The sequence below is a fragment of the bacterium Scap17 genome (assembly GCA_013376735.1).
GTDB lineage: Bacteria > Pseudomonadota > Gammaproteobacteria > Pseudomonadales > Halomonadaceae > Cobetia.
Map to the genome: position 1 here is coordinate 3,741,441 of VINJ01000001.1, position 230,686 is coordinate 3,972,126.

205 protein-coding genes, 6 tRNA genes, 6 rRNA genes and 1 other annotated feature (2 of these 218 only partly in view) are annotated in these 230,686 nt (G+C 62.3%); of the genes, 73 read left to right on the forward strand and 144 right to left on the reverse strand.

Annotated features, from left to right (window positions below):
* The 9 genes from bamA to rpsB all read right to left on the reverse strand — a co-directional run.
* Positions 1–896, reverse strand: partial view of an outer membrane protein assembly factor BamA gene (bamA, locus tag FLM52_15865; protein ID NVN57214.1) — the start only. Its footprint begins 1,420 nt before the window's first position; only the first 896 of its 2,316 coding nucleotides appear in the window; its start codon is at positions 894–896; its stop codon lies beyond the left edge, outside the window.
* A gap of 266 nt (positions 897–1,162) precedes the next feature.
* Complete coding sequence (gene rseP, locus FLM52_15870; GenBank protein NVN57215.1) at positions 1,163–2,518, reverse strand: sigma E protease regulator RseP; 1,356 nt, start codon at positions 2,516–2,518, stop codon at positions 1,163–1,165.
* An 88-nt stretch (positions 2,519–2,606) separates the two neighbouring features.
* On the reverse strand, positions 2,607–3,809 hold the full coding sequence (locus FLM52_15875) for a 1-deoxy-D-xylulose-5-phosphate reductoisomerase (protein NVN57216.1): 1,203 nt from the start codon (positions 3,807–3,809) through the stop codon (positions 2,607–2,609).
* A gap of 41 nt (positions 3,810–3,850) precedes the next feature.
* Positions 3,851–4,654, reverse strand: coding sequence for a phosphatidate cytidylyltransferase (locus tag FLM52_15880; protein NVN57217.1), 804 nt, complete (start codon positions 4,652–4,654; stop codon positions 3,851–3,853).
* Entirely contained in the window at positions 4,654–5,397 is a 744-nt protein-coding gene (gene uppS / locus FLM52_15885; protein NVN57218.1) for a di-trans,poly-cis-decaprenylcistransferase, read from the reverse strand. Before uppS ends, FLM52_15880 begins: the two co-directional genes overlap by 1 nt.
* A gap of 54 nt (positions 5,398–5,451) precedes the next feature.
* Entirely contained in the window at positions 5,452–6,009 is a 558-nt protein-coding gene (locus FLM52_15890) for a ribosome recycling factor (GenBank protein NVN57219.1), read from the reverse strand.
* Between the two features lie 4 nt (positions 6,010–6,013).
* Positions 6,014–6,775, reverse strand: coding sequence for a UMP kinase (pyrH, locus tag FLM52_15895; protein ID NVN57220.1), 762 nt, complete (start codon positions 6,773–6,775; stop codon positions 6,014–6,016).
* Between the two features lie 91 nt (positions 6,776–6,866).
* Positions 6,867–7,736: an elongation factor Ts gene (locus FLM52_15900; GenBank protein ID NVN57221.1), complete on the reverse strand. Its 870-nt coding sequence runs from the start codon at positions 7,734–7,736 to the stop codon at positions 6,867–6,869.
* A gap of 178 nt (positions 7,737–7,914) precedes the next feature.
* Entirely contained in the window at positions 7,915–8,649 is a 735-nt protein-coding gene (gene rpsB / locus FLM52_15905) for a 30S ribosomal protein S2 (protein NVN57222.1), read from the reverse strand.
* Positions 8,650–8,964: 315 nt separating this feature from the next.
* On the opposite strand from rpsB, the gene map reads away from it, so the two are divergent.
* From map to FLM52_15940, 7 genes are all read left to right on the forward strand, one after another.
* Positions 8,965–9,756: a type I methionyl aminopeptidase gene (gene map / locus FLM52_15910; protein ID NVN57223.1), complete on the forward strand. Its 792-nt coding sequence runs from the start codon at positions 8,965–8,967 to the stop codon at positions 9,754–9,756.
* A gap of 5 nt (positions 9,757–9,761) precedes the next feature.
* Complete coding sequence (locus FLM52_15915) at positions 9,762–12,473, forward strand: [protein-PII] uridylyltransferase (protein ID NVN57224.1); 2,712 nt, start codon at positions 9,762–9,764, stop codon at positions 12,471–12,473.
* A 205-nt stretch (positions 12,474–12,678) separates the two neighbouring features.
* Entirely contained in the window at positions 12,679–13,878 is a 1,200-nt protein-coding gene (gene dapC, locus FLM52_15920; GenBank protein NVN57225.1) for a succinyldiaminopimelate transaminase, read from the forward strand.
* 84 nt (positions 13,879–13,962) lie between these two features.
* Positions 13,963–14,319, forward strand: coding sequence for an arsenate reductase (locus tag FLM52_15925; GenBank protein ID NVN57226.1), 357 nt, complete (start codon positions 13,963–13,965; stop codon positions 14,317–14,319).
* 40 nt (positions 14,320–14,359) lie between these two features.
* Positions 14,360–15,385 carry a 2,3,4,5-tetrahydropyridine-2,6-dicarboxylate N-succinyltransferase gene (dapD, locus tag FLM52_15930; protein NVN57227.1) on the forward strand — a complete coding sequence of 342 codons (1,026 nt, stop codon included), beginning with the start codon at positions 14,360–14,362 and terminating at the stop codon, positions 15,383–15,385.
* Between the two features lie 153 nt (positions 15,386–15,538).
* Positions 15,539–16,735: a succinyl-diaminopimelate desuccinylase gene (gene dapE / locus FLM52_15935; GenBank protein ID NVN57228.1), complete on the forward strand. Its 1,197-nt coding sequence runs from the start codon at positions 15,539–15,541 to the stop codon at positions 16,733–16,735.
* Positions 16,732–17,145 (forward strand): hypothetical protein, encoded by a 414-nt coding sequence (locus FLM52_15940; protein ID NVN57229.1) that lies wholly within the window; start codon positions 16,732–16,734, stop codon positions 17,143–17,145. Before dapE ends, FLM52_15940 begins: the two co-directional genes overlap by 4 nt.
* A gap of 94 nt (positions 17,146–17,239) precedes the next feature.
* On the opposite strand, the gene FLM52_15945 is transcribed toward FLM52_15940, so the two are convergent.
* Complete coding sequence (locus FLM52_15945) at positions 17,240–17,704, reverse strand: cold-shock protein (protein ID NVN57230.1); 465 nt, start codon at positions 17,702–17,704, stop codon at positions 17,240–17,242.
* A 584-nt stretch (positions 17,705–18,288) separates the two neighbouring features.
* Here FLM52_15945 and FLM52_15950 point away from each other — a divergent pair.
* A complete protein-coding gene (locus FLM52_15950; protein ID NVN57231.1) occupies positions 18,289–18,540 on the forward strand; it encodes a SlyX family protein in 252 nt (83 codons plus the stop codon).
* A 179-nt stretch (positions 18,541–18,719) separates the two neighbouring features.
* Here the strand turns inward: FLM52_15950 and trxB are convergent, their stop codons facing one another.
* The 3 genes from trxB to FLM52_15965 all read right to left on the reverse strand — a co-directional run bounded on the left by trxB (position 18,720) and on the right by FLM52_15965 (position 21,275).
* Entirely contained in the window at positions 18,720–19,676 is a 957-nt protein-coding gene (trxB, locus tag FLM52_15955; protein ID NVN57232.1) for a thioredoxin-disulfide reductase, read from the reverse strand.
* 372 nt (positions 19,677–20,048) lie between these two features.
* On the reverse strand, positions 20,049–20,651 hold the full coding sequence (locus tag FLM52_15960) for a peroxiredoxin (GenBank protein ID NVN57233.1): 603 nt from the start codon (positions 20,649–20,651) through the stop codon (positions 20,049–20,051).
* 261 nt (positions 20,652–20,912) lie between these two features.
* The gene (locus tag FLM52_15965; protein NVN57234.1) at positions 20,913–21,275 is read right to left on the reverse strand and encodes a CPXCG motif-containing cysteine-rich protein; all 363 of its coding nucleotides are present in this window, start codon (positions 21,273–21,275) and stop codon (positions 20,913–20,915) included.
* Positions 21,276–21,646: 371 nt separating this feature from the next.
* Between FLM52_15965 and acnA the strand changes: the two genes are divergently transcribed.
* Positions 21,647–24,382: an aconitate hydratase AcnA gene (gene acnA, locus FLM52_15970; GenBank protein NVN57235.1), complete on the forward strand. Its 2,736-nt coding sequence runs from the start codon at positions 21,647–21,649 to the stop codon at positions 24,380–24,382.
* Positions 24,383–24,500: 118 nt separating this feature from the next.
* Here the strand turns inward: acnA and FLM52_15975 are convergent, their stop codons facing one another.
* From FLM52_15975 to FLM52_16025, 11 genes are all read right to left on the reverse strand, one after another.
* The gene (locus tag FLM52_15975) at positions 24,501–26,180 is read right to left on the reverse strand and encodes an NAD-dependent malic enzyme (GenBank protein ID NVN57236.1); all 1,680 of its coding nucleotides are present in this window, start codon (positions 26,178–26,180) and stop codon (positions 24,501–24,503) included.
* A 311-nt stretch (positions 26,181–26,491) separates the two neighbouring features.
* The gene (locus FLM52_15980; GenBank protein ID NVN57237.1) at positions 26,492–27,721 is read right to left on the reverse strand and encodes a YeeE/YedE family protein; all 1,230 of its coding nucleotides are present in this window, start codon (positions 27,719–27,721) and stop codon (positions 26,492–26,494) included.
* Positions 27,722–27,985: 264 nt separating this feature from the next.
* On the reverse strand, positions 27,986–28,999 hold the full coding sequence (locus tag FLM52_15985) for a tryptophan--tRNA ligase (protein NVN57238.1): 1,014 nt from the start codon (positions 28,997–28,999) through the stop codon (positions 27,986–27,988).
* A gap of 199 nt (positions 29,000–29,198) precedes the next feature.
* On the reverse strand, positions 29,199–30,320 hold the full coding sequence (gene ald, locus FLM52_15990) for an alanine dehydrogenase (protein NVN57239.1): 1,122 nt from the start codon (positions 30,318–30,320) through the stop codon (positions 29,199–29,201).
* A gap of 143 nt (positions 30,321–30,463) precedes the next feature.
* A complete protein-coding gene (locus FLM52_15995) occupies positions 30,464–30,970 on the reverse strand; it encodes an acyl-CoA thioesterase (protein NVN57240.1) in 507 nt (168 codons plus the stop codon).
* Entirely contained in the window at positions 30,967–31,323 is a 357-nt protein-coding gene (locus FLM52_16000; GenBank protein ID NVN57241.1) for a DUF2007 domain-containing protein, read from the reverse strand. The genes FLM52_15995 and FLM52_16000 overlap by 4 nt, the downstream gene beginning before the upstream one ends.
* 228 nt (positions 31,324–31,551) lie before the next feature.
* Positions 31,552–32,742 (reverse strand): class I SAM-dependent rRNA methyltransferase, encoded by a 1,191-nt coding sequence (locus FLM52_16005; protein NVN57242.1) that lies wholly within the window; start codon positions 32,740–32,742, stop codon positions 31,552–31,554.
* Positions 32,743–32,872: 130 nt separating this feature from the next.
* Positions 32,873–33,688, reverse strand: a complete 816-nt coding sequence (mutM, locus tag FLM52_16010) for a bifunctional DNA-formamidopyrimidine glycosylase/DNA-(apurinic or apyrimidinic site) lyase (GenBank protein ID NVN57243.1) — start codon at positions 33,686–33,688, stop codon at positions 32,873–32,875.
* Positions 33,689–33,844: 156 nt separating this feature from the next.
* The gene (gene rpmG / locus FLM52_16015) at positions 33,845–34,000 is read right to left on the reverse strand and encodes a 50S ribosomal protein L33 (GenBank protein NVN57244.1); all 156 of its coding nucleotides are present in this window, start codon (positions 33,998–34,000) and stop codon (positions 33,845–33,847) included.
* A 92-nt stretch (positions 34,001–34,092) separates the two neighbouring features.
* Positions 34,093–34,329, reverse strand: a complete 237-nt coding sequence (gene rpmB / locus FLM52_16020; GenBank protein NVN57245.1) for a 50S ribosomal protein L28 — start codon at positions 34,327–34,329, stop codon at positions 34,093–34,095.
* A gap of 442 nt (positions 34,330–34,771) precedes the next feature.
* Entirely contained in the window at positions 34,772–35,446 is a 675-nt protein-coding gene (locus tag FLM52_16025) for a JAB domain-containing protein (protein ID NVN57246.1), read from the reverse strand.
* A 298-nt stretch (positions 35,447–35,744) separates the two neighbouring features.
* Between FLM52_16025 and coaBC the strand changes: the two genes are divergently transcribed.
* The 5 genes from coaBC to slmA all read left to right on the forward strand — a co-directional run bounded on the left by coaBC (position 35,745) and on the right by slmA (position 40,985).
* A complete protein-coding gene (gene coaBC / locus FLM52_16030; GenBank protein ID NVN57247.1) occupies positions 35,745–37,094 on the forward strand; it encodes a bifunctional phosphopantothenoylcysteine decarboxylase/phosphopantothenate--cysteine ligase CoaBC in 1,350 nt (449 codons plus the stop codon).
* On the forward strand, positions 37,095–37,553 hold the full coding sequence (locus tag FLM52_16035; protein ID NVN57248.1) for a dUTP diphosphatase: 459 nt from the start codon (positions 37,095–37,097) through the stop codon (positions 37,551–37,553).
* Positions 37,554–37,724: 171 nt separating this feature from the next.
* Positions 37,725–39,107 (forward strand): phosphomannomutase/phosphoglucomutase, encoded by a 1,383-nt coding sequence (locus FLM52_16040; protein ID NVN57249.1) that lies wholly within the window; start codon positions 37,725–37,727, stop codon positions 39,105–39,107.
* Positions 39,108–39,337: 230 nt separating this feature from the next.
* Positions 39,338–40,255 carry an acetylglutamate kinase gene (argB, locus tag FLM52_16045; GenBank protein ID NVN57250.1) on the forward strand — a complete coding sequence of 306 codons (918 nt, stop codon included), beginning with the start codon at positions 39,338–39,340 and terminating at the stop codon, positions 40,253–40,255.
* A 112-nt stretch (positions 40,256–40,367) separates the two neighbouring features.
* Positions 40,368–40,985, forward strand: a complete 618-nt coding sequence (slmA, locus tag FLM52_16050) for a nucleoid occlusion factor SlmA (GenBank protein ID NVN57251.1) — start codon at positions 40,368–40,370, stop codon at positions 40,983–40,985.
* 148 nt (positions 40,986–41,133) lie between these two features.
* On the opposite strand, the gene FLM52_16055 is transcribed toward slmA, so the two are convergent.
* The 5 genes from FLM52_16055 to ftsY all read right to left on the reverse strand — a co-directional run bounded on the left by FLM52_16055 (position 41,134) and on the right by ftsY (position 48,534).
* Positions 41,134–43,764 carry an EAL domain-containing protein gene (locus FLM52_16055; protein ID NVN57252.1) on the reverse strand — a complete coding sequence of 877 codons (2,631 nt, stop codon included), beginning with the start codon at positions 43,762–43,764 and terminating at the stop codon, positions 41,134–41,136.
* A 194-nt stretch (positions 43,765–43,958) separates the two neighbouring features.
* Positions 43,959–44,834: an RNA polymerase sigma factor RpoH gene (gene rpoH / locus FLM52_16060; protein ID NVN57253.1), complete on the reverse strand. Its 876-nt coding sequence runs from the start codon at positions 44,832–44,834 to the stop codon at positions 43,959–43,961.
* Positions 44,835–45,092: 258 nt separating this feature from the next.
* Positions 45,093–46,172: an FtsX-like permease family protein gene (locus tag FLM52_16065; protein ID NVN57254.1), complete on the reverse strand. Its 1,080-nt coding sequence runs from the start codon at positions 46,170–46,172 to the stop codon at positions 45,093–45,095.
* Positions 46,169–46,837, reverse strand: a complete 669-nt coding sequence (ftsE, locus tag FLM52_16070) for a cell division ATP-binding protein FtsE (protein ID NVN57255.1) — start codon at positions 46,835–46,837, stop codon at positions 46,169–46,171. Before ftsE ends, FLM52_16065 begins: the two co-directional genes overlap by 4 nt.
* Positions 46,834–48,534, reverse strand: coding sequence for a signal recognition particle-docking protein FtsY (gene ftsY, locus FLM52_16075; GenBank protein ID NVN57256.1), 1,701 nt, complete (start codon positions 48,532–48,534; stop codon positions 46,834–46,836). Before ftsY ends, ftsE begins: the two co-directional genes overlap by 4 nt.
* Before the next feature lie 106 nt (positions 48,535–48,640).
* On the opposite strand from ftsY, the gene rsmD reads away from it, so the two are divergent.
* On the forward strand, positions 48,641–49,327 hold the full coding sequence (gene rsmD / locus FLM52_16080) for a 16S rRNA (guanine(966)-N(2))-methyltransferase RsmD (GenBank protein ID NVN57257.1): 687 nt from the start codon (positions 48,641–48,643) through the stop codon (positions 49,325–49,327).
* Positions 49,328–49,509: 182 nt separating this feature from the next.
* Positions 49,510–49,770 carry a cell division protein ZapB gene (gene zapB, locus FLM52_16085; GenBank protein ID NVN57258.1) on the forward strand — a complete coding sequence of 87 codons (261 nt, stop codon included), beginning with the start codon at positions 49,510–49,512 and terminating at the stop codon, positions 49,768–49,770.
* 153 nt (positions 49,771–49,923) lie between these two features.
* Here the strand turns inward: zapB and FLM52_16090 are convergent, their stop codons facing one another.
* The 6 genes from FLM52_16090 to prfB form a co-directional block, all read right to left on the reverse strand.
* The gene (locus FLM52_16090) at positions 49,924–50,427 is read right to left on the reverse strand and encodes a GNAT family N-acetyltransferase (protein NVN57259.1); all 504 of its coding nucleotides are present in this window, start codon (positions 50,425–50,427) and stop codon (positions 49,924–49,926) included.
* Entirely contained in the window at positions 50,424–51,395 is a 972-nt protein-coding gene (locus FLM52_16095; protein NVN57260.1) for a hypothetical protein, read from the reverse strand. The genes FLM52_16090 and FLM52_16095 overlap by 4 nt, the downstream gene beginning before the upstream one ends.
* A gap of 2 nt (positions 51,396–51,397) precedes the next feature.
* Positions 51,398–51,709, reverse strand: a complete 312-nt coding sequence (locus tag FLM52_16100) for a BolA/IbaG family iron-sulfur metabolism protein (GenBank protein ID NVN57261.1) — start codon at positions 51,707–51,709, stop codon at positions 51,398–51,400.
* 205 nt (positions 51,710–51,914) lie between these two features.
* Complete coding sequence (locus FLM52_16105; protein NVN57262.1) at positions 51,915–52,298, reverse strand: hypothetical protein; 384 nt, start codon at positions 52,296–52,298, stop codon at positions 51,915–51,917.
* Between the two features lie 367 nt (positions 52,299–52,665).
* Positions 52,666–54,204: a lysine--tRNA ligase gene (gene lysS / locus FLM52_16110; GenBank protein NVN57263.1), complete on the reverse strand. Its 1,539-nt coding sequence runs from the start codon at positions 54,202–54,204 to the stop codon at positions 52,666–52,668.
* Between the two features lie 164 nt (positions 54,205–54,368).
* Positions 54,369–55,467 (reverse strand): peptide chain release factor 2 gene (gene prfB, locus FLM52_16115; protein NVN57264.1). Its coding sequence is split into 2 segments (ribosomal slippage): positions 54,369–55,391 and positions 55,393–55,467, totalling 1,098 coding nucleotides; the frame shifts between segments, so codons are not numbered across the junction.
* 430 nt (positions 55,468–55,897) lie between these two features.
* Here prfB and FLM52_16120 point away from each other — a divergent pair.
* From FLM52_16120 to FLM52_16150, 7 genes are all read left to right on the forward strand, one after another.
* The gene (locus FLM52_16120) at positions 55,898–57,523 is read left to right on the forward strand and encodes a peptide ABC transporter substrate-binding protein (protein NVN57265.1); all 1,626 of its coding nucleotides are present in this window, start codon (positions 55,898–55,900) and stop codon (positions 57,521–57,523) included.
* Between the two features lie 48 nt (positions 57,524–57,571).
* Positions 57,572–59,320 carry a peptide ABC transporter substrate-binding protein gene (locus FLM52_16125; GenBank protein NVN57266.1) on the forward strand — a complete coding sequence of 583 codons (1,749 nt, stop codon included), beginning with the start codon at positions 57,572–57,574 and terminating at the stop codon, positions 59,318–59,320.
* A gap of 59 nt (positions 59,321–59,379) precedes the next feature.
* On the forward strand, positions 59,380–60,306 hold the full coding sequence (gene oppB / locus FLM52_16130; GenBank protein NVN57267.1) for an oligopeptide ABC transporter permease OppB: 927 nt from the start codon (positions 59,380–59,382) through the stop codon (positions 60,304–60,306).
* A 14-nt stretch (positions 60,307–60,320) separates the two neighbouring features.
* Positions 60,321–61,244, forward strand: a complete 924-nt coding sequence (locus tag FLM52_16135) for an ABC transporter permease subunit (GenBank protein NVN57268.1) — start codon at positions 60,321–60,323, stop codon at positions 61,242–61,244.
* A gap of 147 nt (positions 61,245–61,391) precedes the next feature.
* Positions 61,392–62,987: an ABC transporter ATP-binding protein gene (locus tag FLM52_16140; protein NVN57269.1), complete on the forward strand. Its 1,596-nt coding sequence runs from the start codon at positions 61,392–61,394 to the stop codon at positions 62,985–62,987.
* A 107-nt stretch (positions 62,988–63,094) separates the two neighbouring features.
* Positions 63,095–63,994 carry a porin gene (locus FLM52_16145; protein ID NVN57270.1) on the forward strand — a complete coding sequence of 300 codons (900 nt, stop codon included), beginning with the start codon at positions 63,095–63,097 and terminating at the stop codon, positions 63,992–63,994.
* Positions 63,964–64,422 (forward strand): hypothetical protein, encoded by a 459-nt coding sequence (locus FLM52_16150; GenBank protein ID NVN57271.1) that lies wholly within the window; start codon positions 63,964–63,966, stop codon positions 64,420–64,422. The genes FLM52_16145 and FLM52_16150 overlap by 31 nt, the downstream gene beginning before the upstream one ends.
* 188 nt (positions 64,423–64,610) lie before the next feature.
* Here FLM52_16150 and FLM52_16155 read toward each other — a convergent pair whose 3' ends face one another.
* Positions 64,611–65,876, reverse strand: coding sequence for an outer membrane protein transport protein (locus FLM52_16155; protein NVN57272.1), 1,266 nt, complete (start codon positions 65,874–65,876; stop codon positions 64,611–64,613).
* A 431-nt stretch (positions 65,877–66,307) separates the two neighbouring features.
* Between FLM52_16155 and FLM52_16160 the strand changes: the two genes are divergently transcribed.
* Together FLM52_16160 and FLM52_16165 are read left to right on the forward strand one after the other, a co-directional pair.
* Complete coding sequence (locus FLM52_16160) at positions 66,308–66,763, forward strand: MerR family transcriptional regulator (GenBank protein NVN57273.1); 456 nt, start codon at positions 66,308–66,310, stop codon at positions 66,761–66,763.
* A complete protein-coding gene (locus FLM52_16165) occupies positions 66,763–69,570 on the forward strand; it encodes a copper-translocating P-type ATPase (protein ID NVN57274.1) in 2,808 nt (935 codons plus the stop codon). Before FLM52_16160 ends, FLM52_16165 begins: the two co-directional genes overlap by 1 nt.
* A gap of 577 nt (positions 69,571–70,147) precedes the next feature.
* Here FLM52_16165 and rrf (FLM52_16170) read toward each other — a convergent pair.
* The 13 genes from rrf (FLM52_16170) to FLM52_16230 form a co-directional block, all read right to left on the reverse strand.
* Positions 70,148–70,263 (reverse strand): 5S ribosomal RNA (gene rrf, locus FLM52_16170).
* 120 nt (positions 70,264–70,383) lie between these two features.
* Positions 70,384–73,296, reverse strand: a 23S ribosomal RNA gene (locus FLM52_16175).
* A gap of 230 nt (positions 73,297–73,526) precedes the next feature.
* Positions 73,527–75,072: ribosomal RNA gene (locus FLM52_16180) — 16S ribosomal RNA — on the reverse strand.
* Together the 16S, 23S and 5S rRNA genes form the textbook arrangement of a ribosomal RNA operon.
* A gap of 480 nt (positions 75,073–75,552) precedes the next feature.
* Complete coding sequence (locus FLM52_16185) at positions 75,553–77,358, reverse strand: DHH family phosphoesterase (protein ID NVN57275.1); 1,806 nt, start codon at positions 77,356–77,358, stop codon at positions 75,553–75,555.
* Positions 77,359–77,517: 159 nt separating this feature from the next.
* Positions 77,518–78,909: a threonine synthase gene (locus FLM52_16190; GenBank protein ID NVN57276.1), complete on the reverse strand. Its 1,392-nt coding sequence runs from the start codon at positions 78,907–78,909 to the stop codon at positions 77,518–77,520.
* Between the two features lie 115 nt (positions 78,910–79,024).
* The gene (locus tag FLM52_16195) at positions 79,025–80,341 is read right to left on the reverse strand and encodes a homoserine dehydrogenase (GenBank protein NVN57277.1); all 1,317 of its coding nucleotides are present in this window, start codon (positions 80,339–80,341) and stop codon (positions 79,025–79,027) included.
* A gap of 190 nt (positions 80,342–80,531) precedes the next feature.
* Positions 80,532–81,302, reverse strand: a complete 771-nt coding sequence (locus FLM52_16200; protein ID NVN57278.1) for a DsbC family protein — start codon at positions 81,300–81,302, stop codon at positions 80,532–80,534.
* Positions 81,303–81,341: 39 nt separating this feature from the next.
* Positions 81,342–82,247: a site-specific tyrosine recombinase XerD gene (gene xerD, locus FLM52_16205; protein ID NVN57279.1), complete on the reverse strand. Its 906-nt coding sequence runs from the start codon at positions 82,245–82,247 to the stop codon at positions 81,342–81,344.
* Positions 82,248–82,517: 270 nt separating this feature from the next.
* Complete coding sequence (locus tag FLM52_16210; GenBank protein ID NVN57280.1) at positions 82,518–82,874, reverse strand: 50S ribosomal protein L19; 357 nt, start codon at positions 82,872–82,874, stop codon at positions 82,518–82,520.
* Positions 82,875–83,070: 196 nt separating this feature from the next.
* A complete protein-coding gene (trmD, locus tag FLM52_16215) occupies positions 83,071–83,823 on the reverse strand; it encodes a tRNA (guanosine(37)-N1)-methyltransferase TrmD (GenBank protein NVN57281.1) in 753 nt (250 codons plus the stop codon).
* 25 nt (positions 83,824–83,848) lie between these two features.
* Positions 83,849–84,415: a ribosome maturation factor RimM gene (rimM, locus tag FLM52_16220; protein ID NVN57282.1), complete on the reverse strand. Its 567-nt coding sequence runs from the start codon at positions 84,413–84,415 to the stop codon at positions 83,849–83,851.
* A 7-nt stretch (positions 84,416–84,422) separates the two neighbouring features.
* Positions 84,423–84,674 carry a 30S ribosomal protein S16 gene (gene rpsP, locus FLM52_16225; protein ID NVN57283.1) on the reverse strand — a complete coding sequence of 84 codons (252 nt, stop codon included), beginning with the start codon at positions 84,672–84,674 and terminating at the stop codon, positions 84,423–84,425.
* A 223-nt stretch (positions 84,675–84,897) separates the two neighbouring features.
* Positions 84,898–86,352 carry a signal recognition particle protein gene (locus FLM52_16230; protein NVN57284.1) on the reverse strand — a complete coding sequence of 485 codons (1,455 nt, stop codon included), beginning with the start codon at positions 86,350–86,352 and terminating at the stop codon, positions 84,898–84,900.
* Positions 86,353–86,735: 383 nt separating this feature from the next.
* On the opposite strand from FLM52_16230, the gene FLM52_16235 reads away from it, so the two are divergent.
* The 3 genes from FLM52_16235 (at position 86,736) to FLM52_16245 (ending at position 90,416) form a co-directional block, all read left to right on the forward strand.
* A complete protein-coding gene (locus tag FLM52_16235; GenBank protein NVN57285.1) occupies positions 86,736–87,533 on the forward strand; it encodes a cytochrome C biogenesis protein in 798 nt (265 codons plus the stop codon).
* 99 nt (positions 87,534–87,632) lie between these two features.
* On the forward strand, positions 87,633–88,910 hold the full coding sequence (locus tag FLM52_16240; protein ID NVN57286.1) for an HlyC/CorC family transporter: 1,278 nt from the start codon (positions 87,633–87,635) through the stop codon (positions 88,908–88,910).
* A gap of 114 nt (positions 88,911–89,024) precedes the next feature.
* The gene (locus tag FLM52_16245) at positions 89,025–90,416 is read left to right on the forward strand and encodes a multidrug effflux MFS transporter (protein NVN57287.1); all 1,392 of its coding nucleotides are present in this window, start codon (positions 89,025–89,027) and stop codon (positions 90,414–90,416) included.
* Between the two features lie 146 nt (positions 90,417–90,562).
* Here the strand turns inward: FLM52_16245 and FLM52_16250 are convergent, their stop codons facing one another.
* Together FLM52_16250 and FLM52_16255 are read right to left on the reverse strand one after the other, a co-directional pair.
* Positions 90,563–92,455, reverse strand: a complete 1,893-nt coding sequence (locus tag FLM52_16250) for an MFS transporter (protein NVN57288.1) — start codon at positions 92,453–92,455, stop codon at positions 90,563–90,565.
* Complete coding sequence (locus FLM52_16255) at positions 92,452–93,096, reverse strand: TetR/AcrR family transcriptional regulator (protein NVN57289.1); 645 nt, start codon at positions 93,094–93,096, stop codon at positions 92,452–92,454. The genes FLM52_16250 and FLM52_16255 overlap by 4 nt, the downstream gene beginning before the upstream one ends.
* 430 nt (positions 93,097–93,526) lie before the next feature.
* Here FLM52_16255 and FLM52_16260 point away from each other — a divergent pair, with 430 nt between their 5' ends.
* Positions 93,527–94,102, forward strand: coding sequence for an SOS response-associated peptidase (locus tag FLM52_16260; protein NVN57290.1), 576 nt, complete (start codon positions 93,527–93,529; stop codon positions 94,100–94,102).
* A 140-nt stretch (positions 94,103–94,242) separates the two neighbouring features.
* Entirely contained in the window at positions 94,243–97,227 is a 2,985-nt protein-coding gene (locus tag FLM52_16265; protein ID NVN57291.1) for a peptidase M16, read from the forward strand.
* Positions 97,228–97,391: 164 nt separating this feature from the next.
* Here the strand turns inward: FLM52_16265 and sbcB are convergent, their stop codons facing one another.
* The 4 genes from sbcB to minC form a co-directional block, all read right to left on the reverse strand.
* On the reverse strand, positions 97,392–98,867 hold the full coding sequence (sbcB, locus tag FLM52_16270; GenBank protein NVN57292.1) for an exodeoxyribonuclease I: 1,476 nt from the start codon (positions 98,865–98,867) through the stop codon (positions 97,392–97,394).
* Between the two features lie 166 nt (positions 98,868–99,033).
* On the reverse strand, positions 99,034–99,294 hold the full coding sequence (minE, locus tag FLM52_16275) for a cell division topological specificity factor MinE (GenBank protein NVN57293.1): 261 nt from the start codon (positions 99,292–99,294) through the stop codon (positions 99,034–99,036).
* Positions 99,291–100,109 carry a septum site-determining protein MinD gene (minD, locus tag FLM52_16280; GenBank protein ID NVN57294.1) on the reverse strand — a complete coding sequence of 273 codons (819 nt, stop codon included), beginning with the start codon at positions 100,107–100,109 and terminating at the stop codon, positions 99,291–99,293. Before minD ends, minE begins: the two co-directional genes overlap by 4 nt.
* 97 nt (positions 100,110–100,206) lie before the next feature.
* Positions 100,207–100,965, reverse strand: a complete 759-nt coding sequence (minC, locus tag FLM52_16285; GenBank protein NVN57295.1) for a septum site-determining protein MinC — start codon at positions 100,963–100,965, stop codon at positions 100,207–100,209.
* Positions 100,966–101,491: 526 nt separating this feature from the next.
* Here minC and FLM52_16290 point away from each other — a divergent pair.
* On the forward strand, positions 101,492–104,344 hold the full coding sequence (locus FLM52_16290) for a DUF349 domain-containing protein (protein NVN57296.1): 2,853 nt from the start codon (positions 101,492–101,494) through the stop codon (positions 104,342–104,344).
* Positions 104,345–104,494: 150 nt separating this feature from the next.
* Here the strand turns inward: FLM52_16290 and phbB are convergent, their stop codons facing one another.
* Positions 104,495–105,241 carry an acetoacetyl-CoA reductase gene (gene phbB / locus FLM52_16295; GenBank protein NVN57297.1) on the reverse strand — a complete coding sequence of 249 codons (747 nt, stop codon included), beginning with the start codon at positions 105,239–105,241 and terminating at the stop codon, positions 104,495–104,497.
* A 369-nt stretch (positions 105,242–105,610) separates the two neighbouring features.
* Here phbB and FLM52_16300 point away from each other — a divergent pair.
* The 5 genes from FLM52_16300 to FLM52_16320 all read left to right on the forward strand — a co-directional run bounded on the left by FLM52_16300 (position 105,611) and on the right by FLM52_16320 (position 107,675).
* A tRNA-Met gene (locus FLM52_16300) sits at positions 105,611–105,687 on the forward strand.
* 53 nt (positions 105,688–105,740) lie between these two features.
* A tRNA-Met gene (locus FLM52_16305) sits at positions 105,741–105,817 on the forward strand.
* Positions 105,818–105,860: 43 nt separating this feature from the next.
* Positions 105,861–105,937: transfer RNA gene (locus tag FLM52_16310), tRNA-Met, on the forward strand.
* Positions 105,938–106,095: 158 nt separating this feature from the next.
* Entirely contained in the window at positions 106,096–106,575 is a 480-nt protein-coding gene (locus FLM52_16315) for an EVE domain-containing protein (GenBank protein ID NVN57298.1), read from the forward strand.
* A gap of 134 nt (positions 106,576–106,709) precedes the next feature.
* Positions 106,710–107,675 (forward strand): tetratricopeptide repeat protein, encoded by a 966-nt coding sequence (locus tag FLM52_16320; protein ID NVN57299.1) that lies wholly within the window; start codon positions 106,710–106,712, stop codon positions 107,673–107,675.
* A gap of 642 nt (positions 107,676–108,317) precedes the next feature.
* Here the strand turns inward: FLM52_16320 and FLM52_16325 are convergent.
* Positions 108,318–109,472, reverse strand: a complete 1,155-nt coding sequence (locus FLM52_16325) for a putative C-S lyase (protein NVN57300.1) — start codon at positions 109,470–109,472, stop codon at positions 108,318–108,320.
* A 120-nt stretch (positions 109,473–109,592) separates the two neighbouring features.
* On the opposite strand from FLM52_16325, the gene FLM52_16330 reads away from it, so the two are divergent.
* From FLM52_16330 to FLM52_16370, 9 genes are all read left to right on the forward strand, one after another.
* Positions 109,593–110,018: a hypothetical protein gene (locus tag FLM52_16330; GenBank protein ID NVN57301.1), complete on the forward strand. Its 426-nt coding sequence runs from the start codon at positions 109,593–109,595 to the stop codon at positions 110,016–110,018.
* Between the two features lie 572 nt (positions 110,019–110,590).
* A complete protein-coding gene (locus FLM52_16335; GenBank protein NVN57302.1) occupies positions 110,591–111,028 on the forward strand; it encodes a universal stress protein in 438 nt (145 codons plus the stop codon).
* An 80-nt stretch (positions 111,029–111,108) separates the two neighbouring features.
* Positions 111,109–112,650, forward strand: a complete 1,542-nt coding sequence (locus tag FLM52_16340; protein NVN57303.1) for an alanine:cation symporter family protein — start codon at positions 111,109–111,111, stop codon at positions 112,648–112,650.
* Between the two features lie 227 nt (positions 112,651–112,877).
* Positions 112,878–113,888 carry a zinc-binding dehydrogenase gene (locus tag FLM52_16345; protein NVN57304.1) on the forward strand — a complete coding sequence of 337 codons (1,011 nt, stop codon included), beginning with the start codon at positions 112,878–112,880 and terminating at the stop codon, positions 113,886–113,888.
* A complete protein-coding gene (locus FLM52_16350) occupies positions 113,885–114,706 on the forward strand; it encodes a hypothetical protein (GenBank protein ID NVN57305.1) in 822 nt (273 codons plus the stop codon). Before FLM52_16345 ends, FLM52_16350 begins: the two co-directional genes overlap by 4 nt.
* A gap of 46 nt (positions 114,707–114,752) precedes the next feature.
* A complete protein-coding gene (locus FLM52_16355) occupies positions 114,753–115,241 on the forward strand; it encodes an acyl-CoA thioesterase (protein ID NVN57306.1) in 489 nt (162 codons plus the stop codon).
* On the forward strand, positions 115,238–115,717 hold the full coding sequence (locus tag FLM52_16360) for an aminoacyl-tRNA deacylase (protein ID NVN57307.1): 480 nt from the start codon (positions 115,238–115,240) through the stop codon (positions 115,715–115,717). Before FLM52_16355 ends, FLM52_16360 begins: the two co-directional genes overlap by 4 nt.
* A gap of 62 nt (positions 115,718–115,779) precedes the next feature.
* Positions 115,780–116,109 (forward strand): hypothetical protein, encoded by a 330-nt coding sequence (locus FLM52_16365; GenBank protein NVN57308.1) that lies wholly within the window; start codon positions 115,780–115,782, stop codon positions 116,107–116,109.
* Positions 116,087–116,614, forward strand: coding sequence for a DUF501 domain-containing protein (locus FLM52_16370; protein ID NVN57309.1), 528 nt, complete (start codon positions 116,087–116,089; stop codon positions 116,612–116,614). Before FLM52_16365 ends, FLM52_16370 begins: the two co-directional genes overlap by 23 nt.
* A gap of 97 nt (positions 116,615–116,711) precedes the next feature.
* On the opposite strand, the gene FLM52_16375 is transcribed toward FLM52_16370, so the two are convergent.
* Entirely contained in the window at positions 116,712–118,052 is a 1,341-nt protein-coding gene (locus FLM52_16375; protein ID NVN57310.1) for a sodium-dependent transporter, read from the reverse strand.
* Between the two features lie 318 nt (positions 118,053–118,370).
* On the opposite strand from FLM52_16375, the gene FLM52_16380 reads away from it, so the two are divergent.
* On the forward strand, positions 118,371–118,913 hold the full coding sequence (locus tag FLM52_16380; GenBank protein NVN57311.1) for a TIGR00730 family Rossman fold protein: 543 nt from the start codon (positions 118,371–118,373) through the stop codon (positions 118,911–118,913).
* Between the two features lie 130 nt (positions 118,914–119,043).
* On the opposite strand, the gene FLM52_16385 is transcribed toward FLM52_16380, so the two are convergent.
* Positions 119,044–120,825, reverse strand: coding sequence for a GNAT family N-acetyltransferase (locus tag FLM52_16385; protein ID NVN57312.1), 1,782 nt, complete (start codon positions 120,823–120,825; stop codon positions 119,044–119,046).
* 212 nt (positions 120,826–121,037) lie between these two features.
* Between FLM52_16385 and FLM52_16390 the strand changes: the two genes are divergently transcribed.
* Positions 121,038–122,006 carry an NAD(P)H-quinone oxidoreductase gene (locus FLM52_16390; GenBank protein ID NVN57313.1) on the forward strand — a complete coding sequence of 323 codons (969 nt, stop codon included), beginning with the start codon at positions 121,038–121,040 and terminating at the stop codon, positions 122,004–122,006.
* Positions 122,007–122,197: 191 nt separating this feature from the next.
* On the opposite strand, the gene FLM52_16395 is transcribed toward FLM52_16390, so the two are convergent.
* The gene (locus FLM52_16395) at positions 122,198–122,704 is read right to left on the reverse strand and encodes a hypothetical protein (GenBank protein ID NVN57314.1); all 507 of its coding nucleotides are present in this window, start codon (positions 122,702–122,704) and stop codon (positions 122,198–122,200) included.
* A 235-nt stretch (positions 122,705–122,939) separates the two neighbouring features.
* Entirely contained in the window at positions 122,940–123,425 is a 486-nt protein-coding gene (locus FLM52_16400; protein ID NVN57315.1) for a sel1 repeat family protein, read from the reverse strand.
* A 310-nt stretch (positions 123,426–123,735) separates the two neighbouring features.
* Between FLM52_16400 and FLM52_16405 the strand changes: the two genes are divergently transcribed.
* The 3 genes from FLM52_16405 to yaaA all read left to right on the forward strand — a co-directional run bounded on the left by FLM52_16405 (position 123,736) and on the right by yaaA (position 126,196).
* Entirely contained in the window at positions 123,736–124,767 is a 1,032-nt protein-coding gene (locus FLM52_16405; GenBank protein NVN57316.1) for an NADP(H)-dependent aldo-keto reductase, read from the forward strand.
* Between the two features lie 80 nt (positions 124,768–124,847).
* A complete protein-coding gene (locus tag FLM52_16410) occupies positions 124,848–125,300 on the forward strand; it encodes a DMT family transporter (protein ID NVN57317.1) in 453 nt (150 codons plus the stop codon).
* Positions 125,301–125,407: 107 nt separating this feature from the next.
* Positions 125,408–126,196, forward strand: coding sequence for a peroxide stress protein YaaA (gene yaaA / locus FLM52_16415; protein ID NVN57318.1), 789 nt, complete (start codon positions 125,408–125,410; stop codon positions 126,194–126,196).
* Between the two features lie 25 nt (positions 126,197–126,221).
* Here the strand turns inward: yaaA and FLM52_16420 are convergent, their stop codons facing one another.
* Positions 126,222–126,827, reverse strand: a complete 606-nt coding sequence (locus FLM52_16420) for an isochorismatase family protein (protein NVN57319.1) — start codon at positions 126,825–126,827, stop codon at positions 126,222–126,224.
* A gap of 74 nt (positions 126,828–126,901) precedes the next feature.
* On the opposite strand from FLM52_16420, the gene FLM52_16425 reads away from it, so the two are divergent.
* Positions 126,902–127,798 carry a Tim44 domain-containing protein gene (locus FLM52_16425; GenBank protein ID NVN57320.1) on the forward strand — a complete coding sequence of 299 codons (897 nt, stop codon included), beginning with the start codon at positions 126,902–126,904 and terminating at the stop codon, positions 127,796–127,798.
* Between the two features lie 776 nt (positions 127,799–128,574).
* On the opposite strand, the gene rrf (FLM52_16430) is transcribed toward FLM52_16425, so the two are convergent.
* The 7 genes from rrf (FLM52_16430) to ilvC form a co-directional block, all read right to left on the reverse strand.
* Positions 128,575–128,690 (reverse strand): 5S ribosomal RNA (gene rrf / locus FLM52_16430).
* A 120-nt stretch (positions 128,691–128,810) separates the two neighbouring features.
* Positions 128,811–131,723 (reverse strand): 23S ribosomal RNA (locus FLM52_16435).
* 225 nt (positions 131,724–131,948) lie between these two features.
* Positions 131,949–132,024: transfer RNA gene (locus FLM52_16440), tRNA-Ala, on the reverse strand.
* 40 nt (positions 132,025–132,064) lie between these two features.
* Positions 132,065–132,141 (reverse strand) — tRNA-Ile (locus FLM52_16445).
* Positions 132,142–132,212: 71 nt separating this feature from the next.
* Positions 132,213–133,758 (reverse strand): 16S ribosomal RNA (locus FLM52_16450).
* 647 nt (positions 133,759–134,405) lie between these two features.
* Positions 134,406–135,281, reverse strand: coding sequence for a CDP-diacylglycerol--serine O-phosphatidyltransferase (gene pssA / locus FLM52_16455; GenBank protein ID NVN57321.1), 876 nt, complete (start codon positions 135,279–135,281; stop codon positions 134,406–134,408).
* Between the two features lie 184 nt (positions 135,282–135,465).
* On the reverse strand, positions 135,466–136,482 hold the full coding sequence (ilvC, locus tag FLM52_16460) for a ketol-acid reductoisomerase (protein NVN57322.1): 1,017 nt from the start codon (positions 136,480–136,482) through the stop codon (positions 135,466–135,468).
* Between the two features lie 320 nt (positions 136,483–136,802).
* On the opposite strand from ilvC, the gene ilvY reads away from it, so the two are divergent.
* Entirely contained in the window at positions 136,803–137,732 is a 930-nt protein-coding gene (gene ilvY / locus FLM52_16465; GenBank protein NVN57323.1) for an HTH-type transcriptional activator IlvY, read from the forward strand.
* Positions 137,733–137,823: 91 nt separating this feature from the next.
* On the opposite strand, the gene ilvN is transcribed toward ilvY, so the two are convergent.
* The 5 genes from ilvN to rluD form a co-directional block, all read right to left on the reverse strand.
* Positions 137,824–138,315, reverse strand: coding sequence for an acetolactate synthase small subunit (ilvN, locus tag FLM52_16470; protein NVN57324.1), 492 nt, complete (start codon positions 138,313–138,315; stop codon positions 137,824–137,826).
* The gene (locus FLM52_16475; protein NVN57325.1) at positions 138,315–140,039 is read right to left on the reverse strand and encodes an acetolactate synthase 3 large subunit; all 1,725 of its coding nucleotides are present in this window, start codon (positions 140,037–140,039) and stop codon (positions 138,315–138,317) included. Before FLM52_16475 ends, ilvN begins: the two co-directional genes overlap by 1 nt.
* A gap of 578 nt (positions 140,040–140,617) precedes the next feature.
* Positions 140,618–143,266, reverse strand: a complete 2,649-nt coding sequence (clpB, locus tag FLM52_16480) for an ATP-dependent chaperone ClpB (GenBank protein NVN57326.1) — start codon at positions 143,264–143,266, stop codon at positions 140,618–140,620.
* A 305-nt stretch (positions 143,267–143,571) separates the two neighbouring features.
* Positions 143,572–144,348 (reverse strand): peptidoglycan editing factor PgeF, encoded by a 777-nt coding sequence (gene pgeF / locus FLM52_16485; GenBank protein ID NVN57327.1) that lies wholly within the window; start codon positions 144,346–144,348, stop codon positions 143,572–143,574.
* A 39-nt stretch (positions 144,349–144,387) separates the two neighbouring features.
* Positions 144,388–145,341, reverse strand: a complete 954-nt coding sequence (rluD, locus tag FLM52_16490; GenBank protein ID NVN57328.1) for a 23S rRNA pseudouridine(1911/1915/1917) synthase RluD — start codon at positions 145,339–145,341, stop codon at positions 144,388–144,390.
* A gap of 106 nt (positions 145,342–145,447) precedes the next feature.
* Here rluD and FLM52_16495 point away from each other — a divergent pair, with 106 nt between their 5' ends.
* The gene (locus FLM52_16495; protein ID NVN57329.1) at positions 145,448–146,239 is read left to right on the forward strand and encodes an outer membrane protein assembly factor BamD; all 792 of its coding nucleotides are present in this window, start codon (positions 145,448–145,450) and stop codon (positions 146,237–146,239) included.
* A 147-nt stretch (positions 146,240–146,386) separates the two neighbouring features.
* Here FLM52_16495 and FLM52_16500 read toward each other — a convergent pair whose 3' ends face one another.
* Positions 146,387–148,021, reverse strand: a complete 1,635-nt coding sequence (locus FLM52_16500; protein NVN57330.1) for an NAD+ synthase — start codon at positions 148,019–148,021, stop codon at positions 146,387–146,389.
* A gap of 180 nt (positions 148,022–148,201) precedes the next feature.
* Here FLM52_16500 and FLM52_16505 point away from each other — a divergent pair, with 180 nt between their 5' ends.
* Positions 148,202–148,465 carry a hypothetical protein gene (locus tag FLM52_16505; GenBank protein ID NVN57331.1) on the forward strand — a complete coding sequence of 88 codons (264 nt, stop codon included), beginning with the start codon at positions 148,202–148,204 and terminating at the stop codon, positions 148,463–148,465.
* 94 nt (positions 148,466–148,559) lie between these two features.
* Here FLM52_16505 and thiO read toward each other — a convergent pair whose 3' ends face one another.
* The 26 genes from thiO to rplU all read right to left on the reverse strand — a co-directional run bounded on the left by thiO (position 148,560) and on the right by rplU (position 176,306).
* Positions 148,560–149,705, reverse strand: a complete 1,146-nt coding sequence (gene thiO / locus FLM52_16510; protein NVN57332.1) for a glycine oxidase ThiO — start codon at positions 149,703–149,705, stop codon at positions 148,560–148,562.
* Positions 149,706–149,837: 132 nt separating this feature from the next.
* Positions 149,838–150,269 carry a type IV pilin protein gene (locus tag FLM52_16515; protein ID NVN57333.1) on the reverse strand — a complete coding sequence of 144 codons (432 nt, stop codon included), beginning with the start codon at positions 150,267–150,269 and terminating at the stop codon, positions 149,838–149,840.
* 113 nt (positions 150,270–150,382) lie between these two features.
* Positions 150,383–153,829 carry a hypothetical protein gene (locus FLM52_16520; GenBank protein ID NVN57334.1) on the reverse strand — a complete coding sequence of 1,149 codons (3,447 nt, stop codon included), beginning with the start codon at positions 153,827–153,829 and terminating at the stop codon, positions 150,383–150,385.
* 2 nt (positions 153,830–153,831) lie between these two features.
* Positions 153,832–154,353 (reverse strand): pilus assembly protein, encoded by a 522-nt coding sequence (locus FLM52_16525; GenBank protein ID NVN57335.1) that lies wholly within the window; start codon positions 154,351–154,353, stop codon positions 153,832–153,834.
* Complete coding sequence (locus FLM52_16530) at positions 154,350–155,306, reverse strand: hypothetical protein (GenBank protein ID NVN57336.1); 957 nt, start codon at positions 155,304–155,306, stop codon at positions 154,350–154,352. The genes FLM52_16525 and FLM52_16530 overlap by 4 nt, the downstream gene beginning before the upstream one ends.
* Complete coding sequence (locus FLM52_16535; GenBank protein ID NVN57337.1) at positions 155,303–155,728, reverse strand: hypothetical protein; 426 nt, start codon at positions 155,726–155,728, stop codon at positions 155,303–155,305. Before FLM52_16535 ends, FLM52_16530 begins: the two co-directional genes overlap by 4 nt.
* 40 nt (positions 155,729–155,768) lie before the next feature.
* Positions 155,769–156,404, reverse strand: coding sequence for a prepilin-type N-terminal cleavage/methylation domain-containing protein (locus tag FLM52_16540; GenBank protein NVN57338.1), 636 nt, complete (start codon positions 156,402–156,404; stop codon positions 155,769–155,771).
* A 146-nt stretch (positions 156,405–156,550) separates the two neighbouring features.
* Complete coding sequence (locus FLM52_16545; protein NVN57339.1) at positions 156,551–157,036, reverse strand: prepilin-type N-terminal cleavage/methylation domain-containing protein; 486 nt, start codon at positions 157,034–157,036, stop codon at positions 156,551–156,553.
* Positions 157,036–157,374 (reverse strand): hypothetical protein, encoded by a 339-nt coding sequence (locus FLM52_16550; protein ID NVN57340.1) that lies wholly within the window; start codon positions 157,372–157,374, stop codon positions 157,036–157,038. Before FLM52_16550 ends, FLM52_16545 begins: the two co-directional genes overlap by 1 nt.
* A gap of 10 nt (positions 157,375–157,384) precedes the next feature.
* Positions 157,385–161,011, reverse strand: coding sequence for a hypothetical protein (locus tag FLM52_16555; protein NVN57341.1), 3,627 nt, complete (start codon positions 161,009–161,011; stop codon positions 157,385–157,387).
* A gap of 13 nt (positions 161,012–161,024) precedes the next feature.
* A complete protein-coding gene (locus FLM52_16560; GenBank protein ID NVN57342.1) occupies positions 161,025–161,603 on the reverse strand; it encodes a hypothetical protein in 579 nt (192 codons plus the stop codon).
* Positions 161,603–162,592, reverse strand: a complete 990-nt coding sequence (locus tag FLM52_16565; protein NVN57343.1) for a hypothetical protein — start codon at positions 162,590–162,592, stop codon at positions 161,603–161,605. The genes FLM52_16560 and FLM52_16565 overlap by 1 nt, the downstream gene beginning before the upstream one ends.
* Positions 162,589–163,155, reverse strand: a complete 567-nt coding sequence (pilV, locus tag FLM52_16570) for a type IV pilus modification protein PilV (protein NVN57344.1) — start codon at positions 163,153–163,155, stop codon at positions 162,589–162,591. Before pilV ends, FLM52_16565 begins: the two co-directional genes overlap by 4 nt.
* Positions 163,152–163,652 (reverse strand): prepilin-type N-terminal cleavage/methylation domain-containing protein, encoded by a 501-nt coding sequence (locus tag FLM52_16575; protein NVN57345.1) that lies wholly within the window; start codon positions 163,650–163,652, stop codon positions 163,152–163,154. The genes pilV and FLM52_16575 overlap by 4 nt, the downstream gene beginning before the upstream one ends.
* 74 nt (positions 163,653–163,726) lie before the next feature.
* Positions 163,727–164,215 carry a type IV pilin protein gene (locus FLM52_16580; protein ID NVN57346.1) on the reverse strand — a complete coding sequence of 163 codons (489 nt, stop codon included), beginning with the start codon at positions 164,213–164,215 and terminating at the stop codon, positions 163,727–163,729.
* A 222-nt stretch (positions 164,216–164,437) separates the two neighbouring features.
* The gene (ispH, locus tag FLM52_16585) at positions 164,438–165,406 is read right to left on the reverse strand and encodes a 4-hydroxy-3-methylbut-2-enyl diphosphate reductase (protein NVN57347.1); all 969 of its coding nucleotides are present in this window, start codon (positions 165,404–165,406) and stop codon (positions 164,438–164,440) included.
* A gap of 60 nt (positions 165,407–165,466) precedes the next feature.
* Positions 165,467–165,910, reverse strand: coding sequence for an FKBP-type peptidyl-prolyl cis-trans isomerase (fkpB, locus tag FLM52_16590; GenBank protein ID NVN57348.1), 444 nt, complete (start codon positions 165,908–165,910; stop codon positions 165,467–165,469).
* A gap of 20 nt (positions 165,911–165,930) precedes the next feature.
* Complete coding sequence (locus tag FLM52_16595; protein ID NVN57349.1) at positions 165,931–166,401, reverse strand: lipoprotein signal peptidase; 471 nt, start codon at positions 166,399–166,401, stop codon at positions 165,931–165,933.
* Positions 166,402–166,576: 175 nt separating this feature from the next.
* Positions 166,577–169,408 (reverse strand): isoleucine--tRNA ligase, encoded by a 2,832-nt coding sequence (ileS, locus tag FLM52_16600; protein ID NVN57350.1) that lies wholly within the window; start codon positions 169,406–169,408, stop codon positions 166,577–166,579.
* Between the two features lie 11 nt (positions 169,409–169,419).
* Positions 169,420–170,553, reverse strand: coding sequence for a bifunctional riboflavin kinase/FAD synthetase (gene ribF, locus FLM52_16605; GenBank protein NVN57351.1), 1,134 nt, complete (start codon positions 170,551–170,553; stop codon positions 169,420–169,422).
* A 134-nt stretch (positions 170,554–170,687) separates the two neighbouring features.
* Positions 170,688–172,403, reverse strand: coding sequence for a murein biosynthesis integral membrane protein MurJ (gene murJ, locus FLM52_16610; GenBank protein NVN57352.1), 1,716 nt, complete (start codon positions 172,401–172,403; stop codon positions 170,688–170,690).
* 60 nt (positions 172,404–172,463) lie between these two features.
* Positions 172,464–172,730 (reverse strand): 30S ribosomal protein S20, encoded by a 267-nt coding sequence (gene rpsT / locus FLM52_16615; GenBank protein NVN57353.1) that lies wholly within the window; start codon positions 172,728–172,730, stop codon positions 172,464–172,466.
* Positions 172,731–172,997: 267 nt separating this feature from the next.
* On the reverse strand, positions 172,998–174,179 hold the full coding sequence (locus FLM52_16620) for a glutamate 5-kinase (GenBank protein NVN57354.1): 1,182 nt from the start codon (positions 174,177–174,179) through the stop codon (positions 172,998–173,000).
* A gap of 202 nt (positions 174,180–174,381) precedes the next feature.
* On the reverse strand, positions 174,382–175,578 hold the full coding sequence (gene cgtA / locus FLM52_16625) for an Obg family GTPase CgtA (protein ID NVN57355.1): 1,197 nt from the start codon (positions 175,576–175,578) through the stop codon (positions 174,382–174,384).
* A gap of 125 nt (positions 175,579–175,703) precedes the next feature.
* A complete protein-coding gene (locus FLM52_16630) occupies positions 175,704–175,961 on the reverse strand; it encodes a 50S ribosomal protein L27 (protein NVN57356.1) in 258 nt (85 codons plus the stop codon).
* Positions 175,962–175,994: 33 nt separating this feature from the next.
* Complete coding sequence (gene rplU / locus FLM52_16635; protein ID NVN57357.1) at positions 175,995–176,306, reverse strand: 50S ribosomal protein L21; 312 nt, start codon at positions 176,304–176,306, stop codon at positions 175,995–175,997.
* Between the two features lie 283 nt (positions 176,307–176,589).
* Here rplU and ispB point away from each other — a divergent pair, with 283 nt between their 5' ends.
* The 3 genes from ispB to FLM52_16650 all read left to right on the forward strand — a co-directional run bounded on the left by ispB (position 176,590) and on the right by FLM52_16650 (position 178,239).
* Positions 176,590–177,579: an octaprenyl diphosphate synthase gene (ispB, locus tag FLM52_16640; protein ID NVN57358.1), complete on the forward strand. Its 990-nt coding sequence runs from the start codon at positions 176,590–176,592 to the stop codon at positions 177,577–177,579.
* 230 nt (positions 177,580–177,809) lie between these two features.
* Positions 177,810–177,886: transfer RNA gene (locus FLM52_16645), tRNA-Pro, on the forward strand.
* A gap of 122 nt (positions 177,887–178,008) precedes the next feature.
* The gene (locus tag FLM52_16650; protein ID NVN57359.1) at positions 178,009–178,239 is read left to right on the forward strand and encodes a hypothetical protein; all 231 of its coding nucleotides are present in this window, start codon (positions 178,009–178,011) and stop codon (positions 178,237–178,239) included.
* 14 nt (positions 178,240–178,253) lie between these two features.
* Here the strand turns inward: FLM52_16650 and FLM52_16655 are convergent, their stop codons facing one another.
* Positions 178,254–178,514 carry a hypothetical protein gene (locus tag FLM52_16655; protein NVN57360.1) on the reverse strand — a complete coding sequence of 87 codons (261 nt, stop codon included), beginning with the start codon at positions 178,512–178,514 and terminating at the stop codon, positions 178,254–178,256.
* Positions 178,515–178,711: 197 nt separating this feature from the next.
* On the opposite strand from FLM52_16655, the gene FLM52_16660 reads away from it, so the two are divergent.
* The 3 genes from FLM52_16660 (at position 178,712) to FLM52_16670 (ending at position 183,644) form a co-directional block, all read left to right on the forward strand.
* On the forward strand, positions 178,712–179,569 hold the full coding sequence (locus tag FLM52_16660) for a TlpA family protein disulfide reductase (protein ID NVN57361.1): 858 nt from the start codon (positions 178,712–178,714) through the stop codon (positions 179,567–179,569).
* 138 nt (positions 179,570–179,707) lie between these two features.
* Positions 179,708–182,650: an RNA polymerase-associated protein RapA gene (rapA, locus tag FLM52_16665; protein NVN57362.1), complete on the forward strand. Its 2,943-nt coding sequence runs from the start codon at positions 179,708–179,710 to the stop codon at positions 182,648–182,650.
* Positions 182,651–182,882: 232 nt separating this feature from the next.
* Complete coding sequence (locus tag FLM52_16670) at positions 182,883–183,644, forward strand: RluA family pseudouridine synthase (protein ID NVN57363.1); 762 nt, start codon at positions 182,883–182,885, stop codon at positions 183,642–183,644.
* Between the two features lie 20 nt (positions 183,645–183,664).
* On the opposite strand, the gene FLM52_16675 is transcribed toward FLM52_16670, so the two are convergent.
* Positions 183,665–184,600: a TIGR01777 family protein gene (locus tag FLM52_16675; protein NVN57364.1), complete on the reverse strand. Its 936-nt coding sequence runs from the start codon at positions 184,598–184,600 to the stop codon at positions 183,665–183,667.
* 163 nt (positions 184,601–184,763) lie between these two features.
* On the opposite strand from FLM52_16675, the gene FLM52_16680 reads away from it, so the two are divergent.
* The 10 genes from FLM52_16680 (at position 184,764) to FLM52_16725 (ending at position 194,769) form a co-directional block, all read left to right on the forward strand.
* On the forward strand, positions 184,764–185,978 hold the full coding sequence (locus FLM52_16680; protein ID NVN57365.1) for an FAD-dependent oxidoreductase: 1,215 nt from the start codon (positions 184,764–184,766) through the stop codon (positions 185,976–185,978).
* A 39-nt stretch (positions 185,979–186,017) separates the two neighbouring features.
* Positions 186,018–186,404 (forward strand): cobalamin biosynthesis protein CbiX, encoded by a 387-nt coding sequence (locus FLM52_16685; protein ID NVN57366.1) that lies wholly within the window; start codon positions 186,018–186,020, stop codon positions 186,402–186,404.
* Between the two features lie 266 nt (positions 186,405–186,670).
* Positions 186,671–187,582, forward strand: coding sequence for a MerR family transcriptional regulator (locus FLM52_16690; GenBank protein NVN57367.1), 912 nt, complete (start codon positions 186,671–186,673; stop codon positions 187,580–187,582).
* Positions 187,583–187,631: 49 nt separating this feature from the next.
* On the forward strand, positions 187,632–189,128 hold the full coding sequence (gene phrB / locus FLM52_16695) for a deoxyribodipyrimidine photo-lyase (GenBank protein NVN57368.1): 1,497 nt from the start codon (positions 187,632–187,634) through the stop codon (positions 189,126–189,128).
* 91 nt (positions 189,129–189,219) lie between these two features.
* Positions 189,220–189,705, forward strand: a complete 486-nt coding sequence (locus FLM52_16700; GenBank protein NVN57369.1) for a nuclear transport factor 2 family protein — start codon at positions 189,220–189,222, stop codon at positions 189,703–189,705.
* 128 nt (positions 189,706–189,833) lie between these two features.
* Positions 189,834–190,658 carry an SDR family NAD(P)-dependent oxidoreductase gene (locus FLM52_16705; protein NVN57370.1) on the forward strand — a complete coding sequence of 275 codons (825 nt, stop codon included), beginning with the start codon at positions 189,834–189,836 and terminating at the stop codon, positions 190,656–190,658.
* A gap of 128 nt (positions 190,659–190,786) precedes the next feature.
* Positions 190,787–192,133 carry an FAD-dependent oxidoreductase gene (locus FLM52_16710; GenBank protein ID NVN57371.1) on the forward strand — a complete coding sequence of 449 codons (1,347 nt, stop codon included), beginning with the start codon at positions 190,787–190,789 and terminating at the stop codon, positions 192,131–192,133.
* Positions 192,079–192,948, forward strand: coding sequence for a DUF1365 domain-containing protein (locus FLM52_16715; protein ID NVN57372.1), 870 nt, complete (start codon positions 192,079–192,081; stop codon positions 192,946–192,948). The genes FLM52_16710 and FLM52_16715 overlap by 55 nt, the downstream gene beginning before the upstream one ends.
* Positions 192,949–192,958: 10 nt before the next feature.
* On the forward strand, positions 192,959–194,242 hold the full coding sequence (locus FLM52_16720; protein ID NVN57373.1) for a class I SAM-dependent methyltransferase: 1,284 nt from the start codon (positions 192,959–192,961) through the stop codon (positions 194,240–194,242).
* 2 nt (positions 194,243–194,244) lie between these two features.
* Positions 194,245–194,769, forward strand: a complete 525-nt coding sequence (locus FLM52_16725; GenBank protein NVN57374.1) for a DUF2878 domain-containing protein — start codon at positions 194,245–194,247, stop codon at positions 194,767–194,769.
* Between the two features lie 5 nt (positions 194,770–194,774).
* On the opposite strand, the gene FLM52_16730 is transcribed toward FLM52_16725, so the two are convergent.
* Together FLM52_16730 and FLM52_16735 are read right to left on the reverse strand one after the other, a co-directional pair.
* Positions 194,775–195,314, reverse strand: coding sequence for an EAL domain-containing protein (locus FLM52_16730; GenBank protein NVN57375.1), 540 nt, complete (start codon positions 195,312–195,314; stop codon positions 194,775–194,777).
* A gap of 13 nt (positions 195,315–195,327) precedes the next feature.
* Positions 195,328–195,591: a hypothetical protein gene (locus tag FLM52_16735; protein NVN57376.1), complete on the reverse strand. Its 264-nt coding sequence runs from the start codon at positions 195,589–195,591 to the stop codon at positions 195,328–195,330.
* A 297-nt stretch (positions 195,592–195,888) separates the two neighbouring features.
* Between FLM52_16735 and fabA the strand changes: the two genes are divergently transcribed.
* A complete protein-coding gene (fabA, locus tag FLM52_16740) occupies positions 195,889–196,404 on the forward strand; it encodes a 3-hydroxyacyl-[acyl-carrier-protein] dehydratase FabA (protein ID NVN57377.1) in 516 nt (171 codons plus the stop codon).
* A 13-nt stretch (positions 196,405–196,417) separates the two neighbouring features.
* Positions 196,418–197,635 carry a beta-ketoacyl-ACP synthase I gene (gene fabB / locus FLM52_16745; GenBank protein NVN57378.1) on the forward strand — a complete coding sequence of 406 codons (1,218 nt, stop codon included), beginning with the start codon at positions 196,418–196,420 and terminating at the stop codon, positions 197,633–197,635.
* Between the two features lie 153 nt (positions 197,636–197,788).
* On the opposite strand, the gene FLM52_16750 is transcribed toward fabB, so the two are convergent.
* The 5 genes from FLM52_16750 to FLM52_16770 all read right to left on the reverse strand — a co-directional run bounded on the left by FLM52_16750 (position 197,789) and on the right by FLM52_16770 (position 204,626).
* Positions 197,789–198,508, reverse strand: a complete 720-nt coding sequence (locus FLM52_16750) for a 1-acyl-sn-glycerol-3-phosphate acyltransferase (protein ID NVN57379.1) — start codon at positions 198,506–198,508, stop codon at positions 197,789–197,791.
* Positions 198,509–198,568: 60 nt separating this feature from the next.
* Positions 198,569–199,453, reverse strand: coding sequence for a sugar nucleotide-binding protein (locus tag FLM52_16755; protein ID NVN57380.1), 885 nt, complete (start codon positions 199,451–199,453; stop codon positions 198,569–198,571).
* 62 nt (positions 199,454–199,515) lie between these two features.
* Positions 199,516–202,023 carry an EAL domain-containing protein gene (locus FLM52_16760; GenBank protein NVN57381.1) on the reverse strand — a complete coding sequence of 836 codons (2,508 nt, stop codon included), beginning with the start codon at positions 202,021–202,023 and terminating at the stop codon, positions 199,516–199,518.
* Between the two features lie 440 nt (positions 202,024–202,463).
* Positions 202,464–203,123: a single-stranded DNA-binding protein gene (gene ssb / locus FLM52_16765; GenBank protein ID NVN57382.1), complete on the reverse strand. Its 660-nt coding sequence runs from the start codon at positions 203,121–203,123 to the stop codon at positions 202,464–202,466.
* A gap of 87 nt (positions 203,124–203,210) precedes the next feature.
* Positions 203,211–204,626, reverse strand: coding sequence for an MFS transporter (locus tag FLM52_16770; protein NVN57383.1), 1,416 nt, complete (start codon positions 204,624–204,626; stop codon positions 203,211–203,213).
* Positions 204,627–204,833: 207 nt separating this feature from the next.
* On the opposite strand from FLM52_16770, the gene uvrA reads away from it, so the two are divergent.
* Positions 204,834–207,713: an excinuclease ABC subunit UvrA gene (gene uvrA / locus FLM52_16775; protein ID NVN57384.1), complete on the forward strand. Its 2,880-nt coding sequence runs from the start codon at positions 204,834–204,836 to the stop codon at positions 207,711–207,713.
* A gap of 191 nt (positions 207,714–207,904) precedes the next feature.
* Here the strand turns inward: uvrA and rplQ are convergent, their stop codons facing one another.
* From rplQ to rpoB, 34 genes are all read right to left on the reverse strand, one after another.
* A complete protein-coding gene (gene rplQ, locus FLM52_16780; protein ID NVN57385.1) occupies positions 207,905–208,291 on the reverse strand; it encodes a 50S ribosomal protein L17 in 387 nt (128 codons plus the stop codon).
* A gap of 46 nt (positions 208,292–208,337) precedes the next feature.
* Positions 208,338–209,336, reverse strand: a complete 999-nt coding sequence (rpoA, locus tag FLM52_16785) for a DNA-directed RNA polymerase subunit alpha (GenBank protein ID NVN57386.1) — start codon at positions 209,334–209,336, stop codon at positions 208,338–208,340.
* 74 nt (positions 209,337–209,410) lie between these two features.
* Positions 209,411–210,031, reverse strand: a complete 621-nt coding sequence (rpsD, locus tag FLM52_16790; protein NVN57387.1) for a 30S ribosomal protein S4 — start codon at positions 210,029–210,031, stop codon at positions 209,411–209,413.
* A 12-nt stretch (positions 210,032–210,043) separates the two neighbouring features.
* Positions 210,044–210,427, reverse strand: coding sequence for a 30S ribosomal protein S11 (gene rpsK / locus FLM52_16795; protein NVN57388.1), 384 nt, complete (start codon positions 210,425–210,427; stop codon positions 210,044–210,046).
* A 30-nt stretch (positions 210,428–210,457) separates the two neighbouring features.
* The gene (gene rpsM / locus FLM52_16800; protein ID NVN57389.1) at positions 210,458–210,814 is read right to left on the reverse strand and encodes a 30S ribosomal protein S13; all 357 of its coding nucleotides are present in this window, start codon (positions 210,812–210,814) and stop codon (positions 210,458–210,460) included.
* A gap of 131 nt (positions 210,815–210,945) precedes the next feature.
* Positions 210,946–211,059 (reverse strand): 50S ribosomal protein L36, encoded by a 114-nt coding sequence (gene rpmJ, locus FLM52_16805; GenBank protein NVN57390.1) that lies wholly within the window; start codon positions 211,057–211,059, stop codon positions 210,946–210,948.
* Between the two features lie 34 nt (positions 211,060–211,093).
* A complete protein-coding gene (secY, locus tag FLM52_16810; protein ID NVN57391.1) occupies positions 211,094–212,428 on the reverse strand; it encodes a preprotein translocase subunit SecY in 1,335 nt (444 codons plus the stop codon).
* Positions 212,429–212,863, reverse strand: coding sequence for a 50S ribosomal protein L15 (gene rplO, locus FLM52_16815; GenBank protein ID NVN57392.1), 435 nt, complete (start codon positions 212,861–212,863; stop codon positions 212,429–212,431).
* Between the two features lie 3 nt (positions 212,864–212,866).
* Entirely contained in the window at positions 212,867–213,049 is a 183-nt protein-coding gene (gene rpmD / locus FLM52_16820; protein ID NVN57393.1) for a 50S ribosomal protein L30, read from the reverse strand.
* A gap of 6 nt (positions 213,050–213,055) precedes the next feature.
* Positions 213,056–213,556, reverse strand: coding sequence for a 30S ribosomal protein S5 (locus tag FLM52_16825; GenBank protein ID NVN57394.1), 501 nt, complete (start codon positions 213,554–213,556; stop codon positions 213,056–213,058).
* Between the two features lie 11 nt (positions 213,557–213,567).
* Positions 213,568–213,918 (reverse strand): 50S ribosomal protein L18, encoded by a 351-nt coding sequence (locus FLM52_16830; protein NVN57395.1) that lies wholly within the window; start codon positions 213,916–213,918, stop codon positions 213,568–213,570.
* 9 nt (positions 213,919–213,927) lie between these two features.
* Positions 213,928–214,458, reverse strand: a complete 531-nt coding sequence (rplF, locus tag FLM52_16835; GenBank protein NVN57396.1) for a 50S ribosomal protein L6 — start codon at positions 214,456–214,458, stop codon at positions 213,928–213,930.
* A gap of 9 nt (positions 214,459–214,467) precedes the next feature.
* Positions 214,468–214,860: a 30S ribosomal protein S8 gene (gene rpsH, locus FLM52_16840; protein ID NVN57397.1), complete on the reverse strand. Its 393-nt coding sequence runs from the start codon at positions 214,858–214,860 to the stop codon at positions 214,468–214,470.
* Positions 214,861–214,892: 32 nt separating this feature from the next.
* Positions 214,893–215,198, reverse strand: a complete 306-nt coding sequence (gene rpsN, locus FLM52_16845; protein NVN57398.1) for a 30S ribosomal protein S14 — start codon at positions 215,196–215,198, stop codon at positions 214,893–214,895.
* A 9-nt stretch (positions 215,199–215,207) separates the two neighbouring features.
* Positions 215,208–215,747, reverse strand: a complete 540-nt coding sequence (gene rplE, locus FLM52_16850; protein NVN57399.1) for a 50S ribosomal protein L5 — start codon at positions 215,745–215,747, stop codon at positions 215,208–215,210.
* 17 nt (positions 215,748–215,764) lie between these two features.
* Positions 215,765–216,082, reverse strand: a complete 318-nt coding sequence (gene rplX, locus FLM52_16855; protein ID NVN57400.1) for a 50S ribosomal protein L24 — start codon at positions 216,080–216,082, stop codon at positions 215,765–215,767.
* Positions 216,083–216,097: 15 nt separating this feature from the next.
* Positions 216,098–216,469: a 50S ribosomal protein L14 gene (rplN, locus tag FLM52_16860; protein NVN57401.1), complete on the reverse strand. Its 372-nt coding sequence runs from the start codon at positions 216,467–216,469 to the stop codon at positions 216,098–216,100.
* A gap of 50 nt (positions 216,470–216,519) precedes the next feature.
* A complete protein-coding gene (rpsQ, locus tag FLM52_16865; GenBank protein ID NVN57402.1) occupies positions 216,520–216,780 on the reverse strand; it encodes a 30S ribosomal protein S17 in 261 nt (86 codons plus the stop codon).
* Between the two features lies 1 nt (position 216,781).
* Positions 216,782–216,973 carry a 50S ribosomal protein L29 gene (rpmC, locus tag FLM52_16870; GenBank protein ID NVN57403.1) on the reverse strand — a complete coding sequence of 64 codons (192 nt, stop codon included), beginning with the start codon at positions 216,971–216,973 and terminating at the stop codon, positions 216,782–216,784.
* A complete protein-coding gene (rplP, locus tag FLM52_16875; GenBank protein NVN57404.1) occupies positions 216,973–217,386 on the reverse strand; it encodes a 50S ribosomal protein L16 in 414 nt (137 codons plus the stop codon). Before rplP ends, rpmC begins: the two co-directional genes overlap by 1 nt.
* 11 nt (positions 217,387–217,397) lie before the next feature.
* Entirely contained in the window at positions 217,398–218,090 is a 693-nt protein-coding gene (rpsC, locus tag FLM52_16880; GenBank protein ID NVN57405.1) for a 30S ribosomal protein S3, read from the reverse strand.
* A gap of 10 nt (positions 218,091–218,100) precedes the next feature.
* Positions 218,101–218,433, reverse strand: coding sequence for a 50S ribosomal protein L22 (locus tag FLM52_16885; protein NVN57406.1), 333 nt, complete (start codon positions 218,431–218,433; stop codon positions 218,101–218,103).
* 19 nt (positions 218,434–218,452) lie between these two features.
* On the reverse strand, positions 218,453–218,728 hold the full coding sequence (rpsS, locus tag FLM52_16890) for a 30S ribosomal protein S19 (protein NVN57407.1): 276 nt from the start codon (positions 218,726–218,728) through the stop codon (positions 218,453–218,455).
* Positions 218,729–218,750: 22 nt separating this feature from the next.
* On the reverse strand, positions 218,751–219,578 hold the full coding sequence (gene rplB / locus FLM52_16895; GenBank protein NVN57408.1) for a 50S ribosomal protein L2: 828 nt from the start codon (positions 219,576–219,578) through the stop codon (positions 218,751–218,753).
* A gap of 16 nt (positions 219,579–219,594) precedes the next feature.
* Positions 219,595–219,891, reverse strand: a complete 297-nt coding sequence (locus FLM52_16900) for a 50S ribosomal protein L23 (GenBank protein ID NVN57409.1) — start codon at positions 219,889–219,891, stop codon at positions 219,595–219,597.
* Positions 219,888–220,493, reverse strand: coding sequence for a 50S ribosomal protein L4 (gene rplD / locus FLM52_16905; GenBank protein ID NVN57410.1), 606 nt, complete (start codon positions 220,491–220,493; stop codon positions 219,888–219,890). The genes FLM52_16900 and rplD overlap by 4 nt, the downstream gene beginning before the upstream one ends.
* 13 nt (positions 220,494–220,506) lie before the next feature.
* Positions 220,507–221,145 (reverse strand): 50S ribosomal protein L3, encoded by a 639-nt coding sequence (rplC, locus tag FLM52_16910; protein NVN57411.1) that lies wholly within the window; start codon positions 221,143–221,145, stop codon positions 220,507–220,509.
* A gap of 4 nt (positions 221,146–221,149) precedes the next feature.
* Positions 221,150–221,218 (reverse strand) — a sequence feature (possible 23S ribosomal RNA but 16S or 23S rRNA prediction is too short).
* Between the two features lie 73 nt (positions 221,219–221,291).
* A complete protein-coding gene (rpsJ, locus tag FLM52_16915; protein NVN57412.1) occupies positions 221,292–221,603 on the reverse strand; it encodes a 30S ribosomal protein S10 in 312 nt (103 codons plus the stop codon).
* Between the two features lie 147 nt (positions 221,604–221,750).
* Positions 221,751–222,944: an elongation factor Tu gene (tuf, locus tag FLM52_16920; protein ID NVN57413.1), complete on the reverse strand. Its 1,194-nt coding sequence runs from the start codon at positions 222,942–222,944 to the stop codon at positions 221,751–221,753.
* A 29-nt stretch (positions 222,945–222,973) separates the two neighbouring features.
* Positions 222,974–225,091 (reverse strand): elongation factor G, encoded by a 2,118-nt coding sequence (fusA, locus tag FLM52_16925; protein ID NVN57414.1) that lies wholly within the window; start codon positions 225,089–225,091, stop codon positions 222,974–222,976.
* 18 nt (positions 225,092–225,109) lie between these two features.
* Entirely contained in the window at positions 225,110–225,580 is a 471-nt protein-coding gene (gene rpsG, locus FLM52_16930; GenBank protein NVN57415.1) for a 30S ribosomal protein S7, read from the reverse strand.
* Between the two features lie 101 nt (positions 225,581–225,681).
* Entirely contained in the window at positions 225,682–226,056 is a 375-nt protein-coding gene (rpsL, locus tag FLM52_16935; GenBank protein NVN57416.1) for a 30S ribosomal protein S12, read from the reverse strand.
* Between the two features lie 137 nt (positions 226,057–226,193).
* Complete coding sequence (rpoC, locus tag FLM52_16940; protein NVN57417.1) at positions 226,194–230,435, reverse strand: DNA-directed RNA polymerase subunit beta'; 4,242 nt, start codon at positions 230,433–230,435, stop codon at positions 226,194–226,196.
* An 88-nt stretch (positions 230,436–230,523) separates the two neighbouring features.
* Positions 230,524–230,686 carry the 3' end of a DNA-directed RNA polymerase subunit beta gene (gene rpoB / locus FLM52_16945; protein NVN57418.1) on the reverse strand. 3,914 nt of this gene lie beyond the right edge of the window, so only the last 163 of its 4,077 coding nucleotides appear in the window; its start codon lies beyond the right edge, outside the window — the gene reads right to left on this strand; the stop codon is at positions 230,524–230,526.

Sequence of the window (230,686 nt, forward strand, 5' to 3'; positions counted from 1 at the left end):
CTGGAAGCGGTCACATCACGCTGGGAATAGAGAGCATCCGGGGCGAGCTTGACCAGATCGCGGGCGCGCTCTTCCTTCATTTTCAGGTCACCGGCAAAGCCGATATTGCCGATCTTGTACGGCTTGCCTTCATCGACGTTGATGGTGACGAAGATCTCGGACTTGTCCGGCGAGATGGACACCTGGGTCGAGCGCACCTGGAAGTTGACGTAACCGCGATCGAGATACCAGGACTTGAGGGTCTCGATATCGCCGGTCAGCTTCTCACGCGAATATTCATCATCCGAGAACCAGCCGAAGAACCAGCTCGGCTTGTCTTCCAGCTCCAGCTGTTCGCGCAGAGTCTCGTCATCGAAGGCATCGTTGCCGACGATGTTGATCTGATGAATCTTGGCGATCGCGCCTTCCTTGACGTCGATATTGACCTGCACGCGATTGCGCTCGAGTTCCTCGACGGAGGTCTCGATACGCGCGCTGTAGCGGCCCTGAGCCTGGTAGACACGCTCGAGCTCACGCTGCATTTCTTCCAGCGTGGAGCGCTGCAGCACCTGACCCTCGGCCAGCCCTGCTTCCTTGAGGCCCTTGCGCAGGTCTTCGTCGGGTATCTGCGAGTTGCCCTCAATCTCGATCTTGGAGATCGTCGGACGCTCGACCACATCGATGATCAGGACATCGCCATCGCGCTTGAGGCGGATGTCGTCGAACAGGCCCGTATCGAACAGCTGACGCGCAGCCGACGACAGTTCCTCTTCTTCCACATTCTGATCCGCGGAGACGGGGAAGGCATTGAAGACGGTGCCCGCAGACACGCGCTGGAGACCCTCTACCCGAATGTCCGAAATTTTAAAAGATGCGGCCAAGGCGCCCTGACTGGCCCCGAGCAGCGCAGCTGCCAATCCAATGGTCTTGAGTTTCATGCAGTCGCTTCGCTTCTCTGGATTCCGCCCGCTTGGGTGAACAGGCACCTTATACACAACCCCCTGCAACTGACAAGACAGCGGCGAGTGAGGATCGGCAATCGGGGCCGAAGTCGTGTGGGCATGATGACGGGAGTTGATCGCATTGACCAGCCCGTGCAATGAATTGACCCCCATGGGCATCGACAGTTCAGATTCGGTTCATCCCGCGGGAGCCATCGAGTGCTGATGGCTCCCCGAATCCGTCACCAAAGACGCATGAGATCGAAGTAGATGGCCATCAGCATGAGGGAACCGACCAGCGCCATGCCGATTTTCAACCCCGCATTCTGGACCTCTTGCGAAAGTGGTTTGCCGCGCACGGCTTCCACCAGATAGAACAGCAGGTGCCCGCCATCCAGCACCGGAATCGGCAGCAGGTTCAGGACACCCAGACTGATGGAGAGATAGGCCATGAAGCCGAGGAAGGCCTCGAGGCCGGAGCGCGCCGTGTCGCCGGCGATACGCGCGATGGTGATCGGGCCTGACAGATTGGACGGCGCGATCAGGCCAACCAGCATCTTGCGGATCGAATCCAGCGTCAGCACCGTCATTTCGCCGGTCTTGCCGACGGCCTGCCCGACGGCCGCCAGTGGCCCGAAGCTGAGCTCGCGCTGATACTGCTCGGGCCAGCTGACATTCTGGACGCTGGCGCCGACCTGTCCCACGACACGCCCGTCATCAAGCGAATTGCTGGCAGGTGTCAGTGACAGCGCCTCTTCCTTGCCATCTCGCGCCACCAGTACCGACAGCGTCTCGCCCGGCGCACCACGCACGCGCTCGACGAAATCGATCCAGTCGACCACCAGGGTGCCATTGATGCTGACGATGCGGTCACCGGCCTGCAGACCTGCCGCCTGGGCGGCACCACCGTCCAGCACACGCCCCAGCACCGCTGGCAGCTGAGGGCGCCAGGCCGTGATGCCCAGCGTCACCAGCGGACGCGGCGGATCCTGATCGACCAGAAAGCGTGTCACATCGAGGGACTGCTCACGCGTGGTGCTGGCGCCCTCGGCACGCGTGGTAAGCGTCAGGCTGTCATCGCCGATCGCACCGATCAAGCGCAGGTTGACCTCATCCCATGAGGGAGTGGCTTCACCATTGATGGCGACGATCTCGGTCTTCGGCGCAAGGCCGGCGCGACCAGCCGGCGAGTCCGGCGCCACGGCACCGACCATCGGCACCACCGTGGTGGTACCGGCGACGAACAGCGCCCAGTAGGCGACGATGGCAAGCAGGAAGTTGGCCAGCGGGCCCGCCGAGACCACGGCGATACGCTTCCACACCGACTTGGTGTTGAAGGCCAGATGACGCTCGGCCGGATCGACCGGCCCTTCGCGCTCATCCAGCATCTTGACGTAGCCACCCAGCGGAATGGCGGCGACCCCGTACTCGGTGCCGTGGCGATCGGTCCACGACCAGAAAGGTTTGCCGAAGCCGATGGAGAAGCGCAGCACCTTGATGCCGCAACGACGCGCGACCCAGAAATGACCGTACTCATGGATGGTGATCAACACCCCCAACACGACGATCACGGCAAGAATATTCTGGATCACACCCATCACGCGCTCCTGGAGGTTGGTGCCCGAGATGGGCAGCCTGTCTTGCCACGCTCACCAAGAAAGTGACAAGACAGTGCAAGATAGGATTTCAGGGCCCGGCAAGGGCCAACTCGGCAGCGGCCAGCTCACGCGCCGCCGCGTCTTCGGCGAGAATCACCTCAAGGCCATCCACCGCCAGTGGCGGACGCGCCTGCATCACGGCCTGCACCACTGCCGGAATTCGATCGAAGGCCAGGCGACCCTCGAGGAAGGCGGCCACGGCCACCTCGTTGGCAGCATTCATCACCGCAGGCCAGGTGCCGCCCGCCGCGATGGCCTCACGGGCCAGGCGCAGACACGGGAAGCGTGTCTCGTCGGCGGCACGGAAATCGAGGCGCGCGACCTGAAACAGATCCAGCGGCTCGACGCCGGCATCGATACGCTCCGGCCACGCCAGCGCATAGGCGATCGGCGTGCGCATGTCCGGATTGCCCATCTGGGCCAGTACCGAGCCATCACTGTAGGCCGCCATCGAGTGAATCACGCTCTGGGGATGCACGACCACCTGAATGTCGTCCGGCCCGCAGGCGAACAGCCAGCAGGCCTCGATCAGCTCCAGCCCCTTGTTCATCAGGGTGGCGCTGTCGACGGAAATCTTGCGCCCCATCGACCAGTTGGGATGCGCGCAGGCCTCGTCCGGTGTCACCGTCGCCAGTCGCTCGACGGGCCACTCGGCGTCATCGCGGAACGGGCCACCGGAGGCGGTCAGCAACAGCTTCTCGACACCGATCGGCGCCAGGCCATCACGATGCCGGGCCGGCAGGCACTGGAAGATGGCGTTGTGCTCGGAATCGATCGGCAGCAGGGTCGCCCCGTGCTGTTTCACCGCATCCATGAACAGCTGCCCGGCACACACCAGCGCTTCCTTGTTGGCCAGCAGCACGCGCTTGCCGGCCCGCACCGCCGCCAGTGTCGGCAACAGGCCAGCCGCACCGACGATGGCAGCCATCACGCTATCGACTTCAGGCGCCTCACTGATGTCGACCAGGGCCTGCTCACCATGGCGTATCTCGATGGGCGTGCCCTGATAGCTCTCGACGCCCTTGAGGGCCTCGCTGAGCCACGCAGCCGCCTTGCGCGAGGCGATCACCGCCACCTGCGGGCGATGCGTCAGACACAGCTCCAGCAGCGCCTCGTGACGCGTGGCAGCGCTGAGCGCATGCACCCGATAGCGCTCGGGATGGCGCGCGATCACATCCAGGGTGCTGGACCCGATGGAGCCGGTCGCACCGAGAATGGTGATGCGCTGCAACTCAGGTGCATCAGAAGGAGTCTCGTGGTTCACGTTCGCACTCACGCACCACCTCCCAGCACCCACGGCAACAGCAGGGCAAACAGCGGCACCGCCGCGGTCAGGCTATCGATGCGATCCATCACGCCACCATGACCGGGCAGCAGATGGCTTGAGTCCTTCATCTGACGCTGGCGCTTGAACATGCTCTCGAGCAGGTCACCCAGCACCGAGACGGCCGTCACGCCCAGCGTGACCAGCAGCAGCGGCAGCCAGTCGGCCAGACCCGCCAACGCATAGCCGGTCGCCAGCAGGCCGGTGGCCACCAGGCCACCGTAGACGCCCTCCCAGGACTTGCCCGGGCTGACGCGCGGCGCCAGCTTGCGCTTGCCGAAACGCTTGCCGGAGAAGTAGGCACCGATATCCGCCGCCCACACCATCAGCAGCACATACAGCAGCCACTCGCCGCCACTGGCCTTGAGCTGAACGAAGCCGAACCAGGTCGGCAGCAGCGCCAGCACGCCGACCCCCAACCGCACGCCAGTCGCCTGCCATTCCTGACTGGCGGCCGGATAGCGCATTACCCAGCGCAGATTGACCAGCCATGCCAGTGCCGCCAGATACAGCGGCCAACGCGCAAGAGCGCCATCGAGCTGCCAGACCAGCAGCATCAGCGCGCTGAGCACCAGCGGGAACAGCAGGCGCGCCATGCCGGCACGCACGCCAGACAGGTTGGACCACTCCCAGGCGGCCAGCGCGACGACAGCGCCGGTGAAGGTGGCAAAGGCAGCGCCGTCGAGGCCGAACAGCCCCCACAGCGCCAGCGGCGCGAGAATGAGCGCGGTGATGATTCGTTGTCTGAGCACTAGAGCCCCTCGGCGTCGAGTTGTTCGCTGGTCATGCCATAACGACGCTGACGCAGGGCGTAGGCGCTGAGCGCTTCATCGAAGGCTGCCGCATCGAAATCAGGCCACAGCACGGGCGAGAAATAGAACTCGGCATAGGCCAGCTGCCAGATCAGGAAGTTGGAGATACGCTGCTCACCGCTGGTGCGGATACACAGATCCACCTCCGGCAGATCGCTCAGGCACACTTCCGCCCCGAGACGTGACTCGTCGATGTCCGCAGCCTTGAGCTCGCCGCGCTCGACCTGCTCCGCCAGACGGCGAGCGGCCTCGGCGATATCCCAACGGCCGCCATAGTTGGCGCAGATCACCACATGCATGCCGCGATTGCCGCGCGTCATGTCTTCGGCGCTCTGGATATGCTTTTGAATCGAATCGGAAAAACGGCTGCGCTCGCCGATGATCGAGAGCCGGATATCGTGGCGATGAAGCTTCTTGACCTCGCGCTTGAGCGCCAGCAGAAACAGCTCCATCAGCGCACTGACTTCATTGGCCGGGCGCTTCCAGTTCTCACTGGAGAAGGCAAACAGGGTCAGCACTTCCACGCCCTGCTCGGCAGCGCGACGGATGGTACTGCGGACGGTTTCGGCACCGGCGCGATGGCCGCGTATGCCAGCCCAGCCGCGGGACTTCGCCCAGCGGTTGTTGCCGTCCATGATGATCGCCACGTGGCGTGGCGTGGAGGGGGAATTCGGTGACGTCATGGGGTCTCGCTACGAGCACCGGATGCCGCCGGCAAGCGCCGGCGGCAGACCCGATCAGACCTGCATCAGGTCAGTTTCCTTGTGCTCCAGAGCACTGTCGACTTCCGCCACATACTTGTCGGTCAGCTTCTGGATCTCGTCTTCTCCGCGACGTGCATCGTCTTCGGAGATGTCCTTGTCCTTGAGCAGGCTCTTGATGTCGCCATTGGCGTCACGACGCACATTGCGGAGCGCCACGCGGGCGTTTTCCGCTTCTGCACGCGCCTGCTTGGTATAACCGCGACGCGTCTCTTCCGTCAGCATCGGCATCGGCACGCGAATCACGTCACCGGCGGTGGACGGGTTGAGACCCAGGTCAGAAGTCATGATGGCCTTCTCGACCTTCGGCACCATGGGCTTTTCCCACGGCACGACAGTCAGGGTACGCGCATCTTCGGCGCTGATGTTGGCCACCTGATTCAGCGGCACCGGGCTGCCGTAGTAATCGACCGTCACGGCATCCAAGATACTGGGATGCGCACGACCCGTACGGATCTTTCCGAAGGCGGCACCGAGGGACTCGATGGTCTTCTTCATGCGTGATTCGGCGTCTTTCTTGATGTCGTTGATCACAATCTTACCCTCTATCAATCAGCGTGCCTTCCTTGCCACCCACCACCAGGTTGAGCAGCGCGCCTGCCTTGTTCATGTTGAACACCCGCACCGGCATGTCATGGTCACGCACCAGGCAGATGGCGGTCAAATCCATCACGCCAAGCTTCTGCTCCAGGGCGTCGTCATAGCTGAGGCTGTCGTACTTCACGGCATCCGGGAACTTGACCGGGTCCTTGTCGTAGACACCATCTACCTTGGTCGCCTTGATGACGGCATCCGCGTCGATCTCGATACCGCGCAGACAGGCAGCGGAATCGGTAGTGAAGAACGGGTTGCCGGTACCGGCGGAGAAGATGACCACATCGCCAGACGTCAGATAGCGAATGGCGGTACGGCGGTCGTAATGTTCTACCACGCCACTCATCGGGATGGCAGACATCACGCGAGAACGGATATTGGAGCGCTCCAGTGCATCACGCAGTGCCAGACCGTTCATGACGGTTGCCAGCATGCCCATGTGATCACCGGTCACGCGCTCCATGCCGGCTTCCTGCAGGGCTGCGCCACGGAACAGGTTGCCGCCACCGATCACGATACCGACCTGGACACCGATGCCCACCAGCTGACCGATTTCCAGCGCCATGCGATCCAGCACCTTGGGGTCGATGCCGAAATCGCCATCGCCCATCAGGGCCTCACCGGAAAGCTTGAGCAGTATGCGCTTGTACTTGGCATTGCGTTCAGCGGAAATGGTGGCCATGCGAATCTCTCCTGATACTGACATACGGGGACGGGGCGGCCCGAAGGCGGGGGCCAGATACACGATGGCGTGCGCCTAAGCGCACGCCATCGTGAGAAGCGAAAACAGTCAGCCCTTACGCGCGGCTGGCCTGCTCACGGACTTCAGCTGCGAAGTCCACTTCTTCCTTCTCGATACCTTCACCGACTTCCATGCGCACGAAGGACACCACCTCACCGCCGGCAGCCTTGACGAACTCGGCGACGGTCTGGTTCGGGTCCTTGACGAACGGCTGTTCGGTCAGGCTGTTCTCGGCCAGATACTTCTTCAGACGCCCCTGGGACATCTTCTCGGCGATTTCCGCCGGCTTGCCTGCCATGTCCGGCTGAGCAAGGATGATGGCCTTCTCGGCGTCCATCTGTTCCTGCGGCATGTCTGCCGGACGTGCACAGACCGGGTTGACGGCTGCGACGTGCATGGAAACGTCCTTGGCTGCTTCGCCAGTACCGCCATTCAGCAGAGTCAGCGCAGCGATGCGGCCGCCGTGGACGTAGCCACCGACGACGCCGTCAGCCGGCGCTTCGACCAGCTCGGCACGACGAACGGAGATGTTCTCACCGATCTTCTGGACCAGCTGACCACGGGCGTCTTCCAGCTCACCTTCCATCAGGGAGGCGATGTCGGTGTTCTTGGTAGCGAACACACGATCGGCGATCAGCTGAGTGAAGGCCTTGAAATTGTCATCACGAGCGACGAAGTCGGTCTCGGAGTTGACTTCGACCATCACGCCGTAGCTGGCGTCGTCGGCGACCTTGATGACGATGGCGCCTTCAGCGGCCACGCGGCCAGCTTTCTTGGCGGCCTTCAGGCCGGAGTTCTTGCGCAGGTTCTCGATCGCAAGCTCGATGTCGCCACCGGCTTCGGTAAGAGCCTTCTTGCATTCCATCATGCCGAGCGCAGTACGCTCACGCAGTTCCTTGACCATAGATGCGCTGATAGCTGCCATGGGATGAAACCTCTGTCGTGTCGACGTCTTTGAATACGGGAATTCGGTCACGACCGCGGAACGGTCGCAAATGAGGGGGCCTTGGCCCCCTCATTGCCTGACCTGACTGCCACCTGGCTAGGCCATGCCGCACTCAGTGTAGCGCAGCGTTTGTGACAGTCAGATCAAGCCGCCAGGATCACTCTGCTGCGTCTTCTTCAGAAGCAGTTTCGACGAACTCACCGGCCAGCTCTTCTTCCTTGTTCTTGCCACAGGCGCCTGCAATTGCCTGGACATAGATCTGGATGGCACGGATGGAGTCATCGTTACCCGGGATGACGTAGTCCACGCCGTCCGGGTTGGAGTTGGTATCGACGACGCCGATGACCGGGATGCCCAGCTTGTTGGCTTCGTTGATCGCGATGCGCTCGTGGTCAACGTCGATCACGAACATTGCGTCCGGCAGGCCGCCCATGTCCTTGATACCGCCGATGGAACGCTCGAGCTTTTCCTGCTCACGAGTGGCCATCAGGACTTCTTTCTTGGTCAGCTTCGCGAAGGTACCGTCTTCATGCATCTGCTCGATTTCGCGCAGGCGCTTGATGGACTGACGGATGGTCTTGAAGTTGGTCAGCATGCCGCCCAACCAGCGATGGTTGACGTACGGCTGGCCAGCCTTGCGAGCTTCTTCCTTGATGATCTTGCCGGCAGCGCGCTTGGTGCCCACGAACATGATCTTGTTGCCATTGGCAGCCATCTTCTCGACCACTGACACGGCTTCGTTCAGCGCCGGCAGGGTGTGCTCGAGGTTGATGATGTGGATCTTGTTGCGAGCGCCGAAGATGAACTTGGACATCTTCGGGTTCCAGTACTTGGTCTGGTGACCGAAGTGTGCGCCTGCCTTGAGCAGATCGCGCATGTTGACTTGCGCCATGTGAATATCTCCTGGATATCGGGTTGGGCCTCCACGTCCCCCATGGATCCGACCGCTTGCGCGGCACCCGGGACCATGTGACGGAACGTGTGTGGATTGGGGTTATGTACGTCAGTCCTTCAATCTCGCCTCGGCCAGGCGCCCGGAGGTGGCCGATCGAGGAGAATTTGCAGGAAAGCGCGCGGCTTTATACCATAGCTCGACCACGATATGAAGTCGCCACTGCCCGACGCGGCACGCGATGTACCGCGCCATCCCCCCGTCACGCGCGGCCTGGCGGCATTTCATCCCTCTTATCTCCTGCCTCGAGTCCTCATGAACATTCCCATCAAGACAGCTGAAGAAATCGACAAGATGCGCGTCGCCGGCCGTCTGGCGGCTGAAGTGCTGGAGCTGCTCGACGAGCACGTCCGTCCCGGCATCACCACGGGCGAGCTCAACCGCATCGCGCACCACCACATCACCGAAGTTCAGGGCTGCATTCCGGCACCGCTCAACTACCACGGCTTCCCGAAATCGATCTGCACCTCGATCAATCACGTGGTCTGTCACGGCATTCCCGATGACAACAAGAAGCTCAAGAAGGGTGACATCCTCAACATCGACATCACCGTGATCAAGGATGGCTATCACGGCGACACCTCGAAGATGTACTTCGTCGGCGAACCGAGCATCCAGGCCGAGCGTCTGTGCCGCATCACCCAGGAATGCCTCTATAAAGGCATCGAGCTGGTACGTCCGGGCGTACGCCTGTCAGAAATCGGTCGCGCGATCCAGAAGCATGCCGAAGCGGCAGGCTACAGTGTCGTGCGTGACTTCTGCGGCCACGGCATCGGCGCCGGCTTCCATGAAGACCCGCAGGTGCTGCACTATGACGGCTACGAAGCCCGTGCTGACGCCGAGCTTCTGGAAGGCATGTGCCTGACCATCGAGCCGATGGTCAATGTCGGCGGCTACAAGGTGAAGGTCCTCAAGGACGACTGGACGGCTGTCACCAAGGACAAGAGCCTCTCGGCCCAGTGGGAGCACACCCTGCTGGTCACCGCCACCGGCGTTGAGGTGCTGACACGTCGCACGGAAGAGGACCTCTCCTTCCTCGAGGGTTGATCAAGATGCTCCTGCACCACTATCACTTCGTCGAGCGTGAAGCGCTCTACGATGCCGTCACCCTGGACGGCGAGCTGGCCACGACGAAGACCCCCATCCCGCTGTTCAAGCGGGCTCTGGCACAGGTACAGGAGCGTCTCGAGGCTCGTTTCAAGGCGGGCGCCGACATCCGCGACCTCATCCATGGTCGTGCCCGCGCCATCGATCGCCTGCTGGCCATCGCCTGGCAACGTCAGGCCTGGCCGGATGACGGCATCGCCCTGCTCGCCGTGGGCGGCTACGGCCGTGGCGAGCTGCACCCGCATTCCGACATCGACCTGCTGCTGTTGCTGGAGCAGGACGACGACACGCCCTATCGTGAGGCGCTATCCGACTTCATCACCTTCCTGTGGGACATCGGTCTCGAGATCGGCCAGTCCGTGCGCTCGCTGAGTGACTGCGAACGTGAGGCACGCGCCGATGTCACCGTGATCACCAACCTGCTGGAATCCCGCGTTATCGCCGGCCCGCAGCGACTGCGCGAGGCCATGCGCGAACGCCTGGCTACCGACCGCCTGTGGCCGGCCGAAGCCTTCTTCGAGGCCAAGTGGCAGGAGCAGATCGCGCGTCACCACAAGTTCGCCAACACCGAATACCACCTCGAACCCAACATCAAGTCGTCGCCGGGCGGCCTGCGTGACATCCAGATGATCGGCTGGGTCGCCAAGCGCCACTTCGGGGTCGAGCGCTACGACAACCTGGTCGCACTGGGCTTCATGAATGATGCCGAACTGCGCATTCTCAGCCAGGGCCAGGCCTTCCTGTGGCAGGTGCGCTTCGCGCTGCACATGCTGGCCGGGCGCGCCGAGGACCGGCTGCTGTTCGACCACCAGCGCACCATCGCCGAGCTATTCGGCTTCCGCGATACGCCCGAGCATCTGGCGGTCGAGCAGTTCATGAAGCGCTACTACCGCCATGTCACCGCCCTGGCGGGCCTCAATGACATGCTGCTGCAGCACTTCGACGAGGCCATCCTGCGCCATGACGAACCGGTCAACATCGTGCCGCTCAATCCGCGCTTCGAGATCCGCAGCGGCTACATCAGCCTGCGCGAGGAAGGCGTGTTCCGCCGCCGCCCCGCCGCGCTGCTGGAGCTGTTCCTGCTGATGGCCCAGCACCCCGAGATCGAGGGCGTGCGCGCCGACACCATCCGCGCGCTGCGTGATCATCGCCACCAGATCGACGACGCCTTCCGCGATGACGTGCGCCACCAGAGTCTGTTCATGGAGCTGATGCGCTGTGGCGGCAACGTGCCCCGCGTACTCAAGCGCATGGCGCGCTACGGCATCCTCGGCAAGTACCTGCCGGCCTTCGGGCGTGCCGTGGGACTGATGCAGCACGACCTCTTCCACGTCTACACCGTCGATGCGCACACCCTGCGCCTGCTCAAGGTCGCCCAGGAATTCCGCGCCCCCGATGCCGAGGAGGAATTCCCGGTCGCCGCGACCCTGATCCGCGAACTGCCCAAGCTGGAGCTGCTGTGGATCGCCGGGCTCTATCACGACATCGGCAAGGGCCGTGGCGGCGACCACTCCGAGATCGGCGCCGTCGAGGTCGAGGACTTCGCGCGCCGTCATGACCTCAGCCCGCGCGACACCCGTACGCTGAGCTGGCTGGTGCGCCACCACCTGCTGATGTCGATGACCGCCCAGAAGCAGGACATCGCCGACCCCGAGATCATCACCCGCTTCGCCGAGATCGTCGGCGACGAGACGCACCTCGATTATCTCTACGTGCTGACGGTGGCCGACATCAACGCCACCAACCCGTCGCTGTGGAACGGCTGGCGTGCGGCATTGCTGCGCCAGCTGCACATGGAGACGCGCCGGGCGCTGCGCCGTGGCCTCGAGCACCCACCGGAGCGCCACGAGTGGATCACCGAGACCCGTGAGGAGGCACTGTCCCTGCTGGCCGGCATGGGCACCGCCCGCACTGACGCCGAGGCGCTGTGGGCCAGCCTCGGCGACGACTACTTCGTACGCTACGCGCCCAGCGAGGTGGCCTGGCACACCCAGGGCATCCTGGCGCGCCAGGCGGCACCGCAGCTCGACGAGCATGGCGAGCCGCTGCCGCTGGTACTGACCAGCGCGCCCACCGAGGAGATGACCGAAGGCGGCACCAAGGTCTTCATCCATACCCGCTCGGTGGACAACCTGTTCGCGGCCACCGCCGCGGCGCTGGAACAGCTGGGGCTCTCGATCCACGATGCGCGCATCGCCACCTCCAGCCACAACTGGACGCTCAACACCTTCATCCTGCTCGACGATGAAGGTGAGCCGATCCGCGATGCCGCACGCCTGGCCGATATCCGCACCCATCTGGTCGAAGAGCTGGATGACCCGGATGACTACTCGGTGATCGTCAATCGTCACACGCCGCGCCAGCTCAAGCATTTCCGCATCGCGCCGCGCATCACGCTGAGCCAGGACTACACCAACGGCCGCAGCGTACTGGAAGTGATCGCCTCGGACCGCCCGGGCCTGCTGGCGCGCATCGGCCGCGTGTTCATGGAGCATGAGATCGCCATCGACGCCGCCAAGATCGCCACCCTCGGCGAGCGCGTCGAGGATATCTTCTTCATCACCGACCGCGCCGGCGAGCCCATCACCGACCCCGAGCGCCAGACACGCCTGCGTGACGCCCTCACCGAAGTCCTCGAGGTCGGCGAGCGCGGCTGAGACGCGTGACGGCACATGACGGCACATGACGGCACGTGACGAGAGTACAGAGGGAAAGCGCCGGCCGGCACCCCGCGATTGAGGGGACCGGCCGGCTTCCCTATAATCGCGAGTCGACCTGCATGGCAGTCCAGTGACTCGCGGACGCCTTCCTTCCTGCTCGGCCGGCAGCCTGACTGCCACGGCCATCACCCATGGAACGTGCATGAACCCGGATCTCGACCAGCTCAAGCCCTACCCGTTTGAAACCCTGGCCAAGCTGCGCGAGGGCGTCGTGCCCAACCCCGCCCTGGACCCGATTGCACTGACCATCGGCGAGCCGCGTCATGCGCCGCCCGAGTTCGTGCTCGACACCCTGCGCGAGCACATCATGGGCGTGGCCAAATACCCCGCCACCGGCGGGCTGCCGGAATTGCGCCAGGCGATCGCCGACTGGCTCGAAAAGCGCTTCTCGCTCAACGCCACGCCGGATATCGACCAGCAGGTCCTGCCGGTCACCGGCACCCGCGAAGCACTGTTCGCCTTCATCCAGGCCTCGCTGGACAGCACGCGTCCGGAGCGCGTGCTGGTGCCGAACCCCTTCTATCAGATCTACGAAGGCGCGACGCTGCTGGCCGGCGGCGATGTCACCTACCTGCCCTGCCCCGCCGAGAATGGCTTCCGCCCTGATTACGCGGCAGTGCCGGCGGACGTGTGGCGCGACACCCAGATCGTCTTCGTTTGCTCGCCGGGCAATCCCACCGGTGCCGTGACACCGCTGGCCGATTTCCAGCAGCTGATTCGCCTCGCCGACGAGCATGACTTCCTGATCGCCTCCGATGAGTGCTACTCGGAGCTGTACCTCGACGAAGGCACACCGCCGCCGGGCCTGCTGCAGGCCTGTGCCGCCATGGGCCGCGATGACTATGCGCGCTGTGTGGTCTTCCACTCGCTGTCCAAGCGCTCCAACCTGCCGGGCCTGCGCTCCGGCTTCGTGGCCGGCGATGGCGAGGTGATCCGTCGCTTCCGTCACTACCGCACCTATCACGGCTGCGCGATGCCGCTGCATCACCAGTATGCCTCCATCGCTGCCTGGAGTGATGAAGCCCACGTACTGGCCAATCGCGATGCCTACCGCGAGAAGTTTGCCGCCGTGACCGAAATCCTTGCGCCGGTAATGGACTTCCCGACACCGGAAGCCAGCTTCTACCTGTATCCCGCCGTGCCCGGTGGTGACGATGCCGCCTTCACCCGCGACCTGTTGCGTGAAGAGGCGGTCGGCGTGCTGCCGGCAAGCTACATGGCGCGCGAGGTGGACGGCGTGAATCCGGGTGCCGGGCGCATTCGTCTGGCGCTGGTGGCCGAACTGGAACAGACCGTCGAAGCCGCCCAGCGCCTGCGTCGCTTCGTTGAACGCCTGCGCTGAGCGCCAGGCCTGCACGGGCTGACAGCAGCCCAACACTGGATGACAGCCCCGCCCGGCGGGGTGGATTGGCTCAAGGAGACCGCCATGCACGTGCTCTACGGCATCAAGACCTGCGATAGCTGCCGCAAGGCGCGCCGCGCCCTCGACGATCGGGGCGTGCCCTACCGCTGGCATGACCTGCGCGAGGATGGCCTCTCCGCCAGCCTGCTGGAATCCTGGCTGGAGCAGGCCGCCTGGAGCAGCCTGCTCAACAAGCGCAACACCAGCTGGCGCAACCTGAGCGATGAACAACGTGACAGCCTCGATGCCAATTCGGCACGCGCATTGATGCTGGAGCACCCGACCCTGATCAAGCGTCCCATTCTCGAGCGTCATCCCGCCGACAATGAGATGGATCTGGTGATCGGCTATGACAAGGCGGTCTACGAACCGCAGGATTGAGTTACCCCTTACACCACTGGACACCCCGGAGATTGACACGATGTTGAGCCTTGCCCTCGGAATCGGCACCCAGAACACCACCGGCGACTGGCTGGAAGTCTATTATCCTGCCCCGCTGTTCAAGCCGACCGCTGCCGTTGTTGACGCCGCTCGCAAGGCACTGGACGCACCGGCTGGCACCACCGCCACCAGCTTCCTGCCGGAACACTGCGCCGCCCTGGCCAGCGCCCTGCGCGACGCCGGTGACAGCGCCCAGGCCGAACTGGCCGAGAGCCTGGCCACCAGCCAGCGCCCGCTGGTCGCCATGTTCATCGAGGAAGATGCCGCCCCGCAGAGCGTGCCGGAGGTCTACCTCAAGCTGCACCTGCTGTCTCACCGCATGGTGCGCCCGCACGGCATCGACCTGACCGGCATGTTCGGTCTGCTCAAGAATGTCGCCTGGACCAACGAAGGCGCCATCGACATCGAAGAGCTGCCGGCGCGCCGCCTCAAGGCCCGCCTGGAAGGTCGCACCCTGTCCGTGGACTGCGTCGACAAGTTCCCGAAGATGACCGACTACGTGGTGCCGACCGGCATCCGTGTCGCCGATACCGCACGTGTGCGTCTGGGTGCCTACCTGGGCGCAGGCACCACCGTGATGCACGAAGGCTTCTGCAACTTCAATGCCGGCACCGAAGGCCCGGGCATGGTCGAGGGCCGTATCGCTGCGGGCGTCTTCGTCGGCAAGGGGTCTGATCTTGGCGGCGGATGCTCCACCATGGGCACCCTGTCCGGTGGCGGCAACATCGTCATCAAGGTCGGCGAAGGCTGTCTGATCGGCGCCAATGCCGGTATCGGCATCCCGCTGGGCGATCGCTGCACCGTGGAAGCTGGCCTGTACATCACCGCTGGCACCAAGGTCATGGTCTTCGACAACGAAGGCCAGGAAGTCGAGACGATCGCAGCACGTGAGCTGGCGAATCAGGACGACCTGCTGCTGCGTCGCAACTCGATCACCGGTCGTGTCGAATGCCTCACCAACAAGAGCGCCATCGCGCTCAACGATGCCCTGCACGCTCACAACTGATACGTGTGACGGCTGCCTGTCAGCATGACGGGCAGCCGTGGCATTTCCCGGCTCGGGCAGCAGTGTCCGAGCCGGCATGAACACACTTCGTCTCTCCCCCCCCGAATTTCGCGCTGTCGCTCCTCGCGATGACGCCTGCAGCGATGGCCCATGATGACTGATTCAAACGCACCGCTTCCTCCACGCCCCGCCGATCTGTCTCCGACGCTGGAGCTGGCCTTCGATCTCATCTCACGCCCCTCGGTCACGCCGGACGACCTGGACTGCCAGACCCTGATGATCGAACGCCTCGAGGCGCTGGGCTTCACCATCACGCGGCTGCCCTTCGGCGATGTCGACAACTTCTGGGCGGTGCGTGGACACCATGGTCCGGTGCTGGCCTTCGCCGGCCATACCGATGTCGTGCCGACGGGCCCAGAAGCCAACTGGCAGTATCCGCCGTTCTCGCCGTGCATCGACGATGCCGGCTTCCTGTGTGGCCGTGGCGCCGCCGACATGAAGGGTTCGCTGGCCGCGATGCTGACTGCCACCGAGCGCTTCGTGACCGCCAACCCGGACCACGAAGGCCGCATCGCCTTCCTGATCACCTCCGACGAGGAAGGCCCGGCGGTTCACGGCACTCGTGCGGTGGTCGAGTATCTGCGCGAGCATCATGAGCGCCTCGATTACTGCATCGTCGGCGAGCCGTCCTCCACCGACTACGCCGGGGACGTGATCAAGAATGGCCGTCGCGGCTCGCTGGGTGCAGTCATGCACATCAAGGGCATCCAGGGCCATGTGGCCTACCCGCATCTGGCGCGCAACCCGATCCACGATGCCGCCCCGGCTCTGGCTGACCTGGCCGCCGAGCATTGGGACAACGGCAATGACTTCTTCCCGGCGACCAGCTTCCAGATCTCCAACATCCGTGGCGGTACCGGCGCGACCAACGTCATCCCCGGCGAGCTGGAAGTGGTCTTCAACTTCCGCTACTCAACCGAGCTGACCGCCGATGATCTCAAGCGTCGCACCTATGAGATCCTCGAGAAGCACGGTCTGGACGTCGAGATCGAGTGGAACCTGAGTGGTGAACCCTTCCTGACGCCGGAAGGTGCGCTGGTCGATGCCGCCGTGCACGGCGTGGAACGCGCGCTGGGACGCAAACCTGTCCTGTCCACCTCAGGCGGCACCTCCGATGGTCGCTTCATCGCCACGCTCGGCACTCAGGTCGTCGAGCTGGGGCCGGTCAACGCGACCATCCACAAGATCGATGAACGCGTCATGGCCAGCGATCTGGACCGACTCTCCAGCGCCTACGAGCACATCCTGGAATACCTGTTTGTCCCCGCGACCCAAGAGACCCCGGCATGAGCGACACCCCGCACAATGACGCCGATGAGCAATATCCGGACATCGAGATCTACCTCAAGCCCTTGAGCCTGGAAGCACTGGGCGCCTGGCTGGGCGAGCAGTTCGGTCAGGTCGTCGTCTTCCAGCCGGCCGGCAAGCTGCAGCACCGTACGCGCCTCACGCGTGATGGCGCCGAGATCGCGGTGCTGGTGGTCGAGAAGGTCGCCGATGGCTTCGCCAGCCTGTGGTTCGACAGCGCCAGTACCCCCTGGGCGCGCGATGTCGACTGCGCACGCGACGCCGCCCGGGCCCTGCAGGTCGAGACGCGTTGCTCACTGGGCAGCTGGCAGCCCGGTGATGAGCCGGACCGCTTCTTCCGCGTCATGGCTGATGGCAGCGAAGAGGCCTTCACCTGGCCGGACAAGGGCTGAGTGACCCGTCTCTTCTGGTGACAGTCCATGAAACGACAACGCCCCGCAGGCTGGCCTGCGGGGCGTTGTCGTCTTTCACTGAGCGCGTCAGCGATCAGGTGATGACTGTCACGTCATCCGCCTGCAGGCCACGCTCATTGCTGATGACGTGGTAACGCACTTTCTGACCTTCGGCCAAGGTACGGTGGCCCTTGCCACGAATGGCACGGAAGTGAACGAAGACATCTTCACCACTTTCACGGGTCACGAAACCATAGCCCTTGTTGACGTTGAACCACTTGACCTCGCCGATCTCACGATCGTCGTCCTCGACTTCAGCCAGTACCGCAGAGCGCGGAGACAGCACCGGGATGGCAAGCGTCGCGATCAACAGTAGGATGAACACGGCCGCGACGGCAGCCGCGTACGCCAGCTCGAAGCCCTCGACGCTAAGCGCCTGGCTCAGGGTGTCGGCCAGCTGGCCGCCGGTCAGGGTGATGAAGACAGCAATCAGCAACGGTGCCGGCAGTGCCAGCAGCAGGCTGATGATGAAACAACGGAAGAACGTCTTGGAACTCATCAAGATAAACTCTCTAGGTAATGGGTGGAGGTGTAACGCGAGGGCAGAAATGAGTGCTTCGGATGATCCCTATCAGAATGTTCTGCCCTTGATCGCAATGGACAGCGCCTGACCGCACGACAGGGTTACAGCAGCTATCGTCAGTCGGGAAACTGCCTGAATGCAGCGCCTCACGGCGGTGCCCGTCACCGTCACTGATACACGCGAAGATACCTGTGCATCGCTCTGGTGACGTCGTGGCTCGTGATGCAGGTAACTCCACATCAGTCGATGGAACCGGCCCTGTCAATGACGCGCGAAGCGCAGGCAATCGAAGGCCGTCAATGGGTGCGATATACGAAAAACAAGTCAATCGCACTGTCAACAGTCTATCACGCCTCTTCCTGATGCGGCTGAGGCAACTCAGTGACAATCCTTCAACACTTTGCGGTAAATCGACAACGATCCAGGCAACGACCGCAGCAACGATTCGGCGTGCCATCGCTGAGCAATCGTGGCATGAGTCGTCATCCAACGGCGGCCGCCTTACCCTCCTCCCCCACTGCCCACGCGGACCATTCCCTCACCCTCTGGAACCCAGATGCATGACAACCTCGACTGATCCCAACCTGGAAGCCCGACTGGAAGCACTGGAATCGCGCCTCGCGCATCAGGATGACTGGCTCGAGACCCTCGATCGCACCGTCATCGCCCAGCAGCGCCAGATAGAGACCCTCGAGCGCCTCACCGCGCTGATGGCCAGCCAGCTACGCACCCTGCGCGAACAGCAAGGCGATGCAGACTCGACAGCACCTTTCAGTGCGCAGCCACACGACGAGCTGCCACCCCATTACTGAGCCTCAGCCCTCCCAGCCAAGTCCTGACAGGGCCTTGAACGCAGGCCGGCCCCGCAGCGAGGCTGCGGGGCCGGTCGGGCAGTGCTGAATCAGACTGTCTCGAATCAGAAAGTGCCGAATCAGACACTCTCGACACAGATCGTGTCGACATGGATCGTGTCGAAATGGGCAGGACGATCTCAGGCGATGAGGCCGTCCAGATAACGCTCGGCATCCAGCGCCGCCATGCAGCCGGTACCGGCAGAGGTGATCGCCTGACGGTAGACGTGGTCCATCACATCGCCACAGGCATAGACACCGGGGATGCTGGTCTGGGTGGCATTGCCTTCCAGACCGGACTGGACCTTGAGATAGCCGCCCTGCATCTCGAGCTGGCCTTCGAACAGGCTGGTATTCGGACGGTGGCCGATGGCGATGAACACGCCCATCGAGCTCAACTCCTTGGTGGCGCCGCTTTCGACATGACGCAGACGCACGCCGGTGACGCCGGAGTTGTCGCCCAGCACTTCGTCGAGGGTGTGGTGCCATTCGACCGCCATGTTGCCGTTCTCGACCTTGTCGAACAGCTTGTCCTGCAGGATCTTCTCGGCGCGCAGGCTGTCACGGCGATGCACCAACGTGACCTTGGAGGCGATGTTGGACAGGTACAGCGCTTCCTCGACAGCGGTGTTGCCACCACCGACTACCACGACTTCCTGATTGCGATAGAAGAAGCCGTCACAGGTCGCACAGGCCGAGACGCCCTGGCCCATGAACTGCTGCTCACTCGGCAGACCCAGGTACTGCGCGCTGGCGCCGGTGGCGATGATCAGGGCGTCACAGCTGTAGCTGCCGTTGTCACCCTTGAGCAGGAAGGGACGCTCACCGAGGGTCACTTCATTGATGTGATCGAACAGGATCTCGGTCTCGAAGCGCTCGGCGTGACGGCGCATGCGCTCCATCAGCTCCGGTCCCTGCACGCCGGCATCATCACCCGGCCAGTTGTCGACATCGGTGGTAGTGGTCAGCTGACCACCCATCTGCATGCCGGTGATCAACAGCGGTTTGAGATTGGCACGCGCGGCATAGACGGCAGCGGTATAACCCGCGGGGCCGGAACCAAGGATGATCAGTCGTTCGTGACGGACATTGCTCATGGATGACCTCAGTGACAGATGAAGGCGGAGAAATTCACCAGTCGCCCCAGCGACGGCTGATGATCAATGTGCTGAGCGATACGGACAGCGAGTGCGATCGGCATGGCTCAGGACACGGTGGTGATGGAACGGAGGACTGCGCAGAGTAGCGCAGACGCCGCCAGCTTTCAGCACCGGACTCAGACCGGCATCGCAGAAGCTTATGCTCAAGCACGAGCCCGCAGGATGGCATTGCCCAGATGCGCGGAAGCCGCCGCCAAGGGCGACGGCTTCCGGCTCGCCTACCTCTCGATACACTCACGCAGAGGTGTCGGAGGCAGGCGCTCGATCAGTCAGCCATGGGATGCATGAACTGATCTCGTCAGCAGCGACTTACAGGCTGCTGGAGTGGCCTGCCAGGTACTTGGCAACACCTTCCGCGGTGTCCTTCATGCCTTCCTGACCTTCTTCCCAACCTGCCGGGCAGACTTCGCCGTTGGTCTGGTGGAACTGCAGGGCCTTGACCATACGGACCATCTCGTCGACGTTACGGCCCAGCGGCAGGTTGTTGACGACCTGGTGCTGGACGACACCCTCTTCGTCGATCAGGAAGGAAGCGCGCAGAGCGACGCCAGCTTCCGGATGCTCGATGCCGTATGCCTGGGTGACTTCGTGCTTGACGTCAGCCACGATCGGGAAGCCGACTTCACCGATGCCGCCAGCGTCCGGAGAGGTCTTGCGCCATGCGTGGTGAGTGAACTGGGAATCGATGGACACACCGATGACCTCGACGCCGAGTTCCTTGAACTTCGCCAGACGGTTGTCGTGGGCGATGATTTCAGACGGGCAAACGAAGGTGAAGTCCAGCGGCCAGAAGAACAGCACGCGCAGCTTGCCGTTGGAATCAGACAGCTTGTAGTTGTCGACGATGGTACCGTCGCCCAGCACTGCTGCGGCTTCGAAATCCGGGGCCTGACGTCCGACCAATACGCTCATGGTGATCTCCTGAGGAATAATGATGATAAAGGCAGCGGACCGCCTTTGTGATGAATCGCCACACAGACTAATCGCCACGTGTGGCAGATGCCAAATGTTTGCTGCAATCGCCACCATAGAGATTGCCTATGGCAGCTCGATGACGCCAACAGCGAGTGTCGGGATCATAAGTGACCTCGCCCATAGAATACAGCATCTCCGGTACCCTGCCTTGGAAGCCAGCCACACACGGCGCTCACGTGATCACGCCGTAGGCGGTCATCACAGCACGTCGTCATCCTGGCCGATATCCAGACCTTCGAGTTCCCCGCTGATCGGGTCGACCTGCTGGCGCACCTGAATCGGCTGACAGCAACGCTCGCAGTCGATGATGTTGGTCAGACTGCCCTCGTCCAGATCCAGAAACACCGTGAATGGCGTATCGCAGTAGGGACAGTGGATCTCCACCTCATGCAGCGCCTCATTGACCGGCCCCTCCTCATCGTCCAGCAGCTCATGACCCGGCCATTCATCGGACTGCCCCGAGGAATGCTCCGCCAGCCACTGCTCGACCGCCGCATCCAGAACCTCATCATCTTCCAACAGCTCGCCGGATTCGCTCGGCCTGCGCCCTTGATCGTTCATGACAGCCTCCGTTGTGCCTGATGGTGAACGCGACGGACGTTGCGAGGGGCACCGTTTCAGATGCCATTGCATTGGATACCTCAGAGGCCGCATTCACGCCGCGCGAGAATCGTGACGGCATCCTCTATGGCAGCGAACGCGACGCAGGGTTCCTTGCTTCACACTACTCTCGATGATGGTGTGCGCTTGAATTCCTGTCACATGATGACCATAGCCTTATGTAGGCAATGATCCGCGACCTGGCAGTCGCTCTCGCGACGCGTCGCATCCGGCCACGGCACCTGACGCGCCTGTTGGATGACACTTCAGCAGTCTGGCCGGTGAAGACAACGACAAGGAGGAGAATCATGGGTTCCCAGCGCTCTCAGTCACTGGATTCGCTTGACACCCTCTCCGAGCTGGAAGTCGGAGACAAGCGCTATCACTACTACTCGCTCAAGAAGGCGGCCGACACGCTTGGCGACCTGACGCGACTGCCCTTCACGCTCAAGGTGCTGCTGGAAAACCAGCTGCGCTTCGAGGACGGTGAAACCGCGACCAAGGAAGACATCAAGGCACTGGCCGACTGGCAGAAGACCGCCTCCAGCACCCATGAGATCGGCTATCGTCCAGCGCGCGTGCTGATGCAGGACTTCACCGGCGTGCCCGGTGTGGTCGACTTGGCCTCCATGCGTGACGCCGTCAAGAAGCTCGGCGCCGACCCCGAGAAGGTCAATCCGCTGACTCCGGTGGACCTGGTCATCGACCACTCGGTGATGGTGGATCACTACGGCGATCCGAGCGCCTTCAAGGACAACGTGCGCATCGAGATGGAGCGTAACCGCGAACGTTACGAGTTTCTGCGCTGGGGCCAGCAGGCCTTCGACAACTTCTCCGTCGTCCCGCCAGGCACGGGTATCTGCCACCAGGTGAACCTGGAATACCTCGGCCGCGCTGTCTTCACACGTGAAGCGGATGGCAAGACCTTCGCCTACCCCGACACCCTGGTCGGCACCGACTCCCATACCACCATGATCAACGGCCTCGGCGTTCTCGGCTGGGGCGTCGGCGGTATCGAGGCGGAAGCCGCGATGCTCGGCCAGCCGGTATCGATGCTGATTCCGGAAGTGGTCGGCTTCAAGCTGACCGGCAAGCTCAACGAAGGCATCACCGCGACGGACCTGGTACTGACCGTCACCCAGATGCTGAGAAGCCGCGGCGTGGTCGGCAAATTCGTCGAGTTCTACGGTGATGGCCTGGATGACCTGCCGCTGGCCGACCGCGCGACCATCGCCAACATGGCGCCGGAGTATGGCGCTACCTGCGGCTTCTTCCCGCTGGATGACGAGACGCTCAACTACATGCGTCTGTCCGGTCGCTCCGATGAGCAGGTCGCGCTGGTCGAGGCCTATGCCAAGGAGCAGGGCCTGTGGCGCGAACCGGGCCACGAGCCGGTCTTCTCCGATACGCTCGAGCTGGACATGACTGATGTCGTCGCCTCCCTCGCTGGCCCCAAACGCCCGCAGGACCGCGTCGCGCTCACTGACATCAAGCAGACCTTCGAGAAGATTCTCGGCGATCAACTGGGAGAAGTACCGGACATCGAGGACGGCAAGTGGCTGTCCGAGGGTGGCCAGACCGCCGTCGATGTCAAGCAGAGCTACGACAAGCAGAGCGAGGTGAAGAACGGCGATTACAGCGAGCTGGATGGCGAGACCTTCCGTCTCGACCACGGTGATGTCGTCATCGCCGCCATCACCTCCTGCACCAACACCTCCAACCCCAGCGTGATGCTGGCGGCAGGCCTGGTGGCGCGCAAGGCGCGCGAGAAAGGCCTGAGCAGCAAGCCGTGGGTCAAGACCTCTCTGGCGCCGGGCTCCAAGGTAGTCACTGACTACCTGGCGACTGCCGGCGTGCAGGATGACCTCAACGAGCTGGGCTTCAACCTGGTCGGCTATGGCTGCACCACCTGTATCGGCAACTCCGGGCCGCTGCCGGAACCGGTCGAGGACGCCATCAATGCGCGCGACCTGACGGTCGCCTCGGTGCTGTCGGGCAACCGCAACTTCGAGGGTCGCGTGCATCCCAACGTGCGTACCAACTGGCTGGCGTCGCCGCCCCTGGTGGTCGCCTATGCTCTCGCCGGCACCGTACGGGTCGATCTCTCCAAGGAGCCGCTGGGCAAGGACACTGAGGGCAATGACGTCTTCCTCAAGGACATCTGGCCGAGTCAGGCCGAGATCGCCGAGGCCGTCGAGCAGGTACGTACCGAGATGTATCGCAAGGAGTACGCCGAGGTCTTCGACGGTGATGAGACCTGGCAGGCCATCGAGGTACCGGAAGCCGAAGTGTATGAGTGGAAGGATTCCACCTACATCCAGCATCCGCCGTTCTTCGAAGGCATGCAGCGTGAGCCCGAAGCCGTTCAGGATGTCGAGAATGCCCGCGTGCTGGCGATGCTCGGCGACTCGGTGACCACCGACCACATCTCGCCGGCCGGCGCCATCAAGCCGGACAGCCCGGCGGGTCGCTACCTCAAGGAGAACGGGGTCGAGGTCAAGGACTTCAACTCCTACGGCTCGCGTCGCGGCAACCACGAAGTGATGATGCGCGGCACCTTCGCCAACGTGCGTATCCGCAACGAGATGCTCGATGGTGTCGAGGGCGGCGAGACCCGCCACGTACCGTCCGGCGAGCAGATGGCCATCTACGATGCCGCCATGAAGTACGCCGAGGAAGGCACGCCGCTGGTAGTCGTCGCCGGCAAGGAGTACGGCACCGGCTCCTCGCGTGACTGGGCCGCTAAGGGCACCCTGCTGCTGGGCGTGCGTGCGGTGATCGCCGAGTCCTACGAGCGCATCCATCGCTCCAACCTGATCGGCATGGGCGTGGTGCCGCTGCAGTTCCCCGAAGGCGAGAGCCGCCAGTCGCTGGGGCTGACCGGTGATGAGGAAATCAGCATCAGCGGCCTGAATGACCTGACGGCCGGCGGCAAGGTCCAGGTCACCTTCAAGAGCGACAAGGGTGAGCGGAAGATCGAGGCGCTGTGCCGCATCGATACCGACAACGAGCTGGAGTACTACCGCCACGGCGGCATCCTCCACTACGTGCTGCGCGGCATGCTGTAACCCGCCAGCCGCTCACCGCAGCGCTGACTGCCACACAAAAGCCCCCGCAGGCATGGCCTGCGGGGGCTTCTTCATTTACGCAGTCTGTACCATGCGCTCAATGACGGCGCAGGCGCGATCAGAATGCCTTGCGACGGTAGGCGCGGTAACGCGGCTGCCAGAAGTTCTTCTCGATGTTGGCCTGGATGATCTCGTCGCTGGAGGTCAGCGCCACACCATCGGTCTGGGCCTGACGCGCCACGTCGAAAGCGATCTGACGGCTGATATCCTGAATGTCGCCCAGTGACGGCAGCAGCGCGCCCTCGCCCTTCAGGACGATGGGAGCGTTGTTGGCCAGCGCGTTGGCGGCGGCCATCAGCATGTTGTCGGTGATGCGTGAGGCATTGGACGCCAGCACACCCAGACCGATGCCCGGGAAGATGTAGGCATTGTTGCACTGAGCGATCGCGTGGGTATGGCCATTGTGCTCGACCGGCGCAAACGGGCTGCCGGTGGCGACCAGCGCCTTGCCGTCGGTCCACTCGATGACTTCCGCCGGTGTCGCTTCGACGCGCGAGGTCGGGTTGGACAGCGGCATCACCAGCGGGCTCTCGCAGCCGGCCTGCACGGCACGGATCACGTCTTCGCTGAACAGGCCACGTTGGCCGGACACACCGATCAGCACGCTCGGCTTGGCGGCCTTGACCACATCCAGCAGGCCGCGGTCACCGAAGTCGGCCACGCTGTCGACGTCGTGGGCCAGACGGCTCTGGAAGTCGTAGAGGCCTTCCATGTCGCTGGTCAGCAGACCGAAGCGATCGACCATGAAGACGCGCTTGCGGGCCTCGGCCTCGTCCATGCCTTCCTTGACCATCGCCACCACGATCATCTCGGCGATACCGCAACCGGCGCTGCCGGCACCCAGGAAGGTGACGCGCTGGTCGGAGAGCTTCTCGCCCTTGGCCTTGCAGGCCGCCATCAGGGTCGCGACCACGACGGAGGCGGTGCCCTGGATGTCGTCGTTGAAGCAGCAGACTTCATCGCGGTAACGCTCGAGCAGCGGCATGGCGTTGGCCTGCGCGAAGTCCTCGAACTGGATCATGGCCTTCGGCCAGCGACGCTTCACGGCAGTGATGAACTCGGCCACGAAGGCGTTGTAGTCATCACCGGTGACGCGCTCGTGGCGCCAGCCCATGTAGCGCGGGTCGTCGAGCAACTTCTGGTTGTTGGTGCCAAGATCCAGCGAGATCGGCAGGGTGTAGGCCGGGCTGATGCCGCCACAGGCGGTGTACAGCGACAGCTTGCCGATGGGGATGCCCATGCCACCGATGCCCTGATCGCCCAGCCCCAGGATACGCTCGCCATCGGTGACGACGATGACCTTGACGTTGTCCTTGGTCGCGGAGCGCAGGATGTCATCCATGTGCTCGCGGTCCGGGTAGGAGATGAACAGGCCGCGGTGGTTGCGGTAGATGTTGGAAAACTCCTCGCACGCCTGACCGACGGTCGGGGTGTAGATGATCGGCATCATCTCCTCGAGGTGTTCCTCGATCACACGGAAGAACAGGGTCTCGTTGTCGTCCTGCACCGAGCGCAACAGGATGTGCTTGTCGAGGTCGGTGGCGCACTGCTGATACTGGCTGTAGACACGCGCGACCTGCTCTTCGATGCTCTCGACATTCTGCGGCAGCAAGCCCATCAGATTGAAGCTGACACGCTCCTCGAGGCTGAAGGCACTGCCCTTGTTGAGCAGCGGCATCTCGAGCAGGCTCGGGCCGGCGTAAGGAACATACAGGGCGCGCTTGGAAGTATCCGTCATGGCGAGACTCTTGAATCAGTGGGGACGACCTCACGCTCGGCAAGCTTCTCGGCATGCCGGCAGACAAGCGCAGCATGCCCGCTGAAGCACCGCAGAAGACCTGCTGGCAACCGGGCGTCCGAGGGACCTTTCGACGTGCAGTTTCCACGTGCGAACAAGGCATGATGATAGCACGCGCAGTGCTATCTCCGGCAGCCTGCGCAAGGTCGGCGTGCGTTGCGCAGACAAGGGTACTGCATGACGAGAAACGCCCCGCTCATCCCCCTGATGGGGAAGGAGCGAGGCGTTCGCGGTCACGTGCGAGGAATGGCTCAAGCCAGATCGGCACGCGATGCCGGCTTGCGCGGCGCAAGGGCGAAGAAGGGACGCAGCTTCACGCCCAGCATGTTACCGGCGAAGGCCATCACCAGCCACAGCCAGCCATGCAGGCTACCGGAGGAGATGCCGCCGAAGTAGGCGCCGATGTTGCAGCCGAAGGCCAGGCGCGCGCCGTAGCCCAGCAGCAGGCCACCCAGCACGGCAGCCACCAGCGAGCGCAGCGGAATGTTCCACTTCGGTGCGAACTTGCCGGCCAGCAGCGCCGCCGCCAGCGCCCCCACCACGATGCCGATGTTCATTACCGTGGTGATGTCCGTGTAGAGCGGTGCCGCCAGTGCCTTGGCATTGCCCGCCGCCTGCCAGTAACCCCAGTCACTGACATCGAAGCCCAGTGTGGTGTAGACCTTGGTGCCCCACAGCGCGAAGGCCGAGGTGATCCCCCACGGACGCCCCGCCAGGGCCAGGGTGGCGAAGTTGAGCAGCGCCAGCGCCACGGCACCCGCCAGCAGTGGCCAGGGGCCGCGCAGGAAACGTGACAGGCCACGCGGCTGACTATCGGTCACGGCGGCCTTCTCGAGCTCACCGTGACGACGCTTCTCCAGCGTGCGTGTCACCAGCACGATGATGGCGAACAGCACCAGGCTGACGATGATGCCGCCCAGTGCACCGAAGCTGTCCACCAGCGAGACGGCGGGCAGCGACGGCAGGCTCTGCCACCAGCTGAAGTGCGCGGTGCCGATCACCGAGCCGACGCAGAAGAAGATCAGGGTGATCACCATGCGCGCATTGCCGCCACCGACGGTGAACAGCGTGCCCGAGGCGCAACCGCCACCCAGCTGCATGCCGAGGCCGAACAGGAAGGCGCCGACCACGACGGAGGTGCCCAGCGGCGAGACGAAGCCCGAGACGTCTTGCCCCCACAGGCTGCCCGCTGCCAATACCGGGAAGAACAGCACCACGGCGATCGCCAGCATCAGCATCTGCGCGCGCAGGCCGCGACCACGACGCTCGGTGATGAACACTCGCCAGGCGGAGGTGAAGCCGAAGGCCGCGTGATAGAGCACCACGCCCAGCGCGCCACCGATCAGCAACAGCAGACCCTGGCGCCAGCCGGCGACCAGACTCAGCAGCACGGAGGCAATGACCAGCAGCCCACCCGCCCAGACGGCGCGAGGGTTGATGGTGGTAGACGGCTGGGCAGGCTCACTGGCCTTGCCCGGCATCGCGTGTTGACTCATGTCGTACCCCTTGTGTATTTAGCATGCTTCGAGCATTGATGCGGCAAGCCTAACGCGTCGCTTTATAGCTGTGAATGAATTTCCAGCATGCTTTTCATTCCCTTCAGGTATATGCCTGACATCACACCCCGGACGCCATCAGCCCGACAGCCCCGATGACGCCGCCCTCTGAAGCGACGGCGCCAGTAACAGAAACCCCCGCCATCCGGGAAGATGACGGGGGCCGATCGAGCAGCGTGGACAGGCGACCTAGAGGAAGTTGCCCAGACCTACAGCGCGACGCAGACGCTCCATCATCGGTGCGGCCTCTTCACGGGCACGCTCGGCGCCACGCTTGAGGATCGCCTCGACGTGCGCCGGGTCTTCCATCAGCTCGACGTAACGCTCGCGCGGCGCCTTGAGGTGATCATTCAGGTATTCGAACAGCTGGTTCTTGGCGTCGCCCCAGCCGATGCCGGCCGCGTACTGCTCACGCATGGCGGCGACTTCCGCCTCGGTGGCGAAGGCCGAATAGATCTGAAACAGCGAACAGGTATCCGGGTCCTTCGGCTCGCCCGGTTCCAGCGAGTTGGTCTTGATCTTGCGCACGCTCTTGAGCAGCTGCTTCTCGGTGCCGAACAGCGGAATGGTGTTGTTGTAGCTCTTGGACATCTTGCGGCCATCGAGGCCCAGCAGCAGCTGGGATTTCTCGTCGGTCACCGCCTCGGGCATGGTGAAGTAGTTGCCCTTGAAGAGGTGGTTGAAGCGTCCGGCCATGTCGCGCGCCATCTCGATGTGCTGGATCTGGTCACGCCCCACCGGCACCTTGTGCGCATTGAACATCAGGATGTCCGCCGCCATCAGCACCGGATAGCTGAACAGCCCCATGCTGATGCCGCGATCGAGATCCTCGATGCCCGCTTCCTCATTCTCGGCCACGGCGCCCTTGTAGGCATGCGCACGGTTCATCAAGCCCTTGGCGCACACGCAGTTGAGCAGCCACATCAGCTCCGGGATTTCCGGCACGTCCGACTGGCGGTAGAAGATGGCATTGTCGGTGTCCAGACCCAGTGCCAGCCAGGTGGCGGCGATCTCACGACGCGATTCCTGCACGCGCTTCGGGTCCTGGCACTTGATCAGGGCGTGGAAGTCGGCGAGGAAGTAGAAGGACTGGACCGTCGGGTCCTGACTGGCTTCGATGGCAGGCTTAATGGCGCCGACATAGTTGCCGAGATGAGGGGTGCCGGTGGTCGTGATGCCGGTAAGAACGCGGGTCTTGGTCATGGATGCACTTCTTGGGCGTCTGAGTCGGGAGGTCGTGCCGCAGGGCCGCACTCGCTCACAATGGATCACGACAGGTCGCGGCAGCGCCCGCTCGAATCCCTCGAACGCCGCCACCATGACCTGTCGCTATATGTCCCACATCTTACCCTGAGGCGTGCAGCCTTCGTAAGGGCCGGCGCGCCCGGCTCACTCCTTCGCCTCAATCCTTCCCCAGTGCCTCGGCGAGTGCAGTGACGGGCATGTCGAAGGCCTCGCCGACTTCCGGCAGGATCAATTGCCCCGCATGCACATTGAGGCCCGCAGCAAAGTGGCTGTCCCGGCTCAGCACCTCGCGATAGCCGCCATTGGCGAGGCGCACGATATACGGCAGCGTCGCGCTGGTCAGCGCCTGGGTCGAGGTACGTGCCACCGCGCCGGGCATGTTGGCCACGCAGTAATGCACGATGCCATCCACCACGTAGGTCGGCTCGGCGTGGGTGGTCGCCTGGCTGGTCTCGAAGCAGCCGCCCTGGTCGATGGCGACATCCACCAGCACGGCGCCCGGCGTCATCTTGCGCAGATGCTCGCGGCGAATCAGCTTGGGGGCCGCCGCCCCGGGCACCAGCACGGCACCGATGATCAATGCCGATTGCCGCACCGCTTCCTCCAGCGCCTCGGAGGTCGAGTAGACGGTACGAATCCGGCCCTGATAGCGATGGTCCAGCGTCTCGAGACGCGCCAGTGAGGTATCGAGAATCACCACCTCGGCGCCCAGCCCCAGCGCCATGCGTGCCGCGTTCTCCCCCACTACACCACCACCGATCACCGTGACCCGCGCCGGCGGCACACCGGGCACGCCGGGCAACAGCACGCCCATGCCGCCCTGCGCCTTCTCCAGTGCGTGCGCGCCGGCCTGGATCGCCATGCGTCCGGCGACACGGCTCATGGGTGCCAGCAGCGGCAGGCCTCCGTCGACATCCGTGATGGTCTCGTAGGCGATGGCCGTCACGCCGCTCTTCAGCAGGCCCTCGGTCAGCTCACGGGCGGCGGCCAGATGCAGATAGGTGAACAGGGTCTGGCCGCGGGCGAGCCGGGCAACCTCGGCAGGCTGCGGCTCCTTGACCTTGAGAATCAGCTCGGCGTCGCGAAAGACCCGCTCGACGTCCGACTCAAGACGCGCGCCCACACCCTGGTATTCGGCATCGGGGTAGCCACTGCCCTCCCCGGCGCCAGATTCGACGATCACCTCATGGCCCTGGGCGATCAGCTCACGCACACCGGCAGGCGTGAGAGCGACGCGATACTCGTGGTTCTTGATTTCCTTCGGCACGGCAATCTGCATGGTGAACTCCTTGCACTGCTGGCGGAATGCACTGACGTCATCACGACGCCTGCTACAAGCACAGCAGACTCGTCAGCGTCTTGCCAATCAGATACCAGCAAGATTCACCAAAACACGCCAATGATGCAGTGGAATGCGAGGAATCATCGCTGACTGACAGTTTCCTCACTCACCAGCGCCGCCGAATAGCATTCACGATAGGCCCCGGGCATGCGTCGGGCCCGTCCACTCGAGAGCTCGATGCAGACAAAGCGCGTGCGCGCCTCCAGCAGCGTATGGCCATCCGAGCAACGGCGCAGCTGGAAACGACGCGTCAGACTCAGGCGACCATCGCAATCCACCAGCCAGGTCGCCAGCATCAGCGAATCGCCAAGTCGTGCGCTGGCCAGATAGTCGATCTCGTGACGGTGTACTGCCATGCCGCGGTCCTGCTCACGGTAGTGCTCGATACCAAGCCCCAACGCTTCGGAGTGTGCCCAGCTGATGTCCTCCAGCCAGCGCACATACTCGGCATTGTTGACGTGACCATAACCATCCAGCGCCTTCTTCTTCACGCTGATCGGCAACAGGAACGGGCGTGGCAGTGCCCAGCCGGGGGAATCTTGCGTCAACGGCGGCGAGTCGCTCGCCTTCGGGGTGCCTTTGCTCATGCCACGAACTCCGGGTCCTCATCGCGCGGGGGCGCCTGTGGTGCGGGCCGCTGCGGCGCACTTGCCCCACACGCCCAGCACTCGCTGAAGCTGCCCTCGAGACGTTCGCCACAGGCACACTGCCAGTCCGGCAGGACCGGCGCGGCCTCGATGCTCGCCAGCAGGCGGCGGGCATGCGCAAGGTCATGCTCTGCCACCCACAGCTGGGGCTCGCAGTCGAGCACGGGCAACTCACCCGCGGCCGAGCCGAGCAGGCGATTGCGCAGCTCACAGGGGATGCCCTCGCTTTCCAGCAGGTTCCGCCAGTGATCGAGCAGCACGAGATTGTGATGAGATGTCAGTCGTCTATACATGCCGTCAGACTATCAGAGTCCATGAGCCATGGACGATTAGCCAAAAGCGGGCTGCAGTCGATAGACAGGCCATAGCCGACACTCAAGCCACAACCGTCACCCAAGCCACAAGCGACTCACAAGCCACAAGCGACTCACAAGCCACAGACGACAACGCCGCCCCGAAGGGCGGCGTTGTCATCGATGCCGGATGGCACAGCCATCAGTCCTGATATCCGTCAGGCGTCATCAGTCGCGATAGACGCGCACACCGAGGGCCTTGAGGTAGGACGTCTCGGGGATGGACGGATGCACCGGGTGGTCACTGGCCTGATGGCCCTGGAAGATGACCTGACCATGGCGGTCCTGGTGACGCACGGCGCCACGTACCACATCCATCAGGCGCTCCGGCGCCAGATGCATGGAGCAGGAGCCGGACATCAGCAGACCGTCACGACCCAGCAGGCGCATGGCTTCACGGTTGAGGCGTGCGTAGGCGCGCTCGCCGTTGGTGATGTCCTTGCGCTTGCGGATGAAGGCGGGCGGATCCGCGATGATGACGTCGAACTGCTCACCTTCCGCACGCAGGGCCGAGAGGGCCTCGAAGACATCCGACTCCGCGATGGAAACGCGGCCCTCGACACCATTGAGCACGGCGTTGTCCGAAACACGCTCGAGCGCCGCGCCGGAAGCATCGACACACAGCACTTCGCTGGCGCCATGCGCCGCCGCCTGCACGCCCCAACCGCCGACGTAGCTGAACAGGTCCAGCACGCGCTTGCCTTCGACCTGACGGTTCAACCAGTCACGGTTGGCGCGGTGGTCGTAGAACCAGCCGGTCTTCTGGCCGTCGAGCACCGGCGCCGTGAACTGGACACCGTTCTCCTCCAGCAGCACGCTTTCCGGCAGCTCGCCGTAGACGACTTCGACATTGCGCTCGAGCTGTTCCTGACGGCGACCGCTGGAATCGTTCTTGAACACGATGGCTGTCGGCTTGACGACCTTGAGCAGCGCATCGACGATCACTTCCGCCAGACGCTCCATGCCGAAGGTATTGAGCTGACAGACCAGCACGTCGCCGAAGCGATCGACGATCAGGCCCGGCAGCAGGTCGCCTTCGCCGTGGACCAGACGATAGAACGGCTTGTCATAAAGGCTCTCGCGCAGCGACAGCGCCTGGTTGAAGCGGTGCACCAGCAGCGAGCGATCCAGACGCTGTTCCGGGTTGCGCGACACGATGCGCGCGCAGATCAGCGAGTTCGGGTTGACGTAGGCAACACCCATCGCACGACCATTGCTGGCCTCGATGATGGCCTGGGCGCCCGGCTCGAAGTTCTTGAGCGGCGTCGCGACGGTATCGACTTCATTGGAGTACAGCCACAGATGGCCGGCCTTGAGGCGGCGATCAGCATTCTTCTTCAGGCGCAGACGTTCAGTCACGGGAAATATCCAGAAAGCAGAGGAAGGGACAGGACGACGACAGGACGCGCCCGAACGGGCCTATTCTAGTCGTCATGGCGGCCCCGGTCACGGAGCCCCCGGTCAAGCAGTGGTCTGATGCGGCTCGCCGCTAGCGCTGACAATATGGGCAGAAGCAGCTGGCGCGCTGGCCCAGCACCAGACTCATGATCTCGTGGCCGCATTCGCGGCATGGCTCGCCACCCCGCCCGTAGACGTTGAGGCGTTGCGCGAAGTAGCCCGGCTTGCCATCTCCGCCGACGAAGTCACGCAGCGTGGTGCCGCCCTGGGCGATCGCCGCGGCCAGCACGCTGCTGGCGGCGTTGGCGAGGCGCTCGCACTCCTCGCTCGTCACTTCACCGGCAGGACGGCGTGGGTCGACACCCGCCATGAACAGCGCCTCGCTGGCGTAGATATTGCCCACGCCCACCACGTTGGCGTTGTCCATCAGAAACGGCTTGATCGCCACACGGCGCTTGCGGGAGCGCGCAAAGAGGTGCTCGCCATTGAAGGCATCGGACAACGGCTCCGGCCCGAGTCGCGCCAGGCGCGTATCGGCATGCGGGTCACCGCGCACGAAGTCGACGAAGCCGAAGCGGCGTGGATCGTGATAGCGCAACACATGGCCGTTGCCGAGCACGACATCGACATGATCATGCGTACGTGGCGGCGTGCCGATGGGCACCAGTCTGAGGCTACCGGACATGCCCAGGTGCCAGAGCAGATGGCCATCGGCGATCGGCAACAGCAGGTACTTGGCGCGACGCGCAAGCGTACCGAAACGCTGACCCACCAGCCATTCGGCGAGCTCGCCGGGCACGGGGGTGCGCAGACGCGGCTGACGCACGATCACCTCGGTGACCTCCTGGCCCTCGACCAGCGGCGCGATACCGCGACGGGTCGTCTCGACTTCCGGTAATTCGGGCATGTTCTCTCCTCGACTGACCGCCAGACGCACAACAGGGTGACGACAGAAGCCGCCACCCTGTTGCAGGATGCCCATAACAGCGACATCCAGATACTCGAAAACCCGGTCAGGACCGGGTTTTCGAGGGTTCCGACAGCACGCTGGCGGGAGACAAGATCACTTGATCTTGGCTTCCTTGTACATCACGTGCTTGCGAACGACCGGATCGTACTTCTTGAATTCAAGCTTGTCCGGAGTGTTACGCTTGTTCTTGTCGGTGGTGTAGAAGTGGCCAGTACCGGCACTTGACACCAGCTTGATCTTGTCACGCATTTTCAGTTTCCTTCCACAGTCGCATTCACCGAGCGATTGAGAGCGTTGCCCGCGGCTCGGTTGCCATTGCTACAGGGGCTGTCTTCTAGTGTTTAGAAGCGCTCGCCACGTGCAGTGAGGTCCTTGAGGACTTCGTCGATACCCTTCTTGTCGATGATGCGCATGCCCTTGGTAGAGACGCGCAGCTTGACGAAGCGCTGCTGGGATTCAACCCAGAAACGGTGGATGTGCAGGTTCGGCAGGAACCGGCGACGAGTCTTGCGCTGGGAGTGAGAAACATTGTTACCAGTCACCGGGCGCTTGCCGGTAACCTGACATACTTTGGACATTGGAGCCTCCAACCGCTGCGTTGGCTAAGTTGTTCAAAACCTGTCGGGCAAACCGGAAGTGGCAGGCGCCGCCTCATGCCCTGATTTCAAAGTGTTTACGTCCGTTCCGGAAGACAAGCTTTCGGGTGCTGGAACGTGCAGGCGCAGCATTTTACCCGAAGAGGAACGTGAAAGCACGTCCTATACGGATTTTTTTCGCCAGCACGCCCATGCCCGAGGTGTCACATCGGTACAGACGCTTCTCAGCCAAACGCTTCACTCAGCCAATGTCGGCCAGAGTGGTCGCGAATTCTGTGGTGGGTGATACGGGAGGCGCAACATTACCACAACCAGTGCCCTGGTTTGCAATCCCTGCGCATTTCTCACGCCAGTGACGACCGCATCTGGCGGGGGCTGTGCCGTCATCGGGCACTCAGCGCCTCACCCCCCTCGACACCCCCAACTAGAGCCAGCCGCGCTCGGCAAACGAGACCACCTCGCCGTCCCCGACCACGAAGTGATCCAGCACACGAATATCGAAAAGTCCCAGTGCCTCTTCCAGGCGCTGCGTGATGCGCCGGTCGGCCTCGCTGGGTTCCGCGACGCCAGAGGGATGGTTGTGAGCGAGAATCAGGGCGCCGGCATTGAGGGCCAGCGCCCGCTTGACCACTTCGCGAGGATAGACGGCGGCGGCGTCCAGCGTGCCGGTGAAGAGCGTCTCGAAGCGGATGACGCGATGCTGACTGTCGAGAAACAGCGCGGCGAACACCTCATGCGGCAGGTCGCGCAGATGCGAGGAAAGATAGCGCCGCACTAATAGGGGCGATGTCAGGGCGGCCCCGCGCATCAACAGGCTCTCCAGATGGCGACGCGACAGCTCAAGCGAAGCCTGCAGCTGCACATACTTGGCGTCACCCAGTCCGCGCGCTGCGCAGAAGTCCTGCTGGGTTGCCTCCAGCAACGGCCTGAGACCGCCGAAGGTGTTCAGCAGGTCGCGCGCCAGATCCACCGCCGAACGCCCTTTTATACCCACGCGCAGAAAGATGGCCAGCAGCTCGGCATCTGACAAGGCCCCTGCCCCTGACGACAACAGCTTCTCACGCGGACGCTCTCCGACCGGCCACTCTCGAATCCCCATGCACTCTTCTCCCATCCCCTGTCGCCCGAATGGCTGACAGTCCAAAGCATGAGAAGAGTGGTCACACGCGGTCTCTTTCGCCATCGTGAGCATCAACGCTTGCCGCCCTGCGGGCCTGTGTCTGATCCCTGCATGCCATCAGATGACAGCCCCGACCCATGAAGCGAGCGCTCGCATGGACCAAAGCGACACTCGGCGTCGCGGGCCAGTGGCGCTACGCAAGGTTGCATCACGGTGATATGGTAGAGGGCAAACGCGCGAGCGTAGCAATCGACGCATCAGGGACGCAGGACACACCATGCATTCACTCGCCGGAAGGCGCATTCTGCTGGGCATCAGTGGCGGCATCGCGGCCTACAAGGCCGCTCTGATCACCCGCCTGTTGAAAAAGGCGGGCTGTGAGGTGCGCATCGCCATGACCGAAGGAGCTCAAGCCTTCATTACACCGCTGACCTTGCAGGCGTTGTCGGGCAATCCGGTGCACACCTCCCTGCTGGACCCCGAAGCCGAGGCCGGCATGGGGCATATCGAGCTGGCCCGCTGGGCGGAGGTCATCCTGATCGCGCCCGCCACCGCCGACCTGATGGCCCGCCTGGTGCATGGCCATGCCGATGATCTGCTCACTACCCTGTGCCTGGCCAACAGCGCGCGCTGGGTGATGGCCCCGGCGATGAATCAGGCCATGTGGGCGCACCCCGCCACCCAGCGCAATGCCCGTCAGCTCAGTGCCGATGGCTGGACGCTGCTCGGCCCGGCCAGCGGCGAACAGGCCTGTGGCGACGTGGGCGCGGGCCGCATGCTGGAGCCGGAAGAGATCGTCGCGGCGCTGGCCGACCTCATGAGCCAGAGCGACCCCAGCGGCCAGAGCAATGAGATGTCATTGCCGGCCGCAGGCCTGACGGTGACCATCACCGCCGGCCCGACCCGCGAGCCACTGGACCCGGTGCGCTACCTGAGCAATCACAGCTCCGGCAAGATGGGCTATGCGCTGGCCGCCGAGGCCGCGGCGCTGGGCGCCAGCGTGCGCCTGATCAGTGGCCCGGTGGCACTGACGACCCCGACTGGCGTCGAGCGCATCGATGTCGAATCCGCGCTGGACATGCAAGCCGCCGCCGAGGCAGCCGCCGGCGAGAGCGACCTCTTCATCGGCTGCGCGGCAGTCGCCGACTTCCGCCCGGCCACGGTCGCCGACCACAAGCTCAAGAAGCAGTCAGGCGAAGAGCAGATGCAGGTCACGCTGATCCGCAATCCGGATATCATCGCCGGCATCGCCGCCCAGACGCAGGCACGCCGCGCCGCCGGCCAGCGGGCGCCACTGGTGATCGGCTTCGCCGCCGAGACCCGCGATGTGCTGCGCTATGCACGCGACAAGCTCGCGCGTAAACAGCTCGACATGATCGTCGCCAATGATGTGAGCACGCCGGGCCTTGGCTTCGGCAGCGACAGCAATGCCGCCACCCTGCTGTGGCAACCGCTCGATCACAACACGAACACGCAACACGAACAGGCCATCGCGGCCTGTCCCAAGACGGAACTGGCGCGCGCGATTCTGAAGCGCGCCCTGGCACTCCATCAGCACAGGGTCAGCCTCGGCCCTGCCATCCAGACCGTTACACCGACTGTCACCGACGATCAGGAAGCACCTTAGATGACCCGCCCCCGGCTCGAACTCAAGATTCTCGACGAGCGCGTTCGCGATTACCCGCTGCCGCATCACGCCACTCCCGGCAGCGCCGGCATGGACCTGCGCGCACTGCTCGACGCGCCGCTGACCCTGCCGCCGGGCGCCTGTGAGCTGGTGCGCACAGGGCTGGCGATCCATATCGCCGACCCCGCACTGGCCGGCATGATCCTGCCGCGCTCCGGCCTGGGGCACAAACACGGCATCGTGCTGGGCAACCTGGTCGGCCTGATCGACTCCGACTACCAGGGCGAACTGATGATCTCGGTCTGGAACCGCGGCGAGAGCGAGTTCGTGCTGGAACCCGGCGAGCGTCTGGCACAGTACGTGCTAGTGCCAGTGGTACAGGCGGAGCTGGTGGAAGTCTCTGAATTCGAGGCCAGCCAGCGCGGCGAAGGCGGCTTCGGCCACTCCGGTCGCCACTGATTGCCCCTCCATGCCACAGGGCAGCCGAGTGGCAGGCTCGCACCGGCTGCCGGGCTTCCGGTCACAAGGAAGCCATGCAGGTTTTCACACTGATCGTCATGCAGCGATAGCGTTCGAGACGCATGACGCCTCAAGCGACTTCACGATTGATTCAACCGACAGGGATGCACCATGAGTCAGGTACCCGCTTCAATTTTCCGCGCCTACGATATCCGCGGCATCGTGGATGAGACCCTCACTGAAGACGGCGTGCGCGCCATCGGCCAATCCATCGGCAGCGAAGCCGCGGCACGCGGTGAATCCACCGTCGTGGTCGCGCGTGACGGTCGTCTCTCCGGCCCGCGCCTTTCCAAGGCGCTGATCGCGGGTCTGCGCGATGCTGGCCGTGATGTCGTCGACATCGGCATGGTGCCGACACCGGTGCTCTACTACGCCACCAACATCCTGGAAGGCACCCGCTCCGGCGTGATGCTGACCGGCAGCCACAACCCGGCCAACTACAACGGTCTGAAGATCGTGCTGGCCGGCGAGACCCTGTCCGGCGACACCATCACCGACCTCTATCGTCGCCTGCAGGAAGGCGATCTGGCACAAGGCGAAGGCAGCCTGCGTGAAGAGGACGTGCGTGAGCGCTATCTGGAGCAGATCACCGGTGATGTGGTCGTCAAGCGTCCGCTCAAGGCCGTGGTCGATTGCGGCAACGGCGTGGCCGGCGAGCTGGGCCCGGAGCTGATCCGCCGCCTGGGCGTTGACACCGTGCCGCTGTTCGACGAGATCGACGGCAACTTCCCGAATCACCACCCGGACCCGGGCAAGCCGGAAAACCTGCAGGATCTGATCAAGACCATGCAGGAAACCGGCGCGGACATCGGTCTGGCCTTCGATGGTGACGGCGACCGCCTCGGCGTCGTGACGCCCAAGGGCGAGATTCTCTACCCGGATCGCCTGATGATGGCGCTGTCGGAAGACCTGATCGAGCGCGTGCCGGGCGCGCGCATCATCTTTGACGTCAAGTGCACCGGCAATCTGGCGACCGTGATCGAGAAGGCCGGCGGCACACCGGAAATGTGGCGCACCGGCCACTCGCTGATCAAGGCACGCATGAAGGAAACCGGCGCGGCACTGGCCGGCGAGATGAGCGGCCACATCTTCTTCAAGGAACGCTGGTTCGGCTTCGATGACGGCATGTACGGCGCTGCACGCCTGCTGGAAATCCTCGCCAAGCAGGATGTCGATGCCGACACCTTCTTCGCCCGTTTCCCGCAGGACCTCGGCACCCCCGAGATCAATGTGGAAGTGACCGACGAGAACAAGTTCGCTATCGTCGAGCGACTGGCCAGTGAAGGCGACTTCGGCAGCGACGGCGTCAAGACCACGCTGGACGGCATTCGTGTCGACTACGCCGATGGCTGGGGCCTGTGCCGCGCCTCCAACACCACGCCGATGCTGGTACTGCGCTTCGAAGGCAAGTCGGAAGCCGCACTGGAGCGCATCAAGGACAGCTTCCGCGCTGCGCTCAAGCAGGCCGAGCCGAGCCTTCAGGCACCGTTCTGATCCCGCATTGGCTCGCCATCGACAGGATGGCATGAGTCGCAACGGGGCGGCGGTCTGCCGCTTGATCGCCGCCCTCGCCTTGCCAGGCACTGCAGCCGCTCCTCCGGGCGCATCAGGTGTCTGAAGCAACCGATTTGCATGACAGCGCGCACCGCGCGTGCTGAAAGACCGTTTCGAGTGACAGTGTCCGGACTCTCTTTCCGGACCATTTTCTGTGGAGTGATACGCTGATGAGCCACGCCAACCGCGACCCGCATCAGGTGGTCGAGGTCCTGTCCGAAGCCCTGCCCTATATCCAGCAGTTCTCGGGCAAGACCGTGGTGGTCAAGTACGGCGGCAACGCCATGACCGAAGAAGCCTTGATCGACTCCTTCGCTCGCGACATGGTGTTGATGAAGGAAGTCGGCATCAATCCGGTGGTCGTGCATGGCGGCGGCCCGCAGATCGGCGCACTGCTCGAGAAGCTGAACATCGAATCACGCTTCGTCGATGGCATGCGCGTCACGGACTCCGAGACCATGGACGTGGTCGAGATGGTGCTGGGCGGCCTGGTCAACAAGGGCATCGTCAACCTGATCAACCAGAGTGGCGGCAAGGCCATCGGCCTGACCGGCAAGGACAGCGGCCAGATTCGCGCCCGTCAACTCAAGGTCAGCGGCCAGACGCCGGGAATGAATGCCTCTGAAATCATCGACATTGGTCATGTCGGTGAGGTCGAGCATGTCTCCACCGATCTGATCGAACTACTGACACGCAACGATTTCATTCCCGTCATCGCCCCCATCGGGGTCGATGCCGAGGGTCGCAGCTACAATATCAATGCCGACCTGGTCGCCGGCAAGGTCGCCGAGGCACTGGGCGCGGAGAAATTGATGCTGCTGACCAACGTGGCTGGCCTGATGAACGCACAAGGCGAAGTCATGACCGGCCTGACCACCGAGGCGGTGGATGGCCTGATCGAGGATGGCACCATCTACGGTGGTATGCTGCCCAAGATCAGCTGTGCACTGGACGCCGTGAAGCAAGGTGTGCGCAGCGCCCACATCATCGACGGCCGCGTGCCACATGCGACCCTGCTGGAAATCTTCACCAATGCCGGGGTCGGCACGTTGATCAGCAACGCGGAAGCAGACACTGACAAGGCGTAAGGTGACAAGCCGGGGCTCGGCCCCGGTGTTTCGCGCGAGGCAAGCGACATGCCTCAGGACACGGACCCGCCCGTAGCACACTGCTGCAGGCCGCGATAAACGACAAGATTCCATGACGCAGGCGAATCCAAAACAATCACGTCGCGAACAGATCCTCCAGGCACTCGCTCTGATGCTGGAAGAGGACAGCGGCAAACGCATCACGACTGCAGCACTGGCACGACAGGTCGGTGTCTCGGAGGCGGCGCTCTATCGTCACTTCCCCAGCAAGGCACGCATGTTCGAAGGACTGATCGAATTCATCGAGAGCACGCTGTTCGAGCGTATCGCGCTGATCATTCAGGACAACGACACCGCGCATGCCAGGGTGCATCACATCCTGAGCCTGCTGCTGGGCTTTGCCGAAAAGAACCCGGGGCTATGTCGCCTCCTCAACGGTGATGCCCTCACCGGCGAGACGGCACGCCTGCGCACGCGCATGGCGCAGCTGTTCGAGCGTCTCGAGACGCAGATCAAGCAGGTGCTGCGCGAAGCCGAACCTCGCGAAGGACTGCGACCGGCCATCACCGTCACGGCAGCGGCCAACCTGCTGATGGCGTGTGCGGAAGGCCGCATCGCCCAGTATGTGCGCAGCGACTATCGCAAGCGCCCGACCGAGCACTGGGAAGACCAGTGGCAGCTGCTGAGCCGCGACCTGCTGCTGAGCAGTCAGGAGCGCATTGCCGTCTGAGGGTCTTGCCCCGCGCGCATGCACCGCACCAAAAAGAACGCCCCGCCTGCAGTCATTGCAGGCGGGGCGTTTTTGCTGGGTCAGGCCTTCTCATGTCACCACCGGGTGGGGTGGGATGGAGTGGGGGGCGGACTTCACGGACAGCGCCTCAGGCGTTGACGCTGAAGCGCTCCAGTATGGCCTCGGCGGACATCGGCCGCGCCAGCAGGTAGCCCTGATAGGTGTCGCAGCCCAGTCGCTTGAGCTCCTCGAACTGCACGTCCGTCTCGACTCCCTCGGCGACGATCTCATGGCCCAGCGAGTGCCCCAGGCTGATCACGGCGCCGACCAGCTGGATGGCCTGCTGATTGGGACAGCGGATACCGCCCTCAGAGCCGGCGACCGCATCCATCTTCATCACAAAGCTGCGGTCGACCTTGAGCACATCCAGCGGCAGGAATGACAGATAGGACAGCGACGAATAGCCCTGCCCGAAGTCATCCAGCGCCACACGCACGCCCAGCTCGCGCAGCGCGCCGAGCACGGCAAGCCCCCCTTCCATGTCCTGGATCAGCAGCGTCTCGGTCACCTCGACTTCCAGCCGCGTCGGCGACAGCTTCTGGTTTTCCAGCACGCCGAAGACTTCGTTCTCGTAGCCCGAGGTCAGCTGGCGCGCCGACAGATTGACCGCCATGCGCGGCATGTGAAGGCCGGCGTCCTGCCAGCGCACCATCTGGGCACAGGCCTCCTCGAGCACGAAACGCCCGAGACGGAAGATCAGGCCGGTCTCCTCGGCCAGCGGAATGAACTGGGCTGGCGAGATCATGCCCAGCTCCGGATGCTGCCAGCGCAGCAGCGCCTCGACACCCTGCAGTTCACCGTGGCTATCCAGCTGCGGCTGGTAATGCAGATAGAGCTGCTCGCTGCCGATGGCCTGACGCAGGTCCTGTTCCAGCGTCATGCGCGACGCGACATGCTTGTCCAGCGACGACTCCCAGCACAGCGCATGATCGCCGCGCGACTTGGCGTGATAGAGCGCCACATCGGCATTCAGCATCAGCGCCTGGGCATCGCCATTGGTCTCGGACAGCACATAGCCTGCCGTCAGACTGATGATCAGCGGGCGACCCAGAATCGTAAAGGGACGCTCGACCTTCTGCTGGATCTCCTCCACCACCTGCGCCGGATCATCATTGCCATGCGGCAGATAGAGGCCGAACTCATCGGCCCCCAGGCGCGCCACCAGACCACCAGGCGGCAGCAGACGACGCAGGCGCTCGCCGACCGCGACCAGCAGCTGGTCACCGGCTTCATGGCCCAGGCCATCGTTGACGGTCGAGAAACGGTCGATATCGGCGTAGATCATCAAGCCACCCGCCGTGACGCGCTCGTCGGCCGCCGCCATGAAGGCCTTGCGGTTATAGAGCCCCGTCAGGGCATCATGGCGCGCCAGAAAATCGAGCTGACGCTCGGACTCCTTGTGCGCACTGATGTCCAGCAGCAGGCCTTCCCAGTAGCGCACGCCATCCTCGCTATCGATCATCACGCTACGGTCCAGCACCCAACGCTCATGGTCGGCGATGATGCGGAAGACCTGCTCATGGCGCATCTGCGCGCACATCGCCCAGTGGCGGGCGGCGCTGACGGACTGACGGTCTTCCTGATGGATCAGCTCGGTCAGGGTGATGCCGGCGCCGACCAGTGATTCGGCCGAGCGACCGAACAGCTCGGCCGAGCCGTTGCTGATGAAGGTCAGCACTCCAGTATTGACCTCGATGCGATATACCACGCCCGGCAGGTTATCCATCAACGTCACCAGAGTGCGAGAACGCGCCGTCATCGACTCGAGCGCGCCCTCAAGCTCATCGTGGCGCTCAGCGCGCTTGCGCTCGGCACGCGCCACCATGACCACCAGCACGACCAGGAAGATGCCGCCGAGCAGCATGCCGAACCAGATACGATTCCACCACAGCCACCACAGGCTGGAGATCGGCTGACTCACGACGCTGAACAGCTTGAGCGGTGCGATAAAGCTGCCCGCCGCCATGCGCGGCCGGCCGTCGAAGCCCGGCACATGGTAGCGGCGCACACCACGCTCGGAGATGTACTTGCCCATGTTGGCCATCGAGGACAACGGCAGCTTGCCGGTCACGCCCAGCGCATGCTCCTGGGGGCTCGAGAACAGCAGCAGACCGTTGGTGGAGAACAGGCGCAGGCGCTGCCCATCATCGGAATTAGGGTTGGCCAGCAGACTACGTGACTCGGAGAAATCCAGGCAGCCGATCAGCAGCCAGGACATGCCGTCGATATCCATGTGACGGTAGAACGGCAAGCCCGGCTGACCGGACGCCAGCGGCAGTGCGGAGCCGAACAGCAGGCTGCTGCGTCCGGGCAGCGCCTGGGCTTCCGGCTGGGTCAGCTGCCAGCTGCAACTGCGCCCCACGCCGATCTGACGCAGGCTACTGCCGCGGTAATCGGCAAACGGCACCACCATCAGCGAGACCAGAGAGGGATGACGGCCCAGCGCGCTATCCAGCGAGCCACGCCACAGCTCCCTGCCTTCGCTGCTCAACACGCGCTCCAGCACCATCATCTCGCGCGAGACATTGGCGATCAGCTGCTCGGTGGAGATATGCAGTTGGGTATCCAGCAGCTCCAGGCGGCGCATTTCCTGTTCACGCACGTCAAACCATTGGCTGGCCAGAAACAGGCCACCCAATACCACCATCAAGGCCGCATTGAGCCCAAAGATTCGCCACAGCGAATGTGTGCTATTGACGTGCGAGGAAATCGGGTCCACAGGGTCACCAGTAGAAATGCTTCATGACTCAGTGTGACAGAATGAAACATTATGTTGCACTGTTCAACCAATAACGACGGATGCCTCGCGATCCACTCTCCCTCAACGAAAATGCCCCACCGGGAAACCCGGCGGGGCATTTTCGTTGAGGGAGAGCCGGAGGATCGTTGGCTCATGTCATGGAGCCATCAGACTCAGGCAGCGAAGCCTTCGCTCATGTCACCCATCGATTCACGCAGCTTCTTCATCGCGTTCTTCTCCAGCTGACGGATACGCTCGGCAGAGACGCCATAGATGTCAGCAAGCTCGTGCAGAGTCGACTTGTTGTCACTCAACCAACGCTGCTGGAGAATGTCGCGTGAGCGCTCATCCAGTGCCGCCAGCGCTTTGAGCAGACGACCGTGGGAGTCGTCTTCCAGGTCCTGCTGTTCCACCTGGGCAGCCGGATCGAGGCTGTGATCTTCCAGATAGTTGGCCGGCGCCTGATAGGCAGAGCTCTCGTCGTCGCTGGGGCCGGCGTCGAAGCCTGCATCGTGAGCGGAGAGACGGCTTTCCATCTCACGCACCACGGCAGGTTTGACATCCAGATCACCCGCGATGGCATCCACTTCATCGTTGTTCAACCAGGCGAGGCGCTTCTTGGCGCCACGCAGGTTGAAGAACAGCTTGCGCTGAGCCTTGGTGGTCGCGACTTTCACGATGCGCCAGTTGCGCAGCACGAATTCGTGAATCTCGGCCTTGATCCAATGCACGGCAAAGGAGACGAGGCGTACGCCCTGATGCGGGTCGAAACGCTTGACCGCCTTCATCAGGCCGACGTTACCTTCCTGGATCAGGTCCGCCTGCTGCAAGCCATAGCCGCTGTAGCTGCGCGCGATATGCACGACGAAGCGCAGGTGCGACATGACGAGTCGACGGGCCGACTCCAGATGATTCTCTTCATGCAACCGCAGGGCCAGCTCATGCTCTTCTTCGGCAGTAAGCACAGCGATACGGTTCACCGACTGAATATAGCCGTTTAGATCTTGACCCGGTGACAGGTGGCCAAGTGGCTGAAGACTGGTGCTCATAGTGCAGATGTCTCCATGATTGCCTAACACGCATGCAAGTAGTAAGACTGTGAAGGGTGGGACAGGTTCCCGTCAATAGCTGTACATGACGTGTACAATTGTCATGACAAGTAGCACTTCGTAACGCTGTGGAGTGTGTGGTGCGTTTAACCACCCACCAGCCCCCTTCACTGACGCCCGGCGTGAATGTTGTCGGAACGTAACTGTTGACCTTCCTGGGCAGAAATACTGGCTGAAAACCGCGAAAAACAATCGGAATCAGCGCGGAGAAATACTCGCCAGATGACGTCCGACCGCGATCCAGGCCCCTATCCAGCCCAATATTGTACTCGAAACCAGCAGCGTGGCACCCCCTGCGATGCCCAGCGCGGGCAACACATAGTTGCCGCCATAACTTTGTACAAGAGCCGTCACGGGTGCCGCCAGCCAGTTGCCGCCAAGCGCCAGGATTCCGCAGGCCAGCAGCCCCCCTCCCAGACCATACCAGGCACCGCTGTAGAGGAAGGGACGCCGCACGAAGGCGTGGGTCGCCCCGATCAGCGTCACGACCTCGATCTCCTGGCGGCGACTCTCCACGGACAGGCGGATGGTATTGCCCACCACCAGCAATACGCCCAGCCCGAAGAGTAACGCGAGACCTAGCGTCACTTTCTGACCCAGCTCACCCAATTGGCGCAGACGCTCGAGCCAGGCCAGATCCAGGCGTGCGCTGGCGACACCCGGCTCGCCTTCGAGACGCGTGGCCAGAGCACGGACAGACTCCGGCGTGGTGTCCAGCGGCGTGATGACGATGCTGGCCGGCAAGGGGTTGTCATCCAGCAGGCTCAGTGAGCGCTTGAGGTCCAGCGCCTGAGCGAACTCCTGCATGCCCTCGGCGGCGGTGATCAGACGCACTCCTCCGACACCGGCAGCGTCGCGCAGCGAGTCCGACAGCGTCAGCGCCTGGCTCTCATCGACCGAGGTTTCAAGATAGAGGGTGAGCTGAGCGCTGTCATTGAGTTCATTGTCGAGCAGGCGCGCGCTGTCCAGTGCCAGCCACAGCGCCGCCGGCAACGTCAGTGCGATGGCGATGGCCAGCATGGTCAGCAGGCTGGCGATGGGCGCGACCAGCAGGCGGCGTGCGCTGTCGCGCGCCATGGCAGCGTGATGACGCAGCCAGCTGCGGTAGCGGCTCTCGACCGAGACACGACTAGAGCGCGCGCCCTTGCGCGCTGCACGCTCGGTGGCCTCCGGTGATTCAGGTGCCTGCGCGGCGGCCTTGCGGGTACGCGTCTCGGCGCGGGGCTGGCCACGCTCACGTGAAGAAGGAGAATCGTTGCGGGAACGCGGGGGACTCATCGGGCATCCTTGTCGGCGATCAGACGACCATCGGACAGCTCCAGCGTGCGATGGTGCAGGCGGGCGATCAGCGCCAGATCGTGACTGGCAATCATCACCGTGGTACCGATGCGATTGAAGTCCTCGAACAGACGCATGATGTCGGCGGACAGTGCCGGGTCCAGATTGCCGGTCGGTTCATCGGCCAGCAGCAGCGCCGGCTTGTTGACCACGGCACGCGCGATGCCGACCCGCTGCTGCTCACCACCGGACAGCTCGATCGGCAGCGCCTTCTCACGATGCAGCAGACCGACCTTGTCGAGCGCCGCTCGCACCCGCCGCGCCTGTTCACGCGGCGGGACCCCCTGGATCATCAGCGGCAGGGCCACGTTGTGGAAGATGTTGCGGTCAGCCAGTAGCTGGTGGTCCTGAAAGACCACGCCGATCTGGCGGCGGTAATATGGCACCTGGGAGGTATGCAGCCGCCCGATATCGTGCCCCGCCACCAGAATGCGCCCACGCGAGGGGCGCTCGAGGAGCATGATCAGCTTGAGCAACGAGCTCTTGCCGGCACCGGAATGGCCTGTCAGAAAGACCATCTCGCCACGCTCGACCCTGAAGTCGAGCCCGGCCAGTGCATCGAAGCGCCCTCCATAGCGCTTGCCGACATGCTCGAAGGCAATCATGCCTCGCGCGACTCGGCGTTGGCCTCTTCGCTTGCCTCATCGCCAGCGCGTGCAAACAGGGCACTGACGAAGTCATCAGCCGCGAATGGACGCAGGTCATCAACACCTTCCCCGACACCGATATAGCGGATCGGCAGATTGAGCTGCTTGGCCAACGCGAAGATGATGCCGCCCTTGGCGGTCCCATCCAGCTTGGTCAGCGTCAGGCCCGTGATGTTGACTGCTTCATGGAAGGTGGAGGCCTGTGACAGCGCGTTCTGGCCGGTACCGGCATCCAGCACCAGCATCACCTCGTGGGGCGCGGACACATCCAGCTTGGCCATCACGCGCTGCACCTTCTTGAGCTCTTCCATCAGATGGCCCTTATTGTGCAGGCGGCCCGCGGTATCGGCGATCAGGATATCGACGTTACGCGCCTTGGCAGCTTCCAGGGCGTCATAGATGACCGAGGCACTGTCGGCACCGGTATGCTGAGCGATGACCGGCACCTTGTTGCGCTCGCCCCAGACCTTGAGCTGCTCCACCGCCGCAGCACGGAAGGTATCGCCCGCCGCCAGCATCACGCTGCGACCCTGGCTCTGATAGCGCTTGGCCAGCTTGCCGATGGTGGTGGTCTTGCCGACGCCGTTGACGCCGATCATCAGGATCACGAAGGGACCGCTGCCCTTGGCCGGCAGCTCCAGGTCCTTGGCGACCGGCGCCAGCATCAAGCGCAGTTCTTCCTGCAGCGCTTCGTAGAGCGCCTGCGGCTCCTTCAATTCCTTGCGCGAGATGCGCGCGGTCAGGTTGTCGATGATCTCGGTGGTCGCCTCGATGCCCACGTCTGCCATCAGCAGCTGGGTCTCGAGGTCTTCCATCAACTCATCATCGATCTGCTTCTTGCCGAGGAACAGGCTGGCGACGCCCTCGGTCAGATTGGCGCGTGTCTTGCCAAGACCGGCCTTGATGCGCGCGAAGAAGCCACGACGTGGCTTTTCGCGTCCGTCGCGGGCCGTGTCACGCGCCTTGTCGTCCTCGACCACGGCGTCTGCGCCAGCGGCGGCAGCCTCGGCGGCACGTGCTTCTTCTTCCAGGCGAGCCTGTTCCAGCGCGGCCTGCTCTTCGGCCTCGATGGCGGCCAGCTGCGCGGCGGCCTGACGCTCTTCTTCCTCGCGAGCCGCGATACGCGCCTCTTCGGCACGCGCTTCACTGGCGGCTTCTTCCGCACGGGCCTGAGCGGCCTGTTCGGCAGCGATACGCTCGGCCTCTGCCTGGGCGGCCTGCTCGGCAGCCAGACGTTCCGCCTCTTCCCGGGCGGCCTTTTCAGCGGCGACGCGTTCTGCAGCGGCCTGCTCATGGGAGATACGCTCCGCTTCGTCTCGGGCGGCCTGTTCCTGAGCGGCCTGTTCCTGCGCGATGCGCTCGGCTTCGGCCTTGGCGGCCTGGTCGGCAGCCGCCTGCTCAGAGGCGCGGCGCTCGGCTTCAGCTTCGGCCTTCTGCTCTTCGAGCTTCTGAGCCTCGGCCCGAGCCGCCTCTTCACCGGCAAGGCGCTCTGCCTCTACCTTCTCGGCCTCGAGCCGCGCTGCCTGCTCGGCATCGGCTTGCTCGTGAGGCATGGCGTCTTGTGTCTGTTCAAGAGCCTGTTGCTCGAGGGCCTGCTGCTCGGAGGCTTTCTGCTCCTGAGCCTTGTGTTTCTTGCGCTTGAAAAAACCGAACATGGCGAGACAGTCCTGAACTCGTGAAAGTGGCGTCATCCTACCATCCCTTCGGGGCTGAAGGTACGCACCGCGCGGCATCCGGCGTCGCACATGCTAGACTCGCGGCATGAAAAAACGCGCATCCTCCCAAGGCCCCGCACGGGGCAAATCCAACGCGCCCTCGCGCGCTGACAAGCAGCACGGCAAGCAGAGCGGCAAGCGTGGCCAGGCCGCCGGCGGGCCAGGTCGCCTGCGCATCATCGGCGGGCGCTTCAAGCGCCGCCTGCTCAACGTGATCGACGCACCGGGCCTGCGCCCGACGCCCGACCGCGTGCGTGAGACGCTCTACAACTGGCTGGGCTTTCATGTCGGCGGCGCCCGCGTGCTTGACCTCTATGCCGGCAGCGGCGCGCTGGGCCTCGAGGCGCTGTCGCGTGAGGCGGCGCATGTCACCTTCGTGGAGCGCGACAGCCGCGTCGCGCGTGCGCTCGAGGCCAATCTCGCGACCCTCGCCAACGGCGACAGCCTGCCAACACAGGTGGTGACCGGCGATGTCCTGCACTGGCTCGAGACGACCACTCCCGCCGCGGGCGGCATGGACCTGGTGCTGCTCGATCCGCCCTTCCGGCTCGAGCTGGCCGCCGCGAGCTGCGCACTGCTCGAAGCGCATGGCTGGCTGAGCGATGACGCCATGATCTATCTGGAAGTGGAATCCGGCCTCGACCCCGTGGTACCTGCCAACTGGCAGCTGCATAGGGAAAGCCGTGCCGGCGACAGTCATGGCCGCCTGTATCGGCGCCATCCGCCCGCCTGAGCCACCTTCCCACTTGTGTCGACTCAGGCGGCGTCGTAGTCTGCCTGCAGGCGGGTATCGCTGCGCCATCCGGCAAGGATTCCCGACATGGCCGATATTCATCGCACCAGCATTTACCGCATACCTTTACCGCCCTCAACGAACCCCCTCGGGCCACGATCGTGACTCGACAAGGAGATAGCATGAGCACCGAACTCTTTACCCAACTTGAGCAGAAAGTCGGCCAGGCCATCGACAGCATCGAGATGCTGAAGATGGAAGTCGAAGAGCTGAAGGAAGAGAACCAGCGCCTGACTGAAACCAAGGGCAGCCAGGGCGAAGAACTGGAACAACTGCGTCAGGCCAATGCTCGCCTGCAGGAAGAGCGTGACCAGTGGGCGAGCCGTCTGGAAGGACTGATCGCACGCTTCAGCGAGACCGAGAGCGAAACCCAGAGCGCCTGAGGCTCCCGCGCGTCCTGCGCGCTGGGCGGCGTGAACCTGCACTCTTGAACAATGGCCTTGAACAGGAGCGCTTGAACAAGAGTTTATGAGCAGGGCCTCATGAAGACGCCGCCGACAGGAGACTGTCGGCGGCGTTTTCGTGTCGGCGGGCTTTCACGTCAGCGGCAGCGACATGAGCCAGGCATCCTCACGCCCACCCTCCGCCAGCGGATAGTAGCCCTTGCGCACTCCATCCCGAGTGAAACCGGCCTTCGCATAGAGGGCTGCGGCGGCGGCATTGCTGGCGCGCACCTCCAGCAGCAGGCGCTCAAGCCCCGAGTCACGCTGCCAGTCACGCGCCCGCGCGATGGCGGCGGCCAAAAGGCGTGCGCCGACGCCCTGCCCGCGCTGCGCGGCGTGTACGGTGATCGCCTCGATCTCGGCCTCGAAGGGCCCGCGCGCCAGCACCACGAAGCCGATCAGCTCTGCAGTCGGCGACTCGCCGGCCTGCCACCGGGCGCCCAGCACGCAGCGCGCGTCATCGTTGAGCACATCGATCAGCTGTGACTGGCTCAGGCCATGTGCCTGGCTGGCCTCGATGGCCTCAAGCGCCGTCAGAGTCGCTTGATCATCGGCCAGCTCACGCAGCTCGAGACGCCGGGAAACTGACCCTCTCATGAGGCGTCCGTCTGCGGCGATGCCGCCTGCCACTCGCGTCCCCAGCGGATCAACAGCGGCCACAGTTTGCGCTTGGCCTCACTGGAGCGCGCCAGCGCCGACAGTTCTGGCCCCTGCCAGACCGGCAGGTTCAGCAGACTGGAGGTCGCCTCGCCGCGCTCGGAGGTAGAGATACCGAGCACCTCGTGCAGCGTCTCGCTGGCCTCATCACTACCGAAGATCAACAGCCTCTCCGGCTGCCAACCACGACGCGCCGGGCCACTCAGGAAGGCATGCAACCCTTCGCGGGCTTCCTCAAGTGGCGCACTGGCCTTGAGGTTGGGCAACAGCGGCCAGCGGAAGTGGCTGAAGGTGAGCCCTGATGCCGTCTCGATACCGGCGGCGCGCCACAACGCCTTGAGCAAGGCTTCCCCTTCCAGATGCGGTGCCTCGTCACCGGGCAGCAGGATCAACCAGCGCCCTTCCAGCGCCGCCAGCTGAACGCTGAAGCGCAGTGGCGGCTTGTCTGCCGCGGGCGGTGTCACTGCCTCATCTGCTGCCGGCGCCTCTGCCGTGACCTGCGTCGGCGGCGTCCCCCACGAGGCGGTGCTGCTGGTCTCGGCAGCGCCGGGCGTCGGCGAGGCAGCCGCAGCGGGGGCTTCGACCGCCGCCGGCGCCATGCCCAGCAAGGCGCGTGCACTCGAGGCCGGAGAAGGCCCTGGCGGGCGTGGCACAGCGCTGCCGGCGGTGCCGCCACCCTGAGCGAAGGGGGCATGACTGGCATCCGCCGTCTGGTGGGCAGCAGGCGGACGCGGCGCCTCATCGATCAGCGCGTGCAGGCGCGCCTGGGGCGCGACCGCCTCCGCCGCTTGCGGCTCGGGCCAGTCACACGCTTGAGTGGGCAAGGCATTGGGCAGCTGATAGCGACCGACCCAGGCGGTCAGTCCCATCGCGTCCAGATATTGCAGGCGTTGCGGTTCAGGGGTCATGGTCAGTGCTTGCCGCCACCCAGGCAGTTGGGGGAATCCGGAATCTCGCCACCGCGTGCCGCCCACTCCTGTGCGGTGTACAGGTGCAGTGCCAAGGCATGCACCGGGCCATCCAGCTCTTCGCTGAGCAGGGCATACAGCTGCTGGTGACGCTTGACCCGCGACAGGCCGCTGAAGCGCTCGCTGACCAGGGTGACCTTGAAATGGGTCTCGGAATCAGGCGGCACGCTATGCATATGGCTCTCGTTGACGACTTCGACCATCAACGGGTCAAGCGTCGCGAGCTTGGTATCTATCTGGGTCTGGATGCTCATGCGCAATCTCCTTGAAGGGGGGAAGCCGCACGACGGACATGCGGAAAATTGAGGGTGACGATGCGATCGCCACAACGCAAATGGCCTCGGGCATTTTGCCCGAGGCCATTGTAGCGTCTGTCGCCATCACTGACAGTCATTGCTGACGGCGCTCGCTGACAGCGCTTGCGGAAAGTGCGGCGACGGCGGCCATCATGCCGAAGAGTCAGTCAAGATCGGCCAGCAACTCGTCATCGACTTCGCTGACTTCCAGCGGTGCCTCGTCGTCCAGGTCGACCGCCAGATAGCTGTGCTCGACGGTCAGGAAGCGCTCGAAGAGCGCCTTGTCCATCGGCTCCGGCCAATGGCGGGTGTCTTCTTCCCAGGCACGCAGCTCGCTTTCCAGCACGTCCAGCCAGCGCTCGGAGACGAAGCCATCCAGTGCCTCACGCGTGTCCATCTCGGGAATCAGGTAGACGGTGCTCTCCTGATTGACATCCTCCAGCGCCAGATCCTCGCCTCCCTCGCCTTCGGATTCCAGCGAGTTGATCCAGTCGACAAACGCCTGGGTCGGCTTGACGCTCAGGGCGGAACGGTTAAGCAGCTTCATTCTGCACTCTCCAGGACATTCAGGGACAATTCCGAGACAGGACACACCGTGGATGGCAGCGCCGCTCATGAAGCAGGCACGCGATGCGGGTGAGCCTCGAGGTGTCCAGCGCGTCACCCTGGCAGTACCAGGGCGCCAGCAGACTGGACGCCGACCATTATGGCCGCTCGCGGGCAACAAAGCCAAGCGCCACCTTGCCTCATCGGCACCTATCATGCCCCGCGAGGCACTCGCCATCAGCCATTCGTGTGAGGCAGAGACCACAACGCCCCCGATCAGGGATCGGAGGCGTTGTGGGTGCCCTCAGCGTGGCCCGTCACGATGGCGCGTCACGCCGACACATCATGCGGGGCTGGTGGCCTGCTGCTCAGCCCTGCAGCGGACGCATCGCCGGGAACAGCAGCACGTCGCGGATGGAGGCGCTGTCGGTCAGCAGCATCACCAGACGGTCGATGCCGATGCCTTCACCGGCGGTCGGCGGCATACCGTATTCCAGCGCGCGCACGTAGTCGGCGTCGTAGAACATGGCTTCGTCATCACCGGCGTCCTTCTCGGCCACCTGGGCCTGGAAACGCTCGGCCTGATCTTCGGCGTCGTTGAGCTCCGAGAAGCCATTGGCGATCTCGCGGCCACCGACGAAGAACTCGAAGCGATCGGTCACGTGCGGGTTGGCATCGTTGCGACGCGCCAGCGGGCTGACTTCGGCCGGATATTCGGTGATGAAGGTCGGCTGGTCGAGGCGGTGCTCGGCGACTTCCTCGAAGATCTCGGTCTCGAGCTTGCCCAGCCCCCAGATCGGCTTGACCTGGATACCCAGACGCTCCGCCGTGGCGCGGGCGGCGTCGTAATCTGCCAGATCAGCTTCGGTGATGCCATCGCCGTACTTGATGATCGACTCGCGCATGGTCATCTGGATGAACGGCTGGCTCAGGTCGTACTCGCTGCCCTGACAGGTGATCTGCGTGGTGCCGAGCACTTCCTGGGCCGCGGTGCGGATCATGTCTTCGGTGAGCGCGATCAGGTCACGGTAGTCGGCGTAGGCCCAGTAGAACTCGAGCATGGTGAACTCGGGGTTGTGACGCGTCGACAGCCCTTCGTTGCGGAAGTTGCGGTTGATCTCGAACACGCGCTCGAAGCCACCCACCACCAGACGCTTGAGGTACAGCTCCGGCGCGATGCGCAGGTACATTTCCATGTCCAGCGCATTGTGGTGCGTGATGAATGGGCGTGCGGTCGCGCCACCCGGGATCTGCTGCAGCATCGGCGTCTCGACTTCCATGAAGCCGCGATCGCTGAGGAAGCGACGGATGGAGGCGACGATGCCGGCACGCAGAGCGAAGGTACGGCGTGACTGCTCGTTCATGATCAGGTCGACATAACGCTGGCGATAGCGCATTTCCTGATCGGACAGACCGTGGAACTTGTCCGGCAGCGGACGCAGGTTCTTGGTCATCAGCTGGGCGCTTTCGATCATGACGTACAGATCGCCCTTGCCGGATTTGTGCACCGGGCCACTGGCACCGACGATGTCACCGATATCCCAGCTCTTGATGTCCTCGAGCAGCGCTTCCGGCAGGCCCTTCTTGTCGACGTAGAGCTGAATCTGGCCGGAGACTTCCTGCAGCACGATGAAGGGGCCACGTTTGCGCATGATACGCCCGGCGACTGCGGCCTTGCGGTCCAACGTCTCCAGCTCGGCCTTGTCCTTCTCGCCCAGCTCTTCCATCAGGTCAGCGGCGAGGCTGTCACGACGGAAATCATTCGGAAAGGCACTCTTGCCTTCGGCGGCGGCCTGCTCGCGGCGGGCGTTCAGCTTGGCGCGACGTTCGGCGATCAGACGGTTCTCTTCCTGAGCCTGTTCGGCGGCCTGCTGCTCATCAATGGCGGGGGTCTGCTCTGTCGACATGGAGGGGCCTGTCTCGTGTCAAAGGGTCATGGCCTGGGCCACGACAGATCATGATCAGCCTGACGATAGTGACCATCAGTACTGACCGCGATACGGGGATTCATGGCCTCCGCCGGCGAGACCGGCGGAGGCGAATAGGCGCTGGGCCGCGAGGGGACTCGCGCTCAGAGCCCCATCTTGAGGCTGGCAACGATGAAGTCATCGAGGTCGCCGTCGAGCACCTTGTCACAGTTGCTCGACTGGACGCTGGTCCGCAGGTCCTTGATGCGCTGGTCATCGAGGACGTAGGAGCGGATCTGGCTGCCCCAGCCGATATCGGACTTGGAGTCCTCGAGTTCCTGCTTGGCGGCGTTGCGCTTCTGCATCTCGGCTTCGTAGATACGCGCCTTCAGCATCTTCATGGCGCGGTCACGGTTGGAGTGCTGGCTGCGCTCGGTCTGGCAGGCCGCCACGATGCCTGTCGGCACGTGGGTGATACGTACCGCGGAGTCGGTGGTGTTGACGTGCTGACCACCGGCGCCGGAGGAGCGATAGGTATCGGTGCGCAGGTCGGCCGGGTTGATATCGATCTCGATGTTGTCATCGATTTCCGGCGACACGAACACGGACGCGAACGAGGTGTGACGACGGCCGCCGGAGTCGAAGGGACTCTTGCGGACCAGACGGTGCACGCCAAGCTCGGTGCGCAACCACCCGAAGGCGTATTCGCCCTGGATGTGGATGGTGGCGGACTTGATGCCCGCGACTTCACCGGCGCTCGCCTCGACGATCTCGGTCTTGAAGCCGTGATGCTCGGCCCAGCGCAGGTACATGCGCAGCAACATGTTGCCCCAGTCCTGTGCCTCGGTGCCGCCGGAGCCAGCCTGGATATCCAGGTAGGCGTTGTTGGCGTCCATTTCACCGGAGAACATGCGACGGAACTCGAGCTTCTCAAGACTGGCCTTGAGCTGGTCCAGCTCGCGGACGACTTCGTCCACGGTGCCTTCGTCCTCTTCCTCGACCGCCATTTCCAGCAGATCGGAGCAGTCGGACAGACCGTTGCTCATGTCGTCGAGGGTCTTGACGACCAGCTCCAGCGACGCACGTTCCTTGCCGAGCTTCTGCGCGTAGTCCGGGTCATTCCAGACATCCGGATTCTCGAGCTCGCGAGTGACTTCCTCTAGCCGATCCTGCTTTTCGGCATAGTCAAAGGTACCCCCTCAGGACTTCTGCCCTTTCGGACAGGTCCTTGATGAGGTTGGTGATCGGATTGATCTCTTGCATGGTCGTCCTGTCTTGAGGCGATGATGCGTGAATGGGTGCGCGGCGATCCTGTCGCAAGCGACGGGCTTCGCCACATGCCACCCGTAGGGACATGTGCAGATCGACAGCGCGCAAAGCCCGATATTGTAGCCATTTCCCGGCGTGGCGACCATGCCCGGCCCATCATCCAGCGCAAGGTGGGCGATGGCCGCCTGCAGGCCTCTGTCACAACGTGCACAAGCCTCGGTCTGGCTGTCTTTCAGGCGACTGCGACCAAAGTCATCCAGACGTCCGCCAGCCACGAATGCCGCGGCATTCCCCGCCCAACATCAGACTTATCGAATGCACGCATGAGCTATCCATTTTTTAACATGGACAACGCACCGCAAAAGATTCAATGGTAGAGGCATCACTCGTACTCCCCCTAACAACAATAGCGAGCTTCCCCACCATGGCACGACTGCACTCCCCCTCTCACACCCCGGCACTCCCCAAGCGCTTCGCGCTCAAGCGTCTGGCAAGCTCCCTGCTGCTGGCCGGAAGCATCGCCGCTTCCCCGGGCATCATGGCCGACACGCTCAAGCTGGCGATCATGGGCGAACCGGCCTCGCTGGACCCGCAGCAGATCTCCGGCACCTGGGAAAATGACGTGGTGGGCGACCTCTTCGAGGGGCTGGTCACTGAAGCCGCCGATGGCGAGCGCATCCCCGGCGCGGCCGAGTCGTGGCAGATTTCCGACGATGGCAAGACCTACACCTTCACGCTGCGCCAGGACGGCAAGTGGTCAGACGGTGAGCCGGTGACCGCCGAGGACTTCGTGTACGCGCTCAAGCGTATCATGACGCCGGAAAATGCCTCGGATTACGCCTACATCCTGTATCCGATCAAGAATGCCGAGGCTATCAATAGCGGCGAGGCCGAGCCGGACACCCTCGGCGTGCGTGCCGTGGATGATCACACCCTCGAGATCACCCTCGAGCGTCCGACGCCCTACTTCCTGGACCAGCTGTCGCACTACACCGCCTACCCGCTGCCGAAACATGTGGTGGAGAAGTACGGCAAGGACTGGACCGACCCCGGCAAGATGGTCTCCAACGGCGCCTTCGAGCTGAGCGAGTGGCAGCCGCAGACCCGCATCGTCGCGCTCAAGAATCCTGAGTTCCACGATGCCAGGGAGGTCGCGCTGGATGAGGTGATCTACTATCCCATCGAGGAACGCAACAGCGCCCTGAAGCGCTTCCGCGCCGGCGAGATCGACATCGCGCGCGAATTCCCGACCCAGCAATACGGCTGGCTGAAGGACAACCTGCCGGACGCCACCCACGTCGCGCCCTACCTGGGCATCTACTACTACGTGCTCAACTCGCGCGATGGCCATGCCACCGCAGACCCGCGCGTGCGCGAGGCGCTCAACCTCTCCATCCGTCGCAACATCATCACCGACAAGATTCTCGGCACCGGCGAAGTGCCGGCCTACAGCTTCGTGCCCACCGGCGTGAACCATTACGACATCCAGGAAATGGCCTTCAAGGACATGTCGATGGATGAGCGCATGCAGAAGGCCAGGTCCCTGATGGAAGACGCCGGCTATGGCCCGGACAACCCGCTGGAGCTGACCCTGCGCTACAACACCAGCGAAGACCACAAGAAGGTGGCCATCGCCGCCGCCGCGATGTGGAAGCCGCTGGGCGTGAAGGTCAATCTGCTGAACGCCGAAGTCGCGGTGCACTACGAGGACATGCGCCAGGGCAAGTTCGATGTCGGCCGCGCCGGCTGGATCGGCGACTACAACGACGCCCAGAACTTCCTCAACCTGCTGGAAAGCGGCGTGCCCAACAACTACGGCGCCTATTCCAACAGTGCGCTGGATGACGACATGCAAGAGGCTGCCAATACGCTCGACATGGAGGATCGCGAGGCACTGATGCAGGACGCCGAGCGCAAGGCGCTGGATGACTATGCCGTGCTGCCGATCTACTACTACGTGTCGCGCAATCTGGTGAACCCCAAGCTCAACGGCTGGCAGGACAACATCGAGGATACCCACCGCTCGCGCTGGATCTCGTTCTCCGAGTGAGGCGAGCCCTGTGAGCCTCTGACCTGGCTCGCAGTTCTCCAGATCGTCATGGGTCCACGCTCGTGTCCGGCAGGGCAGGAGCGTGGCATCTGCCAAGGATGGCACCAGAAGATGACGTCGCGCCCCACGGGCGTGACAAGGAGTTCATGCATGTCCCCCACCTCACCGATGCAATGCGCGGCAAGCCTCGGCGCAGGCCTGCTGCTGTCCGTTCTTTCTCTCTCCTTCGGCGCTTCCGGCAGCGCCATGGCCGCACAATCCACAAGCCCTGCAAGCCAAGGCGAACAGATCCTGCGTATCGCCAATGGCGCCGAGCCGGCGTCGCTGGACCCGCAGCAGACCAGCGGCACCTGGGAGACACGCATCACGCGTGATCTGTTCGAGCCGCTGATCGCCTACTCCGCCGACGGCGAGCTGATTCCCGGGCTGGCAGAGCGCTGGGAGTCGTCCGCCGATGGGCTGAGCTGGACCTTTCATCTGCGCGAGGGGCTCGAATGGTCAGACGGCACGCCGCTGACCGCCGAGGATGCCGTCTTCGCGCTGCGCCGCCTGCTGACACCCGCCACCGCGGCCCACAACGCCACGCTCTACTACCCGATCGTCAATGCCCGCGCGGTGAATACCGGTGCGCTGGCGCCGGAGCAACTCGGCATTGCCGCGCCGGATGCGCAGACGCTCACCATCACCCTCAGCCACCCTTCGGCGACGCTGGAGCAGACGCTGGCGATGAGCGAAGCCGCCCCGCTGCCACGCCATGTGATCGCGGCCAAGGGCGCTGACTGGACGCGACCGGCCAACATGGCTACCTCGGGTGCCTTCGTGCTCAAGACCTGGTCGCCCCAGGCCGAGATTCGCCTGACACCCAATCCTCGCTATCACGCGGCGGACACGGTCGCGCTCGATGAGGTGGTCTACCTGCCCATCGAGGAGAGTCATGCCGCGCTCAATCGCTTCCGCGCCGGCGAAGTCGAGATCGCCTACGGTGTGCCCGCCAGCCATTACACCTGGATCCAGGACAATCTGGCCGCTGCCCTGCACACCTACCCGATCCTCGGCGAGTACTTCTATGTCTTCAATCTGCGCGAAGGCTCGCCCGTGGCCGACCAGCGCATTCGTCGCGCGCTGAATCTGGCCACGCGCCGTGAGGTGATCACCGAGCGCATTCTCGGCATGGGCCAGATTCCCTCCTGGCACTTCGTGCCGAAGGCATTGGGTGAGCATCAGGGCGCGCGCTTCGATTTCGCTGACTGGTCGATGGACCGGCGCATGACGAAGGCGCGCGAGCTGATGGCAGACGCGGGCTACGGCCCGGATACCCCGCTTGAGCTGACCCTGCGCTACAACACCCTGGAAGATCACAAGAAGATCGCCGTGGCCCTGGGCGCGATGTGGAAACCGCTGGGCGTGAAGGTGACGCTGACCAACACCGAGGCCGCGGTGCATTACCGCGATCTGGCGCTGGGCGATTTCGAGGTCGGCCGTTACGGCATGATCGCCACCATCGCCGATGCCTACGACTTCCTGAACGCCTTCAGCAGCGACAACACCTCCAACGCGCCCGAGCTCAGCTCGCCGACCTACGATGCGCTGATCGAGGCGGCGGCGCGTGAAGGAGACGTCGGCACCCGCCAGCGCCAGCTCCACGACGCCGAGCAGTATCTGCTCGACAACGATGTGGTGCTGCCGCTCTACGACTATGTCACCTCCAGTCTTGTCGACCCCGCCATCAGCGGCTGGGCGCCCAATGCGCTGGACGTGCACCCGAGTCGCTATCTGCAGCTCGATACCTCGCACTGACAGACGACAGTCACCAATAACAACGACACACCCGGGCAGCGGCCCGGACGGAGCACTGGATGCTGAGCTACACCCTCAAACGGTTGCTGCAGGCGATTCCCACCCTGCTGATCGTGATCACCCTGTCGTTCTTCCTGATGCGGGTCGCCCCAGGCGGCCCCTTCGATGGCGAGCGCCGCCTGCCCCCGGAAATCGAGCAGAACCTGCGCGCGGCCTATCACCTGGATGAGCCATTGCCGATGCAGTATCTGCGCTATCTGGGCGATCTGGTGCAGGGCGATCTCGGCCCGTCCTTCAAGTACAAGGACTTCGATGTCAGCGAGCTGATCAGCCAGGGCTTCCCGGCCAGTCTGGAGCTGGGCATGTGGGCGATTCTGGCCGCGCTGCTGATCGGGGTGCCGCTGGGGGTGATCGCGGCCATCCGGCGCAACTCGACGGCGGATTACCTGGTGATGAGTACTGCGCTGGCGGGGATCGCGGTGCCCAACTTCGTGATCGCCCCGCTGCTGGCGCTGGTGTTCGGCGTGCTGCTCGGCTGGTTGCCGGCCGGCGGTTGGAACGGTGGCGCCTGGCAGAACCTGCTGCTGCCGGTGGTGGCGCTCTCCATCCAGCAGATCGCCTACATCGCCCGCATGATGCGCGCCAGCATGATCGAGGTGCTCGGCAGTCACTACATCCGCACCGCCCTCGCCAAGGGGCTGAGCGAGTGGAAGGTGATTCTGCGCCATGCATTGCGACCGGCGATGCTGCCGGTGGTCTCCTACCTCGGCCCGGCCATCGCTGGCATCATCACCGGCTCGGTGGTGATCGAGCAGATCTTCGGCATTCCCGGCATCGGGCGCTATTTCGTGCAGGGTGCGCTCAATCGTGACTACACCCTGGTGATGGGCACGGTGGTCTTCTATGGCGCCTTGATCCTGCTGCTCAACCTGATCGTCGACCTGCTCTACAGCATGCTCGACCCGCAGATCCGCTACGACGACTGACCCGAGGCCCTGACATGTCACAGACAACTCCCGCTCCCCACGGCACCGGCGGTGCCAGCGCCTTCGACGGCCAGCCCCCTGCCGCGCCGGCAGGCGACAGCCTGACCCGCGACGCCTGGCGTCGTCTCAAGCAGAACCGCGCTGCCATGTGCAGCCTGGTGGTGATGGCCGTCATCGTGCTGGCCTGCCTGATCGGCCCGTGGCTGACGCCCTTCGAACTCGACGAGGTCGACTGGAACGCCATCGGCACCGGTCCGGACCTGGCCTCCGGTCATGTCTTCGGCACCGACGTCAACGGCCGCGACCTGCTGACCCGCACCCTGCATGGCGGCCAGATCTCGCTGTCGGTGGCGCTGGTCGCCACCTTCGTCAGCCTGGTGATCGGCGTGCTCTACGGCGCCGTCTCCGGCTACTTCGGCGGACGCACCGACAACCTGATGATGCGCTTCGTCGACATCATGTATTCGCTGCCGTTCATGTTCCTGGTGATCCTGCTGATGGTGGTGTTCGGTCGCAACATCTTCCTGATCTACGCCACCATCGGCGCGGTGGAGTGGCTGGACATGTCGCGCATCGTGCGCGGCCAGGTCTTGGCGCTCAAGAAGCGCGAATTCGTGGAGGCGGCGCATGCGCTGGGGGTGCGCGACCTGCAGGTGGTCACCCGCCATCTGATCCCCAATGCGCTGGGCCCGGTGATCGTCTACGTCACGCTGACGGTGCCCAAGGTCATCCTGCTGGAAAGCTTCCTGTCGTTCCTCGGCCTCGGCGTGCAGGAACCGCTGACCTCGTGGGGCGTGTTGATCTCCGAAGGCAAGGACATGATGGAGACCGTCCCCTGGATGCTGCTGGTGCCCTCGGCCTTCCTCGCCGCGACTCTGTTCTGCCTCAACTTCCTCGGCGATGGGCTGCGTGACGCCCTCGACCCCAAGACTCGCTGAACCGGAGCGCTGATCATGACTTCTTCACCCTCTACCTCCGGCACCTCCTCCAGCCTGCCGCCAGCACGCAACGCCGCCGACCAGGCCCGCGCCGACACCCTGACTCGCCTGGGACTGGCGGCCGAGGCGCCGGGCACGCCACCGCTGATGGAGATCGATGACCTCAAGGTCGACTTCCAGCTGCCGGACGGCGCGGTACCCGCCGTCAAGGGTGTCAGCTTCACCCTCAACAAGGGCGAGACGCTGGCGCTGGTCGGCGAGTCCGGCTCCGGCAAGTCGGTCACGTCCACCGCCATCCTGCGCCTGCTGCCGGAACTCGCCGAGATCAAGGGCGCCATCCGCCTGCGCGGCGAAGACCTGCTGAGTGCCTCGACGCGGCGCATGCGCGAGCTGCGCGGCAACCGCATCGCCACCGTCTTCCAGGAGCCGATGACCTCGCTCAATCCGCTGCACCGCATCGGGCGCCAGATCATCGAGGTACTGGCGCTGCACCGTGACCTCAAGGGCCGCGCGGCTCGCCACAAGGCGCTGGAATTGCTCGAGCAGGTCGGCATCCCGGAGCCGGCGCGACGTATCGACAGCTATCCCCACGAGCTGTCCGGTGGCCAGCGTCAGCGCGTGATGATCGCCATAGCGCTGGCCTGCGAGCCGGACCTGCTGATCGCCGATGAGCCGACCACCGCGCTGGATGTCACGGTGCAGGCGCAGATCCTGCGGCTGCTCAAGTCGCTGCAGCAGCGCTACGGCATGGCGATCCTGTTCATCACCCACGACCTGAGCATCGTGCGCCACTTCGCGGACCGCGTCTGCGTGATGCGTCACGGCGAGCTGCTGGAAACCGGCGCCACCCACGACGTCTTCGAGAGCCCGCAGCACGCCTACACCCGCATGCTGATCGATGCCGAACCGGCCGGTGAGAAGGCCCCGGTGGCCGCGGATGCACCGGTGCTGCTGTCGGCGCGCGATGTGCGTGTCAGCTTCACCATCAAGCGTCCGCTGTTCGGGCCCAAGGTCGCCTTCGAGGCGGTGCGCGGCATCGATCTCGAGGTGCGACGCGGCCAGACCATCGGCATCGTCGGCGAGTCCGGCTCCGGCAAGTCGACGCTGGGGCGCGCCCTGCTGCGCCTGCTCAAGAGCCAGGGCCATATCAGCTTCGATGGCGTCGATATCATGCCGCTGGACAAGTCGGGCATGCGCCCCTTGCGCTCGCGCATGCAGGTCGTCTTCCAGGACCCCTTCGGCTCCCTGTCGCCGCGCCTGACCGTGGGCGAGATCATCAGCGAAGGCCTGCGCGTGCATCACCCCGAGCTCAATCGCGCCCAGCGCGATGCGCGGGTCTGCGACGCCCTGAGCGAGGTCAGCCTCGACCCCGGCATGCGCAATCGCTATCCGCATGAGTTCTCCGGCGGTCAGCGCCAGCGCATCGCCATCGCCCGTGCCCTGGTGCTCAAGCCGGAATTCCTGCTGCTGGACGAGCCGACCTCGGCGCTGGACCGCTCGGTACAGGTCACGGTGATCGACCTGCTGCGCGACCTGCAGGCGCGCCATGGCCTGACCTATCTGTTCATCAGCCATGACCTGGCGGTAGTCCGTGCGCTGTCAGATCACCTCATCGTGATGAAGGAAGGCGAGGTGGTGGAAAGCGGCAGCACCCACGCCATCTTCGAAGCACCCCGTGAGCGTTATACGCGTGAATTGATGCAGGCCGCCTTCGCCCCGGACCTGGGCCAGACGCACCACTGACACCCTGAAAAGACGACATGCCTGATGGGCGCTGCGGCGTCCATCAAGACCCCGCTTTGCCCGGGAAAAGGCGCAGGGCCTCATCACTGCCTGTCTGAAGGGTGGCGATGAGCGCCCGGCCTCGCCCCGGGCAAGGGCAGCCGAGTCGCTCACACGAATCGACATTGGCTGCCAACCGGGTGCTTGCACCCGACCGAGGCCGGAGTAGGGCGCTCCGGCATTACCCACACCGATGGAAAGACATGCACAGGATGACGATGCAACCTACAACAACAGCCAGCATCCCCCTCCACACTCACTCACGACTGCGTCACGCGATTGGCGCAGCCCTGCTCGGCACGGGACTGCTGAGCATGAGCCCCATGGCCCAGGCCATCGAGGTCTACAAGACGGATACCGACCGCGTCGAGTTCAGTGGCCGCCTGGCGGCGTTTGCGGTGATCCAGGATGGCGCACACGACGAGATCTACAACGGCGGCTCGCGGGTGCGCCTGGTCCACGAGCATCAGTTCGAGCAGGGCTGGAGCTCCATCATCCGCGCCGAATGGGGCTTCGATCCCTGGTTCAAGGACGGCACCGATGCTCACTACAAGCGCATGCTCTATGCCGGAGCGGCGCACGAGAAATGGGGCAGCTTCACGGTCGGCAAGCAGTATGGCCCCTGGTACGACATGGTGGCCGTCAACACCGACTGGTTCTGGATCAATGGTGGCGAGGCGTCCGGCACCTTCGAAGGCCGCAGCGGTGACGGCGGCCTGCATGGCACGGGGCGGCCGGACAACTCGCTCTACTGGAAGAAGAGCTTCGACGACGTCACTGTCGGCCTGCTCTACCAGCTCGGCCATGATGGTCAGCACAGCAACGAGACCTCACTCTTCGAGGATGGCGTCTTCACCACCGAGACCGAGTATTCGGGGTATGAGCGTGACTACAGCTATGAAGCCGCGCTCAACTGGCACCCGAACGAGGACTTCACGTGGGCGGCGTCTTCCACCATACGGAGCTGAGCGACTACGAGAGCGGCAACAGCGAGAACGGCGATATCGATGCCTGGCTGCTCGGCGGTCACTGGTCACCGGGCAACTGGTACATCGCCCTCGTCGGCGGGGAGTATCGCAACCACATCGCCGGCAACACCCTGGACTCCTCGGAAGATTTCGTCGACAAGGCGCGCGGCGCGGAATTCGTGGTCAACTACAAGTTCAAGGAGGTCATCTGGGGCGATGACAGTGTCGAGCTCTACGGTGGCTTGAATCACCTGGAGGACGCCGACAGCGAAGCACGCTACGCCTATCAGATTCTGGGCGCGGCCTGGCGGGTCAAGGACCTGACGCTGGCCACCGAGTATCGCTTCGACAACAGCCGCCAGTCGGACGGCAGCGAGTACAGCGCCGACCGCGACCAGTTGATGTTCCTGGCGCGTTACGACTTCTGATCGTCATGTCAGACGCTGGTGACGGTTCGCCAATGCTCGCGCTGAGGCGATAGTTTCGCCCTTGCCTGATGAACCCGGCAGGGACGACAAAAAAACGCCCGGTCATATGACCGGGCGTTTTTTGTATCGGCTGTATCGGCTGTATCGGTTGTTCCGAGACCAGCTCAGGGTTTCAGCCGCTTAGGTACTCAGAAGCGATAGGTCGCGCCGAGACCGAAGCCATGCGCTTCATTCTCGTAATCGGCTTCATAGGTGCCACGGTTGGGTTCGCTCAGGCTGACGGTGGCCGTCTCTTCCCACAGGTAGGTGTAGGCCATGTCGATGGTCAGCTCCGGCATCGGCGTCCAGCCGGCCCCCAGCGAGAAGATGGTGCGATCCCCGGACGGGATACGCGCGCTGCGATGCTCATCCACGGTCGGGCTGTCATCGAAGGCCATGCCGGTACGCAGCACCCACTGCGGATTGAGCTGATAGCTCAGACCGACCGCGTACTGCCAGCTATCCTCGTAGCCCTGCTCCTCGACGATGTCGCTCATGTTGTCGACTTCCACCGCGATCTCGTCGAAGCGGCTCCAGTGCACCCAGGTCACGCCCGCCATCAGCGTCCAGCGATCATCCAGCTTGTGCGTCACGGAGAAGTCGATGCTTTCCGGCAAGGTCATGTCCAGCGACGCATCCTGCTCGGTATTCGCGAAGCCCGCGCCAGTGAAGACATTGTTGTACTTGGCCTCGCCGTCCAGGCTGTAATCCACCTTGGAGCGATAGGACAGACCGAGACGAGTACTTTCCACCGGCTGGAAGATGACCCCGACGTTGTAGCCCCAGGCGGCATCGTCGCCCTTGATCTTGACCTTGCCATCGCCTGCGCCGACATCGAGAGTATTTGACGTCAACTCACCCTTGATACTGTTGTAGGTCACACCGGCGCCGATGGCCCACTTGTCATTGATGCGGTAGGAGATGGTCGGCTGGGCGGTGACCACCTCGACTTCACTGTAATTGGCGAAATAGCGGCCGCGGAAATCAGAACCATAATCGGTGATCACACCAAAGGGCGCGTAGACCCCGAAGCCCAGTGCTACCCGATCATTCATCGGCTGCACGTAATAGAAGGAAGGCACTGCCGCCCCCGGCACCATGTCACCGTCATCTCCGCCAGAGACTGGCCGACCGAGTGCATCATTCGCGCTGGCGACATCAATATCGGTATTGACGTCCAGATAGGTCACACCGCCGGTGATCTGGGCACGATCCAGGAAGGACATGCCGGCCGGGTTGCCGAACACGGTGGAGGCATCATTGGCATTCGAGGCGCGCCCGGCGAAGGAGGTGCCCTGGGTACTGACACTCTGCTCGTTCAGCTGGAAGGCCCCCGCGTGAACGCCACCGGCATAAGCCGTGGCTACCGTTGCCAGAGCGACCCCGAGGGTGAGTTTGTTCATCTTGTTTTTCATTATGGATGGCGTCCCATTGCAGGTGGCTGGAGAGCCGCATGTTGTTGTTATCATTCGTTGATGCATAGCTCTGTCATCTACGTTTTGGGCGAGTCGTGCGTTCAAGTCAAGGGCGAACGTTTGTTTGAATAGGGAGATTTCTAGTATGCAGGGAACTTTCATTCATGTCTGCACTGTCACGTGCTGCTAAACCCCTGACCTGACGAGGATTTAGTGCCTTGTCGCCAGCGTTTAAAACACGGCAGCCCCCTCTGCTCCCCCCTCTAGCCTATTGGTCGAACATCAGACTTTTCGTATGTATCGGCTCGCTTGACCTATGTGCAACACATAAGTCTTAAACTGATGATCAGTCACGGAACATTGGCTGCCGACAAACCTACAGGGCAGCTGGATGCTCTCTCCGCCACTCTTCATCACGAGGAGGTGTTGCAATGAAAGTCGCTGAACTGGCCCGCGCGGGAGGCGTCACCGCTGAAACCGTTCGCCACTACACGCGCCAAGGGCTGATCACGGCCCGACGTGATCCCGTCAACAACTACCAGCGCTTCGATGAGCAGGCGCTGGTACGCCTCAAATTCATCAGTCAGGCACGCCAGCTGGGCTTCAGCCTTGCCGATATCAAACAGATTCTCGAGCAGGCGGACCAGCACGACTCGCCTTGCCCGCTGGTGCGTGACCTGCTGCGACAGCACCTGCCGAGAGTGCGCGATCGCATTCGTGAGCTGGAAGCCCTGGCAGGGCGCATGGAGCATGCGCTGGATTGCTGGCAGGACCTGCCGGATGGCGTGCCGGACGGCAACAGTGTGTGCTGTCTGATCGAAGGCTTTCCGCAGGACATGCCCGACACCGCTTCCACTTCCAAACGCCGCGACGGGGGGCACTCATGATGACCCCGCCACTTCCCGAGACGCGCCTTCTGCAGGCGCCAGGCATCCATTGTCAGGGCTGTGTCAACAGGATTCGTCGTGCCCTGCAGGCGCAGGACCCACAGGCCGAGTTGCTCGGGGCACCTGACGCGGAGCTGTTGCTGATGCATAGCCAGCTGTCATCCACGACATTGCAGGAAGTCGCGGAAGACTGCGGCTATCCCCTCCGGGAGGAAGCCCTGCCGGTACGCGCCCATCACGATCTGTCGGTGTACGGTATGCACTGCCAGAAGTGCGTCGCCAGATTGCGCGAGGCCATCCAGCACTGGGATGAGGCTGCGCAAGTCACTGGCACGCCGAAAGAAGACATTCTCGACGTGGACACCTGTCTGCCGCGCGGACTGCTCGAGCGCATCATCCTCGAGACGGACTATTCGCTTGAGGCCCACGCCGAGGTGGATGAAGCTCAAGTCGCGCCGGCTGCGAACGCGTCAAGTGCTGCGAACAAGGCAGCGACTGCGAGCCAGCCAGCCGATAGCGCAAGCACCGAGTTCTCACTGTCCGGCGTCACCTGTGCCAGCTGCGTGGCGACGATCCAGAAGGCACTGGATGGCCTGGATGGAGTTGAGCAGGCGCAGGTCAACTTCGCCTCGCGCACCGCCCAGGTCACGAGCCGCCTCGCTCCCGACGAGATCGCCTCTGCCATCGAAGGTGTCGGCTACGGGGCAAGCCTGGTGGAAGACGCGCAGGCCGGTGAGCAGCAACAGCAGGAAGACGCCGATCAGGAATATCGCTCTCGTGTCCGCGACAGCGTGCTGTCGCTGGGCATCGGTATCCCCCTGATGATCAGCATGTTCTTCCATCACCCCGGCTTCGAGGGGCTCGAGCGCGGGGTGTGGCTGGCGATCGGCGTCGCCGTGCTGGGCGTGCTCGCCACGGCAGGACGCAGCTTCTTCACCAGCGCCTGGAAGGCCTTCACGCACCATCAGGCCAACATGGATACGCTGGTGGCGCTCGGTACCGGGGCCGCTTGGCTCTACTCCATGGGCGTGCTGCTGTTCCCCGAGAGCGTGCCCCCGGCGGCGCGCGGGCTCTACTTTGAAGCCTCGACCATGATCATCGGTTTGATCAGCCTGGGGCAGGCGCTGGAAGTCCGCGCCCGGGGCCGTACTCAGCAGGCGCTGCGCGCGCTGCTGGATCTGCAGACTCGCACTGCCCGCGTGATCCGCGACGGTGGAGAGCGCGAGATCGATATCAATGAGGTCCGCAGCGGGGACCAGGTGCGCATTCGCCCCGGTGAGCGCATTCCGGTGGACGGCAGGGTCATCGAGGGCCAGAGCCATATCGATGAATCGATGCTCAGCGGTGAACCGCTGCCCGTGTCACGCGGTATCGGCGATGAAGTAGCCGCCGGCACGCTCAATACGCGTGGCAGCCTGGTCTTCGAGGTCGAGCGCGTCGGTAGCGAGACGCGCCTGGGACGCATCATCAGCCAGGTGCGTCAGGCGCAGAATTCGCGCCCGCCGATCGGCCGATTGGCTGACACCATTTCCGGCGTATTCGTGCCCAGCGTGATGATCATCGCCATCGTCGCGGCGCTGGTGTGGTTCAACTTCGGGCCTGCGCCGACCGGCGTGCATATGCTGGTGGTCGCGACGGCGGTACTCGTCATCGCCTGCCCGTGTGCGCTGGGTCTGGCGACGCCGATCTCGACCATGATCGGGGTCGGCAAGGCAGCGGAGCATGGCGTGCTGGTACGCAGCGGTGAGGCACTGCAGACCGCCAGTCGCTTGACCGCACTGGTGGTCGACAAGACGGGCACCCTGACGCGCGGCAAGCCGGAGGTCACCGCGGTCTCGCTCCTCGAAGGGGAAGACGAGGAAGCCATACTGGATGCAGCATATGCACTGGAGCGGGGCTCCGAGCACCCGCTGGCCGCGGCACTGCTGGCACATATCGAAGACAGACGCCCCGATGCTTCGCGCAGCAAGTCCTTCCATGACTACCAGACCATCAGCGGGCGCGGCATTCAGGCCCAAGACGATGTAGGGCGCACCTGGCGCATGGGCAACGCTGCCATGCTGGAAGAGGCAGGTATCAGCCTGGCCCCTCTCAGCGAGCAGATCACGGCGCTGGAAGACAATGCGCGCACCCTGATTCTGATGGCCCGCGACGATAAATTGCTCGCCGTCTTCGGCCTGGCCGACCCGCTGCGTGACGATAGCCGCGATGCCATCGCTCGCCTGCATGCCATCGGCCTCAAGGTAATCATGCTGACCGGTGACAACCCTCACACGGCAGCGGCCGTGGCGCGCGAGACCGGTATCGATGATTACCGTGCCGGCGCCTCACCGAATGACAAGCATGATGAGATCGCGCGGCTGCAGCGGGAAGGCCATGTCGTCGGAATGGTAGGGGATGGCATCAATGATGCCCCTGCGCTGGCGCTGGCCGATGTCGGCTTCGCCATGGGCGAAGGTACCGACGTCGCCATCGAGACCGCCGGTATCACGCTGATGCAGCCGTCGCTGGGCGGGGTCGCGGATGCGATCGCGATCAGCCAGGCCACCCTGCGCAACATCAAGCAGAACCTGGTCGGGGCCTTCGGCTACAACCTGATCGGCATCCCGATTGCCGCCGGCATCCTCTACCCCTTCACGGGCATGTTGCTGTCACCGGTCATCGCGGGACTGGCCATGTCCTTGTCCTCGGTCACCGTCGTGACCAATGCCAATCGGCTGCGTCGATATACGCCCCCGGGCGCAGCTGGATCCGCGACGGGTAACCCCGAGAATACCGCCACCACCTCGCAAGGAGCGTCGGCATGATCTGCATGGCCATCAATCTGCTAGGGCTCGGCCTGATCGCCGCCATTGTCTGGTGGTTCTGGCTCGCCAAGTCATGAAGCACACTCCAGGCCTTGCTCTGTAGTCGCTGAAATCGAGCAAGATGATTGCACAGGACAATCGCGCAAGATCTTCATCTCAAGGCCCTGTCACATCCTGTGTGGCAGGGCTTTTTCGTGACTGTGTCCTGATCCGAAGCGCATCAGACGGCTCTCGCAAGACTCGCAACGATAGCGTTCATGACATGCCGCCCAGTGGCTCCGAGACTCGTGTCACCCGACAGCACACTGGAGGGAAAGCAGCTATCGCGAGGTCGTATGGATAGCTCCTGCACTGACGAATCTTGAGTTTTCCACAGCCGCTTTGCTCTTCTTTACCCCGAGCATCACTTCTTTATCCCGCTTGATCAAGGTGCCGAGAATGCAAAAACGCCCCTGCCACATCAGTGACAGGGGCGTTTCCTTTGGCCTTCTTTCTGCACAACTTTTCCTGAGCAACTTTTCTCACCACAAAGAGAACCGCCCCTGCAGCAAGGCTACAGGGGCGGTTCAGGATAAGTGCCTGACGATGACCTACTCTCACATGGAGAAACTCCACACTACCATCGGCGCTAAGCGGTTTCACTTCCGAGTTCGGCATGGGATCGGGTGGTTCACGCTCGCTATGGTCGTCAGGCGAAACGGTGGCATCTTGCGATGCCTGAGTCTCGAGGCTTGTGGCCTCGCGACTCGCAATATGAATCATGCTGACCGATATGTCGTCGATCCTGTCGCAATCCTGGCGGTTTGCCTGGGCAAACCCCTTGGGTGTTATATGGTCAAGCCTCACGGGCAATTAGTACTGGTTAGCTCAACACATTGCTGTGCTTCCACACCCAGCCTATCAACCTTGTCGTCTTCAAGGGCCCTTCAGGAGGCGCAAGGCCTCAGGGAAGTCTCATCTTGAAGGGGGCTTCCCGCTTAGATGCCTTCAGCGGTTATCCCGTCCGAACGTAGCTACCGGGCAATGCCATTGGCATGACAACCCGAACACCAGAGGTTCGTCCACTCCGGTCCTCTCGTACTAGGAGCAGCTCTTCTCAAACTTCCGACGCCCACGGCAGATAGGGACCGAACTGTCTCACGACGTTCTAAACCCAGCTCGCGTACCACTTTAAATGGCGAACAGCCATACCCTTGGGACCGACTTCAGCCCCAGGATGTGATGAGCCGACATCGAGGTGCCAAACACCGCCGTCGATGTGAACTCTTGGGCGGTATCAGCCTGTTATCCCCGGAGTACCTTTTATCCGTTGAGCGATGGCCCTTCCATACAGAACCACCGGATCACTAGAACCTACTTTCGTACCTGCTCGACGTGTCTGTCTCGCAGTCAAGCACCCTTATGCTCTTGCACTCAATGCACGATTTCCAACCGTGCTGAGGGTACCTTCGTGCTCCTCCGTTACTCTTTGGGAGGAGACCGCCCCAGTCAAACTACCCACCATACACTGTCCTCGATCCGGATGACGGACCTGAGTTAGAACGCCAATGATGTCAGGCTGGTATTTCAAGGTTGGCTCCACCGCATCTGGCGATGTGGTTTCAAAGCCTCCCAGCTATCCTACACAGACAACATCAGCATCCAGTGTAAAGCTATAGTAAAGGTTCACGGGGTCTTTCCGTCTAGCCGCGGGTACACAGCATCTTCACTGCGATTTCAATTTCACTGAGTCTCGGGTGGAGACAGCGTGGCCATCATTACGCCATTCGTGCAGGTCGGAACTTACCCGACAAGGAATTTCGCTACCTTAGGACCGTTATAGTTACGGCCGCCGTTTACCGGGGCTTCGATCAAGAGCTTCGGACGAATCCTAACCCCATCAATTAACCTTCCGGCACCGGGCAGGCGTCACACCCTATACGTCCGCTTGCGCGTTTGCAGAGTGCTGTGTTTTTAATAAACAGTTGCAGCCACCTGGTATCTTCGACCGGTAGGAGCTTACGGAGCAAGTCCTTCACTCTAACCGGTGCACCTTCTCCCGAAGTTACGGTGCCATTTTGCCTAGTTCCTTCACCCGAGTTCTCTCAAGCGCCTTGGTATTCTCTACCTGACCACCTGTGTCGGTTTGGGGTACGGTCGCATGTGATCTGAAGCTTAGAGGCTTTTCCTGGAAGCGTGGCATCGATGACTTCCTGACCGTGGTCAGTTCGTCTCGCATCTCGACCTCAGAGGAACCGGATTTGCCTGATTCCTCGGCCTACATGCTTTCACCAGGACAACCAACGCCTGGCTCACCTAGCCTTCTTCGTCCCCCCATCGCAACCACATCCGGTACGGGAATATTAACCCGTTTCCCATCGACTACGCGTTTCCGCCTCGCCTTAGGGGCCGACTCACTCTGCTCCGATTAACGTAGAACAGAAAACCTTGGTCTTCCGGCGGGGGAGTTTTTCACTCCCCTTATCGTTACTCATGTCAGCATTCGCACTCGTGATACCTCCAGCAGACTTCTCAATCCACCTTCATTGGCTTACACGACGCTCCTCTACCGCTCATCCAGAGGATGAACCCGTAGCTTCGGTACCTGATTTAGCCCCGTTATATCTTCCGCGCAGGCCGACTCGACTAGTGAGCTATTACGCTTTCTTTAAAGGGTGGCTGCTTCTAAGCCAACCTCCTAGCTGTCTGAGCCTTCCCACATCGTTTCCCACTTAATCAGGATTTTGGGACCTTAGCTGACGGTCTGGGTTGTTTCCCTTTTCACAACGGACGTTAGCACCCGCTGTGTGTCTCCCACGCTGCACTCACTGGTATTCGGAGTTTGCCTCGGGTTGGTAAGTCGGGATGACCCCCTAGCCGAAACAGTGCTCTACCCCCAGCGGTGATACGTGAGGCGCTACCTAAATAGCTTTCGAGGAGAACCAGCTATCTCCGGGCTTGATTAGCCTTTCACTCCGATCCACAGCTCATCCCAGCATTTTTCAACATACTTGGGTTCGGGCCTCCAATTGATGTTACTCAATCTTCACCCTGGCCATGGATAGATCGCCCGGTTTCGGGTCTATACCCTGCGACTGGTCGCCCAGTTAAGACTCGGTTTCCCTACGCCTCCCCTATACGGTTAAGCTCGCCACAGAATATAAGTCGCTGACCCATTATACAAAAGGTACGCGGTCACACCACGAAGGTGCTCCCACTGCTTGTACGCATACGGTTTCAGGATCTATTTCACTCCCCTCGCCGGGGTTCTTTTCGCCTTTCCCTCACGGTACTGGTTCACTATCGGTCAGCCAGGAGTATTTAGCCTTGGAGGATGGTCCCCCCATGTTCAGTCAGGGTTTCTCGTGCCCCGACCTACTCGATTTCACGTGACTCGGACTTCGACTACGGGACTATCACCCTGTATCGTCAAGCTTCCCAGCTTGTTCGCCTGTCGGTTGTCACGCTTAAGGGCTGGTCCCCGTTCGCTCGCCGCTACTTGGGGAATCTCGGTTGATTTCTTTTCCTCCGGGTACTTAGATGTTTCAGTTCCCCGGGTTTGCCTCTATAGGTTATGTATTGGCCTATAGATACTCACCTGATGGTGAGTGGGTTTCCCCATTCGGAAATCGTTGGGTCGCAGGGTATTTGCCACCTCGCCAACGCTTATCGCAGGCTATCACGTCCTTCATCGCCTCTGGCTGCCAAGGCATCCACCGTATGCGCTTAATCGCTTGACCATATAACCCCAAGGGGTCTGTCAAGGATTACGACTCTGTCGGACCTCTCCGACATATCGTTTGATAGACATGCGCTTGGCGCACACATCTATCGTCAGCATGATTCACATTGTTAAAGAGCGGCTGTTCAGAGAACAGTGAGAAGCGCGCTCTGATGAGCACGCTTGCCACTGCCGGCTAAGCCAGCAATAAGATCAGGTAATTCGTTGTGAGCACTTGCCGCGAGCAGTAGACAGTGTCGATAAGGAGGTGATCCAGCCCCAGGTTCCCCTAGGGCTACCTTGTTACGACTTCACCCCAGTCATGAACCACACCGTGGTGATCGCCCTCCCGAAGGTTAGGCTAACCACTTCTGGTGCAGTCCACTCCCATGGTGTGACGGGCGGTGTGTACAAGGCCCGGGAACGTATTCACCGTGGCATTCTGATCCACGATTACTAGCGATTCCGACTTCATGGAGTCGAGTTGCAGACTCCAATCCGGACTGAGGCAAGCTTTATGGGATTGGCTCCACGTCGCCGTATTGCAACCCTTTGTACTTGCCATTGTAGCACGTGTGTAGCCCTACCCGTAAGGGCCATGATGACTTGACGTCGTCCCCACCTTCCTCCGGTTTGTCACCGGCAGTCTCCTTAGAGTTCCCGACATGACTCGCTGGCAAATAAGGATAGGGGTTGCGCTCGTTACGGGACTTAACCCAACATTTCACAACACGAGCTGACGACAGCCATGCAGCACCTGTCTCAGAGTTCCCGAAGGCACCAATCCATCTCTGGAAAGTCCTCTGGATGTCAAGGGTAGGTAAGGTTCTTCGCGTTGCATCGAATTAAACCACATGCTCCACCGCTTGTGCGGGCCCCCGTCAATTCATTTGAGTTTTAACCTTGCGGCCGTACTCCCCAGGCGGTCAACTTATTGCGTTAGCTGCGCCACTAAGTCCTCAAGGGACCCAACGGCTAGTTGACATCGTTTACGGCGTGGACTACCAGGGTATCTAATCCTGTTTGCTACCCACGCTTTCGCACCTCAGTGTCAGTGTCAGTCCAGAAGGCCGCCTTCGCCACTGGTATTCCTCCCGATCTCTACGCATTTCACCGCTACACCGGGAATTCTACCTTCCTCTCCTGCACTCTAGCCAAGCAGTTCCAGATGCCGTTCCCAGGTTGAGCCCGGGGCTTTCACACCTGGCTGACTTAGCCACCTACGCGCGCTTTACGCCCAGTAATTCCGATTAACGCTTGCACCCTCCGTATTACCGCGGCTGCTGGCACGGAGTTAGCCGGTGCTTCTTCTGCGAGTGATGTCTTTCTTGCGGGGTATTAACCCACAAGCGTTCTTCCTCGCTGAAAGTGCTTTACAACCCGAAGGCCTTCTTCACACACGCGGCATGGCTGGATCAGGCTTTCGCCCATTGTCCAATATTCCCCACTGCTGCCTCCCGTAGGAGTCTGGGCCGTGTCTCAGTCCCAGTGTGGCTGATCATCCTCTCAGACCAGCTACGGATCGTCGCCTTGGTGAGCCGTTACCTCACCAACAAGCTAATCCGACATGGGCTCATCCGATAGCGCAAGGTCCGAAGATCCCCTGCTTTCTCCCGTAGGACGTATGCGGTATTAGCCTGAGTTTCCCCAGGTTGTCCCCCACTATCGGGCAGATTCCCATGCATTACTCACCCGTCCGCCGCTCGACGCCTCCTAGCAAGCTAGGATCGTTTCCGCTCGACTTGCATGTGTTAAGCCTGCCGCCAGCGTTCAATCTGAGCCATGATCAAACTCTTCAGTTGAAAGCTTGATAGTCTGTTAAGCAGACCAAACTTGGTTCAGAGTCAAACTTCTCGTGAGAGGCTTGCTCCGATATTTGGTGACCTTGTCACCACTCATCGACAAGCGCTCACACGAATTACCTGATCAAATTTTTAAAGAGCGTCGCTGTGAAGCGAGGAGGCATATTCTACTCGGAACGCTTGAGAAGTCAAGCACTTGATGATGAGTCAGTCGACTGCCTCTAAGCATCATCAAGCGGTGAGGAGCCTTGCTCGATCACCTGTTCCGTAAGGAGTGCGGCGCATTCTAGCGAATCGCCCGGGATTGTCAATCGATGATTTCGAAGCGGGCTTCGAAAACATCAAATAAAACAATCACCTGCAAACCTCTTTCACCGCTGGTAACGCCATGCGTCCCCGGCAGCGGATGCGTACTTTACGCACGAACCGGCGTGAGGGCAAGGGCTTTTTGGCCAGATATCGCTGGCAATTCAAACAAACTCATGCAGGCACTGCGTGCTCGAGCATCAACTGCAGTGACTCTCTCCCCCGCCAGCGATTGCGCGACAGCTTGTAAGCACACTTCAGAGAGGCCCCGAGGCCGAATGCCGGCGACTCCCCCGGCGACAGCGCACGAAACCAGATCGCCTTGAGGCGTGTACGCCCGAGCGAGAGCTCCAATGACAGGTGCGTGCCATCAGCACCTACCGGCCTGAGGCTCTCGACCAGGAAGCTGCCCTCGAAGAGAGGCGCCTCGAACTCACGCCCGAAGGGCGCCAGGCGCTCGAGCTCATCCAACGTCTCCAGACTCAACTGCCCTTCCACCAGTTCACCATCGCTGAGAATCAAGGGATTGAGCGCCCTCTCCCCCAACTGCTCCGCGGCTGCCTGTTGCAGGGCACGAGTGAAGGCATCCTTTTCCGTCAGCGGCAAGCCCACGCCGGCGGCGCCGCGATGCCCACCGAAACGCGGCAGGCACTGCGGCGCGAGATCGTGTGCACGCTGCAGCGCATCCCGCAGGTGCAATCCTTCGATGGAGCGTCCGGAGCCCGTCAACATGCCGGGCACCGCGGCTGGTGTCAGCACGACGGTCGGTCGTCCGAACTGCTGCACGATACGCGAAGCGACAATACCCTGCACCCCGGGATGCCCCTCCTCCAGGTGGACCACGATCACCTGATGCCCTTCTCGCAAGGAGGTGAGCGCCAGGGCACGCGCCGACTCCACCATCTCGGCCTCGATCGCCTTGCGTGACTGGTTGTCCTGGTCGAGCACTTCCAGTGCACGCTGCGCTGCACCATCTTCCCGCGCCAACATGAAATGCAGCGCGGCGTACGGGTCATCCAGACGCGAGCGGGCATTGATACGCGGCCCCATCTGGAAGGCCAGCGTCTCGGCATTGAAGGGCACGCTATCCGCCCCGAGCCGCTCTGCCATCGCGCGCCAGCAGGGTTCCTGCATGCGGTTGATCAGCGTGAGGCCCAGATTGACGACCGCACGATTGATCGCACTGCCCCCCAGTGACACACAGTCCGCCACCGTCCCCAGCGCCACATACGACAGCCACGGCGACAACTTGGGTGCGTCGCTCGACAACCTGCCCTGTTCGATCAAGACGTTACGGGTCAGTGACATGGTCAGCCAGGCGACCATGCAGCCGGCAATGGTTGCGTCGGGATAGGCGCAGTCATCGCGTGTCGGATTGACGGTCGCGTAGGCGGAAGCCGGCGGCCCTTCCTGAGGCAACGCATGGTGATCCGTCACCACGACATCTATTCCCGCTTCCTTGAGCAACGCCAGACGCGCCTCATCACTGGAGCCGCAGTCCGCGGTCACGATCAATGACGGGCGCGGCGACAGCGTCATGATGCGCTCGACCAGCGGCAGACTGATCCCATAACCATCATGGATGCGATGGCCGATAAGGCTATGCACGCGGTCGTAAGGCACATCGAACAGCTCGGTCAGCGTGCGCAGCATCACCACATGCGAGGTGATGCCGTCCACGTCATAGTCGGTGAGGATGCCGATATGCTCCCCCTCGGCGACGGCGCGCGCGATGCGCTCTGCCGCACGCCGGCCATCGGCCAGCTGTTCGGGATGCTCGATATGCCGGAGCGCCGGCGTGACCAGCGCCTCCAGGGGCGCCTTGCAGTTCTCCGGCGTCAGACGCCCTGCCAGCACACGTGCCTGCAATTCGCTGAGCCCGGTCGCGATGCCCTGTTGATAGAGACGCTCGTCACGCACGCGCGGCTGAATGACCCGCGCAATGCTGGCCGCGAGCATGCGCTCGTCCGGACCGCTCATGGAGTCTTGCGAGAATGGGGGCGACACGGGGGAAGTGACAGACATGAGGAACTCCTGACAAACGACATGGCCGTCATCTCGGCAGCGGACTGCAGACATGACGGCCATGAAAAGATGACTGCCGATCACCCCGAGCGGGCCAACCGGCAGTTGTTGCAATCACCCGCGGCGATTCTCGCGCACGAAGGCCTGCACTGCCGCCAACTCCGCCGGCAGTACGCTGTAACGCTCCTCGCGCTCCAACAGGTCATGCAGATGCGGCGGCAGATCGACGCCAGCAAAGCCGGCACGCGCCACGGCTTCGGCAAACTTGGCCGGATGCGCCGTCGCCAGCGTGATCATCGGCGTCGCGCTATCGGTGCGGCAGACCTCAGCCGCACGATAACCGGTTGCCGTATGCGGATCGAGAATCTCGCCGGTGCGATGGTGCGCCTCACGGATAACCTCGAGGATCGTCTCGTCATCGACACTGTGACTGGAGAACAGCTCACGCAGCTTCGCCAGCGGGGCATCCGCCAGTGCTGCCGGTTCCCGCGAGAAGTGCTCGAGCAGCTCACGGATCGCCTGACCATCGCGGTCATACGCCTCGAACAGCAGACGCTCGAAGTTGGAGGACACCACGATATCCATCGACGGCGCCAGCGTCGCCTTCAGCTCCTGACGCGAGAAGTCATTGGAGGAGATGGTGCGATGCAGGATGTCGTTGGCGTTGGTGGCGATCACCAGCTGGCGCACCGGCAACCCCATGCGCGAGGCCAGATAGCCGGCAAAGATGTTGCCGAAGTTGGCCGACGGCACCGTGAAGCTGACCTGACGCGCCGGAGCGCCCAGTGCCACACCGGCGGCCACATAGTAGACGGTCTGGGCCATGATACGCGCCCAGTTGATCGAGTTGACCGCGACCAGACGCGTGCCGTTCAGGAAGTCCTGATCGGCGAAGCTGGCTTTCACCATCGCCTGGGCATCATCGAAGTTGCCTTCAATGGCGATGTTGAAGACGTTGGGCGCCAGCACGGAGGTCATCTGGCGGCGCTGCACTTCGGAGACACGGTTGTGCGGATGCAGAATGAAGATATCCACATGATCGCAGGCACGACAGCCTTCGATGGCGGCGGAGCCGGTATCACCGGAGGTCGCGCCCATGATCACCGCACGCTCGCCGCGCTTGGCAAGGAAGTGATCCAGCAGGCGCCCCAGCAGCTGCAGCGCGACATCCTTGAAGGCCAGCGTCGGGCCGTGGAACAGCTCCAGCAGGTAATGGTTGCTGTCGAGCTGATTGAGCGGCACGACGGCATCGTGACTGAAGGTCGCGTAGGTCTCGCGCACGATGTCACGGAAGGTCTCGTCATCGATGGCGCCATCGACGAAGGGCTTCATGACACGGAAGGCGATTTCCGCGTAGGACTCACCGGCCATCGCCGTCAGCTCTTCGGCGCTGAACTGCGGCAGGGTTTCCGGCACGTACAGGCCGCCATCGCTGGCAAGCCCCGTGAGGACCACATCTTCAAAACCGAGCACCGGCGCCTGGCCGCGCGTGGAGATATAACGCATGTCGTGTCTTCCCGTGGCTCTTGCCACCGTTATGATTCTTGCTCTTCCGGCCTGAGCCGGCTGCCCAGCAGGGCGGTGCCATCAGCGTCGAAAGCCCCGCCCCGTTTGCCCGCGATCAGGCGTTGTCGTCGAGATCCTCGACACGAATGCGCACCACGGAACCGGCGACATCCACCAGCGCTTCCAGCTGACGAATCGCTTCGTTCATGTGCAGTTCTCGCGCACGGTGCGTGAGCAGAATGATCGGCACCAGCTCTCCTTCGGTGGCTTCCTTCTGGATGATCGCTTCGATGGAGATGCCCTGCTCGGAGAGAATCGACGCAACACGCGCCAACACGCCCGGGCGGTCCACTGCGTGCAGACGCAGATAACAGGCCGTCTCGATCTCTTCCATCGGTAGTATCGGCAGGGTGTCGCCGTGCTGATTGATCTCGGCGAAGGCCAGATACGGCACGCGGTAGCGGTGGTCGGTGGCGATATCGCGCGCCACGTCGAGCAGATCCGCGACCACGGCAGAGGCCGTCGGCTCGGCGCCGGCGCCGGCGCCGTAGTAAAGAGTCGGACCGACAGCGTCGCCCATCACCTCGATGGCATTCTTGACGCCATGCACGTTGGCCAGCAGACGCTCCTTGGGAATCAGCGTCGGATGCACGCGCAGCTCGAGGCCCTTGGCCGTGGCGCGGGTGATGCCCAGATGCTTGATGATGTAGCCCAGGTTATCGGCCTGCTCGATGTCCTCGGCGGTGATGCGCGAGATGCCTTCGGTGTAGGCCTTGTCGAACTGCAGCGGCACGCCGAAGGCGATCGAGGCCAGGATGGTCAGCTTGTGAGCGGCATCGATGCCTTCGACATCGAAGGTCGGATCGGCTTCGGCATAGCCCAGCGCCTGAGCCTCGGCCAGCACGTCCTCGAAGCTGCGACCTTCATCACGCATAGCGCTGAGGATGAAGTTGCCGGTGCCGTTGATGATGCCGGCCAGCCACTGGATGCGGTTGGCACCCAGACCTTCACGCAGCGACTTGATGACGGGAATGCCACCGGCCACTGCGGCTTCGAAGGCCACCATCACGCCCTTCTCGGCCGCGGCACGGAAGATCTCGTTGCCGTGGACGGCGATCAGCGCCTTGTTGGCGGTCACGACATGCTTGCCGTTGGCGATGGCTTCCATCACCAGCTGATAGGCGACATCGTAGCCGCCGATCAGCTCGACCAGCACGTCGATCTCGGGATTGCGCGCGACCTCGAAGATGTCGTGCGTGCGGCTGACGCCGGTGATATCGCAGTCAGGATTGTCGCGTCGTGCGCCGACCTGTTCGACGATGATCGGGCGTCCAGCACGACGCGCAATCTCATCGGCATTGCGAATCAGCACGTTATAAGTGCCGCCGCCTACGGTCCCTAGACCACAGATTCCTACTTTCACCGGTTTCAACGTCGCTTTCCTCTCTTGTTACGGTATCCAGCCTTGAGGGCCGCGCCACTGTCAGCGACGGCCTTGCCGATCTCACGTCGGTCTATTATCCAGACATCCTGCACGTACGTCTGTCGTGACCACGGTAGCAAGGCAGGACGCCCTGTCAACGCGCAGCCTTGTCGCCTGTGGTTCAGGTGATTCGTGTGGCTCAGTCATCGATCCCCAGCATGGTGGCAAGACGCTCCACCGGCAGGTAGCCCGGCACCATCTGGCCATCCGGCATCACGATGGCCGGGGTACCCTGCACCCCCATGCGTGTGCCCAGCTGATACTGGCTTTGCACCGGCGCATCGCAGCTGGCCGCCTGCTTGGGCACTTCGCCTTCATTCTTGATCTGGTTCATCGCCTCGGTGGGGTTGTCCGCACACCACACCTGCGCCAGTTCACGCGCACCCTGCGAGCGCATGCCACCGCGCGGGAAGGCCAGATAGCGCACTTCGATGCCACGCGCATTGAGCTCCGGCACTTCCTGGTGCAGCTTGCGGCAATACGGGCAGGTGGTATCGGTGAAGACATTGATCACCGCCTTGACCTCACCCGCCGGGGGGAAGATGACCATATCATCTTCACTGACCTCGGCCAGCAGCTTGAGACGCTCGCCATTGGCCTTCTGCTCGCTGAGATTGACCAGCCCCTTGTCGCCATCATTGCGGTACATCTCACCCACGATCAGATGCTTGCCGGCGATATCGGTAAAGAAGCTCTCGCCACTGGTCAGGCGCACCTCATAGAGGCCGTCGATGGGGCTTGAGGCCAGTGATTCGACCGGCAGCGGCTGGCCATTGACGACGAGCTTGTCACGCAGATCATCCAGCGCATCAGCCTGGGCCAATGGCGCCACCAGCGACAGCATGGCGCCGGCGCTCAAGAGGCGGATCGCACGAGACAGGGCCTGCGGACGACGGAAAGACTTGCTCATCAAACACTCCTTGGCGTCCGCGCGCAGAGGGAAGGACACTCAGCCACGCGGATGATGTTCGGCATGCAGACGCTCCAGACGCGCCTGGGCCACATGGGTATAGATCTGGGTCGTGGAAAGATCACGATGTCCCAGCAACAGCTGCACGACGCGCAGATTGGCACCGTGATTGAGCAGGTGCGTGGCGAAGGCATGGCGCAGCGTATGCGGTGACAGAGGCTTGCTGATGGCCGCAGTCACGGCGTGACGCCGGATGCGATGCCAGAAAGTCTGTCGCGTCATGGCCTTGTCGTGTCGGCCGGGAAACAGTGCCGGACGCGTCTGGTCGGCCATCATCGCAGGTCGGCCAACGGACAGCCAGCGTGACAACCAGTCACAGGCCTCCTCGCCCAGCGGCACCAGCCGCTCACGATCGCCCTTGCCGCTGACACGCACGACGCCCTGGCGCAGATTGAGCGCATCGACACTCAGGTTGACCAGCTCGCTGATGCGCAGGCCCGCTCCATAGAGCACTTCGAGCATGGTGCGGTCGCGCAGCCCGATGGGCGTCTCGAGATCCGGCGCCTCCAGCAGGCGCTCGACCTCCTCCTCATCCAGCGTGCCCGGCAGGCTGGGAATCACGCGCGGCAGGCGCACCTCATGCAGCGGGTCCGCCTCGATCATGCCTTCGGCCAGCGCCCAGCGATAGAAGCGCCGCAATGCCGACAGCAGACGCGCCGTGGAGCGCAGCGCATGCGACTCACGTCGCGAGTCACAGAAGGCCTGCACCTGCTGCGGTGCCACGCTCAGCAAGGGCACCGTGTCAGCGCCCGTCTCCGCCTGATCGGCCAACCAGCGCCGCCAGGCCGTGAGATCACTGCGATAGGCGCCGAGCGTATTGTCACTGGCACCCCGCTCTAGCCACAACGTATCGAGAAATGCCTCGACCAACGCATCGTCGTCCATCATTCCCGCTTCCCCGTCCTGAATGACGCGCCATCCGCGCTCGCCTTGGCCGTCATGTACCGCGGCACCTGGCCTGCGTGAGCCTCGATTCTACCGTGATGCCCTGACGATGAAATGAACCCGCTGCAAGTCACACCGGATTTCTCTGGCGCACACACACGAAGACCCCGCCATGCATCGCATGGCGGGGTCTTCGTTTGACGGAGAAGCAAGTGGCAATTCGCTCCCCCGCAGTACTGCCGAGTTCTGCAGTCAGGGAATGCGGAGCGCTTAGCCCAGCTTTTCCTTGATGCGTGCAGACTTGCCGCTACGCTCACGGAGGTAGTACAGCTTGGCCTGACGGACGTCACCACGACGCTTGACGTCGATAGTGGCAACCTGCGGGCTGTAAGTCTGGAAGGTACGCTCGACGCCCACACCGTGGGAGACCTTGCGGACGGTGAAGGCGGAGTTCAGACCGCGGTTACGCTTGCCGATCACCACGCCTTCGAAGGCCTGCAGACGCTCGCGAGTACCTTCGACAACCTTGACCTGGACGACGATGGTGTCGCCCGGTGCAAAGGCCGGGACTTCCTTGGCCATCTGCTCGTTTTCGATCGCCTGGATCAGTTTATTCTTGCTGCTCATCGCTAGCTCCAAATTCGTTAGCATCAATCCCGAGATTGATGTTCGTCATGACCCCGGCACCGCAAACGGCCTTGAACACGGGGATCGACCTTGTGTGTGACGCGCCACGGAACTCCCGCAAGATGACTCCGGGCCGTGCCGCACCTCCGCCACGGTGGCGGCCTTCTCCTGACAGCAAACCTTCGGTTCGCAGCGGTCAGGCCTTGCCTTTCCGGGCGTGCTGCGCGATGAACTCGTCGAGCAGCTTGCGCTCCTCACGAGTCAACGTGCGACTCTCCAGCAAATCCGGACGCCTGAGCCAGGTACGTCCCAGAGACTGCTGCAACCGCCAGCGCTTGATCAGGGCATGATTGCCACTGAGCAGAACATCCGGCACCCGCTTGCCGTCGATGACTTCAGGGCGGGTATAGTGCGGACAATCGAGCAGGCCATCGGTGAAGGAATCCTCCTCCGCGCTGGCTTCATGCCCGAGTACGCCCGGCACCAGGCGCGCTACCGTATCGATCAGGACCATGGCCGGCAGTTCCCCGCCAGACAGGACGTAATCGCCGATCGACCACTCCTCATCGATCTCCTCTTCCACCACGCGTTCGTCAATGCCTTCATAGCGTCCGGCCACCACGATCAGGCGCTCATTCGTCGCCAGTTCGCGGGCACCGGCCTGATCCAGCTTGCGGCCTTGCGGGGAAAGATAGATCACGCGGGCGTCGTCACCACCAGCGGCGCGGGCGTCACGAATGGCGCCTCGCAGGGTCTCGACCTTCATCAACATGCCGGGACCACCGCCGTAGGGACGATCATCGACCGTACGGTGCCTGTCGGTGGCGTAGTCGCGAGGATTCCAGAAATCGACCTCGAGCAGACCCTTGTCGACCGCTCGGCCGGTCACGCCACTGGCGGTAATCGCCGTGAACATTTCCGGAAACAGACTCACTACACCAATCCACACAGGCGTCAGCTCTCTGTGCTTAACATCAGAATTCGGGATCCCAGTCGACGCTCATGCGCCCATTGGTGAGATCCACATCGCGAACCACCTGATCGGGAAGGTACGGCACGAGCCGTTCCTTCTCATCGATGCTGTCGTCGTTCGGCTTTATCACCAGAACGTCGTTTGCACCGGTTTCCATCAGGGTGCTCACTTTCCCGAGGCGCTGGCCATCCAGCGTTACCACCTCGAGACCTTCCAGTTGATGCCAATAGTACTCACCGGCTTCCAGCTGCGGCAGGTGCTGCTTGGGCAGGAGAATATCCGCCCCGGCCAGCTCCTGTGCGGCTTCGCGACTGTCGATACCTTCGAGCTGTGCCACCAGGCCCTTGCCATGGCGACGTGCCTGAGCGAGGCGGGCGGAAATCTGCTTCCCGTCCAGCTTCAGCATCCAGCCAGCGTAATCGAAGATGCCGTCAATCGGGCTGGTATAGGAATACACCTTGAGCCAGCCTTTGACGCCATAGGGGCTGGTAAGCTTCCCCATTACCACCACATCATCGTCATGCGATGACGCTGCGGTCGGCTGCGGATTGTTCGGTGGAGTAGGCATCCTGGAATCAAGCCTGCTGCTTGCCAGCTTCCTTGATCAGCTGAGCGACACGGTCAGAGACCTGTGCGCCCTGCTGCTGCCAGTGAGCGATGCGCTCGAGATCGACGCGCAGACGCTCTTCCTGGCCGCGAGCGACCGGGTTGAAGAAGCCGACGCGCTCGATGAAGCGGCCATCACGGGCTGTGCGGGAGTCAGCTACAGCCAGGTGGTAGAAGGGACGCTTCTTGGCGCCACCACGTGCCAGACGAATGGTAACCATTGCGTAATCTGTCCTTCGTGTTGAAGTGAAAATCGTGCCACAGAACTCGTCTTCGCGTGGAGGGTCCACACGAAGAGGCGATATTCTACGGAAATTGGCAAGCCTTGGAAACCTTTTTCCAAGGCCATACACACGCTCCGCGACACGGGACGTGCCACGGAGCGCAATTCCTGGTGTCAGCACCCTTGTCTCATCAGCGCTGCATCGGGCCTCGGGTCAGCAATCAGCGACGCGGGAAGCGTCCGCCGCCCATGCCGCCGGGGCCGCCCATGCCACCCATACCGCCGGGGCCACCCATGCCACCCATACCGCCGGGGCCGCCAGGACCACCGCCACCGCCCATCATGCCGGACATGCCACGCATCATCTTCTGCATGCCACCTTTCTTGCCGGCCTTCTTCATCATCTTGGCCATCTGCTTGTGCTGCTTGAGCAGACGGTTGAGGTCCGGCACCTGGGTACCGGAACCCATGCAGATGCGGCGCTTGCGCGACCCATTGATGAGGTCCGGGTTGCGGCGCTCCTTGGGCGTCATGGAGTTGATCATCGCCTCCAGCTTGCCCAGCTCCTTCTCGCTGGCCTGGCTCTGGGCGACTTCCGCCAGCTGCCCCATGCCCGGCAGCTTGGACATCAGGCTACCCATGCCACCCATGTTCTTGAGCTGCTGCAGCTGATCACGGAAGTCCTCGAGATCGAAGCCTTGGCCTTTCTTGACCTTGCTGGCCAGCTGCTCGGCCTTGCTCTTGTCGACGGTGCGCTCGGCTTCCTCGATCAGCGACAGCATGTCGCCCATGCCGAGGATGCGCGAGGCGATACGGTCCGGGTGGAAGGGCTCGAGGGCGTCGACCTTCTCCCCCATGCCCATGAACTTGATCGGCTTGCCAGTGATGTGACGTACGGACAGGGCCGCACCGCCACGCGCATCACCGTCGGCCTTGGTCAGCACGACACCGGTCAGCGGCAAGGCTTCGTGGAAGGCCTTGGCGGTGTTGGCGGCATCCTGACCGGTCATCGCATCGACGACGAACAGCGTCTCGTCGGGATTGACACTGCGGTGCAGGGCGGCGATCTCGTCCATCATGTCGGCATCGACATGCAGACGACCGGCGGTATCGACCAGCACCACGTCGTGGAACTGGATACGCGCGTGCTTCATCGCCGCCTCGGCGATGGCCACCGGCTGCTGGGAGGAGTCGGAGGGGAAGAAATCGACCCCGACTTCCTTGGCCAGCGTTTCCAGCTGGTCGATGGCGGCCGGACGATAGACGTCCGCCGAGACCACCAGCACCTTCTTCTTCTCGCGCTCGCGCAGGTAGCGTGCCAGCTTGGCGACGGTGGTCGTCTTGCCCGCACCCTGCAGGCCTGCCATCAGAATGACGGCCGGACTGCCCTTGAGCGTCAGGCCTTCATTGGCTTCGCCCATGATCGCTTCCAGTTCCTGCTGGACGATCTTGACGAACTGCTGGCCCGGCGACAGGCTCTTGGACACCTCCTGACCGACGGCACGTTCGCGCACTCGCTCGATGAAGGCCTTGACTACCGGCAGCGCGACATCGGCTTCAAGCAACGCCTTGCGCACTTCGCGCAGGGTGTCCTTGATGTTGTCTTCCGTCAGCTTGGCCTGGCCGGTAATCGACTTCAGCGTATGCGACAGGCGATCACTCAAACTTTGAAACATGGGCCTCTCCGGCTAGGGACGTCTGGGGACCGCGCTGCGGGGACGAGGGCGTAAGCCACCTCGTGACCGGCGCACGGCATGACGCCCCAGCGCGTGAATGGTTATCCTGTCGCGCATTATACGCACAGGGCGGCCGCGTCTCCATGCATGCAAGGCTTGCAAGTCGCCATCCTGGCAATGACATGCCTGCAGGGACGGTGCCGACAATCGTCATGCAATGCGGAGTCTGTCGCCGCGTGGGCCTTATCGCCCGTCAGAGCACACGACAGGACACCGCGAGTGGATGCAATCCCGGCGGCGCATTCGGTATAGTCTCTGCAGATAGACAGCGTCTCATGCGAGGCCTGATCTCCCGCCACCCTCCGGCACCTGGACAACAGCACATGCAGGCTCTGCCTTTTGCCTTTCTGGCCATCATCTTCTATCTCGGCGCCGGCCTCTGGCAGGGCCTTACCCTGACACGCCGTGTCCCGGCACGCACGCGTCTGGTGCGCAGCCTGGCGCTGATCGCCGTCGCCTGCCATTCCGTCATCGTCTGGGTCACGCTCAACCACGGTGGCGCGCTGCACCTCGGACTGTTCGAGAGCGCTTCGCTGGTCAGCTGGGCCATCTGCCTGCTGCTGGTCATCGCCAGCCTGTTCAAGCCGGTGATCGCCGGGGGCGCGGCGCTGTTCCCGGTCGCCGCCGCCTGCGTGCTCGGCGTGATGAACCTGCCGAGCGCCACCACCGAGAACCCGCTCTCCCCCGGCCTGGTCGCCCACATCTTCACCTCGGTGGCGGCGTTGGCCTTCTTCAGCATCGCGGCCATGCAGGCCGGACTGCTGTCACTGCAACAGCATGCGCTCAAGAAGCGACATACCCGCGGCATCGTCCAGGTGCTGCCGGCACTGACCAGCATGGAGCGCGCGCTGTTCGAGCTGATCTGGGCCGGCATGATCCTGCTCAGCGTCTCGATCATCAGCGGCACCATCTATCTGGACAACATGTTCGCCCAGCATCTGGCTCACAAGACGGTGCTCAGCCTCGGTGCCTGGATCATCTTCGCCGTGCTGCTGTTCGGGCATCACGTGCTGGGCTGGCGCGGCCAGCGTGCCGCACGCTGGACACTGGGCGGCTGCCTGGTACTGGCGCTGGCCTTCTTCGGCACCAAGTTCGTACTGCAAGTGATATTTTCCCACTAAGTCCTGCCATCCCGACAGAGATCGCTCGCTGCGCCTGATGCATTGCAGCGAGCGGGTCAGTATCATGCGCCTAAATCCGCCACCGAGGACCCTTCACTCTTGAGCGACGACACCCCGTTGGGGCTGCTGTTCGGCCTACTGGTCATCCTGATCATCCTGTCTGCCTTCTTCTCGAGTTCCGAGACCGGCATGATGTCGATCAACCGCTACCGTCTCAGTCACCGCGCCAAGGGTGGTGAGCGCGGCGCCAAGCGTGTTACCCGCCTGCTTTCCCGCCCGGACCGCCTGATCGGCGTCATCCTGATCGGCAACAACTTCGTCAACAACCTGGCCGCCTCGTTGGCGACCATCATCGCGATCCATTACTTCGGTGATGTCTCGGGCCCGGCCGTCTCGACCGCCGTGCTGACCATCGTGGTGCTGATCTTTGCCGAAGTGACACCCAAGACCATGGCCGCCGTGAACCCGGAGCGCATCGCCTATCCGGCCTCGCTGGTGCTGGAACCGTTGCTCAAGCTGCTCTATCCGCTGGTGTGGCTGGTCAATGGCATCTCCAATGGCCTGCTGCGTCTCTTCGGCGTGCGCGATGTCAGCGGCGGCGCCGATAGCCTGACCCGTGACGAGCTGCGCACCGTGGTCCACGAAGCCGGCAGCATGATCCCGCGTCGCCACCAGGGCATGCTGCTGTCGATTCTCGATCTCGAGAACGTCACCGTCGATGACATCATGGTGCCGCGTCAGGAGATCTTCGGCATCGACCTGGACGATGACCTCGACATCATCCTCAGCCATATCCGCGCCAGTCAGCACACGCGGGTGCCGGTCTACAAGGGTGACATCAACAACATCATCGGCATTCTGCACCTGCGCAACGCGGCGCGCTTCCTGTCGCTGGACGAGGTCACCAAGGCCTCCATCATCCAGGAAGCCCGCGAGCCCTACTTCATCCCGGAGTCCACGCCGCTGCATACCCAGCTACTCAACTTCCAGAAGCAGAAGCGCCGCATCGGCATCGTGGTCGACGAGTATGGCGATGTGCAGGGGCTGGCGACATTGGAGGACATCCTCGAGGAGATCGTCGGCGAGTTCACTACCGATGTCGCCGGTACGCATCAGGAGATCCACCCGCAGGACAACGGCAGCTACGTGATCGAAGGCACCGCCAACATCCGCGAGATCAACAAGGCCATCGGCTGGCAGCTGCCGACCGACGGTCCCAAGACGCTCAACGGCCTGATTCTGGAACACCTGGAGTCCTTCCCCGATGCCCCGGCCAGTCTCGCCATCGGCACTACGCGCATCGAGATCCAGCAGGTGAAGGACAACCAGATCACTTCGGCACGCTGCTGGCAGGCGGCCCGCACCACACGCACCTGATGCCCTCATTGCCCCTCGGCATCACGACGTGATGCCAAGAAAGAGCCCGCCACCCGGCGGGCTCTTCACGTTCCAGCTCGCTGCAATGCCGTGTTGCATGCCGTGAAGCGGCCAATGGCGAAGACACGCGTTATCCTCTGCCTGCGCCGCGACGAACACGGTGACATCCGGCCTGTTGACTCACGATCACCGCCACCGAATCCGCCGACCGTCTTTCCGCCACGCCCACCACCTGCACAAAGGGCCGACATGACCTCAGCCTCCCCTTCGACGATTGCACTGCAGCACCACCCCGCCCGCTTCACGCTGATGCTGGCGTTGATGGTCGCCCTCGCCCCTCTGGCCATCGACGCCTATCTGCCAGCCATGCCGTCCATGGCAGGCGACTTCGGCGTGGACGAGCACCGTATCGGCCTGACCATCACCATGTTCTTCTTCGGCTACGCGATGGGACAGCTGGGCGGCGGTCCGCTGTCCGACAGCCTGGGGCGTCGTCCGGTGGCCCTGAGCGGCTTCGTGCTGTTCCTCGTCGCCGGCCTGGGCTGCGCACTGACCCGCGACTTCCATTGGCTGCTGTTCTGGCGAGTGCTGCAGGGCATCGCCACCGGCATGACAGGTGGTGTCTCACGCACCGTGGTGAGGGATGTCGCGACCGGCAAGGACGCCGCTCGCCTGATGACCAACGTCACCATGGTGCTGATGACCGCGCCGTTGATCGCCCCGTCCCTCGGGGCCTTGGTGATCTCGCTGAGCCACTGGACGACGATCTTCTTCGCGCTGGGGGCCTACGGACTGCTGGTCGGCCTGATCATCCATCGCTGGCTGCCGGAAACCCACCCGGCCAGCGAGCGCACGCCCTTCAAGCCCCGCAATGTGCTGCGTAGCTATCGTGACATCCTCTCCACGCGCGGCGTACCCGGCCATCTGATGCTGATCCTGTGCGGCCCCGGCATCATGTTCACCTTCATCACCAATGCCAGCTATCTGTATCAGGGGCTGCTCGGGATGACACCGCCTCAGTTCGCGCTGGCTTTCGGTGCCAACGTGGTGGCGATGTTTGTCGGCAATCGCCTCAATCATGTCGGCCTCAAGCACCTGCGCATGCGCACCCTGGTCAAGCTGGCACTGGGTGTCCAGCTGACAGGTATCTGCTGGCTGCTGGGACTGGGCCTGAGCGGCATGATCAGCGCCGCTACCATGATTCCCGGCATGCTGGTGGTACTTGGCGCAGGCGCCATGATCACCCCCAACGTGTTGGCAGACTACCAGTCGCTCTTCGCCCGCGGTCACGGTGTCGCCAATGCCATCTCGGGCACCACGCTCTTCCTGGGCGGCGGGCTCTATGGTGCCATTGCCAGCCTGTGGCTGAACGGCACTGACATGCTGCCGGTACCCCTGGTGATGCTGACAGCCTGCCTGATCGGCAGCATCGGCTTCTGGATCACGCGCCATACCGCCCCGTCCAATCAGCCCAGTGCCCGCAGAGGCGCCACCACGTCTGCTTGAGTGAGCCCACCGACCACCCTGGATGAGGTACACACAACAAGACGCCGCCCGTGAGATCACGGGCGGCGTCTTGTCTTCAAGGGCAGGGCTGGCTCTCGCCAACCGGGGTGACGGCTGAACACGAGGAGCGAGGCCGCTTCATCCTGTCACCGATTGCCTGCTAGGCGTGTCGCCTTGCGATGCAGGTCTCGTACGGCCTCCTCGAGCTCCACCGCCTTGGTGCCGACAGGGTCGAAGGTACGCCCGACACACAGCTCGACCCGTCCGCGCAGCCGCCGCGGCCACTTGGCGAAGGCCGGCCCGCCGCCGTGGGAGAACCAGGACCCCCACAGGCCGCCAAGCGCCATCGGAATCACCGGCGCGGGGTCTCGCGCCAGAATCAGTTCCAGCCCGCGACGGAAGCGCCCGACCTCCCCGTCACGCGTCAGCTTGCCCTCGGGGAAGATCATCACGACTTCTCCCTCGCGCAGCGCCTTGCCGACTTCTTCCAGCGAGCGGCGAACGCCGGCCGGGTCCTTGCGTGAGGAATCCACCGGAATCGCCCCGGCGATGCGGAAGAACCACTTCAGCCACGGCGAATGATAGATCTCGGCATCCATCAGGAAACGCAACGGGCGCGGACTGGCCCCGCCCAGAATCAGCGCATCCATGAAGCTGACGTGATTGCACACCACCAGCGCCGCCCCGTCCGCCGGTATTCGCCAGCGTCCCTTGAGGTGCAGGCGATACATCAGGTGGATGAGAATGAAGATGATCAGACGCAGGAAGGGCCGCGGGTCACGCAGCATGCAGACCACCGCGATCAGTCCGCTGATCAGGGACAGCAACAGCAGGAAATCCGGGATATCGCGCCCCATCACGCCCAGCACCAGAATGCCGGCACCGGCCGATAGCACCATCAGCAGAGCATTGAGCACGTTGTTGGCGGCGATCATGCGCGCGCGGTGATCTTCAGGACTGCGGATCTGCAACAGGGTATAGAGCGGCACGATATAGAGGCCACCACCGAAGCCGATGACGCCGAGATCCAGCCACATGCGCCAGAAACCGGCGATGCCCAGCAGCTCGATCAAGGGCGTGGCCATCTGTGCCTCGGCCAGTGCCGGGCGCAGGGCAAGATCCAGCCCGCCAGCGAAGATGATCAGCGCGCCGAAGGGCACCAGTCCCGTCTCGAGGCGCCCGCGCGAGACACGCTCACAAGCCAGCGACCCCAACCCGATACCGATGGCGAAGGCCGCCAGCAAGGCAGAGGTCGCCCCTTCGGCCCCATGCACGATATCGCGCGCATAGGCCGGCAATTGCGTCAGATAGCTGGCACCGAGGAACCAGAAGGCACTGATGCCCAGCAGCGCCCAGCGTAGCCGGCGGTTGCTCAGCCCTTCACGCATCACCGCGATGCTGCCGGAGAGCGGCCGCCACGGCACGGGGCCGGGCGAAGCGGAGGGTGCCGGCGGAATCTTGCCGGCCGCTATCACGCCCAGCAGGGACAAGGACACCAGCGACGCGGAGAGCGCCCAGCGTGCCAGCTCGCCGCCCAGTGCCATCAAGGCCGCGGCGGCAAGGGTGCCGATCAGGATGGCGAGAAAGGTGCCCAGCTCGACCCAGGCATTGCCGCTGACCAGCTCATCCGGCTTGAGATGCTGGGGCAGGATGGCGTACTTGACCGGGCCGAAGAGCGCCGACTGGGTGCCCATCATGAACAGCAGCGCCAGCAGCAACTCCCAGGCTTCGAAGATCAAGGCGCCGGCCGCCACGCTCATGGTGGCCAGCTCCAGCCACTTGAGCCGCACGATCAGGCGCTGCTTGTCGAGGCGGTCAGCCAACAGGCCGCCCCAAGCGGAGAACAGCAGAAAAGGCAGGATGAAAAGCCCGGCCGCCAGGTTGTTGACGATGCCGGTGTCCCAGCCCCGCTGTTCGATGACCACGAAGGTCATCAGCAGCAGCAAGGCGTTCTTGAACAGATTGTCATTGAAGGCCCCGAGGGCCTGGGTCCAGAAGAAGGGCGCAAAACGGGGTCGCCGGAGCAGTTCTCGACTCATTTGCCAGCTTCCGTGGCATCCCCCGCACACGCAGCCTCGCTGCGTACCTTGAGCCCTGCCAACATGGTATCCAGTAGCTGATCGAGCAGCTCCGTCACTTCCAGTGGCTGCCCCTGCCAGAGCCCCAGACGCTCGTTCATGCCCAGCTGTACCAGACCATGCACGCTACCCCACAGCGTGCGCGCCATGCGCTTGGCCTCGACGGACTCGACGTGTGGGGCGTACTCGACCAAAGCCCCCTCCACACGCTCGAACAGCCCTTCGATCATCGCGTTCTGACGCTGGTCCAGCTCCCCTTCCTGGGCGAGCGGGAAGTCAAACAGCAGCTGCCAGCGATAAGGGTCGCGCTGGGCGAAGCCCCAGTAGGCGCGCGCCAAGGCCTTTAGGCGCTCCGAAGGACTCGGCGTCTCCTGTCCGGCTATCGCATCGCGCAGCCTGTCCAGCGTCGCCAGGTTGACGTGCTGGAGCAGGTTGCCGAAGCTGCCATAGAGCTTGAGCAGGGTGCTGGGCGCACAACCGACTTCGCGAGCCAGGTTGCGCAGAGACAGGGCGTGAACGGGCTGCTCTTTGAGCCATTCATCGCAGGTCTCCATTACCCGCGCATGCAACGCTTCCGGTGCATGCTGACGTGGACGGGCCATCGAATTCCTCTGATGCTTGAGATGCGTTACCGCGTAGCGAATCTGACGCGGTGTGTGTTCGGACAGCACGGGTGGGCAAAGGGTTGCGACGCCTGGCGGGCATCTCTTGGAGCACCCCGTATCGGTCATTGAATCGAACAGTGTTTCCGTCCAGCATATCGAGACTGAGCACAAACGCAAGCATCACCAAGGTGTGGCATGCTGGCATTCGTGGCGTGCAGCGCGATCCACACCCCATCTCAGGCAGCAGCTGCCCCTGCATGTTCCCTTCGCCTCATCGCCTCAAAGGATTCCCGTGGCCGGTCGTCTTTATATCCCCCCCTATCCCGCTGACCTGCCCCCCGACGAACTGTTCGGGCCGCTGGCGACTCCCGCGCTCGAACGCCAGTTGCGCAGCGAACTGCTGGTCAGTGCCAATCGCGCCCCGCGCATGCCCGCCTCGATGCTGCGCCTGGAAGGCCCCAGCCTGCGACTGGTGCCGGCACTCTGGGGCCTGACACCCAGCTGGCTGGAGATCATGGACCACGCCCCGCATGTGGCGCGGGCAGAGTCGCTGGAAACGCGACGCATGTTCCGCGAGTCGTTCATCAGCCAACGGGCACTGATCCCCGTCGGCGGTGTCTATGTGTGGAAGGAGCAGCCGCGCATGAAGCAGCCGTTTCTGGTCACGCACCCGACCCGCGCTCCGCTGTTGCTGGCCGCCCTATGGACGCGCCACTTCAGCGCTCCCCTGATGGAGGGGCTACCCCCCGAGGGTCGCGACAGCTTCGCGCTGATCAGTGTCGAGTGTGCCGGGGTCACGTCACGCCTGACCGATCGCATGCCCGCCGTGATCGCGCCGCATCAGGTACGCGACTGGCTGAATGCCGAGACGCCGCTGGAGACGGTACGCAGCATGCTGACGCCGAACGCCAGCCTGGCGGCCTTCCCGGTCGCACGGCTCGTCAACGACCCCGAGCATCAGGAGTGGAGCGTCGCCCACCCCACCGGCCCGATGCTGACCTGAATCCGCCTGCGCCGACGGCACGTATCGAGGATGGTGGCACTGCATCGCTCTACCGCCTCGCGCGCATGTTCGCCCAATGAGAACCATCACCGAGTCAGCGCCACCTGCCCGAGCAGCGGTGGCATGAATCAGGAGAGAAGATGTCACTGCCTTCAGGGTTTCGCCCTCTTGCACTGAGCACGGCCATTGCCGCCATCGTCATGGGTGGCCTGACGCCGGCCACCAGCCATGCCGATACCCGCCCGGCTTCTGCGCCCGCGTCGTCCCTCGCGCCGGCCGCCAACTCCGCCTCAAGCACGGAACCTGCCAGGGCCAAGCAGGCCAGTCCGGTCATCAAGAGCGAGAACGACCAGCGACTCTATCGCAGCCTGACCCTCGACAACGGCCTCAAGGTCCTGCTGGTCAGTGATGCCAAGGCCGACAAGGCCGCCGCCGCCGTCGATGTCGAAGTCGGCAGCGCCCAGGACCCCGACGATGTCCCGGGGCTGGCACACTTTCTGGAGCACATGTTATTCCTCGGCACCGACCGCTACCCGAAGCCGGATGCCTACCAGGACTTCATCACCAAGCATGGCGGCCAGCACAACGCCTTCACCGCCAGCCAGGACACCAACTACTTTTTCGACATCGACCCGGATGCCTTCGATGAAGCGCTGCCGCGCTTTGCGCGCTTCTTCGTCGCCCCGCAGTTCAACGCCGACTACGTGGATCGCGAGCGCCATGCGGTCAATTCCGAGTATCAGGCGCGCCTGCAGGACGATGGCCGGCGCATCTACGAGGCTGTCGAGGCGGCCCTCAACCCGGAACACCCCTTCAACCGCTTCAGTGTCGGCAGCCTCGAAACCCTCAAGGACACCGAGGCCGGCAGCCTGCGCCAGCGACTGGTCGACTTCTATCAGTCTCACTACGGCGCCAACGTGATGCGCCTGTCACTGGTCGGGCCGCAGTCGCTGGAAACGCTCGAGCAGCTGGCCCGTGACAACTTCAGTGATGTGCCAGATCGTGGGTTGTCGCGTCCCGAGATCACCACGCCCCTGGCCAGCGGTGACGAGCTGCCGGCACGCCTTGAGGTCAGGGCACTCAAGCAGGAGCGCAAGCTGTCGTTCATGTTCCCCATTGACGACCCGATTGCCCACTACCGCTCACAGCCGGTCAGCTACCTGGCCAACCTGATCGGTCACGAAGGCGAAGGCAGTCTACTGGCAGTGCTCAAGGACAAGGGCTGGGCAGATGGCCTCTCGGCCGGCGGTGGCCTCAGTGATGGCGAGCATGCCCTGCTCAGCGTCGACATCAGCCTGACCCCGGAAGGCGCGCAGCATCAGGCGGAAATCCGCGCCGCGCTGTTCGACTATCTGGGCCTGATCCGCGCTGAGGGCATCAACGACTGGCGCTATACCGAACAGGCGCAGCTGGGCGAGCAGAGCTTCCGCTTCCAGCAGCGCAGCTCGCCGGTCAATCTGGCCAGCAATCTGGCGATGATGATGACGCGCTACCCGATCGAGGACGTGCTGGCGGCACCCTACCTGATGCAGGACTTCGATCCGGACCTGATCAAGGACACCCTCGCTCGCCTGACACCCGACAACCTGCTGGAGGTCTACTCCGGCCCGCAGGTGGAGGGGGAGCAACAGGGCGAGTGGTTCAAGGCGCCCTACACCCTGACGCGCCTGACGGCGGATGCCACTGCTCAACCAGCCGGCGGCGACACCCTGGCCAGCCAGCTGGCGCTACCCAGTCCCAACCCCTATCTGGCCAAGGATTTCCGCGTACTCGATCTGGCCGACGCCAAGCCGAGCCAGCTGATCGATGAGCCCGGTGCCGAGCTCTGGTATCAGGGCGATGCGAGCTTCGCCGTGCCGAAGGCCGAATGGCGCTTCGGTCTGCTCAATCCCGACGTCAGTCGCTCGGTGGATGACCAGGCCATGAGTCAGGTGCTGGCGGCGTGGCTGAATGACAGCCTCAACGCGCGTCTGTATCCGGCACGTCTGGCAGGACAGGATGCGCTGGTCTATGCCCATGGGCGCGGCATCACGCTGCAGTTCAGTGGCTGGCGGGATGGTCAGCAGCCGGAAATGCGTGAAGTGCTCGACCAGCTAGTGAATGGCGAGATGGCCCCCGCCACGCTGGAGCGCATCACTCAACGCCTGCGTCGCAGCCTGCAGAACCGCGTTCAGGCACCGCTCTACACGCGCCTGGGCCGCAGCCTCAGTGAAACGCTGGTCGGCCTGCCAAGCACCGCCGAGCAACAACTGGCGGCCTTGGACAAGATCGACGCCCAGTCACTGGACAGCTTCCGCAAGCGCTTCCTTGCCAAGCTGCACGTGCAGGCGATGGTGACCGGCAACCTGACCGCCGACCAGGCCCGCGAGACCGGCCAGCTGGTGATCAATGGGCTTGCGCCGCGTATCACTCGCGAGGCGGTGCCAGACCTGGAAGTGCGTCAGGTCACCCACCACACGGTACTGCGTCCGGACAGCACACGCGGCGATGCCGGCGCCCTGCGCTACCTGCAGGGCAAGGACCGTACGCTGCAGTCCCAGGCCCGCATCGCGGTGCTGGGCCAGCTGCTCGAAGCGCCCTTCTACAGCCAGCTGCGCACCGAGGAGCAACTCGGCTATATCGTCTCCGCACGCTATTCGCCCATGCTCGATGCGCCGGGGCTCAGCCTGCTGGTGCAGTCGCCGTCCAAGGACAGCAAGACGCTGTTTTCGCGCATGGATGCCTTCCTCACCCGCTTCGACAGCCGTGTGCAGTCGCTGGATGAGGCCGCGCTTGCCAGCTACCGTGACGCCGTCGTCGACAGCCTGACCCAGAAGCCCCGCAAGCTATCCGAGCTGGCAGCGCGCAACTGGAGCGAGCTGAGCTTCGGCTGGACGGGCTTTGACCGCCGTCAGCAACTGGTTGCGGCCGTCGAGCAGGTCAGCGCGCAGGATATCCGCGCCATCTGGCAGCAGCTGAATGACGCCAGCGCGCTGGAACTGGCCTTCGACCCCGGCACGCCCAGCGACTTCGACCAGCGTCTCACGGAGCTGGACCTGCCGCCGCTGCCCGAGGCACCGCGCGCCGAGACAGGCGCGACCCTGGCGGCCCCCTCAGCCGAGGCCAGCGGCAATGCCCAGCATTGAGTCTCGCCGGCCCGCCAGCGGCTTGGCGGGCAAACAAAGCGCCGGCCCTCACCGGATGGGCGCCTGAAACGACAAGACCCCGACGAGGTGCAGTTCAATCACCGCGTCGGGGTCTTGTTCCTTCATGCCTTGCCGGCAAGCACAATGGGCCGGCTAGCCCGTCATCAGCCGAAGGCCTGCGGCGGCATGATGCCTTCCACGTACATCGCCAGTTCTTCGAGAATCTGCACGCGGTCCGGGTCCTGCTCGCTCTGGGCCAGCCGCTGGATCTCGCTGACGAAGCCCTTCACGGTCAGGCTCGCGACCTGCTCATCGTTCATGCGCTCCCAGCGCCACTGCTCCCAGCGTTCGCGCTCGGCGGAGTTGAGCGTATAGCCGTAGCTGCGCGCACGATAGCGGAACAGCATCTCCTCGAGGCGGCCATCCTGGAAGGCGAACGGCGTATCATCCAGCGCCTCGGGATGGGTGGCGCGCACACGCTCCATCTCCTTGCGGTCCGCGGGCGAGAAGAAGCCGCCGGAATAGAGCATCAGGTCCGGATCGGCCGGACCGGCCGGCGGCGCCTCGGCGAATACCTGCGCCACCTTCACGCCGACACCGGCGTTGTCCTTCAGCCACTTCCAGTGCACGCGACACTGGGCGGGGTCGATCTTGAAGCGCGCCGCGATCTCGCCGTACTCGCCCTCATGCGGCCCGGATACATCCTTGAGCGCATTGGCCGGCAGCAGCACCGGACTCTTGTTGAGATGGATGACCTTGAGCGGAATCCGCTCCTCGCCTTCCGCGAGGTCATCGGCACTGGCGAAGACACGGGCACGTATCTCTTCCGGTGACAGTTCCATCAACGGTGCCGGGTCGACCGAGAGGTCATAGACGATCACGCCATTGGCATTCGAAGGATGCTCCGCCAGCGGCACCACCAGCGCGCCGCAGGCCCGCGAGGCCGGATAGCGACGCGAGATGTGCAGCATCGGCTTGCGTGCGCCAATATCCAGCAGGCTGGCGACATGGCGCTTGTTGCGCAGCTTGAGCAGGTAATCGAACAGTCGCGCATTGCGCGACTTGAGCAGGCGTGCCAGCGCGATGGTGGCGCGCACATCCACCAGCGCGTCATGCGCGCCGGCGTGTTCGATGCCATTGGCCGCCGTCAGGTGCTCCAGGCGGAAGCTGGGCGCACCATCTTCTCGCCTGGGCCATTCGATGCCTTCCGGGCGCAGGGCGTGGAAGGCGCGCACGACATCGATCAGGTCCCAGCGCGAATTGCCGTTCTGCCACTCACGCCCGTAGGGGTCGAGGAAGTTGCGGTAGAACAGATGACGGCTGACTTCATCATCGAAGCGCAGGCTGTTGTAGCCCAGCGTGCAGGTCCCCGGCACGCTCATCTCGTCATTGATGCGTCCGGCGAACTCGGCCTCGGGGATGCCGCGGCGCTCGGCCTGCTGCGGGGTGATGCCGGTGATCAGGCACGCCATCGGCTGGGGCAGGAAGTCATCGGCCGGCTTGCAATAGAGGGTCAGCGGCTCGCCGATCTCGTTGAAGTCAGCATCGGTACGGATGGCCGCGAACTGCGAAGGACGGTCACGGCGCGGGTCGGCGCCGAAGGTCTCGTAGTCGTGCCACAGGAAGGTGGGCTCTGCCACAGGATGTCTCCACGCGGGCGGTCGAAAAATGAACGTGCCAGAGCACCGTCTCCAGCAAGGCTGGCACGGTGCTCTGGCAGGCAATGGGCATGGGCTGGCTCGGGACGTCGCAGGGGGTGCCCGCTCGGCAACGCCTCAGGTGACAAGCACCCGACGCCCCGCGAACTCAGGCCTCGCCGGGGCGCGGCAGAGTGACGTTGAGCTCCAGCACCGAGCAGTCGTCTTCGCGGTCCAGCGAGATGTTGATGGCATCCTGGTCGACCTGCACATACTTGCGAATCACCTCGAGCAGCTCACGCTCCAGCATCGGCATGTAATCCGGCTGGTCACGCTGGCTACGCTGGTGCGCGACGATGATCTGCAGCCGCTCCTTGGCGACATTGGCGGTCTTCTTGCGCTCTCGCTTCAGAAAATCCAGTAATTTCACTTGCGCCCCCCTCCAAACATTCTGGCCAGCAGGCCGCGCTTCTCGACTTCATGGAAACGCAGCTGCACTTCCTCGCCCAACAGGCGGGACACGCAATCCACGTACGCCTGGCCGGCATCGCTCTTCTGGTCATGCGTGACCGGCACACCCTGGTTGGACGCGCGCAGCACGGCGTCGGATTCCGGAATCAGGCCGATCAGCGGGATCGACAGGATTTCCTGGATATCGGTCAGGTTGAGCATGTCACCGCCGGTGACGCGCGCCGGATGGTAACGGGTGATCAGCAGGTGTTCACGCACCGGGGAGTCGCCATTCTCGGCACGACGCGTCTTGGAAGACAGCAGGCCGATGATGCGGTCGGAGTCACGTACCGAGCTGACTTCCGGATTGGTCACCACCACGGCCTCGTCAGCAAAGTACATCGCCAGCTGGGCACCACGCTCGATACCGGCCGGCGAGTCACAGATGACGTAGTCGAACTCCTCGCGCAGCGCGTCGAGCACCTTCTCGACGCCTTCCAGCGTCAGCGCGTCCTTGTCACGGGTCTGGGAGGCCGGAAGGATGTGCAGGTTGTCGATGCGCTTGTCGCGGATCAGGGCCTGCTTGAGATTGGCTTCGCCCTGGATGACGTTGACCAGGTCATAGACCACACGGCGCTCGCAGCCCATGATCAGGTCCAGGTTACGCAGGCCCACATCGAAATCGATCACTACGGTCTTGTTGCCGCGCAAAGCCAGTCCGGTGGCAATGGCGGCGGCGCTGGTCGTCTTGCCGACGCCGCCCTTGCCTGACGTCACTACGATAATCTTGGCCAAAGCTGTCTTCCTTGCTGAGAGTCCCTCGCCGAGCGAGGATCACCGGTAAGTATTGGATATCTAAGTATTGGATATCGTTCTGAACACAGTGCTGGGATCAGCCGAGTCGTGCGATACAGAGTTGGTCATGTTCAAGCACGACTTCGACATTGGCACCCAGCAGGCGATTGTCGATGTCATCGAGTCGCTTGTAGGTTCCGGCCACCGAGAGCAACTCGGCGTGCAGTTCCCTGCAGTAGATGCTGGCGTTGCGATCGCCATGGATACCCGCCAGCGCGCGGCCACGCAGAGCGCCATAGATATGCACACTGCCAGCGGCCAGGATCTCGGCGCCGGCATTCACCGCGCCGATGATGACCAGATCGCCCTCCGGTGCGCTGACCTGCTGGCCCGAACGCACCGTCCCCCGATACACCTTGCTGGCGTGGGCCGGCTCCGCTTTCTCGGCCGCGCTGTCCGTGACTGTCTCGGCAGGTTCGGCGACCGGCTCAGCGGCCACCGGCGGCACAGACTCGAGGGAGCGCCCGCGATTCTCCTGCGGCGGGAACCACCCCAGTCCCAGTGCCCAGGCGGACTGACGCACCGGGTCTCCACCACCACGCACCGCGACCGGCAGCAGCTTGTGTCCTCGGCAGACGGCACAGATGCGCTCCAGCGCCAGATGCGGCTCGTCGAGCTTCTCGACGCTCAGCACCACCGGCGTATGTTGAAAGAAGGCCGGCGACTGGCTGAGCTTGCTGGCCAGCTGAGCACGGATCTGCTCCGGATCACCGCTGACCAGCTCCATGACCGTCATCGGCAGCATGCCGCCCTTGAAGGTGAAGGCCTGAGGGGCCCTGTCCGTACTGAGACTCATGACCTGACTCCGGTTGCGTAAAGAAGTGTCGAAGCCCTCCGACACTCTCGATGATGCACGTGCTGTTCACGGCATCCTCAAGGCGACCCTCGATTGGTAAGGCCACCTGAATAACATAGCTCGCCGTCGCACACGGCACAGCGACTGCTTGAGAGGCGCCGAGCATGAATGACAGACACTGAATGGCATAGCGGTAACGTACAAAACTATGTGAGCGGACACAGTGCTGCAACTGATGATACGGCCAGCAGCAGGCACTGTCAGGTGTCGCGAGCCTACGACGTGGCTCCCTTGCCGACCTGTCACCCGCCGCCGGTTGCCCTGCACGCCGCCGCGTGCGTGCAATAAGACACATCGATCGACATGCGATACCACACAACGGGGGGCTGTGACTGGTAAGATAGCGGGGTGACGAAATTCATGCGCCGTCACTCCGCCCACTCCGCCGTGCCCACCCGATTGCACCCGCCGAGTGTGCGGCCAATTGTTGCGCCCCTCTATTTTTTGCCTGGATAACCGCTCTCTCATGACCGGACTGCTCTCCCGCCTCACTGGCCGCCTGTTCACTCCTCGCTGGCAACACGCCAACCCTGCCATTCGCTCCGCTGCCACTGACCAGCTTGATCCGGAGATTCCAGACCAGCGCAATATCCTGGAGACCCTGATCCTCGAAGATGACGCCTTGGAGGTGCGCCATGCCGCCCTGACGCGCATGCAATCTCCCGAGCGTCTGCTGCCGCTGCTCGACCGCGCCGATGGCCTGGTACGCGAGCGCCTGATCGAACTGTTGAGCGGCGGCCAGGATGCGCCCTCACTGTTGAGCCGTGAACAACTGGTCGCACGCCTGGACGATAGCGAGCTGCTGTCCGCCGTGGCGGCTCGCGGCGACAACCAGCAACTGCGTCTGACCGCACTGAGCCGTCTGGAAGATGAAGAGGCGCTGATCCACCAGGCCTGCCACAACACCATCGCTGCCGTGCGTCATGCCGCTGCCGCCCGCATCACCAGCCAGGCCGGTCTCGAGCGTCTGGTGCGTGATGCCAAGCGTGATCGTCACGTGCAGCGTCAGGCGCGCGACATCCTCGCTCAGCGTCGTGCCGATGCCCAGCAGGCCGATGCGCTGGCCGCCAGCCGCGACAACCTGCTGCGCCAGATGGAAAAGCTGCCGCGTCAGGCATGGGAAGACAGCGTGCCCTCGCGTTACCGCTCGCTGCTGCGCGAGTGGGAGCGTCTGCCGGCCGCGGACTACGACATCCAGCAGCGCTTCGAAGAGGCACGCCAGCAGGCGCACAAGGTCATCAGCGACCATGAGGCCCGCGAGGAAGCCATTCGCGCCCATGAGCGTCTGAGCGCCAACCTCAATACGCACCTGGAAGAGATTCTCAGCGCCGTGGATCAGGCGCGGGAAGACCTCTACAGCCGCGACTGCGTCAATGATCACGACTTCGCCAGCCTTCAGGCCCAACGCCGCCTGCAAGGAGAGCGCTGGCGCGAGCTGACCGACCAGTTCTCGGCCCCGGCCGAACTGCTCGAACGTCAGCAGCGCCTGCAACAGCAGCTGCAGGATGCCCTCGATGCCTGGCATCGCCATCAGCTGTGCCAGGGCGAGCTGGATGCCGCGCTGATCGACAATGACATCGACCAGCTGCGTCGTCTGGAAAGCGAGGTGGCCTGGCCTGCGGGTCTGCCGCAGACCGCCAGCCTGAGCGCGGTGCGTCAGGCGATCAGCGCGGCACAGCCGGAAGAGCCGACGGAGGCAGCGCAAGAGCAGGACGCGGTCGATGAAAGCCCTGCACAAGACACAGAGTCAGCTGACGCCTCCCGCGAGGGCGACGGCACTGCGCGCAAGGCGAGCCTGGACCTGGACGCACTGGACGCCGAACTGGCACGCCTGGAAGCGGATCTCGATGCCGGCAAGCTCAAGCCAGCCAGTCGTCTGCATCGCTCACTGCGCGATCGTACCGAAGGCCAGCTCGACAATGCCCGCCAGACTCGCCTGCGCCAGCTGGGCGCGCGTGTCGCGGAACTCCGTGACTGGCAGAACTTCGTCGCGGCGCCCAAGCGCGAGCAGCTGCTCGAGGCCATCACCACCCTGAGCGAGCGCGATGACATCAGCGATGAGCAGCGCGACCGCCAGCACCAGCAGCTGATTCAGCAATGGCGCGAGCTGGGCGATGCGGCCGCCAGCCGCGATGCCAGCCAGGCGTTCCGCACCGCCTCTGACGCCATCAAGCTGCGTCTGCGGGATTACCGCGAATCGCGCAAGCAGCTGCGTGAACACAATCTGGCCATGCGCCAAGCGCTCTGCGAGCAGCTTGAATCGCTCAACGGTCACGCCATGGACGATGCCGACCCCGACTCCCTGCGCCAGATCCGCGATCGCGCCCGTGAGGAATGGCGTCGCCACACACCGGTGCCCGCAGGCCCCGGTCGCCAGCTGTCGCACCGCTTCGGTGAGGCGCTGACGGCACTGCAGGCGCTGATCGACAGCCGCGCGGGTCAGATCGCCGCCGCCAAGCAGGTACTGGTCGACGCCGTCGAGGCGCTGGCCAATGAGGACTCGCCGGCACGCGCCCGCGCCGAACAGGCCAAGGCCCTGCAGAGTCGCTGGCGCGAGATGGGCCGCGCGCCCAAGGGCGAAGAACAACGCCTATGGGCCGCCTTCCGCGCGGCGTGCGACCGCATCTTCGCCGCGCGCGATCAGGACCGCGAAGACCGCGACAGCCGCGAGCAGGCACGCCTGGATCAGTGGCAGGCGTTGATCGAGCGCCTCGACAGCTGGGAGCCGGAGACGCTGGAAGACGCCGCCCTGCTCGATGACGCCTTGAAGGAAGCCGACACCCTCGGCCCGCTGCCGCGCGGCAAGCGGGGTGACGGCATGCGTCGTCGCTGGACCGGCATTCTCAAGCGTCGCGAGCAGCGTCTGGACGAACTGCACGCCCTGCAATTGCGCGAGGAATGGCAGCAATGGCGTGACCTGCTCGAACAGCACGCCGTGGCGGATGCCAGCGCGCGCAACGGCGACGTGCAGGATGTCGCGCTGCCGAGCACCTCGGCCTTCGACGACAACAGCCGTCAGGCCAATGCGGCGCGCAACCAGATGCGTCAGGCCCTGCCGAGCAACTGCAGCGCCGCCAACGAGCGCCTGGCCGAGCTGCGTGTCCACCTGGCCATTCTGTTCGAGGCCCCGCTGGGCAGCGAAGATGAGTCACGCCGCCTGACCGTGCAGGTCGCGCGCATCAACCAGCAGCTGGGTGAGCGCATGGAGCGTGAAGAAGAGCTGGATGAGGTGCTGGATGCGCTGCTCGCCAACGGTCCGCTGGACTGGGACGCCTGGCAGACCGAACTGCCGCGCTTCGATGCGCTGTTCAATCACTGAGTCAGTGCTCTTGAGCTGGTGACGACGCGCTCGCAAGACTGAAGTCATGGCAACGAAAAGCCCCCGCCTCGAGAGAGACGGGGGCTTTTTCATTCTCTTGCCAGAGGGGCCGGGTGCCAACCCTGCACTGGCTCACTCCAGCGCAGAGCATCAGCCCATGAACTGGCCGCCATTGATGTCCAGGTTGGCACCGGTGATGAAGCCGGATTTCTCGTCGGCCAGGAAGGCGACCGCGCGTGCGATCTCATCCGGCTGGCCGTAGCGCTTGACCGGGATGGTCTCGCGGATCGATTCACGGATCTCTTCGGGGATCTTCATGATCATGTCGGTGGCGATATAGCCCGGCGACAGGGTGTTGACGGTGATGCCCTTGGTCGCGGTTTCCTGCGCCAGGGCCATGGTCAGGCCATGCATGCCCGCCTTGGCAGCCGAGTAGTTGACCTGCCCGAACTGCCCCTTGCGGCCATTGATGGAGGAGATGTTCACGATGCGGCCGTACTTGTGCTCCAGCATGTCATTGATGACGGCACGGCAGGTGTTGAAGACGCTGTCGAGGTTGCAGTTGATGACTTCGCGCCACTGCTCATAGCTCATCTTGCGCATGGAGGTATCACGCGTGATACCGGCGCAGTTGACCAGTACCGCGATCGGGCCGAAGCGCTCACGGATTTCGTTGACGCCTGCCTGACAGGCTTCGAAGTTGTCCAGCTCGATACCGGACAGTGCGATGTTCTCGTACCCGGCAGCACGCTGTTCCGACAGCCACCCCTCTGCCTTTTCCTTGTTCCTGTAACCCGCAATTACCTGATACCCCTGGTTCGCCAGCTCGCGGCAGATAGCGGAACCAATGCCACCGGTACCACCGGTAACCCATGCGACGGGTGCTGTCTGTGTCATCTTATTGCGTCTCCCTAATCCTGGAACGTCCTGTGTCCTTGGCTTGGGCACAGCTTGGCGAATCTGCGGACACCCCGCCCTGAGAAAACGAGAATGCCTGCAACGACAACAATGACCCGTATCTCTAACAGCCTGATGACAATCGTGCACTCTGTGACGCCTGCCATCCGCCTGTGCGAGACGCGTCCTCCTCAGTATGGACAGGATGCAGAGGGAATGTATGTAGCAGATCTCTCACACAAGATGTCGATAATCGCTCGAGATGCGTAGATGGGTTGGTGACGACTCACCGGACACGAGATGTTTGCGTCAATTACGGGATAACGGTTGACGCAGCACTGTATATCCTTATACTACGCCCCACGTTGATGCGGGGTGGAGCAGTCTGGTAGCTCGTCGGGCTCATAACCCGAAGGTCATCGGTTCAAATCCGGTCCCCGCTACCACTGACAAGTCGTTGCCTATCAAGGTAATTCCCGGTCAGACACCAACGTGATGTTGCGGGATGGAGCAGTCTGGTAGCTCGTCGGGCTCATAACCCGAAGGTCATCGGTTCAAATCCGGTTCCCGCTACCAACCTCTGATGCGTCAGAGTTGGAGCAAAGGCAGTAACCAGTATTGCGGGGTGGAGCAGTCTGGTAGCTCGTCGGGCTCATAACCCGAAGGTCATCGGTTCAAATCCGGTCCCCGCTACCAAGAATTCGAAAGGCCTGATGCCATGCATCAGGCCTTTTTCGTATGCGTGACATTCCTGTGCGAGGATATCGCTGAGGCCAGCGCCCGGACCTCGCTTACCCCTTTCTCAACGCCCATCACCTTCACACTCATCGCGTCAGTCCCAAGGGAGTGCCTGCATGCGCCACTGGCTGGTCAAGACCGAACCCGATGCCTTCTCGCTGGATGACCTGCGCCGCGAATCACCGGCGCTCTGGGATGGCGTGCGCAACTATCAGGCGCGCAACTTCCTGCGTGAGATGCAGCTCGGTGATGTCGTGCTCATCCAGCACTCCAGCTGCAAGATACCTGCGGTGGTCGGCCTGGCCGTCGTCAGCGAACTCGCCCTGCCCGACCCGACGGCCAGTGACCCCGAGCACAAGGGCTTCGACCCACGTCAGGTGGCGGATATCGATGCCGACAAGCCTCCGCGCTGGGTCGCCCCGCGCCTGAGCTACCTTCGCCCGCTGCGCACCTCCCTGCCCATCGCGCGCCTGAAGGCCCGGCCCGAGCTGGCGGACAGCCACCTGGTGCGCCGCGCACGCCTGTCCGTGATGCCGCTCAGCGAGAGCGAAGCCGCCTGCATCGCCAGCCTGGCCGACGACACCCTGCTGCCGTGAACCGACGCGCCCGGGGCGCTCGCGCGAGGAAGTGACCGGCAGCGCCTTGAACTCCACTGCGACGGGCCGCATCATCAGGCCAACCGGCTCGCGCGCGAGCCTTGAATCGCAGACAGAATTTCGGGGCATGCACCATGATCATCGATCCCAATACCGGCCAGCCACTGACCGGCAATGACACCACCGCCGCCCAGCCACAAGGGGTGGTCGGCGGCGGTGCCGCCAGTGCGCCGCGCCAGGCAGAAGACGCCAACACCTACATCATCGATGTGGACATGAGCAATCTTCAGCAGGTGCTGGAAGCCTCACAGCAAGTGCCGGTACTGCTGGATTGCTGGTCGCCGCAGAGCGAGCATTGTCTCGTCCTGACACCGATTCTCGAGAAGCTGGCACGTGAATATGCGGGTGGCTTCATCCTGGCCAAGCTGAACGCCGAGGAGCAGCAGGACATCGCCGCCCAGCTGGGCGTGCGCTCGGTGCCGGATGTCAAGCTGGTCATCCAGGGCGGTCTGGCAGGCAATTTCACCGGCGCACGCCCGGAAGCCGAGATTCGCCAGTTCCTCGAGCAGCACAAGGTCCAGCCGGCGGCCGGCGCAGGACCCAGCCTCACGGAGCAGGCGGCCACTGCGCTGGAAAGCGGCGATCTCGTCACCGCCAAGGCGCTGTATCAGCAACTGGCGCAGGAATCCCCCGAGACACCGGAATACCGCATCCACCTCGCCTCGGTACTGGTCGCCGAAGGCAATGGTGAAGAGGCCCGTCAGCTGCTGGATTCCCTCAAGCCGGAAGACCGTGACGGTGCCCAGGCGCGAGGCGTACGCGCACGCATCGACTTCACCGCCGAGGCACCGTCTCCCGAAGAGGTGCAGGCGATGATCGAGCGGGACGACAGCGAAGCCCGCTACCAGCGCGCCATGCGCGATCTGGCGGATGGCCACTACGAGCTGGCGCTGGATACCCTGATCAGCCTGGTGAAGACTGACCGCCAGTACGGCGATGATCTGGCACGCAAGACGCTGCTGCGCGTCTTCGACGCCCTTGGGGCGACCCATGAGCTGACGGTGCGCTTCCGTCGCCAACTGTTCGCTCTGATGTATTGATTGTGCTGATGTACTGATCGTGCTGATGTACTGATCGTGCTGATGCGCTGATTGTACTTCTGATCGGGCTAATGAGCTGAACACATCACGCAGACGACAAGGCCCCGCCTCCGGTCAAGGAAGCGGGGCCTTGTCATTGAGGGCCCGCCGTCGCGCCGACTCAAGGACTAACGACGGCTCCAGCCCTTGAGAAGCGAGGGGCGAGCACGCGATTCGCGCACACTGGGCGGAAAGTCCACCTCCAGTTCCTGGCCCGCAGACTTCACGGCGTCTGGCGCAGATGGGGTGGCAGATGACGCCGCGGATGCACGGCAGCGTGAAGATGGCGGCGATGAACGCGCCAGCCGCAGGCTCCCGCCCTGACAACACCATTCACGACAGGCCGTCACGCCTGCATCCCTGCTTGCTGGCCACCCCTGTCGCGGCGTCTCTGCCACCTCATGTCTCATCGTCGCATCTCCTGATGACAAGCCCCTCCCGATGAGTGGCCTGCCCTCAGAGTTGACGATAATGATTCTCAATTCAAGTTTGCGTTGAGCGATAGCTGCCAACGAAACGCCGCAGACTGACCCAGATCAACTCCGGCTCTGTCGACTCCCCTTCCTGGCCGCTTCGCTCGCCCCCTCGATCCCTTCGCCAACTTCAACCTTTCTGCAGGCGCTCATCCATCTGCTGCAGCGCCTGCTCCAGCTGGACGCGCGTGGTGGCGTAGTTCAGGCGAACGAAGCCCGGCCAACCGAAGTCTGCGCCATCCGACAGCGCGACATCACACTCCTCGAGCAGCGTCTGCTGCGGAGACTCCCCGAGCCCTGCCTTGCGCATATCCAACCAGGCCAGATAGGTGGCCTGCGGGCGCGACATGCTGACGCCGTCCCAGCGTGCCACATGGCTTTCCAGCAGATCGAGGTTGTCACGCAGCACGCCCAGCAACTCCTGACGCCACGGCTCACCCTCGCGCCACGCCGCTTCGGTCGCGGCCATGCCCAGCACATTGGTATCGGGCATCAAGCCATTGGCGGCGCCGGTGAAGCGTGCACGCAGCCCGGGATCGGTGATCACCGCGCAGGCGAACGTAAGCCCGGCGGTATTGAAGGTCTTGGAGGGCGCCCATAGGGTCACGCAGCGTGCCGCCAGTCGCTCGTTCAGGCTGGCCAGCGGGATATGGCGGGCCGTCGGGTCCACCACCAGATCCGCATGCAGCTCATCGGAGACCACCAGCAGATCGTGACGCTCGACCAGCTCCGCCAGCGCCTCGAGCTCTTCCTCGCACCAGACGCGGCCGGTAGGATTGTGCGGGTGGCACCATAGCAGCAGCTCGGTCTCGGGTGTGATGGCCGCCTCCAGGGCCTCCAGGTCCAGACGCCAGGGGCCGCCTTGCGTCTCGGGCTCTGCCAGCGGCGCCATCTGCGCCAGTCGCCCGGTCTTCTGTGCCACCTTGAGGAAGGGCGGGTAGATCGGGGTCGTCGTGACCACGCCCGCGCCGGGAGAGGTCAACGCCAGGCTGGCCAGGTGCAAGGCCGGCACCACGCCCGGCAGCCAGACGATGGCATCACGCGGCACCTCCCAGCCATAATGCTCGCGACTCCAGTCACACAGGCTGTCATCGAGGCTCTCCGACGGCTTGGCATAGCCGTAGACCGGATGCGCCACTCGCTCGGCCAGCGCTCGTGTCACGGCGGGCGGGGCGCTGAAGTCCATGTCGGCAATCCAGAGGGGCATGACGTCCGAGGCGTAGCGATCCCACTTCTGGGAAGGGTACTGGCGTCGATCGAGCGGGGTGATGAAATCGAATGGCAAGATGGAGTCTCCCTGTGGCGGGCAAATTTGGCAGGCAACGCGAGCAGTGCGCTCGCCTCACACCGCCTTCTGGCGGCGAGAAGAATACCTGTGGACCAACTACAGCATAAGGCTTTGTGCATGTCTGAAGACACCTTTTACCCACAGGCCCAGCGCGGGCTGCCCGGTCTGTTGCACGCCTGGCTGACCCATGGCCGTGGCGACAGCGAGCGCCTCGCCGTGCTGCTGGCTGATACCGCGCGCGTCGCGAGTCTTGGCCAACCCGCCAGCAATCCCGATGGCGAAACACTGGAACAGTGGGCCGCCCAAGGCGGTGCGCCGCTGTGGGCGCCCAAGGCAGCGCTGTTCCTGTTGATGCAGATGCCGGCACGCCCGGTGCCGCAGGGGCCGGATGATGCCTGCGCCTGGGCCTACTGCTGGTTGCGCATGCGCGAACACGACAGTCCCGCGGCCGCCCTGATGGCGCTGCCGGAACACCTGCGTCAGCCGCTGGCCTGGCCCATCGAAGCCGCCTGGCAAGACCTGACGCACCAGCGGCTGATCTAGCCGCGCTCGATTGTCGAACGCTCGCAGCGCTGTTGGTGAGCAGCGCTGCGTTTCTCTCGGCCCTCCTTCCTTCCCCCCCTCCTCGTATTTCCCTCCCTGCTGACCCTCTCTTGTCCGCTCTATATCCTTGTCCGCTCCCGCCCGTTCCTGTCCGCTGAGCTCTATCTCTGCCCGCACTCTCCTTGCAACTCCTTCTCCTTGCGGCTCCTACTCCTTGCCCCTGCGTCACTCCCTGGTCACATCCTCTTCACTCCCGCTCCTCCCTGCCACTGATGGCGATTCTGATGGTGCCCTCAAAGGACAGCTCGTCCCCCTCTCGGCATTGCTGGCAGCCATGGGTAGCAGTTTTCTCAACGAATATTGTCACCACCGACTAGTCGCGTTGCGGAAACCTGAGCCTCGTCAACGCGTAACTGACGCCATTTCGTTTAATCATCGTTTTGTGAAGCGATACACCCGATGGGATTTCTTGTGTGAGCGAGGAGTAAAGTTCTTTCAACCGCAACGAAACGGTAATTCAACAAGAATCCGCTGGCGCGACACGACGACCAGCAAGCTTCAGGAGAAGCTCCATGACCACCTCCCTGATTGTCGGACTGGATGGAACCCCGGGCGGCGACAGTGCCATTGCCTATGCCAAACGCGTCGCCTCTCTGGTGGGCGCGGAAACCAGGATCATTCTCTGCTACGTGGTCGAATGGTCGCCCTACAGCTTCAACACGCCGGAGGAGAACGCCCAGCGTGCCAGCCGCCGCGAGAACGAGATCAAGCTGGCCCGCGAACGAGTACTGACGCCCGCCATCAGCGAGCTGGAAAAGGAGGGCTATCAGGTCGAGGGGCGTGTCCGCCACGGCGATGCCGCCGAGATTCTCAGCCTGCTGGCGCGTGAGGTGAATGCCGAGCAGATCATCGTCGGCCGCAAGGGGGAAAGCGTCCGCTCACGCATCTTCGGCAGCGTCACTGCCCATCTGATTCAAGAGGCCTCGGTGCCCGTCACCATCGTTCCCTGAGACAGGCGCCTCCCGCACCCGCCGCCTGCAGAGATTTGTACCCGACAATAACGACAATTCGCTTTTCGAGGTTACCTCTCATGAGTCGATTCCGCTCCCTGGCCCCCTGGGCTGCCGCCATGGCAGTCCTCATGGCCTCAAGCTCTGCCCGTGCCGAAGGCATGGACCAGGCCATCAGTGACATCGTCGGACCGATCGTCAACCCGATCGTCTCGACCATCTTCTATTCCGTACCGGTGGCCGGTACCCAGTTCCCGCTGATCGTCGGCTGGCTGATCATCGCGGCGGTCGTCTTCACGCTCTATTTCGGCTTCGTGCAGTTCCGCCTGTTCGGCCATGCCGTGCGTCTGGTCAAGGGTGACTACACCGACCCGAAGGATGAAGGCGAGGTATCCCACTTCCAGGCACTGGCCACGGCGCTGTCAGGCACGGTTGGCCTGGGCAACATCGCCGGTGTCGCGGTCGCCGTCTCGCTGGGCGGACCGGGCGCGACCTTCTGGATGATTCTGGCCGGTCTGCTCGGCATGGCCTCCAAGTTCTGTGAATGTACGCTTGGCGTGAAGTACCGCAACGTCAACGCGGATGGCTCCATCTCCGGCGGCCCGATGTACTACCTGTCCAAGGGCTTCGCGGAAAATGGCAAGGCGGGGCTGGGCAAGGTACTCGCGGTGTTCTTCGCCATCTGCGCCATCGGCGGCTCCATCGGCGGCGGCAACATGTTCCAGGCCAACCAGTCCTATCAGCAGGCCGTCAACGTCACCGGCGGTGATGCCAGCTTCCTGGTCGGCTACGGCTGGCTGTTCGGTCTGGTGATGGCTGCCATCGTCGGCATGGTCATCATCGGCGGCATCAAGTCCATCGCACGTGTCACCGAGAAACTGGTGCCGATGATGGCTGTCATCTACGTGATCGCGGCGATCATCATCCTCGGCTTCAACTTCAGCGCGATTCCGGCTGCCTTCGGCGCCATCATCGAAGGTGCCTTCGCACCGGTCGCGGTCGGCGGCGGTATCGTCGGCGTATTGATCCAGGGCTTCAAGCGTGCTGCCTTCTCCAATGAAGCCGGTATCGGCTCCGCGGCCATCGCCCACTCTGCCGTCAAGACTTCCCAGCCGGCGACCGAAGGGATCGTCGCCCTGCTCGAGCCGTTCATCGATACCGTCGTCATCTGCACCATGACCGCGCTGGTCATCGTCATCACCGGCGCCTACCAGGTCGAAGGCCTCGGCGGCGTCCAGCTGACGTCCTACGCCTTCGAGACCGCCTTCCCGTGGTTCCCGTATGTGCTGGCCCTGGCCGTGTTGATGTTCGCCTTCTCCACCATGCTGTCCTGGTCCTACTACGGCCTGAAGGCCTGGACCTACCTGTTCGGTGAGAGCAAGGGCTCCGAGATCGTCTACAAGCTGATCTTCCTCGCCTTCGTGGTCATCGGTGCCTCCATGAGCCTCGGCCCGGTCATCGACTTCTCCGACGCCATGATCTTCGCCATGTCCATCGCCAACATCATCGGCCTCTACTATCTGATGCCGGTCGTGAAGCGTGAGCTGGCCCAGTACATCGCCAAACTGAAGTCCGGCGAGATCGCACCGGTCGACAAGAAAGCCAAGCGCCAGAACGCGTGATCCCCATCACGCCCAGGCGGGCCTGACACACCGTCAGCCGCCGCATCACCCCAGGCCCCTGCCCATCGGCAGGGGCTTTTTCGTTGTCGATCATGCAATTCCGTGCATTGGACGGCTGAAACCACCCAAGTCGGATTGCCGCAACGCAGCGCAATGGGTAGGGTGTGGCGCTCACTGGCCACACTGGCCGGAACCCGTATCAACGAGGACGTCTCATGCTCGCTTCCATGCATGCCATGGTGCTGCGCAATCCCGGCCCGGATGCCGACTTCGTGGCGACCGAATGCCCGCTGCCCACTCCCGGCCCCGGCCAGGTGCGCATTCGTGTCGCTGCCTCCAGCGTCAATCCACTGGATCTCAAGCTGGCCAGCGGTCAGGTGCCTCTCCTGCCGCCAGCGCCCTGTGTGCTGCACGGCGACTTGGCCGGTGTGATCGATGCCGTCGGCGATGACGTGCTGGCCTTCTCGCCCGGCGACGAGGTGCTCGGCTTTGCCGGCGGTGTCGCCGCTCATCCGGGTGCGCTGGCGGAATACATGCTCGCCGATGAACGCCTGATCACCCGCAAGCCGCGCCGCCTGAGCTTCATGGAAGCCGCCGCGTTGCCGGCAGTGTTCATCACCGCCTGGCAGGCACTGGTGGAGCGTGGCCGGCTGGAAGCGGGACAACGCGTGCTGGTCCACGGCGGCGCCGGTGGCGTCGGCCATGTGGCATTGCAGATCGCCCGTTGCATCGGCGCGGAAGTCGCGACCACGGTGTCCAGCGATGACAAGGCCCGGGCGGCACGCGACTGCGGCGCGGACCACGTCATCCGCTACCGCGAGGAAGCCGTGGCCGATTACGTGGCCCGGCTGACGGGTGGCGAGGGCTTCGACCTGGTCTTCGATTGCGTCGGCGGCGACAACCTGGCCGCCAGCTTCGCCGCCAGCAAGCTGGGCGGGCGCATCGTGACCATCAACGCGCGCACCACGGTGGATCTCTCGCCGCTGCACGCCGGCAGCCGCAGCCTGGAAGTGCTGTCGATCCTGCTGCCGCTGACCGCTGGCATCGGACATGAACAGCAGCGCCAGGCGCTGGGCAAGCTGGTGGAGCTGGTCGAGGAAGGCGAATTCAAGGTGCGCCTCGATGAGCGTCAGTTCGACTTCAGCGAGGTCGCCGAGGCCCATCGTCATCAGGCCTCCGGCAAGGCAGTGGGCAAGATCTCGCTGGTGCGCCGTCAGTTCTGGGACGCCGCCCAATGAGCGCAGCACTTCAGGGTGAGCTGGGCCTGCAACTGCTCAAGCTGCTGATCTCGGTGGCGGTGGTGATCGGGCTGTCACTGATCGCGGAGCGCCTCTCGACGCGCATGGCCGGGCTGCTGTCCGGCTACCCGCTGGGTACGGCCATCACGCTGGGCTTCATCGGCGTGGAGATTTCCCCCGAGTTTGCCGGCCAGAGCGCCGTCTATACCCTGGCCGGCTTCTCCTCGACGCTGGCGCTGGGGGTCGGTTACTGGCTATGCGGGCGTGCCCAAGGGCTGCGCGGCGTCATCAACGGCACCCTGGGCGGCCTGCTGGTCTGGCTGATCGCCAGTCTGGCACTGGCGCAGTTCGAGTTCACACGCGTCAGCGGCGTGATCGTGACGCTGATCGCCATCGTGCTGTGCATGCGCCTCTATCGCGGCGTACCGGAAAGCACGGCGCGCAAGTCACCCTTCTCCTGGGTCTCGCTGCTGGCGCGCGCCGGACTGGCCGCCGGCATCGTGTTCGGCATCACCGCGCTGGCCCACCTGCTGCCGCCCTCCTGGGCAGGCCTGGTGGCGGCCTTCCCGGTCACCATGTACCCGCTGCTGGTGATTCTGCATCTCACCCAGGGGCCGGTAGCCGTCGCGACCGTCATCAAGCACTACCCGGCCGGCCTCGGCTCACTATTGTGCTACGCGCTGGTGGTCTCGCTCAGCTACCCCGGCATGGGGGTCGGCCTGGGCACCCTGCTCGGTTTCATCGTGGCGACGGCGTGGCTGGGCGTGTTCACGCCGTTGCAACGTCGACTAGCCTCACGACGTACAGCCAGCGCCTGAGCTTCCTGATAGGCTGAAATGCCGCATGGATGCCCAGGAGCGACGCATGTACTTCAAGACACTGGAACCGGCCTTCTTCGACACCGATGCCCTCGGGCACATCAACAATACGCGCCTGCCGGCCTGGTTCGAGTGGGCGCGCAATGACCTGTTCCGCGTCTTCGTGCCGGACCTCGATCCGCGCAAGTGGCCGCTGATCATGGCGCGCATCGAGGTCGACTTCCTCGCCGAGCTGCAATATGGCCAGCCGGTGGAGATTCGCACCTGGCTGTCGCGCCTCGGCGGCAGCTCCTTCACCGTGACCCAGGAAGCGTGGCAAAGCGGCGTCTGCGGCGCGCGCGGCCACTGCGTGCTGGTGCAGTTCGATCATCATGCCAAGCAATCGCTGCCCATCGAGGGCGAGCTGCGCGCGACCCTGGCCAGCCATGTGCACGAGCACACCGACAGCGCCGAACTGGATGTCCCGGCCCTGCGCAAAGCCGCCCGGGCACTCGGCACGCACAGCGCCACCTCAGAGGGGAGCGTGCCGGCATGACACCCGCGCTCAAGCTGCTCAAGGGCAAGCCACACCGCACACTCGAATATACCCACGACCCGCGAGCCCCTGCCTACGGGGAAGAGGCTGCCCACACGCTGGGGCTTGATCCCGCCCAGGTCTTCAAGACCCTCGTCTGCCAGCTGGAAGGCGGCAACGCACGTCAGCCGCTGGTGGTTGCCGTGGTGCCGGTCAGCGGCACGCTCGACCTCAAGGCACTGGCACGCGCCTGCGGGGCACGCAAGGCGGCACTGGCCGCGCATGATGCCGCCGAACGTGCCACCGGCTATGTGGTCGGCGGCATCAGTCCGCTGGGGCAGAAGAAGCGCCTGCCACTGTGGGTCGATGACAGCGCCGCGACACAGGCGGAAATCTTCATCAGCGGCGGTCGCCGTGGACTGGAGATAGCGCTCGCCCCCGCGTTACTGTGTGAGCTGGGCAATGGCCAGTTCGCCCCGCTGGCTCGTAACGACTGATGGCCACGGGCGTGGCACACCATGACGAACCCGCCACAGCACCGCGTCAGCGAGGAGGCCCGATGGGCATTCGCTACAGCAAGTGGATCTATCCGGACATGACCGAGCTGCATGCGCAGGTCGAAGCGGCGCTGGAGCAATGGTTCAGTGAGCGCTTCGCCGACTACCCGCACATCAGCTTGCCGGGCCTTGACCCCTACGATTATGATGGCTGGTTCAATCGTCTGGCCCCGGAGCTGATGGCGCGCGGCAGTGACTACTGCGAGCGTGAATGGCATGGCTATGTGCCGAGCCCCCAGCAGCTCAACCAGGCTTTCTTCCGGGCCGTATCCCGGTCCAACAAGTGTGTGCTGGAGCCTGACCGCAAGCATGGTGATCCTGACCAATCATAGTCCCGACGCGCGGGAGCTCGAGATCATCGAGCGCCAGCTCGGGCGCAAGCCGCGCGGCATCCAGGCCGTGGCCGCCACCGATGGCGAGGGCACCCCGCTGGTGCTGCGCATGCATTCTCTGGTGGACGGCAAGCCCTTCCCGACCCTCTACTGGCTGTGCGATGAACGCCTCAAGATCTCGCTGTCACGCATCGAGGCCGAAGGCGTCATCAAGGGGCTGGAAGAACGCCTCAAGACCGACGAGGAACTGCTGGCGCGCTACCGTGCCAGCCATGAGGCCTACGTCGCCGAACGCTGGAGCTTCATGAGCGAGGCCGAGCGCAACGCCATCGAGACCCAGGGCTTCACTGAGCTGATGCGTGAACGTGGCGTCGGCGGTATCCGTGACTGGAATCAGGTGCGCTGCCTGCACACCCAGTACGCCCAGCATCTCGCCTACGCCGAGGGCAACGCCATCGGTCACTGGGTCGATGCCCATTACGACGTGCTGTCCGAGCTGCCCTGAGCCCTGGCGATGCTCGACGCGAAGCCGTCGGCTTGAATGCAGAAGACGAAGAAGCCCGCCAATTGGCGGGCTTCTTGCGTCGGGACGAGCGTCAGGCCTACAGCGAGTGCGCGAAGACCAGCGCGATGCACAGCGGGCAGATCAGGCGCACGTACCACGGCCAGATCTTCCAGAACAGGCTGGACTCGATGTCCGGCGCCCCGCTCTGGATCTCCTTGAGCAGCGCATGGCGCGACATCGCCCAGCCGACCAGCAGGCACATCACCAGCGCGACCAGCGGCTGACTGTACTGGGTGGTCAACATGATCACCAGGCCGAACAGTGCCCCGAAGTTGGCGGCGATGGTCAGGCTGATGGCCATGATGGCGGCACCGACGGCCAGGGTGGCGGCACGCCGACCCAACCAGCCACGCTCGACCACGAAGGACACCGGCACTTCCAGCATCGAGATGGACGAGGTGATGCCCGCCACGCTCATCAGCGCGAAGAACGCCACCATCAGGGTGCCACCTGCGCCGCCCATCTGGCCGAACAGCGCCGGCAGCGTGTCGAACAGCAGAGTATCCGAGCTCTTGAGCAAGCCCTCGGCATCGAAGATCTCGACGCCCAGATGACGCGCAGCATACATGGCCGGAATCACCAGCAGGCCGGCGAGGAAGGCGATGCCGACATCGATCAGCGTCACCAGTACGCCGAGACGCGGCAGGTTCTGCTCCGGCCCCAGATAGGAGCCGTAGATCAGCATCGCGCCCACACCGAGCGACAGCGAGAAGAACGCCTGGCCCATCGCGCTCAGCATCAGGTCGGCATCGAAGATGCGGTCCCACTGCGGCATCAGGTAGACGCTCAGGCCTTCATCGGCGCCCGGCAGGGTCAAAACGTAGCCGATCAATCCGACCAGCAGCATCAGCAACAGCGGCATCAGCCGCGTGGACCATTTCTCGATCCCGCCGCGCACGCCGCCGACCACGATCGCCATCGTCAGGGCGAGGAAAACCGCCGTCAGCGAGACATTGCGCGTGAAGTCGAAGGTGGTCAGCCAGCTGGCGGCGGAACTCATGCCCAGTGCATCAGCGACCGGCGCGGCGGTATAGCCCAGCAGCCAGCCCGCGACGATGGCATAGAAGGCCAGAATCAGGCTGGCGGTCAGCATGCCCGCCCAGCCCGCCAGCGCGCCGAAGCGCTTGGTAATGCCTTGTCCGAGGCTCATGCTGGTGACGATGTTGGCCTGACCATGGCGGCCGATGACAAGCTCAGCCATCAAGGCCGGCCATGCCAACAGGAAGGCCAGCACCAGATACATCACCACGAAGGCCCCGCCTCCGTTGTTGGCCGTCTGGGACGGGAAGCCCCACACGTTGCCAAGTCCTACTGCCGAACCAGCGGCGGCCATCAAGAAGCCCAGCCGACTGGCAAAGCGTCCGCGCACCTGCGCCATCTGCCTCTCCTGCCTTGTTGTTCCGCGTCCGTCGAAGACGACGTCGCGATGAGTTGGGGTGCATCCCGATGCAAGCTCACGGGGCGCTAGCGCCCGCCAGCCGTCGCCTGCGGGGGCGGCAAGGGTAGCAGAGCAGGCCCGCGAATGCAGGCGACAACGCCGAAACTCAGCACGCGACTCGCGTTGGCCACGGGGCAATGTCGAGTTCCTCATGGGCGTCATAGCGTCGCCGCACAACTCGCGTAGGATAGGAAGGACATGACAGCAAGGCACGGCAGCCAGCAGTGAGCGCCGCCTAGAAACATTCAGGAGAGCAACATGCATCGCATCTGTGTCTATCTGGGCTCCCGCGAGGGCGTCTCCCCACAGCACCGCCAACTGGCCGAGGCTCTGGGCACGGCCATCGCCGAACGCGGCTGGGGACTGGTCTACGGAGGTGCGCGCGCCGGGCTGATGGGGGCATTGGCAGATGCCGCGCTGGCAGCAGGCGGTGAGGTGATCGGCGTGATCCCGCAGGTGCTGGTCCGCAACGAGAAGGCGCATACCGGTCTGACGCGCTTGATCGAGGTCTCGGACATGCATGAGCGCAAGGCGCAGATGGCCGCATTGGCAGATGCCTTCGTGACCCTGCCCGGCGGGATTGGCACCCTGGAGGAATTGTTCGAGACCTGGACCTGGCAGTACCTGCGCTTTCACGCCAAGCCGATCGCCATCCTCGACAGTGACGGCTTCTACGCCCCCCTGCTCGAGTTTCTGGACCGCACCGTCGAGGCGGGCTTCCTCGATGCAGACACTCGCGCGCGCCTGATCAGCGAGCGCGAGATCACGCCCCTGCTGAAGCGTCTGGCGCCCGAGACGTAAGGCTTGAGACGTAAGGCCTGAGACCTGACAGGCTGGTGCGTCACTCCCCACAAGCGCATGACGCTGGCGCCATGGGGAGTGACTCTGCGAGCGGCCGTCTCAGCTCAGCGTGCTCTGTCAGCAGTTCGCCTCAGCTCAGCGACGTCTCGCCAACAACCTCAACGGCATCCTCCGAGACGGCCTGCCGCTGGGCGGGTTTGCCGATATAGCGCGCCCGCTTGCTGGCGGTGACCTGCTCGACATCGACCATCACCAGGCCGTCGATGCAGTAACCGAAATCGGCGTCGACACTGAAATCGAGGAAGCGGGTGCCACCGGGCTCGGTGACCTCGGCGTATTGCTTGTAGAGCGTCGGTACCGTCACGCCCATCGCATCCAGCTGGGCACGCAGGCGGCGGAAATCGCCATCGGCGTCCTGACCATCGAACAGCCGCTCCGCTTCATGGGCGGCGCTGCCCGGCACGCTCTGGGCGACCGGCGCCCGTGCACGCGCCAGCCCCTCATCATCCCCGTAATAATGACGGTAGTAGCTGACGATCAACGCCTTGGCGGCCTCCGGATAGCTGTTGGAAAGCGTGACCGGGCCGAACAGCCAGCGAATCTCGGGATGACAGCGCAGATAGGCGCCCAGCCCCTGCCACAGGTAATCGAGGCTGCGCCGCCCCCAGTAACGCGGCTGCACGAAACTGCGCCCCAGCTCCAGACCGTCCTGCATGCGCTCGAACATCTCCGGCGTAAAGCGGAACAGGGTCGGGCTGTAGAGCCCCTTCTCGCCATGTGTCGCCATGATCTTGCGTACCTCACCGATGCGATAGGCACCGGCGATCTCGAGGTCGGCGTCATCCCAAAGCACCAGATGCCGGTAGTGGGCGTCATAGCGATCGATATCGCGTCGCTCGCCGGTGCCCTCGCCGACACGCCGGAAACTGATCTCGCGCAGACGACCGATCTCGCGCATCACGCTGGAGCCGGGGAAGGCATCGAACAGGTAGATCTTCTTGCCGTCACGAGTCTCGCCCAGCAATTCACAGGGTGTCAGCTCCTCACGCAGCGCCTGGCGCTCCTCCGGATGGCCGATGGCCTTCTCGGTCACGAACAGGCCACGCTTGCCGCGCCCGATGCGATACAGATGCTTGCGTAGCAGACGCGTCTTGGCGTTGGTATTGAGGGCATCACTGTCGAGGCGCTCCAGCGGAATCAGCTCGCCGATACGCAGCTTGAGCTGCCGCTCGCGCTGGCGAAACATCTCGTGGGCCAGCAGGGGCGTGCCGAAGCTGCGATTGATCGACGACAGCGCATAGAAGAGCGTCGAGTTGCGACCGCTGACGTGGATAGGCAGCACCGGCGCATTGGTCTTGCGCGCGAAATGCAGGAAACCCGACAGCCACTTGCCGTCGCGCGGCCCGGTCGGGCCTGCACGCGAGACCTCGCCGGCCGGAAAGATGATCACGGCCTCTTCATTCATCAGCGCATCGCAGATCTGACCACTGCTCTTGCGATAGCCACGTCGACTGAGGTTGTCCAGTGGCAGCAGCAAGGGTGCCAGCGGCTCGACCTTCATCAGGATGTCGTTGGCGACGATCTTGACGTCGCGGCGCACTTCGCCGACCAGCTTGAGCAGTGCGAGGCCATCCAATGACCCCAGCGGATGATTGGCGACGATGACGACACGCCCGTAGGCCGGAATGTTCTCGCGCTCCCGCGAGGACACCGAGTAGCCGAAGGAAAAGTGATCGAGCACGCGGTCAATGAAATCAAAGCCGCGCTGGTCCGAGTTCTCGCCGAGGAAGGCATTGATCTCCCCCTCATGCACCAGGCGCCGCAGCATGGCCAGAGCTGGCCGTCGGATCAGCGGGTGACGTTTGGCAAAGGCAGGATACTTGGCAGCGATGACGCGGGCAGTATCGATCATGCTCTCTCCTTGGCCGCACGGAGTGCGGAGCGCGATGTCTGGATCATGGGGCTTGATATCACGTCAGGTTCGCGCCACTTCATGACAGATGCGTCACAGTCCCCGTACAGTGAGATGACAGCCGCCCACGTGGACCGCGGCCGATGCGCCTCGGCACAGAGATCATCCGCGTACGAACAGGCAGCGCGACTGCCACGCCAAGGAGAGAGCGAATGTTTGCGATAGCCGTCGAGAATGAATCACTGGTCTGGCAGGAAACCGAGGCCCCGCACGGGATTGCCTCGGATGAGGTGCGTATCGAAGTAGCCTGGGCCGGCGTCAATCGCGCCGATCTGATGCAGCGTGCCGGCCAATATCCGCCTCCCGAAGGCGCCAGTCAGATTCTGGGGCTGGAAGTCAGCGGCACCATTCGTGAGGTCGGCCGCCACGTCGAGCGCTTCAAGGTCGGCGATCCGGTCTGTGCGCTGCTGTCCGGTGGCGGCTATGCCGAGGAGGTGGTCGTCAATGCCCTGCAGGTGTTGCCGGTGCCGGAGGGCTATAGCCTGAGAGACGCCGCCGCCCTGCCGGAGATGTTCGCCACCGCCTGGCTGAACCTGTTCATCGAGGGCAATCTCAAGCACAAGGAGCGCGTACTGCTGCACGCCGGTGCCAGCGGTATCGGTACTACCGCCATCCAGCTGTGCGGGCTGTTCGGGCATCCGTGCTTCGTGACCGTGGGCAGCCAGGAGAAGCTGGAGACCTGCCTGCGCCTCGGCGCGGATGCCGGCTGGAACCGCCACGATGGCAGCTTCGTAGAGGCCGTGAACGACTGGGGCGGTGCCGACATGATTCTCGACCCGGTAGGCGGCGGTTATCTGGCCGACAATCAGCAGGTGCTGAAACAGGACGGCCGCATGGTATTGATCGGCCTGATGGGCGGGCGCATGGATGAGCTGGATCTGGGCCGCATGCTGATGAAGCGTCAGCGCCTGATCGGCTCGACCCTGCGTTCGCGCTCCCCCGATGGCAAGGGCATGGTGCTGGATGCGCTCTACGTGCATGTGTGGCCACGCCTGGCGCGAGGTGAGCTGCGCCCGCATATCGACAAGAGCTGGCCGATCCAGGAAGCCGATGCCGCGCATGCCTATGTGCAGGACAACGCCAGCACCGGCAAGGTGCTGCTGGCGGTGACAGGCGCCTGAGCCTCATCATGGCGCTGATGACATCCGCAGCATGAAAAAACGGCAGTATAAAAAAGCGGCAACCCGTTGGGCTGCCGCTTTTTTGACTTCGCTGGGCGCTATCTCGTGCACACTGCCTCACCTGACAGCCCCGCCTGACAGCAGTGTCGCTCATGCCGCCAGGCGTAGACCCCGAGGCGCCTCGCGCAGGCTTATTCGCTGCGTCCGATCGACTGGGCCTTCTGCCAGGTAAGTTGCAGCAGGCGGGCGTCGTCTCCGGCGCGATGGCGCTGGATGCCACCCTCGGCGATCACCGCTTCCTTGAGCTCCGCCCAGCAATTCAGCTGCTCCTCATCAAGCAGCCGTCTGAGCGCCTCGAGACGGAAGCGCGGCAGCATGCCGGCATGATAGAACAGCAGCGAGAGCCAGGTATTGTCGTAGCCCCAGCTGTCGCTGTAGGCGATTCCGGCCTCACCCAGCTCATCATTGACCCACTGCGCCACCTCACGCACTGGCCGCCCTTCGCGTGCCAGCCGTGCCCGTGAGATGCCGTGCAACAGCTCCGCCTTGGGGTCCCAATGCACCCACTCATCAAGAGGTTGTATCAGGAAGGCGCAACTGCTGCCGTCGGCACGCGCCAGCCCGATCTCGATCGGATAGCTACCACGGCCGAAGCCGGAGGCTTCAATATCGAGCAGAATAGGCAGCGTCACACGAATCTCCCAAGGTATCTCAGGCAGACAGGGCCCGGGCGAGAAGAGGTTGAATGCCCTCAGGTTACGGGAATTGCCCCCTGCTTGGCGAGTCCTGAGCGCGACGCTGTCAACGCAGGCATCAGGTCGATCTGCGCCATCACGCTGGCATCACGTTCAAGAGACGCGCCCGGGAGGGCCAGAGACGACAACGCCCTCACGAAGAGGGCGTTGTCAGTGACAGCGAGAGCAGTACAGCAGCTCAGTGCAGGTCTGCCTCACCCCCCGTGCGGGCGTGGGCTTCCCACTGCTCGGCCTTGTGCGGGCAGACCGCCAGACCGAGGGAGCCTTCACGATAGGCACGCGCCAGGCGCTGGGCCGCGAGAGCATGACGGCACTCGGCGGCACGCGCGTACCAGGTCACGGCCTTGGCCGGATCGCTCTGATACTGGGCACAGCCATACTCATAGATACGCGCCGCCTGATACTGGGCATGCACGTCGCCGGCCTGCGCGGCCTTGATGACGAAACGCGCACCCTTGGCCTTTTCCTGAGCGGAGTTGCCGCGCTGGAACAGCATGTGCCCGTACAATGACAACGCACCGGTGTGACCGGCGTTGGCGCAGTGATTGAACAGACGCATGGTCAGACGATGCTTCTGCTGAGAGCCGGACAGCCAGGAGGCGTGGAACAGACGCTCCGCCAGGCGGTATTTCAGTCCAGTCATCAGGGTTGGGGCCTGCGGCATGACGAGTAACCTTGATACAGAATAAGAGGGGTGACGCCGTGTCCTGGCCCGATCCTGAGCCCGCGACGCTATTCTCCTTGCCAACACTGTCAGTTTGCCCTTGCGGGCGGCCTAGAAAGACTGCTCCCCTGACAGCGGGGCGCCAAGCATACTCGCGCAATCGGGGGGACTCAAGCCCGCCTTGTGGGTTTTTGTTACGCTGCTAATATGTGCGCCATCCTTGGGGTAAAGTACGCGCGCGAACCACGCGCGTGCTGGAAGCACTCGCCCTGCCCGCTACATTGACACCTACCCGATAGGGGAATCCTGCATGCAACGTAGAGCTCTTGGCCGTACTGGCATCGACGTCAGTCTGCTATGCCTTGGCACCATGACCTTCGGCGAGCAGAACAGCGAAGCCGATGCCCACCAGCAGCTGGACCGCGCGCTCGACGCTGGCATCGACTTCATCGACACCGCCGAGATGTACCCGGTGCCCCCGAATGGCGAGACCCAGGGCCGTACCGAGGAATACATCGGCAGCTGGCTGGCGGCACGCGGCAATCGTGATCAGGTCAAGATCGCCACCAAGGTCACCGGCCCGGGCATGGATTACCTGCGCGGTGGTTCACGCCTGACGCGTGAGCAGATCATCGCCGCCTGTGACGACAACCTGCGTCGCCTGGGCACCGATTACATCGACCTCTATCAGCTGCATTGGCCGGACCGCAAGACCAACTTCTTCGGCAAGCTGGGCTACCAGCCGACCGAAGAGGAAGACATGACGCCGCTGGAAGAAAGCCTGTCTGCCCTCGGCGAGCTGGTCACCGCCGGCAAGATCCGCGCCGTGGGCCTGTCCAACGAGACGCCATGGGGCGTGATGCAGTGCCTGAACCTGGCCGAGCGCCTGAACCTGCCGCGCGTGGCCAGCGTCCAGAACCCGTACAACCTGGTCAACCGCAGCTTCGAAGTGGGCCTGGCCGAGTTCGCGCACCGTGAAGATGTCGGCCTGCTGGCCTACTCGCCGCTGGCCTTCGGCACCCTGTCCGGCAAGTATCTGGACGGTGCCCGTCCACAAGGCGCTCGCCTGACGCTGTTCGAGCGTTTCCAGCGCTACAACGCCGAGCCGGCTCAGCACGTCATCGCCTGCTACGTGGACATCGCGCGTCGTCACGGTCTGAATCCGGCCCAGATGGCCCTTGCCTTCGTCAACACTCGTCCGTTCCTGACCAGCAACATCATCGGTGCCACGACGATGACCCAGCTGGAAAGCAACATCAAAAGCCTCGAGGTGGAGCTGAGCGAAGAAGTGCTGGCCGAGATCGAGATGATCCACAACACCGCACCCAACCCGTGCCCCTGAATCGCCACTGACCCGTAACGGATACACAACCCCGACAGGCCGGTCACCATGACCGGCCTGCTCGTGACCAAGGACCCCTCATGAATCCCGCTGAATTGAGCATGATCCTCATGGCTGTCGCCGCCGGCGCCATGATGCCGATTCAAGCTGGCGTCAATTCCACGCTGGCCCTGCAGACTCACAGCTCGCTCATGGCTGCCATGGTCAGCTTCGTGGTCGGCTCGATCGCGCTCGTCGTCATCGTGCTGGCCATGCGCCTGCCCATGCCGGGCGTCGGCGCCCTCAAGGCAGCCCCCTGGTGGAGCTGGACCGGCGGTCTGCTGGGTGCCTTCTTCGTCGCGGCCAGCGTGATACTGGTCCCCAAGCTGGGCGCTGCCACCATGATGGCCACCTTCCTGGCGGGGCAGCTGACGGCCTCGGTAATTCTGGACCACTTCGGCTGGGCGACCTTCCCGCAGCATGATCTTTCGCTGGGGCGTGTGGCAGGTGTATTGCTGCTGTTCGCGGGGGTCTTCCTTATTCGCCGCTATTGATGCCTCGGGCGTCACGCAGTGCAATCTATGGCCCCGATAGTTCTGACGGACTCGGGGCCATCTTGTCTGCCTGATATACTGAGACCTTTCCCTGCCAGGAGGTCTACATGCTGAGTGTGATTTCGCCCGCCAAATCGCTGGATTTCGACAGCGCCCCCGTGACCTCCCGTCATAGCCAACCCGATTTTCTCGAGCAGGCTCAACCGCTGATCGACATCCTGCGCGAACAGTCGCCGCAGGACATCGCTAGCCTGATGAAGCTCTCCGACAAGCTGGCCGGCCTCAATGCCGCTCGCTTCCAGGAATGGCAGCCGCCCTTCACGCCGGAGAATGCCAAGCAGGCGGTGCTGGCCTTCCAGGGGGATGTCTATCAGGGCATGGCGGCAGAGACGTTCAGCGAGGAAGACTTCGAACGCGCACAACACAAGCTGCGCATTCTCTCCGGTCTCTATGGACTGCTGCGCCCGCTGGATCTTATCCAGCCATACCGCCTCGAGATGGGCACGCGTCTGAGCAATCCAGCCGGCAAGGATCTTTATGCCTACTGGCGCAAGACACTGACACCGGCACTGGAACAGGCCGTCGAAGAGAGTGGCACTCCGATACTGGTCAACCTGGCCTCCAATGAATACTTCAAGGCCATCGATGCCAAGGCGTTCCGCCACCGTATCGTGACGCCGGTGTTCAAGGACGAGAAGAATGGCCAGTCCAAGATCATCAGCTTCTACGCCAAGCGTGCACGCGGCCTGATGAGCGCCTGGATGCTCAAGCACGATATCGAGACAGCCGAGGACCTCAAAGACTTCGACGTAGCCGGTTACCGCTTCTCCAATGCCGCCTCCGAGGGCGATACACTGGTCTTCACGCGCAGTGAGGCCGACGCGGCACGCGCCTGATACGTGATGGCAGGCACTTCACGCCTCATCCCCCCAGCCCCGGGAAAGTCAAGTGTTCCGCGGCGCGCGGTTTGAAGTAACGGCGATGAATATCGCCGAACAGGACGTGGTCTGCACACCCAAGCCATTCATACGCCACCATCTCGGCACTGACGATACTGGCGCCCGCGGCCTCACAGCGGGCCACTCCCAGCGCCGCCTCCCGCGGGCGGCGACTGGCAACTCCATCGGCCACCAGCGCCACTCGATAACCTGCACTGCACAATGAAAGTACCGTCTGCATCACGCAGACGTGCGCCTCGGCACCACAGACCACTAGCTGATCACAGCCACTGCTCTCCAGCGCATGGCGAAATGCCGGCTCTTCCAGCGCACTGAAACTTCGCTTGGTGAAGCAGCGTGTGCGTTCGCTCAACAGGTGCGTCATCGGGGCACTTGCGCCTAACTTGTCGGGGCAATGCTCGGTCAGCCAGACGGGAATTTCCAGCGCCTGGGCGATTCCGCCCAGCCAGATGGCACTGTTGATGGCCTCGGTTCCGCCATTCAGAACCGGCATCAGGCGAGCCTGGAAATCGATCAGCAACAACAATGATCGCCTCGCCACCAGATGTTGAGACTTTTCGTCGTCCATTGGTCCTCCCACGACGATTCTAAGGCTAGAATGGAGCTTCCACTTACACGCTAGCGCATCCAAGGAGATCCCACATGCGCCATCTGTTCATCATGCTGATGGTCGGCTTGCTCGGCTTCGGTCTGAGCTTAGAACACGCAGAGGCCAAGCGCCTCGGCGGCGGCAAGAGTTTCGGTAGCTACTCACGATCCGCTGACAGCGGAAAATCCTCCAGCTCACTGTTCGGCAGCAACAAGGCCACCAACAGCAGCACTGCAGCGAAGTCCAAGCCCTCCAGCGGCTTGTCCAAGTTTGCCGGGCCTCTGGCAGGCCTGCTTGCAGGCGGTTTGCTGGCATCGCTGTTCTTCGGCGGCGCCTTCGATGGTCTGCGCATGACAGACTTCCTGATCATCGCGGTGATCGCTTTCATCGCCTTCAAGTTCCTCAGCGCGCGCAAGAAGGCCGCCATGGCGAGTGGCGGGCCGGCAGGCAATGGTGGCACATCCACACGCCACGACGACCAGCCGCGCAATGTGCAGGCGCGTGAAGCGCATCAGCCGCAAGGCGAGTCGCTGGCTCCTGCCGGTGGTATCGGGGCAGGCCTGACAGGCGGTGCCCCGACCAGCGAACCGGCCTGGTTCGACAAGGAGCAGTTCCTCGGCGGTGCCAAGGAACACTTCATGACCCTGCAGCGCGCCTGGGACAACAATGACCTGCCGCGCATTCAGGAGTACGTCACGCCAGAGCTCTACAATCTGCTGCGGGAAGAGCGCGCTCAGCAACCGGCCAACAACCGTACCGAGATCGTGCGTCTGTTTGCTGAACTGGGCAGCGTGCAGGAGATTGGCAAGCAGGCGGAAGCGACGGTCCTGTTCCACGGCGTGCTGGATGAAAATGGCGAGCAGAACGAGTTCAACGAGACCTGGCACCTGGTCCGTGAGCTGCGCGATGGCGCCGACTGGCACATCCAAGGCATCGAGCAGAACAGCTAAGACGCTCCTCTCACTGACGTGACCTTCACTCCGTGAGGGCCACATCAGATGCCAAAGCGGCCGGATGATCACTCATCCGGCCGCTTTTTTGTGTCTCGCTGCAGATGACCTACCAGGGCTTTGCAACAGCTCGCCCAAGACCACAAAGGCACCGTCAGAATGACAGGCATAAAAAAACCGGCCACTGGGGAAGTGACCGGCGGATAGGCTGCTCGACTGCAAGGCAGGAGCGCCAGATCGCAAAAAGTCTGCTGATGGGATAGCACAGACAAGTTTCTAAGCAAGGGAACGTCGAAACTCACATACTCAGAGTCGCCGATTGAGCTTTAGTTCAGCCTGATCGTAAAAAACATGAGCAACCCTGAGGTGCAGAACCCGCGACGCCTGATCAGTCTTGCCATCAGCCGGCTGCACCCAAGATTTCAGCTAGAGTTGCCTGCCCCTGGAAACTCTTCATGCTCGACAAGCCCTTGTGGATAATTCAGGTGCCACTCCCATGTTCCGGTTGTCCACAGGAGGATCCTTGCGCACTTCCCTTCATCAGCAAGACTGGTTGCACTTCTACGCTTTGTCACATACTGAACTGCCCCTGCAGCAAGACGACAGGGTCGGCGCGGGACAAGTACCTGAGGAGCTTTTTATAACTGCCCTTGGTGCGGGCTTCTCATGAGGTGGCCATCCATGGGCTTTTTACGCGCCAATTTTCCTGAGCAACTTTTCTCACCACAAAGAGAACCGCCCCTGCAGCAAGGCTACAGGGGCGGTTCGGGATAAGTGCCTGACGATGACCTACTCTCACATGGAGAAACTCCACACTACCATCGGCGCTAAGCGGTTTCACTTCCGAGTTCGGCATGGGATCGGGTGGTTCACGCTCGCTATGGTCGTCAGGCGAAACGGTGGCATCTTGCGATGCCTGAGTCTCGAGGCTTGTGACCTCGCGACTCGCAATATGAATCATGCTGACCGATATGTCGTCGATCCTGTCGCAATCCCGGCGGTTTGCCTGGGCAAACCCCTTGGGTGTTATATGGTCAAGCCTCACGGGCAATTAGTACTGGTTAGCTCAACACATTGCTGTGCTTCCACACCCAGCCTATCAACCTTGTCGTCTTCAAGGGCCCTTCAGGAGGCGCAAGGCCTCAGGGAAGTCTCATCTTGAAGGGGGCTTCCCGCTTAGATGCCTTCAGCGGTTATCCCGTCCGAACGTAGCTACCGGGCAATGCCATTGGCATGACAACCCGAACACCAGAGGTTCGTCCACTCCGGTCCTCTCGTACTAGGAGCAGCTCTTCTCAAACTTCCGACGCCCACGGCAGATAGGGACCGAACTGTCTCACGACGTTCTAAACCCAGCTCGCGTACCACTTTAAATGGCGAACAGCCATACCCTTGGGACCGACTTCAGCCCCAGGATGTGATGAGCCGACATCGAGGTGCCAAACACCGCCGTCGATGTGAACTCTTGGGCGGTATCAGCCTGTTATCCCCGGAGTACCTTTTATCCGTTGAGCGATGGCCCTTCCATACAGAACCACCGGATCACTAGAACCTACTTTCGTACCTGCTCGACGTGTCTGTCTCGCAGTCAAGCACCCTTATGCTCTTGCACTCAATGCACGATTTCCAACCGTGCTGAGGGTACCTTCGTGCTCCTCCGTTACTCTTTGGGAGGAGACCGCCCCAGTCAAACTACCCACCATACACTGTCCTCGATCCGGATGACGGACCTGAGTTAGAACGCCAATGATGTCAGGCTGGTATTTCAAGGTTGGCTCCACCGCATCTGGCGATGTGGTTTCAAAGCCTCCCAGCTATCCTACACAGACAACATCAGCATCCAGTGTAAAGCTATAGTAAAGGTTCACGGGGTCTTTCCGTCTAGCCGCGGGTACACAGCATCTTCACTGCGATTTCAATTTCACTGAGTCTCGGGTGGAGACAGCGTGGCCATCATTACGCCATTCGTGCAGGTCGGAACTTACCCGACAAGGAATTTCGCTACCTTAGGACCGTTATAGTTACGGCCGCCGTTTACCGGGGCTTCGATCAAGAGCTTCGGACGAATCCTAACCCCATCAATTAACCTTCCGGCACCGGGCAGGCGTCACACCCTATACGTCCGCTTGCGCGTTTGCAGAGTGCTGTGTTTTTAATAAACAGTTGCAGCCACCTGGTATCTTCGACCGGTAGGAGCTTACGGAGCAAGTCCTTCACTCTAACCGGTGCACCTTCTCCCGAAGTTACGGTGCCATTTTGCCTAGTTCCTTCACCCGAGTTCTCTCAAGCGCCTTGGTATTCTCTACCTGACCACCTGTGTCGGTTTGGGGTACGGTCGCATGTGATCTGAAGCTTAGAGGCTTTTCCTGGAAGCGTGGCATCGATGACTTCCTGACCGTGGTCAGTTCGTCTCGCATCTCGACCTCAGAGGAACCGGATTTGCCTGATTCCTCGGCCTACATGCTTTCACCAGGACAACCAACGCCTGGCTCACCTAGCCTTCTTCGTCCCCCCATCGCAACCACATCCGGTACGGGAATATTAACCCGTTTCCCATCGACTACGCGTTTCCGCCTCGCCTTAGGGGCCGACTCACTCTGCTCCGATTAACGTAGAACAGAAAACCTTGGTCTTCCGGCGGGGGAGTTTTTCACTCCCCTTATCGTTACTCATGTCAGCATTCGCACTCGTGATACCTCCAGCAGACTTCTCAATCCACCTTCATTGGCTTACACGACGCTCCTCTACCGCTCATCCAGAGGATGAACCCGTAGCTTCGGTACCTGATTTAGCCCCGTTATATCTTCCGCGCAGGCCGACTCGACTAGTGAGCTATTACGCTTTCTTTAAAGGGTGGCTGCTTCTAAGCCAACCTCCTAGCTGTCTGAGCCTTCCCACATCGTTTCCCACTTAATCAGGATTTTGGGACCTTAGCTGACGGTCTGGGTTGTTTCCCTTTTCACAACGGACGTTAGCACCCGCTGTGTGTCTCCCACGCTGCACTCACTGGTATTCGGAGTTTGCCTCGGGTTGGTAAGTCGGGATGACCCCCTAGCCGAAACAGTGCTCTACCCCCAGCGGTGATACGTGAGGCGCTACCTAAATAGCTTTCGAGGAGAACCAGCTATCTCCGGGCTTGATTAGCCTTTCACTCCGATCCACAGCTCATCCCAGCATTTTTCAACATACTTGGGTTCGGGCCTCCAATTGATGTTACTCAATCTTCACCCTGGCCATGGATAGATCGCCCGGTTTCGGGTCTATACCCTGCGACTGGTCGCCCAGTTAAGACTCGGTTTCCCTACGCCTCCCCTATACGGTTAAGCTCGCCACAGAATATAAGTCGCTGACCCATTATACAAAAGGTACGCGGTCACACCACGAAGGTGCTCCCACTGCTTGTACGCATACGGTTTCAGGATCTATTTCACTCCCCTCGCCGGGGTTCTTTTCGCCTTTCCCTCACGGTACTGGTTCACTATCGGTCAGCCAGGAGTATTTAGCCTTGGAGGATGGTCCCCCCATGTTCAGTCAGGGTTTCTCGTGCCCCGACCTACTCGATTTCACGTGACTCGGACTTCGACTACGGGACTATCACCCTGTATCGTCAAGCTTCCCAGCTTGTTCGCCTGTCGGTTGTCACGCTTAAGGGCTGGTCCCCGTTCGCTCGCCGCTACTTGGGGAATCTCGGTTGATTTCTTTTCCTCCGGGTACTTAGATGTTTCAGTTCCCCGGGTTTGCCTCTATAGGTTATGTATTGGCCTATAGATACTCACCTGATGGTGAGTGGGTTTCCCCATTCGGAAATCGTTGGGTCGCAGGGTATTTGCCACCTCGCCAACGCTTATCGCAGGCTATCACGTCCTTCATCGCCTCTGGCTGCCAAGGCATCCACCGTATGCGCTTAATCGCTTGACCATATAACCCCAAGGGGTCTGTCAAGGATTACGACTCTGTCGGACCTCTCCGACATATCGTTTGATGGAGATGTGCTTGGCGCACACTCCATCGTCAGCATGATTCACATTGTTAAAGAGCGGCTGTTCAGAGAACAGTGAGAAGTCACACAACCTTCTCGAGGAAGGCGATATGCTTGTCACTGTGGACTGTGCAGCGTTATCAGGTAGTAGCAGCTTGAACCGGAACTTGATGGTGGAGCCAAGCGGGATCGAACCGCTGACCTCCTGCGTGCAAGGCAGGCGCTCTCCCAGCTGAGCTATGGCCCCAAAAGTCGGCAAAACCGTGTCGACAAAAGCACGAAGCTTTTGGTGGGTCTGGGCAGATTTGAACTGCCGACCTCACCCTTATCAGGGGTGCGCTCTAACCAACTGAGCTACAGACCCGACACTACTACTCGATAAACTAACTTGATCAGGTAATTCGTTGTGAGCACTTGCCGCGAGCAGTAGACAGTGTCGATAAGGAGGTGATCCAGCCCCAGGTTCCCCTAGGGCTACCTTGTTACGACTTCACCCCAGTCATGAACCACACCGTGGTGATCGCCCTCCCGAAGGTTAGGCTAACCACTTCTGGTGCAGTCCACTCCCATGGTGTGACGGGCGGTGTGTACAAGGCCCGGGAACGTATTCACCGTGGCATTCTGATCCACGATTACTAGCGATTCCGACTTCATGGAGTCGAGTTGCAGACTCCAATCCGGACTGAGGCAAGCTTTATGGGATTGGCTCCACGTCGCCGTATTGCAACCCTTTGTACTTGCCATTGTAGCACGTGTGTAGCCCTACCCGTAAGGGCCATGATGACTTGACGTCGTCCCCACCTTCCTCCGGTTTGTCACCGGCAGTCTCCTTAGAGTTCCCGACATGACTCGCTGGCAAATAAGGATAGGGGTTGCGCTCGTTACGGGACTTAACCCAACATTTCACAACACGAGCTGACGACAGCCATGCAGCACCTGTCTCAGAGTTCCCGAAGGCACCAATCCATCTCTGGAAAGTCCTCTGGATGTCAAGGGTAGGTAAGGTTCTTCGCGTTGCATCGAATTAAACCACATGCTCCACCGCTTGTGCGGGCCCCCGTCAATTCATTTGAGTTTTAACCTTGCGGCCGTACTCCCCAGGCGGTCAACTTATTGCGTTAGCTGCGCCACTAAGTCCTCAAGGGACCCAACGGCTAGTTGACATCGTTTACGGCGTGGACTACCAGGGTATCTAATCCTGTTTGCTACCCACGCTTTCGCACCTCAGTGTCAGTGTCAGTCCAGAAGGCCGCCTTCGCCACTGGTATTCCTCCCGATCTCTACGCATTTCACCGCTACACCGGGAATTCTACCTTCCTCTCCTGCACTCTAGCCAAGCAGTTCCAGATGCCGTTCCCAGGTTGAGCCCGGGGCTTTCACACCTGGCTGACTTAGCCACCTACGCGCGCTTTACGCCCAGTAATTCCGATTAACGCTTGCACCCTCCGTATTACCGCGGCTGCTGGCACGGAGTTAGCCGGTGCTTCTTCTGCGAGTGATGTCTTTCTTGCGGGGTATTAACCCACAAGCGTTCTTCCTCGCTGAAAGTGCTTTACAACCCGAAGGCCTTCTTCACACACGCGGCATGGCTGGATCAGGCTTTCGCCCATTGTCCAATATTCCCCACTGCTGCCTCCCGTAGGAGTCTGGGCCGTGTCTCAGTCCCAGTGTGGCTGATCATCCTCTCAGACCAGCTACGGATCGTCGCCTTGGTGAGCCGTTACCTCACCAACAAGCTAATCCGACATGGGCTCATCCGATAGCGCAAGGTCCGAAGATCCCCTGCTTTCTCCCGTAGGACGTATGCGGTATTAGCCTGAGTTTCCCCAGGTTGTCCCCCACTATCGGGCAGATTCCCATGCATTACTCACCCGTCCGCCGCTCGACGCCTCCTAGCAAGCTAGGATCGTTTCCGCTCGACTTGCATGTGTTAAGCCTGCCGCCAGCGTTCAATCTGAGCCATGATCAAACTCTTCAGTTGAAAGCTTGATAGTCTGTTAAGCAGACCAAACTTGGTTCAGAGTCAAACTTCTCGTGAGAGGCTTGCTCCGATATTTGGTGACCTTGTCACCACTCATCGGCAAGCGCTCACACGAATTACCTGATCAAATTTTTAAAGAGCGTCGCTGTGAAGCGAGGAGGCATATTCTACCCGGAACGCTTGAGAAGTCAAGCACTTGATGATGAGTCAGTCGACTGCCTCTAAGCATCATCAAGCGGTGAGGAGCGTTGCTCGATCACCTGTTCCGTAAGGATTGCGGCGCATTCTAGCGAATCGCCCGGAATTGTCAATCGATGGTTTCGAAGCGGACTTCAAAAACATCAAGCAAAACAATCACCTGCAAACCTCTTTCACCGCTGGTGACGCCATGCGTCCCCGGCAGCGGATGCGTACTTTACGCAGGAATCGCCGTGAGGGCAAGGGCTTTTTGAAGAGATTGTCATTCTCGGGACATACGGGTGACATCTCTGAAATGCCTTTCTCTTCTCTCCTCATTCTGCTTCTCTTTTCTTCTTATCCTCGTCTTGCCGTTGCTTGCTGACATCTTCCCCCGGCCAGAAACACATTCGGCCCCGCCAGGAATGGCGGGGCCGAATATCGATCATCACACTGCTGACAGCTGACGCCTACTTGTTTCCGCGCAGCTTGCGACCCAGCGCCATGATCGGGCCACTGGCGACATAGCAACCGAACAGGCCCAGCAGCATCACGGACGGCTCCAGCGAGATGACCACGAAGGCCAGCACGATGGCGAGCAGCGCCACAAAGGGCACCGGCCCCTTGAGGTCGATCTCCTTGAAGCTGTAGTAGCGAATGTTCGACACCATGAGGATACCGGCAGCCGCAACCACGAAGACCATCAGCGACTTGAAGGCGAAGGTCTCGGCGTCGAAATTGTGCATGGTCCACACGCAGCCGGCCACAAGTGCCGCCGCTGCCGGGCTCGGCAGGCCGATGAACCACTTCTTGTCGGTGGAGCCGATCTGGACGTTGAAGCGTGCCAGACGCAGCGCAGCACCCGCCACGTAGACGAAGGCGGCGATCCAACCGATCTTGCCGACGTCCTGAAGAATCCAGCTGAAGGTGACCAGCGCCGGCGCTACACCGAAGGACAGCATGTCCGCGAGGCTGTCGTACTCGGCACCGAAGGCACTCTGGGTGTTGGTCAGGCGAGCTACACGACCGTCCAGACCGTCGAGCACCATCGAGACGAAGATGGCGATGGAGGCGTTGGCAAATTCCCCGTTCAGCGCACACACCACGGCGAAGAAGCCGGAGAACAGCGCCGAGGTAGTGAACAGGTTGGGCAGCAGGTAGATGCCACGCCGGCGAACGGGCTTGCCGTCCTCGATGGCCTCTTCCACGACTTCACTGTCGTCGGTGAACTCCTCCACCACCTTGTCCAGCACTGAGCTGCTACGGCGCGCCTCTGCTTCGGCGCCGCCTTCTACTCCGGGATGTCGATTTTCGTCAGTCATGGGATTCCTTGCATCATGCCTCATCGTGGCAGGGTAGCCACATTCTACACCTGCCAGTGAGCGCGAATAGTGGTGACACCCTAGCGACCTCACCGTCGACTGTCACTCCCTCCCCCATTCGATAGCGCTTATGAATCAGCAACGCAAGCGGGGCGCCCTCCTGATGGAGAGCGCCCCGCTCATTTCACGCCAGATCCAATAGGCAGGATCAGTTGCGCGACTTGTCGACCAGCTGGTTGGCCGTGATCCACGGCATCATGCCGCGCAGCTTCTCACCAGTCTGCTCGATCGGATGCTCGGCGTTCTGGCGACGACGGGCCGTCATGGACGGGTAGTTGGTGTTGCCTTCCTGGATGAACATCTTGGCGTATTCACCGCTCTGGATGCGCTTGAGTGCATTGCGCATGGCGACACGGGACTGCTCGTTGATGACTTCGGTACCGGTCACGTACTCGCCATACTCCGCATTGTTGGAGATGGAGTAGTTCATGTTGGCGATGCCGCCTTCGTACATCAGGTCGACGATCAGCTTGAGCTCGTGCAGACACTCGAAATAGGCCATTTCCGGTGCGTAGCCCGCTTCGGTCAGGGTCTCGAAGCCCATCTTGACCAGCTCGACCGCGCCACCACACAGGACAGCCTGCTCACCGAACAGATCGGTTTCGGTCTCGTCCTTGAAGGTGGTCTCGATGATGCCGGTACGACCGCCACCGACGCCTGCCGCGTAGGAGAGTGCGATGTCCTTGGCCTGGCCAGTCGCATCCTGATGGATGGCGATCAGGTCCGGGATACCGCCACCCTTCACGAACTCGGAACGCACGGTGTGACCCGGTGCCTTCGGCGCGATCATGATGACGTCGAGGTCAGCACGCGGCACGACCTGGTTGTAGTGGACGTTGAAGCCGTGAGCGAAGGCCAGGGTCGCGCCCTGCTTCAGGTTCGGTTCCACCTGGTTCTCGTAGATGGCCTTCTGGTTCTCGTCCGGCGCCAGGATCATGACCAGGTCAGCCGCCTTAACCGCTTCCTCGACTTCGGCAACCTTCAGGCCCGCCGCTTCGGCCTTGGCCCAGCTGGAGGAAGAACGACGCAGGGCGACAGTGACATCGACGCCGGATTCCTTCAGGTTGTTCGCGTGGGCGTGGCCCTGGGAACCGTAACCGAGGATGACCACTTTCTTGCCCTGGATGAGGGAGAGGTCACAATCCTTGTCGTAATAGAGTTTCATCGTCATTGCTCCTGGCGGCTCACCCCGTCAGCGGGATGGCGTGAGATCTTGAAAGAGTGTCTGTTGTTCTTGCGACCCCTCCCGCAAGGGAAAGGCGTATGACAGTGTCCAGCGCCGACGGCCATCTGTCTCGGCCGCTCTGCGTCCTGGGGAGGTCGTGCGCCTTGGATCAAGGTCTGCCGCCCTCCTCCTGCGCGGCGATGAGTCCACCTTACCTGCACCTCGACATTGCGTAAAATGCTATATTTGCACCATTATATGCCATATTGCGCAATACAAGGCATTTCCCTCTACAGCACTCACCGACAGTGGACTCCGGCATGGACAATCGCCAGCTCAAGCAATTCCTGACCCTCGCCGAAACGCTACATTTCGGGCGCGCCAGCACTGCCTGCCACCTGAGCGCCTCTGCCCTGTCACGAGCCATCCGGGCCATGGAGGAAGAGCTGGGCGTCAGCCTGTTCGAGCGCGACAACCGCAGCGTCGCGCTGACACCGGCGGGTGAACGCTTCCGTCGTCATGCTCGCGAACTCCTGAGTCAGTGGGATGACATTCGCCAGTCACTGCTGGAAGACAGTGATGAACTGCGTGGCGAGCTCTCCCTGTATTGCTCGGTGACTGCCAGCTACAGCTTTCTTTACGAGATTCTGGCCACCTTCCGCGCCCGCCACCCGCACGTGGAGCTCAAGCTGCATACCGGTGACCCTGCCGTGGCACTGGAGCGTGTGCTGATGGGCCATGAGGACCTGGCAATCGCCGCGCGTCCGGATGTGCTGCCTTCCCGCCTGGCCTTTACCGACTTCGCCGAATCGCCGCTACGCTTCATTGCGCCGCGACATGATGGCCCCGGCCAGCGGCTGGAAGGCATCGGGGAGGCCGATGATTCAGTGGCGGGCGACGGTCACATCGACTGGGCCCGCGTGCCGATGATCCTGTCGGAGACCGGCCTGGCACGTGAGCGCTTCGATGCCTGGTGCCACGAGCGCGGCATCAAGCCACGTCTGTATGCTCAGGTTGCCGGCAATGAGGCCATCGTCAGCATGGTCGGGCTGGGCTTCGGGATCGGTGTGGTGCCACAGATCGTGCTCGACAATTCGCCGCTGGCCGATCAGGTGCGCATCCTTGAGGTCGATCCTCCGCTGACCCCCTACAAGGTCGGCCTGTGCGTACAGGAAAAACGCCTGCGTCATCCGCTGGTGCGCGCGTTATGGGAGCAACTGCCCGGCTCGCCGCAGCGACCCGTTGATTGATGCCTGATAGCGAGCCAACAAGAATGGCGCAGCAACGAAAACGGCGCCCCGAGGGGCGCCGTTCTTGTGTTGCGATTCCACTACCACCGTCTTACAGGCTCAACACCTTTTCACCGCGTGCGATGCCGGAGACACCGGTACGTGCCACTTCCATCACGCCCACCGGCTGCATCGCCGCCAGGAAGGCATCCAGCTTGCCGCCGTCACCGGTGATCTGAATGGTATAGAGGCTCGGGGTGATATCGACGATCTGGGCACGGAAGATGTCCGCCGTGCGCTTGATCTCGTCACGCTGGGCGCCCAACGCCTTGACCTTGACCAGCATCAGCTCGCGCTCGATGTGGCTGCCCTCGGTGAGGTCCACCAGCTTGACCACATCCACCAGCTTGTTGAGCTGCTTGGTGATCTGCTCGATGACACGATCTTCACCGACCGTGGTGACGGTCAGACGGGACAGGGTCGCGTCTTCGGTCGGCGCCACGTTGAGGGTCTCGATGTTGAAGTTACGCTGTGAAAACAGGCCGACGACCCGTGACAGCGCGCCCGGTTCGTTTTCCATCAGAATGGAGATGATATGGCGCATCAGGTCCGCTCCGTCTTCGTAAGCAGCATGTCACGCATGGAGCCGAGAGGCACCTGCATCGGGTAGACGTGTTCACGCGGGTCGACATAGATGTCGAGGAACACCAGCTCGTCCTTGTTGCGGAAGGCGTCTTCCAGCGCAGGCTCGAGCTCCTCCACCGTGTGCACCTTGATGGCGCGGAAGCCATAGGCACCCGCCAGCTGCACGAAGTCAGGCAGCGACTCCATATAGGAATGCGAGTGACGGGACTTGTAGTTCAGGTCCTGCCACTGACGCACCATGCCCAGCGACTGGTTGTTGAGGTTGATGATCTTGACCCCGATCCCGTACTGCTTACAGGTCGAGAACTCCTGCATCATCATCTGGAAGCTGCCTTCACCGGTGAACAGCACCACATCGTCTTCCGGGTAGGACATCTTGATGCCCATGGCCGCCGGGAAGCCGAAGCCCATGGTGCCCAGACCACCGGAGGTGATCCAGCGGTTGGGGCGCTGGAACTTGTAGTACTGGGCAGCGAACATCTGGTGCTGACCGACATCGGTGGCGACGAAGGCTTCGCCACGCGTCGCACGGTGCACGGCTTCCACCACCTGCTGCGGCTTGAGCGGCTCACCCGGGGCGGACGGCTCGTACAGCTTGCCTTCACGCTCGGCACGCCAGCCATCGATCTGGGACCACCAGGCCTCCAGTGCATCGGGGTTGGCCAGCTCGCGGCCCTGCACGAGGCTGATCATCTCGTTGATCACGGCATCGGCCGGACCGACGATCGGCACATCGGCGCGCACGGTCTTGGAGACCGAGCTCGGGTCGATGTCGACGTGGATGATCTTGGCCGTCGGGCAGAACTTCGAGGTGTTGTTGGTCACGCGGTCATCGAAGCGCGCACCGATGCAGATGATCAGATCGGCGTGGTGCATGGCATTGTTCGACTCGTAGGAGCCGTGCATGCCGGGCCAGCCCAGACACTGCCGATCGCCCTGCGGGTAGGCACCGATGCCCATCAGCGAAGTGGTGATCGGGAAGTTGAGGCGGCGTACCAGGTCAGTCAGCGCTTCGCTGGCACGCCCGGACACCACACCGCCACCGGTGAAGAACAGCGGGCGACGTGCCTTGAGCATCAGCTCCACGGCTTTCTTGATCTGGCCACTGTGGCCACGGGTGACCGGGCTGTAGGAGCGCATGCGTACCTTCTTGGGGTAGCTGTACTCATAGCGTTCGGTCGGGGCGGTCATGTCCTTCGGGATATCGATGACGACCGGCCCCGGGCGACCACTGGAGGCCAGATAGAAGGCCTTCTTGATCACCTCGGGAATCTCGCTCGGGTGCTTGATCGAGAAGCTGTGCTTCACGATCGGGCGAGTCACGCCGACGATGTCGGTTTCCTGGAAGGCGTCTTCACCGATCAGGTGACTGGCGACCTGACCACACAGCACGACCATGGGAATCGAGTCCATGTAGGCCGTGGCGATACCAGTGACGGCATTGGTCGCGCCCGGGCCTGAGGTGACCAGCACCACACCCGGCTTGCCGGAGGCGCGCGCGTAACCATCGGCGGCGTGGGTCGCGGCCTGCTCGTGACGGACCAGAACGTGCTGGACCTTGTCCTGGCGGAACAGGGCGTCATAGATATGCAGCGCCGCTCCACCGGGATAGCCGTAAATATATTCCACGCCCTCGTCGTGCAGGGCGCGGGCGATCATGTCAGCGCCGGAAAGCAATTCCACTTGGTTATTCTCCCCTGGAGGTCTCGAGTGCGTCCGGCGGCAATGCGCAAGCCGGATCGAGTGCGACCTGAATGTCGCTACCGCAGAAATTGCGGCACCTGATGCCAAACCCTGGCGTCTGCGGCCCGGTTAGGGCCTGCACTCTTGTCGCATCGGTTGGATGCGGTCGGGGCTGATGGCCGGTCGGTACGGTTGGCGTACCCGGACCGGCGTATCCTTTGACAGGCGGACAGCGACTCAGCGTCTGTCCTTCACGCGGCGCTTCGAGGGTCGCCCGAATGGCCGCGCCCGCAATCAGGAATGGTCAAGAGTCCAACAGCCGCAAGGGGCTGTCAACTCAACCTTACGCCAGTGTGCGCCGCCTGCGCCAAATGCCACACCGATAACAACGAATCCGGCCATAAGCGTGCGTAAAACCTCACCAATGGCGATAAATTCGCAATTTTCTGCTTCGTGAATTTCAGCCTGCCTCACGCCGGGTTGTCTTTTTGCGCCCGGACGGCAGACACGAAAACGCCCCACCGCAAGCGGAAGGGCGTGCTTCCGTCACGGTGGGGCGTCACTCATGGGCGCGCGAATCAGCGCGTGAAGGTCAGTTCCCCGCCCTCTTCGTCGACACGGATCACATCACCGGGCACGAAGTCGCCACCCAGCAGCGCCTGGGCCAGCGGATTCTCGATACGACTCTGGATGGCGCGCTTGAGCGGACGAGCGCCATAGACCGGATCGAAGCCTGCCTTGGCCAGCAGCGCCATCGCGGCATCGGTGATATCGAAGCCGAGATCGCGATCGGCCAGGCGCGCCTTGAGACGTTCAAGCTGGATGCCCGCGATGGAAGCAATCTGCGCCTGCCCCAGCGCGTGGAACACGACCACTTCATCGATGCGGTTGATCAGCTCCGGTCGGAAGTGATTGCCGACGACTTCCATCACCGCCGTCTTCATGTCGTCGTACTGGAAGGCCGCCTTGCGCTCGGCACGCTCGTCGGCACTTTCCGTACTGCCATCGTCTTCCGCCAGCTCGCCATTGAGGCCGCTCATGCGCTGGATCATTTCCGAGCCCAGGTTGGAGGTCATCACGATCACGGTGTTGCGGAAATCGACGGTGCGCCCCTGACCATCGGTCAGGCGGCCATCTTCCAGCACCTGCAGCAGGATGTTGAAGACATCAGGGTGCGCCTTCTCGACCTCGTCGAGCAGCAGCACGGAGTATGGCTTGCGGCGCACGGCCTCGGTCAGATAGCCGCCCTCTTCATACCCGACATAGCCGGGAGGCGCGCCGATCAAGCGGGCCACGGAGTGCTTCTCCATGAACTCGGACATGTCGATGCGCACCATCGCCTCTTCGGTGTCGAACAGGAAGCTGGCCAGTGACTTGCAGAGCTCCGTCTTGCCGACGCCGGTCGGACCAAGGAACAGGAAAGAGCCGTTGGGACGATTCGGATCCGACAGCCCCGCGCGTGAGCGACGTACCGCATTGGACACCGCGATCACCGCCTCGTCCTGACCGATCACTTTCTCGTGCAGCGCCTCTTCCATGCGCAGCAGCTTGTCACGCTCGCCTTCGAGCATCTTGGCGACCGGAATGCCGGTCCAGCGCGAGACGACCTCGGCAATCTCCTCCTCGGTGACATTGGAGCGCAGCAGTACGTGGGCAGAGGTATCCGCCTCGCCTTCGCCGGCTTCGCTGATCTGCTTCTCGAGCCCCGGAATCACGCCGTACTGCAGTTCCGACATACGGCTGAGGTCACCGGCGCGGCGCGCCTGCTCCAGATCGATACGCGCCTGTTCCAGCTCCGCCTTGAACTGGGCCGCGCCCTGGATGCTGGACTTCTCGGCCTTCCAGACTTCATCGAGGTCGGCGTATTCACGCTCCAGCTCCGATATCTGGTCCTCAAGCGCGCCGAGGCGCTTGAGCGCCGCCTCATCAGTCTCCTTCTTGAGCGCTTCCCGCTCCATCTTGAGCTGGATCAGGCGGCGATCGAGGCGGTCCATCTCCTCAGGCTTGGAATCCAGCTCCATGCGGATGCGTGACGCGGCCTCGTCGATCAGGTCGATCGCCTTGTCCGGCAGCTGGCGGTCCGTGATGTAACGCGAGGACAGCCGTGCAGCGGCGATGATGGCACTGTCGGTGATGTCGACCCCGTGGTGTACCTCGTAGCGCTCCTTCAGGCCACGCAGGATGGCAATGGTGTCTTCCTCGCTGGGCTGGTCGACCTGCACCTTCTGGAAGCGGCGCTCGAGTGCGGCGTCCTTCTCGATGTACTGGCGATACTCGTCAAGCGTGGTGGCACCGACACAGTGCAGCTCGCCACGCGCCAGCGCCGGCTTGAGCATGTTGCCGGCGTCCATCGCGCCTTCGGCCTTGCCCGCGCCGACCATGGTGTGCAGCTCGTCGATGAACAGGATGACCTGGCCCTCTTCCTGCGCCAGCTCCTTGAGCACCGACTTGAGGCGCTCCTCGAATTCGCCGCGGAACTTGGCCCCCGCCAGCAGCGAGCCCATGTCGAGAGACAGCACGCGCTTGTTCTTGAGGCCTTCCGGCACCTCGCCATTGACGATACGGCTGGCCAGCCCCTCGACGATGGCGGTCTTGCCGACACCAGGTTCACCGATCAACACCGGGTTGTTCTTGGTGCGACGCTGCAGCACCTGGATCGTGCGCCGAATTTCCTCGTCACGCCCGATCACCGGGTCGAGCTTGCCATCCCGCGCGCGCTCGGTGAGATCCAGGGTGTACTTGTTGAGCGCCTCGCGATTGTTCTCGGCATCGGCATCGCCCACGGCTTCGCCACCGCGCAGTGCATCGATGGCGGAGGTCAGGGCGGGCTTCTTGATGCCCGAGGAGGTGAACAGCTTGCCGAGATCACCGCCCAGCTCCAGCGCGGCCAGCAGCGCGAGCTCGGAGGCGATGAATTGATCGCCGCGCTTCTGCGCTTCACGATCGGCCAGATTCAGAAGCTTGCCGAGGGCCTGCGAGGGCGCGACATTGCCGTCGAACTGGGACACGGTCGGCAGGTCATCCAGCTGGCGCTTGAGGCCACTCATCAGACTGGTGGCATCGCCGCCCGCCTTGTTGACCAGTGCCTTGAGACCGCCATCGCGGTCCTCCAGCAGCGCCAGCAGCAGATGCTGTGGGTGAATTTCATTGTGGCCTCGCCCGACGGCGAGCGACTGGGCATCCGCCAGAGCGTTCTGCAGCTTGCTGGTGAGTTTGTCGATGCGCATGGTGCTGTCTCCTGAGAGTCATGGCGGTACTCCTTTTCTCAGGAGCTTCGCCTGTAACTTTTCGTATCTGACTCTCAAGATGGGGACTGGTGCACGGCTTTCAAGGCAGGATTCGCCGCACTGCAGCATGTTGTGCCATTCGCCTGATCCAGGTCAGTTTCCCGCCCTGCCGGCCATCACCTTTGCCACACAGAAACGCTCCGCCGACCTGGAACATCAGGTCAACGGGGCATTTGTGGGTACTGAATGTCGAGCTTGTGGAATGCGCAGACCAGAACCCTGGACAGTGATTTCTGCTCAGCGCCTCAGCGCAGCCAGATCACCGTGGCGAGGCGCCCGGTCACGCCATCATCACGACGATGGGAGTAGAAACGCGACTCCGAGGCGGTGCAGAAGTGGCCGCCACTGACATGACCGACTCCGGCACGCTCGAGACGCAGACGTGCCAGCTTGTAGAGGTCGCACATGTAATGACCAAGCCGGTAGGGACTGGCCTCGAAGGCATCATCGGCCTCAGGCAGGTCCGCGATGAAGGCGTCACGTACCTCGGGGCCGACCTCGAACTGCGCATTGGAGATCGCAGGACCCAGCCAGGCCATCAGCTCGCCGGGGGCATCGCCGAGACGCTCGATGGTGGCTTCCAGCACGCCTTCGACCAGCCCGCGCCAACCCGCATGTGCCACACCGACACGCGTGCCCTGCCGATCACAGAACAGCACCGGCAGGCAGTCCGCCGTCATCACCACACAGGCCTGCCCGGTGCCGGTACTGATGCAGGCATCCGCCCGTGGCGGTGCACCCGGCCGGCCCTCGGCGTGGCAGACATCGAAGGCATCCACCACCTGAGTGCCATGCACCTGGTCCAGCCATGCCAGCGGACGCCCGTCATCGACCTCTGCCGCAAGCAGCTCACGCACCTGCGCTACCATCGCCGGGTCATCGCCGACGTGCAGCGCCGGATTGAAGCCAGCATACGGCCCCTGGCTGGGGCCGCTCTCACGCGTGGTCACGAAGGCCTGCACCGGGCTCGGCGCGGGCCAGTCCGGCAGTATCAGGGTCGGGCGTAGACTCTCGTCGTGCATAACCTCTCCTTGTGCGGCGTGTCGCGCGAGCCTGCCGCCTCAGCGAGCGATGTCTTCCTTGAGATAGTCGATCAACACCAGCATGTCGCCCGGCATCTCGGCGCGGAATTCGACTTCCTTGCCCGTGATCGGGTGGATGAAGGCGAGACGGCGGGCATGCAGTGCCTGACGCGGGAACTGGCGCAGCAGCTCCTTGAGCGGGTCACTGGCCCCAGGCGGCAGCTTCAGACGCCCGCCGTAGACCGGGTCTCCAACCAGCGGATAGCGCTGGTGCGCCATGTGCACGCGAATCTGGTGGGTACGCCCGGTTTCCAGCTTGCAGCGGATATGGGTGTGGCCTCGGAAACGCTCCACCACGCGGAAGTGGGTGACCGCCGGCTTGCCACTGTGAGTGACGGCCTGACGCTTGCGGTCCTTGGGGTGACGCCCGATGGGCGCATCCACGGTGGCACCGGAGGTCAGCACGCCCGTGACGACGGCATCATACTCCCGCGATACGGTACGGGCCTGCAGCTGCTCGACCAGGTCCGCCTGGGCGGTCAATGACTTGGCCACCACCATCAGTCCGCTGGTGTCCTTGTCGAGACGGTGCACGATACCGGCACGCGGCATCATGGAATTGCCCGGGCAATGATGCAGGATGGCGTTGAGCAGCGTGCCATCGTGGTTACCCGCGCCCGGGTGCACGACCATGCCGTGTTCCTTGTTGATGACCAGCACGTCGTCGTCTTCATAGACGATCTCGAGCTCGATATCTTCCGGCTCGTGGCTGACTTCCTCTTCAAGCTCGGCGGTCAGGGCCAGACGTTCACCGCCATAGACCTTCTCGCGGGGTTTGACGGCGGCACCGTCGAGGGTCAGCGCACCGGTCTTGATCCAGTGCTTGAGACGCTCGCGGGAATAGTCGGAGAAGATCTCGGCGCAGGCCTGATCAAGGCGCATGCCAATCATCGCCTCCGGGATCCGCTCTTCGCGGTTGATGGTGTCTGCCATATTGCTCTCTGAGGCCGTTTCGCACGAAAGGGCCTTTGCTTTATAGTGAGTGCGGATCGGCGGATTCTAGCATGCCCGCCATGGATTGCCCGAGATGAGGAAACCGATGCGCGCCCTTCCCTTGACTGCCCTCGCCCTGGCCAGCACCTTGCTGGCTGGCTGTGCGTCCAACGAGCCGGCACCGGATCTTCAGGAGCAGGACCTGTATCGTCAGGCCCAGGTTTCTCTGGATACCAGCCGCTTCAACTCCGCTGTGCAACAACTTGAAGCCCTGGATACTCGCTTCCCGTTCGGCAGCTACGCCGAACAGTCGCAGCTGGAGCTGATCTACGCCTATTACCAGGTCGACAACTGGGAGGCGGCACGCGCCGCGGCCAGCCGTTTCATTCGCCTGCACCCCGATCACCCGCAGGTCGATTATGCCTACTACATGCGTGGACTGGCAGCGTACAGCGCGGGCCGTTTCAGCCTGGAATCCCTCGATCTGATCGATATTTCCAAGCGTGACCTGGGCGCGACACGCGATGCCTACGTCGACTTCGGTGAGCTGGTACGTCGCTTCCCCAATAGCACCTACGCGGCAGATTCCCGTCAGCGCATCATCTATCTGCGCAACGTACTGGCACGCGGCGAGCTGCAGACAGCCGATTTCTACCTGCGCAAGCAGGCCTATCTGGCTGCCGTGAAGCGTGGCGAGTGGGTCATTGAGCACTACCCTAACACTCCTGCCACCCGCGATGCGCTGGCCGTGATGGTCGAGGGCTATCTGGGCCTCGGTCTGCGTGACCGTGCCAGCGAGACGCTCAAGGTGCTGATCCAGAATGATCCGGACAATGAACGTCTGGATGGCCGTACCTTCGAGCCGCGTTACGTGAAGGCTGACGACCTGACGGTCTGACGACCGGCAGGCGTCACCATCGAAAAGCCCGTGATCGATGATCACGGGCTTTTTCGTGCTGCCAGCATGGCCAGAATCGTCGGATTCAGGCGCTTTCAGCGTCTTGCGCAAAGAATCCGCAATCCCTGACACCGGACATGAGTTGCCTCAATCGCCGGCCACCCAGCCATTGACGATCGGGTAACGACGATCCCGCCCGAAGCCACGCGGCGTGACGCGCACGCCGACCGGTGCCTGACGACGCTTGTACTCGGTACGGTCGACCAGACGCACCACGCGATAGACATCCTCTTCCTCGAAGCCTGAGCGGATGATCGCCTCGGCGCTCATGTCACCCTCGATATAGTGGGTGAGAATCGCATCCAGGGTGTCGTAGTCGGGCAGCGAATCGCTGTCGAGCTGATCCTCGGCAAGCTCGGCGGACGGCGGGCGCGTGATGACGCGTTCCGGAATCGCCGGACCCATGGTGTTGCGCCAGTTGGCGAGGCGGAATACCCAGCTCTTGTAGACATCCTTGAGCGCGTTGTAGCCACCGACCATGTCGCCGTAGAGCGTGGCGTAACCCACCGCCATCTCGCTCTTGTTGCCGGTGGTCAGCACCATCAGGCCCTTCTTGTTGGAGATGGCCATCAGCAGCACGCCACGACAGCGTGACTGCAGATTCTCTTCGGTGGTATCGCGCTCGCTGCCCGCGAAGCTCTCCGCCAGCGTCTCGGTGAAGGCTTCGACCATCGGCGCGATGGGCATCACCTCGTAATTCACGCCCAGCAGTTTCGCTTGCTCGGCGGCGTCTTCCTTGGAGATGTCCGCAGTGTAGTGATACGGCATCATCACGGCATGCACTCGGTCCGCGCCCAGCGCATCGACGGCGATGGCCAGCGACAGGCCGGAATCGATGCCCCCGGAAAGCCCCAGCACCACCCCCTTGAAGCCGCTCTTGTTGACGTAGTCACGCAGCCCCGTGACCAGCGCGCAGTAGAGTGACTCCTCCGGCGACAGCAGCTCGGCGATCTCGCCACTCTGCGGCGCCCAGTTGCCACCCTCTGCCTTGAGGAACTGCACCGGCATCAGGCCGACATCCCACCACGGCGCCTGCACGCAGGTCTTGCCGTCGGCATCGATGGCGGCAGAGCCCCCATCGAAGACCAGCTCATCCTGACCGCCGATCTGATTGACGTAGACCAGCGGGCAGTTGACCTCGGCGGCCCGCTCGGCGAACAGTCGATTGCGCTCGGCCGGCTTCTCCAGGTGATAGGGCGAGGCATTGAGGCTGACGAGAATCTCGGCTCCGGCATCGCGCGCCTGACGGATCGGCGCGCCGTCCCACAGGTCTTCGCAGATGACGATGCCCAGACGGGCACCACGGCATTCCACCACACACGGCTCGCTGCCCGGCGTGAAATAGCGCTGCTCATCGAAGACCTGATAGTTGGGCAAGGCCTGCTTGGCATACTCGGCGATCCACTCACCATCCTTGAGCACGCCGGCCAGGTTGTAGCGCTTGCCGTCACGCATGCCGGGGTAGCCGACGATGACCATCACACCCGGCGCGACCTCCTTCGCCATCTGGGCCCGCGCCTCTTCCAGGCGGGATTCCATGGACTCGCGCAGCAGCAGGTCTTCCGGCGGGTAGCCGGTCAGACACAACTCGGGCAGCACTACGACATCGGCCTTGTGCTCAAGACTCGCTTCACGCACCGCTTCGATGGCACGTGCAGTGTTGCCGGGGATATCACCGACCAGCGGGTCGAGCTGGGCCATCACCAGAGTCAGATCTTGCATGCGGTAAGGATCTCTCGATTGGCGGTTCGATAAGGGGCCAGTACACTGTGGCCTGACATCTGGCTCAGATCACTGAGCCGTGCACCGGCCCACCTGTCATCATGTTGGCCGCCATTGTCCCGCAAGGTCGCGCCGCTGGCAAAAGCCACGCGCGCCGCCTCATCTGGGAGTCATATAGGAATGAGCCTGTTGATCATCCGTCTGCTGGTCTTCGCCGCCCTGTTCTGGGCCGGCCTGCGCCTTTACCGCATGTATCGCCAATGGAAGCTGAGCCAGGACGACTACGGCAACGGAAACCCCGCCGAACGCGAGGCGCAGAACATGGTGCGCTGCGCCTACTGCGACCTGCATCTGCCGGAAAATGACGCCATTCGCCACGAGGCGCTGCACTTCTGCTGCCAGGAACACCAGCAACACTTCCTCGACGAAGGGCCGCGCAAGTAACGGCTATCTCCCACCTTCGAGACGCAGGGTTTGAGGGTGGGAGATACAGGGCTTGAGGGTGGAGACGAAGAGGCTGGATGGGAGATGGCGAGGCTCAGGCCCAGCGGGTCTCGACGGCATCTGATGATGTATCCAGAGCAGCGATCTCGGTCAGCAGGGCCTCGGGCTGATAGGGGGCTGGGTCGATGATCGGTGTACGCCCGAGCAGTTGATCCGCCAGCAGCCGGGTCGAGGCCGGCGCCAGTACCAGCCCGTTGCGGTAATGGCCGGCATTGACGTGCAGGTGGCGGCGTTCAGGCACGGCACCGATGAAGGGCGTGCCGGTCGGCGAACCGGGGCGCAGTCCCGCCCAGTGGTGCTCGACCTCACACTGCGCCAACTCGGGGATGATCTCGCAGGCGCTCTTGATCAGTGACTCGCGCGCCTCAAGGGTGGTCGCCTTGTCGAAGCCGACCTCCTCCAGCGTCGAGCCGGCCACGATGCGACCATCGCCCCGCGGTATCACGTAGCGACCATTCTTGAGCACTACGCGCTCCACCAGCCCCTTGGGGGCCTTGAACAGCACCATCTGGCCGCGCACCGGCCGCACCGGCAGCGCAAGCCCCGCCTCACTCAGAATCTCTCGACTCCAGGCACCACCGCAGACCACGACCTGGCCAGCAGCCAGCACCGAATTGGCAGTCTGTACGCCAATGGCGGTGCCGTCCTGCAGCAGGATGCCCTGCACCGCGACATTCTCCAGCAGGCGCACGCGCGGGTGAGCGTCGAGCGCGGCGCGCAGTGACTTGCCCAGACGCGGATTGCGGATGCTGCCCAGCGTCGGCATCCACAGCGCCGACTCGCAACCGGACGCGACCGCCGGAGCCTTGTCATAGACGAAGTCGGCGTCCACGCGCGTCAGCGGCTTGGTATATTCCCGGGACCAGGCCAGTGCCTGCTCGGCATCCTCGACATTCAGATACAGCAGACCCTGCTGGCGATATTCGGGGTCGATGCCGGTGGTCTCGATCAGGCGCTCGGCCAGCGTGGGATAGAAGCCTTCCGACCAGGCAGACAGGCGCGAGATCGGCGCGCGATAACGCCACGGATACAACGGCGAGACGATACCGCCACCCGCCCATGACGCCTCACGCCCACACTGGCCTCGCTCGACCAGCGTAACCTCGGCACCGCCATCCGCCAGCTCCAGCGCAGTCAGCATGCCGATCACGCCACCGCCTACCACCACAAAGTCATTCACGCCTGTTCGCTCCTGCCATCAGCCCGGGAAAGGGGTCAAGAATACGCCGCCCGCAAGGCGGTGCAAGCGAGCCGCAGGCAATCCAGCATTGCGCCGAGTCTCCAGCATTGGCCACAGCCGAGCGATTCACGGCTACCAGCAGTCGCCGTCGCCTTCAGCCGTACGGCGCCCGGTACTACTCAAGCTCAAGGACTTGCACTCAGTATCGCGAGCTTGGACACCTGTCGCCGTCGCCTTGACAGTAAAAGCAGTTGCATTGCCATCAAGACCCAATGTGTAAAAGCCATCAGGCGACGTGGTCGCACGCCCCAAACCGTCATCATCACAGCTCGCGTCACCCCCGATACTGGATGAGTATTCACCACAGCGCGCCATGTAGCGCTCCTGCGCCTGTGCCAGCGACACCAGCGCGACATGAGCGTCCTCGCGGTGGGTACGTAGAACATGATTCTGGTAACTGGGATACGCGATGGCAGCCAGAATGCCGACGATGGCAACCACTATCATCAACTCGATCAGGCTGAAGCCTCGCCCTCTTGGATAAGCGCTTGACTGACTGTCCATGCGCTCATTGGCAATGACTTGTTCAATCATGGGCACGTCCTGTCGTGAAACAGCCACCGCGGCAAGTTGCGGTGGCTGACATAAGCAATAAAAGCACACGCTTTACCGAGGCCTCAGCGCAGCTGGTACCAGGAGACACGGCCAGAGGTCGCAGATGTCTGTACATTGAGTTCAAACGGAGTAACCGTACCGGAGGCGTTGCCACTGGCCCCTGTAGCGACAAAGACATGATTGCCGATGCTGGCCAGGCCGCCAGGTTCACCTGACAGCTTGATGCTGATGAAAACCTCATCTGCAGCGGTGCCGTCCTGCGAAGTGGCAAGCGGAATATCGCCTGAATCGAAGGCACCATCCTCATTGAGATCAAAGACCGGCACATAACTTGAGTTGCCACTGTCATAGGAGGGCAAGCCTGTCTGAGAATCTACCGCGATCAACCAACCACTGCTATTGGCTTCACAGAAGTTACTGCCGCCCCCGTCAGTGCGTGTTGCGACGACCAGCAGATTTCCCAGCAGACTGGCAGGCTGGACGACCTCCTCGCCATCATCGATGAGATCCAGATACCAGCCATAGCGGGAATCCTCGTCAACCAGTTGCTGCCCATAGTCGAAGCGCTTCCCATTCAACGTGCGCCCGATAATCTCACCCTCATGATATTCCAGCCCAGTGAACGCTCGCCGCTCAAGCTGTTCACGTCCCAGACCGAGATGCTTGCCATCATCCAGTACGGTATACAGACTCTGCTGGCTGGCCACGTCATCATCAATCGGGGTGTAGAGCTGCTCGCCCGTCCCGAATGAAATCAACAGATTGGGTTTGTCCATGGTATGCGTTGCGCCTGAAAGTCGACTCAATGTCGGCTTGACCGTGATCGGCTGGACACTTCCGTCAGCACAACTCCCACCAGCACTTGCATCACACTTCGCTGTGAAAAGCAGGCTAGCCTTCCATTTGGAAGGGTCTTTCTCACTGAGATTGAACTTCCATAACCGCCCATTCATATCGCCGCCGTAAGCGAAATCAATCGTCCCGTTACTGTCGATATCCGCCACCTGAATACTGGTCAACTCTCCAGCAGCAGTGCCTCCAGCAAGCTTGGCGATACCCATGCCACTCTTCAGGTCACGCAGGAAAAGTGTGGCTGGAGCCAGATCGTTGTCAGGCTTCAAGCCATTGGGCACCAATAACGCCTGCTGACCATTGTTGAGCTTTCCGATATGCACATCACCATACACATGGCCGATATCCTTGTCCTTCAAGCCGCTGCCGGCAACGTCAGGCCCCAGCTCCCAACCAGCCAGACCAGCGGCAGAGACCTCACGCCCCTTGACGACATCGGTGACATTGAGCACGAAGACCCCACGGCCACCACCACCCAACCCGGAGGCTAGCCAGGTATTACCCTCGGACAGGGTCGTCACACGCGGTACGGCATCAACATAATAACGATGCTGGTAACCGGTACTTGCCAGATAACCGAGTCCTTCTCCATCTTCCTGGCTGAACAACAGCTCAGGAATATACGCGAACTGCTCATCACCAGATTCGAGATCAAAGGCATGCAACATGCCGTCATTGGCTCCCACAAAGACACTGCCCTGATCATTTCTGCCCTCGCGAGTCACAACGACGGGCGAAGATCCAATGATATCTCCCAGCACACTACTCTGACGGGCACGCAGGCCCTTGCCCTCGAGTGCGCGACTCCCTTTGAGCCAGGCGACCACCGCCTCGCGTCCCTCACTATTGCTCAGATCATCGGGCGCATAACGCTCCAGATCCTTCTGCTGAGCACTGGTGAGGTTGTCCGCTGAAAACACGACTGTGGAACCGTTACCCGCGGTATAGACCTTGCGGCTGGCGATTCCTGACTTATTGAGATTGGCCGTCAGCCTGTCCGATGCATTCCATCCAGGGGCCTCCTGATTTGCCTCGAATGTTTCGCTATCCACTACCTCGGCATCGGAACCTCCCTGAGACACTGCCGATACCGCCGTGACTTCACCCGACCAGCTGGCCGGCGAATAACTGGCCTGAAGCACCATGCCACCAGCTTCCACCTGCGCGGTACTCAGATTGGTCGCCACACCGCTGACACTCTCACCACGTGCCACGATATCTCGTGATATGGCTGCCAGCGCATCAACCAGCGCCGCAGGATCTGCAGCATTGAAGTAGAGGCCACCTCCATCTTCCGCAGCTTGCTTGAGGTCATCGATGGTGCTGGAAGTCGATTCCTGCACATATCCAGGTATGTCGCTATTCAGTCGAGTATTCCACCTGTCATCATCAGCTTCGACACCAAATGCGACGGTATAGGTCGTCATCACCTGGTTTTCATAACTACCACTACCCAATGATTCCTTGAGGTCCTTGTTCGCGTAGTAATAGGCAACATCCGCTAATGTCGTTTTGCCTCCATATCCACCATTGGAGTAATACCAACGTCGCCCATCATTATTTGCATCTCCGATCGACTCAACACGAGTACGATCGCCACTGGTACTCTCGCGATTCCAGAAGCCATCCGTAACCAGGATAGTGAAATTTTGCTGACACATACCGCCCAAATCAGCACTCAAGATAGGTGAAGCATTACCGCTATAATATTCACCAGCACGGTAAAGTGCTTCACGTAATGGTGTGCCGAGGTAACTATTGATACTGCTAATTACACTGGTAGCAATGGCATCACGTATCTTGTCAAAGTGCGAATTGGTATTGACTGAAACTCCGCCCAGAAGCGAATTCAGCAGACCCCCGACCGTATTCAGAAGCCTGGTAACGATGTCATCAACAGCCACCTGCTGAGCTGTCCTGGCATCAGGGTTTATCGTCACGAAACCAGTACGATATTGTGTTCCTGTCAACAGTTCCAAGCTGGCAGCTTTACCCACACTCAAACGATCACGATAATAAGTAAACCAATTGGCATAATTATTCTGCTGCGAAGGTGTCAGATTCGCCACACGGTTTGCCACACTGCAGTCGCTACCCGAATAATAAGTGAAGCCTCGCTTGACATCTGTCAAGTCAACGCGATTGCTAGAGATGTTACCCTTTGCATAATCAATCAATGCCCTTTTCGGGTTAATCTGAGGTGCTCTTTCACCCTCCGATGTCAACTTCCAAGGCTCATACACCATATTTGGATTATAAGCCTGTGAGTTTTTCGAAGAGCAAAAATATTTTCCCGATAGCTTCTCGACATTCAGGTACCCATACCGACTGTAACTATAGTAATACTCATACTGTCCATATGAGACATATCTTTTACAACGTGTACGCCCACATAATCCTTCTGGCCTTGTACCATATAATTTGGTATAGCCTACTCCTGACTCCCCTCCCTCGAAGGTATCTTCAAAAGACATCGAGCCAGAATCGTCCAATAACAATAAGACATTGGGAGTCACGCCCACATTCTGGGTAATCGGAAGCTGAGAGAGAATGCGCGCATCATCCGCGGAAGCCGTGTCATTGGCTGTGGTGAAAAGCACCAGTCCATATACAGGCAACAGACAATAACGAAGGGAACGAGAGTCCATATAAAGCATCCTTACTGTGCCAGTACGATTTCGCTCTGCACGACTGACAGAGCCTGGCGATCACTACCGCTCCAACCTGCTGCAGTAATGCGATATCCATTTTCAGGCAAGGCATTGTTCATATTATCGGCATTGAGAATGCCCTGAACCGTACTGCCCAGGTACTCGATGATGTAATTCCCGTTCTCGTCATCCGTCAAATGACCGATACCGGCCCAGTCATCTGGAGCCAGCAGATCACTCGGCGCATCAACACCCGATACCGTCAGGTCGTAGAGTCCGTTGCTCTCTCCTGTCGAAAATTCGCCCAGTGAAATGCCACCACTTTCCAGCTGTTCCTCAGCCTCTTTCAACAATCCTTCAGCCCGTGCATAAGCAGTGTCATATTGCTGCACATTGACCGTCATACGGGTTTGCAACTGAGTATTTTCACTGCCCGACACAGCCATCATGCCCACGACTACCAGCATGACCAGGACCATCAGCAGCACCATACCACCTTGCTGGTGGGCCGAAGCATAACGAGGACTCATAAGCCAAGGTTCCGTGGGCTGAACGTCATGGAGAAGGTACGTTGCATGGTGCCACCAGCTTCGCCTTCAATCTGAAGTGAAGGCGGAGTGCTGAGCACCAGATCAAGGTGGATACGCCGAACTTGATCCCAACGGCCGGCGACTTCGCTGGCCGTCTGGTCAACGGCATAGCCGCTGCCTACGGCAAGGTCAAAACGAAGTTGTATCCCATTCACGTAACTGGCCAGCTCCTCTGCACATCCAGCTGCGGGACCATCACCTGATGCATTGTCCGAACTCAGGCAGAGCCGTTGCGGGTCGCTGCCGGTCGAGGCAAGCATTACCAGATACCAACGCTCGAAAGGGTAGACAAAAGGACGGGTTTGTTGATTGCCCCCATAGCCGTGTTGCAAGCCACTCGATAACGACAATTTGCCATCCTCACGACTACTGATAGTGTCAATGTCACCACTTTCGCAATCACTGATCATGACATAACTGCCCGGCGCCAGCTGATCGCCACTGAAGTTCTTCACGTCAAGGGAGCGATCTCCTTGGGCTGCCGAAGAAGACAACTGCCAACCACGTTGACCGTCACTGGCCAGAGCCAAGGCGGGAATCTGCATGGCAAGGCGATCATAGCTCATCCCGTCCTCAGTCACCGACTCAACGGCCAGTGGCTGAGCGTGAGTTCCCGTGTTGTCACTGACACTCGACCAGGGCGTACACCCCGAGAAGCCAATGTTACGCATGACTGGCTGCAGGCGATGTGAAACATGACGAGTACTTTCCTGAAGATAGGACAGTGCTTCTTGGGTCGTCGCGGTAGCGCGTGTGGTCAAGAAGTACTGAAGCGCCATACCAGTGATGAATAGTCCCAGCACCAACCCTAGCATCAACTCGACCAGGCCAATGCCTTGCTGGCGTCGGGGACTTCGCTGTCGGAACTGATGGTGACCGAATGATGGCTTCATGGGGTAACCCGGATCTGAAGTGTCTCAGTGAGTGTTTGGCTATCCCCACCTCCGGCACTCCCCTTGTCGGCTGCCGCTTGCCAGGAAAGGGAGAGATCAAGTTGGCCGCCACGTTCAGTGATAGTGCCTATGGATTCGGGTAAACGACTATTGGCAAGTCTTTGCTGCCACGACCAGACGTCATGGGCAGCCAGCGCATCATCGCTTGTCACGGCCTGCTGCTCCGTGGCGGTTTTCGTATTTCTCCCCGAATATTGGCCTTCAGGGTTCGCCTGAATGCGCTCAGCCATACCCACCAGCAAAATGCGCGCTTCAGTGCGAGCGAAGCTCTCATTATTCGCCTGCAGAGTTTCCATCTGCATCAATGCAAACCCGAGCAGTGCAAGCCCCATCAACAGCACGGCAATCAATGCCTCGATCAAACTAGCCCCGTGCTGGTTAGGACGTACTGGCCAGCATGCCTTATCCACAACTCATTCCTCCGGCGCCATACGCCTCTGGCACCAGGCGGCCGATGATAGACAACCCCAGCTGACGATGAGCTTGTGATGCTGCATGGCCGCATATCAGAAGACGTGTTGTGCTGTTCACCGCGCCCTGGCTATCAAAGGAAATGTTTTTGCTAGCGATCTGCACTGAAGCACTGCCGGCATGTTCGCGCAGAACCTCAACCTTGTCGGAGTTGAAGTTGCTCATTGCATCTGCGGGGCTCCCCAGTACCACTGCCCAGCCATTGTTCCACGCAGTCGTATCTTCACAGCGACTACCATCACCACTGAGCGGACACACGGAAACCTGGCGCCCTCGAGTCACGGCGGTGCTCCGCGCATAGTTGAGAGCAGTGGTGAGTGTCTCGGTCGTGCTTGCAACCTCCTGACGAGTAATGAATCCCTGCCAGGCAGGCACAGCGACGGTCGAGATGATGGCCAATACCGCAATGGTGACCATCAGCTCGACAAGGGTAAAGCCATGCATCGCACGGCCCCACTTGCCATAAAGTCCGGCAGCAGCCAAGAGGGGTTGCTTCGTTGACTCTTCCATTGGAATGATCCGAAAGATGACTAAAATGCAAACATTCGCAGTTAAGCAGTTGCGCATTCTCACTCAGTCGATACTTAACAACAAGATCAGGGGGCATGCACTCAAGAGTGCGTGCCCTGAAATACCATCACATGGTCAAAAAAAGCCCCGATCATCGAAGATCGGGGCTTTGGGGCTTGGAATGCAATGTCGGCTGTCAGTGCTTACCAGCAATCACTGCTGTCAGTGCCTTCCGAGTCGGCGAGAACTGCCGCGCCCTTCACTCCCAGCTCCGTGAGTGTAAAGGTGGCGCAGTCCTCATCATTGGCCTGACTGCCGGTAGCAGTGGCAGTCAGGGTATAGCTGTCTGCATCCCCTGCGACGGCGAGATTGTAGAAACCTTCCTCACTGACCGCATCTGCCTGACCCAATCCGATACCGCCACCACCGCCGCCGAGCGCATCTCCACAGCTGGTCGCCGCTGTCACGCTGGCCGTCGCGTATTCACCGCAGGTTGCCATGATGCGCTCCTGGGTCTGGGCAAGCGCCAGCAAGGCGGTGGTGGCATCGGTACGACGTGAACGCTCCACCTGGTCCTGATAGCTGGGATAGGCGATCGCCGCCAGAATGCCGATGATGGCCACCGCAATCATGAGCTCCAGCAGACCGAAGCCGCCTTGTGCTCGAGAACCTCCAGTTCGCCTGATCATCAGCGCCCCCTACGTAGTAGCGTGATCTCGATGACCTGCTTCGGCTCACCACGTGGGTCGAAGCGCACCTCGACCTCCTGCCCCGGCGTGAGGTGGAAGGCCTTCAGCTCGCGCCCATTGCGATTGAGTATCCGGCTCTCCGGCTGAAGCACGAACCCCATGTCGTCGACGAGCAGCTGATCCCCCTCTCGCTCGTCGATGACGCCGGTGACGCTCTGCTCCATGACCAGCGGAATCAGGGCATCTTCCGCCAGGGCCTGGGAGCTCCAGCTCGTGAAGAGCAAGCCCGCCGCCAGCATCAGTCCACTACCAGTCAGCTTGAGTCGTGATGTCTTCATGGTCTCTCTCCTAGCGCAGCTGATACCAGGCACTACGGCCTTCCAGCCCATCGATCCCGAAGTCCATGGCCATTTCGACCACCTGATTGGTGCCACCCTGACCGACATACTGGGTATCACCCAGGAATTTCGGTGAGGTGGGCTCGCCTTCTGTCTTGATCGAGAGTACGACCTGACTGTTGACGTTGTCGCTCGCGTTGACCTCGCCATCACCGTTGTAATCAAAGACCTGCTGCACATTGTTGTAACTGCGTACCGGCTGCAGACCGTTGCGCAAGCTGAGCGCATTCAGCCAACCACTGGCACCGCCAGTACAGGGGCCATTGGAGCCCGGGATGGTGGTATTGAAGACAATCAGATCACCACGGACAGCCGGGATGGTCACCAGACGCTCACCGGAGTCCGGTAGCTCCAGATACCAGCCGTACTGCATACCATTGTTGTTCTGATTGGAATAATCGACGCCTACCCCCGTGACCGTCCGCGCGTCACTCACGCCGCTGATATTGGAGAAGCTCTGCTTTTCCAGCTGGCCATGATGACGACGAGTCGAGGACCCTGTATGCAGCACGCTGTAGAAGGATTGCGTCGAGGTATCGACCGCATCCTGCAGCGTCAGCAATTGCCCGGTGCCCCAGTACACATTCAGGTACGGCGTATCGACGGTGCTGTTGAAGACACCGCTGCGTGCCACGGCTACCCGCGATGTGATGGGCTGACGGTAAGCCGCCGGACAGGTCGATGACGTGCTGTTCAAGGCAACGGCACATGACTGGAACAGACGCGACATCTCGCTGCTGCCGATGTTGCTCAGCGAGAACTCGCGCATGTCGAATACCCAAACATTGCCATGCAGATCGCCGGCATAGACCCAGTCGGTGATGCCATCGGCGTCGATGTCGGCCAGCTCAGGACTCGACATGCCATTGCAGTCACTGCTGGCAGAGGTGCAGGAACCACCAGCATTGCTGCCCTGTTGAGAATCAAGCAGCGCATAGTTGTCGGGGTCTTCCAGGTCCACGATGAACAACTTGGCACGTCCATCGCTGTCGGCGTTGTAGCCATTGCCGAAGATGGCATACCACTTGCCGTCATCCAGACGCGCTACCTGAATATCACTGAAGGTATAGCCGAGATCCTCGTGCGTGAATTCCCACTGCACTATCTCGGCCGGCGAGGTGCCGTCGGATTCACCCAATGATTCGAAGCCTTCAGGATCGGTGATATCCAGCATGTAGACCGCCTTGCCACCAGCGCCCAGCCCACCCAGCAGAACCGAGTGCCAACCGGGCGCATCCTCATCGCCCAACTGGACATGTACGTCACGCGCAACTGGCGTGGCATCGACATAGTACTGGTGGACATAGTTCTGATCAGCGAGCTGGCGAATACCACGCCCGTTCTCAATGCTGAAGGCGGCGTACGGCATGTAGGCGAACTTCTCTTCACCGGTCTCCATGTCGATGGCGTGCAGCATGCCGTCATTGGCACCGATGTAGATCATGTTCTGGCGGTCCTCATACAGCGTCTTGAAAGAGCGGTACGAAGACACTTCCATGTCATTGCGATAGCTGGCCGAAGGCGGACCGACGATCGCCGGCGAGGCATGCACGATATCCCCGAGATAGTTGTCGTCACGCTCGCGGAACAAGGTACCCTCGTAGGCATCGTCACCCTTGAGGTAGCCGATCAGATTCTCGAGATCCGACGTTCTGACGCCAAGATTGGCGCCATCCAGCTTCAGGAAAGTACCGGTAGTGTCCAGGACGCGCCCCGTCAGCTGAGTCACGCCACTGGCGACACCTCCTACCACTGAGCCGACACTGCCAAGAATGCCATCATCATCGTCGTCGTCATCGTCATCGTCGTCGTCGTCGTCGTCGTCGTCGTCATCATCCCGGACGGTTCTCCGCAGCGTTGCCAACAACGTGTCTGACAGAAGTGTTTCATCGAGGAAACCCACGAGGTCCAGTACCTGTTCGGCCTCCAGTGATCCGGCCTCCTCGATATTGAAGAAGAACGCCTTCTCATCCACCTCGGTGATACCCGGGTTGTAGGTGATCACCTTGCGGCTTGTGCTACGACTGGCATCCTCACGTAACCACTCCGCGACGGACCATTCCGAGGTCTGACTCAAGGTGCCATTGCTGCCAATCTTGCGTGCCACGACATCGCCCGACCAATCAGCGGGGTCATAGATGGTCTGAATCACGTATGCGCCGCTGGTCTGCCCCCCACTACTGATGTCCAGGCTACCGGTACTGGCCGCGCGCCCTGCGATGGACTGCGCGATATTGTTCAGCGCATCAATCAATGCCTGCGGATTGGCGGCGCTGAGATATTCACCACGTCCGTTCCAGGCCGCATGGCGCAGATCATCAATGGTGGTATTGGCATTGGCGGAAGGCTGCGGCCAGGTAAAGGCAGATTCAAGATCAGCAGGGTTCTCGGACAGCGAGCCATCCACACCAAAAGCGACGGTGTAGGTCACCATGTGCTGAGCGGAGTTTTCATCCACTCCCGGTATGGTAGGCACGCTGTTGATCAAGTCAGTCCGCAGGTCCTCGCGATAATATTTCATCGCGACATCGCCAAGCGTATTGGAATAGCTGTCACGATGACTGGCACTGATGAAGTCGCCACTGCCACCATCGACGTTTCCGACACTGGGGCTTGAACCATTCCAGTAGCCGTCAGTCATCAGGATGGAATAGTTCTGCTGGCACATGCCGCCTGCATCGGCACTCAGAATGGGGGCTGAACGACCAGTGCTGGAGTAATACTCACCGGCATTCTTGAGCGCGGTACGCAGAGGGGTGCCACCGGAGGGATAGGCGGTGAACAGCTCTTCCATCAGATCATCACGCTCATCTGAGTCCGTCATGTCCGCGACGTTGCGGTTGTTGCGACCCTGGATGGTGCGTAGCCCGACCCGGGACTCATTGGCATTGATTACACCGGCCATGGCGGATTTGGCAACCAGCATGCGGTCGCGATAGTAGGTGAACCAGTTGGCGAAGTTGACTTGCTGAGCCGCGGACAGGTCATCCACCTCTACGACATGATCGTCGTCCAGATACAGGCGCCCCGCACCATCCCGGTAGAGCCCGCATTCACCATAGTCATAGTCCCCATCGCCATTGTCGTCCCAGCGCACATAGTAGACATCGCTGTTCAGCCTGGCCCAGCTGGTAGGCTCGTAGGGGTCATCCCGGACGTACGACAGGCGCATGTTCTGATAGGCGATACCCGCCTTGTCCACTCCTGCCCAGGGGGTGTAGGTCAGCGCAGGATTGTAGGCCATGACATTGAAACCCATGCAGGCACCGACGGCCCCGCCAAGATCCGTATAGCTGAAGATACGATCATCGGCATCATGATTGTTTCTTACCGTGACAAGGCTCTTGGAATACACCCCGGTGTATCCCATCAGTGAGGAAGCCGGCTGGAGGCTCCAGTGTTCCACCCCCTTGTTGAGCGTATCCTCCCAGGCCATGCTGCCCGAATCATCCAGAATGAACAGGATATTTGGCTGAACCCCGGTCGCTTCCGTGACCGGGGCGCGGGCGATTTCCCCGGGGGCCGCCAGACAGGGCAAGGCGACAAGGCATAGGGCACCACTCAGCAGATAACGCATGTTCATGCTCCTCTCAGAAGTAAGGGCCCAGTTCCATCTCGCTTTGCACTACTGTCCAGGAGGCACCATTGCCGCCTCCTGTGCCCATCGCGTTGATACGGAAGGCATCCAGGCGCGTACCTACCGCATTCACTTCGTTGCTGGCATTCAGCGGCGGCTCGCCGACCTTGCCCAGATACTCGATCACATAGGCTCCGATGACCGCACCGGTATCATTGTCCAGCGTCTGGATGCCGTTGGCTTGCCAATCCGCTTCCGAGAGCGGGTTGATCGGCGGTGCATTCTCGGGCAGCGCCAGCATCAGCCCGGCGGAATCATCGAAACTGTTCAGGTTCCAGGTACCATCCTCCAGGCCTTCCTGCAGTGCGCGCTCGCCGATGCTCAGACTGGTTTCCGCGTTGTAATAGGACTGCTCGAAGTTGCGGCTGTTGACGGCCATACGTGTCTGCAGCTGACTGTCCTCGACTCCCGTGACGGCCAGCAGTCCGATCACGACCAGCATGATCAACACGATCAGCAAGGCGATACCTTGCTGACGTGCTGCCCCCCGAGTGACCGCGCAGACTCTGGACGTTGAAGACGATGTATTCATCAGCTGCCCCTCAGTTGCAGATTGCGCGGTGTGAACGTGAGATTGAAGGTTCGCGTCAAACGCCCATCATTATCCCCGCCCGGCACCACTCCCGGCAGGCTCTCGAGCGTCAGGGCGATCTCGATACGACGCACCTCATCCCAACGGCCCTCGCTGCGCACCGTGGCGGCCGGCACCTTGACGCGATCGACACTGCCATTGCCGGTGGTATCCAGGCTGAAACTGACATCGAATCCCTGTACGCCGGAGGCCAGTTCTTCCCGTGCGAAAGCAGCATCGATACGGTCGAGATACAGTGCACGCACCGAGGAATCGTTGGCCTGGTCATCCAGCCGCAGCTCCCAGGCCTGCACCGGGTAGAGATAGGCATTCGAGGACTGAGAGCTGCCATAGGAACGTGACAGGGTGTCGTTGGTTTCCACATTACCTTGGGTGGTGCCTGACACCCTGAAGACATCGGTGCTGCTGCAATCACTGACCAGCGCATACTCGTTGGTCACGAAGGCAGCTTCGCTACCGTTGCGCACGGACAGTGGACCACCCAGCGACGTCATGCTGCTGGTCAGCGTGGTTTCATCGCCGTCCTTGCTGGCAGCGACGAACGTCAGATTGAAATAGCTGAGGCCCCGCTGGGTACGCTGCTGCCCCCCGAAGGGCGCCGTGAGATCGTGAGAGGCATCCACTGAGCTGGCATTGGTGATATCGCGGCTATTGGCACAGCCTGCGTAGCCCACATTGCGCATCAGCGGCTGAAGCCGGAAGGACACGTAGCGGGCTGACTCCTGCAGATAGGAAAGCGCTTCCTGAGTACTCACCGTGCTGCGTGAGGTCGAGAACATCTGCACGGCCATGGCCGTGATCAGCAGTCCCAGTACCAGGCTGATCATCAGCTCGACAAGCCCGATACCCGCCTGGCGCTTCGGGCCATGAGGTCGGACGGTGTCGGGGGCGGCACGTCGGCGGGCCGCTGCAGGGGAACAGCGGTTCATGGCTCTACCTCGAAACGATAGGTCTGCTGGTCAACTCCCCCGCTGATGGGGTCACTCCACTGTACCTGGACACTGACGTCGTGAACGCCGATGCCGGCCCCGCCGACGACACGCTCGTCGACTTCCACGCTGCCGACGCCGCTGGTCAGCGTGGAGCCGATGATGGCGTCACGCCAATCAATGATGTCCTGGTCTGCCAGCTCTGCGGGCGCGCAGTCCGAGCTGCATCCATCCACCGGCGCATTGGCGGTGTCGGCATCGTCATATTGATCGATAGCCTCAAGGTTGGCGCGGATACGTTCAGCCATGTCCAGCGACAGCAGCTGTGCCACGGTATTGCTGTAGCTGACGCGCTGATGCTGCAGCGTCTGAACTTGCAACAACCCCAGCCCCAGCAGGGAAACCCCCAGCAGCATGACCGCGACCAGCGCCTCGATCAGGCCGACGCCGCGCTGAGAATGCCGAGCGGAACGGCGCCGTTGCAGGCGAGACAGCACTGTTTTCCTCAGCACTCTCGGCTGCAGGGCTTTCTTGAGGGATGTGGTCATCAACAATGCTGTCATGAGCAGTCCCCTCCTGATTCAAGGCGTACGCGACCCGAAGGTGCCACGACGACAGAGGTCGCATCGGAGGCCGCACAGAACACCAGCGTACTGTTGCCACTAGTCAACGTGCCGCGATCGTTGTAGGTGATCCTGGAGGCGCCCCCCGACTGGGCAACCGCATTGCTGTCCTGATGAATCCACAGGCGGTCGTCGAGGGTGAAATTGGAAGTACTTCCAACATAGACGACCCAGCCATTCGCCCAATCATCGTCGCAGGTCGTGGGATTGGGGGTGGCAACGCTCGGCGCATAGGGACAGACACTCACATCCACACCGCGCGTGGTGGCGGTGCTGCGCGCCATGCCGAGCGCATGGGTCAGTGCACGCACATCGGACTCCACCTGAGAGCGCTGCACCAGGCCTTGCCAGGCCGGCACCGCCCAGGTCGCGATGATGGCAATGATCGCCACCGTCACGACCAGCTCGATCAGGGTGAAACCACGGGATTGGCGCATGAGAGATACGTCTCCTTGCCGCTAAGGGTCGACCGGCCATGCCGGACTCGCGTCTGCCTTCTAGGGGCCCACCATCACCAGCACCGACCTCCTCCTTCGGCACCAGTATTCATGTCCTGGTCCATCCACAGTATGCCGCAGTCGTCATTGAGTTGTGCCCCTTGAGGCGTCGCCTGCAGGACGAAGGCCGAGGCAGACAGACTGCGATACGTGATCAGGTAGCGAAGATTGCCACCGCTGTCCTCTATACGGCTGACGCCATCCATCGGCTGGTCATCATCCCCCACGGGGGCCTCGGAGAAATTCTGGGAGTAGAAGCCACGCAGCTGTCTGGCCTGCTGCCCCAGCGCTTGCTGGGCATGCGAGCGCCAGCTGCGCTCCACATAACCCAGATAGGAGGGAATGGCGACCGCCGCCAGAATGCCGATGATCGCGACCACCATCATCATCTCGATCAGGGTGAAGCCCTGAGCCCGACGCCTGCCAGCTGCCCCGCGCCCCGGTTTCGGCTTGCGGCGTGCACCTGCACTGCTGACACCGATGACCGAGAACAGTCGTGGCATGGGAAAGTCTCCAGAATACGAACTATACCTCCATTATGTATCATTTTGGTAACTGGGCATTACATTTTTTTTCAATACACACCAGGTTGATCAACGATCGTGCTCAAGAATGCCATTGCTTATACAAGAAAATACTGAATTTAATGGCAAACCACGAAGGACGCGCACAAAAAAAGCCGCGACAGGGTCGCGGCTCCTTCACTGGCAGAAATTTACAAGGCGTTACAGCTCGCGGATCTGGTCCGAGGCGATCAAGCGCTCCTTGAGCTCCTTGGGCATGGAGAAGACGATATTCTCCTCCTGACCCTCAAGCTCTTCGGGTGCCGAGGCTCCCAGCGCCATCAGGCGATCGATCACGCCCTGCACCAGCACTTCGGGGGCGCTGGCCCCGGCGGTAATACCGATGCTGCCGATCCCCTCGAGCCAGCTGGCCTCGATCTGCTGCGCATCGTCGATCAACCAGGCGGGGGTCTGCATGCGCTCGGCCAGTTCGCGCAGGCGATTGGAGTTGGAGCTGTTGGGGCTGCCGACCACCAGCACCACATCGCAGGCTTCTGCCAGCATGCGCACGGCATCCTGACGATTCTGGGTCGCGTAGCAGATGTCATCCTTGCGCGGACCCTGAATCGCCGGGAAGCGTTCGCGCAGCGCATCGATCACGCGGGCCGTGTCATCCATGGACAATGTGGTCTGGGTGACGAAGGCCAGTTGCTCCGGGTCCTTGACCTCCAGACGCGCCACATCGGACTCGTCTTCCACCAGGTGGATGGTGCCACCCTGGGAAGCGTCATAGCGGCCCATGGTGCCCTCGACTTCCGGGTGACCCTCATGGCCGATCAACACGCAATCCTGGCCCTTGCGCGCATAGCGCAGGACTTCCATGTGCACCTTGGTGACCAGCGGACAGGTGGCATCGAAGACCTTGAGGTTGCGACGCTCGGCCTCTTCCTGCACGGCACGCGAGACACCGTGTGCCGAGAAGATGACGATGACGTCATCCGGCACTTCGTGCAGTTCCTCGACGAAGATGGCGCCGCGCTCCTTGAGGGAGTCGACCACGAAACGGTTGTGCACCACCTCATGACGCACATAGATCGGCGGCCCGAACACGTCGAGCGCTCCGTTGACGATATCGATGGCGCGATCCACTCCGGCGCAGAAACCGCGCGGGTTGGCCAACTTGATCTGCATGACAGGCTCCGCTTGATGGCGAGGTGCACTCACGGGGGAGCGCACCTCTGGAAAGAAGACTCAGTGCGTGGTCGCGGGGGCGACTGACAGCACCTCGACCTCGAAGGTCAGGGTACGCCCGGCCAGCGGGTGATTGAAGTCGACCTGGACGTCACGCTCATCGATCTCGCGGATGATGCCCGGCAGCTCCGAGCCCGACGGCTCGGCGAAGGACATCACCATGCCGACCTCGATCTCTTCATCGAAGCTCTTTCGTGCCACGGTCTGGACGTTCTGCGGATTGTGCTGACCGAAGGCATGCTCCGGCGTGATCGTGAAGCTGCCGGTCTCGCCCGCCGCCATGCCCATGATCGAACGCTCGAAGCCCGGCGGCAGATTGCCGTCACCCACCTGGAAGGTGGCCGGTGTCTTGTCGAAGGTGGAGTCCACCTCGGTGCCGTCTTCCAGACGCAGACGGAAATGGAGGCTGACCTCCATGTTATCGGCGATACGATGCTCGCTCATGCTGACCTCGCTTGTGGCGCTCATTCGGAGCGGCCACGGAAAGATTCAAGAATCAGTGCCACGGCTCCCAGGCTGATGGCGACGTCCGCCACGTTGAAGGCCGGGAAGAAGGCATTGCCCCAGTGGAAGGACAGGAAGTCCACCACGTAGCCATGCACGACACGATCATAGAGATTGCCAAGCGCGCCCCCCAGCACCAGCGCGATGCCCAGCGCGGTGAAGGTCTCGTGACGCTTGAGGCGCGCAAGCCAGATACTCAGGCCGATGGCTGCCACCACCGCAATACCCGCAAACAACCAGCGCTGCCAGCCATCATGGCCGGCCAGAAAACTGAACGCCGCGCCGGTGTTGTGGAGCAGCGTCAGATTGAAGATCGGCAGCACTTCGTTGGCCTGACCATAGACCAGCGAACTGCTGGCCAGCCACTTGGTGGCCAGGTCCAGCACCACGATCACCAGCGACAGCCACAGCCAGCGCAGCGGCGAGCGCATCGGCTCACTGCCGGCCGAGGGGGTATCCGTCGCGGGGCCTTGTGAAGAAGACGTCATGTTACCTTCCTGTCGTAAAATGAGTCTGCGACCGGCAAGACACGAACGCCGGGCCAGAGCCCGGCGTTCGATATCAGCGCTCAGCGGAGGCTGAACGATGCTGCGGTCGCATCAGCGATCAAGCGAAGTGACGCGTCTCGCCTTCGCCATCCGGCAGGTTGGTCACGCAGCGGCTGCACAGTGTCGGATGTTCCGGCAGGGTGCCGACTTCCGGACGGTGGTGCCAGCAACGCTCGCACTTGGCATTCTCGCTGACCTTGACCGCCACCTTGAGGCCGGACACTTCGGTCTCTTCTGCCTCACCGGCCGCCTCGAGAGGCGCCAGGGTCACGCCGCTGGTCAGCATCACGAAGCGCAGCTCGTCGCCGAGACTTGCCAGCAACGTATTGAGCTCGTCATTGACATAGAGCGTGACTTCCGCCGCCAGGCCATTCTTGACCAGACCGGCGTTGCGCGCGCCTTCCAGCGTCTTGTTGACCGCCTGCTTGACGTGTAGCACCTGCTCCCAGAACTCACGCCCCATGGGGGCATCATCCGCCAGGGTGGTCAGGCCGGTGTAGGCCGTCTCGAGGAAGATGGTGTCCTTGCGCGGGCCCGGAATGTTGGCGTAGATCTCTTCACCGGTGAAGGAGAGGATCGGCGCAATCCAGCGTGCCAGCGCCTCGATCACGTGGTACAGCGCCGTCTGGCAGCTACGACGCGCCCGCGAGTTCGGCTGAGTGGTGTACTGGCGGTCCTTGATGACATCCAGATAGAAGCCGCCCAGCTCACGCGAGCAGAAGGTCAGCACCTGCTGATAGATGTCGAGGAAGCGGTATTCCTCATAGGCCAGCTCGACACGCGCCTGCAGCTGGGCGGCGCGATCGACCACCCACTGGTCCAGCGCCAGCATGTCATCGAAGGCCAGTGCATCGCGTTCCGGCTCGAAACCGTTCAGGTTGGACAACAGGAAGCGCGAGGTGTTGCGGATACGACGATAGGCGTCGGCGGTCCGCTTGAGGATCTCGTCCGAGACGGCCATCTCGCCGGAGTAGTCGTTGGAGGACACCCACAGACGCAGGATGTCGGCGCCCAGCTTGTCCATCACCTGCTGCGGCGCAACCACATTGCCGACGGACTTGGACATCTTGCGACCCTGCGCATCCACGGTGAAACCGTGAGTCAGAAGCGCCTTGTAGGGCGCGTGGCCGTCGATGGCACAGCCGGTCAGCAGTGACGAGTGGAACCAGCCACGGTGCTGGTCGGAGCCTTCCAGGTACAGGTCGGCACGCGGGCCTTGCTCGTGACCATGCGGGTGCGAGCCACGCAGCACGTGCCAATGGGTCGTCCCGGAGTCGAACCACACGTCCAGCGTGTCGGTGACCTTCTCGTAGTTCTCTGCCTCATCGCCCAGCAGCTCCTGGCTGTCGAGTGACCACCAGGCATCGATGCCGTGCTCGGCAACGCGATCGGCGACCGCTTCCATCAGCGCCACGCTGTCGGGGTGCAGTTCCCCCGTCGCGCGATGCAGGAACAGCGGAATCGGCACGCCCCAGTTGCGCTGACGCGAGATGCACCAGTCCGGACGGTTGGCGATCATGCTCTTCAGACGCGCCTGACCCCAGGCCGGGATGAAGGCGGTGTCCTCGATGGCGGACAGCGCCTTGTCACGCAGGGTCACGCCATCGGTGCCGGGGAGGTCCATGCCGACGAACCACTGGGCCGTCGCACGATAGATGACCGGCGTCTTGTGGCGCCAGCAGTGCATGTAGCTGTGGGTGATCTTCTCGTGCGCCATCAGCGCGCCGAGCTCTTCCAGACGCGCGACGATGTTCGGGTTGGCCTTCCAGATGAACTGGCCACCGAATTCCGGCAGATCCGGCACGTACACGCCGTTGCCCTGCACCGGGCTTTCGATCTCGTCGAAGCTCATGCCGTAACGACGGCAGGTATGGAAGTCATCCTCGCCGTAGGCCGGGGCGGAGTGGACGATACCGGTACCGGCACCGGTCTCGACGTAGTCGGCCAGGTAGACCGGCGACAGACGCTCGTAGATCGGGTGACGGAAGTTGATCAGCTCCAGCGCCGCGCCGTTGACGGTCGCCAGCGTCTCACCGCTCAGACCGAAGCGCGCGAGGCTGTCCTCGACCAGCTCCTCGGCAAGCACCAGCAGGCGCTCGCCGGTGTCGACCAGCGAGTAGACGAAGTCCGGGTGAACGTTGAGCGCCTGGTTGGCCGGGATGGTCCACGGGGTGGTGGTCCAGATCACGATCGCCGCCGGCTTGCTCAATGACTCGAGGCCGAAGGCCTTGGCCAGTGCCGCGCTGTCGTCTGCCGCGAAGGCGACGTCGATGGCATCAGAGGTCTTGTCGGCGTACTCGACTTCCGCTTCCGCCAGCGCAGAGCCGCAGTCGAAGCACCAGTTGACCGGCTTCAAACCCTTGAAGACATAACCGCCCTTGACCATCTCGGCCAGCGCACGGATCTCACCGGCTTCATTGGCAAAGTCCATGGAGCGATACGGGTTGCCCCAGTCACCGACGATGCCGAGACGGATGAACTCGTGTTTCTGACCTTCCACCTGCACGCCAGCGTATTCACGGCAGAGATGACGCGCCTTCTCGGACTCGAGGTGCTTGCCGTGGGTCGTCTCGACCTTGTGCTCGATGGGCAGACCATGACAGTCCCAACCCGGCACGTAAGGCGCGTCGAAGCCCGCCATCGTCTTGGACTTGACGATGATGTCCTTGAGAATCTTGTTGACGGCATGACCGATGTGAATATTGCCGTTGGCATAGGGAGGGCCGTCGTGGAGCACGAAGCTCGGACGGCCCTTGCCTGCTTCACGCAGACGCGCATAGAGGTCAATCTCGTTCCAGCGCGCCAGTTGCTCCGGCTCACGCTTGGGGAGATTGCCGCGCATCGGGAAGTCGGTATCGGGCAGATTCAAAGTGTGCTTGTAGTCGCTCATAGCCTTTCGGGTCAGCCGTCGTGGGGGCGGGAAGCCTGAGCTTCCCGAGCTGTGGAATCAGACACCTCAGCAGTGCCGTGTAAGGGTGCCGTCGGCGCATCCGTCATCAGTGCGCTCAGCGGACGGCTGGCCAGCGGCAGGTCAGCCATCGAGGTCATGCAATCGAGCAACGCCTGCTCATCACCGGCAGGCGCCTCGCCCGCGGCCAGCGCGAAGAAGCGCTTCGCCAGGGCGATATCGGCGTAGATGGCGGCCTTGAGGGCTTCCAGGCCATCGAAGCGCTGTTCACCGCGCAGGAAGGCGCAGAAGCTGACGCGCATCGGCTGGCCATAGAGGTCTTCCGCGAAGTCCAGCAGATGGACCTCGAGCACCGGCCGCGGCGTGCCGACCGTCGGGCGCCAACCGATGTTGGCCACCGCCGGACAGTCGCGGCCGTCGGCAAGGTGCACCATCACCGCGTAGACGCCGGAGACCGCCAGCGGCGCATTCGGCAGCGGCAGGTTGGCAGTCGGCACGCCCAGCGTGCGACCCAGCTGGCGGTCCGCGACCACGCGCCCCTGCCAGTGGTGAGCACGCCCAAGCAACCGGGCGGCCAGCGCCATGTCACCGGCGGCCAGTACCTCGCGTACGCGAGTGCTGGAAACCCGCTCGTCGGCGATCTCGAAGGTGCGGGTATGTTCCACCGCAAATCCCTCGGTGGCGCCGATGCGCTCCAGCAGCGCGAAGTCTCCGGCGCGATCACAACCGAAGCGGAAGTCGTCACCGACCACCAGATGACGCACGCCGAGCCCATCGATCAGCACCTGCTCGATGAACTCACGTGCCGACAGCGAACGCAGCGTCTCATTGAAAGGCAGACACAGTACGCGCTCGGCGCCATGGCTGCCCAGCAGACGCACCTTGTCCGCCAGACGCGTCAGCCGCGGCGGCGCCTTGTCACCCGCGAAGAACTCACGCGGCTGCGGCTCGAACACCACCACCGTGGCGGGCAGACCATAAGCCGCCGCGCGCTCGCGAAGTTGCTCCAGAATCGCCTGGTGGCCGAGATGCACGCCATCGAAATTGCCGATGGTGGCCACACAGCCGCGACTGCCATCCTGCTTGCGCAGGCGGGCGAGATTGTGGAGTCCTCTGATCAAGTCCATGCGTGCATCACACAAGCCGCCGAAAGTGGTCGATTATAGCGAAGGGGCACGGCGCTGACAGCCACCGTTGCCCCACCAGGGAGAAAACAGCTGGAACCGGGGGCGCCAACCTGCGTGGCACCCGGGCAGCAGACTCAGCTCTGCATGCGGAAATGGCGCGGGCGGACACCGCACAGCCCCAACCACACCGCATAGGCCAGCACACCACCGACGACCAGCGCTCCCATCATCGCACAGCGCTCCCACAGCCCCCAACCAAGCCAGGTGGTCCAGTCCGGCGACAGCCACATCAAGCCGCCGCCCATCAGGGCGCAACCCCCGATCAGGGTCAGCGAATAGCGTCCCCAACCGGGCTGGAAGCGCAGCACGCCGTCACGATACAGGCCGCGTGCCAGCAGGCCCGCATTGAGGAAGGCCGACAGCGCCGTGGCCAGCGCGAGCCCGGCGTGCGCCAGCGGCACGATCAGCGCCAGGTTGAAGGCCATATTGGCGACCATCGCGATGATACCGATCTTGACCGGCGTTTTCGTGTCCTGACGCGCATAGAAGCCCGGTGCCAGCACCTTGATCAACATGAAGGCCAGCAGACCGAAGCTGTAGGCACGTAGGCTCTGGGCCGACATCACCACATCGTTGTCGGTCATCGCGCCGTAGTGGAACAGCGTGATCAATAGGGGTTCGGCCAGCACGCCGAGCGCCAGCGCCGCCGGCACCCCGATCAACAGTACCGAGCGCAGCGCCCAGTCGAGCATCTTCTGGAAGTGCTCCAGCGATTGCTCGGCGTGGCGCTTGGAGAGCGCCGGTAGAATCACCGTCCCGATGGCGATGCCGATGATGCCCAGCGGCAGCTCGACCAGACGGTCGGAGTAATAGAGCCACGACACGCTGCCGGTGACCAGAAACGAGGCCAGCACGGTATCCAGCAGCAGATTGATCTGCGACACCGAGACACCGAACAACGCCGGGGTCATCAACTTGAGAATGCGGCGCACGCCCTCATGGGCGAAATTCGGCCATGGCTTGGGCATCAGGCCAAGCCGCAGCAGGAACGGCACCTGGAACAGCAGCTGCACGCCACCGGCGATCAACACGCCCCAAGCCAGCGCCATGGCGGGTGTCTCGAAGCGAGGGGCCAGCAACAGCGCCGCGCCGATCAGGCTCAGATTGAGCAGCACCGGCGTGATGGCCGGCACCGCAAAGCGATTCCAGGTATTGAGCACGCTACCCGCAAAAGCGGTCAGCGAGATCAGCAGCAGATACGGGAAGGTCAGGCGCAGCATGTCACCGGTCAACGCCAGCTTGCCGGCATCGTCACCGAACCCGGGCGCGAAGACCCACACCAGCCAGGGCGCGCACAGCATCGCGACCGCGGTGATCAACGCAAGTACGATGCCAAGACTGCCGCTGACGGCATCCAGCAACTCACGGACCTCCTCCCGCGTCCGGCGAGTCGCATACTCCGACAGCACCGGGATGAAGGCCTGGTTGAAGGCACCCTCGGCAAACAGGCGGCGCATGAAGTTGGGGATCTTGAAGGCAACGAAGAAGGCATCCGCTCCGCTGCCGGCGCCCAGCAGTGATGCGATGGTCACATCGCGCGCCAGCCCAAGCACGCGCGACAGCATCGTCATCACGCTGACGATCAACCCCGAGCGCAACAGACCACCCCGCACCGGCAGACTGTCGCCCGAGCGGGTCTCGCCCTGGGCACTTGCTTGTGAAGCGGACTGCGCGGCGGCCTCGGCCCTGCCATCTTCTCCTCTGACTTCCTGCTCGCCTGTGGGCGACTCATCCTGCGGCTTGCTCACCCTGACACCCCTCTCGCTTCCCTGACCTGACACCGATGTCATCCACTCGACAGACAGACACAAAAAAACCGGCCGAAGCCGGTTTTTTCACACACATGCGTCTTAGACAGCCAGTGCCTTGACGCGTGCGTTCAGACGGCTCTTGACGCGAGCAGCCTTCTTCTTGGACAGGATGTCCTTGTCGGCGTAACGGTCGAGGACCTTCTGCGCGACATTGAAAGCGGCCATGGACGCAGCGTGGTCGCCAGTCTTGACGGCCTTCAGCACGTTCTTGACGCTGGTGCGCACGGCGGAACGCTGTGCGGAGTTGTGCTGACGACGGACTTCAGCCTGACGAGCGCGCTTGCGAGCTTGCTTGGAGTTTGCCACTTTGATGCTCCTTATGAGTCCACCCGTAGGCGCGTACTCATGAACTGGAATTTGGAAGACATTGTCGCTAGGCGACAGCGGGTCCCGTCATTTCTCGTGCTCGATACTTGACGCATGGAACCTCGAGAAATCAGCGACTTGGCGTGGAAGCCCCGCCAAACCTTCGCCATCGGAGCGGACCAGCATCCGACAGGACGGCAGAGTCTAGCACGACCCGCCCACATATCACCAGTCCGACACCTGCCCCGAAGGCAGCCCTCATGCGCCTTACAGCACGATGAGGTTATCGCGGTGGATCAGTTCCGGCGCCTCTATATAGCCCAGCGTCGCCTCGATCTGATGACTGGGCAGGCCGAGAATCCGTCCGGCATCTTCGGCGCTGTAATTCACCAGGCCCTTGGCGATGCGCTGGCCGGATTCATCGACACACTGCACCAGATCACCGCGCTTGAAGGCGCCATCGATCTTCCTGACGCCCACCGGCAACAGGCTGGAGCCACGCGTGGTCAACACATTGACGGCGCCGGCATCCAGCGTCAGGGTGCCGCGCACCTGCAACTGCCCCGCGATCCAGCGCTTGCGCGCCGCGATCGGCGCATGCTCCGGCAAGAGGAGCGTGCCGAAGCGCTCACCGGAAGCCAGCCGGGTGATGACCTCGGGCTGACGGCCAGAAGCGATCACGGTCAATGCGCCACTGCGCGCCGCGAGACGCGCCGCGCGCACCTTGGTCGCCATGCCGCCACGCCCGAGCAAACCGCCGCCGCCGGCCACCTTGACCAGTATCGGGTCATCGGCCTGGGCTTCCTCGATCAGGCTGGCCGCCGGGTCATGACGCGGATCGGCATCATAGAGGCCTTCCTGATCGGTGAGCAGCAACAGCGCATCGGCCTCGAGCAGGTTGGCGACCAGCGCGCCGAGGGTGTCGTTGTCGCCGAAGCGGATCTCATCAGTGACCACGGTGTCGTTCTCGTTGATCACCGGCACCACCCGCAGGTCGACCAGGGTGCGCAGCGCCGAACGTGCATTCAGGTAGCGCTTGCGGTTGGAGAGGTCGTCGTGGGTCAGCAGAATCTGCGCCGTGGTGAGGCCATGACGATGGAAATGCTCTTCATAACACTGGGTCAGGCCGTTCTGACCGACCGCCGCTGCCGCCTGCAGCTCATGCACGCCGCTGGGGCGAGCTGACCAGCCCAGCCGCGACATGCCGACGGCGATCGCCCCGGAGGACACCACGATCACCTCGACACCCCGCGCGTGCAGCGCCGCGATCTGATCGACCCAACGACCGATGCCGGCATCATCCAGCCCGCGGCCGTCGTCGGTCAGCAGCGCACTGCCGATCTTGACCACCACGCGTCGTGCACTGGCCAAGGCCTCGCGCCCCGTCTGACTGCCCAGCTCCGCCACTTCCGCCACCTTCTGCTCCGACACCGCGCTCTCTCCTGTCATGTCATCCCTCGCCGGCAGGCCCTGCCTCTCTGCTTGCCATTGTCTGCTCCCGCCAGCCCGCTGTCATCACTCCTCGCCGGCCCCGACAACGAAAACGCCCCGCCGCGAGACCATGAGGTTCGGGGCGGGGCGTGAATCGCGAAGCGGGTCGCTCGTCACTCGGTGGCTGCCGCTCAGGACAGCCACCGGACGAACTGAGACCTCAGGGCGCGTATTCGACTTCGACGTCGTAATCGTCGTCATTGAAGTCGTCATCGTCCTCTTCTTCGTCATCCTTCTTGCGCTTGCGACGTGTCAGGCGCTCTTCAGCGCGCTCCAGCGACTCGTTCTCCATGCGCGCCAGCAGGGCGGCATGTGCCTCGGCAGCTTCCGGATCTTCCACCAGCTGCAGGCGTTGCTCGCCCAGCCAGCGGTGCGCGGCCTGCACCAGCTCCTGGGTGCCGATACCGCTGGCCGCGGAGACGACGAACAGCTCGCCTTCCCAGCCCAGACGCTCAACGAGGTCCTTGACCATCGCGTCACGATCCTCTTCCGCCAGCAGGTCGACCTTGTTGATCACCAGCCAGCGGGGCAGCTCCGTCAGTGCCGAGGAGAAGTTCTCCAGCTCCTTGAGGATCGCCTCGACCGCATGCACCGGATCGCTCTCGTCGAAGGGAGCGATATCCACCACGTGCAGCAGCAGGCGCGTACGTGTCAGGTGCTTGAGGAAACGCAGGCCCAGGCCGGCACCATCCGCCGCGCCTTCGATCAGACCGGGAATATCGGCCATCACGAAGTGCTGGTGGCTACCGATCTTCACGACACCGAGGTTCGGCACCAGGGTGGTGAACGGGTAGTTGGCGACCTTGGGCTTGGCGGCGGAGACGGCGCGGATCAGCGTCGACTTGCCGGCATTCGGCATGCCGAGCAGACCGACGTCCGCCATCACCTTCATCTCGAGACGCAGGTTGCGGCGCTCGCCCCAGGTCCCCTTGGAAGTCTGACGCGGCGCGCGGTTGGTGGAAGACTTGAAGTGGATGTTGCCCAGTCCACGACGTCCACCCTGCGCGACCAGTACCAACTGGCCGATCTCCGTCACGTCGCCGATGATCTCGAGGGTTTCCTCGTCGATCACGGTGGTGCCGACCGGCACCTTGACGATCAGGTCCTCACCCGCCTTGCCTGCCATCTGGCGGCCTTGACCGGCATCGCCGCTCTCTGCCTGATAGTAGCGCTGGAACTTGAAGTCGATCAGGGTATTGAGGGAATCATCCCCGATCAGGTACACACTGCCGCCGTGCCCGCCGTCGCCCCCATCGGGACCACCGCGCGGCACGTATTTTTCACGGCGAAAACTCAGGCAACCATTGCCGCCACGTCCGGCCTCTACAATGATCGACGCTTCATCAAGGAACTGCATGCTGCTCTCTCCTGACGACGACCCGGGCCGTCATGCGACAAAAAAGCCCCGCCTGAGCGGGGCTTCCTTGCAGACCGTCCCACGATACCGGGGCATCGTCCAGTCTGCGTAAGCTGTCAGACGTTTCAGGCAGAAACGATGCTGACGAACTTGCGGTTCTTCGGACCCTTGGTCTCGAACTTCACGTGGCCGTCGGCCAGAGCGAAGAGAGTGTGGTCCTTGCCGATGCCGACGCCAGTACCAGCGTGGAAACGGGTGCCGCGCTGACGCACGATGATGTTGCCGGCGATAGCCGCTTGGCCACCGAACAGCTTCACACCAAGGCGCTTGGATTCAGAATCGCGACCGTTGCGGGTAGAGCCCGCCGCCTTCTTATGTGCCATTGGATAATTCTCCTATGGTGGGTAGCGCTGCAATTAAGCAGAGATACCAGTGATCTTGACTTCGGTGAACCACTGACGGTGGCCCGCACGACGCATGGAGTGCTTCCGGCGACGGAACTTGATGATGGTGACCTTGTCGCCACGGCCGTGAGACACGACCTCGGCAGAAACCTTGGCACCTTCCACCAGCGGAGCGCCGACCTTGATGTCGTCGCCTTCAGCGACCATCAGGACTTCGTCAAACTGGATAGCTTCGCCAGTCGCGACTTCAAGCTTCTCGAGCTTCAGGGTCTGGCCTTCCTGAACGCGGTACTGCTTGCCACCGCTCTTGATAACTGCGTACATGATTCTCTCCATCGGACTCATCAAGGGTGTGCTCTTGGGTGGCCTGCTGCGAGTGGCGCCCCTTCTGGAGCCATCTGACAGGGAGCGGGATGAGTCACGGCCGCGTATTATAGCGCCACGTGCCGCGACCGACAAGCAATGTCAAGGTTTACGCGACCAATCGGCCGCCAGCCAGCGTCCTTGCGCGGGTGCACGCCTTGACGGCCATAGGGGTGCCCCATAGCATTACCGCCAAACGGCACGCCACGGCGGCCTCACCTCTCGCTACGGGCACGACGATCTCATGCAAGCCGACGCATCGACCCTTCACGCGGCAGTGGCAGATGACTTCGCCGCCGTCGACCGCACTATCCTCGCGCAGCTCGAGTCGCGCGTGCCGCTGGTCCAGACCATCGGTCAGTACATCATCCAGAGTGGTGGCAAACGCCTGCGCCCGGTGCTGGTGCTGCTGGCAGCCCGCGCACTCGGCTATCAAGGCGAGAAACACGTTCATCTGGCCGCGCTGATCGAGTTCATGCACACCTCGACCCTGCTGCACGATGATGTCGTGGATGAATCCAGCCTGCGCCGCGGCCGTTCCACCGCCAATGACACCTGGGGCAATGCGCCGTCGGTGCTGGTCGGTGACTTCCTCTATTCGCGCTCCTTCCAGATGATGGTCGAAGTCGGCTCGATGGACGTGATGGCGATTCTCTCCGCCGCCACCTGCACCATCGCCGAAGGGGAAGTCCTGCAGCTGACCAATATCGGCAATGCCGACATTGATGAGGCCGCCTACTTCGAGACCATCCACGGCAAGACCGCCATGCTGTTCGAGGCGGCCGCCCATGCCGGCGCGATTCTGGCCAGGGAAACCGACGACACTGTCACGCCGGCACAGGTCAGCGCGCTGCAGAACTATGGCCGCTACCTGGGCCTCGCCTTCCAGCTGATCGATGATCTGCTCGACTATCAGGGCGATGCCGAGACCATGGGCAAGAACGTCGGTGATGACCTGGCCGAAGGCAAGCCGACCCTGCCGTTGATTCGCGCCATGCAGGTCGGAAGTCCGGCTCAGGCCAGCCTGGTGCGCGGCGCCATCGAGAAGGGTGGGCTGGAGCAGCTCGACGAGGTGCTGGAAGTGGTGCGCCTCACGGGCGGCCTCGACTATACCCGCAGCCGCGCTCAGGAAATGGCCGATAACGCCCTGAATGAGCTCAAGGCGCTGCCGGAGAGCGAATTCCGCGACAGCCTCGAGCGCATCGCGCTGTTGAGTGTCGGCCGCCAGGCCTGATATGCGCATGACGATGGCCTGCCTGGCAGGTCGTCGGTCAGTCGATCATGGCAGCAGAAGACCGCCGCCAACATGGCGAGAAGCGCCGGCAGGACGAGGTGAAGAGAAGCGTGCTTCTCGACAGCGGGATTGCCCCCTGAGACTCAGATAAAACTTTTTGACCTCAAGGGCTTGCAAAGCAAAGCTACCTGCGTATAATTCACCTCCGTCGAGACAAGCTCACGACGCATCGGAGTATAGCTCAGCTTGGTAGAGCGCTGCCTTCGGGAGGCAGAGGTCGTAGGTTCGAATCCTGCTACTCCGACCAGATATCTGAAAAAGCCGCTGATCACTGATCAGCGGCTTTTTTGACGCTGGAAGGTTTTCCTGCGGCTCATGCTGTCCAGTGACAAACTCCCCTCCAACGCCTTACATCCCTCAGGATGCCACATGCACACACTGCGCCTTGCCATGCTGTCCCTGCTGCTCACCTCTCTGCTCTCCGCCTGCGCCTCTACCCGTACCCAATGGGAGAAGCCCGGCGCCAACAGCACGGAGGCTCACAACACCTGGGCCGGCTGCCAGTACGAACTTGGCCTGACTGACAAGTCAGACAACGAGAAACAGACGCTGCTGAAGTACTGCATGGAGCGTGAAGGCTACCGACTGCAGAGCTACTGAGTCGCTCGCCTGCCTCAATCGGACATCCAGGTGTCACTCGCCTTGCGGGCCCGCTCGCGTCCAGCGCGCTCTCGGTCGCGGCGGGCCTTTTGCTTGAGGTAGTAACTGCGCAGGGCAAGGCCGAGACCGAAGGCCAGCATCAGGGCGAACACCAGCCCCTGCCAGGGGCGGGCGGCATCGCCAAGCCAGGTTTCCAGCACGACGATGGCGATCAGGCCAGTGGCCTGACTGGCAACGGCGATGGCACGGCTACGGTCATAATGATGTGACAGCATGGGGATATCCTTGGCGCGTCCTCGGCGGCAGAGCAATGCTCAGTGCGCGAGGCGTGGATGTCGAAGTCCGTCGATTATCGCATACTCGAGCCTCGCGACTGCAGCGCCTGCCCAGCGTTTGCCAAGCGCTTGCCACATACAGGCCGACAGACACTGCTGATTCGAACGCTCCCCGGACACCGCCAGAGGATAACCGCATGGATGCCATCGCCCTGGGCCCTGCCCTGATTTCCGTCGAACGCCTCTATGCCTTCGTGGCAGCCCTGGTGATGCTGATCGAGTTCTCGCTGCTGATTCGTCTGCTGGCACGCATGCACGCCAGAGGCACGACCGCGCCCGCTCACGATTCACCGCCGCTGAGCCCCTCGCGCTGGTTCAATCGCATGCTGGTCAGCTGGGTGATCGGTGCGCGCCTCACTCATGTCGCGCTGCACTGGGCAAGTTATCAGCAGGTACCGCTGGATATCCTCAAGCTGTGGCAACCGGGCTACCACCTGTTCGGCGGCATGCTGGCCGCGACCCTGGCCAGCCTGTGGCTGCTGCGCCGGCATGGCACGATTCGCCAGGTGATCGCGCTGGGCAGTCTGACCCTGGGCCTGACCGCCTTCCTTGGCCTCAAGCAACTCGACCCGCTGGGCAACGCCGCCGCCATCGAGGCGATGCCTGCCATCACCCTCAACCATCTGGATCGCCGCCCCGTCGCGCTGAATGACATCCAGGACGAGCGCGTGATCGTCAATCTATGGGCCACCTGGTGCCCGCCCTGCCGACGCGAGATGCCACTGCTGGCAGAGGCTGATCAGAGACCCGGCGTCACCGTGGTACTCGCCAATCAGGGCGAGCAGACACTGGCGGTGACCCGCTTTCTGAAAAGCGAACAGCTGACGCTCGAGTACGCGCTGCTCGACCCCGCCATGCAGCTGATGGCGCTGGCCGAGGCGCAGGGCCTGCCCGCGACCCTCGTCTTCGATGGCGACGGACAGCTGATCGAGCGTCATATCGGCGAGCTGAGCCGCGCCCAGCTGGACGCCCTGCTACCGGCGTCACGGCCATAGAACGACACACCGGTGGCCTCGTTCGATGCGACAAAGACGCTCGCCGCAAGAAAAGGCGCTTAAGCCACGGCGTCTGATCCGGTAAGATACCGCGCCCCTGTATTCCCGATTCCCGTCTTTGTCCTACCCCGAGGCTTCATGAGCGACTTCATTCCCGGTCAGCGCTGGATCAGTGACGGCGAGGCTGATCTCGGCCTTGGCACCATCCTCAATGTCGACTTCCGCACCGTCACCGTGCTCTTTGCTGCCAGCGAAGAAACCCGCACCTACAGTCTGCGCGAAGCGCCCCTTACCCGGGTGGCCTTCGGCAATGGCGACCGCATCCAGTCCGACGATGGCGAATGGCTGATCGTCGATGACTTCAAGGAAGTGCGCGGCCAGATCGTCTACATCTGTGAGCGCAGCGGCGAGCATGCCGGCGAGCTCATCGAGCTTCCCGAAGCCCGTCTGAACGACAAGATGCAGTTCAATCAGGCACGTGATCGCCTGCTGACTGGCCAGGTCGACCGCAATGACTGGTTCGACCTGCGCTATCGCACCCTGCGCCACTTCCACCGTGTCGAGCAGAGTCCGGCACTGGGCCTGTCCGGCCCCAAGGTCGATCTGGTGCCGCACCAGCTCTACATCGCCGATGAAGTCTCGCGCCGTCACGCGCCGCGCGTACTGCTGGCCGATGAAGTCGGCCTCGGCAAGACCATCGAAGCCGGCCTGATCCTTCACCGCCTGCTGCTCAGCGGCCGCGCCAGCCGTGCGCTGATCCTGGTACCGGCGAGCCTGACCCACCAGTGGCTGGTCGAGATGCTGCGCCGCTTCGCGCTGGATGTCTCGCTGCTCGACGAAGAGCAGTGCAAGGCCTACGGCACGCGCAACCCCTTCGAAGGCAACCAGATCATTCTGGCCAGCCAGGACTGGCTGTTCGCCAACCCGTCGCGTCAGGTCCAGGCTGCCGCCTGCGATTGGGACATGCTGATCGTCGATGAGGCCCACCACCTCGACTGGAGCGAAGACAAGGTCGGCCCGGGCTACGCCTGTGTCGAATCCCTCGCTCGCCAGATCGCCGGCGTGCTACTGCTGACCGCCACGCCGGAGCAGATGGGACTCGAGAGCCACTTCGCACGCCTGCGCCTGCTCGACCCGGAGCGTTACCACGACCTGGAGCGCTTCAAGGCCGAGGAACAGGGCTATGTGGCTGTCGCCAGCGCCATCGACGCCCTGGAAGCGCTGCCCGCGGACCAGAGCGGTCTCGACAGCCTCACCGAGGTGCTGGATGACGCTGACAGCCGCGCCCTGCTCGACACCCTGATGGACAGCGATGCCGATGATGCCCAGCGCGACAGCGTGCGTCGTCAGCTGCGTGACCAGCTGCTCGATCGCCACGGCACCGGCCGCGTGATGTTCCGCAACTCGCGCACCCATGTCGAAGGCTTCCCCGAGCGCCGTCTGCATGTCCACGAGCTGGAGCTGCCCTCCTCCTACCGTCGCGTGGTGCGCAAGCTGGAGCGCGACGAGGACTATCTCGATGACCTGCTGATCGAGACCGGCATGAACCACCCCGAGGTGGTGCTGTTCCTCGACGAGATGTATCGCGCCCTGCCCGATGACCGCATGAACGCCGAGCCCTGGTGGCAGATCGACCCGCGCGTCATGTGGCTGCTGGAAACCCTGACCGACCTCGGCAACGAGAAGGCGCTGGTGATCTGCCATACCGCCGATACCGCGCGTGAGCTGTCCGAAGGCCTGCGCGTGCTGGGCGGCGTGCATGCGCCGGTCTTCCACGAGGGCATGAGCCTGGTCGAGCGTGATCGCGCCGCCGCGGCCTTCGCCTCCGAAGAGGAAGGCGTGCAGCTGCTGGTGTGCTCGGAAATCGGCTCGGAAGGTCGCAACTTCCAGTTCTGCCACCACCTGGTGATGTTCGACCTGCCGGTACATCCGGACCAGCTCGAACAGCGCATCGGGCGCCTGGACCGCATCGGCCAGCAGTTCCCGATCGAGATCCACGTGCCGGTCTTCGAAGGCTCGCCGGGCGCCCAGCTGCTGCGCTGGTACCGCGATGGCATGGACGCCTTCAGCGCGCCGCACGGCATCGGCAGCGAGCTCTACACCCAGTTCGGCGACGAGCTGGAAGAGGCCCTGCTCGACAGCGAAGAGATCGACAGCATCATCGAGCAGACCCGCGAGCGCTTCGACGCCCTGCAGGAAGAGCGTCAGTCCGGCCGCAACCGCCTGCTGGAACTCAATGCCTGCCGTCACGAGCGCGCCGAGGAAGTCATCGCCGCCATCGAGACGCTGGACAACGACAAGGCGCTGCCCGGCTATCTGGAGCGCGCCTTCGACATCTTCGGCATCGAGAGCCGGGACCTCGGCGATGGCATCACCTATCTGGCGCCGGGCCCGCACATGCTCGACGGCCTGCCGGGGCTGGTGAAGGGCGAGGAAGGCTTCAGCGTCACCAGTGACCGCGCCACCGCGCTGTCACGCGAAGACGTGCAGCATCTGTCGTGGGAGCACCCGCTGGTCCGCGAGATGCTGGTCCGCATCCTGGACGGCTCGATGGGCAACACCGCGCTGGCGCTGCTCAAGCACCCGGCGATTCCCGGTGGCCGCCTGATGACGGAAGTGGTGTTCCGCACCCAGTCCACCGCGCCGCGCGGCCTGCGTCTGGGCCGCTTCCTGCCGCCGACCGCCATCCGTGTCCTGCTGGATGAAACCGGCAGCAACCTGTCCGACAAGGTGTCCTTCGGCGGACTGGCCAAGAACCTCAAGCCGGTCAAGAAGGCGGTCGCGCGTGACCTCATCAAGCAGAGCCACGCCACGCTGCGCAAGCTGATGAGCGATGCCGAGCAGGAAGCCGAGCGCGAACTGCCGACCATCGTCGAGCAGGCCCAGCAGCAGATGCGCGAGCAGCTCAGTGCCGAACTGGCGCGCCTGGAAGCCCTGGCCAGCCACAACCCGGCCGTGCGCGAGGAAGAGCTCGAAGCACTGCGTCAGGAGCGTGCCGCGCTGGACAGTGCCATCGAGACCACCCGTCTGCGTCTGGACAGCGTGCGCGTCATCGTCACCGTGGATGCCCACGAGCGTTGAGCTGACCGCAGGCGTCAGTGATGCACCTGAAACGCCCCACCTGCCATCGGCCGGTGGGGCGTTTTGCCGTGTGCGCCAGCGACAATGGCCCGCTGGACTTGCCAGATCGACCAGCGGCCGCGACGATGCCATCGCTTGCGTGTCACGATTCGCGGCCCATCACTTACGCCTCATCACTTGTGTTTCATCCCTTTCGTTTCATCCTATCGCTTCATTACTACAGAGCACCCCCATGGCGAGATCATATCCAGAGAGCGACGAGACAGCGTCAGGGCAGAGCTGGCAGGGAGAGCGCCTGGCCGAGGAAGGTGAGCGTGTCGCAAGGGTGGGGCTATCGCTGCTGGCGGCGGGCGATGACTGGTGGGCGATCGACAAGCCGGCCGAGCTGCCCTCCGTGCCGGGGCGTGATCCCTCGCGCTTCGACAGTGTCCATTCGCGCCTGTGCCAATTGAGCGACGATACCCGCGCCGTGCACCGCCTGGATGTGGCGACCTCCGGGGTGCTGCTGGTGGCGCGCAATGTCGAGGGCCAGCGGCGACTGTCGCGGCTATTCCAGTCGCGTACCATCGAGAAACGCTATGTGGCCGTGGTGGCAGGTCATCTCACGCCCGCCGAGGGCAGCATCGCCCTGCCGCTGCGCTGCGACTGGCCACGCCGCCCACGTCAGATCGTCGACTTCACGCATGGCAAGTCGGCACTGACGCACTATCGGGTCGAGCAGCATCTGACGCTCGCGGGCCAGCGCCCGGATGGTACGTCGCAGACCCTCGCCGCCAGCCGTGTTTCGCTGACGCCACATACCGGACGTTCACACCAGCTGCGCCTGCACATGCTGGCACTCGGCCACCCGATCATCGGTGATGGCTTCTATGCCCGCGGCGCGGCGCTGAATGCCAGCCCGCGCCTGTTGCTGCATGCGGCACGCCTGGTGATTCCGCCAGCCAGCGACAGCGATGCCCTACCACTGGTGCTGGAAGCGCCACTGCCCTTCTAGCATCGCCTTGCTGCCAAGACTCACTTGCGTGACAGGATATCGGCGAAGGCCACGTCGAGGGTCGGGTAATCGAAGGTGAAGCCGGCAGCCAGCAGACGCGCCGGCACCATGCGGGCGCCCTCCAGCAACAGGGTGCTCATTTCCCCCAGCCCCAGCTCAAGCGCCTTGGCCGGCAGCGGCAGGATCGCCGGGCGCCCCAGACCGCGAGCCAGAGCGTGGGTAAAGCCCATGTTGGTGACCGGATGCGGCGCGCTGGCATTGAAGGCACCGCTGAGACTGTCATCCGCCAGCAGGCGCTCGATGATGCGAATCATGTCGTGGCGGTGGATCCACGGCATGTAATGGCGTCCATCGCCCAGCCGCCCCCCGAGCCCGAGCTTGAAGGGCGTCAGCAGCTTGGCCAGTGTGCCGCCATCGGCCTCCATCACCAGGCCAGTGCGGATGATGGCCAGTCGCACGCCATATTCGGTGACGGGCATGGCGGCCGCTTCCCAGTCGCGACACAGGCGATGATTGAAATCGTCGTGGGGCGTCGCCTGTTCATCTATCTCGACATCGCCCGGCTCGCCCGCCTTGGGCTGTGCGCCGTAATAGCCCATCGCCGAACCGGACACCATCACCTGCGGCGGATGGCCTTCGGTGGCCAACTGCTGACACAGCATCACCAGGTGCTCGGTAGTCTCCAGCCGCGAACGGCGCAGCTCACGCTTGTGATCCTCGCTCCAACGCCGCCCGGCTATCGACTCCCCCGCCAGATTGACGATGCCTTCGGGCTGCCAATCCTTGAAGGCCAGCGACGAATCCGCCGCGACCACCGTCAGCCCCAGGTCGGCAAACTGGCGCTCAGCACGCTCCGGGCGGCGCGATACGACCGCCAGCGAGTGGCCCGCAGCGGCCAGTGACTGACACAGCGCCTGGCCGACGAACCCCGTTGCACCTGTTATCAATATTCGCATGTTGCCCTCCTCGGCGATGAAGCATCGAGTGTGCCGACTTCCGCCATAAATCTATACTTATATTGTACAATTATGCGCAAGAAGTTAACTTTAGCGTATCTGCTGTCGGGTCACATGACGACCCGTACCCCCAGAACACCGCCCGCGCAGGAGTCGCCTCCAGATGCCAGTATCGTCCATCGCCATCATCGGTGCCGGTATCGCCGGATTGTCTGCCGCCACCCGACTGACCGCGCAGGGCCATGCGGTAACGCTATTCGAGAAGGCGCGCGGCCCCGGCGGACGCCTGGCCAGTCGCCGCACTAGCGAAGGCCCCATCGACATCGGCGCGCAATACTTCACGGCGCGTGATCCACGCTTCCAGTCCGCGCTTGAGCAGTGGCGGGCCGCAGGCGTCGTCGCAACTTGGGGTGAGAGACTGTTGAGTCTCGGCAAGTCGGCGTCTGACGAGAGCCAATGGCAGCGGCTGCGCGATGATTCCACCCGCTACGTGGCCAGTCCGCGCATGAGCGCCCTGAGCCGCCACCTCAGTGAACAGCTGCCGGCCCATGCGAGCCTGCACAGCGAAACGCGCATCACGCGCCTGATCGCGGACGATGGCACGGCGTCAGACAAGCGCTGGCGGCTCGAGGACAGCGACGGTGATCAGCACGGCCCCTTCGATCACGTGGTGATCAGCGCGCCGGCGCCGCAGGCACGTGCCCTGTTGAGCACGGCCGGCACCGACGCCCAGGGGGCGGCGCTCTGCGAGGACTCGCTTGCCCCGGCACTGAGTCAGGCGCTGGCCCGAGTGGAGATGGCACCGACCTGGACACTGATGGCCACTCTGGAGACGCCGCTTCCCGCGCTGGGGGGCGACGATGATTGGCAAGGGTTGCTGGTCAGCCGCGGTGATGATGGCCCGCTGCGCTGCGTGATGCGCCAGCATTCGCGCCCCGGCCGCCAGACACCGTTACATGCCAAGGAGACCCTGAGCCTGCTGGCGACCGCTGGCTGGAGCCGGGCGAACCTGGAGAAGTCGCCACAGGAGGTCGCGACCTTGCTGTGGAAGGCCTTCGAGACACTGCCCGAGATCCGCGAGCTGGCGCCGGGCTGGAGCCGGGGCAAGGTCACCCTCACGGCGCATCGCTGGCGTTACGCCCATCCGACCCAGACACTGCCGCAGACCTCAGCGGCAGCCGGCCAGAATGGCGATGAACAGAAGGGCCATGTCCAGAAGGGACGTGACCAGAACGCCCAAGCCCACAATGTCTGCGGCCAGGGGGCATCCGGGCTATGGCTGGCCGGAGACGCCCTGCGTGGCCCACGCGTCGAGGACGCCTGGCTGTCAGGGCACGAGGTAGCCGAACAGCTGCTCAACACCCTCGTCGACAGCTGATACGCTGCCGCGACCCCTCATCGCCCACAGGATAGCTGCATGACTACATCCACAGATCACGACAACGCCTTGATTCTATTGGCCCATGGGTCACGTGACCCGCGCTGGCGCGAGCCCTTCGAGGCACTGGAAGCCACACTGGCTTCCCGCCTCAAGCGTCCGACGCGCCTGGCGTATATGGAACTGTGCGACCCGCTGCTGACCGACACCATCGATGCCCTGGCGGCAGACGGTGCCGCGCGTATCGACATCCTGCCGCTGTTCTTCGCAGCCGGCCGTCATCTGCGTGAAGACGTGCCCGCCATGCTGGAAGAATCGCAGCGCCAGCACCCCGACTGCCCCATCAGCCTGCTTGACCCGGTGGGAGCACATCCGGCCTTTGTCGAGGCCTTGATCCAGATTGTGGAGCAACAGGACAACGCCTAGACGGCCGATTTCATGACGGGACCTCCTGCGTCGAAGGCGCTGTGATGCACCTTCAAAACATGTGCACCGAGGATGCGACGCAGCTTGCCTCTTGTCAGGCTCTGGCGGCTGCGCCATCCTGATGCCCACATGTACAGCTAGTGCACAAGATGCATTGCCGGTATCCCACAGCGCCCCATGTGACGACACTTCAACTTTACCCTGTGTGTCGTCCTCACCTGTGCTTCACCCGGGATGCCTCGTCACCGCCAGAGGTAACACCATTCATGACTGACAAGGCCACGGAAACTGCCAGTTCGCCGCTGTTTCCGATCCGCGAAGTCTCTCGCCTGACCGGCGTCAATTCGGTCACGTTGAGAGCCTGGGAACGCCGCTACGGACTGATCGAGCCCCGCCGTACGCCCAAGGGGCATCGCCTGTATGCCCGCGAGGACATCGAGCGGATCGAACACATCCTGCAATGGCTCAACCGCGGAGTACCTGTCAGCCAGGTACGCGAGCTTCTCGACCAGCCGCAGCCGGAAAGCACGCCGATGCCGGACGAAGGCAGCTGGAGTGGCCAGCAGCAGCTGGCATTGGCCGCCATCGATGCCCAGGACGAGGCGCGTCTGGCCGAGCTGTACAACCAGAGTCTGGCGCTGTACCCGGTCAGCAGCGTGGTCGAGCGCCTGTGGCGTCCGCTGCTCGAACAGCTCGAGGAGCGTGGCACCGCCACCTTCGGCACCCGCCTGGCCCAGTGCTTCTTCGAGAGCTTCCTGCGCTCGCGCATCGGTGCCCGGCTGGTGTTTGCCAATCAGGAGCGTCACGCCCCGCACATCACGCTGACGCGCCTGCCGGAAGAACCGGGCCTCAGCTGGCTGCTGCTGTTCGCGCTGGTCGCCAGCGACGCCGGCTATCACGTCAGCCTGCTGGATGGCCCACTGCCGCTGGCGGAGCTGCCGCTGGCCGCAGAGCGCCTGCAGGCACAGGCCGTGGTACTGGTCGGCACCCAGGCAGAGCGCTCGGATGTCATGCGCCGTCAGTTGCCGCGGGTCGCAGAACAATTGAGCGTGCCGCTGGCCATCGCTGGCCCGGCCGCCCAGATTCGCCAGCAGGAGCTGGTAGACGGGCCCATCGAAGGCCTGGGAGCCGACCCGATTCAGGCGGTCGCTCGCCTGAGGTCCTTGATGGCACGTTGAACGCAGGCTCCTGCTCGGCATTGGTTTCACCGATCGCCAAGGAGCCCCGATGTCATCTGACTCACCATCCACCTCTTCCTCCGCCTCCGCGCCAGCGGGGGCTCCCCTGCAGCTGGTCTGGCTGCGCAGTGACCTGCGCGTACATGACAACACGGCTCTCTCGCAGGCCGCCGCACGCGGCCCGGTCGTGGCCGTCGTCGCCCCCTGCCTGGCGCAGTGGGTCGAGCACGGCCACGGAGCCAACAAGCTCGACTTCCTGCGTCGCGGCCTGCATGTCCTGCAACAGGCACTCGCCGGCTATCACATCCCGCTCAAGGTGCTCGACTGCGACACCTTCGCCGAGGTGCCCCAGGCGCTGGCCGCACTATGCGATCAGCTGGGCGTCCGGGCCCTGCATTTCAATGACGAATATGCCGTCAATGAGCGTGAGCGCGACCGACAGGTCCGTGAACTGCTTGCCGAGCGCGACGTCCGCCTGCATCGCTACACCGACATGCTGGCCTTCACGCCCGGCGAGCTGCTGACCGGCAAGGGCGATTACTACGGCGTCTTCACGCCCTTCTCCAAGCGCTGGCACAAGGAAGTCGATTCCCGACGTCTGGCGCTGAATGAGGCGCCTGAAGTGCAAGCCACGCCCCGCGATGCCAAGGGGCGCGAGATCCACGGCGACGCCATTCCGCCACTGCCCGAGACACTCAAGGGCAAGCCAGCGACAGCGCTGGACGCCGAGCTATGGCCGGCCGGCGAAGAGGCCGCACAGGAGCGCCTGGAACGCTTCCTGACCTTCCGCGCGCGCCGCTACCACGAGCAGCGCGATATCCCCGCCACCCGAGGCACCAGCGAGCTGTCGCCCTACCTGGCGCTGGGCATGATCTCGGCCCGCCAATGCTACGCCGCCGTACTGGCAGAGAACGGCAGCCTCGCCGATGGCGATGTCGGCCTGACCAGCTGGGTCAACGAGCTGATCTGGCGTGAGTTCTACCAGCACATCCTGGTCGGCTTCCCGCGCGTCAATCGCCACCGTCCCTTCCAGCGCCATACCGAGGCCCTGCAGTGGCGCGACGATGACGAAGGCTTCGCCGCCTGGTGCGAGGGCCGCACCGGCTACCCCATCGTCGATGCCGCCATGCGTCAGCTGGTGCAGACCGGCTGGATGCACAATCGCCTACGCATGGTGACGGCGATGTTCCTCACCAAGCATCTGCTGATCGACTGGCGGCGTGGCGAGGCCTTCTTCATGACCCATCTCGTCGATGGTGAGCTGGGCGCCAACAATGGTGGCTGGCAATGGGCGGCCTCCACCGGCACCGATGCCGCGCCCTATTTCCGCATCTTCAATCCGACCACCCAGGGCCAGCGCTTCGACAAGGACGGCGAGTTCATCGCGAGCATGGTGCCGGAGCTGGCCGAGCTGCCGGCCAAGCGGCGCCACCAGCCCAGTGCGGATGACTGTCAACGGACGGGCTACCCACGACCGATCGTCGATCACAAGGCCGCCCGCCAGCGGGCGCTGGATACCTTCAAGGCGCTGTCCAGAAGCGAATGACCCCTCAAGCGGCCTGCTGATCTTCAGCAGGCCGCTTGAGGGGTCATTCGCTTCTGGCCCCCCCCCCCCCCTATCCTTCAGGAGCGTTGCCATGCAATCGCTACCCGACGAGATAAGCCCGGCCCTGACTCGGGTATGTCGTCTTTACGAAAAGCTGGACAAAACCTCTACAGAGCTGCTCAAATCAGTCTACAGTGACGATATCGTCTTTCGCGACCCCCTGCATGAAGTCCACGGCCTGACAGCACTCAACGCCTATTTCTCAGGGTTGTACATGAATGTCGCCGCCATCGACTTCGTCTTCCATCACCCGCTGGGGCCGATACCTAAGCAAGCCGCCGGCCCTGTGGATGAAGGCAATGAACAGGGACTTGCCTGGCTCAGCTGGACGATGACCTATCGCCATCCCCGTCTGAACGGGGGCAAGGACATCAGCGTGCAGGGTGCCTCACGCCTCGAGTTCCGAGACGGGAAGGTCATTCATCACCGTGACTTCTTCGATGCCGGCGAGCTGCTCTACGAGCAGGTGCCCGTCCTGCGCAACGTGATCGGTCTGCTGAAACGTCGCATGGACTGAGCAGCATGACGACATCCATACGGACACGCCCGGCGTTCTCTGAGTCAGTGCCAGCAAGGCTCTCCCGGCCAGACACAGGCTGAAGACGCAGACAGGCACGCCACACACATACATGCCAAGGAGGGGAAATGGCCAGTCATGGTTCGAGCACCACATCGACAACCACATCGACGTCCGCAAAGGCTCGCAAACGTATCTGGCTGACCGGCGCCAGCTCCGGCATCGGCGAAGGACTGGCGCGCCGGCTGCTGGCAGATGGCCACCGGGTCGCCCTCAGCGCCCGCTCCGCCGACAAGCTGGAGGCCATCGCAGCCGATGCCGAGCAAGGCCCCGGGGAAGCGCTGGTCGTGACGCTCGACCTCACCGACCGTGAGGCCATCCGCGCGGCGGCCAGCCAGATAGAGGCCCGCTTTGGTGGACTCGACCTTGCACTGCTCAACGCTGGCACCTGCGAATATCTGGATGCACGGGAATTCGAGGCAGACCTGGTCCACCGCGTGTTCGCGACCAATTTCCAGGCCACCGTGGATGTGATCGAAAGCGCCTTGCCGCTGCTGCGCATGGCAGCGGCAGACGGCGGTGAGCGGCCGCAGCTGGCAGCGGTCTCCAGTGCTTCGGCCTATCTGCCGTTGCCTCGAGCCGAGGCGTATGGCGCCTCCAAGGCCGCAGTGAGCTACTTCCTGGAGTCGCTACGGCTGGACCTCGACAACCAGGGCATCGATGTCAGCGTGATTCACCCCGGCTTCGTCAAGACACCGCTGACCGAGCGCAATGACTTCCCGATGCCGATGCAGGTCACTGTCGATCAGGCGGTCGAGGCGATCGTGACGGGACTCGCGCGTCATCGGCTCGATATCCATTTCCCGCGACGCTTCACGCTGCTGGTCAAGTTGCTGGGCATCCTGCCCGCCCCCTTGCGACGCAGCATCGGGCTGCACATGACGCGCGGCTGATCTCGCGAACCAGAGCCCGGCTCACGAGAGTCTGGCGCACCCGGCAATACAGACAAGATTCGCCCGCACCGACGGCTCGACCACACTTCTGCTCATGACGACATGGTGCGTTCTACTTCTGGAGTGGCATGAACACAACAACGACCTACGCGACAGCGCCTCCACCCCGCCAGCGCATTGCCGTCATCGGCAGCGGCATCAGCGGCATGTCAGCGGCCTATTACCTGAGTCGCAAGCATGAAGTGCATGTCTTCGAGTCAGCCGAGCGCCTGGGCGGCCACACCGCCACCATGGATGTGCAGTGCGCCGATGGCAGCGACTGGGCCATCGACACCGGCTTCATCGTCTTCAACGACCGCACCTACCCGCATTTCCAGCGTCTGCTGGAGCGCCTCGACGTGGCTTACCAGCCCACCGAGATGAGCTTCTCGGTGCACACCACCGCCGAGGACTTCGAGTACAACGGCCATACCCTGCTGTCGCTGTTCGCCCAGAAGCGCAACCTGTTGCGCCCGCGCTTCTATCGCCTGTTGCGCGACATCCTGCGCTTCAACAAGCAGGCTGCCGCCGATCTGGACAACGGCAAGCTCGCCGAGGGCGCGACCCTGGGCAGCTACCTGGATGCCAATGGCTACTCGCAGGTCTTCCGTGAACATTACCTGCTGCCGATGGGCGCGGCGATCTGGTCCGCCAGCATCGCGGATATCGCGCAGTTCCCGCTGCTGTTCTTCGTGCGCTTCTTCCGCCATCACGGCCTGCTGTCGGTCAATGATCGTCCACAATGGTTCACGCTGGTCGGTGGCTCGCGCACCTACATCGCGCCGCTGACCGAGGGTTACGCAGAGCGCATTCGCCTCAACAGCAAGATCAGTCGTGTCCTGCGCGACGCCAACGGGGTGACACTTGAGCATGCCGATGGCCGCCGTGAACGCTTCGACCAGGTGGTGATGGCGTGTCATGCGCCACAGGCACTGGCTCTGCTCGGTGATGCCAGCGAGCAGGAACGCGAGGTATTGGGAGCCATCACGACTCAGCGCAATGAGGTGGTGATGCATACCGATACCTCGCTGCTGCCAAGGCGCAAGTCGGCCTGGGCGAGCTGGAACTACCGCCTCGATGGGCGCGACGACGCCCAGCGGGCCAGCGTCACCTACGACATGAACATCCTGCAACGCCTTGATGAGCGCGAGCACCCGCCCCGCGAGACCTTCTGCATCACGCTCAATGACAGCGACGCGATCGATCCCGCTCGGGTACTGGGCCGTTACGCCTATGACCACCCGCGCTTCACGCTGGCCGCTGAGGACGCCAAGGCGCGCTTCGCGCAGATTTCCGGCGCGCAAGCCAAGGCGGACGGCCCAGTAGGGCGCACCCATTTCTGTGGTGCCTGGTGGCGCAATGGATTCCACGAGGATGGCGTATGGAGCGCGCTGCGGGTCGCAGAGGCACTGGGTGCTCGCGAGGCAGACGATTGAAGGCGCCCGCCAGTCGCATCGGCTATGGCACGCTGCGCCACCGCCGCCTTGCGCCGCGCCAGCATGCCTTTCGCTATCGCGTCGCCATGGCATGGCTGGCACTGGATGAGTTGCCGGCACTGATGGCCGGCAAGCGTCTGGTGAGCGCCAGTCACGCCGCGCCACTGGCCTTTCGCGACAGTGACCATCTGCCGGCCGCGGTCCACGACATTGTCGATGGCCCACTCGAGGACCGGGTGCGCGCCGCCTGTCAGCGCGAGCTTGCCCGCAATGGCGATCACGCGCCATTGCCGCAGGGGCGCGTCTTTCTGCTGACCCAGCTGCGCCACTTCGGGATCGGCTTCAACCCGATTCGCCTCTATTACCTCTATCACGCCTCAGGCCAGCTGGGCGCAGTGCTCGGTGAGGTCACCAATATTCCCTGGGGAGAGCGCGTGCTGTATGCCGCCCGTACGGACCCGCAGCGTCGCATGCAGGCGGCGCAGTTCGACAAGCGCATGCATGTCTCGCCCTTCATGCCGATGGGCATGCGCTATCACTGGCGCTTCAACGACCCCAGCGCGGACGAACTGTTGCTGCACATGGAAAACCATCCCCTCACCGGGGATACGGCACGGATAGCGCAGAATTCGCTGTTCGATGCCAGCCTGAGCCTGCATCTGGAACCGGCTACCTCACGCGCCTTTCATCGCCTGCTGCTGCGCTTCCCCTGGATGACGCTCAAGACGGTCGCGGGCATTCATTTCGAGGCGCTGCGTCTGGCGCTCAAGCGCGTGCCGATCTTCGACCATCCGCGCTCGCCGTCTTCATCATGAGGAACTCATCATGAGCCAATTCGAACCCGCTCCCCCCACTCTGGCCACGACTCAGGCACCGGCGGACCGCCTGACGCGGCTGCTGCGGCCACGCCTGCTGCGCATGCTCGACAAACTTGAAGGTGGCAGCCTGACGGTGCTGGAAGGCCGAGAGCGCCACGTGCTGGGCAAGGGCGGCGCGCGCAACGTCACGCTGCGTATCCATGACTCACGCGCATGGCGGCGCATGGCGCTGGGTGGCACCGTCGCGGCGGCGGAGGCCTACATGGATGGCCAGTGGGAGACGGATGATCTGGTCGGGCTGGTGCGCCTGTTCGCCTACAACCTCGAGCAGGTCAATGACTCGGTGGACAGCGGAACGTCGCGCCTGTCCAAGTGGGCGCTGAGCGTCGCCTACGCGCTGGCGCGCAATACGCTGGCGGGGTCGAAGCGCAACATCTCGGCGCATTACGATCTCGGCAATGACCTCTTCGAACTGTTCCTCGACCGCGAGCACCGCATGTATTCCGCGGCGGTGTTCCCCTATCCCGAGGCCAGTCTGGAAGCGGCCTCTACCCACAAGCTGGAGAAGCTGTTCAACCTGCTGGAACTGGGGCCACAGCATCACCTGCTGGAGATCGGCACCGGCTGGGGCGGGCTGGCGATCCATGCCGCAAGAACACGCGGCTGCCGCGTGACCACCACGACCATCTCCGATGAGCAACACGCCTATACCAAGGCGCGTATCGCCGCGGAAGGGCTGGAGGATCGCATCACGCTGCTCAAGGAAGACTACCGGGCACTGGAAGGTCGCTTCGATCGTATCGTCTCGGTGGAGATGATCGAGGCGGTCGGCCATCAGTATCTGTCGACCTACCTGAAGACCCTCGAGCGCCTGCTCGAGCCGGAAGGCCTGATCGCGCTGCAGGCCATCACGATTCGCGATCAGCGCTTCGTGGCCGCCAGCCGCGAGATGGACTTCATCAAGCGTTACATCTTCCCCGGTGGCTTCCTGCCGTCCCATACGGCGATCCTCACCGCCATGCAGCAGGACACCCAGCTGAACCTGCTGCAGCTCGAGGATATCGGCCTGCACTACGCCGCCACGCTCAAGGCCTGGGGGCAGCGCTTCGAGGCGCGTCTCGGGGAGGTCTATGTGCAGGGCTACGACGAGCGCTTCGTGCGCATGTGGCGTTACTACCTGGCGTACTGCGAGGGGGGCTTCCGCGAGCGCACCATCGGCACCTGCCAGCTGTTGCTGGGGGGGCCGGGGGCGCGCCCGGTACAGGCGGGGCTCCAGGATTGGGACGCCTGAACATGCTGTCCGAGCGCCCTGGAGCACTGCTCAATGCCGGTCTCTTTCAGCTCGGTTGGTTCTGCTGTGTGCTGGGTGGCGCGACGGTCGCCCTGCTGGCTACGCCGCTGATACTGGCCGTGCATCTATGGCTGATCGTGCCCACGAGTGAGCGCCTGCGCGAGCTGCGCTGGCTTGCCGCCTTCGTGGCGCTGGGGATGGTAGTGGATGGCAGCCTGTCACTGGCCGGCGGATACACCATCACCTCGGACACGCCTGGCTGGGCGCACTGGCTGCCCCTGCCTGTCTGGATGTGGTGTCTGTGGCCGCTGTTCGCCTGCACGATCCATCATGCGCTGCGCTGGTTGTGGCAGCGGCCCTGGCTGGCGGCGGCTGGCGGCGCCATCAGTGCGCCGCTGTCCTATTACGGTGGGGCGCAGCTCGCCAATGTGACCCTCGCCGACTGGCTGCTACCGGCCCAGGCGCTGATCTGGGGCGGCCTGTGCCTGGGCATCGCAGGCCTTCATGGGCATGCCGAGCGTGCCTGAGGGCGTCAGGCGGCCTTGATGGCCAGATTGCCGGCCTCGTAGCCATTGAGCCGCTCGATGACCTCCCCCGCGGGCGCCGGCCGCGAGAAGTAGACCCCCTGTATCCAGCCGCAGCCATTCGATACCAGATATTCACGCTGCTCAGCGGTCTCGACGCCTTCCGCGATCATCTCCATGCCCAGGCCCTTGGCCATCGCCAGGACCGCCATGGTGATGGCGGCATCCGCTCTCTCGCCGGGCAGGCTGCGGATGAAGGCACGGTCCAGCTTGAGCTTGTCCACCGGAAAATCCTTCAGATAGGCGAGTGACGAATAGCCGGTACCGAAGTCGTCCACCGCGATCTGGTGGCCGCAGGCGCGCAGGGCGGCCAGACGCCGTGAGATGTCGCCGGCACGCTCATCCAGCAGTACCGACGTCGTCAGCTCCAGCCCGATGGAGCTGGCGGGCACGTCATACTCCAGCAACAGGCCCGCCAGCGAGGCTTCAAAGCCACCCTGGATCAGCTGCAAGGCAGAAACATTGACCCAGTTGCCCAGGCGCAGCATCAGCACATCGGCGTCAGCGCCATCCTCCGGGGCGCGGCAGCTGCCGATTGTGGCGATCACTGATCACCAGTCCATCACTGCTCAGGTGCACGGCGGCCTCCAGCAGCTGACGATGCAGCAGCTGGCGACGACGCTGGCGCACGATGTCCAGACCCGCCAGAACGGCAGGCAGCAACGCGGCAAGACGCAGCTCGAGCCCCGGCAACCAGGGCAGCGCTGTCAAGGCAACGAGCGCCCCGATGATCAGGGGCCGATTGAAGTGGGCTTGCGGCCACATAAGCAGCTCTCGGTGAAAGGGGTCATCGGGGAGGATCCTGCATTTGCAGGCAGCGGGCCATTCTCGGCACGGCTCCAGCGGATTGCGACCGATGCCGGCAAAGAGGACCCCGCGCGAATCACACACTAGCTCCTATCGACCACTTTCCCCCCAGCTGTAGGACTTATTTGCACCCGCCCTTGCTGCCCTTTAGTCTGGCCCCCACGTGCATTCAGGGGTGCCAGCCATTAGACTAGCTCCATTCAGGCGCTCAGGTGCCTCGTACGGCATTACCATCCCGCTACTCGGAATGACTCAGTGACCAAGCAACACTCCTTTACTCGCGACGAGCTGCTGGCCTGTGGCCAGGGCGAACTCTTCGGCCCGGGCAATGCGCAGCTGCCTGCTCCCAACATGCTGATGCTGGATCGCATCACTCACATCAGTGAGGAAGGCGGTAGCCACGGCAAGGGTCAGCTGATTGCTGAGCTGGATATCTCTCCGGACCTGTGGTTCTTCGACTGCCACTTCCCGGGTGATCCGGTGATGCCGGGCTGCCTGGGCCTCGATGCCATGTGGCAGCTGGTGGGCTTCCACCTCGGCTGGCTCGGCAATCCGGGCCGTGGCCGCGCGCTGGGCTGCGGCGAGGTCAAGTTCTCTGGCCAGGTGCTGCCGACCGCCAAGAAAGTGACCTACACCATCAACATCAAGCGAGTCATCACTCGCAAGCTGATCCTCGGCATCGCCGATGGTACAGTGACAGTTGACGGTCGCGACATCTATCAGGCCAACGACCTGCGCGTCGGTCTGTTCACCTCCACTGCGAACTTCTGAACGGGAGGCTCCCATGCGTAGAGTGGTAGTCACCGGGCTGGGCATTGTTTCCTGCCTGGGCAATGATCGCCAGCAGGTCCTGGAATCGCTCCGCGAAGGACGTTCTGGTATCCGCCGCAAAGAGGAATACGCCGAGCTGGGCTTCCGTAGCCACGTGGCCGGCGTTGTCGACATCAATCTCGAAGACCACATCGATCGCAAGCAACTGCGCTTCATGGGGGATGCTGCGGCCTATGCCTACATCTCCATGGCGCAGGCGATTGCCGATTCCGGTCTCACCGAAGAGCAGGTTTCCCACGAGCGTACCGGCCTGATCGCCGGTTCCGGTGGCGCTTCCTCCGCGAACCAGGTCGAGGCCGCTGACGTGATGCGCGCCAAGGGCCTGCGTCGTGTCGGTCCCTACCGCGTCACTCGTACCATGGGCTCGACCGTCTCTGCCTGCCTGGCCACGCCGTTCAAGATCAAGGGCATCAACTACTCGATCTCCTCGGCCTGTGCCACGTCTGCCCACTGCATCGGCAGCGCCGTGGAACAGATCCAGCTGAACAAGCAGGACGTCGTGTTTGCCGGTGGCGGTGAAGAAGAGCACTGGACCCTGTCCTGCCTGTTCGACGCCATGGGCGCCCTGTCCACCAGCTACAACGACACGCCGGAAACCGCGTCGCGTCCCTACGACAAGACCCGTGATGGCTTCGTCATCGCAGGTGGCGGCGGCATGCTGGTGCTCGAGGAACTGGAACACGCCAAGGCACGCGGCGCGAAGATCTACGCCGAAGTGACCGGCTATGGCGCGACCTCCGATGGCCACGACATGGTGGCACCGTCCGGCGAAGGTGCAGCACGCTGCATGCGCCAGGCAATGGCGACCGTGAAGGGCCATATCGACTACATCAACACCCACGGCACCTCGACGCCGGTTGGGGATGTGGCCGAGCTCAAGGCCATCCAGGAAGTCTTCGGCGCCGACAGCCCGGCCATGAGCTCGACCAAGTCACTGACGGGCCACTCTCTGGGCGCCACAGGCGTGCAGGAAGCCATCTACTCCATGCTGATGATGGAGAACGACTTCATTGCCGCGTCCGCCAATGTCAGCGAGCTGGATGACCGCGCCGAAGGCCTCGACATCGTCACGACCCGTCGTGATGGCGTCAAGATCGACCGTGTGCTGTCCAACAGCTTCGGCTTCGGTGGCACCAACGCCTGCCTGATTCTGGAACGTTTCCAGGACTGACTCAGCACGCGTTCAGCAGACATGCAGTCTGCCGATACGCGCTGGTGTGAGACACGAAAAGGCCGCCCTTCGGGGCGGCCTTTTTGCTGGCTTTCCGGTGCTTGCTGGCAGCACCGGATGCATCAGATGAGCGACAGGGGAAGCGTCAGACAGTCAGGCACCAACACTATCGGCCGCCGCTTCCTCTTCCAGCGGCGGACGCTGGACGCTGGAGATTTCCTGCAGCCTGGCCTCGACCCAGGCCTCGACATCGGCGATCACCGCATCCGGCTTGCGCCCTGTCGTCTCGATGGCCGGGCCATAGGCGACATGGATGGTGCCCGGGCGCTTGATCCAGCTGTCGTTGGGCCAGATCTCACCGGCATTATGCGCCACCGGCACCACCGGCACCCCGGCACGGCAGGCAATCGCGGCGCCGGACTTGTTGAACTTCTTGCGGGCCCCCGGCGCGATGCGCGTGCCTTCCGGGAAGATCAGCACGGTAAAGCCGTCCTTGAGGCGCTGGGTACCGACTGACAGCACCTGCTTGAGCGCCTTGGCCGGCTGGGTGCGATCCAGCGGAATCGGCTCCAGCAGCTTCAGCCCCCAGCCGAAGACCGGAATCTTCAGCAGCTCCTGCTTGAGCACGGTGCATAGCGGGCGCTTGGCCACCTGCAGATAGATGGTTTCCCACTCGCTCTGGTGGTTGGCCAGCAACACGCAGGCCTCCTTCGGCAAGGTGTCACGTCCGCTCACCTGCACCTTCACGCCGCAGGTCAGGCGGAACCACCACAGCACGATATGGTTGTAGATATGCAGGACACGGTAGCGCGCCTGTAGCGGAAGGCAGGCCGCCAGCGGCACCAGCACCACGGCGCTGAGCAGCAACGCCATGAAATAACCTACATAAAACAGCACGCTACGCAGCGCATTCACAGGCACAGTCTCCACAGGTCAGGTCGAGTCAGGGCGAGATGAGCCGGAGGCGCGCTGCGCGATCCAGTCATCCATCAAGCGGGATAGTTCGAGACGCCACGGTTTCTGATGCACACCGAAAGTGTCCAGCACGCGACGGCAGTTGAGCACACGCCGCAGCGGCGTACCGGCATTGAGGGTCAGCACCTTGAGCGGGCCTGCGGCCACCGTCTCGCCCAACCCCTCGAGGCGGGTGATCAGCTGGGTGCGCACGACACTGACGAAGGCGTAGGTACTGGTGGGTTCAGTGCCGGCCAGATGGTAGGCCCCCCAGGCACCCGCACCGCAGCGCTGTTGTTGGAGCATGCCGATCAACGCCATTGCCACGGCATCGACACTGGTCGGACAGAGGATGACATCCTCGGCGGCACGTACCTCTTCTCCCGCCAGCAGGCGCTCGATCAGCGTCGGCAGCCAGGCATCACGTCCTTCGGGACCGAACAGCGGGCCCAGACGTACGATCAGGTGATTGGGCAGCTCGGCACGGATGCGATCACCTGTCGCGATGACGCGCCGCAGCGCCGTATCGACCGGCGAGGGCACCTCATCCTCGTCGAGCAAGCCTTCACCGCCCTGCTCGAACATCTGATCTGCCACGCACCACACCAGTGGTGTGCCGGTCTCGATGCAGGCGGCCAGCACCTGCTCCACTGCCTCGGCATGCGCCATCACCTCGGCAGGCGCGGAATCGGCCGGACGTGCGAATGGCGGCACGATGACGACATCCGCCTGGCTGGCGCGAATGTCATCGGCACCAATACGGTCGGATTCAACGGCGTTGAGCTCAAGATCGGCGCGCGTATTGGCCGCACGGATCAGCCCCAGGCCAAGACAATGACCGGCATCAAGCAGCAAGAGTTTCACAGGCAGGCTCCAGCAGACAGGCGCATCGCCGCAAGAGGCGACGATGCAAAGACGACATTCTATCAACCTTGCAGACTGGCTGCAGGCCCGTCGTTGCTCGGAGGGGTGGGGATCAGCGGTACGCCGATCGGGTGAGGTCTGCCGATGCCGTAGCCTTGCACGAAGTCGACACCGATCTGTTCCAACGCGGGGATCAACTCGAGGCGCTCGACATATTCCGCCACCGTGATGATGCCCATCTGGGCACAGATGCTGCAGATGGCGGAGACGATGGCGGCATCAAGACTATCGCGTGTCAGGTTGCGCACGAAGGCGCCGTCGATCTTGAGTTGATTGACCGGCAGCTCCTTGAGGTAGGCAAAGGACGACATGCCACTGCCGAAATCATCCAGAGCGAAGCTGCAGCCGAGCCGACGCATGCTGTAGATGAACTCGCGCGCCTGGGCCAGATTACTGATGGCCGCCGTCTCGGTGATCTCGAAGCACAGCCGCTGGGGCATGACGGAGCTTTGCGTGACCAGCGCCGCCAGCTGATCGCGCATGCGCAGATCCCCCATGCTCTGGCCGGAGAGGTTGATCGCCAGCACGGCATCCGATTCGATGCGACCGTCATCAGACTCAAGCACCTGCAGCGCCTGGGTGACGACCCAGATATCAATCTCTGGCATCAGACCGAATCGTTCCGCCGTCGCCATGAAGTGCGCCGGGGCCAGGTGCTCGCCCGAGTCGTTGACGTAGCGCAGCAGTACCTCGTAGTAGGGCTTGCTGGTGACATCACTCAGCGAGCGGATCGGCTGGATGTAAAGCGTGAAGCGATCTTTCTCCAGCGCCTCGTGCAGTAGCGGCAGCCATTGCACCTCGCGCTGGGCGCGCTCGAATCCCGCATCTCCGTCATGGTAGGCATGCACCTGGTTGCGCCCGCTCTGCTTGGCCATGTAGCAGGCCCCATCCGCCTGACGCAGAACCTCGGAGGCCTGGACACCGCTCTCGACCGGCGCGACTCCGATACTGACGCCCAACTGGAATGGGCGCCCCTCATCGTAGTAGCGATAGGCACTGACGGCCGCGCACAGCGCTTCGGCACGCTCGATGGCCTGCTCGCGAGAACAGCGATAGAGCAGCACGGCAAACTCATCCCCCCCCAGGCGTGCCAGCACATCCGTTTCCCGCACATGCGCTCGCATCAGCGCGGAGAGCTCACGCAACACGGTGTCCCCGGCCGCGTGCCCGCAGGTGTCGTTGACCACCTTGAAGAAATCGAGATCCAGATACAGCAGCTGGTGAAAGCCGCCATCAGCCAGCGCCGCGGTGAGAGAGTCATCGAAGGCGGTGCGATTGTGCAGACCGGTCAGACTGTCGTGATGCGCCTGGAAGTTGAGGCGCCGAATCATGGCCTGGCGATAGCTGATATCGCGGAAGACCAGTACGGCACCCTCGACATCCCCGCTGCGACGGCGCACGGGCGAAGCCTTGAGCTCCACGGCACATTCACTGCCATCGCGTGCCACCAGCAGCGTCTGGCTGGACATGTGCACCACTTCGCCGCGCTGCAAGACCCCTTCCAGCTGGCTGGAAACCGACTGCAACGTACCTTCATGGCGTAGCTGCAAGATGCGCGCCCAGGGGCGCCCGCGGGCCAACGACGGGGCCCAGCCACACAGCTCAGCAGCGATGGGATTGATATGCTGGATATGCCCCTCGCGATCGAGGCTGATCACTCCCTCATCGATGGAATCCAGCATGACCGCGACCTGATCACGCTCATGACGCAGCTCTCGGGTCCGATACTCCAGCAGGCCATCCAGACGCGAGCGGTAATGGCGACTGCGACGCATGCGCTGCTCGGCACTGATGGCCAGTAGCGCCAGCCCCAGCACGGCCAGGGTCGCGACCGCGATGGCCAGGGCCAGCCACAGATTCTGCCCGGAGCTCATGCCCACACCGGCAGGTGCGATGATGGGCGTGGTCAGCGGTATCATCTCCATCGCCGCCATGCCGATGTAGTGCATGCCGGCAATGGCGAGCCCCATCGCCCCGGCAGCCAAGGCCTGATAGAGACGATTGGGGCGGCGCTGACGCAGGAAGAAGCCTCCCAGCCACAGGGCCGCCGTCGCGGCCACCACCGCTACCACGATGGACACCGCGAACAGCAGCGGGTCATAGCGGTAAGGCATGCTCATCTGCATCGCCGCCATGCCGGTGTAGTGCATCGTGGCGATGCCGCCGCCCATGATGGTCCCGCTCGTCATCAACAGCATCGGCGTCAGGCGTGGCAGCGTATTCACCCAGAGTGCCAACCCCGAGGCCAGCATCGCGATCAGCACCGACAATGCCGTCAGGCCGGGCGCATAGGTGACCGGAACCTGGCATTCATACGCCAGCATGCCGATGAAGTGCATGGCCCAGACACCCAGCCCCATCGCCACGGCTCCGCCCACCAGCCAGCCGAGGCTGGTGGCGCGCGAAGGGGTCAGCGCGACCTGACGAATCAGCTGCAGCGCTGCATGTGAAGACAGCACGGCGACCACGATTGACAGGACGACCAGTGGGTAGGAATAACTGCCATGCATGAATAACCTCGATCATCAGGGGCATACCACAGTCGGCAAGACAGGGGCGGAAGTTCGACAACGGTGTCATATCGCCAGCACTCCTCCGGGAGCACCACGACAGGATTCTCAGACCATGGAGCGCCATCCGACAACATCAGCAGCCCAAGGGGATACCAAGAGAATACGGCCATGGAGCGTTGTTTGCACAACGCTCGTTTGAATCGTATGAATGACGCACGTCGGAGAGAGGCTCAGCCACCCTTACGCGCAGCACAAGCCGCTGGATGTCGCGCTCGAAATCATTTTTCAATATCAGCGATAACTAATAAAAACAGATACTTATATAAACAGAATCAAGAAAATCTCATGGTTAATTCAAAAAAAAGCCCTCGCTGAACGAGGGCCTTTTCATCGTCATCGCTTGCGCGTTCTATCGGCGCACAGCCGAAAAACTTTACTCAAAACGGAATTTCATCATCGAAATCATCGAAGCTGCCCGCGGGCGGCGCACCGAAGTTGTTGTTCTGAGAATTGTTCTGCTGGGCGGGCTGCTGGCCACCGAAGTTGTTGCCCTGCTGAGGGGCCGGCTGCTGACCACCGAACTGACCGCCCTGCTGCTGACCACCGAACTGACCGCCCTGCTGCTGACCACCGAACTGACCGCCCTGCTGCTGACCACCGAACTGGCCACCCTGCTGGGGTGCTGCGGCCGGTTGCTGGCCGCCCTGCTGAGGCGCCTGCTGCGGACGACCACCCGCGAAGTTACCGCCGCCACCTTCGCCACGCGTATCCAGCATCTGCATGTCGTTGGCCACGATTTCGGTGCTGTAACGATCGTTGCCGTTCTGATCCTGCCACTTGCGGGTCTGCAGGCGGCCTTCGATATACAGACGTGAGCCTTTCTTGACGTATTGCTGGGCCACTTCAGCCAGCTTGTTGAACATCACCACACGGTGCCATTCGGTACGCTCCTGACGCTGACCACTCTGACGATCATTCCAGGTATCCGTCGTTGCGAGATTCAGGTTGCACACCGCACTGCCGGAGGGGGTGAAGCGAACTTCCGGGTCTTGACCGAGATTGCCGATCAGAATGACCTTGTTTACGCCACGAGCCATGAAGATTACTCCTGCAAATGGACCGGTGCGCCATGGGCACCGGAAAAGGTATCAAGTGCACCGGCAATGTATTGCCGATGTCAGGGTTCAGCTGGCAGGCACCTCCGCGCCTGCCGGAGTCTCGTCATCACGCTGGCGAGTGAAGCGGGCCAGCGCCTTGTCATCCAGTGTATCGCGTGTGACCTTGAGATAAGCGACCCGTTCCTCACGCACCACGAGCGCCTCTTCCACGCCGGGAATCGCCAGCAGGCGTGTCTGCAGCTCGACGGCTGACAATTGCGAGGCCTCGGGAGACAGGCCGATCACTTCACTGCCCAGATGTCGCGGCGGTTGCATGCCCCACACCACGGTCAGCCACAGAATGGCGACCAGCCCCATGGCGAAAAACACGCCGCTCAGACCGAAATGCCCGGTCAGCCAGCCGCCCCCGACACCGCCCACGAAGGCGCCCAGGAACTGACTGGTGGAATAGACCCCCATCGCCGTGCCCTTGGCACCGGCCGGGGCCAGCTTTGAGATCATCGACGGCAAGGTCGCCTCAAGCAGATTGAAGGCGACGAAGAACAGCCACAGCAGGCCGAGGAACATCGCCAGCCCTGCATGCTCGATGCCATCGATACCCAGCAGCAGCAAGCTTGTCGCGATGGTCGCGACGGCCCCCAGGAAGACGGGCTTCATGCGCCGATACTTCTCGGCCACGATGACCAGCGGCAGCATGGCGACAAAGGCCAGCCCCATCAATGGCAGGTAGATCCAGCCGTGATGCGCCGGGGCGATACCGAAATTGACCAGCTGCTGGGGAATGGCCACGAAGCTGGCGGTCAGGATCATGTGCAGCGCAAAGATCGAAACATCCATGCGCAACAATGCGGAATTCGCGAGGATACCCTTGAGCTGGCGCCTATCAAGCCCCACATCCTGATGTTGACGCCTAGGCGCAGCTGGCACCAGCTTCCAGAGCACGAACAGGCTCGCGACGGCCATCACGGCGGTCAACCAGAAGACCCCTGACAAGCCGAAGGCATCTGCGGCCAAGGGCCCTGCGACCATCGCCAGTGCAAAGGCGACCCCGATCGACATGCCGATGGAGGCCATCGCCATGGTGCGAACCTCCTCCCGGGTCTGATCGGCCAACAGGGCCATGATTGCCCCCGCCACGGCGCCGCTGCCCTGCAGACAGCGTCCGAGGATGATCATCTCGATGCTGTCGGCCGTCGCCGCGACCAGCGAGCCCAGAATGAACAACCCGAGCCCGAAGCCGATCACGGCCTTGCGCCCCAGTCGGTCTGACAGCCAGCCGAACGGAATCTGCAGCAATGCCTGGGTCAGCCCGTAGCCACCCAGCGCCACGCCGACCAGGGTCGGCGTCGCACCGGCGAGGTCACGGGTATAGAGCGCCAGTACCGGCAACACCATGAACAGCCCCAGCATGCGAGATGCATAGAGGCTGGCAAGGCCGACGATGGCGCGGCGTTCCGGCGCGAGCAGTCGAGAGGTTTTCATGGGCGGCGGCGGGCTCCGGAGCGTGACAGTCAAGAAGAGGGAGGCCGACCACGTGGGTCGCCGAGATGTGACGTCCAACGGTGGTCGCCCACCAATGGACTGCATATTCTAAGGCCCGCTTGGCGGCTTTGAAAGCATGCAGCCTTTGCCGGGTGTTTCACCCGCGCCTTATAATCGTTGCTTTTATCGACGCAGCCCGAGGTGGCAATGGACAGGATTCAGGTGAGGGGTGCGCGCACCCACAACCTCAAGAACATCGATGTCGAACTGCCGCGTGACAAGCTGATCGTGGTGACCGGACTTTCCGGTTCCGGCAAGTCATCACTTGCCTTTGACACTCTCTACGCCGAGGGACAGCGGCGCTACGTCGAATCACTGTCCACCTATGCTCGTCAGTTCCTGTCGATGATGGAAAAGCCGGACATCGACCATATCGAAGGTCTGTCACCGGCGATTTCCATCGAACAGAAATCGACCTCGCACAACCCGCGCTCCACCGTCGGCACCATCACCGAGATCTACGATTACCTGCGCCTGCTGTATGCTCGCGCCGGTACGCCGCGCTGCCCGGATCACGACATCGACCTGGAAGCCCAGACCATCTCGCAGATGGTCGATCAGGCGCTCGCCCTGCCGGAAGGCAGCAAGCTGATGCTGCTGGCACCGGTGGTCAGCGGCCGCAAGGGTGAGCATCTCCAGCTGTTGTCAGAACTGCGCGCCCAGGGCTTCGTGCGCGCACGTATCGATGGCGTGATCGTCGAGCTGGATGATCTCAAGCCGCTGGAGAAGAACAAGAAGCACGATATCGACGTCGTCGTCGATCGCTTCAAGGTGCGTGAAGACCTCAAGCAGCGTCTGGCCGAATCCTTCGAGACCGCGCTGAATCTGGCCGACGGCAGCGCACGCCTGCATTTCATGGACGGCGAGCAGGAAGACCTCGTCTTCTCATCACGCTTTGCCTGCCCGGTGTGCGGCTATGCGCTGGCCGAGCTGGAACCGCGCCTGTTCTCCTTCAACAATCCGGCAGGCGCCTGTCCGACCTGCGACGGCCTGGGCGTGAAGCAATACTTCGATCCTGAAAAGCTGATCAGCCACCCGGAGCTATCGCTGGCCGAAGGCGTCATCAAGGGCTGGGACCGCCGCAGCGTCTACTACTTCAGCCAGCTCCAGGCCGTGGCCGAGCATTACGGCTTCGCGCTGGAAGCGCCTTGGGAGTCGCTCAGCGATGAAGCGCGCGATGCCGTGCTCAACGGCAGCGGACGCGAGGACATCGCCTTCAGTTACGTGAACGATCGTGGCCGCAAGGTGACCCGCGAGCATCCCTTCGAGGGCGTGCTGCCCAACATGGAGCGCCGCTATCGCGAGACCGAATCCAACATGGTGCGCGAGGACCTCGCACGCTATCTGGCGGTCCAGCCATGCCCGAGCTGTGATGGCTCGCGCCTGCGCCGGGAAGCACGCCACGTCTATGTCGATGATCGCACGCTCGCCGACGTCGTACGCCAGCCGATCGGTGAGGCGTGGGAAGAGTTCGGCAAGTTGAGCCTGCCGGGACGCAAGGGCGAGATCGCCGCCAAGATTGTGCACGAGATTCAGGCGCGCCTCGAATTTCTCGTCAATGTCGGCCTCGACTACCTGACCCTGGAGCGCAGCGCCGACACCCTGTCCGGCGGTGAAGCGCAGCGCATCCGTCTGGCCAGCCAGATCGGTGCCGGCTTGGTCGGGGTGATGTACATCCTCGACGAGCCGTCCATCGGCCTGCACCAGCGCGACAATGATCGCCTGCTCAAGACGCTGATCCACCTGCGCGACCTGGGCAACACCGTGATCGTGGTCGAGCATGATGAAGATGCGATTCGTGCCGCAGACCATGTGCTGGATATCGGCCCGGGCGCCGGCGTGCATGGTGGCGAGATCGTCGCCCAAGGCACGCCTGAGCAGATCGAGGCGACGCCTGGCTCATTGACCGGACAATACCTGAGCGGCGAGCGCGAGATCGCCGTGCCGCCCTACCGCCTTCCGGCCAACCCTGAAAAGGTACTGCGTTTGACCGGCGCCACCGGCAACAACCTGCAGGATGTGACGCTGACGCTGCCGACAGGCCTGCTGACGTGCATCACCGGGGTCTCGGGCTCAGGCAAGTCGACGCTGATCAATGCCACCCTGATGCCACTGGCGGCGCGTGAGCTCAATCGCGCCACCACCCTGACGCCCGCGCCCTACGGCACCATCGAAGGGCTGAACCTGTTCGACAAGATGGTGGATATCGACCAGAGCCCCATCGGGCGTACGCCACGCTCCAATCCGGCGACCTATACCGGCATCTTCACGCCGATCCGCGAGCTGTTCTCCGGCACTCAGGAAGCGCGTGCCCGCGGCTACAAGCCGGGACGCTTCAGCTTCAACGTCAAGGGCGGTCGCTGCGAGGCCTGCCAGGGCGACGGCCTGATCAAGGTCGAGATGCACTTCCTGCCCGACATGTACGTGCCCTGCGATGTCTGCAAGGGCAAGCGCTACAACCGTGAAACGCTTGAAGTGCAGTACAAGGGCAAGAACATCCATGAAGTGCTGGAGATGACCATCGAGGAGGCCTTGGAGTTCTTCTCGCCGGTACCGGCCATCGCTCGCCGCCTGCAGACGCTGATGGATGTCGGCTTGTCCTATGTCCGTCTCGGCCAGAGCGCGACTACCTTGTCCGGCGGTGAAGCCCAGCGCGTCAAGCTGGCGCGTGAGCTGGCCAAGCGCGACACCGGCAAGACACTCTACATTCTCGATGAGCCGACCACCGGCCTTCACTTCGAGGATATCCGTCAGCTACTGGTCGTGCTGCACCGACTGCGTGATCACGGCAATACCGTGGTGGTGATCGAGCACAATCTGGACGTGATCAAGACAGCCGACTGGCTGATCGACCTCGGCCCGGAAGGCGGCTCAGGCGGCGGCCAGATCATCGCCGAGGGCACCCCGGAGCAGCTGGCCACGCAGGAGATCTCGCACACCGGGCGCTTCCTGGCCCCGCTGCTGGAACGCAAGAAGGCCAGCGACATTACGTCGACCCGCAAGAAGACAGCCGAGACCAGCAGCTGATCAGTTGGCAAGGCACCCGATGTCTCGGCCCCCCTGATTCACCTCGCCCTCAACGCATCGAAAACACTCGGAGGGCGAGGTGAACTCCCTGAGAAACTCGAAATACCAGTATCATCCAGCCGGCCGACAGGCATAAAAAAAGGCCAACCCGTGAGGGTTGGCCTTTTCTTGTGGACGAAGCAAGCCGAAGCTTACTCTTCGCCTGCTGCCTCGGAGGCAGCCGGACGATCGACCAGCTCGACGAATGCCATCGGGGCATTGTCACCGGCACGATAGCCACACTTCAGGATGCGCAGGTAACCACCCGGACGGGAGGTGTAGCGCGGGCCGAGCTCGTTGAAGAGCTTGCCGACCGCTTCCTTGGAACCGGTGCGAGAGAACGCCAGGCGGCGGTTCGCAACGGAATCCTGCTTGGCCAGGGTGATCAGCGGCTCGATATGACGACGCAGTTCCTTGGCTTTCGGCAGGGTAGTCTTGATGACCTCGTGCTCTACCAGAGAGATGCACATGTTCTTGAACATGGCTTCACGGTGAGAGCTGGTACGGTTCAGGTGACGACCACTCTTACGATGACGCATGGTTGTGATTCCTTACCAGTCTGGGGCTTGAGCCGACCGGGCTTCCTTACGCGGAAGCCTTGTCGTCCTTCAGGCTTGCGGGCGGCCAGTTTTCCAACCGCATGCCGAGGGACAGACCACGCGCGGACAGCACGTCCTTGATTTCATTCAAGGACTTCTTGCCGAGATTCGGGGTCTTCAGCAGCTCAACTTCGGTGCGCTGAATGAGATCACCGATGTAATAGATATTCTCGGCCTTGAGACAGTTCGCACTGCGAACAGTCAGCTCAAGATCGTCTACGGGACGGAGAAGGATCGGATCGATTTGATCTTCCTCTTCTTCGACTTCCTGTTCCTTGTCTGCTTCCAGATCAACGAAGGCGGCCAGCTGCTCCTGCAGGATAGTTGCGGAGCGGCGGATCGCTTCTTCCGGATCCAGTGTGCCGTCGGTTTCCAGGTCGATCACCAGCTTGTCGAGGTTGGTGCGCTGTTCGACACGCGCAGCCTCGACGGCATAGGAGACCCGACGAACCGGGGTGAAGGTCGCATCCAGCTGGAGGCGGCCAATGGCACGAGATTCGTCATCTGCGGAAGTGCGGGCATCTGCCGCTTCGTAGCCGCGGCCACGAGCGATCTTGAGCTGCATCTTCAGCTCGCCACCATCGTTGAGGTGAGCGATGACGTGATCCGGATTCACGATTTCGAGATCGTGGTCACCAGCGATGTCGCCGGCAGTCACGATACCCGGGCCCTTCTTGTTCAGCGCCAGCACAGCTTCGTCGCGACCATGCATCTTGATGGCCACGTCCTTGAGGTTCAGCAGGATTTCAATTACATCCTCCTGCACCCCTTCAATGGCGCTGTACTCGTGCAGAACGCCTTCGATCTCAGCTTCCACGACGGCACAGCCGGGCATGGAAGAAAGCAGGATGCGACGCAGAGCATTCCCCAGGGTGTGGCCGAAACCACGCTCGAAGGGTTCGAGGACGATTCGCGCGTGATGGGCGCTGACTTCCTCGACCTTGATATCGCGAGGACGGAGAAACTCTGTCACTGAGCGCTGCATAAGAACACCTTTAAGGCTGCCAAACGGATAATCTGGGTACTCCAGCCGGGCCGACGAATCGGCCCGGCGTTACATTACTTGGAGTACAGCTCGACGATCAGGTTTTCGTTGATATCGGCAGACAGGTCGCCACGCTCGGGGACAGCCTTGAAAGTGCCTTCCATCTTCTTGGAGTCGACGTCGACCCAGGAGACATCACCGCGGTTGGCAGCGAGTGCCAGAGACTGCTGGATGCGAGCCTGGTTCTTGGCCTTCTCACGAACGGTGACCACATCGCCAGCCTTCACCTTGAAGGAAGCAACGTTGACGGTACGGCCGTTCACGGCGATCGCCTTGTGGCTGACCAGCTGACGTGCCTCGGAACGCGTGGAGCCGAAGCCCATGCGGTAGACGACGTTGTCGAGACGAGTCTCGAGGAGCTGGAGCAGAACCTCACCGGTCGCACCCTTAAGGCGAGCGGCTTCTTTGTAGTAGTTGCGGAATTGCTTTTCCAGCACGCCGTACATGCGACGTACCTTCTGCTTTTCACGCAGCTGCAGGCCGTAGTCTGAAAGACGCTGACGGCGCTGGCCATGAACACCCGGGGGTTGTTCGGATTTGCACTTCTTCTCGAACGGAGTCACACCACTCTTCAGGAAGAGGTCGGTGCCTTCACGACGAGACAGTTTGCACTTCGGTCCAATATAACGAGCCATGAGTCTGTCTCCTTAAACGCGGCGTTTCTTCGGCGGACGGCACCCATTATGCGGGATGGGGGTCACGTCGGTGATGCTTTGCACGCGGAAGCCTGCGGCATTGAGAGCACGCACGGCGGACTCACGACCCGGACCCGGGCCCTTGACCAGCACGTCGACGTTCTTCACACCATATTCGGCTGCAGCGGTCGCTGCACGTTCACTTGCGACTTGCGCAGCGAACGGGGTGCTCTTGCGAGAACCACGAAAACCCGAACCACCGGCAGTTGCCCAGGAAAGAGCATTGCCCTGGCGGTCTGTGATCGTCACGATAGTGTTGTTAAAAGAGGCGTGGATATGCGCGACGGCATCCACTACCTGCTTTTTAACCTTCTTGCGCTTACTCGGGTTAGCCATTAGATGTTTCCTGTCTAAACGCCAGTTCGTTTACTTGCGAATCGGTTTACGCGGACCTTTGCGTGTACGTGCGTTGGTCTTGGTGCGCTGACCGCGCAACGGCAGACCACGACGATGGCGCAGGCCACGATAGCAACCGAGGTCCATGAGACGCTTGATGTTCAGCGTGATCTCACGACGCAGGTCGCCTTCGACGGTGTACTTGCCCACCTCGGCACGAACCAGGTCCAGTTGTTCAACAGACAGATCAGCGATCTTGACGCTCGGTTCTAGACCGAGAGCGGCGCAGATCTGCTGTGCACGCGTACGGCCAATCCCGAAGATATAAGTCAGCGAGATCGCCGCGTGCTTGTTGTCCGGGATATTGACGCCAGCAATACGGGCCATCAGTTTTCTCCGAAAGGTTAGCGGCGGATTTTACATCCACAAAGGGCGCAATAGCATACCCCTTGATCCCGTCGGGAACAAGGGGGTATGCCAGCACCCGAGCTTGTATTCAGCTAAGCGGGCCTAGGGAATTAACCCTGGCGCTGCTTGTGGCGGGGCTCAGTGCAGATGACCCGCACTGCGCCACGACGCCGAATGATCTTGCAGTTACGGCAAATTTTCTTGACGGAAGCTCGAACTTTCATCGTTCTCTCCAGTTTGCTAACAGGGGCTGCGCAATCAGCGCATCATGCCACCGCTGCCATAGCCTTTGAGGTTGGCCTTCTTCATCACCGACGCATACTGATTTGACATCAGATGCGACTGCACCTGGGCCATGAAGTCCATGACCACCACGACCACGATGAGCAGAGAGGTGCCGCCGAAATAGAACGGAACCTGCCATGCAACAACGAGGAATTGAGGCATCAGGGAGACTAGGGTGATGTAGAGGGCGCCGAACAGCGTCAGGCGAGTCATCACCTTATCGATGTAACGGGCGGTCTGTTCGCCTGGGCGAATACCCGGCAGAAACGCTCCTGACTTCTTGAGGTTGTCAGCAACATCCTTCGGATTGAAGACCAGCGCCGTGTAGAAGAAGCAGAAGAATACTACAGCGGCAGCGAAAAGCAAGATATACAGTGGCTGACCCGGCCCGAGAGCCTGAGATGCCGTCTGCAACCATTGCATGCTTTCACTCTGGCCAAACCATTGACCCATCGACGCAGGGAACAGCAGGATGCTTGACGCGAAGATCGGCGGGATGACCCCGGCCATGTTGACCTTCATCGGCAAGTAGCTGCTCTGACCTGCATACATCTTGTTGCCAACCTGACGGCGCGGATAGTTCACCGTGATGCGGCGTTGGCCGCGTTCGATGAACACCACGAAGGCAACGGTAACGACTGCGAGCAGCGTCAGCGCCAGCAGCGGAAGCACATTCCAGGCACCATCATTGCGCGCCAGTTCGAAAGACTGGCCGATGGCACTCGGCAGCCCGGCGACAATACCAGCAAAGATGATCAGCGAGATCCCGTTGCCGATACCCTTCTCGGTGATCTGCTCTCCCAGCCACATCAGGAACACTGCACCAGCCACGAACGTGCTCACGGCGGTGAAGTAGAAGCTGAAGTCAGCGGAATAGGCGACACCGTTTCCGACCAGTCCGACTGCCATGCCGATCGATTGGACCAGGGCCAGTACTACCGTGCCGTAGCGCGTGTACTGGCTGATCTTGCGACGGCCGGCCTCGCCTTCCTTTTTCAACTGCTCAAGCTGAGGCGAGACCACCGTCAGGAGCTGCATGATGATCGACGCGGATATGTAGGGCATGATGCCCAGCGCGAAGATACTCATTCGCTCCAGTGCACCACCGGAGAACATGTTGAACATGCTCAGGATGGTGCCCTGGTTTTCCCTGAACAAGGCAGCAAGCTGGTCAGGATTGATACCGGGAACGGGGATGTGTGCACCGATTCGGTACACCACGATGGCGATGAACACGAAGCGCAAACGCGCCCAGAGTTCGCTCAACCCACTTCCCTGCATCGCCGGTACGTTTCCTGACTTAGCCATTTAGTCCTCTACCTTGCCACCGGCAGCTTCGATCGCAGCACGGGCACCCTTGGTGACCTTAATGCCGCGAACCGTGACTGCCTTGTCCAGTTCGCCGGAGAGCATGACCTTCGCGAACTTCGTGGAATCACGAAGCACGTTGGCCTTCTTCAGCGTTTCGAGGTCGACGATCTCGCCGTCTACCAGTGCCAGTTCGCTCAGGCGCACTTCTTCGGAAATCAGAGACTTCGCGGAAGTGAAACCAAACTTCGGCAGGCGACGCTGCATAGGCATCTGACCGCCTTCGAAGCCCGGCTTGACGCTGCCACCGGAACGGGACTTCTGGCCCTTGTGGCCACGACCGCCGGTCTTACCAAGACCGGAGCCGATACCACGACCGACACGCTTTTCAGCGTGCTTGGAGCCCGGGGCCGGACTCAGGGTATTCAATTTCATGGATTACTCTCCCTCAACACGGACAAGGTAGTGAACCTTGTTGATCATGCCGCGTACCGCGGGGGTGTCTTCCAGCTCGACAGTGTGACCGATGCGGCGCAGGCCAAGACCTTTCATGGTGGCCTTGTGCTTTTCGAGGACGCCGATGGTGCTGCGGATCTGGGTTACCGTGATCTTAGCTGCCATGGTGCCTTACCCCGCAATCTTGTCGACAGACAGGCCACGCTTGGCGGCGATGTCTTCCGGAGATTTCATGGCAGCGAGACCGTTGATGGTCGCGCGCACCACGTTGACCGGATTGGTGGAACCGTAGCACTTGGCCAGGACGTCATGGACGCCTGCCAGTTCGAGCACGGAACGCATCGCACCGCCGGCAATGATGCCGGTACCTTCGGACGCTGGCTGCATGTAGATCTTGGATGCGCCGTGACGAGCCTTCACCGGGTACTGCAGGGTGTGGCCCTTGAGGTCAACCTTGATCATGTTGCGACGAGCCTGGTCCATTGCCTTCTGGATCGCGACCGGCACTTCACGCGCCTTGCCACGGCCGAAGCCAACACGACCATTGCCGTCACCAACGACAGTCAGAGCGGTGAAACCGAAGATACGGCCGCCCTTGACTACCTTGGCGACGCGGTTGATCTGCACGAGCTTCTCTTGCAGGTCACCGCCCTTCTGTTCGATATTCGCCATCGTAAAACCCTTTAGAATTCCAGGCCGCCTTCACGTGCGGCATCGGCCAGGGCCTTCACGCGACCGTGGTACTTGTACCCGGAGCGATCGAAAGCCACTTGCTTGATACCCGCTTCCTTCGCGCGCTCGGCAATCAGAGCACCCACCTTGGCGGCGGAGTCCGAGTTACCGGTAGAACCTTCGCGCAGGCTCTTGTCGAGCGTGGATGCGGTGGCCAGGACCTGGCCGCCATCCGGCGAGATGATCTGCGCGTAGATGTGACGCGGGGTGCGGTTCACGCACAGGCGAAACACGCCCAGCTCGCGGATTTTCGCACGAGCGCGGCGGGCACGACGGAGACGAGATTCTTTCTTCGCGTTCATAACCCTGCCTTACTTCTTCTTGGCTTCTTTACGACGGACGACTTCGTCGCTGTACCGAATACCTTTGCCCTTGTAGGGCTCCGGCGGACGGAATGCGCGAATCTCTGCGGCGACCTGACCCAAAGCCTGCTTGTCAGCAGACTTGAGGACGATCTGAGTGTTCTTCGGCGTTTCAGCCGTAACACTTGCCGGCAGTTCATAGTCGACCGGGTGTGAGAAGCCCAGTGTCAGGTTGATTGTCTGGCCTTTGGCCTGGGCACGATAACCCACACCATTGATTTCCAGAGACTTGGTGAAGCCTTCGGAAACACCAGACACCATGTTGTTGACCAGAGCACGAGTGGTACCAACCATTGCCCAGTTCTTGGCGGTCTCGGACGGAGCGAAGGTCATCTGACCTTCTTCCATAGAGATGACCACGTCCTGGTGGACGGTCAATTCCAGCTGGCCTTTGCTGCCCTTCACGGTCAGCTTGTCGCCGTCGAGCTTCGCCTCGACGCCGTTCGGCAATTTAACCGGATACTTGGCTACGCGGGACATTCCAAACTCCTAGAATACGGTGCAGAGGACTTCGCCGCCGACACCAGCTTGACGGGCCGCACGATCGGTCATCACGCCCCGGGAGGTGGAAACGATCGCAATACCCAGGCCATCTGCGACTTTCGGAAGCTCGCCCTTGCCTTTGTACTGGCGCAGGGACGGCTTGGAAATACGCTTGATGCTCTCGATAACCGACTTGCCTTCGAAGTACTTGAGGGTCAGGGTCAGTTCCGGCTTGGCGCCTTCGGCGACGGCAAACTCGGTGATATAACCCTCTTCCTTCAATACGCGGGCCACTTCAACCTTGAGCTTGGAAGACGGCATGGAAACCGTCTCCTTGGTGGCCATCTGCGCATTGCGGATACGAGTGAACATATCCGCCAGAGTGTCTTGCATGCTCATTTACGTTGCGCTCCTGAATTCTTGCAGTGGTGTTACCAGCTGGACTTGGTCAGACCAGGCACGTCACCACGCATAGCGGCTTCACGCAGCTTGTTGCGGCTCAGGCCGAACTTGTTGTAGTAGCCGTGCGGACGGCCAGTGATACGGCAGCGGTTACGCTGACGGACCGGGCTGGCATCACGCGGCAGCTGCTGCAGCTTCAGCTGTGCGTCGAAGCGCTCTTCTTCAGAAGCGTTGACGTCATTGATGATGGCCTTCAGTGCGTCGCGCTTGGCGGCGTACTTAGCGACCAGCTTGGTGCGCTTGAGCTCGCGCTCAACCATGCTTTTCTTTGCCATGATCCACCCTTATTTCTTGAACGGGAAGTTCAGCGCGCCCAGCAACGCACGACCTTCATCATCGGTGTTGGCGCTAGTGGTGATGGTGATGTCCAGGCCACGAATCCGGTCGATCTTATCATACTCGATCTCCGGGAAGATGATCTGCTCACGCACACCCATGGAGTAGTTTCCACGGCCATCGAAGGACTTCGGGTTCAGACCGCGGAAGTCACGGACGCGCGGGATAGCCACGTTCACGAGACGGTCCAGGAAGTCCCACATGCGATCACTGCGCAGGGTCACCTTGACACCGATCGGCCATCCTTCACGGACCTTGAAGCCAGCGATGGACTTGCGTGCCTTGGTGACGACGGGCTTCTGACCAGAAAGCATCTGGAGATCGGCAAACGCGTTGTCGATCAGCTTCTTGTCAGCGGTGGCTTCACCGATACCCATGTTCAGGGTCACCTTGGTGATGCGGGGAATCTGCATCACATTGGCGTAGCCGAACTGCTCTTTGAGCTGGGCGGCCACTTCGTTCTGATAACGTTCTTTCAAGTTCGCCATGTTGTACCCGACTCGCGTTAGGCGTCGATCAGCTTCTGAGTCGACTTAAAGATGCGTACCTTAGTACCGTCTTCCTGTACCTGGATTCCGACACGATCCGCCTTGCCGGTCTCCTGGTTGAAGATGGCCACGTTGGACGCGTGAATCGGAGCCTCGCGCTCGACGATACCCCCCTGGGTGCCCAGCATCGGGTTGGGCTTGGTGTGACGCTTGATCATGTTCACACCGGACACGAGCAGACGCTCACCTTTCAGCACCTTGCTGATGGTACCGCGCTTGCCCTTGTCCTTCCCGGCGATGACGATGACTTCATCGTCACGTTTGATCTTTTGCATATCCGCTTCCGCTCCTTACAGCACTTCGGGCGCCAGGGAAATGATCTTCATGAACTTCTCACTGCGAAGTTCACGGGTAACCGGGCCGAAGATACGGGTACCGATCGGCTGTTCGTTGGTGTTGTTCAACAGAACGGCCGCATTACCGTCGAAGCGGATCACGGAGCCGTCGTTACGACGGACACCGGCTTTGGTACGAACGACCACTGCCTTCATGACCTGGCCTTTCTTGACCTTGCCACGCGGGATAGCTTCTTTGACGGTGACCTTGATGATGTCTCCAACACGAGCGTAACGGCGGTGTGAACCACCCAGCACCTTGATGCATTGCACCCGGCGCGCGCCACTGTTGTCGGCGACATCCAGCATTGTCTGAGTCTGAATCATCGGTTTTCTCCAAACCTAATCTGACTGCCTGGTGGGAACTGGCCTAGGGATCAACCCTTGGCCTGTTCAACCACCTCGACCAGGGTCCAGGCTTTCTTCTTGGACAGCGGACGAGTCTCGGCGATAGAGACGGTGTCACCGATCCGAGCCTGATTCGCCTCATCATGGGCGTGCAGCTTGGTGGAGCGTCTCAGGTACTTGCCATAGATCGGGTGACGCTCACGGCGCTCGACCATGACAACGATGGATTTTTCCATCTTGTCACTCACCACCTTGCCGGTGAGTGTGCGTGCTTTAGTTTCTTCGGCCATTTTACTCACCTGACTTCTGGTTGAGCACAGTCTTAACCTGAGCAATTTGGCGACGAGTCTGCTTGAGCAGGTGAACCTGGCTCAGCTGGCCTGTTGCCTTCTGCATGCGCAGATTGAATTGCTCACGCAGCAGTTCGAACAACTGCTCCTGGAGCGCCTCGACTGACTTTTCACGGAGTTCTTGGGCTTTCATCACATCACCGTCCGCTTAACAAAGGTGGTGGAGATCGGCATCTTCATAGCGGCCAGGCTAAATGCTTCACGGGCCAACTCTTCGGATACACCTTCGATCTCGTAGAGGACCTTGCCGGGCTGAATCTGAGCGACCCAGTACTCGACAGAACCCTTACCTTTACCCATACGAACTTCCAACGGCTTGTTGGAGATCGGCTTGTCTGGGAAGACACGGATCCAGATCTTGCCGCCACGCTTGACGTGGCGAGTGATGGCACGACGGCCAGCTTCGATCTGACGAGCGGTGATACGACCACGGCCGGTGGCTTTCAGGCCAAACTCACCAAAGCTTACCTTGCTTCCGCGATGCGCCAGGCCACGGTTGCGACCTTTCTGCATCTTGCGGAATTTCATACGCTTGGGCTGTAACATCGATTACCCCCTTACTTGCCTTTCTTCTTGGGTGCGGACGCGGGCTGCTTCGCCTTGGCTCGCACCTCTTCGATGCCACCGAGGATCTCGCCTTTGAAGATCCAGACCTTGACACCAATGATGCCGTAGGTGGTGTGAGCTTCGAAGGTGGAGTAATCAATGTCAGCACGCAGGGTGTGAAGCGGAACACGGCCTTCGCGGTACCATTCGGTACGGGCGATTTCGGCACCGCCAAGACGACCAGAGAGCTGAATCTTGATGCCCTTGGCGCCCAGACGCATTGCGTTCTGCACAGCACGCTTCATCGCACGACGGAACATGACACGACGCTCGAGCTGACCTGCCACATTGGCAGCAACCAGCTTGGCATCGAGTTCCGGCTTGCGAATCTCCTCGATGTTGATGTGGACGGGAACGCCCATCATCTCGGAAACTTCACGACGAAGACGATCGACATCTTCACCTTTCTTACCGATCACGATACCCGGACGGGCGGTGTGAATGGTAATACGGGCGTTGTTTGCCGGACGCTCGATGCTGATGCGGCTCACGGAAGCGCTTTTCAGACGCTCTTCCAGGAATCCACGCACCTGCAGATCGTTGTTCAGTTTGTCGGCATAGGTAGCGCCTTCGGCGTACCAGACAGAGGTATGATCCTTGACAATACCCAGTCGGAAACCTGTCGGATTAACTTTCTGACCCATTGGTCGTCTCCTACTTCTCGGCTACCTTGACGGTGATATGACAAGTGCGCTTCAAGATACGATCCGCACGGCCCTTGGCACGTGGCTGGATGCGCTTGAGCGTCATGCCCTCGTCGACACAGATAGTCGAGACGCGAAGCTCGTCAATGTCCATGCCGTTGTTTTCTTCCGCATTCGCGATCGCGGACTGCAGAACCTTGCGAACAATCTTCGCGGCCTTCTTCGGTGAGAAAGCGAGCAGATTCAGCGCCTCGGCGACCGGCTTACCGCGCACCTGGTCAGCCACCAAACGGGCCTTCTGGGCGGATAAACGAGCGCCGCGCAGCTTAGCAGCTACTTCCATCTCTTAAATCCTCTCTGGCTTACCGTTTGGCTTTTTTATCTGCAGCGTGCCCGCGGTATGTGCGGGTGGCAGCAAACTCGCCGAGCTTGTGACCGACCATTTCCTCAGAAACGAGAACCGGGACATGCTGGCGACCGTTATGGACGGCAATGGTGAGCCCGACCATGTTCGGCAGGATCATGGAACGACGCGACCAGGTCTTGATCGGTTTGCGGTCGTTCTTTTCCACTGCTGTCTCAACCTTCTTCAGCAGATGAAGGTCAATAAAAGGACCTTTCTTCAGTGAACGTGGCACAGCCGTTACCCCTCAATATCTGTTACTTGGCCTTGCGGCGACGGACGATAAGCTTATCGGTGCGCTTGTTCTTGCGAGTCTTGTGACCCTTGGTCGGGATGCCCCACGGGCTGACCGGGTGACGGCCACCAGAGGTACGACCTTCACCACCACCATGCGGGTGATCGACCGGGTTCATCGCGACACCGCGAACAGTCGGGCGCACGCCTCTCCAACGCTTAGCACCGGCCTTGCCCAGTTGACGGAGGCTGTGCTCGGAGTTGCCCACTTCGCCGAGAGTTGCACGGCATTCGGACAGCACCTTACGCATCTCGCCAGAGCGCAGACGCAGCGTGGTGTAGTTACCGTCACGTGCCACGACCTGGGCACTGGTACCTGCACTACGAGCGATCTGGGCGCCCTTGCCCGGCTTCAGCTCTACACAGTGAACGGTGGAGCCCACCGGGACATTGCGCAGCGGCAGAGCATTGCCTTTCTTGATCGGTGCGTTAACACCAGACTCGAGACGGTCGCCAGCAGAGACGCCTTTCGGCGCAATGATGTAGCGACGTTCGCCGTCAAGGTACTTCACCAGCGCGATGTTCGCGCTGCGGTTCGGATCGTATTCCAGACGCTCGACGATGGCCGGAATGCCATCCTTGTTGCGCTTGAAATCGACCAGACGGTAATGGTGACGATGACCACCGCCGATGTGGCGAGTAGTGATGCGACCATTATTGTTACGACCACCGGACTTTGACTGCTTTTCAAGCAGCGGAGCGTACGCGCGACCTTTGAAAAGCTCGTCATTGACGACCTTTACCAGGTGGCGGCGACCGGCGGAGGTAGGTTTTGTCTTAACAATTGCCATGTTCCGTACTCCTGCCTTACTCGGCGCCAGAGAAGTCTTCGATGGTCTCGCCGGCGGCCAGCGTTACATAGGCCTTGCGATAACCAGCGCGACGACCAACACCGCGAGCGGTGCGCTTGGTCTTGCCTTTCATGTTCAGAACCTGAACACGATCGACTTTCTTACCAAACAGCGCTTCGACGGCTTTCTTGATTTCGGGCTTTGTCGCGTCGCTGGCAACCTTGAACACGTACTGGTTGTTCTCGGCAGCGACCGCGGCCTTCTCGGTCATGTGAGGACCAAGCAGGACCTTGAATACGCGTTCCTGATTCATCCCAGGTTCTCCTCGAACTTGCGCAGGGCAGCGACAGTCATCAGCACCTTGTCGTAACCGACGAGGCTGACCGGGTCAGCGCCAGCGACATTGACGACGTCAACATGCGGGATGTTGCGCGCGGCCAGGTACAGGTTGACGTCCTGCTCTTCAGTGACGATCAGCGCTTTCTCAAGGCCCAGCTCCTGGAGCTTGGCGATCAGCAGCTTGGTCTTCGGAGCTTCGACGCTGATAGCGTCGACCGCGACCAGGCGATCCTGACGGACCAGCTCGGACAGGATGGAACGCATGGCAGCGCGATACATCTTGCGGTTGACCTTGTGCGAGTGGTCCTGAGGACGCGCTGCAAAGGTCACACCGCCAGAACGCCACAGCGGGGAACGGATGGTACCGGCACGTGCACGACCAGTACCTTTCTGACGCCACGGCTTCTTGCCACCGCCGGACACGTCAGAACGGGTCTTCTGAGCCACGGTACCTTGACGTGCACCAGCCAGATAGGCGGTGACGACCTGGTGAACCAGAGCCTCGTTGAAGTCTTTGCCAAAGGTGGCATCGGAGACGTCTACTGCGCCACCTGCACCTGCAAGATTAAGATTCATCGGTTAATTCCCCTCAGCGAGCTTTCACAGCGGAACGCACGATCACTTCGCCGCCCGGAGCACCTGGAACGGCACCCTTGACCAGCAGAAGATTGCGTTCAGCGTCGACGCGGACCACTTCCAGGCTCTGGACGGTGGAACGGACGTTGCCCATCTGGCCAGCCATCTTCTTACCTTTGAAGACGCGGCCCGGGGTCTGACAGTTACCGATGGAACCCGGCGCGCGGTGCGACAGTGAGTTACCGTGGGTAGCGTCTTGGGTGCGGAAGTTCCAGCGCTTAACTGCGCCCTGGAAGCCTTTACCCTTGGAGGTGCCGGTCACGTCAATCTTTTGACCAGCTTCAAAGAGGGATACGGTGAGTTCGCCGCCCACTGCAGGAGCTTCGTCGCCTTCGTTCAGGCGGAATTCCATCAGGGTACGGCCAGCCTCAACACCCGCCTTGGCATACTGACCAGCAGTTGCCTTGGTGAGGTGCTTGGCTTTACGAGAGCCAGTTGTCACCTGAACAGCATTGTAGCCATCAGTCTCGAGAGACTTGATAGTCACGATGCGGTTCGGCTCAACTTCAATCACGGTAACCGGCACAGAAGCGCCAGCTTCGGTGAAGACACGGGTCATCCCGGCCTTCTTACCGACTAAACCGATAGACATGTTCAGTCTCCTTTAGTGTACGGGGCTGTCACCCGCTATGGCTGCCCTTTCCAGAGCATTCCACTAGCACATTGTATGACGCCATCCCGGCGTGGCGGCTGCTGCTCTATCAGTGAGAGCGCTGGGCCGCAGTGACTAGTGAGGTATCAGTCAACCTTGATCTGGACGTCCACACCGGCAGCCAGGTCAAGCTTCATCAGCGCGTCGACAGTCTTCTCTGTCGGCTCGACGATATCGAGAACGCGCTTGTGGGTACGAATCTCATACTGGTCACGCGCGTCCTTGTTGACGTGCGGAGAGACCAGGATGGTGTAACGCTCGCGACGGGTCGGCAGCGGGATCGGGCCACGAACCTGAGCACCGGTGCGCTTTGCAGTTTCAACGATCTCTGCAGAGGACTGGTCGATCAGACGGTGGTCGAATGCTTTCAACCGGATGCGAATCTTCTGGTTTTGCATTGCCCAAAACTCCAATGGATGTCGACGGCGTAGGCCGTCACCCACGCATTCAAAGGATGCGCATTATAGGCAGACTGACATCAGGTGTCAAACATGCGAGAAAAGGGGGCCCATCAGGGCCCCCTTCTGTGTCAGGTAAGGAGTACCTTACTCGACGATTTTGGCCACGACGCCAGCGCCGACGGTACGACCGCCTTCACGGATAGCGAAACGCAGACCTTCTTCCATGGCGATCGGAGCGATCAGAGACACGACCATCTGGACGTTGTCGCCCGGCATGACCATCTCGACGCCTTCCGGCAGCTCACAGGTACCAGTAATGTCAGTGGTACGGAAGTAGAACTGCGGACGATAGCCTTTGAAGAACGGAGTATGACGACCGCCTTCTTCCTTGGACAGGACGTAGACTTCGGATTCGAACTTGGTGTGCGGCTTGATGGAGCCCGGCTTGGCCAGAACCTGGCCACGCTCGACGTCATCACGCTTGGTGCCGCGCAGCAGGGCGCCGACGTTCTCACCAGCACGACCTTCGTCCAGCAGCTTGCGGAACATCTCGACACCGGTAACGGTAGTCTTGGTAGTGTCACGCACGCCGACGATCTCGACCTCTTCGCCAGTCTTGACCAGACCACGTTCGACACGGCCAGTGACGACAGTACCGCGGCCAGAGATGGAGAAGACGTCCTCGATCGGCATCAGGAACGGCTGGTCGATAGCACGCTCCGGCTCCGGGATGTACGCATCCAGGGCCTTGATCAGGTTGGCAACGGCGGTAGTACCCATGCCGTTGTCGTCCTTGCCTTCCAGAGCCATCAGGGCGGAACCGATGACGATCGGAGTATCGTCGCCCGGGAAGTCGTACTCGCTCAGGAGTTCACGAACTTCCATCTCGACCAGCTCGAGCAGTTCTTCGTCATCGACCATGTCAGCCTTGTTCAGGAAGACAACGATGAACGGAACGCCGACCTGACGGGACAGCAGGATGTGCTCGCGAGTCTGCGGCATGGGGCCGTCAGCAGCGGAACAGACCAGGATAGCGCCGTCCATCTGGGCAGCACCGGTGATCATGTTCTTGACGTAGTCGGCGTGACCCGGGCAGTCGACGTGCGCGTAGTGACGCACTTCGGACTGGTATTCCACGTGAGCAGTGGAGATGGTGATACCACGCTCACGCTCTTCCGGGGCATTGTCGATGGAGTCAAACGCACGCGCGTCACCACCGAAGACTTCTGCAGAGACGCGAGTCAGAGCCGCAGTCAGAGTGGTCTTGCCGTGATCGACGTGACCAATGGTGCCGACGTTGACGTGCGGCTTCGAACGCTCAAATTTTTCCTTAGCCACTGCTATAACCTCTTTCGTTAGCTAATCGGTTACTTCTGATTGATGACGGCTTCGACGATGCTGTTCGGTGCTTCGTCGTATTTCGCAAACTCCATGGAGTAGCTTGCGCGGCCCTGGGTCTGTGAGCGCAGGTCGGTCGCATAACCGAACATCTCACCCAGCGGCACCAGTGCATTGATGATCTTGCCAGTGGAAGAATCATCCATGCCCTGAACGAGGCCACGACGACGGTTCAGGTCGCCCATGACGTCACCCATGAAATCTTCAGGCGTGACGACTTCGACTTTCATGAGCGGCTCAAGCAGCACCGCACCCGCTTTCGGGGCACCGGCCTTGATCGCCATGGAAGAGGCGACCTTGAACGCAGTCTCGTTGGAGTCGACGTCGTGGTAGGAACCATCGAACAGCGTGACCTTGACGTCGATCATCGGATAACCGGCGATGACACCATTCTTGAGCTGCTCAGCGGCGCCCTTCTCGACGGCCGGCACGTATTCCTTCGGAACCGCACCACCGACGATCTCGGACTCGAACTTGAAGGTCATTTCTTCGTCGTCGCCCTTGTCCTCTGCAGTGAGAGGCTCAATGCGAAGCCAGACGTGACCGAACTGACCACGACCGCCGGACTGACGAACGAACTTGCCTTCCTGCTCGACCTTGGTACGGATGGTCTCACGGTAAGCCACCTGCGGCTTGCCGATGTTCGCCTCGACATTAAACTCGCGACGCATGCGGTCGACGAGGATGTCCAGGTGAAGCTCACCCATACCGGAGATGATGGTCTGACCGGACTCTTCGTCGGTCTCGACGCGGAAGGACGGATCTTCCTGGGCCAGCTTGCCCAGTGCAACACCCATCTTTTCCTGGTCGGCCTTGGACTTCGGCTCGACGGCAACGGAGATGACCGGCTCAGGGAATTCCATGCGCTCAAGCACGATCTTGTGATCCGGGTCACACAGGGTGTCACCGGTGGTCACGTCTTTCAGACCGATACATGCGGCGATATCGCCAGCATAGACTTCCTTGATCTCCTCACGAGAGTTGGAGTGCATCTGGACGATACGACCGACACGCTCCTTCTTGCTCTTGACGGAGTTGAAGACGCCATCACCCGACTTCAGCACGCCTGAGTAGACGCGAATGAAGGTCAGGGTACCAACGAACGGATCGGTCGCGATCTTGAACGCCAGCGCCGCGAACGGAGCCTTGTCGTCAGCTTCGCGGGTCTCGATGGTACCGGCCTTGTCGTCAAGCTCACCCTCGATGGCCTTGACCTCAAGCGGAGACGGCATGTATTCGATGACCGCATCCAGAACCGCCTGGACACCCTTGTTCTTGAAGGCAGAACCACAGGTCACGAGGCAGATTTCGTTGGCCAGGGTACGCTGACGCAGCGCAGCCTTGACTTCTTCCTCGGACAGCTCGCCCTCTTCAAGGTACTTGTCCATCAGTTCTTCGGACGATTCAGCAGCAGACTCGAGCATGTGTTCACGCCACTCGGCAGCTGTCTCTTGCAGCTCGGCCGGAATGTCGATCAGCTCGTAGTTCATGCCGTGATTGTCTTCGTCCCAGACAATGGCCTTCATCTTGATCAGATCGATGACGCCCTTGAACTCGTCTTCCGCACCCCAGTTGATCTGGATCGGGACGGCGTTCGCGCCCAGGCGCTTGCGCACCTGATCGACGACCATGAAGAAGTCCGCGCCAGCGCGGTCCATCTTGTTGACGAAGATCATGCGCGGAACTTCGTAACGGTTGGCCTGACGCCAGACAGTCTCTGTCTGCGGCTGGACACCGGAAGAACCACACAGCACCACGACCGCGCCATCGAGAACACGCAGTGAACGCTCGACTTCAACAGTGAAGTCAACGTGCCCCGGAGTATCGATGATGTTGATACGGTGCTCGTCGAACTGCTTGTTCATGCCCTGCCAGAAGCAGGTGGTCGCCGCAGAGGTGATCGTGATGCCACGTTCCTGTTCCTGCTCCATCCAGTCCATGGTGGCAGCACCATCGTGGACTTCGCCGACCTTGTGAGACAGGCCGGTATAGAACAGGACGCGCTCGGTAGTGGTAGTCTTACCGGCGTCGACGTGGGCACAGATACCGATGTTGCGGTAACGCTTAAGTGGAGTCTTGCGTGCCACGGTGAGTATCCCCGTTGTTTAGAAGCGGTAGTGGGAGAAGGCCTTGTTGGCTTCTGCCATGCGGTGCACGTCTTCACGCTTCTTCACAGCAGAACCCTTGCCTTCAGCGGCATCCAGGATCTCGCCAGAGAGGCGCTGCACCATGGTCTTTTCGCCACGCTTGCGCGCAGCGTCCACCAGCCAACGCATGGCCAGTGCCTGACGACGGGAAGGACGAACTTCAACCGGCACCTGGTAGGTTGCACCACCAACACGACGGGACTTCACCTCGACCATCGGCTGGATGGCTTCCAGCGCCTTGTCGAAGAGGTCCAGCGGCTCGTCATTGGAGCGTTCGGCAACACGATCGAGAGCACCGTAAACGATGCGCTCAGCTGCAGACTTCTTGCCGCTGATCATCAGGTGGTTCATGAACTTGGCCAGGCGCTCGCTTCCGAACTTCGGATCCGGCAGAATTTCGCGCTTAGCTGCTACACGTCTTCTAGGCATGATAAGCCCTCAGTAGAAGGGTCCTTCAGGTAAACCCGGGACGCCTCGCGTTGGACGCGACGCCCGACCTTACTCTTATCAGACCGATATTAAACTTTGAATTACGCCTTCGGACGCTTGGCGCCGTACTTGGAACGGCCCTGCTTACGGTTCTGCACGCCAGAGGTATCCAGTGCACCACGAACGGTGTGGTAACGGACACCCGGCAAATCCTTCACACGACCGCCACGGATCAGAACAACAGAGTGCTCCTGAAGGTTGTGACCTTCACCGCCGATGTATGAAGTGACTTCGAAGCCGTTGGTCAGGCGAACACGGCAAACCTTACGGAGTGCGGAGTTCGGCTTCTTCGGGGTAGTAGTGTATACACGGGTACACACGCCACGCTTCTGCGGGCATGCCTGCAGCGCAGGGACGTCGCTCTTGGACGCCTGACGCTTGCGCGGCTTGCGCACGAGCTGGTTAACGGTTGCCATTTGCTTGCTCCAATGGGTTGTACTGCCTTCCAACAACAGGGCAGGATGCACCTGCCCTACTGTTAAAGGCTGCATATTCTAGGGCTTGAGCCACAAGGGCGTCAACCCCGCCGTCAGAGACGGCGGGGCGCAAGACCTCAGAGGTCGTCGTCGTCCGCGTCGAGGGCAGTGAGCTGTGCGCCCAATTCCTGCTCGACGTCCTGTGCCGACGGGGCCGGTGCGAGCGGCAGGCCATCGCGACGGCGGCGACGCTCGTCATGATAGGCCAGGCCAGTGCCCGCCGGAATCAGGCGTCCGACAACGACATTCTCCTTCAGACCACGGAGATAATCGCGCTTGCCGGTGACAGATGCCTCGGTCAGAACTCGCGTGGTTTCCTGGAAGGACGCCGCGGAGATGAACGATTCAGTTGCCAGGCTCGCCTTGGTGATACCGAGCAGGATGCGATCGAACTTGGCCGGGAACTTGCCGTCGGCCTCGAGACGCATGTTTTCTTCGACGACGCGGGCGTATTCCACCTGGTCGCCTGTGATGAAGGTGGAATCGCCGGAATCGGTGATTTCGACCTTGCGCAGCATCTGACGCACGATGACTTCGATGTGCTTGTCGTTGATGCCGACACCCTGGAGGCGATAGACCTCCTGGACTTCGGTGGTGATGTACTTGGCCATTTCCGCAACACCGAGCAGACGCAGGATATCGTGCGGGTTGCTCGGGCCATCGGAGATGACTTCACCCTTCTCGACCGTTTCACCTTCGAAGACGCTGATCTGGCGCCACTTCGGGATCAACAGCTCGAACGGATCACCTTCCACCGGTGTGATGGTCAGACGACGCTTGCCTTTGGTTTCCTTGCCGAAGGTCACGGTACCGGAGATCTCGGCCAGAATGGCCGGCTCTTTCGGGCGACGCGCCTCGAACAGGTCAGCAACACGCGGCAGACCACCGGTGATGTCCTTGTTACCGGACGCCTCCATCGGGATACGAGCGATGACGTCACCCACGCCGACGGCCGCACCATTCTCGGCGGATACCACGGCATTGCCCGGCAGCAGGTACTGGACCGGCGTGTTGGAGCCCGGCAGTGTCACGTGCTTGCCACTGGAATCCACCAGCATGATCATCGGACGCTTGTCACGTGCCGCGGACGGACGCGAGGCGCTCTCGATGACTTCGATGGAGGACAGGCCTGTCATCTCGTCGGTGGTACGGTTGATGGTCTGACCATCTTCCATATCCGTGAACTGCACCTGACCCGCCACTTCGGCGACGATCGGGTGAGTGTGCGGATCCCACTTGGCGACGGCCTGACCGGACTCAACCTTGTCACCATCGCGCACGGATAGCTCAGCACCGTACGGCAGCTTGTAGAACTCGCGCTCACGGCCGTGGTCATCCGCCACTGCCAGTGCGCTGGAACGCGAGACGACGATCAGCTTGCCATCGGCACGCTCGACCGACTTGATGTTGTGCAGACGTACGCTGCCACCATGCTTGACCTGAACGCTATCCACGGCGGAGGCACGCGAAGCGGCACCACCGATGTGGAAGGTACGCATGGTCAGCTGGGTACCCGGCTCACCGATGGACTGTGCCGCGATGACACCGATGGCTTCACCGACGTTGACCTGATGGCCACGCGCCAGGTCACGGCCGTAACAGGCCGAACAGACACCGTGCACGGTCTCACACGCGATGGTGGTACGCACGACAATCTCATCGACGCCCATGGTATCGAGCTGTGCACACCAGGCTTCGTCGAGCAGCGTGCCACGCGGGATCAGGACCTCATCAGAGACCGGATCCACCACGTCCTGCGCCACGACACGACCCAGCACACGCTGGGACAGCGGGACGATGATGTCGCCGCCTTCGATGACCGGGTGCAGAATCAGACCTTCCTGAGTGCCGCAATCCGCTTCGGTGATGACCAGATCCTGGGCGACATCGACCAGACGACGGGTCAGGTAACCGGAGTTGGCGGTCTTCAGTGCCGTATCCGCCAGACCCTTACGAGCACCGTGAGTGGAGATGAAGTACTGGAGTACGTTCAGACCTTCACGGAAGTTGGCGGTGATCGGCGTCTCGATGATCGAGCCATCCGGCTTGGCCATCAGGCCACGCATGCCGGCCAGCTGGCGAATCTGCGCAGCAGAACCACGCGCACCGGAGTCGGCCATGATGAAGACGCTGTTGAAGGAGTCCTGCTCCATCGGCTTACCGTCTTCGTCATTGACCACTTCGCCTTTCCAGTTGACGACGGTCTCTTTCGAGATACCTGACATCATCTCCTTGGCGACACGGTCGTTGGCACGCGCCCAGATATCGATGACCTTGTTGTACTTCTCGCCTGCGGTCACGAGACCGGAGGAGAACTGGTCTTCGATCTCTTTCACTTCGTCTTCGGCCGCGTCGATGATGACCTTCTTCGCGTCCGGAATGACGAAGTCGTTGACACCGATGGAGGCGCCGGACCAGGTCGCGAGACGGAAGCCGGTGTACATCAGCTGGTCAGCGAAGATGACGGTGTCCTTCAGACCGACGCGACGGTACGCCTCGTTGATCAGACCGGAGATGGCTTTCTTCTTCATCACCTGGTTGATCAGCTCGAACGGCATGCCCTTCGGCAGAATGCGGAACAGCAATGCGCGACCGATGGTGGTGTCGTGCAGGGACGTCTTCTCGTACAGCTCGCCGGACTCTTCGTCCTTGAGTGTCTCGGTCAGACGGACCTTGACCATCGCGTGCAGGTGAGCGCTGTGAGTGCCGAAGGCACGCTCGACTTCACCCAGGTTCGCGAAGGCCATGCCCTCACCCTTGGCACCGATCTTCTCGCGGGTCATGTAGTACAGACCCAGCACGACGTCCTGGGACGGTACGATGATCGGCTCGCCGTTGGCCGGCGACAGCACGTTGTTGGTCGACATCATCAACGCACGCGCTTCCAGCTGGGCTTCCAGCGTCAGCGGTACGTGAACGGCCATCTGATCACCATCGAAGTCGGCGTTGTACGCCGCGCAGACCAGCGGGTGCAGCTGGATGGCCTTGCCTTCGATCAGCAACGGCTCGAACGCCTGGATACCCAGACGGTGCAGCGTCGGGGCACGGTTCAGCAGCACCGGGTGCTCGCGAATGACGTCGGCGAGGAAATCCCAGACTTCCGGGGCTTCGCGCTCGACCATCTTCTTGGCGGCCTTGATGGTGCTGGCGTGACCGGAGGCCTGCAGCTTGGCGTAGATGAACGGCTTGAACAGCTCAAGCGCCATCTTCTTCGGCAGACCACACTGGTGCAGACGCAGGGTCGGGCCGACGGTGATGACAGAACGACCTGAGTAGTCGACACGCTTGCCCAGCAGGTTCTGACGGAAACGACCCTGCTTGCCCTTGATCATGTCGGCCAGCGACTTCAGCGGACGCTTGTTGGAACCGGTGATGGCGCGACCGCGACGACCGTTATCGAGCAGTGCATCCACGGATTCCTGCAGCATGCGCTTCTCGTTGCGCACGATGATGTCCGGCGCATTGAGGTCGAGCAGACGCTTGAGGCGATTGTTGCGGTTGATCACACGACGATACAGATCGTTCAGATCCGAGGTCGCGAAGCGGCCGCCGTCCAGCGGTACCAGCGGACGGAGGTCCGGCGGCAGCACTGGCAGCACTTCCATGATCATCCAGCCCGGCTCGTTGCCGGAATAGTAGAAGGCTTCCAGCAGCTTGAGGCGCTTGGACAGCTTCTTGATCTTGGTCTCAGAGTTGGTCTGCGGAATCTCTTCGCGCAGGCGCTCGACCTCTTCTTCCAGCTCGATGTCCTCGAGCAGCGCCTTGATGGCCTCGGCACCCATGCGGGCGTCGAAATCATCACCGAATTCTTCCAGCGCTTCGAAGTACTGCTCATCGTTGAGCAGATGCCCCTTCTCGAGGGTCGTCATGCCCGGGTCGATGACCACGAAGCTTTCGAAGTAGAGCACGCGCTCGATATCACGCAGAGTCATGTCGAGCAGCATGCCGATACGGGACGGCAGAGACTTCAGGAACCAGATATGCGCGACCGGGCTCGCCAGTTCGATGTGAGCCATACGCTCACGACGCACTGCCGCCTTGGTCACTTCAACGCCACACTTCTCACAGATGATGCCGCGATGCTTCATCCGCTTGTACTTGCCACACAGGCACTCGTAGTCCTTCACCGGGCCAAAGATCTTGGCACAGAAAAGACCATCACGTTCCGGCTTGAATGTCCGGTAGTTGATGGTTTCAGGCTTCTTCACTTCACCAAAAGACCACGAGCGAATCATGTCCGGAGACGCCAGGGTAATCTTGATGGCGTCGAATTCTTCGGACTGCGCCTGCGATTTGAGAACTTTCACCAAATCTTTCATGGGTCGCTCCGTTGCGGAGTTGTCATGGGCAAAGCCTGGCTGCTGACACCAGGCTTTGCGGACCGTCAATACTTGTGGCTTTTCGGCGTCAGCCTTCCAGCTCCATGTCGATACCCAGCGAGCGGATTTCCTTCACCAGCACGTTGAAGGATTCGGGCATGCCCGCCTGCATGGTGTGATCGCCATCTACGATGCTCTTGTACATCTTGGTACGGCCTTCCACGTCATCGGACTTGACCGTGAGCATCTCC

Coding starts and splice junctions, on each gene's coding strand:
- rseP (NVN57215.1), bottom strand. CDS start 2,518: ATGGGTGTGATCCAGAATATTCTTGCCGTGATCGTCGTGTTGGGGGTG.
- uppS (NVN57218.1), bottom strand. CDS start 5,397: ATGACGTCACCGAATTCCCCCTCCACGCCACGCCACGTGGCGATCATC.
- pyrH (NVN57220.1), bottom strand. CDS start 6,775: ATGTCAGTATCAGGAGAGATTCGCATGGCCACCATTTCCGCTGAACGC.
- FLM52_15900 (NVN57221.1), bottom strand. CDS start 7,736: ATGGCAGCTATCAGCGCATCTATGGTCAAGGAACTGCGTGAGCGTACT.
- rpsB (NVN57222.1), bottom strand. CDS start 8,649: ATGGCGCAAGTCAACATGCGCGATCTGCTCAAGGCAGGCGCACACTTC.
- map (NVN57223.1), top strand. CDS start 8,965: ATGAACATTCCCATCAAGACAGCTGAAGAAATCGACAAGATGCGCGTC.
- FLM52_15915 (NVN57224.1), top strand. CDS start 9,762: ATGCTCCTGCACCACTATCACTTCGTCGAGCGTGAAGCGCTCTACGAT.
- dapC (NVN57225.1), top strand. CDS start 12,679: ATGAACCCGGATCTCGACCAGCTCAAGCCCTACCCGTTTGAAACCCTG.
- FLM52_15925 (NVN57226.1), top strand. CDS start 13,963: ATGCACGTGCTCTACGGCATCAAGACCTGCGATAGCTGCCGCAAGGCG.
- dapD (NVN57227.1), top strand. CDS start 14,360: ATGTTGAGCCTTGCCCTCGGAATCGGCACCCAGAACACCACCGGCGAC.
- dapE (NVN57228.1), top strand. CDS start 15,539: ATGACTGATTCAAACGCACCGCTTCCTCCACGCCCCGCCGATCTGTCT.
- FLM52_15940 (NVN57229.1), top strand. CDS start 16,732: ATGAGCGACACCCCGCACAATGACGCCGATGAGCAATATCCGGACATC.
- FLM52_15945 (NVN57230.1), bottom strand. CDS start 17,704: ATGAGTTCCAAGACGTTCTTCCGTTGTTTCATCATCAGCCTGCTGCTG.
- FLM52_15950 (NVN57231.1), top strand. CDS start 18,289: ATGACAACCTCGACTGATCCCAACCTGGAAGCCCGACTGGAAGCACTG.
- trxB (NVN57232.1), bottom strand. CDS start 19,676: ATGAGCAATGTCCGTCACGAACGACTGATCATCCTTGGTTCCGGCCCC.
- FLM52_15960 (NVN57233.1), bottom strand. CDS start 20,651: ATGAGCGTATTGGTCGGACGTCAGGCCCCGGATTTCGAAGCCGCAGCA.
- FLM52_15965 (NVN57234.1), bottom strand. CDS start 21,275: ATGAACGATCAAGGGCGCAGGCCGAGCGAATCCGGCGAGCTGTTGGAA.
- FLM52_15975 (NVN57236.1), bottom strand. CDS start 26,180: ATGACGGATACTTCCAAGCGCGCCCTGTATGTTCCTTACGCCGGCCCG.
- FLM52_15980 (NVN57237.1), bottom strand. CDS start 27,721: ATGCCGGGCAAGGCCAGTGAGCCTGCCCAGCCGTCTACCACCATCAAC.
- FLM52_15985 (NVN57238.1), bottom strand. CDS start 28,999: ATGACCAAGACCCGCGTTCTTACCGGCATCACGACCACCGGCACCCCT.
- ald (NVN57239.1), bottom strand. CDS start 30,320: ATGCAGATTGCCGTGCCGAAGGAAATCAAGAACCACGAGTATCGCGTC.
- FLM52_15995 (NVN57240.1), bottom strand. CDS start 30,970: ATGAGCAAAGGCACCCCGAAGGCGAGCGACTCGCCGCCGTTGACGCAA.
- FLM52_16000 (NVN57241.1), bottom strand. CDS start 31,323: ATGTATAGACGACTGACATCTCATCACAATCTCGTGCTGCTCGATCAC.
- mutM (NVN57243.1), bottom strand. CDS start 33,688: ATGCCCGAATTACCGGAAGTCGAGACGACCCGTCGCGGTATCGCGCCG.
- rpmG (NVN57244.1), bottom strand. CDS start 34,000: ATGCGTGACAAGATCAAGCTGGTGTCAAGTGCCGGTACTGGCCACTTC.
- rpmB (NVN57245.1), bottom strand. CDS start 34,329: ATGTCCAAAGTATGTCAGGTTACCGGCAAGCGCCCGGTGACTGGTAAC.
- FLM52_16025 (NVN57246.1), bottom strand. CDS start 35,446: ATGGGGATTCGAGAGTGGCCGGTCGGAGAGCGTCCGCGTGAGAAGCTG.
- coaBC (NVN57247.1), top strand. CDS start 35,745: ATGCATTCACTCGCCGGAAGGCGCATTCTGCTGGGCATCAGTGGCGGC.
- FLM52_16035 (NVN57248.1), top strand. CDS start 37,095: ATGACCCGCCCCCGGCTCGAACTCAAGATTCTCGACGAGCGCGTTCGC.
- FLM52_16040 (NVN57249.1), top strand. CDS start 37,725: ATGAGTCAGGTACCCGCTTCAATTTTCCGCGCCTACGATATCCGCGGC.
- argB (NVN57250.1), top strand. CDS start 39,338: ATGAGCCACGCCAACCGCGACCCGCATCAGGTGGTCGAGGTCCTGTCC.
- slmA (NVN57251.1), top strand. CDS start 40,368: ATGACGCAGGCGAATCCAAAACAATCACGTCGCGAACAGATCCTCCAG.
- rpoH (NVN57253.1), bottom strand. CDS start 44,834: ATGAGCACCAGTCTTCAGCCACTTGGCCACCTGTCACCGGGTCAAGAT.
- FLM52_16065 (NVN57254.1), bottom strand. CDS start 46,172: ATGAGTCCCCCGCGTTCCCGCAACGATTCTCCTTCTTCACGTGAGCGT.
- ftsE (NVN57255.1), bottom strand. CDS start 46,837: ATGATTGCCTTCGAGCATGTCGGCAAGCGCTATGGAGGGCGCTTCGAT.
- ftsY (NVN57256.1), bottom strand. CDS start 48,534: ATGTTCGGTTTTTTCAAGCGCAAGAAACACAAGGCTCAGGAGCAGAAA.
- rsmD (NVN57257.1), top strand. CDS start 48,641: ATGAAAAAACGCGCATCCTCCCAAGGCCCCGCACGGGGCAAATCCAAC.
- zapB (NVN57258.1), top strand. CDS start 49,510: ATGAGCACCGAACTCTTTACCCAACTTGAGCAGAAAGTCGGCCAGGCC.
- FLM52_16090 (NVN57259.1), bottom strand. CDS start 50,427: ATGAGAGGGTCAGTTTCCCGGCGTCTCGAGCTGCGTGAGCTGGCCGAT.
- FLM52_16095 (NVN57260.1), bottom strand. CDS start 51,395: ATGACCCCTGAACCGCAACGCCTGCAATATCTGGACGCGATGGGACTG.
- FLM52_16100 (NVN57261.1), bottom strand. CDS start 51,709: ATGAGCATCCAGACCCAGATAGATACCAAGCTCGCGACGCTTGACCCG.
- FLM52_16105 (NVN57262.1), bottom strand. CDS start 52,298: ATGAAGCTGCTTAACCGTTCCGCCCTGAGCGTCAAGCCGACCCAGGCG.
- lysS (NVN57263.1), bottom strand. CDS start 54,204: ATGTCGACAGAGCAGACCCCCGCCATTGATGAGCAGCAGGCCGCCGAA.
- FLM52_16120 (NVN57265.1), top strand. CDS start 55,898: ATGGCACGACTGCACTCCCCCTCTCACACCCCGGCACTCCCCAAGCGC.
- FLM52_16125 (NVN57266.1), top strand. CDS start 57,572: ATGGGTCCACGCTCGTGTCCGGCAGGGCAGGAGCGTGGCATCTGCCAA.
- oppB (NVN57267.1), top strand. CDS start 59,380: ATGCTGAGCTACACCCTCAAACGGTTGCTGCAGGCGATTCCCACCCTG.
- FLM52_16135 (NVN57268.1), top strand. CDS start 60,321: ATGTCACAGACAACTCCCGCTCCCCACGGCACCGGCGGTGCCAGCGCC.
- FLM52_16140 (NVN57269.1), top strand. CDS start 61,392: ATGGAGATCGATGACCTCAAGGTCGACTTCCAGCTGCCGGACGGCGCG.
- FLM52_16145 (NVN57270.1), top strand. CDS start 63,095: ATGAGCGCCCGGCCTCGCCCCGGGCAAGGGCAGCCGAGTCGCTCACAC.
- FLM52_16155 (NVN57272.1), bottom strand. CDS start 65,876: ATGAAAAACAAGATGAACAAACTCACCCTCGGGGTCGCTCTGGCAACG.
- FLM52_16160 (NVN57273.1), top strand. CDS start 66,308: ATGAAAGTCGCTGAACTGGCCCGCGCGGGAGGCGTCACCGCTGAAACC.
- FLM52_16165 (NVN57274.1), top strand. CDS start 66,763: ATGACCCCGCCACTTCCCGAGACGCGCCTTCTGCAGGCGCCAGGCATC.
- FLM52_16185 (NVN57275.1), bottom strand. CDS start 77,358: ATGAGCGGTCCGGACGAGCGCATGCTCGCGGCCAGCATTGCGCGGGTC.
- FLM52_16190 (NVN57276.1), bottom strand. CDS start 78,909: ATGCGTTATATCTCCACGCGCGGCCAGGCGCCGGTGCTCGGTTTTGAA.
- FLM52_16200 (NVN57278.1), bottom strand. CDS start 81,302: ATGAGCAAGTCTTTCCGTCGTCCGCAGGCCCTGTCTCGTGCGATCCGC.
- xerD (NVN57279.1), bottom strand. CDS start 82,247: ATGGACGACGATGCGTTGGTCGAGGCATTTCTCGATACGTTGTGGCTA.
- FLM52_16210 (NVN57280.1), bottom strand. CDS start 82,874: ATGAGCAGCAAGAATAAACTGATCCAGGCGATCGAAAACGAGCAGATG.
- rimM (NVN57282.1), bottom strand. CDS start 84,415: ATGCCTACTCCACCGAACAATCCGCAGCCGACCGCAGCGTCATCGCAT.
- rpsP (NVN57283.1), bottom strand. CDS start 84,674: ATGGTTACCATTCGTCTGGCACGTGGTGGCGCCAAGAAGCGTCCCTTC.
- FLM52_16230 (NVN57284.1), bottom strand. CDS start 86,352: ATGTTTCAAAGTTTGAGTGATCGCCTGTCGCATACGCTGAAGTCGATT.
- FLM52_16235 (NVN57285.1), top strand. CDS start 86,736: ATGCAGGCTCTGCCTTTTGCCTTTCTGGCCATCATCTTCTATCTCGGC.
- FLM52_16245 (NVN57287.1), top strand. CDS start 89,025: ATGGCGAAGACACGCGTTATCCTCTGCCTGCGCCGCGACGAACACGGT.
- FLM52_16250 (NVN57288.1), bottom strand. CDS start 92,455: ATGAGTCGAGAACTGCTCCGGCGACCCCGTTTTGCGCCCTTCTTCTGG.
- FLM52_16255 (NVN57289.1), bottom strand. CDS start 93,096: ATGGCCCGTCCACGTCAGCATGCACCGGAAGCGTTGCATGCGCGGGTA.
- FLM52_16260 (NVN57290.1), top strand. CDS start 93,527: ATGCCCGCCTCGATGCTGCGCCTGGAAGGCCCCAGCCTGCGACTGGTG.
- FLM52_16265 (NVN57291.1), top strand. CDS start 94,243: ATGTCACTGCCTTCAGGGTTTCGCCCTCTTGCACTGAGCACGGCCATT.
- minC (NVN57295.1), bottom strand. CDS start 100,965: ATGAGTCTCAGTACGGACAGGGCCCCTCAGGCCTTCACCTTCAAGGGC.
- FLM52_16290 (NVN57296.1), top strand. CDS start 101,492: ATGACCGGACTGCTCTCCCGCCTCACTGGCCGCCTGTTCACTCCTCGC.
- phbB (NVN57297.1), bottom strand. CDS start 105,241: ATGACACAGACAGCACCCGTCGCATGGGTTACCGGTGGTACCGGTGGC.
- FLM52_16315 (NVN57298.1), top strand. CDS start 106,096: ATGCGCCACTGGCTGGTCAAGACCGAACCCGATGCCTTCTCGCTGGAT.
- FLM52_16320 (NVN57299.1), top strand. CDS start 106,710: ATGATCATCGATCCCAATACCGGCCAGCCACTGACCGGCAATGACACC.
- FLM52_16330 (NVN57301.1), top strand. CDS start 109,593: ATGTCTGAAGACACCTTTTACCCACAGGCCCAGCGCGGGCTGCCCGGT.
- FLM52_16335 (NVN57302.1), top strand. CDS start 110,591: ATGACCACCTCCCTGATTGTCGGACTGGATGGAACCCCGGGCGGCGAC.
- FLM52_16340 (NVN57303.1), top strand. CDS start 111,109: ATGAGTCGATTCCGCTCCCTGGCCCCCTGGGCTGCCGCCATGGCAGTC.
- FLM52_16345 (NVN57304.1), top strand. CDS start 112,878: ATGCATGCCATGGTGCTGCGCAATCCCGGCCCGGATGCCGACTTCGTG.
- FLM52_16350 (NVN57305.1), top strand. CDS start 113,885: ATGAGCGCAGCACTTCAGGGTGAGCTGGGCCTGCAACTGCTCAAGCTG.
- FLM52_16355 (NVN57306.1), top strand. CDS start 114,753: ATGTACTTCAAGACACTGGAACCGGCCTTCTTCGACACCGATGCCCTC.
- FLM52_16360 (NVN57307.1), top strand. CDS start 115,238: ATGACACCCGCGCTCAAGCTGCTCAAGGGCAAGCCACACCGCACACTC.
- FLM52_16365 (NVN57308.1), top strand. CDS start 115,780: ATGGGCATTCGCTACAGCAAGTGGATCTATCCGGACATGACCGAGCTG.
- FLM52_16370 (NVN57309.1), top strand. CDS start 116,087: ATGGTGATCCTGACCAATCATAGTCCCGACGCGCGGGAGCTCGAGATC.
- FLM52_16375 (NVN57310.1), bottom strand. CDS start 118,052: ATGGCGCAGGTGCGCGGACGCTTTGCCAGTCGGCTGGGCTTCTTGATG.
- FLM52_16380 (NVN57311.1), top strand. CDS start 118,371: ATGCATCGCATCTGTGTCTATCTGGGCTCCCGCGAGGGCGTCTCCCCA.
- FLM52_16385 (NVN57312.1), bottom strand. CDS start 120,825: ATGATCGATACTGCCCGCGTCATCGCTGCCAAGTATCCTGCCTTTGCC.
- FLM52_16390 (NVN57313.1), top strand. CDS start 121,038: ATGTTTGCGATAGCCGTCGAGAATGAATCACTGGTCTGGCAGGAAACC.
- FLM52_16400 (NVN57315.1), bottom strand. CDS start 123,425: ATGCCGCAGGCCCCAACCCTGATGACTGGACTGAAATACCGCCTGGCG.
- FLM52_16405 (NVN57316.1), top strand. CDS start 123,736: ATGCAACGTAGAGCTCTTGGCCGTACTGGCATCGACGTCAGTCTGCTA.
- FLM52_16410 (NVN57317.1), top strand. CDS start 124,848: ATGAATCCCGCTGAATTGAGCATGATCCTCATGGCTGTCGCCGCCGGC.
- yaaA (NVN57318.1), top strand. CDS start 125,408: ATGCTGAGTGTGATTTCGCCCGCCAAATCGCTGGATTTCGACAGCGCC.
- FLM52_16420 (NVN57319.1), bottom strand. CDS start 126,827: ATGGACGACGAAAAGTCTCAACATCTGGTGGCGAGGCGATCATTGTTG.
- FLM52_16425 (NVN57320.1), top strand. CDS start 126,902: ATGCGCCATCTGTTCATCATGCTGATGGTCGGCTTGCTCGGCTTCGGT.
- pssA (NVN57321.1), bottom strand. CDS start 135,281: ATGAGGCATGATGCAAGGAATCCCATGACTGACGAAAATCGACATCCC.
- ilvC (NVN57322.1), bottom strand. CDS start 136,482: ATGAAACTCTATTACGACAAGGATTGTGACCTCTCCCTCATCCAGGGC.
- ilvY (NVN57323.1), top strand. CDS start 136,803: ATGGACAATCGCCAGCTCAAGCAATTCCTGACCCTCGCCGAAACGCTA.
- ilvN (NVN57324.1), bottom strand. CDS start 138,315: ATGCGCCATATCATCTCCATTCTGATGGAAAACGAACCGGGCGCGCTG.
- clpB (NVN57326.1), bottom strand. CDS start 143,266: ATGCGCATCGACAAACTCACCAGCAAGCTGCAGAACGCTCTGGCGGAT.
- pgeF (NVN57327.1), bottom strand. CDS start 144,348: ATGCACGACGAGAGTCTACGCCCGACCCTGATACTGCCGGACTGGCCC.
- rluD (NVN57328.1), bottom strand. CDS start 145,341: ATGGCAGACACCATCAACCGCGAAGAGCGGATCCCGGAGGCGATGATT.
- FLM52_16495 (NVN57329.1), top strand. CDS start 145,448: ATGCGCGCCCTTCCCTTGACTGCCCTCGCCCTGGCCAGCACCTTGCTG.
- FLM52_16500 (NVN57330.1), bottom strand. CDS start 148,021: ATGCAAGATCTGACTCTGGTGATGGCCCAGCTCGACCCGCTGGTCGGT.
- FLM52_16505 (NVN57331.1), top strand. CDS start 148,202: ATGAGCCTGTTGATCATCCGTCTGCTGGTCTTCGCCGCCCTGTTCTGG.
- FLM52_16515 (NVN57333.1), bottom strand. CDS start 150,269: ATGGACAGTCAGTCAAGCGCTTATCCAAGAGGGCGAGGCTTCAGCCTG.
- FLM52_16520 (NVN57334.1), bottom strand. CDS start 153,829: ATGCTTTATATGGACTCTCGTTCCCTTCGTTATTGTCTGTTGCCTGTA.
- FLM52_16525 (NVN57335.1), bottom strand. CDS start 154,353: ATGAGTCCTCGTTATGCTTCGGCCCACCAGCAAGGTGGTATGGTGCTG.
- FLM52_16530 (NVN57336.1), bottom strand. CDS start 155,306: ATGAAGCCATCATTCGGTCACCATCAGTTCCGACAGCGAAGTCCCCGA.
- FLM52_16540 (NVN57338.1), bottom strand. CDS start 156,404: ATGCGCAACTGCTTAACTGCGAATGTTTGCATTTTAGTCATCTTTCGG.
- FLM52_16545 (NVN57339.1), bottom strand. CDS start 157,036: ATGATCAGGCGAACTGGAGGTTCTCGAGCACAAGGCGGCTTCGGTCTG.
- FLM52_16550 (NVN57340.1), bottom strand. CDS start 157,374: ATGAAGACATCACGACTCAAGCTGACTGGTAGTGGACTGATGCTGGCG.
- FLM52_16555 (NVN57341.1), bottom strand. CDS start 161,011: ATGCGTTATCTGCTGAGTGGTGCCCTATGCCTTGTCGCCTTGCCCTGT.
- FLM52_16560 (NVN57342.1), bottom strand. CDS start 161,603: ATGAATACATCGTCTTCAACGTCCAGAGTCTGCGCGGTCACTCGGGGG.
- FLM52_16565 (NVN57343.1), bottom strand. CDS start 162,592: ATGAACCGCTGTTCCCCTGCAGCGGCCCGCCGACGTGCCGCCCCCGAC.
- pilV (NVN57344.1), bottom strand. CDS start 163,155: ATGACAGCATTGTTGATGACCACATCCCTCAAGAAAGCCCTGCAGCCG.
- FLM52_16575 (NVN57345.1), bottom strand. CDS start 163,652: ATGCGCCAATCCCGTGGTTTCACCCTGATCGAGCTGGTCGTGACGGTG.
- FLM52_16580 (NVN57346.1), bottom strand. CDS start 164,215: ATGCCACGACTGTTCTCGGTCATCGGTGTCAGCAGTGCAGGTGCACGC.
- ispH (NVN57347.1), bottom strand. CDS start 165,406: ATGCAGATCAAGTTGGCCAACCCGCGCGGTTTCTGCGCCGGAGTGGAT.
- fkpB (NVN57348.1), bottom strand. CDS start 165,910: ATGAGCGAGCATCGTATCGCCGATAACATGGAGGTCAGCCTCCATTTC.
- FLM52_16595 (NVN57349.1), bottom strand. CDS start 166,401: ATGCGCTCGCCGCTGCGCTGGCTGTGGCTGTCGCTGGTGATCGTGGTG.
- ileS (NVN57350.1), bottom strand. CDS start 169,408: ATGAGCGACTACAAGCACACTTTGAATCTGCCCGATACCGACTTCCCG.
- ribF (NVN57351.1), bottom strand. CDS start 170,553: ATGGACTTGATCAGAGGACTCCACAATCTCGCCCGCCTGCGCAAGCAG.
- murJ (NVN57352.1), bottom strand. CDS start 172,403: ATGACATCGGTGTCAGGTCAGGGAAGCGAGAGGGGTGTCAGGGTGAGC.
- FLM52_16620 (NVN57354.1), bottom strand. CDS start 174,179: ATGACAGGAGAGAGCGCGGTGTCGGAGCAGAAGGTGGCGGAAGTGGCG.
- cgtA (NVN57355.1), bottom strand. CDS start 175,578: ATGCAGTTCCTTGATGAAGCGTCGATCATTGTAGAGGCCGGACGTGGC.
- FLM52_16630 (NVN57356.1), bottom strand. CDS start 175,961: ATGGCACATAAGAAGGCGGCGGGCTCTACCCGCAACGGTCGCGATTCT.
- rplU (NVN57357.1), bottom strand. CDS start 176,306: ATGTACGCAGTTATCAAGAGCGGTGGCAAGCAGTACCGCGTTCAGGAA.
- ispB (NVN57358.1), top strand. CDS start 176,590: ATGCAAGCCGACGCATCGACCCTTCACGCGGCAGTGGCAGATGACTTC.
- FLM52_16650 (NVN57359.1), top strand. CDS start 178,009: ATGCACACACTGCGCCTTGCCATGCTGTCCCTGCTGCTCACCTCTCTG.
- FLM52_16655 (NVN57360.1), bottom strand. CDS start 178,514: ATGCTGTCACATCATTATGACCGTAGCCGTGCCATCGCCGTTGCCAGT.
- FLM52_16660 (NVN57361.1), top strand. CDS start 178,712: ATGGATGCCATCGCCCTGGGCCCTGCCCTGATTTCCGTCGAACGCCTC.
- rapA (NVN57362.1), top strand. CDS start 179,708: ATGAGCGACTTCATTCCCGGTCAGCGCTGGATCAGTGACGGCGAGGCT.
- FLM52_16670 (NVN57363.1), top strand. CDS start 182,883: ATGGCGAGATCATATCCAGAGAGCGACGAGACAGCGTCAGGGCAGAGC.
- FLM52_16675 (NVN57364.1), bottom strand. CDS start 184,600: ATGCGAATATTGATAACAGGTGCAACGGGGTTCGTCGGCCAGGCGCTG.
- FLM52_16680 (NVN57365.1), top strand. CDS start 184,764: ATGCCAGTATCGTCCATCGCCATCATCGGTGCCGGTATCGCCGGATTG.
- FLM52_16685 (NVN57366.1), top strand. CDS start 186,018: ATGACTACATCCACAGATCACGACAACGCCTTGATTCTATTGGCCCAT.
- FLM52_16690 (NVN57367.1), top strand. CDS start 186,671: ATGACTGACAAGGCCACGGAAACTGCCAGTTCGCCGCTGTTTCCGATC.
- phrB (NVN57368.1), top strand. CDS start 187,632: ATGTCATCTGACTCACCATCCACCTCTTCCTCCGCCTCCGCGCCAGCG.
- FLM52_16700 (NVN57369.1), top strand. CDS start 189,220: ATGCAATCGCTACCCGACGAGATAAGCCCGGCCCTGACTCGGGTATGT.
- FLM52_16705 (NVN57370.1), top strand. CDS start 189,834: ATGGCCAGTCATGGTTCGAGCACCACATCGACAACCACATCGACGTCC.
- FLM52_16710 (NVN57371.1), top strand. CDS start 190,787: ATGAACACAACAACGACCTACGCGACAGCGCCTCCACCCCGCCAGCGC.
- FLM52_16715 (NVN57372.1), top strand. CDS start 192,079: ATGGAGCGCGCTGCGGGTCGCAGAGGCACTGGGTGCTCGCGAGGCAGA.
- FLM52_16720 (NVN57373.1), top strand. CDS start 192,959: ATGAGCCAATTCGAACCCGCTCCCCCCACTCTGGCCACGACTCAGGCA.
- FLM52_16725 (NVN57374.1), top strand. CDS start 194,245: ATGCTGTCCGAGCGCCCTGGAGCACTGCTCAATGCCGGTCTCTTTCAG.
- FLM52_16730 (NVN57375.1), bottom strand. CDS start 195,314: ATGCTGCGCCTGGGCAACTGGGTCAATGTTTCTGCCTTGCAGCTGATC.
- FLM52_16735 (NVN57376.1), bottom strand. CDS start 195,591: ATGTGGCCGCAAGCCCACTTCAATCGGCCCCTGATCATCGGGGCGCTC.
- fabB (NVN57378.1), top strand. CDS start 196,418: ATGCGTAGAGTGGTAGTCACCGGGCTGGGCATTGTTTCCTGCCTGGGC.
- FLM52_16750 (NVN57379.1), bottom strand. CDS start 198,508: ATGGCGTTGCTGCTCAGCGCCGTGGTGCTGGTGCCGCTGGCGGCCTGC.
- FLM52_16760 (NVN57381.1), bottom strand. CDS start 202,023: ATGCATGGCAGTTATTCCTACCCACTGGTCGTCCTGTCAATCGTGGTC.
- ssb (NVN57382.1), bottom strand. CDS start 203,123: ATGGCTCGTGGCGTAAACAAGGTCATTCTGATCGGCAATCTCGGTCAA.
- FLM52_16770 (NVN57383.1), bottom strand. CDS start 204,626: ATGAAAACCTCTCGACTGCTCGCGCCGGAACGCCGCGCCATCGTCGGC.
- uvrA (NVN57384.1), top strand. CDS start 204,834: ATGGACAGGATTCAGGTGAGGGGTGCGCGCACCCACAACCTCAAGAAC.
- rplQ (NVN57385.1), bottom strand. CDS start 208,291: ATGCGTCATCGTAAGAGTGGTCGTCACCTGAACCGTACCAGCTCTCAC.
- rpoA (NVN57386.1), bottom strand. CDS start 209,336: ATGCAGCGCTCAGTGACAGAGTTTCTCCGTCCTCGCGATATCAAGGTC.
- rpsD (NVN57387.1), bottom strand. CDS start 210,031: ATGGCTCGTTATATTGGACCGAAGTGCAAACTGTCTCGTCGTGAAGGC.
- rpsK (NVN57388.1), bottom strand. CDS start 210,427: ATGGCTAACCCGAGTAAGCGCAAGAAGGTTAAAAAGCAGGTAGTGGAT.
- rpsM (NVN57389.1), bottom strand. CDS start 210,814: ATGGCCCGTATTGCTGGCGTCAATATCCCGGACAACAAGCACGCGGCG.
- rpmJ (NVN57390.1), bottom strand. CDS start 211,059: ATGAAAGTTCGAGCTTCCGTCAAGAAAATTTGCCGTAACTGCAAGATC.
- secY (NVN57391.1), bottom strand. CDS start 212,428: ATGGCTAAGTCAGGAAACGTACCGGCGATGCAGGGAAGTGGGTTGAGC.
- rplO (NVN57392.1), bottom strand. CDS start 212,863: ATGAAATTGAATACCCTGAGTCCGGCCCCGGGCTCCAAGCACGCTGAA.
- rpmD (NVN57393.1), bottom strand. CDS start 213,049: ATGGCAGCTAAGATCACGGTAACCCAGATCCGCAGCACCATCGGCGTC.
- FLM52_16825 (NVN57394.1), bottom strand. CDS start 213,556: ATGGCGAATATCGAACAGAAGGGCGGTGACCTGCAAGAGAAGCTCGTG.
- FLM52_16830 (NVN57395.1), bottom strand. CDS start 213,918: ATGAACGCGAAGAAAGAATCTCGTCTCCGTCGTGCCCGCCGCGCTCGT.
- rplF (NVN57396.1), bottom strand. CDS start 214,458: ATGTCCCGCGTAGCCAAGTATCCGGTTAAATTGCCGAACGGCGTCGAG.
- rpsH (NVN57397.1), bottom strand. CDS start 214,860: ATGAGCATGCAAGACACTCTGGCGGATATGTTCACTCGTATCCGCAAT.
- rpsN (NVN57398.1), bottom strand. CDS start 215,198: ATGGCAAAGAAAAGCATGGTTGAGCGCGAGCTCAAGCGCACCAAGCTG.
- rplE (NVN57399.1), bottom strand. CDS start 215,747: ATGGCGAACTTGAAAGAACGTTATCAGAACGAAGTGGCCGCCCAGCTC.
- rplX (NVN57400.1), bottom strand. CDS start 216,082: ATGCAAAAGATCAAACGTGACGATGAAGTCATCGTCATCGCCGGGAAG.
- rplN (NVN57401.1), bottom strand. CDS start 216,469: ATGATTCAGACTCAGACAATGCTGGATGTCGCCGACAACAGTGGCGCG.
- rpsQ (NVN57402.1), bottom strand. CDS start 216,780: ATGGCCGAAGAAACTAAAGCACGCACACTCACCGGCAAGGTGGTGAGT.
- rpmC (NVN57403.1), bottom strand. CDS start 216,973: ATGAAAGCCCAAGAACTCCGTGAAAAGTCAGTCGAGGCGCTCCAGGAG.
- rplP (NVN57404.1), bottom strand. CDS start 217,386: ATGTTACAGCCCAAGCGTATGAAATTCCGCAAGATGCAGAAAGGTCGC.
- rpsC (NVN57405.1), bottom strand. CDS start 218,090: ATGGGTCAGAAAGTTAATCCGACAGGTTTCCGACTGGGTATTGTCAAG.
- FLM52_16885 (NVN57406.1), bottom strand. CDS start 218,433: ATGGAAGTAGCTGCTAAGCTGCGCGGCGCTCGTTTATCCGCCCAGAAG.
- rplB (NVN57408.1), bottom strand. CDS start 219,578: ATGGCAATTGTTAAGACAAAACCTACCTCCGCCGGTCGCCGCCACCTG.
- FLM52_16900 (NVN57409.1), bottom strand. CDS start 219,891: ATGAATCAGGAACGCGTATTCAAGGTCCTGCTTGGTCCTCACATGACC.
- rplD (NVN57410.1), bottom strand. CDS start 220,493: ATGAATCTTAATCTTGCAGGTGCAGGTGGCGCAGTAGACGTCTCCGAT.
- rplC (NVN57411.1), bottom strand. CDS start 221,145: ATGTCTATCGGTTTAGTCGGTAAGAAGGCCGGGATGACCCGTGTCTTC.
- rpsJ (NVN57412.1), bottom strand. CDS start 221,603: ATGCAAAACCAGAAGATTCGCATCCGGTTGAAAGCATTCGACCACCGT.
- rpsG (NVN57415.1), bottom strand. CDS start 225,580: ATGCCTAGAAGACGTGTAGCAGCTAAGCGCGAAATTCTGCCGGATCCG.
- rpsL (NVN57416.1), bottom strand. CDS start 226,056: ATGGCAACCGTTAACCAGCTCGTGCGCAAGCCGCGCAAGCGTCAGGCG.
- rpoC (NVN57417.1), bottom strand. CDS start 230,435: ATGAAAGATTTGGTGAAAGTTCTCAAATCGCAGGCGCAGTCCGAAGAA.